This is a genomic window from Paracoccus lichenicola (assembly GCF_009708075.1).
Classification (GTDB): Bacteria; Pseudomonadota; Alphaproteobacteria; order Rhodobacterales; family Rhodobacteraceae; genus Paracoccus; species Paracoccus lichenicola.
In genome coordinates, this window is the sequence record NZ_WMBT01000002.1 from 221044 (window position 1) to 443880 (window position 222837).

A 222837-nucleotide genomic window follows, 5' to 3' on the forward strand; every position below is an offset into this window, starting at 1 on the left:
CGCGGGACAGATCCAGCCGGTCGCCCAGCTCGGCCAGCATCCGGGCCTTCCAGCTGCCGCCCTCCTTGGGCGCGCTGCCATAGCTGACGCCCTCGGCCCCGACGATCACGACCTGCGCCTGCGGGCGGGCGGCCAGGACCTCGGGCAGCGCACGCAGGAAGACGTGAAAGCCGCGATAGGGTTCCAGCGAGCGGCTGACATAGGACAACACCTCGTCGCCTGCGCGCAGCACGGGGCCGCCGGGCAGGGTCAGGCTGGCCCGGGGATCCGGGCAAACGCGGGCGGTGTCGATGCCGTCATGGATGACGGTGATCTTGCCGCGCAGGTCCGGCGGAAAGCTGTCGGCCTGGTACCGGGTGGGAGAGATGGCGGCATCGGCCTGGACGATCCCCTGGATCAGATGGGCGGACCGGGCGACCGCCAGCATCCGCGCCTCGTCGCTGTCGGACTGGAATTCCGGGTCGAAGCCGACATCGTGGCCGCGCGTGCGATACAGAAGCTCGGCATAGACCAGCAGTTTTGCGTCGGGCCAGATTTCGCGCAGGAACAGCGTCTCGCCCCAGCCGGTATGGCCGATGATCAGGCCGGGGGTGAAGCCGTGACGGTCCCGCAGCGCCCGCGCGGCCCGCGCCGCCAGATAGCCGCGTTCGGCGTGGGTCGCATAGCTGCGGCCGAAGGCACTGTTTGTTTCCACCGGATCGGGCGTCTTGTAGCGGAGGGTCCGGATCGGGCTTGGCCGCTGGTTCTTCTCATCCGTCAGGGCCAGCACCTGATGGCCGCGCGCGGCAAGCGCCGGGGCCAGATGCGGGAACTGGCCGGGGAAGTTCTGGTGGACGAACAGGATCTTCATCGGTGATGGTCGCGGAACGCCGCCGCCAGCAGGGCGCGCGTGTAGTCGTGCTGCGGGGTATCGAAAATCCGGGCGGCGTCGCCCTGTTCCACTACCTCGCCCGCGCGCATGACCATGATGGTGTGCGACATGGCGCGCACCACCCGCAGGTCATGGCTGATGAACAGGAAGGCCAGCCCGTATTTCCGCTGCAAGCCGCGCAACAGCCCGACGATCTGCACCTGCACGGTCATGTCCAGCGCCGATGTGGGCTCGTCCAGCACCACCACCTTGGGGCGCAGGATCATGGCGCGGGCGATGGCGATGCGCTGGCGCTGGCCACCCGAGAATTCGTGCGGATAGCGGTGCATGGTGTCGGGGTTCAGGCCGACCTCGGCCATGATGTCGGCGACCATCTGGCGGCGGTCGCGGCCTTTCTCGACACCGTGGACGGTCAGGCCCTCGGCGATGATCTGTTCCACGGTCATGCGCGGAGACAGGCTGCCGAAGGGATCCTGGAACACGATCTGCATGTCGCGGCGCAAGCGGCGCAGCTGGCGCGACTGCCAGCGGGCGATGTCCTGGCCCATGAACAGGATCGGGCCGTCGCTGTCGATCAGCCGCATGATCGCCAGAGCCAGCGTGGTCTTGCCACTGCCCGATTCGCCCACGATGCCCAGAGTTTCGCCCGCGCGCACGGTCAGGGTGGCGCCGTTCACGGCCTTCACATGGCCCACCGTCTTGCGCAGCAGGCCCCGCTGGATCGGAAACCAGACCTTCAGATCCCGTGTCTCGACCATGGTTTCCGCGCCATCCGCCACCGGATCGGCGGTGCCGGTCGTCTCGGCGGCCAGCAGCTTGCGGGTATAGTCGTGTCGGGGGTTCGTGAAGATGTCGGCCACCGGCCCTTGTTCCACGATCTCGCCGTCCTTCATCACGCAGACGCGGTCGGCGATGCGGCGCACGATGCCCAGGTCGTGGCTGATGAACAGCATCGACAGCCCTTCTTCGGCCTTCAACTCTGCCAGCAGGTCCAGGATCTGCGCCTGGATCGTCACGTCAAGCGCGGTCGTGGGTTCGTCCGCAATCAGCAGGTCCGGGCCGTTGGCAAGGGCCATGGCGATCATCACCCGCTGCCGCTGGCCGCCGGACAACTGGTGCGGGTAATCGGCCAGGCGGCTTTCGGGGTCGCGGATGCCGACGCGGGTCAGCAGTTCCACGATCCGCGCCCGCGCACGCGCGCCCGTCAGCCCCTGGTGCAGCGCCAGGCTTTCGCCCAGTTGCTTTTCCAGCGTGTGCAGCGGGTTCAGCGAGGTCATCGGCTCCTGGAAGATGAAGCTGATGTCGTCGCCCCGGATGTCGCGCAGCACACGCTCGGGGGCGTTCACCATCTCGCGGCCCGCGTATTTCACCGAGCCTTCGATCACAGCGGAATCGCCCAGCAGGCGCACGGTGGACAGCGCCGTCACCGACTTGCCCGACCCGGATTCGCCCACCAAGGCCATGGTTTCGCCCTTGTTGATGTGGAAGCTGACGCCCTTGACGGCGGGCACGATCCGGCCCTCCTGGCGAAAGCTGATGCGCAGGTCCTGGACCGACAAAACGGCTTCGGTCATTTGAAGGTCTTTCGGGGGTCGAAGGCATCGCGCACGCCTTCGAAGACGAAGACCAGCAGCGACAGCATGATGGCGAATGTGAAGAACGCGGTGAAGGCCAGCCAGGGCGCCTGCAGGTTCTGCTTGGCCTGCAAGGCCAGTTCCCCCAGAGACGGCGCGGATGCCGGCAGGCCATAGCCCAGGTAATCCAGCGCCGCCAAGCCGCTGATCGTGCCGGTCACGACAAAGGGCAGCATGGTCAGCGTGGCGACCATGGCGTTGGGCAGGATGTGGCGGAACATGATGGTGCGGTCGCCCACCCCCAAAGCGCGGGCGGCGCGGACATATTCGAAGTTGCGCGCCCGCAGGAACTCGGCGCGCACCACGCCCACAAGCGCGGGCCAGCCGAACAGGATGGTGACGAAGACCAGCAGCCAGAAGCTGCGCCCCAGGATCGCGAACAGGATGATGATGACGTAAAGCGAGGGAGTGGAGGCCCAGATCTCCAGCACGCGCTGGAACACCAGGTCCGTGCGCCCGCCGAAATAGCCCTGAATCGCCCCCGCCGTGATGCCGACGACGGACGCCACCACCGTCACGATCAGCGTGAACAGGATCGAGATGCGGAAGCCATAGATCACGCGGGCCAGCACGTCGCGCGCGGTATCGTCGGTTCCCAGCCAATGCGTGGCGTCCGGGGCGCTCGGGGCGCTGCCGACGTTGTTGATGGTGGAATAATGGAACGGGATCGGCGGCCAGATCATCCAGCCTTGCTCGGCCTTTGGAATGTCGCTGGTGCCCGCTTCCACGGCGGCGATCAGATCCTCGGGCGTGTCCCAGCAGTCCTGCCGCCCGCCGGTCCTGATGAGGCATTGCACGGCAGGGTCGGTGTAGATCGCCTCGGTCCCGAAATCGCCGCCGAAGGCCGTTTCGGGATAGAAGTTGTAGGCGGGGAAATAAAGCTCGCCCCGGTAGCTGGCGACGATGGGCTTGTCGTTGGCCACGATTTCCGCGCACATCGCCACCACGAACAGCACCGAAAAGACCACCAGCGACCAGAAGGCCCGGCCGTTGCGCCGGAAACTGCGCCAGCGGCGGCGGTTGAGTTCGGACAAGGCCATCAGCCGGCCCTCGATTCAAAGTCGATGCGGGGATCGACGAAGACATACATCATGTCCGACAGGATCCCCACGACCAGGCTCAGCAGGCCGAAGACGTAAAGCGTGCCGAAGATCACCGGATAGTCGCGCTGCACCGCGGCCTCGAACCCCAGGCGGCCCAGGCCGTCCAGCGAAAAGACCGTCTCGATCAGGATCGAGGCGCCGAAGAACACGCCCAGGAAGACCGAGGGAAAGCCCGCGATCACGATCAGCATGGCGTTGCGGAAAACGTGGCCGTAAAGGACGCGGCCCTCGGTCAGGCCCTTGGCGCGGGCGGTGATGACGTATTGCTTGTTGATCTCGTCCAGGAAGCTGTTCTTGGTCAGCAGCGTCAGCGTGGCAAAGCTGGAAATGGTCGAGGCCACGACCGGCAGCGTGGCGTGCCAGGCATAGTCCTTGATCTTGCCCCACAGGCTCAGGTCGGCAAAGTTGTCGCTGGTCAGCCCCCGCAGCGGGAAGATCTGCCAATAACTGCCGCCCGCGAACAGCACCATCAGCAGCACCGCGAACAGGAAGGCCGGGATCGCATAGGCCATGATGATGACGGCGGATGTCCAGGTGTCGAAGCGCGTCCCGTCCCGCGTGGCCTTGCGGATCCCCAAGGGGATCGAGATCAGATAGGCCAGCAGCGTGGACCACAGGCCCAGGGTGATCGACACGGGCATCTTTTCGACCACCAGGTCGATCACGCTGATCGAGCGGAACCAGGACGTGCCGAAGTCGAAGGTCAGGTAATTGCCCATCATCGACAGGAACCGCTGCAAGGGCGGCTTGTCGAAGCCGAATTCCTTTTCCAGTTGGGCGATGAATTCGGGTGGCAGGCCGCGCGCGCCCTCGTATCCCTCGACCACGCCGGTGTCGGCCCCCGCGCCAGCGCCGGATATGTTGCTGAAGGCGTCGCCCGATCCCTGCACTTGCGCGGCGATCTGTTCGATGGGACCGCCGGGGACGAATTGCGTCAGGGTGAAGTTCACCACCATGATCCCGATCAGCGTCGGGATGATCAGCAGCAACCGCCGCAGGATATAGGCGCCCATCGGATCGACCTTGCCCCTTGCGGGCCTTCGCGGCCCCGTTTCCTTTATCCGGCCCTTGTCGGGCCGGACCGCCGGGAAATCAACCCTGCCATCAGCGGATCGCGCCCGCGGCCTTCAGTTCCGCCTCGCGTGCGGTGTCCGCCCACCAGAAATCCAGCGTGCCGAGCGCATAGGGCGGCATCGCCTCGGGGTGGCGATAGATGTCGTAATAGGCCAGCGTGTATTCGGCCTTGAACCATTTGGGCACCCAGAAGCGCAGGCTGCGCAGCGCCCGGTCCAAGGCATTGATCGCCACGATGTTGTCCTCTTGCGTTTCCGCCTGCTGGCCGACCTCCAGCAGCCTGTCGATGGCGGGGTTCGCAAGGCCCATGGGGTTGAACACGTCGTCCTTGTCCTCGGACCCGAAGACCTGGCCGGCATAGCCGCCGATGGCATAGGACTGGCCCAGCGAATCCTCGACCATGTCGAAGTCCTTGGACCGGGTGCGCAACTGCATTTCCGCGTTGTCCACGCGGCGGTTGGTGGCGTCGATGCCGATGGCGCGCAGGTTCTGGATGAAGGGGTTGATGATGCGGTCGTTGCCCACGTCGTCGTTCAGGATCTCGATCGTCAGGGCCTCGCCCGCGGCGTTGCGGCGCATCCCGTCGCTGCCGACGGTCCACCCGGCCTCGTCCAGCAGGGCCACGGCGCGGCGCATGTTCCCCCGGTCAAGCTGGCGTTCGCCCGACACCGGCTGGACCACGGCAGGGTCGGTCAGGATGCCCGGCGGCAGGTCGCCCGCCACGGGTTCCAGCAGCGCCTTTTCCGCGTCGGACGGCGGGCCGTCGGCGCGGAACTCGCTGTTGTCCCAAAACGAATTGACCCGGGTTTCCAAACCGTACAGCAGCGTCTGATTGGTCCATTCGAAGTTGAACATCAGCCCGATCGCCTCGCGCACGCGGATGTCCTGGAACTTGGCGCGGCGCAGGTTGAAGACCCAGCCGTCGCCGCTGGCGATTTCGCCATTCGGCAGCGTTTCCCGCACCACCGCGCCCGAGGCCAGCGCCGGAAAGTCGTAGCGCGTGGACCAGTGCATCGAGGATGTCTCGTTGCGGAAGGTGTATTCGCCCGCCTTGAAGGATTCGAACGCGCTGTCGAAATCGCCGAACATTTCATAACGAATGCGGTCGAAGTTGAAGCGGCCCCGGTTGATGGGCAGATCCTTGCCCCAGTAATCGGGGTTGCGCTTGACGACCAGGGTGCGGCCCATGTCGGCGCGGTCGAACATGTAGGGACCGGACCCGACATAGGGGATGGTGGTGCTTTGCTCCAGGTCGCGCTTGTTGTCCTCGAAGTCCTTTTTCGAGAACACGATCTGGCTGCCCATCTGGGAAATCACGTCGCGGCGGGGATAGCCTTCGGCGAAGGTGAACTTGATGCGGTGGTCGTCCAGAACCTCGGCCTTGGCGATCATCTGCTGCATCGCCATGCGGAAGGACGACAGGCCCTTGTCGCGCAGGGTCTCGAAGCTGAACAGCACGTCATGGGCGGTCAGGGGGGTGCCGTCGCTGAAGCGCGCCTCGGGGCGCAGGTTGAAGATCACCCAGTCCTTGCTGGGGGGATATTCCAGCGTCTCGCACAGAAGGCAGTAGTCCACGCCCAGCTCGTCCGCCGGACTATCCATCAGCCGTTCAAGCTGGATCACCGCCAGGGCGATGGCGCGGCCGCGATGCGTGAAGGGGTTGAAGCTGTCGAAGCCGCCCACCGCGCCGAACGAGATCTCGCCCCCCTTCGGCGCCTCGGGGTTCACATAGCGGTAATGGGGAAAATCGGCGGGCAGCGCCGGTTCGCCGAACAGCGCGATGGCATGGGTCTTGATGACCTGTCCGTCCCCCTTGGTCCCCGATGCCTCTTGCGACAGGGCGGCGGATGCCGGGGCAAGGGCCAGGGCGGCGATCAGGGCAAGGCGGTGCATCGGCGAACTCCGGTTGGTGTCCGCTGCACGCTAGGCAGCGCCGGGGACACGATCAAGCCGCGATTTCGTGAGGGGCTGCAACGAAAAAGGCGCATCCGGGGATGCGCCCTTTCGGTCAGGTCCGATGCGAACCTTACTGCTGGGATTGCAGATAGGTGATGATGTCGGCGCGGTCCTGCGGATCCTTGAGACCCGCGAAGGACATCTTGGTGCCCGGCACGACGCCCTTGGGGTTGGTCAGGAATTCCTGCAATGCCTCGGGCGTCCACTGCGGCGCGTCGGCCCTGTGTTCGACCATGGCGGGGGAATAGCTGAAGCCCGCGACCGCCGCGACCTCGCGGCCCACGACGCCGTTCAGGTGGGGGCCGACGCCGTCGGTGCCGTCCAGCTTGTGGCAGGCCTTGCACTTGCCGAAATCCTTTTCGCCCGCCGCCGCATCGGCGGAGGCCAGCAGGGCCGCGAAGTCGATGGTTTCCTCGGCCGCTTCCTCGCCGCCGGCGGCTTCCTCGACGGGGATGGTATAGGCCTGCGCGACTTCCTCACCCTCGCCATGATGGGCGGCGCCGACGTGATACAACGATCCCGCCGCCCAGTTGGCCAGCATCAGAAACAGCAGCGCGCCGATCAGCGCGCCGGCGGCCTTGGTCACGGTCATGGTGTTGAACATCGCGTGCGATCCCCGCATTGGTAAGCTCGTCAATTCGACGGGTATCTATCCGCTTTCGCTTTGAAGGATCAAGGTATAGTTGACCCCACGATCCTTCAAAATTCGGACAGCGGCCCATGACGACCCCGACCAACCGCATCGCCTTCCAGGGCGAACCCGGCGCCTACAGCCACGAAGCCTGCCGCAAGGCGCGGCCCGGCATGGAGGCCCTGCCCTGCCGCACCTTCGAGGACGTGATCGAGGCCGTGCGCAGCCACCAGGCCGACCTGGCGATGCTGCCGGTCGAGAATTCCACCTATGGCCGGGTGGCCGACATCCACCATCTGCTGCCCGAATCCGGCCTGCACATCATCGAGGAAGCCTTTGTCCGCGTCCATATCAGCCTGCTGGCGGTCCCCGGCACGGCGCTGTCCGACGTGCGAGAGGCGATGAGCCACACGGTCCTGTTGGGCCAGTGCCGCGGCTTCATGCGCCGCCACGGCATCCGGCCGGTGACGGGCGCCGACACCGCCGGTTCCGCGAAGGAAGTGGCGTCCCGCGGCAATCCGTCGCTGGCGGCCCTGGCCGCACCGCTTGCGGGCGAGATCTATGGCCTGGATCGCCTGGCCGACGGGATCGAGGATCGGCAGAACAACACCACGCGGTTCCTGATCATGTCGCGCCAGCCCGATTACAGCCGCCGGTCGGACCGGATGCTGACCTCGTTCGTGTTCCGCGTCCGCAACATTCCTGCCGCGCTTTACAAGGCGATGGGCGGGTTCGCCACGAACGGCGTCAACATGACCAAGCTGGAAAGCTACATGGTGGACGGCGTCTTCACCGCGACGCAGTTCTATGCCGACGTGGAAGGCCACCCCGAGGATCCGGCCCTGCAGCGCGCGCTGGAGGAACTGCGGTATTTCACCTCGTCGCTGGACATACTGGGCGTCTATCCCGCCGATCCCCTGCGCGAGGCGCAGCGCCAGGCGGCCTAGGCTGCCCGCAGGTGGGTCAGAAAATCGGCGATCCGCTGGTCATACTTGCGGTCCAGCTGCGCCTTGCCCAGCTTGGCCGTCTGCAACAGCAGCCGCGCGCGCATGTTGCGCGGGCGGACCTCGGTCTCGAACAGCAGGCGCGACTTGACGAGGCTCAGGGCGACCACGGTCATGTTGATCGACAGGTCGAACTGGTCGGACTGCCCCTCCAGCGTGATCTGCGAAGGACGGTCGAAACGCGTCACCGCCAGCCGCATCGTCCGGCGCTGGCCGCGCCAGTTGAACTCCAGATCCCAGCCAAGCCCGATTCCCGGTTCCTCGGCCGGGTCGATCCGGCGAACGAGAACGCCACGGGCCGTCAACGCCCTTTCGCTGCGGGAAAAATCGCCAGCGATTTCAAACAAGGTGCTTGCGGGAATGTTGGTGTCGATGCGGGTCGAGAATTTCATTCAGGCTGACCATCCGAGGCATGTCTGCGGCAAGAAACCGCGAACAGCGCGTTCATAATCTGATAACACCAGGAGATTCAACCGGGCAGGGAACCATGACAGTCCATGCTTTCCGAACCAGGAACACTTGCTCTGCTTTTGCCAGGATAATGTGGCGGATTTGCATGTGCAATTCAATAAACCGTCCCGTCCTGCAATCCGAGGTTGAGAGACCGCATCGCCGCCGATAGCGTGATCTGGCCGGCGCACGAAAGCGCGGCAACCTGCGGACGGGGGGCGAATGCCAGACGGAACGGGCGGGATCGAGCTTTCCGTTCGCCCGTCATCAGACCTGTGCGAGACGGTGGTGCTGCGTGTCCTGGCCACGACCGACATGCACATGAAGCTGCTGCCGCACGACTACCATGCCGACCGTCCCTGCGGCCGGGGAAGCCTGGCGCAGGTGGCATCCCTGGTGGAACGGCACCGGCGCATGGCACCGAACACCCTGCTGGTGGACAATGGCGATTTCCTGCAGGGCACGCCCTTGGGGGACCATGCCGCGCGGTCCGGCGGCAGGAACCACCCCGCGATCGCCGCGATGAACCTGATGGGCTATGACGCCGCCGCGATCGGCAACCACGACTTCGCCTTCGGCCTGGATGTCCTGCACGCGGCCGCGCGGCAGGCCCGCTTTCCCTTGCTGGCCGCGAACCTGCGGGTCAGGGGGCGCGCGAACTTTCCGGGTTATGCGATCCTGCACCGGCAGGTCGTGACCGACAGCGGCCGCGCCGTCACGCTGCGCATCGGGCTGGTGGGCTTCCTGCCGCCGCAGACCACCGCCTGGGACCGCGACCTGGCCGGGCAGATGGAGTGCGACGACATCCTTGAAACGGCGCGCCGCGTCGTGCCGCAGATGCGCGCCGAAGGGGCGGACCTGGTGATCGCGCTGGCCCACAGCGGCATTTCCCCCCACCCCGCCGATCCGGGGTCCGAGAACGTGGCCGCCGATCTGGGCGCCCTGGACGGCATCGACGCCATCGTCGCGGGCCACACGCACGAGGTCTTTCCGGGAAAGGCCGCGGTCCTGGCGACCGGCATCGACCCGGTCCAAGGCATCCTGTGCGGCAAGCCCGCCGTCATGCCGGGCTTCGGCGGCTCTCATCTGGGGGTGATCGAACTGGCGCTGACCCGCGACAACGCGTCGGGCTGGCGCATGACCGGCGCGACGGCGCAATGCGAAACCGTGGATCCCCATCTTCCCCCCGCGCCCGCGGTCCTGCGGGCCGTGGTGCCCTCGCATCGTCGGACGCTGTCGCATCTGGGCACGCGCATCGGCGGCAGCGAACAGCGGATCAGCAGCTATTTCGCGCTGGTGGGCGTCGATCCGGCCCTGACGCTGGTGAACATGGCGCAACGCTGGTTCGTGCGCAAAAGCCTGCGCGGCACGGCCCTGGACGGGATCCCGGTGCTGTCGGCCGCCGCGCCCTTCCGCGCGGGCGGGCGGGGCGGGCCGCTGCATTATACCGACGTGGCGCCCGGGCGATTGCGGCTTGGCAACCTGACCGACATCTATTCCTTTCCGAACCGCATCTGCGCCCTGCCCCTCACCGGGGCCGAGCTTCGCGGCTGGCTGGAACGGTCGGCCAGCCTGTTCAACCGCATCCGGCCCGGCCGCCCCGACCAGCCCCTGGCCGATCCGCGCTTTCCGGCCTATCAGTTCGACGTGATCGAGGATCTGCGCTGGCACATCGACCTGTCGCAGCCCGCCGGCTTTTCGGCGGGCGGGACCGCCAGCGGCAACAGCCGCATCCGCGACCTGACCTGGCGGGGACGCCCGGTCCGCGACGGCGACACCTTCGTGCTGGCCACCAATTCCTATCGCCTTGCCGAATGCGGGTTGTTCGCGCCCCTGACCGCGGGCAAGGCATCGGTGGTGCCGCCCGGCCCGCAGACGCGCGACGTGATCCGCAACTATCTGCGCCAGCGCCGCCGGGTGTCGATCGACCCCGCCCCGGCCTGGCGGTTCGCCCCCCTGCCCGGCACCTCGGTCACGTTCGAGACCGGTCCCGGCGGCCTGTCCCTGCTGCCCTTGGTGGCCGACCGGACCACGCGGCGGATGGAGCATGTGGGCCAGACCGACGGCGGCTTTGCCCTTGTGCGGCTTCATCTGTGACGGGCTTGCATCGGCGGCGCAACCGGACTATCTAGCACGCGAGAGGTTGGCGCGGGCAGGCGCCTCGCCAACCCGGTCAGGTCCGGAAGGAAGCAGCCGTAACGAGCCCCGCTTGGGTCGTTGTCCAGCCTCTCACCCTTTTCCCCTTTGCATTGGCGATGCTTGCAGCAACCCCTTGATCCTGCAAACGCGCTTTGCAGATTTTCAGTTTTCCTATTATCCTGACTGCATCGTTTGCAAATTTTCTCGATTTCGCTTCTCTGGCTTGTGTCTCGCGATTACGCTGCCTTTGCGAAATTGGGGGCGTCGTCATGAAAGACATTCTGCAGGAACTGGAAACCCGCAGGGGGCAGGCCCGGCTGGGCGGCGGCCAGCGGCGCATCGACGCGCAGCACGCCCGCGGCAAGCTGACGGCGCGCGAGCGGATCGAACTGCTGCTGGACGAAGGCAGCTTCGAGGAATTCGACATGTTCGTGGCCCACCGTTCCACCGATTTCGGGATGGAAGCCGACCGCCCCTATGGCGATGGCGTCGTGACCGGCTGGGGCACGATCAACGGGCGCATGGTTTACGTCTTCAGCCAGGACTTCACCGTCTTCGGCGGGTCGCTGTCGGAAACCCATGCCCAGAAGATCTGCAAGATCATGGACATGGCGATGCAGAACGGCGCCCCCGTGATCGGGCTGAACGATTCGGGCGGCGCGCGCATCCAGGAGGGCGTGGCGTCCCTTGCCGGTTACGCCGACGTGTTCCAGCGCAACATCATGGCATCCGGCGTGGTGCCGCAGATCAGCGTCATCATGGGACCCTGCGCGGGCGGCGCGGTCTATTCCCCCGCCATGACCGACTTCATCTTCATGGTGAAGGACACGTCCTACATGTTCGTGACCGGTCCCGACGTGGTGAAGACCGTCACGAACGAGGTGGTGACGGCCGAACAGCTGGGCGGGGCATCGACCCATACGAAGAAATCCTCGGTCGCCGACGGCGCGTTTGAGGACGATGTCGAGGCGCTGTCGGAAATCCGCCGCCTGTTCGACTTCCTGCCGCTGAACAACCGCGACAAGGCCCCGGTGCGGCCCTTCTTCGACGATCCCGCGCGGGTCGAGGACAGCCTGGACACGCTGATCCCCGACAACCCGAACCAGCCCTACGACATGAAGGAGCTGATCGTGAAGGTCGCGGACGAGGGCGACTTCTACGAGATCCAGAAGGACTTCGCCGGCAACATCATCACGGGCTTCATCCGCATCGAGGGTCGGACCGTGGGCGTCGTCGCCAACCAGCCGATGGTGCTGGCGGGATGCCTGGACATCGACAGTTCCCGCAAGGCCGCGCGCTTCGTGCGCTTCTGCGACGCGTTCGAGATCCCGATCCTGACCTTCGTGGACGTGCCGGGCTTCCTGCCGGGGACGGGGCAGGAATACGGCGGCGTCATCAAGCACGGGGCGAAGCTGCTGTTTGCCTATGGCGAGGCGACGGTGCCCAAGGTGACGGTGATCACCCGCAAGGCCTATGGCGGGGCTTATGACGTGATGGCCTCGAAACACCTGCGGGGCGATTTCAACTATGCCTGGCCCACGGCGGAGATCGCGGTGATGGGCGCCAAGGGCGCGGTCGAGATCCTGTATCGCAGCGAACTGGGCGACCCCGACAAGATCGCGGCCCGGACCAAGGATTACGAGGACCGCTTCGCCAATCCCTTCGTCGCCGCCGAAAAGGGCTTCATCGACGAGGTGATCCAGCCCCATTCGACCCGCAAGCGCGTGGCCCGCGCACTCGCCAGCCTGCGCACCAAGCGGCTGTCGAATCCCTGGAAGAAGCACGACAACATTCCCCTGTAAGGCTCGGTTTTCCATGACGTTGCACAAAGGCGTGAATGATGCAGTCCAGCCACAGGGCCGGGGACATTTGTGCGTCCCGGCCCGGCCCGGCTGTCTGCGCCCCTGCGCCGTCGCTATCATGCCCGGCGGGGCGGTGCATGAAGACATCCCCCTGAACCCGAGCAGACGGGCGCAGGCGCGCCCGATTTACAGGAGCGAGACAACATGTCGAAGAAAATCATCCTCGGCCTCGTGCTGGTGTCGGCTTTCGCCGCGTGCCAGCGTCAGGCACCCGAACCCGAGGTCTATGTGCCCGCCGCAAACCCGGTCACGACCGAGCCGGTCTACCAGGGCAAATACGGGGCCAACTGACCCGAACCGACTGTTATCACGCGGGCGGTCCGGCTGCCCGCGATTTTCCGCCCCGGTCCGGCCCCGCCCCCCCATCAAGGGCGCATCATGCTGAAGCACCGAGGCTTTCCGGGACGCCTTCCCGGCACCGATTTCCAGTTCGTCATCCGCCGCGAGAATCGCAAGAAGGGCGCGACGCCCATCACCCGGCGCGAACGCTTCCGCGACCGCAAGCCCGCCGACCGCCGCGCCGACGCGGGCTTCCTGGCCGCCCTGATCCAGCACTTCGGCGAGGAACCATTCGTCCGCGGCAACCTGGACGCAGGCCGCCTGGGCTGGCTGATCGGACGCGAGGTCAAGGCGGTCGGTCCCTTCGATCCCGCCGATTACGAGCAGTTGCTGCAAGTGGACATGGCCGCCGCCGAGGCGTCCTTCCCGGAACTGTTCGCCCCCGACAGCCCCCCCGATTTCGGGTGGGACGAGGACGGCTGGAACGATGGCGACGACGGCGACGACATGGACCGCCGATGATGCGCAATTTGCTGCCTAGGGCCTTGATCTCACAGCCATGTCAGTTTGACGTGCCCCCCGGCTATGCGATAGTCCGGCACCACCTTTCACCGGCCGTCGGAACGGCCCACCATACAGGCAAATCTTCATGCAGACTTCGCTGTTCACCCGCATCGCCGGCGGCGCTTTCCTTCTTCTCGGCCTGGCCGCCTGCCAGCAGGGCTATGGCGCTGGCGGCATCTCGCCCGACGCGCAACGCGCGGCAGGCGGCGCCGTCGCGGGTGCCGTCATCGCCAAGGCCCTGGACGAGGATCTGGCGACGGGCGCGGCCATCGGCGCCGTGGGCGGCGCGCTGTGCGACGACGCCGGCGTCTGCCAGCGCCGCTACTGAACCTGACCGGCTGGATCGGCGTTCCGGTCCAGCCAATCACCTGACAGGATCACCAGAATGTCCAAGCTCCTTGCCATTGCCGCCCTTGTCGGCGCGACCGCCGTTGCGGGCTGCACCCAGGGCATCAACCCGACCGATACCGACCGCGCCCTTATCGGCGCAGGCGTCGGCGCGACCGTGGCCAGCGTCAGCGGGCGCAACGTCATCAAGGGCGCGGCCATCGGCGGCGCCGGTGGCGTCCTTTGCGACGATGTCGGCCTGTGCCAGTAACCACCTGATCCCGGCGCGTCCGTCGCGCCGTGCAACCTTGATCGCCGCCCGGGGCCACGCGCCCTCGGGCGGCTTTTTCATGCCTGGCCGGGGGGGCCGCCCATGTTCAAGAAAATCCTGATCGCCAACCGGGGCGAGATCGCCTGCCGCGTCATCAAGACCGCCCGCAAGATGGGCATCGCGACCGTCGCCGTCTATTCCGACGCCGACCGCAACGCCCTGCACGTCAAGATGGCCGACGAAGCCGTCCACATCGGTCCGCCCCCGGCGAACCAGTCCTATATCGTGATCGACAGGATCATGGACGCCATCCGCCAGACCGGGGCCGAGGCCGTCCATCCCGGCTACGGCTTCCTGTCGGAAAACATGAAATTCGCCGAGGCGCTGGAGCGCGAGGGCGTCACCTTCGTCGGTCCCCCGTCCCCCGCCATCGAGGCGATGGGCGACAAGATCACCTCGAAGAAGCTGGCGCAGCAGGCGGGCGTTTCCACCGTGCCGGGCTACATGGGCCTGATCGCGGATGCGGACGAAGCGGTCACGATCAGCGGCCAGATCGGCTATCCGGTGATGATCAAGGCCAGCGCGGGCGGCGGCGGCAAGGGGATGCGCATCGCCTGGAACGACGCCGAGGCGCGCGAAGGGTTCCAGTCGTCCAAGAACGAGGCCGCCAGCAGCTTCGGCGACGACCGCATCTTCATCGAGAAGTTCGTGACGCAGCCGCGCCACATCGAGATCCAGGTGCTGGCCGACAAGCACGGCAACGCGGTCTATCTGCACGAACGCGAATGTTCCATCCAGCGCCGCAACCAGAAGGTCATCGAGGAAGCGCCCTCTCCGTTTCTGGACGCCGACACCCGCCGCGCGATGGGCGAACAGGCAGTCGCCCTGGCCAAGGCCGTGGGTTACACCAGCGCGGGCACGGTGGAATTCATCGTGGACGGCAACAAGAATTTCTACTTCCTGGAGATGAACACCCGGTTGCAGGTGGAACATCCCGTCACGGAACTGATCACCGGCATCGACCTGGTGGAACAGATGATCCGGGTCGCGGCTGGCGAACCCCTGCCCTTCGCGCAATCCGACCTGACGATCAACGGCTGGGCCATGGAAAGCCGCCTTTACGCCGAGGATCCCTACCGCAACTTCCTGCCATCCATCGGGCGTCTGACCCGCTATCGCCCCCCGGCCGAGGTCGCGGACGCGTCCCATGTCGTGCGCAACGACACCGGCGTCTTCGAGGGGGGCGAGATCAGCATGTTCTATGACCCGATGATCGCAAAGCTTTGCACCTGGGCGCCCACGCGCGATCAGGCGATCCAGGCGATGCGGGTGGCGCTGGACGAATTCGAGGTCGAGGGCATCGGCCACAACCTGCCCTTCCTGTCCGCCGTGATGGACCACCCGAAATTCGTCGCGGGCGACATCACCACCGCCTTCATCGCCGAGGAATATCCCGAAGGATTCCAGGGCGCGACCCTGCCCGACGACGAACTGGCCCGCGTGGCCGCCGCCGCTGCCGCCATGCACCGCGTGGCCGAGATCCGCCGCGCCCGGATCAGCGGGCGTCTGGACAACCACGAACGCAAGGTGGGCGAGAACTGGGTGGTCTTCGTGGCGGACCGCGACATCCCCGTGCGCATCCGCGCCGACCGCGACGGGGCGACGGTGGCGGTCAACGGCCGCGACCTGCGCGTGGAAAGCGACTGGAAGCCCGGCCAGACCCTGGCGCGGCTGCTGGTCGATGGCCGGCCGCTGGTGATGAAGGTGGACAAGATCCCCGCGGGCTTCCGCCTGCGCACGCGCGGCGCCGACCTCAAGGTCCAGGTCCGCCGCCCCCGCACCGCGGAACTCGCGCGCCTGATGCCTGAAAAGCTGCCGCCGGACACGTCGAAATTCCTGCTGTGTCCCATGCCGGGGCTGGTGGTGAAGATCGCCGTCGCGCCGGGCGACGAGGTTCAGGAAGGCCAGGCCCTTGCCACGGTCGAGGCGATGAAGATGGAAAACATCCTGCGCGCCGAACGCAAGTCCGTGGTCAAGTCGATCAGCGCCGAGGCAGGGCAAAGCCTGCGCGTCGATGACGTGATCATGGAGTTTGAATGACCCTTCCGGCAGGTTCTGGATGCCACCCTTTGACACCTATCTCAGCCCCCAGGCACAGCAGGCGGTCATCGCCGGGCTGTTCCTGGCCATCGGCTGGTGGGTCGTGGCGCTTCAGAACCGCAGGCGGGACGCGACCCTGCGGGCCGAACGGGTGCGCGACGTGCAGCGGGCGGTCTTTGCCGAAATCCGCGCCTATCTGGCCGTGTTGAAACGCGACAACGTGGGGGAATACGGCGCGCGGATCATGAATCGCATCCTGACCGAACCGGGTTTCTTTCCCGTCATCCCGACCGAACACAACGATGCCGTCTTCCGGGCCATCATCGGGGACATCCATGTCCTGCCGCGCGACACGGTCGATCCGGTCGTGCTTTATTACAGCCAGTTGAACGCCATCGCGGCGATCATCAACGATTTGCGGGTGCTGGATGTCGGACGGATCGGGGCCGAACGGGCGGCCGGGATGTATCAGGACTATATCTCGATGAAGATCGAGGCCCTGGAACTGGGCGAAAAGGCCCTGGAGGCGATCCGCGCCAACCTGGACGGCCGGGGCGCGGCTTATCGGAAAAAGATCAATAGCCCGGCTTCGGGCCGGTTCGGCCAGTGATCGGGGGCGGGTTGTAGGATGTCGTGCTCATGTCGAACCTCCTTGTCCTTCCCCTGCAACATAGGCGGCGGCGCCCGGATTTTCAATCCTCATGGCAACAGCCCCGCCCGGCCGATCTCCTGGCGGCGCAAGGGCAGCTTGTCGATGGCGCGGCTGATCTCGCGCACGTCCCAGGGCAAGGGGCGGCGCTGTTTCACCTGGCCGTCCTTGTCGATGATGACCAGTGAAAAGCCGCGCGGATGCAGTTGCTGCCGCCAGGCGCTGTTGGCCGCCGGGTCGCTGTCGGTGATGACCACCACGTCGCGTTCGACCAAGGCCGCGTCGCCTGCTTCCAGCACGCGCATCTGTTCGCGGAAGGCCGGGTCGTTCGGCGTGTCGGCAAAGACCACGACCGGCCGGGCCGTCCACAGGAATTCCCCCGGCTCCGCCTCGGTCGCAGGCAGGATGCGCAGTTCGGGCCGCGCGGGTTCCGGCTCGGGTGCGGCCAGTTCCTCGGGGCTGGCGGGCTGCGCCTCGACAACGGGCGGGGGCGCCTCGCGCGCCGGTCCCATCGCGGCAACAAGCATCGCAACGATCAGCAATTTCAACTTCATCGGCACCCCTTCCCGTTTTTTGAATATAGGGCAGAGCGCGCCGTGCGAAAGGACAGACCATGACGAAACCCACGCTGGATGACTGGCAAAGGCTGGCGGCCAAGGAGCTGGGGGGCAAGGATCCCGCCAGCCTGACCTGGAACACGCTGGAAGGCATCCCGGTCAAGCCGCTGTACACCGAGGCCGACCTGGAGGGGCTGGACCACCTGGGCAGCCTGCCCGGCATCGCCCCCTTCACCCGCGGCCCGCGCGCGACCATGTATGCGGGCCGCCCCTGGACCATCCGCCAATACGCGGGCTTTTCCACGGCCGAGGAATCGAACGCCTTCTACCGCAAGGCGCTGGCCGCCGGTCAGCAGGGCGTGTCGGTGGCTTTCGACCTGGCGACGCACCGGGGTTACGACAGCGACCACCCGCGCGTGGTGGGCGACGTGGGCAAGGCGGGTGTCGCCATCGATTCGGTCGAGGACATGAAGATCCTGTTCGACGGCATCCCGCTGGACAAGGTATCCGTGTCGATGACCATGAACGGCGCGGTGATCCCGATCCTGGCGAACTTCATCGTCACCGGCGAAGAACAGGGCCATTCCCGCGCGGTCCTGTCGGGCACGATCCAGAACGACATCCTCAAGGAGTTCATGGTCCGCAACACCTATATCTATCCGCCCGAGCCTTCGATGCGGATCATCGCGGACATCATCGAATACACCTCCAACGAGATGCCCAAGTTCAACTCGATCTCGATTTCCGGCTATCACATGCAGGAAGCGGGCGCGAACCTGGTGCAGGAGCTGGCCTATACCCTGGCCGACGGGCGCGAATACGTCCGTGCGGCGCTGTCGGCGGGCATGGACGTGGACCAGTTCGCGGGGCGGCTGTCGTTCTTCTTCGCCATCGGCATGAACTTCTTCATGGAGATCGCGAAACTGCGCGCCGCGCGGCTGCTGTGGCACCGGATCATGTCGGATTTCAACCCGAAGAAGGCCGGCAGCCTGATGCTGCGGACGCATTGCCAGACCTCGGGCGTGTCGTTGCAGGAACAGGATCCCTACAACAACGTGATCCGCACGGCCTACGAGGCGATGAGCGCGGCACTTGGCGGCACGCAGTCGCTGCACACCAACGCGCTCGACGAGGCCATCGCCCTGCCGACCGAGTTCAGCGCCCGCATCGCCCGGAACACCCAGCTGATCCTGCAAGAGGAGACCGGCATCACCCATGTCGTCGATCCGCTGGCGGGGTCCTATTACATCGAAAGCCTGACGGCCGAACTGGCCGAAAAGGCCTGGGCCTTGATCGAGGAGGTCGAGGAGATGGGTGGCATGACCAAGGCCGTGGCCTCGGGGATGCCCAAGCTGCGGATCGAGGAAACGGCGGCCCGCCGCCAGGCCCAGATCGACCGGGCCGAGGAGGTGATCGTCGGCGTCAACAAGTACCGCAAGGACCGCGAGGATCCGATCGACATCCTGGACATCGACAACATGGCGGTCCGCGACAGCCAGATCGCCCGCCTGAACCGCATCCGGGCAACGCGGGACGAAGGGGCCTGCCAGGCCGCCCTTGACGAGATCAGCCGCCGCGCGCGCGAGGGCGGCAACCTGCTGGAGGCCGCCGTGACGGCCGCCCGCGCCCGCGCAACCGTTGGGGAAATCAGCATGGCGATGGAAAGGGAATGGGGCCGCCACCGGGCCGAGGTGAAGACCCTGGCCGGCGTCTATGGCGCGGCCTACGAAGGCGACGAGGGCTTTGCCGCGATCCAGCGGGACGTGGAAGCCTTCGCGGCCGAGGAAGGCCGCCGCCCCCGGATGCTGGTCGTGAAGATGGGCCAGGACGGCCACGACCGCGGCGCCAAGGTCATCGCCACGGCCTTTGCCGACATCGGCTTCGACGTGGACGTGGGACCGCTGTTCCAGACGCCCGAGGAAGCGGCCCAGGACGCGGTGGACAACGACGTGCATGTGGTGGGCATTTCTTCGCAGGCGGCGGGGCACAAGACGCTGGCGCCGAAGCTGATCGAGGCGCTGAAGGCCCAGGGCGCGGGCGACATCCTGGTGATCTGCGGCGGGGTGATCCCGCAGCAGGATTACGATTACCTGAAGAACGCCGGGGTCAAGGCGATCTTCGGGCCGGGGACCAACATCCCGGCGGCCGCCGCCGACATCCTGCGGCTGATCCGGGAAAACCGGGCGGCGTGAGTTCTTGCGTCCCGCGAGCGCCGGGGGACTTCACGTCCCCCGGACCCCCCGTGGGATATTTCAGCCAAGGCAAAGGACATTGCCTTGGCCTGGCGGCTGTGAAACCCTGTGCGCCAGCAAGGAGACAGCCGGATGGACGCGCCAGCGATCAAGCAGATCATCTGCATCAAGTGGGGCACGAAGTTCGCGCCGGAATACGTCAACCGCCTGCACGGGATGATCCGCCGCAACATCACCCCGCCCTTCCGGATGTTCTGCTTTACCGACGACAGCGCGGGCCTGCATCCCGACATCGCGGTCAGGCCGCTGCCGGTCTTCGAATACCAGGCGCCCGTCACGAACCGCGGCCAGTGGCCCAAGTCACGTCTGTGGGGGGATCTGGGCGACGTGACAGGGGTGGTGCTGTTCCTGGATCTGGATGTGGTCATCACCGGCAACCTGGATCCGTTCTTCACTTTCGGCGATCCCGACGACACGATCCTGGGGCGCAACCCCAACACGCCGCTGGAACGGCTGGGCCAGACTTCGGTCTATCGGATGCGGGTCGGCAAGCTGCAACCGCTGCAAGAGATCTTCCGTGCCGATCCGCAGGGCATCGCGGAGACCTACAGGTTCGAGCAGCGTTTCGTGACCCGCAACGCCCCCGGCGGAGTCAAGTTCTGGCCGCGCGGCTGGCTGGCGCATTTCAGGATGCACTCGGTCCCGCCCTTCCCGCTGAACTATGTCCGCGAACCCAGGGTGCCGCGCAACAGCCGGATCGTGATCTTTGCGGGCAACCTCAATCCGCCCGACGCCATCGCTGGCCGCTGGAGGGATGATGGCGAGCATCGCCCGCCCCTGGATCACCTGCGCGCCACCTTCACGGGCCGCCGTCGTGAAAGCCTGTCCAGGCACCTGCGCCATTATCTGCTGCCCGCGACATGGGTCAGGAATCTGTGGCGCGAGTAGCATGAGCCGCCGCCCTGCCCCTGCCCCCGTCCGCCTGCCCGACGACATGGCCGCGGCCATCGGCCATGCGGTATCGGGTTTCGGTTTCCTGGAGGAGGCCCTGAAGCGGGCGATCTTTTCGCTGACCCGAAAGGAACTGGACGCGGACGCCGACGACGAGGCCTGGCAACGCTGGCTGCGCCGGATGGAGGATATTGCCGACGACACGCTCGGCACGCTGATCGACAGCCTCATCGCGGCCATGAAGGATGCGGCCATCACCGATCACCCGCTGCTGGCCCGGGATCTGCGCGCCCTCCGCCTGGACCGCAACCTGCTGTGCCATGCCTCCTGGCGGCCCGGCACCAGGCCCGACCATTGGCATCCGACCTTTGTCAACACCCGGGGCGAACGCTATCCCGACGAGATGGACGCGCCCGCCGTCCTGGCCATCCATGCCAAGACCCTGAGGGCCGCGCGCGAGGTCGTGTCGATCATGCGGGCCACCGGCATCGACGGGGAATGGGCGGGCGACGGGGGGCAGGCCTGATGCGGGTGACGGCGGATTATCCCCCCGTCTGGCTTGCCGGTTTCGTTCTGGCGGGCTGGCTTGCGGGGCGGCTGGCGCCGCATGGTCCCGGCTGGCTGGCAGGCTGGGGCTTGCCCCTGGTCCTGCTGGGGCTGGTGGTGATGCTTTGGGCCGGCGCGATGCTGGTCCGGGGGCGGACCACCGTGGACCCTTACGGTCAGCCGCGCCATCTTGTCACCACGGGGCCGTTCCGGCTGTCGCGCAATCCGATCTATCTGGCCGATGCGCTGATCCTGGCGGGGCTTTGCCTGGCTTTCCGCGCGCCCCTTGCCGCCCCGCCGCTGGTCGCGGGCTTCGTCGCGGTCATCTCGGCCCGCTTCATCCGGGCCGAGGAAGACCGGCTGGCCCGCGCCTTTCCCGAGGCCTTCGCGGCATACCGGCAACGCACGCACCCCTGGCTGTGACCGCGGCGTTGCATGACGGCGCGGCCCGCGCTAACAGCAGGCGACCTTAGGACAAGAGGCCTTCATGTCGTCCCCACTCCGCCTGGGCATCGCCGGGCTTGGCACCGTCGGGATCGGTGTCGTCAAGATCGTCCAGAAACACGCCGATCTGCTGGCGCGCCGCACCGGCCGCCCCGTGTCGATCACCGCCATCTGCGCGCGCGACAGGCTGAAGAACCGCGACGCCGACCTGTCGTCCTATCGCTGGGAAGACGACCCCTTGGCCGTGGCGACCGCTGATGACGTGGATGTCTTCGTGGAACTGGTGGGCGGCGACACGGGCATCGCCAGGGACAGCATCGAGGCCGCCTTGAGGTCGGGCAAGGACGTAGTGACCGCGAACAAGGCGCTGCTGGCCGTCCACGGGCAGGCGCTGGCCGAACTGGCCGAAGGACTGGGCCGCACCCTGCGGTTCGAGGCGGCGGTGGCGGGCGGCATCCCCGTCATCAAGGCCATGACGGAGTCGCTGGCCGGAAACGAGATCCGCCGCGTCATGGGCGTAATGAACGGCACCTGCAATTACATCCTGACCCGGATGGACAGCGCGGGCCTGCCCTATGACGCCGTGTTCGAGGAGGCGCGGCAGCTGGGATACCTGGAGGCCGATCCGACGCTGGACGTGGGGGGCATCGACGCGGGGCACAAGCTGGCGATCCTGTCGGCCATCGCCTTCGGCACGCAGGTCAATTTCGACGCGGTCGAGATCGAGGGGATCGAGCGCGTCAGCATCGACGACATCCGCCGCGCCGCCGACATGGGATACCGCATCAAGCTGCTGGGCGTGGCGCAGATGACGCCACGGGGCCTGGAACAGCGCATGTCGCCCTGCCTGGTGCCTGCCGACAGCCCCCTGGGGCAGTTGATGGGCGGCACGAACATGGTCGTGGTCGAAGGCGACAGTGTGGGCCAGATCGTCCTGCGCGGCGCGGGCGCGGGCGAAGGCCCGACGGCCAGCGCGGTGCTGTCGGACATCGTGGAGATCGCGCGGGGCGTGCGCCTGCCGGTCTTCGGCCAGCCTGCCGCGACGCTGAAGGCGGCACAGCCCGCGCGCACCGCGGTTCCGGCGGCCTATTACATCCGGCTGGAATTGCAGGACAAGCCGGGCGCGCTGGCCAAGGTCGCGACGGTATTGGGCGATGCGGGCATTTCCATCGACCGGATGCGGCAATACGGGCACAAGGACTCTGCCAGCGTGCCGGTGCTGGTGGTCACGCACAAGACCACGCCCGAGGCCATCGACTTCGCCATCGAAGCCCTGCCCCGCACCGGCGTTCTGGTCAGCGAGCCGGTGGAATTGCGCATCGAGGAAGTGTGACGAAGAAGGGGGCGCTCGCGCGCCCTCTTGCGCCCCAGGGGCGCAACTCACCCACGAGGATATTTGCGCAAAGAAGCCGCCTCAGCTTCCCGCGATGATCCGCACATAGTTGCGGGTTTCGCGATAGGGCGGGATGCCGTTGTATTTCTGCACGGCCCCCGGACCGGCGTTATAAGCGGCAAGCGCCAGATGCCAGTTGCCGAACTGGTTGTACATCATCCGCAGGTAGCGTGCCCCGCCCTGCAGGTTCTGGGCGGGATCATGCGGGTTCACCCCCAGCTTGGCCGCCGTGCCGGGCATCAGCTGCGCCAGGCCCGTCGCCCCCTTGTGCGACCGGGCGCGCGGGTTCCAGCCCGATTCCTGCTGGACCAGGCGCAGGAACAAATCCTCGGGGATGCCGTGCTGGCGGGCGGCCTGGCGGGCCAGCGGGATGAAGTCGCTGCGCTTGCCGCGATAGGCGGGGATGTTGGCCGACAGCTGGATTTCGACCGAGCTGCTGCCGCGCCCGTTCGGCTGAAGCCGCGCCGATTGCTGGTATTGCCCTGCCAGCCGCGAATCCATCAGCCGGGTCTGGCGGGCGAACTGTTCGGCCCTCGATTTCGACGAACTGCCCGAAAGGCGCAACCCCTCGGCCCCGGCAGGCAGTGCAAGGCCTGCGACCAGCATCGCGCACAGACCCGCCTTGATGGTTGGGAAAAGCATCGTCCCGTCCCTCGTTGTTGTGGGTTTTGCGGGGACTATACAGAAATCCTTTCGCATCGCCAGCATGGCTTTTGGGCTAGTCGGATACCCTTCGGCAATTAAGCGCGCATTTGCATCAGCCATGGCGCTGCGCTAGACCGTCACCAAGAACACATATCAAGGAACCCGCTCATGGCAGGCAGCGTCAACAAGGTCATCCTGATCGGCAATCTGGGCGCCGATCCCGAAATCCGCACCTTCCAGAACGGCGGCAAGATCGCGAACCTGCGCATCGCCACGTCCGAGTCCTGGAAGGACCGCAACACGGGCGAGCGCAAGGAACGGACCGAATGGCATTCCGTCGTCATTCATTCCGAACCCCTGATCCGCGTGGCCGAGCAGTACCTGAAGAAGGGCAGCAAGATCTATGTCGAGGGGCAACTGGAAACCCGCAAATGGCAGGACCAGTCGGGCGCCGACCGCTATTCGACCGAGGTGGCGTTGCGCCCGTTCCGCAGCGAGTTGACGATGCTGGACGGCCGGAGCGGTCCGGGCGGCGGCGGCCGGGACCAGGGCGGATCCGGCGGCTATGACGAATACGACCGGGGCGGCTCGTCGTCGGGCGGCGGCGGCAGCCAGGGCGGCGGCAGCAGCCGCAGCGACTACGACGACGAAATCCCGTTCTGATCTGGCTGGCGGGGCGCCTTAGCGGGCGTCCCGCAGCACATCGGCCAGCAGGCCCGGCTGCACGTCGTCGCTGACGAAAGCCTCGCCGATGCCGCGCGCCAGGACAAAGCGCAGGCGGCCGTCCACCACCTTCTTGTCCTGCCCCATCAGCGCGATCAACGCCGCGTCGTCGGGCAGATCGCCCGGAATGTCGCGGATCGCGGCGGGCATCCCCATCTGCCGCAGATGGTCCAGCACGCGCGAGGGCGCCTCCTGGCTGCACAGGCCCATGCGGGCGGACAGGTCGAAGGCCAGGGCGCAGCCGATCGCCACGCCTTCGCCATGCAGCAGGCGCGCGGAATAGCCGGTGGCCGATTCCAGCGCGTGGCCGAAGGTATGGCCCAGGTTCAGCAGCGCGCGTTCCCCCTGTTCTGTCTCGTCCCGCGTGACGATCCCGGCCTTCATCGCGACGGAATGGGCCACGGCGTGCTGGCGGAGCGCCATGTCGTCGCGCAACTTCGGGGCGTTTACCTCCAGCCATTCGAAGAAATCGGCATCGCCAAGCAGCCCGTATTTCGCGACCTCGCCATAGCCCGCCAGGAAGTCGCGCGGGGTCAGCGTGTCCAGCACGGCGATGTCGGCCAGCACCAGGGACGGCTGGTGGAACGCGCCGATCAGGTTCTTGCCATGGCGGCTGTTGATGCCGGTCTTGCCGCCGACGCTGCTGTCCACCTGCGCCAGCAACGTCGTGGGGATCTGCACGAAGCGCACGCCCCGGCGCATGATGGCCGCGGCGAAGCCCACCAGATCGCCGATCACGCCGCCGCCGAAGGCCACCACGATGTCGCGCCGCTCGACCCGCTGGTCCAGCAGCCATTCGACGGTCGCGGTCAGGTGGGGCCAGCTTTTCGTGGACTCGCCGGGGGGCAGGACCAGGGCCTCGGACACGATGCCCTGCACCGTCAGCGCCGCTTGCAGCCGCTTCAGATGCAGCCCCGCCACGGTTTCATCCGTGACGATGGCCACGCGCGGGCGCCGCAGCAGGGGCGCGATTTCCCCGCCCGCGCGGTCGATCAGCCCCGGCCCGATGCGCACGTCATAGGCGCGATCGCCCAGGGGGACATGAACGGTGACGGGGTCGGGATGATGGGTCATGGCGTCTCGATCACAAGGTGGGGGTCGGCGGCGCGGATGGCCTCCAGCAGGCGGGTCGTGGCGGCATCGACGCTGTCGCCGGGGCGGGCGGGAAAGGTCAGTTCGGCCAAGGCGTAGGTCGGGTCGCGTTCGGCCAGCAGGCGGGCCAGCGTGCCCCGGGGGTCGGCGGTCTTCAGCAAGGGCCGCGTGCTGCGCTGGCGCACCCGGTGCCACAGCGTGTCCAGGTCGCAGGACAGCCAGACCGACAGGCCCGCCGCCTTGATGGCCGCGCGGTTGCGGTCCTGCATCCAGGCGCCCCCGCCGGTCGAAATCACGCGCGGCGATTCCCGCAGGATGCGCGCGATCACCTGCGCCTCGCGGTCGCGAAAGAACGCCTCGCCGTCACGGGCGAAGATCTCGGATATGGACATGGCCGCCGCCGTCTCGATCTCGACATCCGAATCGGTGAAGGGCACATGCAGCCGCCGGGCCAGTTCCGACCCGAGCGCGGTCTTGCCGGCCCCCATCATCCCGACCAGCACGATATGGCGCCTCAGGCGCTGGCGCATGTCATCCCCCCGTTTCCTGGGCCGACTGAATGGCGTGATCTTTCGGAAAATGCCATATACATTCCGGCCGAACCGGCGGAAGACCGGTCCGAGACACGAAAACAACGATGAACGAGGCGAAATCCGATGCGGCTGCTCAAGGTTCTGGTGGTGCTGATTCTGGCGGCGGTGATCGGCCTGGCCGGCTACGCCTATTTCGGCGACATGCAGCCGGTCCGGTCCGAGGTGCGCAGCCCTGTCAGCGGCGCCCCTGCCCCGGCGGCGGCCACGGAAGACGGGACCGGGACCGAGTGACGGGTTCCCTCTCCCGCCTGCTGCCCTTGGCCCTTGCGCTTGGCCTGGGCTGTCCCGCTTCGGCCGAGCCACCGCTGTCGGCCAGCGACTGGCTGTCGGGCAGCGTGCGCGGGCCGGACCGCGAAAGTTCGGCCTGGCGGCCGGGCGACAAGCCGCCCCCCGGCCTGCCCGGCGCGTCCGGTCCCAAGCCGGTGGCCGCGACGGGCGAGGTGGGATCGGTCCAGGTCACACGTCTGGGCAACGGCAATCCCGATGCGGCGGGCCTGATGACGGCGCGCAAGGCGGGCCTTCCGGCGAACCTGTGGGAAGGCAGCGGCCCTGCCGCGCTGGCCGACCTGATCCTGCGCACGCCTGCGCGCCTGCCCGCGATGAACGCCCTGCTGGACCGCATCCTTGTCACGCAACTGATCCCGCCCCCTGCCGAACCCGGCGCGCCGCAGGGCACGCTGTTCCTGGCCCGCGCCGACCGGCTGCTGGATGCGGGGGCGCTGGACCGGGCGCAGGCGCTGCTGATCGCCGCCGGTCCCAGCGATCCCGAAATCTTCCGGCGCCTGTTCGACATCTCGCTGCTGAAGGGGGACGAGGGGCGGGCCTGCGACATCATGAACACCACCCCCGGCATCGCCCCCAGCTTTGCCGCACGGATCTTCTGCCTGGCGCAGACCGGTGATTGGGCCGCCGCCGCGATCAGCCTGCACGGGGCCGAAATCCTGGGCCTGCTGGACGACCGGCAGGCGGTGCTGCTGACGCATTTCCTGGACGATGCCTATGTGGACAGCGACCAGATGCTGCCCCCGTCCGACCGCATGACCCCCCTGGATTTCCGCATCCACGAGGCGATCGGCCAGCCCTTGCCCACATCGTCCCTGCCCATCGCCTTCGCCCATTCCGACCTGCGCCCCAACAACGGCTGGAAGGCCCGGCTGGAGGCGGCGGAACGGCTGGCCCGCGCCGGTGCCATCGCGCCCGCCACCCTGCGCGCGCTTTACAGCGAACAGAAGCCCGCGGCATCGGGCGGGGTGTGGGAACGCGCGGGCGCCATGCGCACGCTGGAGGCCGCGCTGGCCGGCGGCGACCCCTCGCCCGCGCTGCCCCGGGCCTTTGACGAGTTCCGCAAGGCGGGCATGGCCGACGTGCTGGCCGCCATGATCGCCGCCGACCTGCCCGAGGGGGGCGAGGGTCCGTCGGCCGAGATCGCGACCAGGCTGCGCCAATGGCAGGGCCTGCCGACCCCGGTGCCGCTGGTCCTGGACGCAGGCCTGAAGGCCGATCCCGTCGTGGCCCCCGCCACCCATCAGGGCGAGGCGCTGCTGAACGCCATGGCCGACATCGACGCGGGCCTGGACGGTGACCTGCCCCGCGCGGGCCGGGGCCTTGCCACCCTGCGCGCCCTTGGCCTGACGGCCGAGGCCGATGGGGCGGCGGCGCAACTGTCGCTGCTGCCGGTGATGCGGCAAGACCCATGATCGCCGATCATCGCGCCATATCGGCCTTTCTGGACGCCAAGGCCGCCGAATCGGGATCCGCCCGCAACACGGTCCTGGCCTATGGGCGCGACCTGCGCGACCTGTCGGACTGGCTGGCCGGGCGCGGGCTGGCGATGGCCGACCTGACCCGCGAACGGGTCGAGGATTACCTGGCCCATTGCGACGCCCAAGGCCTGTCGCGGGCGACGCGGGCGCGGCGGTTGTCGTCCATCCGGCAGTTCACGCGTTTCGCGCTGGAGGAAGGCTGGCGCGACGACGACCCCGCCATCCGCATCAGCGGGCCGGGCCGCGCCAGGCGCCTGCCCAAGATCCTGGACCGCTCCGAGATCGAGGCCCTGCTGGCCGCCGCCCCGCTTGTCGGCCGGTCCGACGCCGAGCGGGCGCGAAACCTGTGCCTGATCGAACTGCTCTACGCCACCGGGATGCGCGTCAGCGAGCTGGTCGCCCTGCCTGCCGCCACCTGCCGGGGCGATCCGCGCGTGCTGCTGATCCGCGGCAAGGGCGACAAGGAACGCATGGTGCCGCTGACCCCGCCGGCCCGGCGCGCGCTGGCGGCCTGGCTGGCGATCCGCGACGATGCGCCCAAGGACAGCGCGCTTGGCCGCCTGGTCGCCGGCAAGGGCGCGCGGTGGCTGTTTCCCGCCCCCGGCGTGGCGGGCCACATGCCGCGCCAGAGCTTCGGACGGCTTCTGAACGACATGGCGGTGGCGGCGGGCGTGTCGCCGTCGCGCGTGACGCCGCATGTCATCCGCCACGCATTCGCCACGCACCTGCTGGAAGGCGGCGCCGACCTGCGATCCATCCAGACCCTGCTGGGCCATGCCGACCTGGGCACGACCGAGATCTATACCCATGTCCTGGACAGCCGGATGCGCGACCTGGTCCTGACCCATCACCCTCTGGCGAAGAAAGCCTGAAGGATGCCGGACCTGCGCCATCCCGCGAACGCCCGGACGGCGGGGATCCTGCTGATGCTGGCCGCGATCCTGGGCTTCACCATGATGGACGCGACGGCGAAACACCTGACCCAGACCTATCACCCCGCCCAGGTCGTCTGGGCGCGCTTTGTCGGCAACCTGCTGATCTTCGCCGTCCTCTTTCGCGCCGCGATGTTTCCGCTGCTGCGCACCCGCCGTCCCGGCCTGCAATGCGCCCGCGCGCTGATGCAGCTTGGATCGGTCGGGCTGTTCTTTTCCTCGCTCCAGGTGATCGGGCTGGCCGAGGCGACGGCGATCATGGACCTGAACCCGGTCCTGATCACCCTGGGCGCCGCGCTGTTCCTGGGCGAAAAGATCGGTCCCCGGCGGCTGGCGGGCATCGGCGCCGCGCTGGTCGGCGCGCTGATCATCATCCGCCCCGGCGTGGGCGTCTTCCAGCCCGCAGCCCTGCTGCCGCTGGCCGGGGCCTTCACCTATGCGGCAGGCGCGCTGCTGACGCGGATGGCACGCACGGATTCGGTCGCCACGTCCGTCATGTGGTCGGCGGTGGTGGGCAGCGCGCTGACATCGCTGGCGGTGCCTTTCGTCTGGCAGCCCATCGCCCCATCCGACCTGTGGGCCTTCGCGCTGCTGGGGGTCTTCGGCACGGCCAGCCAATACCTACTGGTCCGCGCCTTTGCCACGGCCGAGGCCGGGGTTCTGGCGCCTTTCGGCTATACCGGTCTGGTCTGGGCGGGGCTGTGGGGCTGGCTGCTGTTCGGCCAGCTTCCCGATCTCTGGACGGTCGCGGGGGCCACGCTTATCGTGGTGGCGGGCCTGTATGTCTGGTCCCGAGAAGCCCGCGCGGCGCGAAAGACCCCATGAGCCAGCCTGATACCCCACCCCTGCCAGACCGGATCGCCAATGCCGCCTTTCTGTCGGTGATCGGCCTTGCCCGGCTGCTGCCCTATGAAAGGCGCATTCCTGCGGTAGGCTGGTTCTTCGCGCATGTCCTCGGCCCCCTGGCGGGCTGGCGCGGTCGGATCCGCGAGAACCTGGCGCTCGCCCGCCCCGACCTGAGCGCCGACGAGGTCAAGGCCCTGACCCGCGCCGTCCCGGACAACGCCGGCCGCTCCGTGGCCGAGATCTATTCGGGCGAGGAATTCACCGCCCGCATCCGCGACGCCGACCCGCTGGAAGGTCCCGGCCTGCCCGCGCTGGAAGCCGCCTTCGACGCGCATCGCCCCGTCATCATCGCCTGCGCGCATTTCGGCAACTACGACGCCATGCGCACGGCCCTGGCAGGGCGCGGCTGGCCCGTGGGCGCCCTTTATCGCCCGATGAACAACGAGGCGTTCAACCGCCACTACATCCCCGCCATCCATGCCATCGCGGAACCCCTGTTCCCGCGCGGGCGGTCGGGTCTTGCGTCCATGCTGCGGTTCCTCAAGGGCGGCGGCTGGCTGGCGCTTGGCTTTGATCAATACGACCGGCACGCCCCGGAACTGCGCTTCTTCGACCTGCCCAGCCGAACGGTGCTGACGCCCGCCGAACTGGCGCTGCGATACGACGCGCTGCTGGTGCCGGTCCACGGCATCCGCTGCCCCGACGGTCTGCGCTTCCGCGTCCATGTGGGCCAGCCCGTCGAACATGGTCCCCCCGCCGCCATGATGCAGGCGCTGAACGACGATCTTGAGATGCTGGTGCGGCGGCACATGGACCAGTGGTTCTGGGTCCATCGCCGCTGGAAGTAGCGCCCGGTCCGATCCTTGGCGCACAACCCCTGCGCGCCGGCGAACCTTGCGGGATGGCCGGGCCAGCCCCTACATCGGTCCCAAGGCGCATCCCGCGCACAAGGGAATGTCATGAAGAAGATCGGCTTTCTGTCCTTTGGCCACTGGTCGCCCGAACGCGGCTCGCAGGTCCGCACGGCGCAGGACGTGCTGCTGCAATCCATCGACCTGGCCGTGGCGGCCGAGGAGTTGGGCGCGGACGGCGCCTATTTCCGCGTCCATCACTTCGCCCGCCAGCTTGCATCCCCCTTTCCCCTGCTGGCCGCCGTCGGCGCGCTCACCAAGCGGATCGAGATCGGCACCGGCGTCATCGACATGCGCTATGAAAACCCGCTCTACATGGTCGAGGACGCGGGCGCGGCCGACCTGATCTCCGGCGGGCGGTTGCAGCTTGGCATCAGCCGGGGCAGCCCGGAACAGGTGGTCGATGGCTGGCGTTACTTCGGCTATCAACCCGCCGAGGGCGAGACGGATCAGGACATGGCCCGCCGCCATACCGAGGTCTTCTTGCAGCAGCTTGAAGGCCAGGGCTTCGCCCGCCCGAACCCGCGCCCGATGTTCCCGAACCCGCCGGGCCTGTTGCGCCTGGAACCCCATTCCGAAGGGTTGCGCGACCGCATCTGGTGGGGATCGGCCTCGAACGCCACCGCCGAATGGGCGGCGCGGATGGGCATGAACCTGCAAAGCTCGACCCTCAAGGTGGACGAAGGCGGAGAGCCGTTCCACGTCCAGCAGGCCCGCCAGATCCGCACCTATCGCGAGGCCTGGAAGGTCGCGGGCCACGCCCGCACCCCGCGCGTGTCCGTCAGCCGGTCGATCTTCGCCCTGGTCAGCGACATGGACCGCCGGTATTTCGGACGCGGCGGCAAGGACAGCGACCAGATCGGCAACATCGACAACTATCGCGCCGTCTTCGGCCGCAGCTATGCCGACGAACCCGACCGCCTGGTCGAGGAACTGCGCGAGGATGAAGCCATTGCCGAGGCCGATACCCTGCTGCTGACCGTGCCGAACATGCTGGGGGTGGACTACAACATCCATGTCATCGACAGCATCCTGCGCCATGTCGCCCCGGCGCTTGGCTGGCGCTAGCCCAGGCCGGTCTCGCGCAGATACAACCGCACCGCATCCGCCACATGACGGAAGCGGTCGCCGCCCAGTTGCTTGCCGCCATACCACCGCGTCACGATCACGACATGATCGTGCAGCCCCGCGCGCTCCAGCATCTGCAGGATCAGCGCGCCCGCGCCGGCCTCTCCGTCGTCGTCCTTGACCGCCTCACCCCCCAGGATCGCGGCCCAACTGTTGTGCGTGGCCTTGGCGAACCGCTTGGCGCGCTTCAACTCGGCCAGCAAGGCCGCCGCCTCGGCCCGGCTGGCCGCCGCCCCGCCCGACACCGCATAGCGCGACCCCCGGTCCGAGATGATCTTGTCGAAGACCTGCATTTGCCTTGGCTCAAATATCCCGGGGGAGTCCCGCAAGGACGGGGGCAGCGCCCCCCTGACCCCGCCGCCGCACGTACAATTCCAGCCGGTGATGCACGATCTCGTAGCCCATCTCGGCCGCGATCTCGGCCTGCAGCCGCTCGATCCGGTCGTCGGCGAACTCGACCACGGTGCCCGTGTCCACGTCGATCATGTGGTCGTGGTGGCGCTGGTCCGCGGCTTCCCACCGGGCAGGCTCGCCCTGGAATTCCAGCTTCTCGATCACGCCCTGGGTCTGCAACGTGGTCAGCGTCCGGTACACGGTGGCCAGCGACACGCCCGCCCCCGCGGCCTCGGCCCGGCGGTGCAGTTCGGCGGCGTCGGGATGATCCTCGCTGGCGGCAATGACGCGCAACAGCGCGGCCCGTTGCCGCGTCACGCGCACCCCCGCGTCGCGCAGGGCCTGTTCCAGTTGCAGGGCACGATGTTCCATGGAACCGTGATGCCTCAACCGACGTTCAGTTGCAACTAATTCTCAACTATTGACAGTTGCGAACCGCTCGCACAGAACTTGGGCATGGACAGAACGCGTTGGAATATCCGCCGATGAAACTGCCCCTTGCCTTGGCCGTGGCCCTGATCGCCCTGCCCGCCCATGCCGAACAACTGAAGGTCGCGACCACCTTCACGATCATCGCCGACATGGCCCGCAACGTGGCGGGGGATGCGGCGGTGGTCGAATCCATCACCAAGCCGGGGGCCGAGATCCACAATTACCAGCCGACCTCGGGCGACCTGATCCGCGCCTCGGACACGGACCTGATCCTGGTGAACGGGCTGAACCTGGAAAGCTGGTTCCAGCAGTTCATCGACCAACTGGGCGACGTGCCGGTCGCCGTGGTCAGCGACGGCGTGGAACCCCTGTCGATCACGGGGGGCGATTACGACGGCAAGCCCAACCCCCACGCCTGGATGGGCCTGGACAACGCGCTGATCTATGTGGACAACATCGCCGCCGCGATGGCCACGGCCGATCCCGGAAACGCCGCCGCCTATCAAGCCAACGCCGACGCCTACAAGGCGCAAATCACCGCCACCATCGCCCCCCTGCGCGACATGGCCCGCGCCCTGCCCGAGGACCGCCGCTGGCTGGTCACGTCCGAAGGGGCGTTCTCCTATCTCGCCCGCGACTTCGGGCTGCGGGAACTGTATCTGTGGCCCATCAACGCCGACGCCCAGGGCACGCCGCAGCAGGTGCGCCATGTCATCGACGTGATGCGCGACAATGGCATCGGGGTGGTGTTCTCGGAATCCACCGTGTCCGATCGCCCGGCCCGGCGCGTCGCGGCTGAAACCGATGCGACCTATGGCGGCGTGCTTTACGTGGACAGCCTGTCGGATGCCGACGGCCCGGTGCCCACCTATCTGGACCTGCTGCGCGTCACGGCGGAAACCATCGTGAACGGCCTTCGGGAATGAGCAACGGGATCCACGTCCAGAACCTGACCGTCGCCTATCGCAACGGCGTCACCGCACTGCGCGACGCCAGCTTCACCGTCCCGGAAGGTTCCGTCACCGCCCTGGTCGGCATCAACGGCGCGGGCAAATCGACGCTGTTCAAGGCGCTGATGGGCCTTCTGCCCCATGCCTCGGGCCAGGTCCGCATCATGGGCGGCACGGTGGAACAGGCGCTGGCAAAGAACCTCGTCGCCTACGTCCCCCAGGCCGAGGAGGTGGACTGGACCTTCCCCGTCCTGGTGGAAGACGTGGTGATGATGGGCCGCTACGGCCACATGGGCTTCTTCCGCCGCCCCCGGCCCATCGACCGGCAGGCGGTGGACGCGGCCCTGGCACGGGTCAACATCGCCGACTTCCGCCGCCGCCAGATCGGCGAACTGTCGGGCGGCCAGAAGAAGCGCGTCTTCCTGGCCCGCGCCATCGCGCAGGAAGCGCGGGTGATCCTGCTGGACGAACCCTTCACCGGCGTGGACGTGCAGACCGAACAGGCGATCATCGCGCTGCTCAAGGACATGCGCGACGAAGGCCGGGTGATGCTGGTCTCGACCCACGACCTCGGCTCGGTCCCCGAATATTGCGACCGCGTGGTGATGGTGAAAGGCACGGTGCTGGCCCATGGCCCGACCGAGACGACCTTCACCCCCGAAAACCTGCGCCACGCCTTCGGCGGCGTGCTGCGCCATTTCGTCCTGGGCGGCGCCGCGCTTCACGACGATGCGGACCAGCGCGCCGTGGATGTCTTCACCGACGACGAACGCCCCCTGGTCTTTTACGACCAGCGCCCCCGCAGGAAGGACGAATGACAGCCCATTCACCTTTGCCCAAATATCCCACGGGGGTGCGGGGGTGTGAAACCCCCGCCTGCGACGCCTGATGCTGGACACCCTGCTGATCCCCTTCACCTATGGCTACATGACAAACGCCATCTGGGTTTCGGCCCTGGTCGGCGGCGTCTGCGCCTTCCTGTCGGCCTACCTGATGCTCAAGGGGTGGAGCCTGATCGGCGATGCCCTCTCGCATTCCATCGTCCCGGGGGTCGCCGGCGCCTACATGCTGGGCCTGCCCTTCGCGCTTGGCGCCTTCCTGTCGGGGGGCCTGGCCGCGCTGACGATGCTGTTCCTGAACAGCCGCACGGGGCTGAAGGAGGACGCGATCATTGGCCTGATCTTCACCGGCTTCTTCGGGATCGGGCTGTTCATGATCTCGCTGAACCCGGTATCGGTCGATCTGCAGGCAATCACCATGGGCAACATCCTGGCGATCTCTCCCGCCGACACGGTCCAGCTGGCGATCATCGGGGGGGTGTCGCTGGTGATCCTGCTGGCGAAATGGCGCGACCTGATGGTGGTGTTCTTCGACGAAAGCCACGCGCGCACCATCGGCCTGCATCCTGGACGGCTGAAGGTGCTGTTCTTCACGCTTTTGGCCGGATCGACGGTCGCGGCCATGCAGACCGTGGGCGCCTTTCTGGTCATCGCCATGGTGGTGACGCCCGGCGCCACCGCATACCTGCTGACCGACCGCTTTCCGCGCCTGATCGCGCTGTCGGTCGCCATCGGCACGCTGACCTCGGCCATCGGGGCCTATGCCAGCTTCTTCCTGGACGGCGCGACGGGCGGCATCATCGTCGTCCTGCAAACGCTGATCTTCCTGGCGGCCTTCGTCTTCGCGCCGACCCACGGCATCCTTGCCAGCCGCCGCCGCGTCCGAAGGGCCACCGAATGACCTGGCTGACCGCCCCCTTCGCCTTTCCCTTCATGGTCGAGGCCATGCTGATCACCGCCATCGTCAGCATCCCCGCAGCCCTGCTCAGCTGCTTTCTGGTGCTGAGGGGATGGGCGCTGATGGGCGACGGCATCAGCCATGCGGTGCTGCCGGGGATCGTGCTGGCCTATCTGGCCGGGATCCCGCTGCTGATCGGCGCCTTCGTCGCGGGCATGATCTGTGCCCTGTCGGCGGGCTGGCTGGACGCCAACAGCCGCGTCAAGCCGGACACGACGCTGGGGGTGGTCATGTCGGGCATGTTCGGCCTGGGGATCGTGATCTATACGCAGTTCCCGACCGACGTGCATCTGGACCACATCCTGTTCGGCAACATCTTGGGCATCGGGCGCGACGACTTCATCTCGGCCGGGTCGATCTCGGCCGTGGTCAGCTCGGTGCTGATCCTGAAGTGGCGGGACTTCGCGCTTTTGGTCTTCGACCCGGTGCAGGCGCGGGTGGCGGGCCTGGCCATCGGCTGGCTGCACTACGGGATGCTGGCGATGATCTCGGCCGTTGTCGTCGCCATGCTGTCGGCGGTGGGGATCATCCTGTCGGTGGCGCTGCTGATCGCGCCGGGGGCCATCGCCTTCCTGCTGACCCGGCGGTTGCAGGCGATGCTGGTCCTGTCGGTCGTGATCGCGGTCGCCTCCAGCCTGGCGGGCATCTGGATCAGCTTCTGGCTGGACAGCGCCCCCGCGCCGACCATTGTTGTGGTGATGACCGCGCTGTTCGCGCTGGTGTTCTTCTGGCGGCAACTGACCCACCGCCGCACCGCTGCCACGTAAGGAGGATGCGATGCTGCCCGACCGTTCCACCTTCCCGCCGGACTTTACCTTCGGCGTCGCCACCTCGGCTTATCAGATCGAGGGATCGAGGCACGGCGGCGCGGGCCTGTCGCATTGGGATACCTTCGCGGCCACGCCGGGGAACATCGCGGATGGCAGCAACGGCAGCTTCGCCTGCGACCATTACCACCGCTGGCCCGAGGATCTGGACCTGATCCGCGACGGGGGCTTTACGGCCTATCGCTTCTCGGCATCCTGGGCGCGGGTGATGCCGGACGGGGTGACGGTCAATCCGCAGGGTCTGGATTTCTATGACCGGCTGGTGGACGGGATGGTCGAACGCGGGCTGGCGCCGCACCTGACCTGCTATCACTGGGACCTGCCCGCCGCGCTGTCAGACCTCGGCGGCTGGCAGAACCGCGACATCGCCGCCCGCTTCGCCGATTACTGCGCGGCGATCCACGGCCGGCTGGGCGACCGCCTGGCCAGCACCGCCACGCTGAACGAACCCTGGTGCATTGCCTGGCTGTCGCATTTCCTGGGCCAGCACGCGCCGGGCCTGCGCGACATCCGCGCCGCCGCCCGCGCCATGCACCATGTCCTGCTGGCCCATGGCACGGCCATGCAGGCCTTGCGGGCGGATGGGGCGTCAAACCTTGGCATCGTGCTGAACTTCGAGACCGCGCAGCCCGCCGACGACAGCCCCGGCGCAGCCCGGGCGGCCCAGGTGCAGGACGCCATCTACAACCACTGGTTCATCCGCGCGCTCATGGGCCAGGGCTATCCGCAAGCCGCGCTCGACGGGCTGGAGCCGCATCTGCCGCAAGGCTGGCAGGCCGACATGGCCCTGATCGCGCAGCCTATCGACTGGCTGGGCGTCAACTACTACACCCGCCGCCTTTACGCGGGCGGCGCCGGCCTCTGGCCGCAGGGAGAGGCGGTGGACGGTCCCCTGCCCAAGACGCAGATGGGGTGGGAAATCCGTCCCGAAGGCCTGACCGAGTTCCTGACCCGCCTCGCCCGCGACCACGTGGGCGACCTGCCGATGGTGGTCACCGAAAACGGCATGTCCGAGGCCGCAGGCCCTGATGTCACCGACGATCCCCGCCGCGTGGCCTTCATCGGCGACCACCTGCGCGCCGCGCGGGCCGCGATGGATGGGGGCGTGAACCTGCGCGGCTTCTTCTATTGGTCGCTTCTGGACAATTTCGAATGGGGTTGGGGCTATGGCCCGCGCTTCGGGCTGGTCCATGTCGATTACGAAACGATGGCGCGGACCCCCAAGGCCAGTTGGCACGCCTTCCGCGCCATGCTGCGGGGATAGCGCCTTGGTTGCGCCCACCCCGTCCAGCCGCTATCTGGAAGCCTCAAGCAGATGCCAAGGGGCCACCATGATCGTCATCGCCGCAGCCATCATCGGCGCTGCCCTCGGCTGGCGCCGGGCCGGGCAACTGGGGGGCACCCGGCGCGACCGCGCGCAATATGCGGCATCCTTCGCCGTGGCCTTTGCCGTGCTGGGCCTGTTCGCCACCGTCATCCTGGATCGGCTGATCTGATGTTCGTCCCGTTCCTCGACAGCCTGCGCCGGCAAGGGGTTCCGGTCTCGCTGCGGGAATGGCTGGACCTGATGGCGGGGATGCAGGCGGGGGTGGCGGACTGGACCGTGGACGGCTTCTATCACCTGGCGCGCCTGGTGCTGGTCAAGGACGAACGCCACATCGACCGCTTCGACCGTGCCTTCGCCGAGGCGTTCTCGGGTCTGGAAACGATCCCCGTCGAGGCGCTCGTGACCGAACAGGCGATCCCGCGCGAGTGGCTGGAAAAGCTGGCCGAGAAGCTGCTGACGGACGCCGAAAAGGCGCAAATCCAGGGCAGCGGCAGTTTCGAGGATCTGATGCGCAAGCTGCGCGAACGCCTGGCCGAACAGCAGGGCCGCCACCAGGGCGGGTCCAAGTGGATCGGCACGGGCGGCACCTCGCCCTTTGGCGCATACGGTTACAACCCCGAAGGGGTGCGCATCGGCCAGGACGCATCCCGCCACCGCCGCGCGGTCAAGGTCTGGGACAAGCGCGAATTCCGCGACTTCGACGACGGCGTGGAACTGGGCACCCGCAACATCAAGGTCGCGCTCAAGCGCCTGCGCCACTGGGCGCGTCACGGCGCGGCGGACGAACTGGACCTGCCCGCCACCATCCGCGCCACAGCCGACCACGGCTATATCGACGTGCAGACCCGGCCCGAACGGCGCAACGCGGTCAAGGTGCTGCTGTTCCTGGACGTGGGCGGGTCGATGGACGACCACATCCGCGTCGTGGACGAGCTTTTCAGCGCCGCCCGGGCCGAGTTCAAGCACATGGCGCATTTCTATTTCCACAACTGCCTTTACGAAGGCGTGTGGACGGACAACCGCCGCCGCTGGACCGAACAGACGCCCACCTGGGACGTGCTGCACCGGTATGGGCGCGACTATAAATGCATCTTCGTGGGCGATGCGTCGATGTCGCCCTATGAAATCGCCGTGCCCGGCGGGGCCAATGAACACTGGAACCCCGAGGCGGGCGAGGTCTGGCTGAAGCGTGCGGCCGAGACCTGGCCCGATCACGTCTGGCTGAACCCGGTCCCGCAGGCGCATTGGGGCCATACCCAGTCCATCGCCATGATCGGCCAGATCTTCGAGAACCGCATGATGCCCCTGACGCTGGACGGGTTGACGCAGGCCATGCGGATCCTCGGCTGACCTCTGGCGAAGGCGCCGGGGCGGGACCATATTGGGGCCATGAAATACCTGCCGATCATCCTGCTGGTCCTGTATCTGGCCGCCGTCTGGTTCTTTTCCCTGTGGCGGCTGCGGCAGGAACTGGACCAGAAATCGACGCCGCTCAACCATCCGCGGCTGACGCCCATGCTGGAACGGCTGGGCCAGGCCATGGACCTGCCCCCGGTCCGCGCCCATGTCTATGAGGTCGATCCCGTCAACGGCCTCGCCGCCCCCGACGGGCGCATCTTCCTGACGCGCGGCTTCATCCGGAAACTCGACGCGAACGAGGTCACGCCCGAGGAACTGGCCAGCGTCATCGCGCACGAGTTGGGCCATGTGGCGCACGGGCACGCGCGGCGGCGGATGATCGACTTTGCGGGCCAGAACGCCATCCGCATGGCGCTGGCGGGCGTCCTGGGCCGCATCATCCCGGGCCTTGGCATCTGGATCGCGGGGATGATCGCGACGGCGGTCGCCGCCCGCCTGTCGCGCGACGACGAATTCGAGGCCGACCGCTTCGCCAGCGCGCTGCTGATCCGCGCGGGGCTTGGCACCGCGCCGCAAATCTCGCTGTTCCGGAAGCTCGACCGGCTGACCGGCGGACGCGCGGGCCAGGCCCCCGCCTGGCTGCTGTCCCATCCCCCCGTGGCCCGCCGCATCGCCGCCATCCAGTCGCAGGAAGCCCGCTGGCGCCAGGGCTGAATCGCCTTGCGACACGCCCGGGTTGTCCTATGCTGCGCCCGCACCACGGGACACCACCATGACGCGACCCTTCCGCCGCCGGGTTCTGTACCTTCCCGGCTTCGATCCCATGCCCCCGCGCCGATACCGCGAGATGTATCGCCGCGAATCGCGGATGCAGGCGCGGATCAGCGGCTATGACCTGGCCATGGAACGGCCTGCCCAGGGGACCGCGTTCGGCTGGCAGACGCGCGCGCGCTTTCCCGAGGGAGAGGCCGAGGCGCGGGTCGAGGTGCTGGTCTGGTCCGACCTCGTGCAGGCCTCGATGCGCACCGGGATCATGGCGACCTATGCGCAGATGCTGCGGACGGCCTGGATCTATGTACGCTCGGGCGCGCTGCGGCGGATGATGCGGCTGCGGCGGGGTCCGGTGCTGGCTGCGCTGTATCCGGTCGCGGTGCTGCTGGGGCAACTGCTTGGCGCGGTCCTGGCCGCGGTGCTGGCGGGATGGGCGGTCATGGCCCTGACCGGCCTGCCCTGGCTTGCGGTCCCCCTGGCGCTGGTCGCCGCATGGGGCGCGCTGGTCGCGGCCAAGTCCCAGGACCACCGGCTGTTCGCGCATTACCTGATCCACGACTATGCCTTCACGGCCAGCCTGCACGGCGCCTATCCGCCGGTCCTGGAAGACCGGCTGGCCCGGTTCACGGACCGCCTGTCGGACGCGCTGGCCGAGGATATCGACGAGGTTCTGGTCGTCGGCCACTCCTCGGGTGCCTATCTGGCGGTGTCGCTGGTGGCCGACGTTCTGCGCCGGGGGGCTGGCGGGACCGGTCCCGCGCTGGCGCTGCTGACCCTGGGCCATGTGGTGCCGATGGCGGCCTTCCTGCCGGGCGCCCATCGCCTGCGCGCCGACCTGGGCCTTCTGTCCGAACGGCCGGATCTGTTCTGGCTGGATGTCACCGCGCCCGGGGACGCCTGCAGCTTCGCGCTCTGCGATCCGGTGGCCGTGACGGGCATGGCCGGGCCGGGGCAACGCTGGCCGCTGGTGATCTCGGCCGCGTTTACCCAAACCCTGTCGCCCCGCCAGCAGCGCGACATGCGCCACCGCTGGATCCGGCGGCACATGCAGTATCTGTGCGCCTTCGAGCGGCCGGGCGATTACGATTACTTCGCCATCACCGCCGGGCCGCGCCGCCTTGCCGACCGCTTCGCGGACAGGCAGCACTCGCCCGGCCGCATCACGACCCCTGTCGCAGGACGGATGCGATGATCCCCCCCCGCCCCCCGACAAGCGAAGGCCAGGGCAGCGTCCTGCGCTTTGCCCGCGCCTTCCGCCGCGACCTGCTGTCGGCCCTGCCCGAACGGCTGTACGGCGCCTGGATGGCGGAATTCCGCAGCCCCCTGATCCACAGCTTCGTCTGCAACGACCCGGCCCTGGTGCGCCTGATCCTGAAGGACCGCCCCGGTGATTTCCCCAAGTCGGACCGGCTGCGCGCCGGACTGGCGCCCCTGCTGGGCGAATCGGTCTTCGTCACCAACGGCGCGCAATGGGCCGCGCAGCGCCGCATCATCGACCCCGCCTTTGAAGGCGGGCGCCTGCACGACAGCCTGCCCGCGATCTTCGCCGCAACGGATGCCACCGTCGCCCGCCTGCGCCCCGGCGAACAGGATATCGAGCCCGAATGCAGCCACGCCGCCGCCGACGTGATCTTTCGCGCGCTGTTCTCGATGCCCATCGAACACGACACCGCCGCGCGGGTGTTCCGCGCCTTCCGCGCCCACCAGGACGCGCAGCCGGTGGTCAACCTGGCGGCTCTGCTGCCCTGGCCGCGCTGGCTGCCGCACCCTCATTCGCGCCGCACGCGCCGCACGGCAGCCGAGATCCGGGGCCTCATCGCCACCCTTGTCGCCAACCGGATGCAGGCGATCCGCGAGGGCACCGCCCCCGACGACCTGGCCACGCGGATCATGACGACGCCGGACCCGCAGACAGGCCGCCGCTTTTCCGCGCCCGAGATGGTGGACCAAGTCGCGATCTTCTTCCTGGCGGGCCACGAGACCAGCGCCTCGGCCCTGGCCTGGGCGCTGTGGCTGTTGGCGGCCTATCCCGAATGGCAGGACGCCATTGCGGCCGAGGCCGCCGCCCTGACCCCCGACATGGCCGCAATCAACGCCCTGCGCACCACCCGCGCCGTCTTCCGCGAGGCGCTGCGCCTTTATCCCCCCGTCCCGATGATGGTCCGGCAGGCCACGCGGGCGGAAACGATGCGCGGCCGCCCCGTGCCCGCAGGCGCGCAGCTGGTCCTGTCGCCCTGGCACCTGCACCGCCACCATCGCCTGTGGGACCGGCCCGACGACTTCGACCCCGGCCGCTGGTCCCGCCCCGAGGGCAAGGCCAGCGCCCGCGACGCCTTTATCCCCTTTTCGGCGGGCCAGCGCGTCTGCCCCGGGGCGGGCTTCGCCATGATCGAGGGCGTGGTGATGCTGGCCCGCATCGTCGCGGCCTTCCGCCTGGAACCGGGGAGCAAGCCCCCCGTCCCCGTCGCCCGCCTGACCGTCCGCGGCCGCGACGGCATCGCCATCCGCCTGACGCCGCGCGAAAACCTCGCGCCCCCCGCTTGACATTCCCTCGCCACGGGACAAAAAGGGCGCCAGTGGGGCCGTAGCTCAGTTGGTAGAGCGCGTCGTTCGCAATGACGAGGCCAGGGGTTCGATTCCCCTCGGCTCCACCAGTTCTCTCCTACACCGCATCTCCGCGCCGCAGCGCATAGTAGACGCCGCCGCCCACGGCCACGCCGAAGAACCAGCCATAGGTGCCCCACCAGGCGGGCAGAAGCGTGGTGAAGGTCGGCAGGATCGACGAAAAGACCATGCCGATGCCAAAGGCGATGAAGGCCTTGGAGTGCCAGCCGTTCTGGAACCGGAACTCGCCGTTTTCCTGATAAAGCGCGGCCACGTCCAGGCGCGACCTGCGGATCAGGTAGTAATCCACCATGATGATCCCGAAGATCGGACCCATGGTCGAGCCGATGAAGTTCACGAACTGCGCCGCCCCCGTTTCCCACGGCGCCCAGGGAAACAGCGCCAAGGATATCAGCGCCGCGATATAGCCGCCGCCCTTGAAGGAAATCCGCGACGGGAACGTGTTGGAAAAGTCGAAGGCGGCGGACACGAAGTTCGCCACCACGTTGATCCCCAGCGTCGCCACGGCGAAGGTCAGGGCGGCCAGGATCGCCAGGAACAGGCTGTCGAACTTGGCCGAGATCTGTTCGGGGTGAAGCAGCACCTCGCCATAGACGGCATAGGCGGCGGTGGTGGTGACGCCCGCGACCAGGCAGAAGGCCAGCAGGTTTACCGGCAGGCCCCACAGGTTGCCCTTCAGCAGCGCGCGTTCGTCGGTGGCATAGCGCGAGAAGTCGCAGAAGTTCAGGTAAAGCGCCGCGAAATAGGTGATCCAGGTCGCGGCGACGGCGGCCAGCGCGGCGAAGCTGCCGGGGGCCGAGGTGACGCCCGCATCGCGCGTGGCGGCGATCAGCACGTCTTGCGGGATCTCTGACCCAAAGGAAAAGGTGCCGGATTTCGCGACCAGATAGACCGCCAGGACCAGCATCACGATCCAGACGGCGGGACCGGCCCAGTCCTGGAACTTGCGGACCGTTTCCATCCCGTTCTGGATGATCAGAAGCTGCGCGCCCCAGACGATCAGGAAGCAGATGAAGGTCAGGGTCGAATGGCCCAGCAGGAAGCTGGTCTGGTGAAATTCCAGCAGCGCCGGGCTGCGGATCAGCAGGGCGACCAGGGCGCCTGCCGCAGCCGCCGTCTGCGCGCCGTACCAGAAGCAGGCGACCACCGCACGGACCAAGGCCGGGACGTTCGCGCCGAAGGTGCCGAAGGACGCGCGGGCCAGCACCGGGAAGGGCACGCCGGTGCGCACGCCCGCGTTGCCGACCATGGTCATCAGCACGAAGATCACCAGCGACCCGATGCCGATCGCCAGCACGAAGTTGACGAAGCTGCCGCACAGCAGGAACAGGCTTGCGGCCAGATAATAGCCCCAAAGGCTGTGCACGTCCGAGGTCCAGACGTTGAAGATCGAGAAGGCGCCCCACTTGCGGTCCTGCGCAGGCGCAAGATCCTCGTTGTAAAGGGCGGGAGATGGGTTTTCCAGCTGCATGATACCCTCCTGCTGGGTTGCCGGGCGGGGGCCATGGCGACAGGCTGCGGTCCCGATGACACCACAGGATCATGCATCACGGTTTCGTGGAAAGACGTATCGGCACCGCGCGGCAAAAAAGCCGAAGGGGCGCGGCAAAACGGCATCAAGGGAACAGCCGCCAGAGGGGACCGGCGGCTGTCCGGGTTTTTATCCCGCCAGGGCGTCCGGCTGGACCTGGACGCCCGCCTCTCGGCGGTTGCGCAGTTCCTCGGCCACCAGGAAGGCCAGTTCCAGCGACTGGCTGGCGTTCAGGCGCGGGTCGCAGGCGGTGTGGTAACGGTCCGACAGATCCTCGTCGGTGACGGCGCGGACGCCGCCGGTGCATTCGGTCACGTCCTTGCCGGTCATCTCGAAATGCACGCCGCCGGGGATGGTGCCTTCCGCCTTGTGGACGGCGAAGAATTCCCGCACCTCGCGCAGGATCGAATCGAAGGCTCGCGTCTTGTAGCCGGAGGACGACTTGATGACGTTGCCGTGCATCGGGTCGCAGGACCAGACGACATTCGCGCCCTCGGCCTGCACGGTCTGCACCAGGCGCGGCAGGTGGTCGCCCACCTTGCCCGCCCCGAAGCGCGCGATCAGCGTCAGCCGCCCCGGTTCGTTTTCCGGGTTCAGCTTGGCCATCAGCGCCTTGAGGTCGTCCGCCGTGGTCGTGGGTCCGCATTTCAGGCCGATGGGGTTCTGCACGCCCCGGCAGAATTCGACATGCGCGCCGTCCACCTGGCGGGTGCGGTCGCCGATCCAGATCATGTGGCCCGAACCCGCCACAGGCAGGCCGGTGGTCGAATCGACGCGGGCCAAGGCTTCTTCGTATTCCAGCAGCAGCGCCTCGTGGCTGGTGTAGAAATCGACCTTGGACAGCTGGTGCGCGGTGTCGGAATTGACGCCGGCTGCCTGCATGAAGGCCATGGCGTCAGCAATGCGCCCCGCGATGTCGCGGTATTTCGCGGCCTCGGGTCCGCCCACGAAATCGGCGATCCAGCTTTGGACGCGGTGCATGTCGGCAAAACCGCCCGTGGAAAACGCCCGCAGCAGGTTCAGGGACGCCGCCGCCTGCGTATAAGCCGCCAGCATCCGCTGCGGATCGGGAATGCGCGATTCTGCCGTGAAGTCGAAGCCGTTGATGATGTCGCCGCGATACGAGGGCAGCTCGACCCCGTTCATCACCTCGGTCGGCGCGCTGCGGGGCTTGGCGAACTGGCCCGCCATGCGGCCCACCTTGATCACCGGCATCTGCGCGCCCCAGGTCAGCACCACGGCCATCTGCAACAGCACCTTGAAGGTGTCGCGGATGTTGTCGGCGCTGAATTCGGCGAAACTTTCTGCGCAATCGCCGCCTTGCAGCAGGAAGGCCTTGCCTTCCGCCGCCAGGGCAAGCTGGGCCTTCAGGCGCCGCGCCTCGCCCGCAAAGACCAGGGGGGGATAGCGGCGCAACTGCGCCTCGACCGCCTGAAGGGCCACAGGGTCGGTATAATCCGGCATCTGGACGCGGGGATAGGCGCGCCAGCCGGCCTTGTCCCAGCTTTGGGTGGCGGTCTTGCGGTTCTCCTGCGTCATGGCACGCACTCCTTGGGAAATGGTCGTGACGGTATAGACGGGATGAGGGCAAAGGAAAAGCCGGACTGCATGGTCCCTGCCCCCTCTTGCGGCGACCCCGAATCCCTGATGATGTCGTGCGATCACGCGCGCAAAGACTGCCCCCATGCCATCCGACAAGCCCCGCCGGTTCACGTTCCTGCTGCTGGACCGTTTCACCATGCTGCCCTTTACCGCGGCGATCGAGCCGCTGCGCCTGGCCAACCGCGCGGCGGGCCGGACGCTGTATGGCTGGCGGCTGGTCGGGCCGGGCCAGGACCACGCCACATGCTCGAACGGGGCGCGGGTCGTGCTGGACGCGTCGATCGAGGTGGAAACCCCGGCGGAACGCGACGACGTGGTGATCGTCTGCGGCGGCACGGACATCGCGCGGACCGCGACAAGGCCGGTGCTGAACTGGCTGCGCAAGCAGGCGCGCGGGGGCGCGACCATGGGGGGCGTCTGCACCGGCGCGTGGGTCCTGGCCGAGGCGGGCTTGCTGGACGGGCGCAAGGCCACGATCCATTGGGAAAACCACGACGGCTTCGCCGAGGCCTTTCCTCAGGTGGACCTGTATCGCTCGGTCTTCGTGAACGACGGCAACCGGCTGACGGCTGCGGGCGGCACGTCGTCCATCGACCTGATGCTGCACCTGATCGCCGAGGCTCATGGCGACGCCCTGGCGACCGAGGTGGCCGACCAGATGCTGCACACCGCCATCCGCACCGACCAGGACCGGCAACGGCTGTCGATCCCCACCCGGATCGGCGTCCGCCATCCGCGCCTGGCCGCCGTGATCGCGCGGATGGAATCGAACCTGGAGGAGCCGATCAGCCCTGCCCGACTGGCGGCGGATGCGGGCATGTCCACGCGGCAACTGGAACGGCTGTTCCGCCGATACCTGAACCGCAGCCCGAAACGCTATTACATGGAAACGCGGCTGGCGCGCGCGCGCAACCTGCTGATGCAGACCGAAATGCCCATCATCGAGATCGCGCTGGCATCAGGCTTTTCCAGCCCGTCGCATTTCTCGAAATGCTACCGCGCGTTCTATGGCAGCACGCCTTATCGAGAGCGCGGGACCGGGGCTGCCGCATCCGCATAGAAAAACCCCGGCGCGGGGTGCCGCGCCGGGGTTTGTCAGGGATCGGACCGGATCAGCTTGGAACGGTGGACTGGTTCGGATCGAGGCCAACATGGGTGCCCAGGGCCTCCATGTCCGCCAGCAGCTTGGCGGCGGCGGTGACGACATCCTCGCCCACCGAGTCGCGGCGGCTTTCGGCGGCGCGGCGGTTGCGATGCGCATCCGCCATCATCTCGTTGAAGACGGCTTGGGTCAGTTCCCCGCGCGCATGGCCGCGTTCGGCCAGCAGGCTGACCGAATCGGGACCGATCTCGACAAAGCCGCCGGTCACGGCGAAATCACTCGCCGACCCGTCGGCGCCGATCACCGTGACCAGGCCGGGCCGCAGTGTGACGATGGTCGGCGCATGGCCGGGCATGGCGGTCAGGTCGCCATCCGTGCCCGGCAGGCGCACCTCGCGCACCGCGACGGAAACCAGTCTCCGTTCCGGCGACACGAGGTCGAACTGCATGGTATCGGCCATCCTGCCCCCTTACGCGGCTTCTGCCGCAAGACGCTGGGCTTTCGCCTTCACGTCCTCGATGTCACCGACCATGTAGAAGGCCGATTCCGGCAGGTGGTCGTATTCGCCGGCAACCACGGCCTTGAACGAGGCAATGGTCTTTTCCAGCGGCACCTGAACGCCGTCGGACCCGGTGAAGACCTTGGCCACGTCGAAGGGCTGCGACAGGAACCGCTGGATCTTGCGGGCGCGGGCCACCGTCAGCTTGTCTTCTTCCGACAGTTCGTCCATGCCGAGGATCGCGATGATGTCCTGCAACGACTTGTATTTCTGCAAGATCCCCTGAACGTCGCGGGCGACCTGATAATGCTCCTCACCCACGACGGCGGGGTCGAGGATGCGGCTGTTGGAGTCCAGCGGGTCCACGGCCGGGTAGATGCCCAGTTCCGAAATCGCGCGCGACAGCACGGTCGTGGCGTCCAGGTGGGCAAAGGTCGTGGCGGGCGCCGGGTCGGTCAGGTCGTCGGCCGGAACATAGACGGCCTGGATCGAGGTGATCGAGCCGTTCTTGGTCGAGGTGATGCGTTCCTGCATCGCGCCCATGTCGGTGGCCAGCGTCGGCTGGTAACCCACGGCCGACGGGATGCGGCCCAGCAGCGCCGACACTTCGGACCCGGCCTGCGTGAAGCGGAAGATGTTGTCCACGAAGAACAGAACGTCGGTCCCGGTCGAGTCGCGGAACTGTTCGGCCACGGTCAGGCCGGTCAGCGCCACGCGCATCCGCGCCCCCGGCGGTTCGTTCATCTGGCCGTAAACCAGGGCAACCTGCGACTCCGCCAGATTGTCCGGCTTGATGACGCCCGATTCCACCATCTCGTGATACAGGTCGTTGCCCTCGCGGGTGCGTTCGCCCACGCCCGCGAACACGGAATAGCCCGAATGCACCTTGGCGATGTTGTTGATCAGTTCCATGATCAGAACGGTCTTGCCGACGCCCGCGCCGCCGAACAGCCCGATCTTGCCGCCCTTGGAATAAGGCGCCAGCAGGTCGATGACCTTGATGCCCGTGACCAGGATTTCGGAACTGGTCGCCTGCGCCGCGAATTCCGGGGCCGGCTGGTGGATCGACCGGCGTTCCGTCACGTTCAGCGGCGCGCCTTCGTCAACGGGTTCGCCCACGACGTTCAGGATGCGGCCCAGCGTCACGTCGCCGACCGGAACGGTGATCGGGCCGCCGGTGTCGCTGACCGGCTCGCCGCGGACCAGGCCCTCGGTCGCGTCCATGGCGATGGTGCGCACGGTGTTCTCGCCCAGATGCTGCGCCACTTCCAGGATCAGCTTCTTGCCGTTGTTGCTGGTTTCCAGCGCGTTCAGGATCGCGGGCAGGTGGTTGTCGAACTGCACGTCAACGACGGCGCCGATCACCTGCGTGATTTTACCAGTGGCCTCTGCCATGTGATTACCCCTAGGTGTCAGAGCGCCTCGGCGCCCGAGATGATTTCGATGAGTTCCTTGGTGATCGCGGCCTGACGCGAGCGGTTGTACACCGTTGTCAGCCGGTCGATCATGTCGCCCGCATTGCGCGTGGCGTTGTCCATGGCCGTCATCCGCGCCCCCTGTTCCGAGGCCGCATTTTCCAGAAGCGCCGCAAACACCTGCGTCGCGATCGAACGCGGCAGCAGGTCGCCAAGAATGGCCTCCTCGCCGGGTTCGTAATCGTACAGCGCCGAGGCACCGCCCGCCGCCCCGCCTTCCGGCATTTCGGCCGGGATGATCTGGCGCGCGGTCGGAACCTGGCTGATCACCGATTCGAAGCGGTTATAGAAGATCGTCGCCACGTCGAAGTCGCCGGCCTCGAACCGGTCCAGCACGTCGTCGGCAATGGCGCGGGCATTGTCGTAGCCCACGCGCTTCACTTCGGACATGTCGACATGGCTGACGAACAGGCTGCCATAATCGCGCTTCAGCTGCTCGCGGCCCTTCTTGCCGACGGTCAGGATCGCGACTTCCTTGCCCTCGCCCCGCAGACGTTCGGCATGTTGCCGGGCCAGCTTGACGATGGTGCTGTTGAAGCCGCCGGCCAGACCGCGTTCCGAGGTCATCACGACCAGCAGATGCTTGCGGTCGGCCCCCGTCCCGGCCAGCAGGCGCGGCGCCGATGCGGAACCGGCCGCATTCGCGGTCAGCCCGGCCATCACCGCCGCCATCCGGTCGGCATAGGGACGCGCGGCTTCCGCCGCGTCCTGCGCCCGGCGCAGCTTCGCGGCGGCGACCATCTGCATCGCCTTCGTGATCTTCCGCGTGTTCTTGACGCTTCCGATCCGGTTCTTGAGATCCTTGAGACTGGGCATCTATTCCCCCTCTCAGGCGCGGGTCTTGTTGTATGCGTCCAGAGCGGCCTTGATCGCGTTCTCCAGATCACCCGAAACCTTGCGGTCGTTGCGGGTCATGTCGTCCAGCAGGTCGGCCTTCTGGTTGCGCAGGAACTGGATCAGCCCGTCTTCCCAGGCCACGACCTCGCGCACCGGCACGGTGTCGATGTAGCCCTTGGTCCCGGCATAGATCACGATCACGATTTCCGCGTTCGTCAGCGGGCGGTACTGCGGCTGCTTCATCAGCTCCGTCAGGCGCGAGCCGCGGTTCAGCAGGCGCTGCGTGGCCGCGTCCAGATCGGACCCGAACTGCGCGAAGGCCGCCATCTCGCGATACTGGGCCAGTTCCAGCTTGACCGGACCGGCGACGGATTTCATCGCCTTGGTCTGGGCCGCCGAACCCACGCGCGACACCGACAGGCCGGTGTTCACGGCCGGGCGGATGCCCTGGAAGAACAGTTCGGTTTCCAGGAAGATCTGGCCGTCGGTGATCGAGATCACGTTGGTCGGGATATAGGCCGACACGTCGCCCGCCTGCGTCTCGATGATCGGCAGCGCGGTCAGCGAGCCGGAGCCGTTGGCCTCGTTCAGCTTGGCCGAACGTTCCAGCAGGCGCGAGTGCAGATAGAACACGTCGCCCGGATAGGCTTCGCGCCCGGGCGGACGGCGCAGCAGCAGCGACATCTGGCGATAGGCCACGGCCTGCTTGGACAGGTCGTCATAGATGATCAGTGCGTCCATGCCGTTGTCGCGGAAATATTCCCCGATCGCGGTGCCCGAATAGGGCGCCAGGAACTGCATCGGCGCGGGGTCGGACGCGGTCGCGGCCACCACGGTCGTATAGGCCATGGCCCCGGTTTCTTCCAGCTTCTTGACCAGCTGGGCCACGGTCGAACGCTTCTGACCCACGGCGACATAGATGCAGTGCAGGGTCTTCATGCCCTCGGCCTCGCGGCCGTTGTAGTTCTGCTGGTTCAGGATCGTGTCCAGAACGATGGCGGTCTTGCCGGTCTGGCGGTCGCCGATGATCAGCTCGCGCTGGCCGCGGCCGACCGGGATCATGGCGTCAACCGACTTCAGGCCGGTCGCCATCGGTTCGTGAACCGACTTGCGCGGCATGATGCCGGGGGCCTTCACGTCGGCGATCCGGCGCTCGGTCGCCTCGATCGGACCCTTGCCGTCGATCGGGTTGCCAAGCGCGTCCACGACGCGGCCCAACAGGCCCTTGCCGACCGGCACGTCCACGATGGACCGCGTGCGCTTGACGGTGTCGCCTTCCTTGATCGCCCGGTCATCGCCGAAGATCACGATCCCGACGTTGTCGGTTTCCAGGTTCAGAACCATCCCCCGGACGCCGCCGGGAAATTCCACCATCTCGCCGGCCTGCACCTTGTCCAGGCCATAGACGCGGGCGATGCCGTCACCAACGGACAGCACCTGACCCACCTCGGCCACCTCGGCCTCCTGGCCGAAGTTCCTGATCTGATCCTTGAGGATGGCCGAAATCTCGGCAGCCTGGATTCCCATTATCCGACCTCTTTCATAGCATTCTGGAGGGAGGCAAGCTTCGAGCGGATCGAGCTGTCGATCATCTGCGAGCCTAGCTTGACGATCATGCCGCCGATGAGGGTTTCATCGACGCGCGTGTTCAGTTTGACGATCTTGCCCGACTTCAGGGCCAGCGTGTCGCGCAGGCGCGCCTGCTGCTCGCCGGTCAGCGCGACCGCGCTTGTGACATCGGCCGTGACCTCGCCGCGTTCCACGGCAATCCGGTCCTGCAACTGGCGCACCAGTTGCGGCAGCACGAACAGGCGGCGGTTCCGGGCCATCAGTTGCAGCGTGTTCGACAGCACCGGCGACAGGCCCATCTTCTGCGCCACGGCACCGATGGCGCGGGCCTGGTCGTCGCGGGTGTAAAGGGGCGAACTGATCAGGCTGTGCAGATCCGCGCTGTCATGCAGCGCCGTGCCCAGATCCTCGGTCTGCCGGGCCAGGGCGTCCAGGCCCCCGTCTTCCTTGACGATGTCGAAGACGGCCTGCGCATAGCGCCCGGCGATGCTCTGGGACATGGAAACAGAGTTGGCCACGGTCATCCTTTACGGTTTGCGCAAGCCCCGCTGGCGGGCCGGGCGTTCGTCCGGTCTGTCGCGGGGTGCGGGTCGCGTTCGCACGGCCTTTGGGACCGTCATGAAATCTGCGGCGTCTCTAGCAGGTGAAATCGGCCCGGGCAACCGGCTAGCGCACGGAAATGAGAAGGATTGCGACCTTCGGATCGCAACGGCACCCGCAGCACGGGCGGCATCGCGGCGCCGAAGCGAAGAACGCTTGCCGCGGGACCGGTCCTTCGCAGTTGCAGCATGGATCGCGTGAACAACCCGGCGTGACCTGCCACCCATGCAGGTGACGCGCCACGCCGGGACTACTGGCAACGATACAAGGCAGGCGTTTTTCCGGTTCCAGGCGATGCCGAACGCGGCGAAACGGAAGACTCGTTAACGGCAGGCCACCAGATACAGGCTTCATATAGGCGACTTTGCTGCACTGCGGCAGTTCACCTTATGGACAGGTCCTGATCGATTCGGGCCGGCTGCCGGTCATTTTCTTGCAGATGCTGCAAGTTTCGCCCCGCAGGCGCACGGGTCGGACGCGGCCTGACGACGCCATCCAGGATCTCCAGCGGGCTTGGCACGTGGACGCGCAGGTCAGGTCCCAGGGGGGCGCGAACCTGCTTGGTCAACTCGATCAGCACCACGCCCGCGATCAGCACCCGGCTGATGCGCGCGCCCGTGCGTTCCCACATCTGCGCGCTGCCCAGCCAGAAGCGGCGGTCCGAGGGCGGGATATACACCGCCGAGCCGTGCCAGTCGGGCACGAAGCCCGCGCGGCGCGCCTGCGTCTCGATCTGCCCGGTGGTGTAGCTGCGCCCGAAACCGAAGGGCGTGCGGTCGGATGCCGCCCACAGCCCCGCGCGGTTCGGCACCATGACCATCATCCGCCCGCCGGGACCGAGCACGCGCCAGGCCTCGGCCAGCAGGGCGGCGGGATCGTCGCTGGTCTCCAGCCCGTGAAGAAGCACCAGCCGGTCCACGCTGCCGGTTTCCAGCGGCCAGGCGGTCTCGTCGCACAGGACGCTGTGATTGGGCATCCCGGCGGGCCAGGCCATCACCCCCTGCGGGCCGGGCATCAGCGCCGTGACGCGCCGCGCCGTCGGCAGATAGGGTCTCAGCATCGGGGCGGCGAAGCCGAAGCCCGCGACGTTCATGCCGGTGCAGCCCCCGGGCGGCCAGCGCGTCATCAGCCGGTCGCGCAGGATGCGCTGGACGACGCGCCCAAGCGCGCGCTGGTAATAGAAGCTGCGGAGATCGGCGATATCGTGGTGCATTGCGCCCCGGCCCGGCTTTTGACAGGCTCGACCTCATCACAGGAAAGGGATTTTGCCAATGCCGCTGGAACTGGTCACGCTGCGCTGCCGCCAGGACAACTATGCCTATCTGCTGCATGGCGACGAGGGCACGGTCCTGATCGACGCCCCCGAAGCCGCGCCGGTCCTGCGCGACCTTCAGGCGCGGGACTGGGGCCTGTCGGCGATCCTGCTGACCCATCATCATGGCGATCACGTCGATGGCGTGGCGGAACTGGTGCGCGAAACCGGGGCGATGGTGATCGGCGCAGCGGCGGATGCGCACCGCCTGCCGCCTCTGGACCTGCGGATCACGCCGGGCGAGCCGCTGGAAGCCCTGGGCGAGCCGGTCGAGATCATCGACGTTCCCGGCCACACCGTCGGCCACGTCGCCTTCCATTTCCCCCAATCGGGCTATGCCTTCACCGCCGACAGCCTGATGGCCCTTGGCTGCGGCCGCCTGTTCGAGGGAACGGCCGCGATGATGTGGGACAGCCTGTCGCGCCTGAACGCCCTGCCCGCCGATACGCTGATCTGCTCGGGCCACGATTACTGCGCGGGCAACGGCGCCTTCGCCCTGTCGGTTGATCCCGGCAACCAGGCGCTGCGCGACCGGCTGGCGGCGGTCCAAGAGGCGCGCCAGCCCTGCGCGCCTGCCACCCTGGCCCTGGAACGCGACACCAACCCCTTCCTGCGCGTCGCGGCGCTGCGCGCCCCCCTGGGGATGGAAAACGCCCCCGACGCCGAGGTCTTCGCGCGTCTTCGATCCATGAAGGACGCGTTCTGACGGGCAAGTGAAAAGCCCCGCTTCGCGAGCCGCGCTTGAAATTCGCGCGGCGGCGCATCACATCTGCCTCAACCGTGGGAAAATCGTGGCATCCGCGTGAAAAAGCACTTGATGCCGACCGAATTCCACCAAATCTTAACTGTATCGTGACAGTCTGGGCAGGTGGGCACAAGATATGCCCATACCGCCAGCCGACTGGACAGGAGACGACCGTGCCAAGTTTCTCGACCTCCCTGGAACAGGCCATTCACCAGGCGCTTGCGCTGGCGAACGAACATCGACACGAGCTTGCCACGCTCGAACACCTGCTGCTGGCCCTGACCGAGGAACCGGACGCGGTCAAGGTGATGCGGGCCTGCAACGTCGATCTGGATGAATTGCGCAAGCTGTTGATCGACTTCATCGAAGACGATCTTTCGACCCTCATCACCGATGTCGAAGGATCCGAGGCCGTGCCCACCGCCGCCTTCCAGCGGGTGATCCAGCGCGCCGCGATCCATGTCCAAAGCTCGGGCCGGCAAGAGGTGACGGGCGCCAACGTGCTGGTCGCGATCTTCGCCGAACGCGAATCCAACGCGGCCTTCTTCCTGCAGGAAATGGACATGACCCGTTACGACGCGGTCAACTTCATCGCGCATGGCGTGGCCAAGAACCCGTCCTTCAACGAAAACCGCAAGGTCGTGGGGTCGGACGAACCCGAACAGAAGCAGGCCGAGGCCGCGCCCGAATCCAAGGACGAAACCGCCCTTGGCAAGTACTGCGTCGATCTGAACGCCAAGTCGAAAAAGGGCGACGTGGACCCCCTGATCGGCCGCGAGCCTGAGGTCGAACGGGCCATCCAGGTCCTGTGCCGCCGCCGCAAGAACAACCCGCTGCTGGTGGGCGATCCGGGCGTCGGCAAGACCGCCATCGCCGAAGGCCTGGCGCTGAAGATCACGCGCGGGGAAACCCCCGACGTGCTGGCAGGCGCCACGATCTTTTCGCTGGACATGGGCGCGCTGCTGGCGGGCACCCGCTATCGCGGCGACTTCGAGGAACGCCTGAAGGCCGTCGTGAAGGAGCTTGAGAACCACCCCGACGCGATCCTGTTCATCGACGAGATCCACACGGTGATCGGCGCGGGCGCGACCTCGGGCGGGGCGATGGATGCGTCGAACCTGCTGAAACCGGCTTTGTCGGGCGGCAAGCTGCGCTGCATGGGATCGACCACCTACAAGGAGTTCCGGCAGCACTTCGAAAAGGACCGCGCCCTGTCGCGCCGGTTCCAGAAGATCGACGTGAACGAGCCTTCGGTGGCCGACACCATCAAGATCCTGATGGGCCTGAAGCCCTCCTTCGAGAAGCACCACGACCTGCGCTATACCAACGAGGCGATCAAGTCGGCGGTGGAACTGGCCAGCCGCTACATCAACGACCGCAAGCTGCCCGACAGCGCCATCGACGTGATCGACGAGGCGGGCGCGGCCCAGCACCTGGTCAGCGAAAGCAAGCGGCGCAAGACGATTTCCCCCAAGGAGATCGAGGCCGTGGTGGCCAAGATCGCCCGCATCCCGCCCAAGAACGTCAGCAAGGACGATGCCGAGGTTCTGCGGGACCTGGAAGCGACGCTCAAGCGCGTGGTCTTCGGCCAGGATGCGGCGATCACCGCGCTGTCCTCGGCCATCAAGCTGGCGCGGGCGGGGTTGCGAGAGCCTGAAAAGCCCATCGGCAACTATCTGTTCGCCGGACCCACGGGCGTGGGCAAGACCGAGGTCGCCAAGCAGTTGGCCTCGACCCTGGGCGTCGAGCTGCTGCGCTTCGACATGTCGGAATACATGGAAAAGCACGCGGTTTCCCGCCTGATCGGCGCGCCTCCGGGCTATGTCGGCTTTGACCAGGGCGGGATGCTGACCGACGGCGTGGATCAGCACCCCCATTGCGTGCTGCTGCTGGACGAGATCGAGAAGGCGCACCCTGATGTCTACAACATCCTGCTGCAGGTGATGGACCACGGGAAACTGACCGACCACAACGGCCGTCAGGTGGATTTCCGCAACGTGATCCTGATCATGACCTCGAACGCGGGCGCGTCCGACATGCAGAAGGCCGCGATCGGTTTCGGCCGCGACAAGCGCGAGGGCGAGGATACCGCCGCCATCGAGCGGACCTTCACGCCCGAATTCCGCAACCGCCTGGACGCGATCATCAGCTTTGCCGCGCTGTCGCGCGACGTGGTGGTCCATGTGGTCGAGAAGTTCGTGCTGCAACTGGAAGCGCAGCTGATGGACCGCAATGTCCACATCGAGCTGACCGCTGAGGCCGCCGACTGGCTGGCCGAAAAGGGTTACGACGACAAGATGGGCGCCCGTCCCCTGGGCCGCGTGATCCAGGAACACATCAAGAAGCCGCTGGCCGAGGAACTGCTGTTCGGCCGGCTGACCAAGGGCGGCGTGGTCCGCGTGAAGATCGAGGACGACAAGCCCGCCTTCGACATCACCGGTCCCGACGCCCCGCGCATCGGCAAGTCCAAGACGCCGCTGCTGACGGCGGAGTGATCGCCTGACCTGACCTTGGAAGCCCCGCCCGACCCTGTCGCGGCGGGGCTTTCGTTTTGAAGTGGCGCGATGCTTCCGCTCTCTGGGGGATTGCTTCCAGGCGATAGCTGTTCTCGTGGGGGCTTTCGTCTGCCGAAGGCGCGACGTTTCCGGCCCCCTCGACGGGGGTTGGAAACGCTCCCCTCAGGCCAGGCGCGCCGGAATCAGGCCGCGCAGGGCGTTGCCCATGAACAGATCCCCGGTCTCCAGATCGGCGGGCAACAGCCGCGCCTCTTGGACTTGGCCCGTTTCGATCAGCGACTGGCGCAGCACGCCGGGCAGCAGCCCGCAATCCAGCGGCGGCGTCAGGAGCCGATCCTCCCGCCGCAGGAACAGGCTGGTGATGGTTCCCTCGCACACCTCGCCGCGTTCGTTCAGCAGGATCGCTTCGTCAATGCCACCCGGCAGCGCGGCGCGGGCGCGGTCATAGACCGGACGATGCGAGGTCTTGATGCGCAGCCAGGGATCGCCGCTGTCCAGCCGCAGGGGCGACAGGACCACCCACCAAAAGCCCGGGTTTGGCCGCAGCGGCTGGTGCGTCACGCCGATCGTCCCCGCCGCATCCACGCTCAGCCGCGCCCGCAGGATCTGCCCGCGCGGCAGGCCAGCCAAGGCGCCCTCGACCGCCGCCCAGTCTAAAGAAAATCCCACCGCCGCGCAGTCCCGCCGCAGCCGGTCGCGGTGCAGCGGCCACAGCGCGATGCGGCCATCCGCCTCGGCCCGCATGGTCTCGAAGACGGTCAGCCCCTCGGGGACAGGTCCAGGAACGCGGCCTTGCACAGCGCTTCCTCCCATTCCGATCCGGCGCGGCTGTCATGGGTGATGCCGCCGCCGACGTTCAGCAACAAGCGGTTTGGCGCCTCCAGCACGGGCGTGCGGATCGCCACCGAAAAGCGCATCGGCCCGGCCGGATCCATCCAACCGATCGCCCCGCAGTAAACCCCGCGCGGCGCCCCTTCCAGTTCCGCGATGATCTGCATGGCCCGGATCTTGGGCGCGCCGGTGATCGACCCGCAGGGAAACAGCGCCCGCAGGATCGCCGGCAGACCCGTCCCCGGCGCCAGTTGCCCGGTGACGGTCGAGATCATCTGGTGGACCGTCGCATAGGTTTCGACATGGAACAGCCGCGGCACGCGGACGCTGCCGGGCAGGCAGACGCGCGACAGGTCGTTGCGCAGCAGGTCCACGATCATCAGGTTCTCGGCCCGGTCCTTTTCGGACGCGGCGAGGGCGGCACGCTCCGCGTCTTGGGCGGCGTCAGCCCCACGCGGGGCGGTGCCCTTCATGGGCCGCGTCTCGATCCGGCCCGAGGCATCGACGGCGAAGAACAGCTCGGGGCTGCGCGACAGCACGACCGGGCCGCCCAGATCGACGAAGGCCCCCTCGCCCACCGGCTGACGCGCAGCCAAGGCGGCATAGAGCGCCAAGGGATCGCCCGCCGCATCGGCCCCCATCGGAAAGGTCAGGTTCACCTGATAGCAATCGCCCGCCGCGATGTAGTCCCGCGCCTTGGCGATGGCCGCGTCATAGCGTGCCCGCGACCACAACGGCCGCGCGGGGCCGATGGTCCCCGCCGGATCGGGCAAGGCGGGCACGGGGCGCGGCGCGTCGAAGACGCCCATCAGGATCAGCGGGTGATCGCGCCGGGCGGGCATCAAGGGGGCCAGCTTCGGGATCAGCGCATGGCCCAGTTCATAGGACAGGCAGCCCGCGACCCAATGGCCCTGCGCCCGCGCGGCCTCGATGGCCGTCAGGGCCGGGCCGACCCCCGCCGCGGTGTCGGCGCGGATCACCGTGCGGGGCGCCGCGAACAGGGTACCGCCGGGCAGCGGCCCGTGGTCGAAGCGGATCACTTTCCGGCCTTGGCCTTGGCCGCGAGGTCGCGCGCGACGGCGAAGGCGCCCTTGATGCGGTCGGCGTCGGATTTCCAGTCGCGCGGCACGAAAATCTTGTTGTCGGTGATCTTGGCCTTGCCGTTCTGCTCGGTCAGGAACTCGACCAGACCGGCGGGGTTGGGGAACTTGTCCATGTGGAACTGGACGGTCGCCCCCTTTGGCCCGGCATCCAGGCGCGAGATATTGGCGCGCTTGGCCATGGCCTTGATGCGGATGACCAGCAGCAGGGTGTTCACTTCCCTTGGCAGGGGTCCGAAGCGGTCGATCAGTTCGGCGGCGAAGCCCTCGAGTTCCACCTTGGTGGTCAGGCCGGACAGGCGGCGGTAAAGGCCCAACCGCACGTCCAGGTCGGGGATATAGCTTTCCGGGATCGTGACCGGCACGCCCAGGTTCAGCTGCGGCGCCCATTCGTCCTCGGGCGTGCCCTCGATCTCGCCCGATTTCAGCTTGGCGATGGTTTCCTCCAGCATCTGCTGGTAAAGTTCGAACCCCACTTCCTTGATATGGCCCGATTGTTCCTCTCCCAGCAGGTTGCCCGCGCCGCGCAGGTCCAGATCCTGGGATGCGAGGTTGAAGCCCGCGCCAAGCCCGTCGATGGACCCCAGGAACTTCAGCCGCCGCATGGCCTGCGGGGTCAGCGGCTGGCGCGGCTTGGTGGTCAGATAGCAATAGGCGCGCGTCTTGGACCGGCCGACGCGGCCCCGGATCTGGTACAATTGCGCCAGGCCGAACATGTCGGCGCGCCAGACGACCATGGTGTTGGCGGTGGGGATGTCGAGGCCGCTTTCGACGATGGAGGTCGCCACCAGCACGTCGTGGCTGCCGTCGTAAAAGGCGTTCATCCGCCCGTCCAGATCGCCCGCCGCAAGCTGGCCATGGGCGACCAGGTAGTTCAGCTCGGGCATGTTCTCCTTCAGCCAATGTTCGACATCGGGCAGGTCGGTCAGGCGCGGCACCACGAAGAAGCTTTGCCCGCCCCGGTATTTCTCTCGCAGCAGGGCTTCGCGGATCGTCACGCTGTCGAATTCGCTGACATAGGTGCGGATCGACAAGCGGTCCACGGGGGGCGTGCCGATCACCGACAGGTCGCGCACGCCGGTCAGGGACAGTTGCAGCGTGCGCGGGATGGGCGTCGCGGTTAGGGTCAACACGTGGATGTCGCTGCGCAGTTCCTTGAGCCGTTCCTTGTGGGCCACGCCGAAATGCTGTTCCTCGTCGATGATGAGCAGGCCGAGGTTCTTGAACCGCACGCCCTTGGCCAGCACCGCATGGGTGCCGACGACGATGTCGACGGTGCCGTCCGACAGCCCTTCGCGCGTCTTCGCGGCGTCCTTGGTGGACACGAAGCGCGACAAGGGGCGCACGCAGATCGCCGTGCCGCGGAAGCGTTCGGCGAAGGTGCGGAAATGCTGGCGCGCCAGCAGCGTCGTGGGCGCAACCACCGCGACCTGCATCCCCTGGCTGGCGGCGATGAAGGCCGCGCGCATCGCGACCTCGGTCTTGCCGAAGCCCACGTCGCCCACGATCAGGCGGTCCATGGGGCGGCCTGCGGACAGATCCTCCATCACGTCCTCGATGGCGGACAGCTGGTCCTCGGTCTCGGAATAGGGGAAGCGGGCGGCGAAGGCCTGCCAGTCGTGATCTTCCGGCTCCAGCACGGGGGCGGCGCGCAGCAGGCGTTCGGCGGCCACCCGCATCAGCTTGTCGGCGATCAGCTTGATGCGTTCCTTGAGGCGCGCTTTCCGCGCCTGCCAGGCCCCGCCGCCCAGGCGGTCCAGCAAGCCTTCCTCATGCCCATAGCGGGACAGCAGCTCGATGTTCTCGACCGGCAGATACAGGCGGTCGCCGCCCGCGTATTCCAGCGCCACGCAGTCGTGGGGCACGCCCGCCGCCGTGATGGTTTCCAGGCCGGTATAGCGCCCGATGCCGTGTTCGACATGGACCACCAGATCGCCCGGCGTCAGGCTGGTGGTGTCGCGCAGGAAGTTGTCGGCCTTGCGGCGCTTTTTCGCGCCCCGGATCAGCCGGTCGCCCAGCACGTCCTGTTCGGAGATCACCGCCAGCTTGCCCAACGCCTGCCCGTCGGCCACGAAGCCTTCGTCCAGCGGCCAGACGGCAAGACCCACCACGCCCGGTTTGTCGGACAGGTCGCGGACATCGGTGATGGGCTTGGCGCCCGCCAGGCCTTCGTCGGCCAGCAGCCCCGACAGGCGTTCCCGCGCGCCGTCCGAGAAACTGGCGACGATGACCCGGTGATCCCTGGAAAGCGCCTTCACATGATCGGCTAGGGCCTTGAACAGGTTGATGCTTTCCGCCTGGCGTTCGGGCGCGAAGTTGCGCCCCACGCGCCCGCCCGCGTCCAGCACCCCCGGTCCCGGCGGCTGCGGCAGGACCGACAGGCGCAGCACGCGATACGCGGCCAGCCAGCCGTTCCATTCCCCCTCGGTCGGGAACATCGCGTCTGGCGGCACGGGCTTGTAGACCGTGTCGCTACGCCCCTTGGCGGCCATCGCGGCCTTTCGCGCGCCGAACTGTTCCCCGATCATGCCGCGCCGGGCGTCGATCACCTGGCCGATATGATCGTCCAGCACGACGGATGCGCCGGGCATGTAATCGAACAGGCTTTCCATCCGGTCGTGGAACCAGGGCAGCCAGTGTTCCATCCCCGCCGTCTTGCGGCCCGCGCTGACGCTTTCATACAGCGGGTCGTTGGTGCCGCCGCCATATTCCATGCGGTAATTCTGGCGGAACCGGGTGATCGCGTCGGGATCCAGGATCACCTCGGACATCGGGGCCAGTTCGATCCGGGACAGCTTTTCCGTGGTGCGCTGCGTTTCCACGTCAAAGCGGCGCGCGCCGTCCAGAACATCGCCGAACAGGTCGAGCCGCACCGGACCGGATTCGCCCGGGGGGAAGATGTCGATGATGCCGCCGCGCACGGCATAGTCGCCGGGTTCCGTCACCGTGGGCGATTGGGAAAACCCCATGCGCACCAGGAAATCGCGCAACGCGGATTCATTGATGCGGTCGCCCACGCGGGCGATGAAGCTGGCGTCCCGGACCACGTCGCGCGCGGGCACGCGTTGCAGGACCGCGTTCAGCGTGGTCAGCAGCACGAACGGCCCCTTGACCGCCCCCTGCGCCAGGCCTGCCAGCGTCGCCATCCGCGCCGCCTGGATGTCGGGCGAGGGCGAGACGCGGTCATAGGGCGTCGTGTCCCAGGCCGGGAAATCCAGCACGGCAAGACCGGGCGCAAGGAAAGCCAGGGCCGCGCGCATGGCGGCCATGCGGCGGTCGTCGCGGGCGATGTGGATGACGGGCGCGCCGCGCGCGGCCTCGCGCGCGATCAGGGCGGCGTCATAGCCTTCGGGCGCGCCGGAAAGGATCAGGTGTTCGGCCATGGGGGTGAGGTAAAGCGCCACGCGGCGGAGTCAAGCTTAGAAGCCATAGGGATGGACCACCGACCACAGCGCCCCCCACAGCGCCGTGACCGCCACCGCCGCCATGGACAGGATCGTGACCAGCCGGCGGTGGATCACCATGCGCCGGACCGCCTCGGCCGCTGCCTCGGGGACGGGCCGGGCGCCCTGCTCGGCCGCCTCCAGCAGCGGCATCAGGCGGCGGGCCAGCGCCACGCGCATCCAGAACAGCACCGCGAAGGGCAGCAGCAGCAGGAACGCGGCCAGCGCCAGTTCCAGCGCATAGCCGATGCCCATGATCGCAAGCGAGGTCAGCACGAAACCCGTCAGCCCCAGGAACGCCACGCCTTCGCGCGCGCCAAGCCGCCAGCGCGGCAGCACCAGCGACAGCCAGTCCAGCAGGTGCAGCATCGCCGGGCAATCCCCCTCGCCCGCCTGGATCGCGTCGCGGGCGCGGCCCACGATCTCGGCCGGGACGCCGATCACGTGGCGGCCGGTCAGGGACCAGGCGCCGATCACCACCAGCCAGTACCAGACCGTGCCAAAGGACCGGCTGTCCAGAAAGCCGATCAGGCTGTCGAATTGCGGCACGCGGGCTTCCTTGTCCTTGGTCGCGGGCGACCTTAGAACGGTCGGGGGCGAAGGAAAAGCCGTCCCGGTCCCGGAAAAGGAATACGCCATGCCCACCCCGATCATCGCCCCCTTCCCCGCCTCGCGCCTGCGCCGGTTGCGCCGCACCCCCGCGATCCGCGCCATGGTGTCGGAATGCGACGTGACGCCCGGCAACCTCATCTGGCCGATCTTCGTGACCGAGGTTGCAGGGGCCGAGGGCGAGATCGCGTCCATGCCCGGGGTGGAGCGGCTGACGCTGGACGGGGCAAGGCGGGCGGCGGAACGGGCGGCGGAGCTGAACATCCCGGCGGTCTGCATCTTTCCCCATTCAGACGGGGACCTTAAGACCGAAACCTGCGAGCGTGCCTGGGATCCCGACAATATCGGCAACCGCGCCATCCGCGCCGTCAAGGAAGCCGTGCCGGATCTGGCGGTGATGACCGACATCGCGCTCGATCCCTATAACGCCAACGGCCATGACGGCATCGTCGTGAACGGAGAGATCCTGAACGACGAAACGGTCGAGGCCCTGGTGCGCATGGCCCTGGTCCAGGCCGAAAGCGGGGCGGACATCCTGGGGCCAAGCGACATGATGGACGGGCGCATCGGCGCGCTGCGCGGGGCGCTGGAAAGCGCGGGCCACAAGCACGTGGCGATCCTGTCCTATGCGGCGAAATTCGCCTCCAGCTTCTATGGTCCGTTCCGGGACGCGGTGGGCGCGTCGGGGCGGCTGGTGGGCGACAAGAAGACCTATCAGGTGAACCCCGCCAACCGGGGCGAGGCGATCCGCTGCGTGGCCCGGGATCTCGCCGAGGGCGCAGACATGGTGATGGTCAAGCCCGGCCTGCCCTATCTGGACATCTGCCGCGCGGTGAAGGACCAGTTCGGCGCGCCGACCTTCGCCTATCAGGTCAGCGGCGAATACGCGATGCTGGAGGGTGCCATCCGCAACGGCTGGCTGTCGCGGGACGCGATGTTCGAGAGCCTGCTGTGCTTCCGCCGGGCGGGCTGCGACGGGATCCTGACCTATTTCGCGCCCCTGGTGGCCGAGGCGATCAAGGCCCGCGCCTGAAGGGCAGGCGATGTGCCGCCCGCCTGCATGGCGGCGGGTGACAGGCTTGCGGAAATCCCCTAGCATCCGCCCAAAATGCCGGGTCTTCCGGCATGATGATGTGGGACATGTGATGAGCAACGATTTTCAGGTGAAACTGGGCCGCCGAACCCTTCTGAAGGGCGCGGCCGGCACCGCCGCCCTGGCCCTGGCGGGGTGCAGCAATGCAGTGGGCACGAATGCCAGCGCCGAACTGGACGCACGGGTCGATGCGACGCACCAGTACCTGATCCAGAACTATCCGTCTGCGCAGGCCCTGGTGCAGAACGCGCGCGGCGTGCTCTACATGCCCCTGATGACCGAGGCCGCGTTCGGCTTTGGCGGCGCCTATGGCCAGGGCGCGCTGCGCATCGGGGGGGCGACGGTGGATTACTATTCCGCCACCCGCGCGACGGTGGGCCTGCAGGCGGGCGCGCAGCAATATGCGCATGTGCTGATCTTCCAGACCGATGGCGCGCTTGCGTCCTTCCGCGCCTCGCCCGGCTGGCTGGCGGGGGCCAATGCCTTCTACGCGATCCCGCAAGGTGGCATGGCGCTCGGGGCCGACACGATCACGGCGCAGCTTCCCGTGGTGGCGATGATCTTCGGCCAGGCGGGGCTGATGGCCGGCGCGTCAATCGAGGGCACGAAATACACCCGCATCATCCCGTCCGAGATCCCGAAGCTGGGCTTTGGCGGGATGGGCCTGCCGCAGATGGGCCGGGGCTGAGGTTCGGCTGGCGAAGGCCATCGCCTTCGCCAATCTCAGCCCGAGGTCAGGTGCCTCAACCCGTGCGTGACATCGGCGCGCACGGCCAGCCGCAGGGCGGGTTCGTCCCCCGCCCGCAGCGCGGCCAGGATCATGCGGTGATGGCGCGGCGGCTCGTTCCGCTTCACGCGGCCATAAAGCGCGCGCATCGTCGGACCCAGTTGCAGCCAGATCGTTTCCAGCATCGCCAGCATCGCCGGGGCCTGCGCGCGCAGATACAGCATCCGGTGGAATTCCAGGTTGCAGCGGATGTAACCCACCGCATCGTGGTTTTCCACGGCATCCGCGATGCGGGCGTTCATCTGCGCCAGCCGGTCGATCAGCGCGAAATGGGCGCGCGGCAGGGCGCGGGCGGCCAGTTCGGGTTCGATCAGCGCCCGCAGCGCCGCCAGTTCCTCGATCCGGTCGTCCGACAGCGCGGGCGTGGTGACGCGGCCCGAGGCCGACAGCGTCAGCGCGCCCTCGGCCACCAGGCGGCGCACGGCTTCGCGCGCGGGGGTCATGGACAGGTTGTATTCGTGGGCGATGCCGCGCAGGGTCAGCGCCTTGCCCGGAGGAAGCTCGCCCAGCATGATCCGGCTGCGCAGGTTGCGATACAGCTTTTCATGGGCGGAGGGGTCGGTCGATCGGGCGGGGGCGTTCATGGCCTGCATGTGATCACAAACGGCGCCCGCGTCAATCCCCGGCCGGATCGCGGAACTGCCAGGCCATAAGCTCTGCCCCGTGCCGCCGCAGCCAGTCGCGATGGCGGGCATATTCCGGCATCAGGCCCGCCACCGTTGCCCAGAAGGCAGGCGAATGGTCCATGTGGCGCAGGTGGGCCACCTCATGCGCGGCGACATAGTCCAGCACCACCGGCGGCGCCATCGCCAGCCGCCAGGAAAACATCAGCCGCCCGTCGGACGTGCAGCTGCCCCAGCGGGACCGCGTGTCGCGCAGCACGATGGCCCGGTAACTGCGGCCAACCGCCGCTGCATGACGGTCGCAGGCGGCGCGCAGCTGTTCCATCGCCCGGTGCTTCAGAAAGGCCTGCACCACCGCTCCAGCCGGGCGGCTGGCGGGCAGCAGCAGCGCATCCCCCGCAACCGCCGCCGTGCGCACGGCGGCGGGCGTCAGCGCCAGCATCGCCCCGCCCACCGGCATCACCGCCCAGTGCCGCGCGATGGCGGGTGCGGGCCGCCGTTCGGCCGCCTGTTGCAGCCAGCCCGCGCGCGACTCGGCAAAGGCCGCGCCGTCCGACAGCGCGACATGGGCAGGCAGCGTCAACACCACCGGCCCGCCGTCGCGCGGCACCCGCAGCACCATGCGCCGCGCCCTTGGCGAGCGCCGGCACATGATCCGCATTCCGTTGCCGATGGTGAACGCCTCGGCCATCCGCCTGCCCTTGCCCCGTCCCCCGGTTGCTGTCAAAAGCCTTTGACACCCCCCCGTGCCTGTGGCAGGGGGACCCCCGATTTCCCTAAACACGGCGGAAGGAAAATGCCATGCCCAAAGAGGAATGGGGCACGAAACGCCTGTGCCCGCACTGCGCGACGCGGTTCTATGACCTGCGCGCCAATCCCATGACCTGCCCCGCCTGCGGGAACACGTTCACGCTGGAAAGCCTGACCGACAGCCGCGGCAAGACCCTTGTGACCGAAAAGGCCGTCGTCCGCGACGACGAGGATCTGGTCGATGAGGACGAGGATCTGGGCGACGATGCCGGCGATCTGGACGATGACCTGCTGGAGGAAGACGATGACGACGGCGACGTGTCGCTGGACGACATCGCCGATGTCGCCGAACCCGACGAAGACTGAGGAAAAAGGCCGGTCGCAGGACCGGCCTTTTTCATGGCCCGCCACGCCTCGGGCATCGCTTGCGCCGAAGGCGCGCGAACACCGGGCCAGGGCCGGTCCCGCTGCCGGGGCAACTTCCCTGTTGTCCGGCCAACTGCCCGGGGGGTATCAAGACCCGGGGGTTCGGGATGCGGAGAAAGCCGATGGCCACAGCTTTTCACAAGGCGGCAGCCCTGTTCCTGGCCACCATCATGGCAGCGGCTCCGACCGCCGACGCCTGCACGCGCGCGGTCTATCTGGGACCCGAGGGGCGTGTCCTCACGGGCCGCAGCTTCGACTGGAGCGCGCCCATCACCAGCAACCTGTGGGTCTTCCCGCGCGGCATGGAACGGGACGGCCGGGCCGGGCCGCGCTCGGTCACATGGACCTCGCGCTATGGCAGCCTGGTCGTGTCGGGCTACGACATCTCGACCGTGGACGGCATGAACGAGGCGGGGTTGGCAACCAACCTGCTGTGGCAGGTGGATACCGAATATCCGGGGGACGACGGCACGACCCCGCGCATGTCACTGTCGATCTGGGCGCAATATTTCCTCGACAATTTCGCCACCGTGGCCGAGGCCGTGGATCACCTGCGCGCAAACCCCTTCGACGCCGTGACGGGCGAGGTTCCGGCCATGCCCGGGCGGATGACGACGGTGCATCTGTTGCTGTCGGACGCCACTGGCGACAGCGCCATCCTGGAATGGATCGACGGCGAGCTGACGATCCACCACGGGCGCGACTATCGCGTGATGACCAACGAGCCGCGCTACGAGGAGCAGTTGGCCGTGCGCGCCTATTGGAACCGGGTGAACCCGCGCGACTTCCTGCCGGCACCAGCCGGGCCACCGACCGCTTCGTGCGCGCCTCGTTCTATATCGACGCCGTGCAGCAGTCCTCTGACCCGCGCGTGGCCGCCGCCGCGACCATGAGCGTGATCCGCAACGCCTCGACCCCCTGGGGCATCAGCGTGCCGGGACAGCCCAACCTCGCCACCACCCGCTGGCGCGTCGTGGCGGACCAGACCGACCGGCTGTTCTATGCCGAGTCCGCCCTGTCGCCCAACGTGTTCTGGGTGGACCTGAAGCGGCTTGATTTTTCGGAAGGCGCACCGGCGATGAAGCTCGACCTCGGCGTGGACATGAGCCGCATCCTGTCGGGCGAGGTGTCGGGCCAGTTCGTGGCTGCCGATCCGTTCGCCTTTGAACCCGCCGAATAAGGCGGGGAGGATGAGCGGGCAATCGCTGCCGCACATCCTTGTCCGGTAGCCCTGCCAACCACGCCGGATCGATCTGGAGCCATCCCGGCTGCAGCGCGCCGCCGGGATGCATAAGGGGGAAAGGATCGGTTCACGCAGGTTGGTGAACGTCCGAAAGGTCGAAGGCCAGAATACGGGAGGCAGCGTCGCCCAAGCGGTCCTCGATGATCCCTTGCGCCGTGGAAAAGAAGAAGTCCTCATTCAGGACCAGCCTTTCGGCCGCCAGCCAAAGCTGCTGCGCCGATCCGCCCCATTTGGCGAACAGCACCTGCTTGCGGTCGTCCAAGGCGGAAAACTGGACCGCGCCGGTCGTGACGACAAGGCTGCCCCGGTCCAGTTCCGCCTCGCCGATCTGGATGGCCCCGCCGCCCTTGCGGGACGTTTCGGCGTCCAGCAGGACCAGCCGCTTGTCGGCGTCAGCCAGGCCGCGCAGCCCGTCCAGAACGGCGCGGATCGCCCGCAGCTTGTTCACGCCCGCCACGCCGGCCATGATGTCCATGGCCATGGCATCCAGCGTGGCCTTCAGATCCCTGGCCGTCGCCTGGCGCGTGATGGATCCGGTGATGGTCCATCCCGCGGCGGCAAGCGCGGCGTTGTAGGTTGTCCACCACGCCGTGCGATCCATCAGGCGATCTGCAGTTGCATCGGCGGCGCGTTGCGCAAATTGGGACGAATACAGCACCGCCCGGCGCTGATCGGCCGTCAGGGCGTCGCCCAGTGCCATCACCTGGGCGCCATTCACGGCTGCAGTCGCCTGTTCCAGGTCACTGTCAAGCCTGTGGGTCCCGTCGCCGCGCGGGCGGCGGCTTTCGGGCATCGTGTCCGCGATCCGGCGCAACCGGGGGAGCGCGCGGTCGTCGCCTTGCGTTCCCGACGTGGAAAGAGAGCTTTTCGGCCAGTCCTGATTGACGCCGCGCGTGTCGACATGGGTAAAGCCGGCATAGCGCCCGATGCCGCCTCGGAAATCGCCTTCGTCGCGCATCCGGGCCAAGGCGTCCGCGACACGCGACGGCGCGATTCCGTCGGCGGTGATGTCGCAGGCGCGGAACTGCAGGTGCCAGGATTGCCCCGCCCCGTCGATCGCCTTGTTGTATTCGGGGGTGCGGTAGGCACTCGTGATGCGGATCGGCGCATCAAGCCGCGTCCGAAGCTTGTCGAGCACCTGCGCAGTGGGAACGATGTTCGCCCACAGGGTTTCCGGCGGCGGCGCGTTCAGGCCGCGCTCCTTGCCGTTCCCGAAATGGGCCGATCCCAGGTACAGGAACTCCTCGGGGTCGAAATGGACGATGCCAAAGGGCTTCATGAAGTCGCGGAACCTGCTGACCACCGCGTCGGGCACGCTCAAGGCCCTGCCCTGGCTTCGGGCGGGGTGCAGCGCGGTTTCCGCAGCATCCTCGCCCTCGTCGGCCAGGGTCAGCGGATCGGCGTCCTCATCGCGGCCAGGCGTCCCGTCCTGGCCCGGTTCAGGCTCTCTTTCGGGATCGTCCGCCGCCGCATGGCCGCGGTCCTGGTCCGGGCCGTCCTCCGCCCCGGACCGCGGCACCGTGAAGGGCCGCTGCCTTGCGAAGGCCGGATCCCGGGGCTGAGGCGTGAACAAGCCCGGCGTCTGCGTTGTGCCCGCCAACTCCTCGGCCAGCTTGCGCTTCAGGGCGGTGTGGCTGCCGGTAAACGCGCCGCTGTCCCAGATGCGCAGCAGGGCGGCGGTGAAGGCGCCGTTCTGATCGCCGTCGGCGGCCTCCTGGTCGTCCTCGCAGGCGCTGAACTGGATCACGGTCGCGTCAAGGGGCGTGATGGCCGAGGCGAGGATCGCCCGGTCCACATGCGGCAGTTCGCGGGCGATGCGTTCGTAGAAATCGCGGTTCTGATCCTCGACCGCGGCGGCGACCGCGCGGGGCAGGTTGCGCGGGCGGATCGGCGCGGCGGCCTCCATCGCCAGGGGCATGAACCCCTTGCGGGCCATCGTGCCGGAATGGCAGCAGTCCGCCACAACCGTGACGCGCACCCCCTTCTGGAAGCCGGAGCACAGGTGCCAGAATTCGTCGTCGATCATCTGGCTGTCGAACAGGCACAGCGTGCTATCCATCAGGCCCTTGGGGTTGGTCTTCTCGTCGCCGTTCATGTCGGTGATGCGCGATCCGTGGCCCGCGAAGGTGAACAGGAACTGGTCGCCTCCCTGCAGGTCGCGCGCGGCCCGGCGCATCCCTTCGATCACCGCCTCGCGAGTCGCGTCGGCCGTCAGCAGGATGTCGGCCTTGAAGCCTTCGGCGCGGGCCAGGCCGCGCATGGCGCGAGCGTCGTTCTCGCAGCCATACAGCTTGCCGTCGTTGCCGGCGTAATGGCGCGGATCGAGGGTGTTCAGGCCGACATGCAGGGAATAGGCGCGGTTCTGATGCCCCGCCCGCATGTGGGCGGTCTGCTGCAGGCTTTTCCAGGACGCGGACCGGGCGGGCTGCGGGCGGCGTGCGGTGATTTCCTTCACCTTCGTCAGGACCAGGGACGCCACCTTGGCGAACCCCTTGTCAGTGGGGTGCAGTTCGTCGAACCAGTCGCCGTCGCCAACGCAGCCCCGGCAATCGACATAGGCGACATGGTCCAGGCCCCGCGCCATGCGGCGCAATTCGCGGTTGAACTGGTCGATCATCTCGGCCGCGATGGCGCGCTGCAGGGCGCGGTCGATGATGCCCTGTTCGGCCATGGGCTTGCCCAGCCAGCGGCCGTCAGGGATCACGTAGTCATAGCCGTGGACAACGACCGTGACGCCCGGGAAATGCCGGTTCACGTCGCGGCAGATCCGTTCATAGGATGCGATAGCGTTGTCCATCACCGCCCGATAGCTGCGCCTGAGATAATCGGCGGGTTTCAGCGCCGGATCGAACCGTTCCAGGTGCCGGGCCAGGTTGCCGCCCGCGCAAACGTCGTTGCCGCCCGCCGACAGCAGCAGGATTTCGGCCTCGCTGCGCTTCAGGGCGTCGATGTATTCGCGCTTGCGGGCCATGTTTTCCAGCAGGTCGCCCGCGGCCGAGGTGTCGAAGACGGCGTAATCCCGGGCCACATAGTCGATCACGTCGAACAAGCGCAACGGATACTGGAACCAGCTGTCGCCCTCGGACGCGATGCGCGGCCCGTCATAGCCGCTGCCGATACGCGCATCGTATTGCGACCGCCGCACCCACCGGGCGGCCGCATTGGCCGAATTGAGAGCCAGGGCCGAACGCGATCCGGGCGGCACCTGCACGGTGTCGGGATTGATGACCAGGACCGGAGAGAACGGCCCCGATTTCTTCTCGTCCACCGTGAAGTACCGGCGCATCTCGTCGGGCGTCAGTTCGCCCGAATTGATGCGGTCCTGCAATTCCTTCAAGGTGATCTTCGGCGGATATGCGGTGTCCATGGCATGCTCCTTCGGGATGGAGGGGGGCGGATCGGGCCGGTCGGCGCGGATGGGGCGGCCGGCGACGGCCTTGATGACCCAGTCTTCAAGACAGGGGTCGTCTTCCAGGTCTTGCTGGTCCAGGCGGTCGGTCCGCCGGGTTTCGTGGGGTTCCAGAAGGGGGTCGAGGGGCGCGCCGGGAAAGCTGCCCAGCATCGGGCGCAACCTGTTGCGGTCCCGTTCCAGGAACGACTGCGACACCAGCTGCAGGATCGACCGGCCATAGCCCGAGACCGTCAGCCGTCCCTCAAGCCCCTGCGACGGCACGAGGATGCGCGCCGCCCCGTCCCGGTCCCGCGCCATCGCGCGCGCCAGCGGCAGGATCCGCAGCCCGGCCTGGTCCAGCGGCACCGCCGGAAAGGTCAGGAACAGGCCTTGAAGCCCCGGCAGCCAGCCCAGGGGATTTTCGCGGTTTTCGTGCGTCTGGACCCGCTTCAGCAGCGCGTCCACGACCAAGGCACCGCTGCCGTTCGCAAGCAGGTGCAGCGCCTTGCCGTTATCGGCGCAGGCCTGCGCCAGGTCCAGGACGGCGTCGCCCAGCCGCCCCCGATCATCGACGCAGCCAGGTTCGTCCTGCCACAGTTCGCTATCGGGATCGCAGGGCATCGCCGCGCAATAGGCGTGGCGTTCGATGTCGCGCCAGAAGGCCCGGCCTGCGCCGCGGGCGGTTTCCTCGAACAGGGCGTCCAGGGATTTGGCGTCGCCTCCGGCCCGGTCGCGGCAGCGGGCGAAGATGTCGCTCAGCACGGCCTGCATTTCGGCGGCAATGTTGGCCGACCAGAAGCAGGTCAGGAATTCCATGTCCAGCGTCGCGAAGGCGCTCTTCAGCCGGACGGCCCGGGCGAAGCCGCACGCCTCGCCCTCGAACACGCCGGGCAGGGCCACGACCACGCCGCGGCATTCCGCATCGTCGTGCAGGCGGTCCCAAATCCGCGCCACGGTCTCCCGCGCGGCAGGTTCTGGGGTGGCAAGCGGACCGGTCTGCTGCCAGCGTCCCGCGTCCAGGTTGAGGAAGTGCCCGCGAAGCATGCGTTGGGGAACGGTGCGCCGCGCGTCCCGGGATCGGTCGCGGCTCAGTCCCTGGTCGTCAGCGTTGATGGCAAGGGCTTCTTCTCCGGGGACGCCCAGCCGCAGCACCCATCCGTCCGCGATGGAACGCGCCCAGTCGGCATAGGGCAGGATCGCCAGGCCCTTGGCCGGGGTGGGCCTGCCGGGCACGGGAACCCCGCCCCAGCCGGACCCCCAACTGTTCAGGACCAGAAACCCTTGTCTGTCGTACCCCACGATGACGAAGGCGTGCAGCGGTCGGCCTTCCTTGCCTTGCCCGTCGCGGATAACACCTTGCGGATCGGGTTGGCGCCAGCCATCGTGAATCTCGGCCGTCGCCAGGACCGCGCCCGCCTCGACAATGGCGCAATGGTAATGATGCAGGATGGGTTGCAGCCGGCTGTATGCCCCCAGCGTGAACCGCGTGGCCGCATCCGCCTGTTTTCTTGAAAGCCATGATCTTTCCAAGTCGTCCTCTGGCCAGCCGCCTTCCCCGCTGTCCATGCAGGCGCCGTGGTGGAAAAAGGCCTTGATCGCCGAACGCAGGGTTCTGATGCCGGGATGTGCGTCGTTCCCCTTATGGTCCGGCATGTCGAAAAAGCGCGCCATCTGATACAGCATCGCGGCGCTAACATGACTCTCGGGGGGCGTCCCGCGAAGAATGGCCTGGATTTCGATCAATGCGGCAAGCGCGTGACCCACGCATGTCCCATCTTTTTGCGTGCGGATCAGCCTGGCCAGGTTATCCTCGGCCAGCAGGCCGTCCCACGGTATATGCTCGACCGGCAAAAGCGCAGGGCGCGGCATATAGGAATAGTCACGAAGATCCGTGATATCCCGCTTGGCGCCAAACAACTCGGGAATCGAACCATTCATGAGCAAACCTTGAAACACACACCCGGCTTTGTCATCAGGCCGAAGACAGGAACGACAGCCAGATCGCCGAAATAAATGATGTGATGAACAGCATACGGAATCAGAAGATATTTTCAACGGTCATCTGCATTTTGACATTCCTTAACAATCCTCGACCGTCTCCTTTCAACACGGAACACAGATGCAGCTTGAAACAACCATAAATAAATTATCAGCTTTACAGGCAGATGGACGGAACCACCGGGCGGCGCATATTCCGGAACGGCAGTGGTATTTTATTGATTGCCCTTGGAAGATATGATACCGTTAATCATCTTTAATCAGGAGTTTCAAGATGCGTGCCCTGACGATCCTGCTTGCCGGATGTCTTGTTCTCTTTTCGGCAATGTCGGCGCCGCAGCCGCTCCAGGCCGGCGCGCCGTGCGATCCCAACGTCCGAACCTGCTGACAGCCTATCCTGCTTTTATGGTTGGTCCTGATCCTTGACGCGGAGTCAGGGGATGATGAATCTATTGGTTGAAATTTGGCCTGAAACCGTCCCGGATTCTCTTTGGAATTACAGCCGTTCGCTTCCGGGCGCGTTCAGCGACCAGGCCTTTCCCTTGACGAATTTCGACGTTAACGGCGAATTGCTGATGTATTTCCTGATCGGCCTCGTGGTCGTCTGGCTTTACGCCTGGAATCGCTTCAATCGCCGCAGTTACGAACCCGCGCCTTTCGATTATAAGGTCTTGCGGGAATTGCAGCCTGCGCAGATGCGGGATTCGCTGCTGATGCAGCGGGCGTTTCTTCTTTACGCGCTTGTCCTGTCGCTTCTGTATGCCACCTTCACCTTTTTCAGCGGCGTTATCCTGCGGATCGCGAAATACGTGCCGTCGATCGGGCCTATCGATCTTGACGCGCAGGCGCTTCAAAGCCCGCAATGGCCCCTGATAATTGCCTTTGGCCTGGCCGGGCTGACGCAGTTGATCGGGCCGCTGGACCATCTGGAAAAGACCTTGCGTGGGCATATCCACCGATCCCTGGGCATCCCGATCCGTATCAAGGAATACACGCGCCTGCTGGTGGCGCACCAGCTGAGGGAACTGAACGCCGAGGCGGCGGAGCTGGCTGTTCCGACCGATGCCGCGCCCAAGGACAGCGGCCCTGTAGAGAAAAATTTCCGAAACCTCTCCGGCCATGTCACGGGCCTGAAACCCTGGGCGCGAAACGAGATCGCCCAGACCTATCAGGTCGAGGACGTGCTGGGCAAGCTGGTGGTGCTGTGGCGCATGATCGACAGCCTTTACAGCCCGCAATGGCCACGCGAAAGCGTGCGCGACGAAATGCGGCCGCTGATGTCGCGGCAACTGGCCGAAGCGCGGGCCGCCGCACGTTATCTGTCGGAACTGCTGGACACGCCGATGGCCGGCAAGGCCGAAACCGCTGCCTCGGGCGACGACGGGGGCGGATACGAATCAACGCAGTTCCGGACCCGCCAGGAACAGCAACTGGTCATCGCGATCGAAAGCATGGAGCGCCACTTGTACGAGATCGGGGCCATCAACGCGGTTTATGCCCAGCGGGATCGCGAATACAAGAACATGTCGAACGGCAGCTTGAAAGAGGCCGTCACGGCTGTCTTCAAGGCCGAGGATTACGGACCTTCGCTGCGCCAGCTTGCCTGCTGCGCGGCGGTTCTGTTCATCGGCTACATCGCGGCCATCAGCTTTCTCGACCACGGGCTGATGGCGTCGATGCCGCGCAACTTCTGGACCAAGGGCGTCAGCGCAGCATATGAGACGTTGCGCACGATGTGCATCTATGTGTTCCCGGTCCTGTTCGCCATATACGCGACCAGTCCGAACCCCGAACAGCCGCGCCCCCGCACCGCCATGGGCGTCGCGATGAGCGCGGCTTTGTGGGCGGGCTTCGCGAACCTGATCCTGATGGCGCTGCTGGCCATGCTGTATACATGGCTCGTGGCGCGCGACAGCGACCATTTCAACCAGCTTCTGCTGGGCCGTCTCAACACGGATGCAAGCTTTCCGCCGTTCCTGTGGTGGTTCATGTCGGCGGCCCCGTTCTCGGCCTTCGTTGCCGCTTGCGTCGTGATGGCGCGGCGGGTGCGCCCGAATGCGGGGCATGGCCTGACGATGGGCCTGGTCGCGGTCCTGGCCGCCGTTCTCGCGGCCCTGCACGGATCGTTGTTCGGATCGGGTTTCCCCGCCTGCTTCGACCCCGATCAAACGATCACGGTCGTGTCGGACCCGCCCGCCTGCTGGAAGAACGTGGTCGATGGCGTGGCCAACAATCTCATCGACGCCGTGGCGGCCCTCGTGTCGATCCTGTTCCTGATGCAGACAACAGGCTCGGGCCGGGTCGCGGCGGAAAAGCCGGATGAGAAGCCGAAGAAAAAGTCGGATGAAAAGTCATCCGACCTGTCAGGGCCGCCCGCCGGTTCCGAAACGGCCACGATTATTCTTACGGCCATTCTGATGCTGGCTTTGATGTCCTGGACGCAGGCGCAGGCGCAAGAACAGGACCACTCCAGACGCGTCGTGCTGGGGATGCGAGAGGACGCGGCCCCCTTCGCCTATCGCGATCCCCCCAGCACCGGCCGCCATCAGGGTTATCTTGCCGATCTCTGCTACGAGATTTTCGCGGGGTCGCAAGATTATGATGTCGTCACGAAGACCATCACGATACGCGACCGCTTCGAACGCCTGCGTCCCGGCAAAGTTGGCGCAAGCCCGGACGATCTGGTGGACATCGTCTGCGATCCCGTGACCGTACGGTATGACGATCCCCAGCGGACGCAGAACGCCATCTTCTCGCCCATCGTGTTCGCGACAGGCGTGACCTATCTGAAGCGGAAAAACGCCCGTACGGATCTGGACATAGAAATCGCCTATGTCGACGGGACCACGGCGAAAACCGTCGTTCTGGACATCTGCCGCGACGTGTCGGCAAGAACGGCCGAGGAATGCCGGGACGGCGGAAGCACCCCTTCAGACGCATCGCCTGACCCCTTGGAAGCCACCGAACCGCCAGACGGGAAAAACTGGTTCCTGCGCCTCGGGAACAGGATTTCCGCACGCCTTCGAAATGCTGATGATCGCGACAGGACATTCACGTATTACGGAATGAAAAGCCATGAACAGCTGGCCAGGTGGTTTTGCAGGGACAACCCAAGGGTCCAGAAATTCTACATCGGCGACCGCGATGTGATATGGACGAAATGGAACCGGGCGCGGGCGCGCAGCGGCGGCTGCGATGCCGAGGCTACGTCGCAACTGTTCACCTACGAGCCTTACGCCCTGATGATCACCAAGGACAGGCCGGACCTCGTGCAGTTCGTGCAGCGCCGCATTTACGAGATCTTCTCGGACGCCAGCAAGGCGCGGGCGATCTTTTCGGCGACGTTCCCGGCTTCGCAGATGTCCACGTCGCTAGCCTATCTTTTCCTGCTGAACGGGGTGGATGAGGATTACATGCCCCGCTACCCCGACGGCAGCCCTGTCCCCTTGCGGCCATAGCTTCCCGACCAAGTCTTGGCGAACGGCCGGTTCACCCCAGCCGATAGTTCGGGCTTTCCCGCGTGATCTGAACGTCGTGGACGTGGCTTTCCTTCAGCCCCGCGCCGGTGATGCGCACGAACTGGCAGTTTTGGCGCATCTCCTCGACCGTGGCGCAGCCGGTATAGCCCATGGCGGCCCGCAGGCCCCCCACCAGCTGGTGGATCACCGCGCTGGCCGAACCCTTGTAGGGCACCTGCCCCTCGATCCCCTCGGGGACCAGCTTGTCGGTCGCGGCGTCCTTCTGGAAGTAACGGTCGGCGGACCCCCGCGCCATGGCGCCCAGGCTGCCCATGCCGCGATAGGACTTGAAGCTGCGGCCCTGATACAGGATCACCTCGCCCGGGGATTCATCCGTGCCCGCGATGGCGCTGCCGACCATTGCGCAACTGGCGCCCGCCGCAATGGCCTTGGCGAAATCGCCCGAATACTTGATGCCGCCATCCGCGATGATCGGCACGTCGCCCGCAGCCGATGCCGCGTCCATGATCGCCGTCAGCTGCGGCACGCCCACGCCCGCGACGATCCGCGTGGTGCAGATCGACCCCGGTCCGATGCCCACCTTGACCGCGTCCGCGCCCGCGTCGATCAGCGCGCGCGTGGCCTCGGCCGTGGCGACGTTGCCCGCGACCACCTGCACCTGGTTGGAAAACAGCTTGACGCGCTCCACCGCGCGGGCCACGCCTGCCGAATGGCCGTGGGCGGTGTCGATCACCACCATGTCCACGCCCGCCTCGATCAGGGCCTGGCTGCGCTCGAACCCCTCGTCGCCGACGGTGGATGCGGCAGCCACGCGCAGCCGGCCCAGGTCGTCCTTGCAGGCCAGCGGGTTCAGGACCGATTGTTCGGTATCCTTCAGCGTCAGCAGGCCCGTCAGCTTGCCCGCGGCATCCGTCACCAGCAGCTTCTCGATGCGGCGGGCCTTCATCAGGCTGATCGCCTCGGCCCGGTCGGCGGGTTCGCGCAGGATGGCCAGGTTTTCGGACGACATCATGGCGCGGACCGGCGTCCGGTCGTCGCTGGCAAAGCGCATGTCGCGGTTGGTCACGATGCCCACCACGCGGCCCGCCTCGTCCACGACGGGAAAGCCCGTGACGTTGTAGCGGTCCTGGAAGGCCTTGGCATCGGCCAGCGTCTGGTCGGGCCGCAGCGTGATCGGGTTGTAGACGATGCCGGATTCGAAGCGCTTGACGCGGCGGACCTCATCGGCCTGCTGCTCGGCCGAAAGGTTGCGGTGGATCACGCCCATGCCGCCTGCCTGGGCCATGGCGATGGCCATGCGGCTTTCCGTCACCGTGTCCATCGCCGAGGACAGAAGCGGGATGTTCATGGCGATGGCGCGCGTCACGCGCGTTGTCACATCGGCGGTCGAGGGCATGACCGTGGATGCGGCGGGAACCAGAAGAACATCGTCAAAGGTCAGGGCCTCGCGAATCTGCATGGCGGGTGTCCTTGCGGCAATTTCGTTTGGCAGTTTCCCCTTTCACGGGCGGCAGGGTTTGTCCAGTGCGCACCGGCGATTTTGTTGCGCGGGGCCGGCGGGGCGGAACAACCGAAAGTTGCTGCAAAGCCACGGGCGGGGCGCGCGTTCCGGGCGAACGCCGCGTCATGTTGCGCTGTTAATTGATTCGTAGAACATCGGCGATAAGTTGCGAGTCCAGCGGTCCCATGACTGCTAAGGGAGGAACCTATGAAGAAAATCCTGACAGGCGGCGCGGTCCTGCTGATCTCGGCCTCGCCGATGGTCGCGGGCGGGATCGAACGTGCGCCGCAATCCTTGTCGATCCTGTTCGAGGAAGGAAACTACGCCGAGTTGAGCTTTGGCGGTGCCGATCCGACAGTCGAGGGCACCGACAGCCTGGGCTTCGACACGGGCGACGTGGCGCAGGGCTATGGCTTCGTGGGCCTGGCCTACAAGCACCAGTTCACCGACAACCTGTCGGCGGCGTTCATCATGGAACAGCCCTTCGGGGCGGATATCCTGTATCCCGCGGCGGCCGAGGGGGGGTCCGTCCTGTTGGGGGGGACGCGCGCGCAGGTGGATTCGACCACCTTCACGGCCCTTGGCCGCTATCGCTTCGACAACAACTTCTCGATTCATGGCGGTATTCGCGCGTCGAAGGCCAACGGGCTGGTGACGCTGGACGGCCTGGCCTATGGGCCGGTTGCCGGATACAGCGTCGATCTGGATGACGCCTGGGGCGTGGGCTATGTTATCGGCGCTGCCTATGAAATCCCGGAAATCGCGGCGCGCGTCTCGCTGACATACAACTCGTCGGTGGACCACGATTTCGACACGGTGGAAACCGGGCCGCTGATCGATCCCGACGGGCCGGGCGCGATCCCGGCCCTGCCGCTGCTGAACGGCACCTCGACCACCACGGTCAAGACGCCGCAATCGGTCACGCTGGAAGGCCAGACCGGCATTGCCGAAGGCACGCTGCTGTTCGGCTCGATCCGTTGGGTGAAATGGTCCGAATTCCGCGTCGATCCCGTGAACTTCACGACCGTCACCGGTGGCGGGTTGGTCGATCTGGAAAACTCCACGACCTACACCATCGGCCTGGGCCGCAAGTTCACCGAAAACTGGTCGGGTTCGGCGGCCTTCACCTATGAACCGACAGGCGACGACCTGGTCTCGCCGCTGGCGCCCACCAACGGGCGCAAGGGGATCACGCTGGCCGCGATCTATACCATGGACAACATGAAGATCACGACCGGCATCAACTATTCCAGGCTGGGCGACGCGCGTCCCGAAACCGGCACGCCCGACACCGAGCGCGCCCGGATGGAGGACAACGACCTGTGGGGCATCGGCGTGCGCATCGGCTACAGCTTCTGATCCCGGACTAACCCCGACAACGGCAAGGCCCCGCCCCGGCGGGGCCTTTGCTTTCGCGGGCGCGCGCATTACCTATGCGCGCGAAACGAAAGGGCATCCGATGATCCATGGCAGCGGCGGCGAATGGCTGGGGGCGGCGTCCAGGCGCGTCGTCCTGTTCGGGATGTCCGGCCTGGGCAAGACCTATCTGGCCAACATGCTGCGCGAGGCGGGCGACTGGTTCCATTATTCCGTCGATTACCGCATCGGCACCCGCTACATGGGCGAATTCATCGCCGACAACTTCAAGCGAGAGGCGATGAAGGTGCCCTTCCTGCGCGAATTGCTGCTGTCGGACAGCATCTATGTCGCCAGCAACATCACCTTCGACAACCTGGCGCCCTTGTCCACCTATCTGGGCAAGCCCGGCAGCCCCAGTCGTGGCGGCCTGCCCTTCGACGAATACTGCCTGCGCCAGAACCAGCACCGCCGGGCGGAAATCGCGGCCCTGCTGGACACGCGGCACTTCATGGACCGCGCCCGCGACATCTATGCCATCCCGCATTTCGTCTGCGACTCGGGCGGCTCGATCTGCGAGGTGGTGGACCCCGATGATCCCGCCGATCCGGTCCTGACCGCCTTGGCGCGCGATCTGCTGATGGTCTGGATCAAGGGGTCGGACGCGCATACCGCCGAACTGGTGCGCCGCTTCGACCGCGCGCCCAAGCCCATGTACTACCAGCCGGAATTCCTGGAAAAGGCCTGGATTGCCTATCGCGTCGAAAAGGGCCTTGAGGGGGACGAGGTCAATCCCGACGACTTCATCCGCTGGACCTATGCCCGCGCGCTGGCGCACCGCCAGCCGCGATACGAGGCGATGGCGCGGCGCGGCGTCACCGTCCTGGCCGAGGAGGTGGCCCAGGTCCGCAGCCCGGCGGATTTCGACGCCCTGATCGCCCGCGCCATCGACCGCAAGGAAGCCTGACATGCCCATTACCCTGAACGAGAACCTCCCCGCCTATCGCATCCTGTCGGACGAAGGCGTGATGGTCATGTCGCCGGGCCGGGCCGCCACCCAGGACATCCGCCCGCTGCGCATCGGGCTGCTGAACCTGATGCCCAAGAAGATCCAGACGGAAAACCAGTTCGCCCGGCTGATCGGGGCCACGCCGTTGCAGATCGACTTCCAGCTGATCCGCATGTCGGACCACGAAAGCCGCAATACCGCCGCCGACCACCTGGAAAGCTTCTACCGCCCCTTCCGAGAGGTAGAGGCCACGGGAGAGAAGTTCGACGGCCTCATCATCACCGGCGCCCCGGTCGAGCTGTTGCCCTTCGAGGACGTGACCTATTGGGACGAACTGACCCGGGTCTTCGCTTGGACGCAAAGCCATGTCCATTCGACCTTCGGCGTCTGCTGGGGCGGCATGGCGATGGCCTGGCATTTCCATCGGCTGGAAAAGCACCCTCTGGATCACAAGGCCTTCGGCTGCTTCCGCCACCGCAACCTGGCCCCGGCATCCCCCTATCTGCGGGGCTTTTCCGACGACGTTCTGGTCCCCGTCAGCCGCTGGACCGAAATCCGCCAGGCCGAGGTGGACGCCCGCCCCGCCCTGCGCACCCTGCTTGCCAGCGACCAATGCGGCCCCTGCCTGCTGGAGGATCCGGGGCACCGCGCGCTGTATATCTTCAACCACCTGGAATACGACAGCACCACCCTGAAAGAGGAATACGACCGCGACGTGGCGGCAGGAAAGCCCATCACCGTGCCGCTGAACTATTATCCCGACGACGATCCGGCGCGCGCGCCCTCGAACCGCTGGCGCAGCCATGCGCATCTGCTTTACGGTAACTGGATCAACGAGATCTATCAGACGACCGAATACGACCTGTCCCGCATCGGCGAAGGATGAACGATGGTCAAGACACCGGACCTGCCGCTGGTCGGCCAGATCACCGCCGCGCTGAAGGCCGCGCCCAAGGACATCCGCAAGCTGCTGGACGGCGCGGGCAAGGACGACATCCTGGACCCGACCTATCCTTACCGCGCGGGCATGGACAAGAAGGCCTACGAGGCGCAGATGGACCGGTTGCAGTTGCAACTGGTGCGGATGATGCATGACATCGTCGCCACCAGAAAGCGTCTGGTCGTGCTGTTCGAGGGGCGCGACGCCGCCGGCAAGGGCGGCACCATCGAACGGACGCGCGAAAACCTGAACCCGCGTTCCGCCAACATCGTGGCCCTGCCCACCCCCACCAGCCGCGAGGCGGGCCAGTGGTATTTCCAGCGTTACGTGGACTGGTTGCCCGCCGCGGGGGAAATCGCGCTGTTCGACCGCAGCTGGTACAACCGCGGCATCGTCGAACGCGTCTTCGGCTTTTCGACCGAACAGCAGAGGAACGCCTTTTTCCGGCAATTGCCGGGGTTCGAGCAGACCCTGGTCGATGACGGCATCATCCTGGTCAAGCTGTGGCTGAACGTGGGCCGCGCCGAGCAGTTGCGCCGCTTCCTGGACCGCGAGGCCGATCCCCTGAAGCAATGGAAGCTGTCCTCGATCGACGTGGACGGGTTGGCGAAATGGGACGACTATACTGTGGCGATCCGCGACACGCTGAACCTGTCCCATTCGCCCATCGCGCCCTGGACCGTGATCCGGTCCGACGACAAGCGCCGCGCCCGCATCGCCGCGATCCAGACGATCCTGAACGCGGTGGATTTCGCGGGCAAGGACAGGGATGCGATAGGCCTGCCCGACCCCGCCATCACCGGCGGGCCGGAACTGCTGGACGCATGAGGGAACCATGGATCTGAAGAACAGCCGCGCCATCGTCACCGGCGGCGCATCCGGCCTGGGGGCGGCGACGGCTGCGCATTTCCGCGAGCGCGGCGCGACGGTGGTCATCCTGGACCGCGCGGCGGGCGACGATCCGAATCATGTGCAGGCGGATGTGACATCCGCCGACAGCGTGGGCCAGGCCATCGCTCAGGCGGTGGGGATCATGGGCGGCATCGACATCTGCGTGAACTGCGCGGGCGTGGTGATCGGGGAAAAGACCCTGGGCCGGAACGGGCCGCATGATCTGGACGCCTTTCGGCGTGTGGTCGAGGTGAACCTGATCGGCAGCTTCAACGTCCTGCGGCTGGCCGCAGCCGAGATGGCCAGGAACGGGCGGGCGGAAAACGGCGTGATCGTCAACACGGCGTCCATCGCGGCCTTCGACGGGCAAAAGGGCCAGGCGGCCTATGCGGCGTCCAAGGCGGGGATCGCGGGCATGACCCTGCCGCTCGCGCGCGACCTGGCGGGCGTGGGCGTCCGCGTCTGCGCCATCGCGCCGGGCATCTTCGCCACGCCCATGCTGCGCGGGCTGCCGCCCGACGTGCAGGACGGGTTGGCCGCCGACATCCCCTTTCCGCCGCGCTTGGGCGATCCGGCGGAATTCGCGCGCCTGGCCGCGCATGTCGTCGAAAATGCCTATCTGAACGGCGAGGTGATCCGGCTGGACGGCGCCTTGCGGATGCGCTGATCACCGGTCCTTGACCGGCGCGCGATGCCCTTGCGCGGCGGTTTGCCCGCCGCTAGCGTTTGCATCAAACCGCCCAACAGGAAGGCCCGATTTCATGCGCTTGCTGATCACCACCGCCCTCGCCTCTGCCATCGCCCTGCCCGCCCTGGCGGCGGACCCGGACCTGACCGTCTTCGACTGGGCGGGGTTCGAGGAGCCGTCGATCTTCCAAGGCTATATCGACAAGCACGGCGACAGCCCCACCTATGCCTTTTACGGCGACGACGACGAGGCGTTCCAGAAGATCGCCTCGGGCTTCAAGGCCGACGTGGCGCATCCGTGCAGCCAGATGGTCAGCAAATACCGCGACGCGGGCCTGATCGAGCCGTGGGACACCTCCAAGATCCCCAACTTCGACAAGATCGACCCGCAGTTCCTGGAATCCGAGGTGTTCAAGGATGCCGAAGGGGTTTGGTACATCCCGACCGACTGGGGCGCGACCGCCATCGCCTATAACCCCGAAACGGTGCCTGCCGAGGATGTGTCCACCTTGCAGGTCTTCACCGATCCCAAATACCAGGGGCGCGTCTCATTGCCGGATTCGTCGGACGATGTCTGGGCGCTGGCCTATCTGGCGACGGGCACGACCGACTGGACGGACGTGACCGACGAACAGTTTGCCGCCGCCGCCGACTGGTTGCGCAAGGCGCACGGGAACGTCGCGGCCTATTGGGCGGATCCGTCGGAACAGGCGCAACTGATGGCGTCCGGCGCCGTGGACATCGCCTGGTCCTGGAACGACGGCGTGACCTATCTGCGGGCCGACAACTTCCCCGTGGCCTTCCAGCGCGCGCCCAAGGAAGGGTCGTCCACCTTCTTCTGCGGCTACATCAACCTGAAGGACGGGCCGGGCAACGAGGAAAAGGCCTATGACTTCATCAACGCCTGGCTGGAGCCGCGCGCGGCCAAGGCCCTGCTGGACACGATCGGCTATGGCCACACCTCGACCGAGGCGATGGCGACCATCGCGGATGAGCCTGCGGTGAAGGAAGGGCTGAGCGAAGTCGACGCCCCGATCCTGGCCCAGACCCCGAACGACCCGGCGCAGCGCGAGAAGCAACTGGCCGAGTTCGAGAAGATCAAGGCGGGGTTCTGAGAAAGCCGGGGGCTTCGCGCCCCCGGACCCCCGCGGGATATTTAGGCAAAGGTGAAGGGGCGAGGCTCAGGCGGCCTCGTCCTTTTTGCGCGGGATATAGTTCAGGATCGGCGCGAGCCAGCGTTCGACCTCGGCCAGGTCCATGCCTTTGCGGGCGGCATAGTCGCGGGCCTGGTCCTCCTCGATCTTCGCCACGCCGAAGTAATAGCTGTCCGGGTGGCCGATATAAAGGCCGGACACCGACGACCCCGGCCACATCGCCATGCTTTCCGTCAGGCGCACGCCGGTGGCGTTTTCCGCGTCCAGCAGGCGGAACAGGGTCAGCTTTTCGGTATGGTCCGGCTGCGCGGGATAGCCGGGCGCGGGACGGATGCCCTTGTAGGGTTCGCCGATCAGGTCCTGCGGGGCAAAGGTTTCGTCCGGGGCATAGCCCCACAGTTCCTTGCGGACCCGTTCGTGCAGCATTTCGGCCATGGCCTCGGCGATGCGGTCGGCAAGCGCCTTGACCATGATCGCGCCGTAATCGTCGTTCGCGCGTTCATAGCGGGCGGCGATCTCGGATTCCTCGGGACCGGCGGTGACGACGAAGCCGCCCACGTAATCGCGCCGGCCTTCGGGGGCCACGAAGTCGGACAGCGCGACGTTCGGGCGGTCGCCGCGCTTCGTCACCTGCTGGCGCAGGGTGTGCAGCGTCGCTAGCGGTTCGCGCCGATCTTCGTCCGTGAACAGGCGGATGTCGTCGCCCACGGCATTGGCGGGCCAGAAGCCCACCACGGCGCGGGGGTTGAACCAGCGGCCCTCGATGATCCGGGCCAGCATCTCCTGCGACTCGTGGAACAGGGCGCGGGCGGCCTCGCCCTGCTTTTCGTCGTCCAGGATGCGGGGATAGACGCCCTTCAGGTCCCAGGTCTGGAAGAATGGCGTCCAGTCGATATAGCGCGCGATCTGCGCCAGATCCCAGTCGTCGATGATCCGGGCGCCGGTGAACCGCGGGGCGGTCGCCCGATAGCCCGCCCAGTCCACCTTCAGCGCATTGGCCCGCGCCGCAGTCAGCGGCAGGCGCTGCTTGGCGGCCTCGGCCCGTTCGTGGCGTTCTGCCACGTCGGCATATTCGGCGCGGATCGCATCGACATAGCCCGCCTGCTGGGTTGGCGACAGCAGGGACGACACCACCCCCACTGCCCGGCTGGCATCGGTGACATAGACCGCCGCACCCTTGTGATAGCGCGGCGCGATCTTGACCGCCGTGTGGATTTTCGAGGTCGTGGCCCCGCCGATCAGCAGCGGCACCCGGAAGCCCTCGCGCTCCATCTCGGATGCCACATGGACCATCTCGTCCAGGGACGGCGTGATGAGGCCCGACAGCCCGATCACATCGACGTTCCGTTCCCGCGCAACCTCCAGGATCTTCTGGGCGGGGACCATCACGCCCAGGTCGATCACCTCGTAATTGTTGCAGGCCAGCACGACGCCCACGATGTTCTTGCCGATGTCGTGGACATCGCCCTTGACCGTGGCCATCAGGATCCTGCCGGCCGTTTCGCGTTCGGTCCCGCCGTTCAGGCGCTTTTCCTCCTCCATGTAGGGCAGCAGCACGGCCACGGCCTGCTTCATCACGCGGGCGGATTTCACGACCTGGGGCAGGAACATCTTGCCCGCGCCGAAGAGATCGCCCACCACGTTCATCCCGGCCATCAGCGGGCCTTCGATGACGTGCAGCGGGCGTTCGGCGGTCAGCCGGGCTTCCTCGGTGTCGGCCTCGATGTATTCGGTGATGCCGTTGACCAGCGCATGTTCCAGGCGCTTTTCCACGGTCCATTCGCGCCAGGACAGATCCTTTTCGCGCGCCTTGGCCCCGCCCTCGCCCTTGAAGCGTTCGGCGATGTCCAGCAGGCGCTCGGTCGCGTCCGGGCGGCGGTTCAGGACCACGTCCTCGCAGGCCTCGCGCAGGTCCGGTTCGATCGCGTCATAGACCGCCAGCTGGCCCGCGTTGACGATGCCCATGTCCATGCCCACCCCGATGGCGTGATACAGGAACACGGCGTGCATCGCCTCTCGCACCGGTTCGTTGCCGCGGAAGCTGAAGGACAGGTTCGACACCCCGCCCGAGACATGGGCGTGGGGCAGGTTCTGGCGGATCCAGCGCGTGGCCTCGATGAAATCGACGCCATAGTTGTTGTGCTCCTCGATCCCTGTCGCCACGGCGAAGATGTTGGGGTCGAAGATGATGTCCTCGGGCGGGAAGCCCACCTCGTCCACAAGGATGCGATAGGCGCGCGCGCAGATCTCGGTCTTGCGGGCAAAGCTGTCGGCCTGGCCCTGTTCGTCGAAGGCCATGACCACGACCGCCGCGCCATAGGCGAGGCACAGCCCGGCCTGGTGGCGGAACTGCTCCTCGCCCTCCTTCATGCTGATGGAATTGACGACCGGCTTGCCCTGCACGCATTGCAGGCCCGCCTCGATCACCTCCCATTTGGAACTGTCGATCATCACCGGGACGCGGGCGATGTCCGGCTCGGCCGCCAGCAGGTTCAGGAACTCGACCATGGCGGCGCGGCTGTCGATCAGGCCTTCGTCCATGTTGATGTCGATGATCTGCGCGCCATTTTCCACCTGGTCGCGCGCGACCTCCAGCGCGGCCGCATAGTCGCGGTTGGTGATGAGCTTGCGGAAACGCGCAGAGCCGGTGACGTTGGTGCGTTCGCCGATGTTCACGAAGGGGATGTCGGGGGTAAGGACAAAGGGTTCCAGGCCCGACAGGCGCAACCGGCGTTCAAGCATATGCTGTTCAGACATATTCTGGCACCTTTCGGGGGGCATATTGGGCGACAGCCTCGGCAATGGCGCGGATGTGGTCGGGCGTGGTGCCGCAGCAGCCGCCGACGACGTTTACCAGGCCCTCGCGGGCGAATTCGGCCACCTGGACGGCGGTGTCGTTCGGTCCTTCGTCATACTGGCCGAAGGCGTTGGGCAGGCCTGCGTTGGGATAGGCGCAGATGTGGGTGTCCGCCACGCCCGCCAGTTCCGCCAGGTGCGGGCGCATGGCGGATGCGCCAAGCGCGCAGTTCAGCCCCACCGACCAAGGTCGGGCATGGCGCACCGAATACCAGAAGGCCGTCGGCGTCTGCCCTGACAGCGTGCGCCCCGACGCGTCGGTGATCGTGCCCGAAATCATCAGCGGCAGTTCCTGCCCATGGCCCTGCATCGCCTGGATGCAGGCAAAGATCGCGGCCTTGGCGTTCAGCGTGTCGAAGATCGTCTCGATCAGCAGGATGTCGGCCCCGCCTTCGATCAGGCCCTGCGCCTGTTGCAGATAGGCCGCGCGCAGGTCGTCAAAGGTCACGGCGCGGTATCCCGGGTCGTTCACGTCCGGGCTGATGGAGGCGGTGCGATTGGTCGGCCCGATGGCGCCCGCGACGAAACGGGGCCGCCCGTCCTGGGCCGTCGCCCGGTCCAACGCCCGGCGCACGATGCGCGCGCCTTCGACGTTCAGGTCGTGGACCGCCGCCCCCATCCCGTAATCGGCCTGGGCGATGGTGGTGGCGGAAAAGGTGTTCGTTTCCACGATGTCGGCGCCCGCCATGGCATAGCGGTAATGGATCTCCTCGACCGCCTGGGGCTGCGTCAGGATCAGCAGGTCGTTGTTGCCCTGCTGCGGATGGTCCGAATGGTGGCGGCAGGCATGGCCTGACCCATGGCCAGTATAATCATCCTCGCCCAGGCCAAGCTGCTGGATCTGCGTGCCCATGGCCCCGTCGAGGATCAGGATCCGTTCGGCCGCCACAGCGTCAAGCGCCGCGAATGCGGGGGATCGGGGAAGTCTGCCGGTCATTGTCTCACCCTTGCCAGGAAGGCGCAGATATAGACGTTGGTCCTCGCAACGGCAAATTCATAATCCTATAGAAGATTATGAGGCCCCGCGATAAAGCCTCCTGCATTGGACCATAAATATCCCGGGGGTGCGGGGGCTGGCCCCCGCCTTACTCCGCGCTGTCGCGGGCATAGACATCCTCGTACCGGATGATGTCGTCCTCGCCCAGATAGCTGCCGGTCTGCACCTCGATCAGCACCATCGGCACCTTTCCGGGGTTTTCCATCCGGTGAACCGCGCCCAAGGGGACATAGATCGACTGGTTCTCCGTCACCAGCGTCACCTTGTCGTCCACCGTGACCTTGGCGGTGCCGCTGACGACGATCCAGTGTTCGGACCGATGCACATGGCTTTGCAGCGACAGGGCCGCGCCGGGCTTCACGACGATGCGCTTGACCTGGAAGCGGTCGGCGAGCGCCAGCGTCTCGAACCATCCCCAGGGGCGGTGATCGCGCGGGAAAGCGGTGGCCTGCTTGCAGCCCTTGGCCTTCAAGGCGGCGACGGCATGGCGCACGTCCTGCGCGCGGCTCTTGTCCGCCACCAGCACCGCGTCCGCGGTCGCGACGACCATCACGTCGGTCAGCCCGATGCCCACGACCTGCAAATCCTCGCTGTCCGAACGCAGCAGCACGTCATGGCAGTCGATGGCGGTCGAGTTGCCGTCCGTCACCACGCCATCATCAGCAGGCGCCTCCAGCAGCGCCTCGCGCCAGACGGCATCCCAACCGCCCAGATCCGACCAGCGTTCGGAAAAGCGCACAACGGTCAGGTTGGGGGCCTTTTCCATCACGGCATAGTCGATGGACTGGTCGGGCAGGCTGTCCCACGGACCCTTGGCCAGCCGCAGGAAGCCGATGTCGTCCTTGGCCTCGTCCAGCGCCGCCAGGACGGGGGACAGGTAGTCCGGGGCATGGGCACGGAAGGCGTCGATCATCACGCTGGCCTTGAACAGGAAGATGCCCGCGTTCCACAGGAAATTCCCCTGCGCCAGCATGTCCGCCGCCGTGGCCGCATCGGGCTTTTCGACAAAGCGCGCAAGCGGCTGCGGGCCGTCGCCCTGCCCGGCCAGCTCCAGATAGCCATAGCCGGTCTCGGGCCGGTCGGGGGTGATGCCGAAGGTGACGATCTGTCCTTCCGCAGCCGGTCCCACGCCCTGCCGCACGGCGCGCGCAAAGGCAGCCTCGTCGGGGATGACATGATCCGAAGGCGCAACCAGAAGCAGCCCATCCGGGTCTTTCGCCGCCACCATCAACGCCGCGACCAGGATCGCGGGGGCGGTGTTGCGGCTTGATGGCTCGATCACGATGGCGCCGGGCCGGATGCCCACCTGGTCCAGTTGCTCGGCCACGATGAAGCGGAAATCGGCGTTCGTCATCACCACCGGATCGGCGAAGTCCGGGCCTGCCAGCCTGCGGGCCGATGCCTGGAACAGCGTCTGATCCCCCACCAGGGGCGCGAACTGCTTGGGAAAGCTCTTGCGGGACACCGGCCACAGCCGGGTGCCGGAACCGCCGGCCATCAGAACGGGGGTGATCTTGGTCATGGCGCTGTCCCTTGCAACCTGGTTACGTGCAAGGGATAGCCTGCCGATCTGAAACGGGAAAGCCCGCCCGCGACTCAACCTGCGGTTTTCATGGGCTGGCCCGCCACATAGGTCTGGCGGATGCTGCGGTCGTCGCCCATGATCTGCAGGACGAACAGCTCCTGTTCCAGCGTCTCGGCCCGCTCCATGCGCAGGGCCATGGCAGGCGTGGCGCGGGCGTCCAGCACCACCAGATCCGCCATGCTGCCGGGCGCCAGCGTGCCGATGTCGTCCGCCATCCCCAAGGCCAGGGCATTGCCGCGCGTGATCCAGTGGAAGGCCTGCAAGGGCGTCAGCTTCTGGCCGCGCAGTTGCAGGATCTTGTAGCCCTCGTTCAGGGTCTGCAGCATGGAATAGCTGGTGCCGCCGCCCACGTCGGTGGCAATGCCGCTGGTGACGCCCGCCGCGCGCAGGCCCGCTTCGTCGAACAGTCCCGAGCCGAGAAACAGGTTCGAGGTCGGGCAGAACACCGCCCGGCTGCCGGTTTCCGCCATGCGCGCGATCTCTCGCGGGCGCAGGTGGATCGAATGGCCCAGCAGCAGCTTGTCCGAAAGAAGGCCATGGGTTTCGTAGATGTCGAGGTAATCGCGCGCCTGCGGATAGAGGCTGAGGGTATAGTCGATCTCGTCCTTGTTCTCGGACAGGTGGGTCTGGACGTGACAGTCGGGATGCTCGCGGACCAGTTGCCCCGCCATTGCCATCTGTTCGGGGGTCGAGGTGATCGCGAAGCGCGGCGTGATCGCGTAACGCTGGCGGCCCGTGCCGTGCCAGCGGGCGATCAGGGCCTTGCTGTCGTCGTATCCCCTCTGCGGCGTGTCCAGAACCTCGGGCGGGGCATTGCGGTCCATCATCACCTTGCCCGCCACCATCGCCATGTTCCGGGCGTGGGCTGCGGAAAACAGCGCCTCGGCGGATTGCGGGTGGACGGAACAGAAGGCCACGGCGGTGGTCGTGCCGTGGTCGGTCAGCAGGGTCAGGAAGGCCTCGGCCATAGCGGGGGCGTGGCCCTGTTGGGCGAAGCGCGCTTCCTCGGGGAAGGTATAGGTGTTCAGCCAGTCCAGAAGCTGCGCGCCCCAGCTGGCGATCACCTGGACCTGAGGGAAATGGATATGCGTGTCGATGAAGCCCGGCAGGATCAGGTGGGGGCGGTGGTCGATCTCGGCCAGGCCGGGGCGGGCCAGCGCGGCTTGGTCATCCACGGCGAGGATCTTGCCGTCCTCGACCAGGATGGCGCCATTCTCGATATAGCGATGGTTGTCTTGCGTGTCGTGGGGGTCGGCGTGGAAGGACAGCACGCGGCCCCGGATCAACTGTTGCATGGATATTTGCGTGAAGAAGAAGTGGCGGTCAGCCGCGCGATCAGTTCGGCGGCGGTGAAGGCGGCGATCACCGCCGGGCGCTTGTCGGGGGAAAAGCCTGCGCCGATGGGGCAGACCAGGGGCGTGGGGTCGATGCCGCGCGCGCGGGCAAAGCGGGTGAACTGCGCGCGCTTGGTCGCGCTGCCGATCATGCCGACATAGGACAGGTCCGGGCGCGCCAAGGCCTCGGCCGCCAGCAGGAAATCGAGCGCGTGGTCATGGGTCAGGATCACCACGGCGCTGCCGGGGCGGGCGGCGCGGATCTCGGCCTCGGGCAGCGGGATCAGGCGGGTCGCGATGCCGGGGGCGGCCCGAGCCAATTCCTCGGGGCGCGGGTCGATCAGCGTGACGTTCACCGGCAGGGGGTGCAGGGCCAGGGTCAGCGCGCGCCCGACATGGCCCGCGCCGAAGACCAGCACGTCGGGGTGATCCTGCGGCGTGGGGCCTTCGCGGTCCAGGTGCAGGACCACGCGGCCCCCGCAACATTGCCCGATCTCGGGGCCGAGGGGGATGTCCATGTCCGCGCGTTCCTCGCCCGACGCCAGCATGGCCCGCGCACGGTTGATGGCCATGTATTCCAGTTGCCCGCCGCCGATGGTGCCATCCACCCTGTTGGGACAGACGAACATCTCGGCCCCCGCGTCGCGTGGGGTGGATCCCAGGGCCTGAATGACCCGGACGCGGATCATTTCCGCAGCGCCTCGATCGCCATCAGCACGCGTTCGGGCGTGGCGGGGGCGTCCAGCCGCGCGGGTTCGCGATAGCCGTTGAACGAGGCCACGGCCATGTTGATCGCCTCGAAGACGGAAATGCCCAGCATGAAGGGCGGCTCTCCCACGGCCTTGGACCGCTTGATGGTGCGCTCGGACGCCTCGGACCAGTCGGCCAGCTTGACGTTGAAGACGCGCGGGCGGTCGGATGCCAGCGGCACCTTGTAGGTGGACGGCGCGTGGGTGCGCAGCCGGCCCTTGTCGTCCCACCACAGTTCTTCCGTGGTCAGCCAGCCCGCGCCTTGGACAAAGGCGCCCTCGACCTGGCCCTTGTCGATGGCGGGGTTCAGGCTGCGTCCGACATCATGGATCACGTCCGTCCGGTCGATGACGTATTCGCCGGTCAGCGTATCGACCGACACCTCGGACACCGCCGCGCCATAGGCATAGTAATAGAACGGCCGTCCCCGCCCCGTCGCGCGGTCCCAATGGATCTTCGGCGTCTTGTAGAAGCCCGCCGCAGACAGGTGGATCCGCGCCATGTAGGCCGCCGCGATCACCTGATTCCAGGAGATCAGGTGGTCGCCCGCGCGGACATGGCCGGGAACGAAGCGCACCTCCTCCTTGGGTTGCTGCCAGCGTTCGGCCACGAACTCGACCAGCCGCGCCTTGATCTGTTCCGCCGCATCCAGCGCCGCCATGCCGTTGAGATCCGTGCCCGACGACGCCGCCGTGGCCGAGGTGTTGGGCACCTTTTCCGTCGTGGTGCGGGTGATCTTGATGTTGGAAATGTCGCACTGGAAGGCCTCGGCCACGATCTGGGCGACCTTGGTGTTCAGACCCTGCCCCATCTCGCAGCCGCCATGGTTCAGCGCGATGGACCCGTCGTTATAGACATGGATCAGCGCGCCCGCCTGGTTGAACCAGGTGGCGGTGAAGCTGATGCCGAACTTGACGGGCGTCAACGCGATGCCCTTGCGGATCACGCCGCCCTTGGCGTTCCAGTCGAGCACCGCCTGGCGGCGGGCGTGATAGTCGCTGCTGGCCTCAAGCTCGGCAAAGATACGCGGCAGGATCTGGTCGTTGACCTCCTGGTGATAGGGGGTCAGCTGGCCGTTTTCGTAAAGATTGCGCTTGCGCACCTCCAGCGGATCAAGGCCCAGGGCATAGGCGATCTCCTCGATCATCCGTTCCGCGACGATCACCCCCTGCGGGCCGCCGAAGCCGCGGAAGGCGGTGTTGCTGACGGTGTTCGTCTTCATCGGATGGCTGCTGACGCGCACGTCCGGGTAGTAATAGGCGTTGTCGCAATGAAACAGCGCGCGGTCCGTCACCGGGCCGGAGAGATCCGCCGAAAAGCCGCAGCGGGCATACCAGTCCCCCCTCACGGCGCGGATGCGGCCGTCATCGTCGAAGCCCACCTCGTAATCCACGACGAAATCATGCCGCTTGCCGGTGGCGGTCATGTCGTCGTCGCGGTCGGGACGGATCTTCACCGCGCGGTTCCAGCGTTTGGCCGCAATGGCGGCCACGCAGGCGAACAGGTTCATCTGCGTTTCCTTGCCGCCGAAGCCCCCGCCCATCCGCCGCACGTTCACCACCACCGCGTTGTTCCGGCAGCCCAGGACATGGGCCACCATGTGCTGAACCTCGGACGGGTGCTGGGTCGAGACGTTGATGGTCACGTCCTCATCCTCGCCCGGAATGGCCATGGCGATCTGGCCCTCCAGATAGAAGTGGTCCTGCCCGCCGATGGCGAAGCGGCCCGCGATGCGGCGGGGGGCGGCGGCCATGCCCGCGTCGGCATCGCCGCGCTTCAGGGTCAGGGGGTCGGTGACATAGCCCATGCCGGCATCGCGCGCGGCAATCGGGTCCAGCGCGTGGGGCAGCACGTCATAGGCGATGCGCGCCTTGTGCGCCGCCCGCCGCGCCCCGTCGCGGGTTTCCGCGATCACGGCGAAGACCGGCTGGCCCCAGAATTGGACCACATCTTCGGCAAAGATCGGGTCGTCGTTCTTGCCGTTGGGCGAGACATCGTTGACGCCGGGGATGTCCCTGGCGGTCAGCACCCCCACCACGCCCGGATGGGCCAGGATTTCGGAAAAATCCATGCCGGTGATCCGGCCATGGGCGCATTGCGACAGGCCCAGATAGGCGTGCAGCAACCCATGGGGTTCCGCCAGGTCGTCGGTATAGTCGGCGCGGCCGGTGACGTGCTTGATGGCGCTGTCGTGGACCGTGTCCTGATGCGCCTGGCCGCGGAGGGTGGTTTCGTCTTTCATCTTCACGCTCCCACGGCTTTATGCAGGCGGACGGGCAGGCCGGGTTCGGATTGCTCCAGCCAGAAGCGGCGGAACAGGTTGGCGGCGACCGTGCGGCGGTAATCGGCGCTGGCGCGCCAGTCGGACAAGGGTTGGAAGTCACCCGCCACGGCGCGGGCGGCGGCCTCGAAGCTGTCGCGGGCGAAGGGTTGGCCTGTCAGCGCGGCCTCGGCCCCCGTGGCGCGCTTCGGGATGCCCGCCATGCCGCCGAAGCAGATGCGGGCGTCGGTGATGATGCCATTTTCAACGCTCAGGCAAAAACCGGCGGCGACGGCGGTGATGTCGCTGTCGCGGCGCTTGCTGATCTTGTAGGCGGCGATCCGGGCCTGCGGGCGGGTCGGGATGATGACTTCTTCCACGAATTCGCCCGGCGCGCGGTCCTGGCGCCCGTATTCGATGAAGAAATCCTCCAGCAGGATTTCCCGGCGCGCATCACCCTTGCGCAGCACGATCCGCGCGCCCAGCGTGATCAGCAAGGGCGGCGTGTCGCCGATGGGGGAACCGTTCGCGATGTTCGCCCCGATGGTGCCCATGTTGCGCACCTGCCAGCCGCCGATGCGCAGCCAGTAATCGTAGGCGGCAGGGATGTGGTCGCGGATCAGTGCTGCTGCCTCGCTGTAGGTCACGCCCGCGCCCAGGCGGATCTCGCCGTCCTCGACCCGAGCCGATTTCATCAAGTGACCGATGAACACGGCGGGGGAAATGTCGCGCATGAACTTCGTGACCCACAGGCCCACATCGGTCGCGCCCGCGATGATCGTGGCCCCGGGTTCCGCCTCCAGCACCGCCGCCAGGTCGTCCACATCGGCGGGGATGATGGCGCGCTCGGCGCCCTTGGACAATTCCACCCGCTGCCCCCGCATGGCGCGCAGCTTCGCGGCCACCAGTTCTCGCTCCATCGCCAGCGCGTCGGCGGCCTGACCGCCCGCGCGGCCCGCCGCAAGCGCGGCCTTGATGATCGGCTCGTATCCCGTGCAGCGGCAGATGTTGCCTTGCAGCGCGACCTCGATCTCCGCGACCCCCGCGTCGGGATTGGTCATCCACAGCCCGTAAAGCGCCATCACGATCCCCGGCGTGCAGAAGCCGCACTGGCTGCCGTGATGGTCCACCATCGCCGCCTGGATCGGGTGCAGCCCGCCGTCCGGGCCGCGCAGATGTTCCACCGTCACCACATGGCAGCCGTGGCAGCTTGCCAGGAAACGGATGCAGGCGTTCACCGGCTCGTAAACCAACCCGCCGTCCGTCAGCCGCCCCACCAGCACCGTGCAGGCGCCACAGTCGCCCTCGGCGCAGCCTTCCTTGGTGCCGGTCAGGCGGCGGTCGATGCGCAGGAAATCCAGCAGCGTGTCGGACGCGCCGACTTCGGTCAGTTCGACCGGCCGACCGTTCAGCAGAAAGCGCAGCGCGGGTGTCATGGCATTCCTTCGTGGCTGTGGACCCACCGAAATCGTAGGCCGAAAAAAACGGTTGCGAAATCGGTGGCGACCCGGAAGACTTTACACGATTCCTTGAAAACGGCCTATCATCCATGTCCTATCTGGAAAGCCTGCGCGTCTTCGTCCGGGTGGTCGAACTGGGGTCGATCACCGCGGGGGGCCGGGATCTGCGGCTTTCCCCGGCAGTTGCCTCGAACCGCATCAAGGATCTGGAAAACCGCTTCGGCGTGCGCCTGCTGAACCGCACCACCCGCAAGCTGACGCCCACCGAGATCGGCCGCGCCTTCTATGACAACGCCCGCCGCGTCATTGATACGCTGGACGAGGCCGAGGCGCTGGTGTCCAGCTTCTCGGGTCGTCCGCAGGGGGTGATCCGCCTGACCGCGCCGCTTGGCCTGGGACGGCGTTTGATCGCGCCGCTGATCCCGCCTTTCTGCGCGGAAAACCCCGGCGTCGATTTCCGGCTGCGGCTGTCGGACCGCAACGTCAACATCGTCGAGGACGCCATCGACCTGGCCTTCTTCCTGGGCGAGCCTGCGGATTCCGCGCTGAAATGGCGCAAGATCGCGGATTGCCCGCGCGTCCTGGTCGCTTCTCCCGACTACCTGTCGCGCCACGGCACGCCGAAGACGCCCGAGGATCTGGTGGATCACAACTGCCTGCTGCTGCGCTATCCTCGCAGCCCCGAATATTTCTGGGTGCTGCAATCCGAGGACGGCCCGCAGAAGATGATGGTGGCTGGGCGGTTCGACACCGACGACGGCGACGTGCTGACCGCCTGGGCGCTTGGCGGCGAGGGGATCGCGAACCGCCCCCTGTATGAGGTGGCGAGCGATCTGAAGGCCGGGCGCTTGGTCGAGGTTCTGCCCCAGAACCGCCCCCAACCCGCGCAATTCGGCTGCCTGACGCCGCACCGGCGCTTGCAGGATCCCAAGGTGCGGATGTTCGCGGATTTCGCCGTGCGCGAGCTGAAGAAGGTCTTCTGACGCTCAGGCCGGACGCGCCTTGGTCAGGCGGATGTTCCCGCCGCCAAGATCCGTCTCGTCGCCCCAGCCAAGGTGGCGATAGACCGCAGCCGCGCGGCTGTCGCGGCCGGTTTCCAGCCAGATCGACGCGTGGCGGAGAAACAGCGCGGTTTCGGCCCGGGCGATCAGCGCGCGCCCGATGCCCTGCCCTTCGCATTCCGGCCGCACGAAGGCCGCGAACAGCGTGCCCTGATCCATGTCGATCATCGTGAAGCCCACCACCCGGTCATAGGCGACCGCGACCCAGGCGCAGGGCACCGCCGCGATCATGGCCGAGATGCTGGCGGGGGTGATGCCCAAGGCGGCCAGTTCCTCGACCCCCTGATGGTTCTCGCGGACCGAGGTGCGCACGTCGAACAGCGCCGGAGTATCCTCGGGGCGCGCAGGCCTGATCGTGAACGCCATCACATCCCGGCCAGGCTCGCGCCCCCGGCTGCGCGGAACCAGCGGATGATCCGCGCACGCTCCTGCGGCTCCATGTAGGTGACGTTCGCAGGCGGCATCGCATCGGTCAGCCCGGCCTGGACATAGATCTCTCGCGCGTGTTTCGCGATGTCGCCGGGGGTTTCCAGGAAAATCCCCTTCGGCGCGTGATGGATGCCTTCATAGCCCGGCTCTCGGGCGTGGCACATGGAGCAGCGGCCCAGCACCGCATCGCTGACCTGCCCGAACCCCTCGGCCTGGGCAAAGCGGGCTTCCACCGGGGTCAGGGACCGCGCCTCGGCCTGTTCCAGCGTGTCCTGGTTCAGACCGGCCGAGGACAGCCACATCACCATGATGAACAGCACGACCGTGACCGCCCAAGTCCACCACCGGTATCCCTTGCGGGCGTGCATGGTGTTGAAGAAATGCCGGATGGTCACGCCCATCAGGAAGATCAGCGCCGCGATCAGCCAGTTGTATTCGCTGGCGAAGGCCAGCGGATAGTGGTTCGACAGCATCAGGAAGATGACCGGCAGCGTCAGATAGTTGTTGTGCGTGGACCGCAGCTTGGCGATCTTGCCGTATTTCGGATCGGGCGCCCTGCCCGCCTTGAGGTCGGCTACCACGATCCGCTGGTTCGGCATGATGATGAAGAACACGTTGGCCGTCATGATCGTGGCCGTGAACGCGCCCAGATGCAGCAGCGCCGCGCGCCCCGTGAAGACCTGCGTATAGCCCCACCCCATCACCACGAGCGCCACGAACAGCAGCAGCATCAGCGCCGTCGGCGTCTCGCCCAGGCGGGACTTGCACAGCGTGTCATAGATCAGCCAGCCCAACGCCAGCGACCCGCCGGAAATCAGGATCGCCTGCCAGGTCGCCAGATCGGCCTTGGCCGTGTCGATCAGATACAGGTTCGCGCCTGCCCAGTATGTGACCATCAGCAGCGCCGCGCCCGACAGCCAGGTGGAATAGCTTTCCCATTTGAACCAGGTCAGATGCTCGGGCATCTGCTCGGGCGCGACCAGGTACTTGTTGACGTGATAAAAGCCGCCGCCATGGACCTGCCATTCCTCGCCATGCGCGCCTTTCGGCAGGTGCGGCGCCTTTTGCAGGCCCAAATCCAGCGCGATGAAATAGAAGGACGATCCGATCCAGGCAATGGCGGTGACGACATGGGTCCAGCGGATCGCGAAAGCCAGCCATTCCCAAAAAACGATATGGTCGGGGATCAGGTGCAGCATGGGATCAGCTTCCCCGATAGGTGGAATAGCCGAAGGGCGAGACCAGCAGCGGCACATGGTAATGATCGTCCTGCGACATGCCGAAGCGGATCGGGATCACATCCAGGAAGCGCGGGCTTTCCGCCTCGACCCCCGTGGCGTCCATCCAGGCGCCGGCGTGGAATTCCAGCTCATAGGTGCCGGTCGCGAACCCTTCCGCAGGCAGGATCTGACGGTCGGTGCGGCCGTCGCCGTTGGTGCGCAGCCGCGCAAGCTCGGTCCGCCGGCCATCTTCCAGACGGAACAGCACCACCTCCATCCCCTCGGCCGGGCGGCCGCGCGCGGTGTCCAGCACATGCGTGGTCAGGTATCCTGGCATCATCGCCCTCCCCTTCATTATCGCTGTTTTCTTGATAACCGATCCTTTCGCACGGGCACGAGAGGGACCATAAGCAAGGTAGTCTTAAGATTTCGTAGAAAATCTGGCAAAAAAGCCTTTCACCTTTGCCTAAATATCCTCGGGGGGTCCGGGGGGCGAAGCGCCCCCGGTCCTCAGCCCGCCAACCGCGCAACGGCCTTCCCGGCGCGCGCCCGCAGATCGCGCGGATCGGCAGTCAGCAGCCGGTGATCGTCAACAACCGCCCTGCCCCCGACATAGACCGCCTTGGGCCGGACGGGCGCGCAGAAGACCAGCGCCGCGACCGGATCCCATTGCCCTGCCAGCGGCAGATCCGACACGTCCCACAGCACCAGATCCGCCTGCATCCCTGGCTTCAGCGCGCCGATATCGCTGCGCCCCAGCACCCGCGCCCCGCCCAGCGTGGCGATCTCCAACGCCTCGCGCGCGCCCATGGCGGCGGGGCCGTCCTTCAACCGTGCGACCAGCATGGCCTGCCGCGCCTCAAGCCCCAGATGGCTGCAATCGTTACTGGCCGAACCGTCCACGCCCAAGCCTACCGGCACCCCGGCATCCCGCAGGGCGCGAACCGGGGCGATGCCGCTGGCAAGGCGCGCGTTGGAACAAGGGCAATGTGCGACGCCCGTGCCGGTGCGGGCGAACAGGTCGATCTCGGGCGCGGAGAGCTTCACGCAATGGGCGTGCCACACGTCGTCGCCCGTCCAGCCCAGGCTTTCCGCGTAATCCCCCGGCAGCATCCCGAAATTGTCCAGCGAATAGCGGACATCCTCGTCGTTTTCGGCCAGGTGGGTGTGCAGGCGCACGCCCTTGTCCCGCGCCAGGATCGCCGCGTCGCGCATCAGTTCCCGGCTGACCGAGAAAGGCGAACAGGGGGCAAGCGCCACCTGCACCATCGCGCCCTCGGTCGCGTCGTGGAAGGCGTCCACCACGCGCTCGCTGTCGCGCAAGATCGCGGCCTCGTCCTCGACCAGGGCGTCGGGCGGCAGCCCGCCCCTGCTTTCGCCAATGGACATGGCCCCTCGGGTCGCGGTGAAGCGGATGCCGATCCGCCCGGCGGCCTCGATGCTGTCGTCCAGGCGCGCGCCGTTCGGGAACAGATACAGGTGGTCGGACGAACAGGTGCAGCCCGACAGCGCCAGTTCGGCCAGGCCCACCTCGGCTGACAGGCGGATGTCGGCGGGCGTCATGCGAGACCAGATCGGATACAGCGTCCGCAGCCAGCCGAACAGTGCCGCGTCCTGCGCGGCGGGCACCGCGCGGGTCAGCGTCTGGAACAGGTGGTGGTGGGTGTTGACCAGCCCGGGCGTCACGACGCAGCCCGAGGCATCGACGACCTCGGCACCATCGCGCGGCAGGTTCTCACCCGCCGCGACGATCCTTCCGTTCTCGACCAGGACATCGCCCCTGGCGATTTCCCGGCGGGCGTCGTCCATGGTGACGACGACCTCCGCCCCCCGGAAAAGCCGCCTAGTGGTCCGCGACATGGCCCGCTTCGCGGATCTCGGCCTCGTCGACATGAGGCGCGCCGTTGTAGAACCAGTTGAGCAACACGGCGCTGATCGCCGCCAGCAGGATGCCGGAATGGATCAGCGGATGGATCGCGTGGGGCATCCACTGGTTGAAGTTCGGCGCCACCAGAGGGATCATCCCCACCCCGACCGAGATCGCGACGATGAACAGGTTGTGTCGGTTCGTCGCGAAATCCACGCGCGCGAGGATTCGCACGCCCGTGGCCGCAACCATGCCGAACATCACCAGCCCCGCGCCGCCCAAGACGGTGGTGGGCAGGCTTTCGACCAGCGCGCCCATCTTCGGGATCAGCCCCAGCACGATCATGATCGCGCCGCCCGCCACGCAGACGAACCGCGACCGAATGCCCGTGACGCCCACCAGGCCCACGTTCTGGCTGAACGAGGTATAGGGAAAGGTGTTGAAGATGCCCCCGATGGTCGTGCCCAACCCGTCCGCGCGCAGGCCTGCGGCCAGGGCCTTCTGGTCCAGCGGCTTCTTGCAGATGTCGGACAGGGCCAGGAACATGCCCGTCGATTCGATCAGCGTGACCAGCATCACCAGCACCATGGTGGCGATCATGATCGGATCAAAGGTCGGCATCCCGAAGTGGAACGGCTTGATCACCGCGAACCATTCCGCCGCGCCGACCTTGTCGAAATTCATCATGCCCAGGGCCGCCGCGACGATGCCGCCCACGACGATGCCGACCAGAACGGCGATGTTCGACAGGAAGCCGCGCGCGAATTTCGACACCAGCAGGATCGTGCCCAGCACCAGCATCGCGATGAGGATGTTCTGGCCCGCCGCATACAGCGGGTTCTGCACGGTGGGCGCCAAAGTGACGCTGGCCGGGACGTTGCCCGCCGCACGGGCGGTTTCCAGCCAGGCGGCGGCCTCGGGGTCCACGATCTTGGGCGCGGTCGGGCCGACCTGCAGGCCGAAGATCCAGTTGATGCCGATGGGCATCAGGCTGATGCCGATGGTCAGGATCAGCGTGCCGGTGACGACCGGCGGAAAGAACCGCAGCATCCGCGATATGAACGGCGCGATGAGGATGCCGATGATCCCCGCCGCGATGATCGCCCCGAACAGCGCCCGCGCCCCGTCATGGCCGGGGGTGGCCGATGCCACCGCCACCATCGGCCCGACGGACGCGAAGGTCACGCCCATCATCACCGGCAGCTTGATGCCGAACCATTGGGTCGCGCCCAGGCTCTGGATGATCGACACGATGCCGCAGACGAACAGGTCGGCGGAGATCAGGAACGCCACCTCCTCGGGCGACAGGGCCAGTGCGCGGCCCACGATCAGCGGAACCGCGATGGCGCCCGCATACATGACCAGCACGTGCTGGAACCCAAGCGTCAGCAGCTTGGGGGCGGGCAGGATCTCATCCACCGGATGGATCCCCCCCTGATAGGTTGCGTCAGACATGGCGGACCTCCCTTTCCACGATTGTCTCGTTTCGTTCAGATCGCGACTTCGACGGCTTTTCCTTGTTCCTTGGCCAGATCGACCACGGCTGCCGCAACCGCCAGGTCTTGCAGGCCCACGCCTGTTCCGTCGAAGATCGTGATGTCCGCATCGCCGCGTCCCGGATGATTGCCGATGATGACCCGGCCTATCGCGGTGATGTCGTCGGCGGATATGGTTTTCTGCCCTGCCGCGTGCTGGAATTCGCCAATGCTGACGGATTGGGCAACTTCGTCGGTGAACAGCCGCGCGCGGGCGACAAGCGCGGGATCGAGTTCCTGCTTGCCCTTGGTGTCGGTGCCCATGGCCGCGATATGGGTCGGGCCTTTCACATGCGCGTCCAGCAGCAGGGGCGAGAAGGCCGAGGTGATCGAGATGATCACGTCGGCCTCCGCGCCAAGCTGCGGCAGGTCCACGGCCTCGAACGGCAGGCCCAGGTCCGTGGCGGTGTCGGCGAGGCGGGTCAGCATTTCAGGATGCGGGTTCCAGCCGATGACCTTCTCGAAACTGCCGAAGCGCACGGCGGCCCGCATCTGGAAGGCGGACTGGTGGCCCGCCCCGATCATGCCCAGCACCCTGGCGCCCTGCGGTGCCAGGTATTTGATGGACACCGCGCTTGCCGCCGCCGTGCGCAGGGCGGTCAGCAGGTTCCCCCCGACCGCCGCCGACACGCGTCCGGTATCGGGGTCGAACAGGAACACGGTGGACTGGTGGTTGATGAGGCCGCGCGTGCCGTTGTTCGGCCAGTATCCCCCGGCCTTGAGGCCCAGCGTCAGGCGGCTGGCGTCGAACCCGCCCTTGAAGCCGTAAAGCGCGTCCTCGTGCCCCAACGCCTCGCGCACGACGGGGAAGTTCCGGGCATCCCCGCGCGCCATGGCGGCGAAGACCGCCTCGACCGCCTCGAAGGCGGCCTCCGGCGTCATCAGCCCGGCGATTTCAGCCTCGGGAACGACCCACATCAATAGGCCTTCCCGCGCGCCGAAACCGGCCACAAGGTTTCCACCTTGCCATTCCTGACGCCCACATACCAGTCGTGGACGTTGCAGGTCGGGTCGCAATGGCCCGGCACCAGCCGCAGCTTGTCGTTGACCTTCAGGACGCCGTTCGGATCCTCGACCACGCCATGCTCGTCGCTGCACTTGATGTATTTCACATCCGTGCGGCCATAGACGAAGGGCAGCCCGCTATCCACCGACTGCGCCTTCAGCCCCGCGTCCACCACCGCCAGGTGCGGCTTGGCGTGGGACATGACCGAGGTGAGGATGAACAGCGCGTTTTCCCATTCGCCCTGGTCGATCCGCTTGCCCTCGGCGTCATGGATGCGGCCATAGTCCGCGTCCATGAAGGCATAGCTGCCGCACTGCAATTCGTTGTAAACGCCCGAGTTGCTCTCGAAGTAATAGCTGCCGGTGCCGCCGCCGCTGACCAGTTCCGGCTCCAGCCCTTCGGCCTTCAAGGCGTCCACCGCGTCCTTCACCTGGGCGATGGCCGCGTCCAGCTTGGCCTTGCGGTCGTCATAGCTGTCCATGTGCTGCATCGCGCCCTGATAGGCCTGGATGCCGGTGAACTTCAGCCCCGGTGCCGCGTCGATGGCCTTGGCGATTTCCACCACTTCGGGCGTGGTCTTCACGCCGCAGCGGCCCGCGCCGCAGTCGATTTCCACGAAGCACTCGAGGGTGGTGCCATGCCTTTGCGCCGCAGCCGACAGGTCGGCCACGTTCGCCACGTCATCGACGCAGACGATGATCCGGCTGCCCAGTTTCGGCAAACGCGCCAGGCGGTCGATCTTCAGCGGGTCGCGCACCTGGTTGCTGACAAGCACGTCCTTGATGCCGCCGCGCACGAAGACCTCGGCCTCGGACACCTTCTGGCAGCAGACGCCGACCGCGCCGCCCAGTTCCTGTTGCAGTTTCAGCACATCGACCGACTTGTGCATCTTGCCATGGGCGCGGTGGCGCATCCCGTGCGCCTTGGCGTAATCGCCCATCTTCCTGATGTTGCGTTCCAGCGCGTCCAGATCCAGGATCAGGCAGGGCGTCTGGATGTCCGCCTCGTCCATGCCCGGCAGCGCGGGCACGTCGAAGCCGACTTCCAGGGTGTCGAAATTCACGGGTGCGTTCATGATTGCGCTCCTTCAATCCAGGGCAGCTTGTCCAGATCGACATTGCCGCCGGTGATGATGATGCCGACGCGCTTGCCGGCAAATGCGTCGCGGTTCTTCAGGATGATCGCCAGCGGCACCGCGCTGCTGGGTTCCATCACCACTCGCAGGTGCTTCCAGATCAGCTTCATCGCCTCGATGATCTCGGCGTCGGACGCCGTGTAGATCTCGGACACGTGGTTGCTGACGAAATGCCAGGTCAGATCCTTCAGCGGCACCAGCAGCCCGTCGGCGATGGTCCTGGGCGCGTCGTCCGCGATGATGTGGCCCGCCTTGAAGCTGCGATAGGCGTCGTCGGCCTGTTCGGGTTCCGCCGCGATCACCTTGGTTTCGGGGGCCAGCGTCGCCAGTGTCAGGCAGGTGCCCGAGATCATCCCGCCGCCGCCGATGGGCGCGACCATCATGTCGAGGCCGTCGGTCTGCTCCATGAACTCTCGCGCGCAGGTGCCCTGCCCCGCGATCACGCGCGGATCGTTGTAGGGGTGGACGAAATCGCCGCCCGTCCGGGCCTGCACCTTGGCGAAGGTTTCCTCGCGCGAGCTGGTGGACGGCTCGCATTCGGTGATGACGCCGCCGTAGCGGCGCACGGTGTCCTTCTTGGCCTGTGGCGCGGTGCGGGGCATCACCACGTTGCAGGGAATGCCCCGGCGCATCGCGGCATAGGACAGGCAGGAGGCGTGGTTGCCGCTGGAATGTGTGGCAACCCCTTTGGCGGCCTGCGCGTCGTCCAGGCCGAAGACCGCGTTGGCGGCGCCGCGGACCTTGAAGGCCCCCGGCTCCTGGAAGTTCTCGCATTTGAAGAAAAGCTGCGCGCCGGTCAGGTCGTCGAGATAGTCCGAGACGCGGACCGGCGTGCGGCGGATATGCGGCATGATGCGGTCATGCGCGGCCAGCATGTCGTCATAGGTGGGGATATGCATGGCGTCCTTCATCACGCGGCGGCCCTCATGGCGGGGACGCTGTGGCGGTAATGGTCCTGCGCGGCGGCGACCCCGCTGCCCAGCGTCACGGGCAGGCCCAGATCGGCCATGACCATTTCCGCCGTGGCGATGCCCGACAGGGCCATCACGTCGGTCAGGCTGCCCAGGTGGCCGATGCGGAACACCTTGCCCGCGACATCGCCAAGCCCGGTCCCGAAGGCCACGCCATAGGCGTTCAGCGCGTGGCTGACGATCCGGTTCGCGTCGAAGCCCTCCGGCGTGCGGATGGCGCTGACGCTGTCCGAGTAAAGCTCGGGCCGCTTGGCGCAAAGCGTCATCCCCCAGGCGGCGACCGCGCGGCGCACCCCTTCGGCGATGCGATGGTGGCGGGCAAAGACGTTCTCCAGCCCCTCGTCCAGCAGCATCTGGCAGGCGACGTTCAGCCCGTTCAGCAGCCCGACTGGCGGGGTGTAGGGATAGCCGTTGGCGGCATAGCCGCGCGCCATGTCGCGGATGTCGAAGAAGGTGCGCGGCAGTTTCGCCGTTTCCACCGCCGCCATGGCCTTGGGCGAGAAGCCGACGATGGCAAGGCCGGGGGGCAGCATGAAGCCCTTCTGGCTGCCGGTCACGGCCACATCGACGCCCCATTCGTCCATGCGGAAATCATAGCACGCGATGGACGAAACCCCGTCCACGAACAGCAGCGCCGGATGGCCCGCGTTGTCCAACGCGCGACGGACGGCACTGATGTCGCTGCGCACGCCGGTGGCGGTCTCGTTATGCGTGGCCAGCACGACCTTGATCCGGTGAGCCTTGTCGGCGGTCAGGATCTCCTCGAACCGGTCCGCAGGCACCCCCTCGCCCCATTCCTGGGCTATGACCTGCACGTCCAGCCCGTGGCGCTGGCACATGTCGATCCAGCGGTGGCTGAACATGCCGTTGCGGGTCGCCAGAACGGCATCGCCCGGCGACAGCGTGTTGGTGATGGCGGTTTCCCAGCCACCGGTCCCGGTCGAGGGGAAGACGAAGACCTGCCCCTGCGTGGTCTTCAGCACCGCCTTCACCCCTTCCAGCGCCGGGTGCAAAATGCGGCCGAAGACCGGGCTGCGGTGGTCGATGGTGGGCATGTCCACGGCCTTGCGCAGAACCTCGGGGATGTTGGTCGGGCCGGGAATGAACACGGGATTCTGGCTGGTCATGGTTCCTCCTCCTCTGATAAGCGCAGGATACCACCCGGGACCAGATGCGACAATTTTTCTGGAAATGTTTTCCATTTTGGCGCTAAAAGCCGAAATGACACGCGACGCCATGGGCTTGCCATTTTCCAGACAGCCCGGTGAATTATCGCGGTTTCGGCAATGTATTCTTTAGAAAAGGGCGAAAATGTCTGAACCCACCCGCCGCCGGGGCCGGCCCCGCAGCGCCAAGGACCAGGCCGGCACCGTGCAGGTGCTGGACCGCGCGCTGGACATGCTGGACCTGCTGGCCGCCCATCCGGGGCTGACCCTGTCCGAGGTGGCCGAGCGGATGGAGCAGTCGCCCTCGACCGTCCACCGGCTTCTGCATTCGCTGGCCGCGCGCGGCATGGTGGAAAGCGATCCCGCGACCCAGGCCTGGAACATCGGCCCCGCGACCTTCCGGTTGGGGTCCGCCTTCATGCGCCGGTCCGGGATCGTGGAACGCGCGCGTCCGATCCTGCAGGCCCTGATGAAGCACACCGGGGAAACGGCGAACCTGGGGATCCTGAACGGCGATGCGGTGCTGTTCGTCAGCCAGGCCGAGACGCACGAGACGATCCGTGCCTTTTTCCCGCCCGGCACCCGTTCACCCCTTCACGCGTCGGGCATCGGCAAGGCGCTTCTGGCCTTCAGCCGGGCCGAAATCCTGCAAGCCTATCTGGACGGCCCCGGCCTGGCGCGGTTCACCGACAGGACGCTGACCACGCCGGACGCCCTGGTCGAGGACATGGCCCGCATCCGCGCCCGCGGCTTTTCCTTCGACGACGAGGAACGGACGCGCGGAATGCGCTGCATCGCCGCCCCGGTCTTCGATCTGACCGGAGAGGCCATCGCCGGCGTCAGCGTCAGCGGTCCCACCCACCGGATCGGGCATGAACACGTCAAGACGCTGGGCGCGGTGGTCGCGGCAGCGGCGGCGGAGCTGTCGGCAGCGATGGGCGGCTAAAGGTGCCGGGGGAAATCCATCCGCTGGTGCAGGATGCGCAGGATTTCCACGGTTCCCGCAGGGTCGCGGCGGAAGAAGATGACGTGGCGGTTGCAGGGGATGGACAGAAGGCCGGGCCGGATGTCGGGACAGGCTCGCCCTGCCGCCACCCCATCGCGGATGTCATCGAACAAGGCGCCGAACGCCCTCAGATAGCTGTTCCTTTGACCTACGCCCCAGTTTTCCTGGGTGTAACGGCCGATGTCCTTCAAATCCTCTCGCGCGGCCGGCGAGATCAGCAGGTCAGGCACGGCGGCGGTTTTCCGCATCAAGCTCGGTCAGGATTCGGTCCAGGTCGAGGGGCACCAACTCCCCCCGTTCCGCCTGCTGCCAGCCGATGTCGATGGCGTCGCGCAGGCGTTGCAGCCTGGCCTCGTCGCTTTCCTCGGCGGCGATCTTCAGGCGCAGCGCCTCTCGGATCACTTCCGAGGCGTTGTTGTAAAGGCCCGAGGCGACCTTCTGGCGGACATAGTCTTCCAGCTTTTCGGTCAGCGATACATGCATGAGGCAGGCTCCGTGATGCTTCACGCAGCCTACAATCCTTGTCAAAGCCTGTCCATCACTCGCCGCCGAAGAAGGCGAAGCGGATCACGAACAGCGCGGCCACGATCCAGGTCGCGGCGTGGACTTGGGAGGCGCGGCCCGTCAGCAGCTTGATCGCGGCATAGCTGACAAAGCCGAAGGCCAGCCCGTTCGCGATGGAATAGGTGAAGGGCATCACCAGCGCGGTCAGCACGGCAGGGGCGGCCTCGGTCACGTCCTCCCAGGCGATCTCGGACAGTTCGCGCACCATCAGGGTCGCGACATACAGCAGCGCGGGCGCGGTGGCATAGGCGGGGACCGACCCGGCCAGGGGGGCGAAGAACATCGCCAGCAGGAACAGCACCGCCACGACCAGCGCGGTCAGCCCCGTGCGCCCGCCCGCCTGCACGCCCGATGCGCTTTCGACATAGGCCGTGGTCGAGGATGTCCCCAGCATCGAGCCGATGGTGATCGCCGTCGAATCCGCCATCAGCGCGCGCGACAGGCCGGGATTGGTATGGGCCGGGCCTTCCTTCAGCAGGCCCGCGCGTTTCGCCACGCCGATCAGGGTGCCGGTGGCGTCGAAGACCTCGACCAGCACCATGACCAGGATGACGTGGAAGATGCCGTAATGCAGCGCGCCCATGATATCCAGTTGCAGCAGCGTCGGCGCGATGGCGGGCGGCATGGACATCACGCCCCCGAACTGGCTGACGCCCAGCAGGATGGCGGCCACCGTGACGATCAGGATCCCGATCAGGATCGCGCCTGTTACCCGCAGTGCGTCCAGCGCCACGATGATGAAGAAGCCCGCGACCGTCAGCAACGTGCCGGGCGCGGTCAGGTCGCCCAATGTCACCAGCGTCGCATCGCTGTTGACCACGATCCCCGACGATTGCAGCGCGATGATGCCCAGGAACATCCCGATCCCTGCGGCCACCCCGCTGCGCATCGACAAGGGGATGCCCGCCACCAGCCAGCGCCGGATGCCGGTCGCGGACAGGATCAGGAAGATCACGCCGCTGATGAACACCGCGCCCAACGCCTGCTGCCAGGTGAAGCCCATGGCGCCCACCACCGTGAAGGCGAAGAACGCGTTCAGCCCCATGCCGGGCGCCATGCCGATCGGCCAGTTGGCCCACAGCCCCATCACCGCCGATCCGATGGCGGCGGCCAGGCAGGTGGCGATGAAGACCGCGTCGCGGTCCATGCCGGTGGTGGACAGGATGTCGGGGTTGACGAAGATGATATAGGCCATCGTCAGGAAGGTGGTGATGCCGGCGATCACCTCGGTCCTGACGGTGCTGCCGTGCTGCGACAGCTTGAAAAAGCGTTCCATGGGTTCCCTCCCGCGGCACCGTCGGCCGCCCTGCGCGAAGCTTAGGGGGGCCGTGACGGACGCAACAATCGGCGCGAACCCGCAAGTCTTTCAACGGCTATTTGAAACCGCGGACGATCTTTTCCGATTCGTTGATACAGAATTCCGCCCCTGCCCGCTTGCCGCGCGGGTCTTGGCGCGCTTTGCTGGGCGCGCCGCCAGAGGAAAGGACGCCCGATGCGCTATAGCCGCGATCTGCGAGGATATGGAGAAACCACCCCCGACCCGCAATGGCCCGGCGGCGCGAGGGTCGCGGTGCAGATCGTCGTGAACTACGAGGAAGGCGGCGAGAACAGCGTCGAGCATGGCGATGCCGCGTCCGAGGCCTTCCTGTCCGAGATCATCGGCGCGCAGCCCTGGCCGGGCCAACGGCACTGGAACATGGAATCCATCTATGACTATGGCGCGCGGTCGGGCTTCTGGCGGCTGCACCGGATGCTGCGCGACATTCCGGTGACGGTTTATGGCGTGGCGACCGCGCTGGAGCGCAGCCCCGAACAGGTGGCGGCGATGAAGGCGGCGGGGTGGGAGATCGCGACCCATGGCTTGAAATGGATCGACTATCGTGACGTGCCGCGCGAGGTCGAGGCCGACCACATCGCCCAGGCCGTGGCCCTGCACACGGCCGTCACCGGGGAACGCCCGCGCGGCTTCTATCAGGGGCGCTGTTCCATGAACACGGTGGCGCTTGGCTGCGAGGAAGGCGGGTTCGCGTATCTCTCCGACACCATCGCGGACGAGCTGCCCTATTGGCATGTCCACAACGGCAAGCCGCAGTTGATGGTGCCCTATACGATGGACGCCAACGACATGCGGTTTTCCAGCGGCCAGGGCTTCGGGACGGGCACCGACTTCCTCGACTATCTACGCGACAGCTTCGACGTGCTGTATGCCGAGGGCGCGGCGGGCGCGCCCAAGATGATGAGCATCGGCCTGCATTGCCGCCTGGCCGGGCGTCCGGGCCGCGCCATGGCGATCCAGCGGTTCCTGGATCACGCCCGCGCGCATCATGGCGTGTGGTTCGCCAGCCGCCTGGACATCGCGCGCCATTGGGCCGAGGTGCATCCGTATCAGTCGAAGGCCCGCCCCTCGCAGATGGACCGCGAGGCCTTCGTGCAGAAGTTCGGCGGCATCTACGAACATTCGCCCTTCATCGCCGAACGGGTGTGGGACGCGGAAATGGGCGCGGTCCATGACAGCCCGGCGGGCCTTGCCGCGCGAATGGCACAGGTGTTCCGCAGCGCCAGCGATGACGAACGCCTGGGCGTGTTGCGCGGCCACCCGGATCTCGCAGGCAAGCTGGCGCAGGCCAAGCGCCTGACGGCGGACAGCACCGCCGAGCAGGCCAGCGCGGGCCTCGACAGCCTGACCGACGACGAACGCGCGACCTTCACCCGGCTCAACGACGCCTATGTGGCCAAGCACGGCTTCCCCTTCATCATCGCCGTGCGCGACCACGACAAGGCGGGCATCATGGCCGCCATGCAGGCCCGCATCGACAACGACACCCTCACCGAGCGCGCCGAGGCCGAACGCCAGGTCATGCGCATCGGCGAACTCCGCCTGAACGAGGCCCTGAAATGACCGACCTGTCCCCCGACCAGCCGCCCGCCGGCGCCCCCACCGGCGATCCGGCCCCGGTCCCCCGCGCCGAACCGCAGCGCGTCCCCTATGCCGGTCCGGTGGCGGGCCTGCCGCCGCAGACGGGCATGACCACCGACACGGCGGTCTTCACCGAGGCCTATGCAGTCATCCCCCGCACCGTGATGCGCGACATCGTGACCAGCTATCTGCCCGGCTGGACGGGGATGCGCATGTGGATGATCGCCCGGCCCCTGTCGGGATTCGCGGAAACCTTCAGCCAATACATCGTCGAACTGGCCGAGGGCGGCGGGTCGGACAACCCCGACGACGACCCGGAAATCCAGCACGCCCTGTTCGTCACCGGCGGGTCCATGTCCGTGACCATCGACGGGGCCGAGCATCTGCTGACCCCCGGCGGCTTCGCCTATATCCCGCCCGGGACGCCCTGGTCGGTCAGGAACACCACGCCCGGCAATACCGGGTTCCACTGGTGGCGGAAACGCTGGCAGCCCAGCCAAGGCGTGGACCGCCCCGATCCCATCGTCGCGCGGGAACAGGACATTCCCCCGTCCATGATGCCCGACACGGACGGGGCATGGGGCACGACGCGCTTCATGGACCCCGCCGATCTGCGCCACGACATGCACATCACGGTCGTGACCTTCAAGCCGGGCGGATCCATCCCCTTTGCGGAAACGCACGTGATGGAACACGGGCTGTTCGTGCTGGAGGGCAAGGCCGTCTATCGCCTGAACCGCGATTGGGTCGAGGTCGGTCCTGGCGACTATATGTGGCTGCGCGCCTTCTGCCCGCAGGCCTGCTATGCGGGCGGACCGGGGCCGTTCCGGTATCTCCTCTACAAGGACGTGAACCGTCACGCGCCCCTGTGGCCGAACCGGTAACAGTGCCGCCGGGCGGGCCGTAGGGTGGGGTTTCACCCCACCCCTGCCCAAACCTCACAACCCGTAAATCTGCCCGAACTTGTCTTCCAGGTAATCCAGCAGCGGCTCGGGCGACACGTCCATGCCTGTCGCCTCCTCGATCAGCGCGCGGGGGCGCTTCAGCCCGCCGTGGCGCTGCACGTTCTCGCGCAGCCATTCGACGGCGGGGGCGGCATCGCCCGCAGCCAGGGACGCGTCCAGGTCCGGCACGGCATCGCGCATCGCCCGGTTCAGGCAGCCCGCGAAGACGTTCCCCAGGGCATAGGTCGGGAAGTATCCGAACAGCCCCACCGCCCAATGCACGTCCTGCAAGACGCCGTTCGCGGGCCGGTCCACCACCACGCCGAAATCGCGCAGGAAGCGGGCGTTCCACGCCTCGACCAGATCATCGGTGGAGAGCCGGCCGGCGATCAGGTCGCGCTCCAGATCGAAGCGCATCATGATGTGTAGGTTGTATTGTACCTCGTCGGCCTCGGTGCGGATGAAGCCGGGGGTGACGCGGTTCACGGTGGCATAGAAGGCATCGGGGTCCGCGATGTTCAGCCCGTCGAAGGCGTCCGACATGCGGTGGAACAGCCAGCCGGCAAAGGCCCGGCCGCGCCCCATCTGGTTTTCATAGATGCGGCTCTGGCTTTCGTGGACGCCCATCGACACGCCGCGCCCCAGCGGCGTGAAGGCGTAATCGGGGTCGATGCCCAGTTCGTAACTGGAATGGCCGACCTCGTGGATGGTCGAATAGATGCAGTTGAAGGGATCGGTTTCCACCACCCGCGTGGTGATGCGGCTGTCCTGCCAACGGCCGCTGCTGAAAGGGTGAACCGCGATGTCCATCCGCCCGCGCGTCCAGTCGTAACCGAAGGCGGTGGCGCAGATCCGGGCCAGGCGGATCTGGGTTTCCTGCGGGAAATGACCCGTCAGGGGCAGAGGCTGACGGTCCGCGCCCAGCACCTGTTCGCGCAGGGCGACCAGACGCGGGCGCATGGCGTCGAACAGGGCCGCGATCTCGGCCCCCGTCATGCCCTGTTCGTAATCGTCCAGCAGCGCGTCATACAGGTCGCCGCCGTCCGCGATGGCCGCCGCCTCCTCGCGCTTCAGCATCAGCACCTGGTCCAGCGTGGGCAGGAAATCGTCAGGCGCGTCGTTTGCCCGCGCCTCGGCCCAGATGCCTTGCGCAAGCGAGGTCGTGCGCGCCAGTTCCTGCGCCAGCCGCGCGGGCACGCGGCTTGCGCGGGTAAAATCGCGGGCGATCAGTTCGACGGACCGCGCCTCGGCCTCGGTCTGGGGTTCGGCCACGTCCAGCCATTCGCCAAGGCGGGGATCGGTGCGGCGTTCGTGCAGCACGGATTCGATGGCGGCCATCTCCTCGGCCCGCTGTTCCACCGCGCCGCGCGGCATGACGGTTTCCTGGTCCCAGCCAAGGCGTTCGGCGATCGATGACAGCGCCTCGGTCTGGCGCTGGAAGGCAAGCAGGTCGTTGATGGCCGTCATCGGATGGTCCCCCTGACCGAAGTTTCATGCGGGAAGCGCGCATGATGCCGCCCCCGGATGATGAGCGAGAACAGCGCGACCGCGCCCAACTGGTGCGCCAAGGCCAGGCCCAGGGGCGAGGCATGGATCACGTTCATGATCCCCAAACCCACCTGCACCGCGACCGCGACCAGCATGACGGTAAATGCCCCGCGCGTCACCGGATGGGGCGAACGCCGCGCGCGCAGCCAGACCACAAAGGCGAAGACCGCCAGCAGATAGCCCGTCATGCGGTGGACGAACTGCACCAGGGCCGGGTTCTCGAACAGGTTGCGCCAGCCAAGCGCGGGATCCCAGATCGCTGCCGGGATCCATTCGCCGCCCATGGTGGGCCAGCCGGTATAGGTCCGCCCCGCGTCGATGCCCGCCACAAGCGCGCCGATCAGGATCTGCACGAAGGCCAGGTGCATCAGGCCCGTGGACATGGAGAACAGCTTGGCCTCGCCTGCCCGGCGGGCGCGCAGCAACTCGGCCTCGGTTCGGCCCAGCAGCAGCGCATACCAGACGATCAGGCCCAGGATCACGAAAGCGATGCCCAGATGCGTCGCCAGGCGATACGAAGCCACGCGGGTCATGCCCTCGACCAGGCCGGAACTGACCATCCACCAGCCGATGGCGCCCTGCAGCCCGCCAAGCGCGCCCAAGCCCAGCAGGCGCGGCGTCCAGCCGGCGGGGATGCGTTTCGCAGCCAGGAAGAAAATGAAGCCCGCCGCCCAGACAAGGCCGATCAGCCGGCCCAGCAGGCGATGCGCCCATTCCCACCAGTAGATCTGCTTGAAGCCCGCCAGGTCCATGTCGGGATTGACCTCGGCATATTGGGGGATCTGCTTGTAAGCCTCGAATTCCGCTTGCCATTCCGCGTCGGACATCGGCGGGACGGTGCCGGTGACGGGCGCCCATTCGGTGATGGACAGGCCCGACCCGGTCAGGCGCGTGGCCCCGCCAAGGGCGATCATCGCCAGCACCATCACGAACAGCACCATCAGCCACAGGCGGATCGCCCAGCGCGCGCCGCGGGGTGCGGCGTCGATCATGCCGGTTGTCGCAACGGGGCGGCTGGTGGCGGCCGGGTCAAGGACTTCCTGGAAAACGGGGCGCTTGGCCATCGCTTGCTCCTTCAGGCGGACAGTAGGGGTGGGTCAGCGCCGGGTCAATTGCCGCAGCATCCCGTGCAGGATGCGCACGTCGCCGCGCGTCAGCGCCAGGCGCGACCACATGTTGCGCAGGTTCAGCCGCATCGAGGCGGCCTTGGTTTCGGGAAAGAAGAAGCCTGCATCAGACAGCCGTTCCTCGAAGTGGTCGCCCAGCTTCTCGATCTCAAGCCGGTCGGCCAGGGCGATGGCCTCGGGGCGGGCGTGGTGGGGCGAGGGTTCGGGCGGCAAGACCTCTCGCCCGTATTCATAGCCCATCAGCAAGACGGCCTGCGCCAGGTTCAGCGACGGAAACTCGGGGTTCACCGGCACGGTCACGATGGCATTGGCGCGGGCCACGTCGTCGTTTTCCAGGCCCGTGCGTTCCGGGCCGAAGATGATCGCGCAGCGGCCCTGGTGGTTGCGCGCCATTTCCATCGCGGTGGCCGGGGTATGCACGGGCTTCGACAGTTCCCGCCCGCGCGCGGTGGTGGCGAAGGCGAAGTCGATGCCCTCCATCGCCTCGGCCAGGGTGGGGAAAATCCGCGCCTGGTCCAGCACCTGCCCCGCCGCGCCGGACGCCATGGCGATGGCGCGCGGGTTGGGCCAGCCGTCGCGGGGATCGACCAGCCGCATCTCGGTCAGGCCGAAGTTCAGCATGGCGCGGGCGGCCGCGCCGATGTTCTCGCCCATCTGCGGGCGAACCAGGATGATGACGGGAAGGCGGGTGCTGTGCATGGGGGGCAGATAGTCCGTCTGGCGGCGGGCGGCAAGCTGCGCTATGGGCGGCGCAAAGGAGTTCCGCCCATGCCTGACGCCCCCGACGCCCCGCAGCTTTACCTGATGACGCCCGCCGGGGCGCAGGCCTCGACCCTGGGGCCGCAACTGGCGGCGGTGATGGACGCCTTTCCGGTGGCCTGCCTGCGCATCCGCGCGGGGGCCGAGGAGGACGAGCTGGGCCGCCTGGCCGACCTGGCGCGCGAGATTGCCCACGCCCGCGACGTGGCAGTGGTGATCGACGATCTGGTGGCGCTGGCGCAGCGGCACGGGTTGGACGGGGTGCATCTGACGGACGGGGCCAAGGCCGTCCGTTACGCCCGCAAGGAATTGGGCGCGGACGCCATCGTGGGCAGCTTTTGCGGCAACTCGCGCCACGAAGGCATGAACGCGGGCGAAGGGGGCGCGGACTACATCAGCTTCGGCCCGGTCGGCGCGTCGGCGCTGTATCGCGGCGATCCGGTCGATCTGGACCTGTTCCAGTGGTGGTCCGAAACCATCGAGGTGCCGGTCGTGGCCGAAGGCGCGATCACCCGCGAATTGCTGGAACAGCTGTCCCCGGTCAGCGACTTCATCGCCATCGGTCCCGAGATCTGGTCGGCCGAGGATCCCGTGGCGGCGCTGAAAGCCTTGTGGGGCTAGATGTCGAAGCGTTCGCGCGCCCCTGCGGCAAAGCGGCGCAGGATCAGCGGGTAAAGCTGGTGTTCGCGTTGCAGGACACGGGCGGCGAGCGTCTCAGACGTGTCGCCAAGTTCGATGGGAACGCGCGCCTGGCCCAGGATCGGGCCTGAATCCAGATCGCTTGTCACCTCATGCACGGTGGCGCCTGCCTCGGTATCGCCTGCCGCGATGGCGCGGGCGTGGGTGTGCAACCCTGGGTATTTGGGCAACAGAGAAGGATGGATGTTCAGCATCCGCCCCTCGAAGCGGTCGATGAAGGCGGGGGTCAGGATGCGCATGAAGCCCGCCAGGCAGAGGATGTCGGGGCGCGCGTCCAACAGGGGTTCCAGCAGGGCTGCCTCGAAGGCGGCGCGGTCGCCACGGAATGCGCGGTGATCGACGGCGGCGGTCGGAACGCCCAGGGCTGCGGCCTTGGCGAGGCCCGCAGCCGCCGGATCGTTCGACGCGACAAGGACGGGGCGCGCCGGATGGTCGTCCGTTTGCATGTCCTGAACCAGGCGGACCATGTTCGATCCGCCGCCCGAGATCAGGATGGCGACGCGCTTCACGCAAGCGTCCCGCTGTAGCGCACGCCCTGCCCCGCCGTGACGCGGCCCAGGCGGTGGACCGTCTCGCCCTGCGCGGACAGCAGGTCGGCCAGCGCGTCGGCGCGCTCAGTTGCGACCGACAGGATCATGCCGATGCCGCTGTTGAAGGTCTTGAGCATCTCGGCCCCGTCGATCCCGCCCGCCTCGGCCAGCCAGCGGAAGACCGGCGGCAGGGTCCAGGCGGTCAGGTCGATGTCCGCGCCAAGGTCTTTCGGCAGGACGCGCGGCAGGTTCTCGGTGATGCCGCCGCCGGTGATATGGGCCAGCGCATGGACGCCGCCCGCGCGGATCGCGGCCAGGGCGGGCTTGACATAAAGCCGCGTCGGGGTCAGCAGCGCCGCGCCCAGGGGGCCGTCGCCGAAGGGCGAGGCCGCGTCCCAGCCAAGCCCCGCATGTTCCGCGACCTTGCGGACCAGCGAATAGCCGTTGGAATGCACCCCGTCGGACGCGAGGCCCAGCAGCACGTCGCCTTCCGCCACGCCCGCGGGCAACGCCGTGCCGCGCTGCATGGCGCCCACGGCAAAGCCCGCGAGGTCGAAGTCGCCGTCGTGATACATGCCGGGCATTTCGGCCGTCTCGCCGCCGATCAGGGCGCAGCCCGCCGCCTTGCAACCGCGCGCGATGCTTTCCACGACACGCGCGCCCTCGTCCACCGACAGCTTGCCGGTTGCGAAATAGTCCAGGAAGAACAGCGGTTCCGCCCCTTGGCAGACCAGGTCGTTCACGCACATCGCGACCAGATCCTGGCCGATGCCGTCCAGGTGGCCGGTGTCGATGGCGATGCGCAGCTTGGTGCCCACGCCGTCGGTGGCCGCCACCAGCACCGGGTCGTCATAGCCCGCGGCGCGCGGGTCGAACAGCGCGCCGAAGCCGCCAAGCGCGTCCATAACGCCAGGGCGCGCGGTCGCGGCGGCGGCGGGCTTGATGCGTTCCACAAGCGCATTGCCCGCGTCGATGTCGACGCCCGCGTCGCGATAGCTGATCCCGTTCTTGGTCATGGCGGCCCCCGGCTGGATTTGCGCACCCGATAGCGGATGGCGCCCCCCGGGGCAACGGTGATCGCGCTTGACCCGATGGGACGGCGCGATTAACCCCAAGGGCAATGGTGGGCCTGTAGCTCAATGGTCAGAGCAGGGCGCTCATAACGCCTTGGTTGGGGGTTCGAGTCCCTCCGGGCCTACCACAGCGAAATGCCCGCCGGGTGAACCGACGGGCATTCGGGCTTCACGGAGCGGAAGCCGTCCGGGTGCCTCAGGCGTCCAGATGCTCGACCTTGGGCGCGGCCTTCGCGATCTCGATCCGGCGGGGCTTCAGGGCCTCGGGGATTTCGCGGACCAGGTCGATGTGCAGCATTCCGTCAGCGTGGCTGGCGCCATCGACGCGGACGTGGTCGGCCAAGGTGAACTTGCGCTCGAAGGCGCGGGTGGCGATGCCGCGGTGCAGATAGGTGCGGGTGTCGTCTTCCTCGGCCTTGCGGGCCGACACGATCACGGCGCCATCGCGAACCTCGACGTTCAGGTCGTCGGCGGCAAAGCCGGCCACGGCGATCGAGATGCGATACGCATTCTCGCCCGTCTTCTCGATGTTGTAGGGCGGATAGGTCGGCGCGGACACGTCGGCCGAAAGGGCGCGGTCCATCACGTCGGCCAGGCGGTCGAAGCCGACCGAGGCACGATACAGCGGGGTCAGGTCAAAGTTGCGCATGGGTCACATCCTTCACAAGCGATGCAGTGTTCTGCCCCCCGGTTGCCGGGCGGGCGGTCCTGCCGGCGCCAGTCTGGCCGCCGGTATCGTGAATCTAGGATGGTCCCGGCGGCCTTCAAGAGGAAATTTCCGCAATTCCCGACATGCCCGCCGCAGGGTCGCGGCGGGCAGCCAACCGTCAACCGACGGAATGGGCGGACAGCATCCGGGCGATCTCGTCCTTGAGATGCGCGCGCTTGCGGCGCAGATCCCTTTCCGCCGCCTCGCTGGTGGGCTGGATCAACGATTCGGCCTGATGCACCGCGTCGTTGACCCGGTCGTATTCGTCCAGAAGCCGCGCGAAATGCGCATCCTTCAGCTTCAGGTCGTGAATGCGCGCGGAATCCTGGGGAAATTCCTCGTGAATGGCATGTGGGGCAGCCATGAAGTCCTCCAAATCTGCGCGTTCCGTGGGCCGAGCCTAGGCGCCCCGAAGGGGGCTTTCAAGACGGATCGGAGCGTCCTAAACCGGACCCATGGACATCCGGCTTGCGTTTCCCGCCCACCTTCCTCCTGCCGATCTTGCGGCGGTGGTCCTGCTGTTCGCCGTCTGGCTGGGCATCGGCTGGCTGACCGAACGCCCGCCCGCCGGAAAGCCGTCGGTGTCGGTCCTGATGATCCGGTTCCGGCGCGAATGGATGGAACATTTCATCACGCGCGATCCGCGCATCTTCGACGGCAACATCCTGGCCAGCCTGCGCGAGGGGACGGCCTTCTTCGCATCGGCCTGCATGATCGCCACCGGCGGGATCCTGGCCTTGATCGGCAATACCGACCAGTTGCGCGGCCTGGCCGAGGGGCTGGCCCTGGAGGGCGCGGACGGCATCCCGTGGGAGCTGAAGCTGCTGGTGCCGATGTTCTTCGTCGTCAACGCCTTCCTGAAATTCGTCTGGGCGCACCGGCTGTTCGGCTATTGCGCGATCATGATGGCCGCCGTCCCGAACGACCCCGCCGATCCGATGGCGCGCGAGCGTGCCATGCAGGCGGCGGATCTGAACATCACCGCCGCGCGCAGCTTCAACGCGGGGCTGCGCAGCGTCTATTTCGCGCTCGGATCGCTGGGCTGGCTGGCCGGTCCCTGGGTGCTGATGGGGGGCATCGCCGTCGTGCTGTTCGTGACCTGGCGGCGGGAATTCGCCTCGACCTCGCGCCAGGTGATCATGCGCAGTCTGCCACCGCCCCGCTTGCCCGATCATGCCAGACCGCCAGCGTCAGGACCAAGGCCCCCGCAGCCGTAAGCGCGATGCCCACATAGCCGCTGGAGGCCCAACCCCATCCCGCCGTCAGCGCCAGACCGGCCAGGAACGGTCCCAACGCATTGGCCGCGTTGAAGGCCGCGTGGTTCATCGCCGCGGCCATGTTCTGCGCGCGCCCCGCGACATCCATCAGCCGGGTTTGCAGCGGGATCACCAGCCCCGCCCCCGCCGCCAGCAGGAATGACGACAGCACCATCAGCTGCCAGTGGCCCACCACCAGCGAGGCAAAGCCCTGCGTCGCGGCCATCGTGGCAAGGCTGACATAGGCCGCCCGGATCTGGCCCACGCGTTCCGTCAGCCGGCCCGCGGCCCAGGTGCCCAGCGTGCCGCCGACGCCGAAGACGCCAAGCGCCAGCGGGATCGCATAGGCGGGCGCGTCGGTCGTGGCGATCATCGCCGCCGTTAGGAAGGCATAGACGGCGAAGAAGCCGCCAAAGCCCACGGCGCCCACGGCCAGCAGCCACAGGACGCGCGGATTGCGCAGGGCCTGCAGCTCGTCCCAGGGGCGGGCGTTCGGATTGCCGCCGACACGCGGCGCGACCCGCAGGATCAGCCAGGCCGACAGCAGGGCGATGAAGCCCGGCAGGGCAAAGCCCCACCGCCAGCCGATGCTCTGGCCCAGCCAGCCCGCCAGCGGCACGCCCACGATATTGGCGACGGTCAGGCCCATGATGACCTGCGCGGCCCCCCGTGCCCGGTGTTCGCGCGGCAGGGCGTCGGCGGCATAAAGCATCGCCACCCCCAGGAACCCGCCATGCGGCAGTCCGGCCATGAAACGCATCGCCGTCAGGGTGGCCAGACCCGGCAGGATCGCGGCGGCGATGTTCATCACCCCATAGAACGCCATCAGCGCGGCCAGATACCGCCTGCGCGGCAGCCGCGCCCCCAGGATCGCGGTCAAGGGCGCGCCGATCACGACGCCCAGGGCATAGGCGCTGATGACATGGCCCGCCTGCGGTTCCGTGATGCCGAGGTCGCCCGCGAAATAGGGCAACAGCCCCATGGCCGCGAATTCCGACGTGCCGATGGCAAAGGCGCCAAGGGCCAATGCCAGGATGGCATAGCGTAGATTGCCGTGTTCAGTCATGCGCGCGTTCCCGTGGGTGGTTGCCCTACCATCTCGCTGCATCGCAGCAAAGGCAAGACGCTTGGGCGTTAAGGCCGTGTTGCAGGGAATGCAACTGTCAAAGATGGCCGCGCCGGAGCATGATCCACACGACGGCCGCCGCCAGAAGCAGAAGTCCCAAGACCACCGAGGCCGTGAAGCTCAGCGCCCGGCCCTGCCAGCGGGACAGCTCGCCCAAGGGTTGCAGATGGGCGGTCAGGGCATGATGGGCGCGCGACAGGCGGGCAAGGTCCAGCTGGCGCGCGATCTTCGGCTGGGCGGACAACTGGTCGGCCTGGGCCAGGGCGGTAGCCTGCCTGCGCAACCGGCGCGGCAAGGCCCCGCCCCGGCGGCGCAGCATGACCTGCAGGGGCGGGCGTTCGCCCCGGCGCGCGCCGCCAAAGCGGGCGGCCATCAGGCGCGACACCTCGTCTGCCATCTCGCGGATGTCGTCGGGACCGGTTGCGTGGCGTGTCATGGGCGGCAGTCTAGCGGCTATGGCGGGGCCGCGCCAGACGCTCTAGGATCGCGGGCATGACATTGAATCACGCGATTTCGGGCGACGATGCCGGGCTGCCGGTGCTGCTGGTCCACGGCCTGTTCGGGCAGGGCCGCAACCTTGGCGCCCTGGCACGCAGGCTGGCCGAAGGGCGGCACGTCGTCACCGTGGACATGCGCAACCACGGCGACAGCTTCCACGACCCCGACCACGGCTATCCGGCGCTGGCGGGCGATCTGGCCGAGGTGATCGCGGATCTGGGCGGGCGGGTCGATCTGGCCGGGCATTCCATGGGCGGCAAGGCCGCGATGGTGCTGGCCCTGACCCGGCCCCGGATGGTGCGCAAGCTGGCGGTTCTGGACATCGCGCCGGTGGCATACGGCCATTCGCAGACCGCGCTGATCGACGCGATGGAGGGGCTGGATCTGGTCCCCATCGACCGCCGCAGCGCCGCCGACGCCGCCCTTGCGCAGCGGATCGCCGATCCGGGCGTGCGCGCCTTCCTGCTGCAATCGCTGGACCTGAAGGCGGCACCCAAGGCCTGGCGGCTGAACCTGCCTGCCCTGCGCGACCAGATGGACAACCTGGTCGGCTGGCCCGCCGGCCTGCCCCGGGCCAGTTTCGATGGCCCGGTGCTGGAGGTGGCGGGGGAGCGGTCGGATTACGTGACCGCCGAGGGTCAGGCGGCGCTGCGCGGGTATTTCCCGCAGGCGCGGGTCGTGCGGGTGAAGGGCGCCGGGCACTGGCTGCACGCCGACGCCCCCGAGACCGTGGCGCAGATCCTGACCGGCTTCCTGGGCGAGGGCTGAGCGCCCCCCAGCAATCCAGGTCGAAGGTCGCGACTCCGGTATCGCGCGGCAGCCTGGCCGTCCCGCTGAAGGGAATGACCGCGCAGCCCGTCGCCTGCGCCGCCGCCTGTTCCATCAGCGGGCGGATCACCGCGGCCGAGGGGCGGGCCACGAAGGTCAGCCGCACGACCTCTGCCCGGCCGTCCTTGTGAAAGACCGCGAAATCCAGGCCTTGCAAGCGGATGTCATGGCGGACCGCCCCCATCATCCGGGGCGAGGGCGTCGCGCAGGCGGCAAGCAGCAGAAGAAGAACAAGAACACGCATGACCCCCTGTCTGCCATGCGGGGTGTTAAGGCCGGGTTAACGGCCCTGCTCCTCCAGCCGGTCGGCCAGGGATTCGGCGCGCGCGGCCAGTTCGGCCATGGCTTCCTTCAGGTCGGACGGGATGACCGGAACCTCGATCCGGGTGGGATTGGCCTGCAGGCGGTTCAGGTGACGCTCGGCCTTTTCGGCCCGTTCCTCCAGCGTGGCGACACGGTCGGCCAGCATCAGCCCCGCCAGCAGCAGCAGGCGCGGCTCGGGGGTGCGGCCCGCCTGGGCCAGGATTTGCTGCGCCTCGGCGTCCAGCAGCGCGGCGGCGCGTTGCAGCAGCCGTTCCTCTCCGTCCTGGGCGGCGACGCGGTATTCCTTGTGCCCGATGATGAAATCGACCTCGGCCATCTAGCGGTCCCCCTGCTCTGCATCGGTGTCCTCGGGCACGCCGCCGGCATCGCCCGCAATCTCGGGCGTCGCTGCCGTGGCCTCGTTCCCGGCCAGCAACCGCTCGACCTCGGCCAGAAGCGCGCCAAGCTGCGCGGTCTCGGCGGCGCGGGCGGCGCGCAAGGCCTCGATCTCGGCCTCGAGCGCCACGCTGACCGCCTCGATCCGGTCGCCGCCGCCTGCCGCCGCCTGGATCAGCGCGCGGTTTGCCGCAGCCAGGTCGTCATTGGCCGCAGCCAGGCGCGCGGCCTGTTCCGCCAGATCGGACCCGTCGGTTCCCTCGCCGCGCTGCGACAACTGATCCGTCAGCGCCGCGATCTGCGCATAGGCCTGGTCCAGTTCCGCCCGCAGGTCCGCATCGCCAGAGGCATGGCCGATGCCGCCACGGTCCAGAAACTGGTCGATGCGGTCCAGGGCGGCACTGAGGCGGCGTTCGCTGACAGAGATATCGCTCATCGGCGGTCCTTTCAAAGCGTCTCCTTGGTTGTGGCATTGCCTCTGCCTCATGACAAGCCTGCCCGCTTGGCGCGCCCGCGGCATCGCCCTATAAGGCGGGCGACGAAAGGATCCCCCATGCGCGAAGCCACCATCACCCGCACCACCGCCGAGACGCAGATCGAGGTCGCGCTGAACCTGGACGGCACCGGCGTCTATGACAACCAGACGGGGGTGGGCTTTTTCGACCACATGCTGGACCAGCTGTCGCGCCATTCGCTGATCGACCTGACGATTCGCGCCAAGGGCGACCTGCATGTGGACGACCACCACACGGTCGAGGACACGGGCATCGCCATCGGCCAGGCCCTGACCCGCGCGCTTGGCGACAAGAAGGGCATCCGCCGGTATGGCAGCTTCCTGCTGGCGATGGACGATTCGCTGGTCCGCGCGGCGCTGGATCTGTCGGCGCGGCCCTTCCTGGTGTGGAACGTCGATTTCCCGACCGAGAAGATCGGCACCTTCGACACCCAATTGGTGCGCGAATTCTTTCAGGCCCTGTCCACGCATGGCGGCATCACCCTGCACGTGGACCGCATCCACGGGCTGAACAGCCACCACATCGCCGAGGCCGCCTTCAAGGCCGTGGCCCGCGCCCTGCGCGAGGCGGTGGAACCCGATCCGCGCATGGCGGGCGTGCTGCCCTCGACCAAGGGGGCGCTGTGATGCGGGTCGCGCTGATCGACTATGACAGCGGCAACCTGCATTCGGCGGAAAAGGCGTTCCAGCTGATGGGCCGCGAGGCCGGGACCGAGATCGTGGTGACGGCGGACCCTGCCGTGGCGGCGCGGGCCGACCGGATCGTCCTGCCGGGCGACGGCGCCTTTCCCGCCTGCCGCACTGCCCTGGGCGAGGTCGATGGCATGGCCGAGGCGCTGCGCGAGGCGGTGCTGAACCGCGGCGTGCCCTTCATGGGCATCTGCGTGGGGATGCAGATGCTGGCGACGACGGGCCACGAATACCGCGAAACGGCGGGCCTGGACTGGATCGGCGGAGAGGTTGCCGCCATTGCCGCGCCGGGGTTGAAGGTGCCGCACATGGGATGGAACGATCTGGTGATCGACCGTCCACATCCGGTGCTGGAGGGGATCGCCACGGGCGATCACGCCTATTTCGTCCACAGCTGGCAGTTCCGGGTGGCGGATCCGTCGCATCTGCTGGCCCATGTGGATTATGGCGGGCCGGTCACGGCGGTGGTGGGGCGTGACAACATCGTGGGCACGCAGTTCCACCCGGAAAAGTCCCAGGCCACGGGCTTGCGCCTGATTGCCAATTTCCTGCGCTGGAAGCCCTGACGGAAATTGCGCGGCGGCAGCAACTTGCAAACCGACATTAACGCTTCGTTAACCGTTGGCCGATAAGCCTTGGCTGACGGCTGACCTTGGTCGTCCAAGCACCGGAGCATACCGGGCTTCATCATCAAGGGACGACAGGTGTTATGGATTACCAGTTCACGGTACTAACCGTCAGTCAGCAGGTTACCACGCGGACCACGGGAGCCGAGGCACAGGCGCCTTGGTCGAATTCCCCGCCCGGCATCCCCATCGGCTTGCCCGGGGCGGCGCTTTCCACCATCACCATCAGCGACGACGACACCCGCTTTCAAAGCGGTCGCTATGACCCCGACCTGATCGGCCAGACGCTGAAAACGGATGTGATCTTCGGCAACAGCGCGACACCCACGCCGACGGGAACGCAGTTGTCCTTCCATATCGCCTCGGTCATCAGCAGCAAGAATGCCGATGGCACGTATGATGAGTTCCTGGCGCTGTTTCCCCGGGAGTTGATTCCCAACGCGACGGGTCCGGAACTTGGCGGGCGCTATGCCGTCCTGTTGATGCCCGTTCCCCGGACGAACGGAACCTATCCGGTCTTCAGCCTGTCCAGGTCCTATGGCTACACGGGGATCCGCAATCTTCAGCGCACGAACGACTCGGTCGCCTATGCGCCGCCCGCCGCCGTGACCTGCTTTGCCCTGGGAACGATGATCGACACGACGGCAGGGATTCGCGCGGTCGAAACCCTCCGGCCCGGCGACCTGATCCTGACCCGGGATCACGGGCCGCAGGTCCTGCGCTGGCAGGGCAGTGCGCATGTCACGCAGGACGGATTGGAGATGCGGCCGAACCTGCGTCCGATCCTGATCCGCAAGGGCGCGCTTGGTGCAGGCAGCCCTGCACGCGACCTCGTGGTCTCGCCGCAGCACAGGATCCTGGTCAGGTCCCGCATCGCGCACCGGCTGTTCCAGGATACGGAGATCCTGGTCGCGGCCAAGCACCTGGTGGGACTGCCGGGGATCCAGGTGACCGCTCCGCCAGAGGGGGTGACCTATTTCCACCTGCTGTTCGACCGGCACGAGATCCTCATGTCGAACGGCGCCTGGTCGGAAAGCCTTTACACCGGACCCGAGGCGCTGAAGTCGGTCAGTGACGCGGCGCGCAGGGAAATCATGGCATTGTTTCCCGACCTGGCCCAGGGAATGGCCCCGGCTCCGGCCCGCCGCCTTCTGACCGGGCGCGAGGCGCAGCAACTGGCGGAACGCCAGTTGCGCAACATCGGCAAACGGTCCCTGGTCGAGGCCCTGTAAGGCGGTTGTCCCCGGTCTGGCCGGGGACAACGTCCTTCACTTGACGGTGATGCGGCCGTCCAGGACGGGCTTGTAGGCCCCATCCTGCGCGCCAAGATAGGCCGCGACGACCTCGGCGAGATCCGGGCCGAAGTCATAGGCGTTCTGCGCCTTGGTCTCGAAGACCTCGTAGCCGTCGCCGCCCGCGCGCATGTAGTTGTTCGACACGACGCCATAGGTCGCCGCCATGTCGATGGGCTTCCATTCGCCGTCCGCCATCACCATCACGCCGCTGATCCGCTTGCCCGCCTCGGCCGCGGGATCGACGGTGTATTTCAGCCCCGCGACCTGGGCGAAACGGCCTGCGCCTTCCTCGTACTGGCTGGCCCCGTTTTCCAGGGCCGCGATCACGTCCGCGCCCTTCAGCTGAAAGGTCGCCAGCATGTTCTGGAAGGGCAGGACGGTATAAACCTCGCCCATCGACACAGGTCCCTGGTCGATCGAGGCACGCAGGCCCCCGCCATTGGCGATGGCAATGGTCATGCCCTGGTCCCTGACCCGGTCCAGCATCGCCTCGGCCACCAGGTTGCCCATCTCGCATTCGCGGGCGCGGCAGCTGGTGCGGTCGCCGTCGATGGGGGATGCGGTTTCGGCCACGATCTTCTGGCGAAGCTCGTCGATAGGGGCGGCCATTTCGGTGACGCGGGCGGCGATGGCCTCGTCCTCGGGGACGGACTTGTCCAGCAGGATCGGCTCGCCCTCGGCCTTGGTCAGCTTGCCGTTGTCGTCGAAGGTCAGCGTCAGGTGGCCCAGGTATTTGGAATAGGCATAGGCGGTGGCGACCGGAACCTCGGCGCCGTCCGGCCCGGCGACCATGGTGGGATAAGGCCCCTCGGCATCCTCCATGTCGCCCAGCAGGGTGTGCGAATGGCCGCCGACGATGGCGTCCAGCCCCGGAACCTCCTTGGCGAAAACCTGGTCGCGCCCGTAACCGACATGGGTCAGCGCGATGATCTTGTCCACGCCCGCATCGGTCAGTTCCTGCACATCGGCCTTGAGGCTTTCGATGTCGTCCTGGAAGATGACGCTTGGACCCGGGGATGCGGTTTCGGGCGTGTCCATGGCCAGCGCGGACACGATGCCGATCTTCTCGCCGCCAACATCAAGGGTGATGACGTTCTCGACCTTGCCGTTCAGGACATTCGACTGCGACAGGTCGAGATTGCCCGATACCACGGGAAACTCGACGCCGTCGGCCAGGACGGCCAGCCCTTCGGGACCGTCGTCGAATTCGTGATTGCCGACCGCCATCGCGTCATAGCCGATGGCGGTCATGAACTCGACGACATCCTTGCCCTTGTAGGTCGTGTAGAACAGCGATCCCTGGTACTGGTCGCCCGCGTCCAGCACGATCACATTGCCACCCTCTGCCCGGATCTTGTCCCGCAGTTCCTTGACCTTGGCAGCCACGCGCGCCACGCCGCCGAAGCATTCGCCCGCGTCCTTCGCTTCCTGGTCGCAGGTGCTGTCGTATTCGTTGATCGCCTCGATCCGGCTGTGCAGGTCGTTCGTGTGGAGGATATGCAGCACCGTTTCGGCCTGCGCCGATCCTGCGAAAAGCGCCGCGGCGGATACGGCAGTCAAAAGGCGGAATGCCATCGGTGATTCCTTTCTTGTCCGTGGGACCTGAAGGAAGATTGGCGCAGCCCAACCCAAGGGTCAAATGACGGAATCTTGGCAATCCGCGCACTTGACCCGCCGCACGGCGCCGGGGCAAATGCCGCCATGATGATCTACAAGGTTTTCCGCACGGCGGAATGGGAACAGCTTCGGGCCGATGGCTCGACACGGGGCGCGCCGGTCGATGTGGCCGACGGCTTCGTGCATTTCTTGACCGCCGCGCAGCTTGGCGCGACCCTGTCCCGGCATTTCGCGACCGAGGGAAACCTGGTGCTGCTGGCCTGCGATGCCGGTCGCCTTGGCGATGATCTTCGGTGGGAACCCTCGCGCGGCGGGGACCTGTTCCCGCATCTTTACCGCGCGCTGCGGCTGGACGACATCGCCTGGTCGCGCGACATCCTGCCCGGCGCGCATGGCCACGACACGGGACCGCTGGAATGAAGCTTGTCGAAAGGATCGGCCTCGCTGCCCTGCACCGGCTGGACCCGGAACGCGCCCATGACCTGTCGATCCGCGCCTTGTCGTCGGGGCTGGTGCCGCTGCCGGGGGCGCCCGTGACCTCGGACAGGCTTCGCACCCGGCTTGCGGGGCTGGATCTGCCGAACCCGGTCGGACTTGCGGCGGGTTACGACAAGAACGCGAAAGCCGTGGCCCCCCTGATGCGCGCGGGCTTCGGCTTTATCGAGCTTGGCGCGGCCACCCCGCGCCCGCAGCCCGGCAACCCGCAGCCCCGCCTGTTCCGTCTGACCAGCGACCGGGCGATCATCAACCGCTTCGGCTTCAACAACGAGGGCGCGCAGGCGATTGCCGCGCGCCTGGAGGCGCGGCCCAAGGGAATCCCCGTCGGGCTGAACATCGGCGCGAACAAGGACAGCACGGACCGCGCCGCCGATTTCGCGACGGTCGTGGAGATCGCCGGCGCTTCGGCCGATTTCCTGACGGTCAACGTGTCCTCGCCCAACACCGAACGCCTGCGCGACCTGCAGGGCGCGGATGCCTTGGCGGCCCTGCTGCAAGGCGTGCTGCAGGTGCGCGACCAACTGCCGCAGCGCCGCCCGGTCTTCCTCAAGATCGCCCCCGACCTGGACGACCGCGAGATCGCGGACATCGCCGCCGTCGCGCGTGCGTGTCGGATCGACGGCATCATCGCGACGAACACGACCCTGTCGCGCGACGGCCTGTCCAGCCCCCATGCCGGCCAGACCGGCGGGCTGTCAGGCCAACCGCTTTTCCAGCGGTCCACGGCCGTGCTGGCAAGGCTCTATCAGGCGACGGACGGCGCGATCCCCCTGATCGGCGTCGGCGGCGTCGCCTCGGCTGACGACGCCTGGCAGAAGATCCGCGCTGGGGCCAGCGCGGTGCAGATCTATTCGGCGCTGATCTACCATGGCTTTTCGCTGGTCACGCGGATCGCGAACGGCCTGGACGAACGCCTGCGCGCCGAGGGCAGGACCCTGGACGACCTGCGCGGCAGCGGCGTCAACGACTGGCTTCAAAGATAGTCGTCAAGGCCCAGCAACTGGTTCATGCTGTGCGACGGTTCCGAACATCCCGCGTCGCCGATGACCCGGGCAGGCACGCCGGCCACGGTCTTGCAGGACGGAACCTCGTGCAGGACCACCGATCCGGCGGCGATGCGTGAATTGTGGCCGATGCGGATGTTGCCCAGGACCTTGGCCCCTGCCCCGATCATCACCCCGTCCCCGATCTTCGGGTGGCGGTCGCCGTCTTCCTTGCCGGTGCCGCCCAGCGTCACCGAATGCAGCATCGACACGTTGTTGCCGACGGTGGCCGTCTCGCCGATGACGATGGAATGGGCGTGGTCGATCATCACCCCGGTGCCGATGACCGCGGCCGGATGAATGTCCACGCCAAAGCATTCCGAGCAGCGCATCTGCACGAAATAGGCCATGTCGCACCGTTCCTGCTGCCACAGCCAATGCGCCATGCGGTAAGCCTGAAGCGCCTGGAAGCCCTTGAAGAACAGGACGGGCTGCAACAGCCGATGCGTCGCCGGGTCGCGGTCATAGACCGCCATCAGGTCGGCGCGCGCGGCATCCCCCAGTTCGGGCGACGAGCGATAGGCCTGGTCCGCGATCTCGCGCAGGATCTGCTCGCTCATCTCGCCGCTGGCCAACTTCAGCGAAAAGCGATAGGCCAGCGCGGCTTCCAGGCTGGGATGATGCAGCAGCCCCGCATGGATCAGCGCGCCCAGCAGCGGTTCGTCCCGAACCGCCGCCCGCGCCTCGTCGCGCAGCTGCGACCAGATCGCATCGCGATCAAGTCCCAGGTTCTTCTTGGTGCCTTGCATGTTCATGCCATGGGTCCACGCCAGTAATCCATTCTTCTTAACGTGAACCGGCGGCAGAGAAAAGGACAGGCCGTCAATCCGGCAGCCGCAGTTCCAGCCAGTGGACGGCAAGCTTCACCTTGCCGCCCGTGAAGGCACCGCCTTCGCCGGTCATCAGCAGGTTCGCGCCCGAATAATAGGTCATCGGTGTTCCCAGCATCCCGCGCGCCCAGGACCCCGCCCCCTTGCCAAGACCCTGGCCAAAGCGATTGTTGGAATCCGCTGTTCCCAACCGCCAGGTCTGAAGCGAGCCGGTCAGCGCCTGCGTGACCCGTGCAACCGCCCCGATCACCATCGCGCCTGCGGGGATCGCGATGCCCGTGTCGAAAACCGCGCCAGCGCCGACGGTCACTTCGCCCTCGGCCAGCCCGAAGGCCAGGCCCGACCCCTGCACGCCAAGGGTCGCGGCGCCGATGAACCACGACTGGCCGTCGAAGGTCGCCTCGGCCCCGCGATCGGCGACAAAGGCCCGCATCCCGCGCGAGGGGCTGACGAAGATCCAGCCCCCGTTCGCGCCGACCGCGATCCGCCCCGCCTGCCCTGCCCAGGCCCCTGTTGCGCCCAGTGGCACTGCCCAGCATTGCCCGTCGATCACCGTTCCGGGCGGGGTCGGGGTCGCCGTGCTTTCCAGGACGGCGTTGGTCAAACCGTCCAGCCGCATCAGCGCCTCGTTGACGGTGACATGCTTCTGGGCCTGCGCGGACTGAAGCAGCGGCAACTGATGGCGCATGGTCTCATTCGACATTGAAGTTCCTCCTGGCATAGGGGCCTGCGCCGAACTGATCGGACAGTTGCGCAACGGCGAGGGTGAAGGCGCCGCCCGCATGGGCGGCGGTCCAGACCTGTTCGGGGACGGTATAGGCCGGCGTGCCGACATCCGCCTCGTGCAGGACGGCACCGTTCTGGATCAGGCGCAGGCGATAGCGTTCGCGGACCTCGCCCAGCGGGATGTCCTCGCCCTCCCACCCGTCGCCATCGACGCGGCTGCGGCGGATCCAGGACAGGGTGCGCCCCTCGGCGCGCAGGTGGCAGGGCGCATAGGGGCGCAGCCCGATCCCCCGCGCCTCGGTCGCCAGCGCGCGAAAGCTCGGATCGTCAAAGGCCCGCCGCGCGGGACCGATGCGCCAGAAGCGTTCCTGCCCCCGGGCCGAGGGCGGCAGGCTGACCTGCTGCGCCGCGCCGTCCAGGATCACCACCACGCTGCCCTCGGGCCAGACCTCGGGCATGATGCCGTCGGTGCCCGCCTGCCCGCGCAGCCTGCCGCCGATCTCCCACAGATCCTTCTCGACCGGGACCGCGCTGGAAAACTGGATCACCTCCCAGTTCTCCAGCGAGCCGTCCCCGATCGCCAGCACGTTCGACCCCGCCAGCAGCGCCTTTATCCCGACCGACCGCAAGGATGCGTCCTTCAGCCGGACACGAAGCGCCGCGCCCCGGTCGATGACCCCGGGCCGCGCGCGCGGCAGCGGCGTTTCCGTCCGCCCGATGAACGCGCGTTTCCGCAGCGTCGTGTTCAGCTCGAACCCGCCGTCGCCCTCGATCGAGGAATAGGCGACCACCGACCCCGGCCAGGGCTTCGCCGTCGCGGCCAGATAGGGCGCGTGCGGCTGCTCGTCCCCCTTCAGCAGCGGCAGGTCCAGGAACAACGGCCAGACCGGCAACGTCGGAGTATAACGGTTGATGATGCCGTCATCCTCGTTGGTCACGGCCTGCTGATAGGCGCCAGGCTCGACACGCACCGCATCGACGGTGATGGCGCCCGCGCGCTCCACCCGGTCGATCCGCCACCGCTTCGGCTCGGCCCGGCCGTCATCCATGCGGATCACGTCGCCCGGTCCCAGATCGGCGGCGGACGGCGGCAGCGCAAAGCGCGCGGTGTCGCGCGACACGGCCGCCTCCGCCAGCCAGCGTTCCGCGATGGCCCGCCCTTCGGCCCGCGTCAGGGACATGGCGAACTCGCTGTCGCTGACCGTGTTGCCTTCCGCATCGGCCAGGCTGACCTCGGCGGTCGCTGTTGCATAGTCTCCGCCCGCCTCGACATGGGTCAGACGCAGGCGGCCGGACAACTCGGCCTGCGCCTGCCGGACGGTCTGGAAATCGCCGACCTCCTCGCCGATCGCCAGATGCTCGCGCCCCAGGTCGCGCTTCACCAGCCCGTCCCGGGGCAGGAACCGCAGCGATCCGTCGCGCTCGACCGCGTCGATGCCATGAGCCAGCAGGATCGGCTGCAAGGCCGCGCGCGCCGTCTCGCCGCCGCTGACCTGGAAGCCGCGCACGACCCCGGAAACGGCGCTGGTGTCGAAATCCGCAACACCCGCCTCGCGGCAGATGTCGCCGATGACCGCGCCCAGCATCACCGACCCTGCCCGGCCGTTCAGCCAATGGCCGCGCTGCCAGGCCGGGCCGTCAGACCACAGATCGGGCCGCCCCGGAAAGGCCGGGAAGGGCCGCGCGTCCCAGCACCAGACATGCGCCCGGTCCAGATCGACCATGCGCCGGCCATCCTCCATCGCCGGGTTGTTCGCAGGCTTCGACCAGTATGACGTGACCGCCCGGACATAAGCCGCCTGGATCGCATCGTTGCGCTGCCCGCTGGAGTAATGAGGCAGCGTGCTTTCCGAACTCATCGCGTCCAGGAACTTGTTGGGCTGGTTGGTCGCCTTGTCCAGCGCCGCGCAGCCGTATTCCGTGAACCAGATCGGCTTCGACCCCGGCACCCACCCCGTCGCCTGCCGCGACCGCACGCCGTTGGGGCGGTCGTAATGCAGGTTCTGCCACCAGCTTTTCAGGTCCTTGTATTTCCAGACCCAGGCCTCGTCATAGCCGCCATCCGTGATCGGCGTGCGCACCTGCGCATCGCGGTCGGCGTCGCTGGCGTAATACCAGTCGAAGCCCTCGCCCCCGCAGACATTGTCCTCCAGGTAATCCGGGTTGCCGATGCGGCCCCATTGGGCATCCAGGTGATCCTCGCCATCGCGCCAGTCGGACAGCGGCATGTAGTTGTCGATGCCGATGAAGTCGATGTCGGGATGCGCCCACAGGGGATCCAGATGGAAGAACAGTTCTCCATTGTCCGGATGATGGCCGAAATATTCCGACCAGTCGGACGCATAGCCGATCTTGACCGAAGGTCCCAGGATCGCGCGCACATCGGCGGCCAGGCGGCACAACTGCGCGACGGCGGGATAGCTGTTCCCGGCACCGCGGATCTGCGTCATCCCCACCATCTCGGACCCGATCAGGAAGGCGTCGATCCCCCCTGCCGCCGCACAAAGATGCGCGTAATGCAGGATGAACCGGCGATAGGACCACTCGTCTGGTCCCTGATAGCGCACGGTTTCGCCGTCCCGCACGAAATCGCCCACGGCAGCGGCACCGAAGAACGCCTGCACCTCGGCCACTGCCGCCGCCGTCCCATCGGCCGACCCCGCCCGCCCCGGCGCGACCGATGTCGTGACCCGCCCGCGCCAAGGCATGACCGGCTGTTCCTCGGCCCCATACGGGTCGGGCAGCTTGTTGCCCGCCAACTGCTCCATCAGGATGAACGGATAGAACACCGCCTTGCGCCCCGATGCTGCGATGGCCCGCAGCCCCTCGACAACCGCCTGGTCCGCGGGCGTCCCGCCATAGATCGGACGGTCGTTCACCCGCGCAACTTGGGTAGCAGCGGCACGGTCGATGCCCGCCACCGTCCAGGGCATCTCGTCCCCGTCGATCTCCTTCTGCTCGACCTTGGGCTGCACCGTGCAGCGGTTGATGCGCAGGTCGCTGCCGAACCAGGACACCACCATCGACACCGAGCCGACATTTGGCAACTCGCGCCCCAGGATGGTCATCGAGGCCGTGAAGTCCGTCCCGCCCATCGGCGTGTTCACGTTCGTGGACCGCAACTCGCCCAACCCCAGATCCTGGTTCACCGGGGTCGTCGCCAGCGAATATTCGCCCGTGCCGGGGATCAGCGCGACTGCCCGCACGTCGCGGCACAAGCCGCTGCCGTCCTGCGCGGGCGACGTGACCTCGAAGCTCAGCTGCGGCATCCGGTTGCCCCAGGCTTCCAGGTTCAGATCCTCCAGCACCACATAGGCCAGCCCGCGATAGGCAGGCGCCCCATCGCCCTCATGCGCCGCGATGGCGGGGTCGGGCCGCTGATCCTCGTCGCCGTCATAGACGCGCATGTTGAGGTCGTCGGCGGCGATCTCCTCGCCATCCGCCCAGACCCGGCCCACACCCAGGATCCGCCCCTCGCACAAGGCAAGCGCCACCGACAGGCGATAGCTGATCTGCGTGACCGTGGACCGGGGCGTGCCCTTGCCGCCGCCCGCATCCTCGGACCGCGCGATCTCCTCCAGGGGCGAGGCCCAGATGACATGGCCCGGCAGCCGCATCTGCCCCCAGATGCGCGGGATCGGCGCGCCTTCGCCCGCCGTTTGCAGGCGCAGCCGGTCGATGCGGCCGGTTTCCACGGCCTTCGATCCGCTGCCCAGCAGCCGCTGGTCGATGACCCGGCCGACCGTCGCGCCGACCGCGCGACCGATGACCGCGCCCGACAGGCCCAGGACCGCGCCGCCGAAGCTTCCGCCAATCGACGCCCCTACGGCGGACAGCACGATGGTCGCCATGATGGCCTCCTAAGGTCTGAAATCAGGGAAAGCGGAACCGGGCCGCGATCCGGTTCTGCCAGGGCGTCGTCAACGGGCTGTCGATGACGCCATGCGCGTTATAGGCATGGATGAACCGCGGCGCCTCGCCCGCGTCGGACAGGATGCCCAGGTGCTTGGCGACCGCCCCCGCCCGCATCCGGAACAGCAGCACGTCGCCGGGCAGCCAGTCGACCCCGGGATCGACCGGAACCAGATGGCGCAGCGCGGCGGCCATCAGCACCTCTTGCCCCCCGCCTTCGCCCCAGTCGGGGGTATAGGGCGGCGGCGCCTCGGGTTCGCCGCCATGGCGTTCCCGCCAGATGCCCCGGATCAGGCCCAGGCAGTCGCAGGCCACGCCCTTGGTGCTGGCCTGGTGCTGGTAGGGCGTGCCGATCCAGGACCGCGCGATGGAAACCACGTCGTCAGCCACGGTTTCCTCCCGCCTGCGGGGCCATGATCCAGTCCTCGGACGGCAGATGAGGAAAACCGCGGAAGTTTAGGAAATTGTCGAACTTTTCGCGGCATGTCACGGCCCGCTTGTCGCAGCCCGCGACCAGCCGGACGCGATCACCCGCGACCGGCGCGATCCCTAAGGCTTGCCACAACTCGATCTCGCGCCCGCCGCCTGGCAGGGCCGTGTCATTCTTGACCGTGGCGCCCAACCCCTCGGCCCCGCCGCCCAGGACCAGCAGGCGGCCCCGCTCGAACCAGCCCGCCTCATAGGCCGGAAAGCCCGAGAACCGCAGGATGCGCCCGTCCTCCACCTCGGCGATGGCGGCTTCCGCCGTGAAGGTCTCGCCGGACAGCGACAGCTTGCAGCGCCCGTCCCCCAGGCGGGCGGAACAGCGCGGATGAAACACCCGGCCCCGCGCGGCGTTCAGCGGCTCGGACAACCCCCGAAGCTCGGCCCGGAAGGCGCCTTGCGACCGCGCGATCTCGCCCAGGCTGCCCGCAAAGACCAGCCGCCGGGCGGATGGGTCGGTCCAGTCCACCTCCCACATCTTCACGGCGGCCCCGTCCCAGCGGCCCGCCAGCACGTCGCGCTCGGTGATCGCATCGTCGGACAGCGCCCCTTCGGCTTCCGAGTTGTCCACCGACAGCCCCGTCGCCTGGACCAGCGCCCGGGCCGACATGCCGTGATCGGGGCGGAACCGGATCCCGTCAAAGGTCAGTACCGCGTCATGGTCGGTAAAGCCCAGCACCATTCCGTCCGCACGGCGCACCATCCAGGCCCGCGCAATCGTGGTCGCCGTCATACCCGCACCTCGATCACCGGAATGGCCGGCATCTCGCCCGCCTGGAAGGACGCGACCGAGACGGCAATCCGGTCGGTGTCGAACCGCACCGGCACGTCGAACTCGAAGCCCGCCGTGATCTCGGCCCCCGGCTGCGGGGCCTCGGCAAAGGTGATCAGCCCCTGGGCGTGATCCACGGCGTAATGCGTGCCCGGAAACACCTCGTTGCCGCCGATGCCCGCCCGCACGCTGTCCCGGACCGGCTTGTCGATGGGCCGCGCATAGCTGCCCGGTCCCGAGGCATAGGTCTTGGTCAGCCGAAAGACCTTCGTCATCCCATCCCCCTGCGCGATCACCTGGTCGTCAAAGGCCGGCGCGCGAGAGGGCAGGCAGCTTTTATAATCCGACCAGTCCTTCCAGCGGAACCCGTGCAACTGGCCCGCCCGCGCCTCGAAGAACGCGACCAGCGCCGACAGGTCGTCCAGCGACCGCAGCCCCATGCCCGCGTCGTAACGGCGGCGGGCGTGCGCCCAGGGAGTATTCCGTTCCTCGAACCCGCTGGCCAGGGCCACGATCTCGGTCCGGCGTTCGGGACCGCCGACGGAACCGAAGGACAGGTTCGCCGGAAATCTTACCTCGTGAAATGCCATCCTGACCCTCTCAACTGTTGCGCTCGCCGCGCGCCAGCACGCGGCCAAGCTGGGCCGCGATCTGCGACTGGCTGCGCTGGAAGCCCGCGACATCGGGCGTGGTCACGTTCACCGTCACGTTCATCGGACGCCCCCCGCCCCCTGCCGCCGCAACCCCAAGCCGGCCATCGGCGCCCCGGCGCAGCGGCATGATCGCCTCGGGACCGGCCTCGCCCATCAGGCCGGTGGCGCCGCGCATCGGAAAATGCGTGGGCTGGCTGACGACCCCGCCCTTGGCGAAGGGCATCACGCGCCCCTGGACAAAGGCCCCGCCATTGGCAAAGGGCATCGCGCCCGACAGCATCCCGCCGATCCCCTGGGCCAGCGACCCGGCCAGGGCGTTCTCCACCGGCTTCATCGCCATGGAAAACACCGTGTCCGCGATCGACCGCCCGATGCCCTTCAGCGCGTCCGACAGCTTTTCACCGTCGAAGATCAGGTTGTCGAAGGCGCGCCGCAGCCCGCCCTCGATGCCGCTGCTCAGCGATCCGACCTCGCGCGCGGTCATCGTCACCGATTGCCGCAACCGCTCCAGCTCCGCCTCGAAGGCGGCGGTCATGCGGCCCGTCTGGCTGAAACCCTCGTCCAGGTCGTCCAGCGTCGAACCGAACCCATCCTTGTTGGCCATCGTCCCTCGCCCCTTATCCAGATGTTTCCCTTGGCCGGTCGGGATAGCGCGCGGCCAGTTCCGCCAGCCGGTCGCGCGTCATGGCCGGCGGACCCGCCTCGACCCCCAGCATCAGCGCCAGCTCGGCCGGCGTCAGCGCCCAGAACTGGTCCGGGCGCAGGCCAAGGCCGCGCATCCCGGCCCGCATCAGGCCCGGCCAGTCCAGGCCGCCGCTCATGCCGCGATCCGAAACGCCCGCGCCAAAAGCTCGGCCGCGGCGCGCCCCGCGGCCACCGGCCCGCCGCCGATCTCGACCGTCAGCAGATCGCCCGCCGTGCCCCGCCAGCCGCCGCCGCGCAGCCCCGCGACCAGCACCGCCAGCACGTCGCGGCTGCTGAAGCGGCCCACCTCGAACCGCGCGGCGATGTCCATCAGGCTGTCGGCGCCCAGGTCATGCTCCAACTCGGCCAGGGTGCCCAGGGTCAGCCGGGCGACATGGGGGGTGCCGTCCAGCACCACCTCGACCTCCCCTCGCAACGGGTTCGTCATGGCAGCGCCACGAAGGTCAGCGCGCCGGCCGAGGCCATCGTCAGCTCATAGGTCGCCTCGCCGTTATAGCTGCCTGCGTATTCCAGCGCGGTGATCTGGAACGGCCCCTGCACGGTGCCGAAATCCGGGATCACCACCTGGAACCGAGGCACTTCTCCGTCAAAGAAGATCTGCCGCGCGCGCCCATCGGTGTTGGCGTCGCGAAACACCCCCGACCCGGAAATGGATGCGCTGCGCACACCCGCCCCGCCCAGCAATTCGCGCCAGCCGCCCTCGCTTTCCAGACTGGTCACATCGACCGTCTCGGCGTTGAACGACAGGCGCGAGGCGCGCAGCCCGGCGATCGTCTCGAACGCCCCGTCCCCGGTCATGTCCATCTTGATCAGCAGATCGCGTCCATTCTGTGCCGCCATGGCTTATCTCCTCAGCCCAGGTCAATCCGCGCGCGAAAGGTCAGATCGACCCGCCGCGCAGCGCCGTTTTCAATCCGCCGCGCCCGGGCGCGTTGGAACCACAAAGCCGTCAGCCGCCCCCGGCTCAGCGCCAGATGCGCCTGGTCCAGCGCCTCGGCCACGGCCACGGCCGCCGCCTTGACCGCCGCGAAGCCCGCGCCCTGATCCGCGCCCGACAGGACCGAGACGACGAAATCATGCTGCGATGCCGCCGCCGTTATATCGCCCGCGTCCCGCACATCCTCGGGACCAAGGGACACGAAGACGCCCGCCGGCGCCTCGACCGGCATCGCGTCGAAGATCGCATCGCCCACCAGACCGTGCAGCGCCGCATCCGCGCGCAGATGCTGGTAAACCGCCCCTTGCAGGGCAACGCTTGCCGCGAAACTCATGCCTGGTCCTCCTCTCGGGCAAAACAGGTCAGCCATTGGCCGCTTGGGTCGCGCTCCGCCACGGCTTCGATCACGAACAGCCGCTGCCCCATGCGCAGCCGCTGGCCCGCCGCCGGGCGGCGCGGATCGCCCGCCCTGGCCCCCCGCACGGTGATCCGCCAGGACACGACACTTTCGGGACCGACCTCGGCCCCGCGCTCCTGCCCGGCGCCCGCCTTCATCTCGGCCCAAAGCTGGCCGACCCGCTGCCAGACGGTGCGATAACCGCCCATTCCGTCGCCCTGCCGGGCGGACCCTTCCAGGTCCAGCCGAACGTTCAACCGGGGCACGCTCATCGCCGCGCCTCGCGGCTGCCGCGCCCGGCCAGGGTGCGGACCTGCCGCCAGCGTTCGATCAGCGCGCTGACGCCGAAGGGCATGGCGCCCCTGGTCCCGTCATGGCCGCGATCCTCGTAATACCGCGCCGCCAGCATGATCACCGCCTGCGCCAGATCCGCGGGAACAGCGGCCCAGGTCTCGCCGAACCCCGCCGTGAAGGTCACGCTGACCATTCCGCGCCGGGGCACATGCGGCAGGATCACCCCCGTCGGCAGGATCATCGGCCGCTGCCCGTGCGGCAAAAGCCGCCAGTTCTCGGGCGGCACCTCGGTCACGGTGCCCATGCCGTCGTCGATCTCGATCCTCTCGACCGACACCACCGGCGCAAGCGGCAGGGTCTGGCCCAGCCTGTCGCGCCAGTCGTCCAGTTGCATCCGAAAGCGCCGCGTCAGCAGCACCTTGCCCGTGCGCGCCTCGATCGTCGCGATCGCGGCGCGCAGGAACCCTGCAAGGGCCGTGTCCTCGGCCGCGTCGTCCGCAATCTCGAACCCCGTTCCAAGCCGCAAATGCTCGCGCAGCGCCGCGACAGGCAGCGCCCCGGCCGCAGGCGCCGTTTCCTCGATCAGCATCATCTCGCGAACCTCCCGTCTTGCTGTCCGCTCGTCATCCACCGGGACGAGGCCGCCCCTTGGGGGGCCTCGTCGTCGCATCAAGACGGGAAAGACCGCGCCCGCGCGCCAGCCATCAGCGCGCGCGGACAGTTGCAAAGCCAGGGTGGCCAGCGACCCGTGCGCGGTCTTTCCCTCACCCGATCCCGCGTTCCGGGATCAGGCGAACTGCAGCAGCTTGACGGCGCGGAAATCGGTCACGCCGCCGCCCACGCGCTTGGTCGCATAGAACAGCACATGCGGCTTGGCGCTGAACGGATCGCGCAGGACGCGCAGGTCGGGGCGCTCGACGATGGTATAGGCGGCGCGGAAATCGCCAAAGGCGACCGCCTTGGCATCGGTGCCGATGTCGGGCATGTCCTCGCTGATCAGGACCGGATAGCCCAGCAGCTGCGGCGTCTGCCCGGCAGCCAGGGCGTCGGTCCACAGGAACCGGCCGTCGGCATCCTTCATCTTGCGGATGATCCCTGCCGTTTTCGAGTTCATGACGAAGCAGGCGTTGACCCGGTATTCCGCACCCAACGCATAGATCAGGTCGATCAGCGCATCCGCCGGGGCGTCCGGGTCGAACCCGCCCGAGGTGCCCGTCTCGATCACGCCGATGGTGTTGGCGCCCGCCGTCGCGTTCAAAGCGGTCGGATAGGTCAGGATGCCCTTGGGCTTGGCCACGCCGTCGCCGGTGACGAAGGCCGCGGCCTCGGACCGGGCGAACTTGTCGGCGATGCGCTCGGCCAGCCAGGATTCCACGTCGAAGGCGGCGTCGTCCAGCAGGCGCTGGCTGGCCTTGGGCATGGCCGACAATTCGTGCAGCGGGATCGAGATGCGCTCGATCTGGCCCGGCGCCGTCTCGGCGGCGGCGGTTTCGGTCGCCCAGCCCGCGCCCATCTCGTTCTTCTCGACCAGCACTTCATAGCTGGCGGATTCGATGGTCACGACATTGGCCAGCTTGCGCAAGGACGCGCCGGACCGCAGCACGTTCTGCACCGTTTCCGCCACCTGCGGCGCGGCCAGGAAACCGCCGTCGCTGGCGACCGTCAGGCCCTTTTCCTCGATGACCAGGCCGCGCAGGCCGTCATCGTCGCCGCTGCGCAGATAGGCGTTGAACGCCTTCTGGTGGGGCACCTCGACCTCGGCGGTGGCGGACAGGGGGGTGCGGCCACGAAGGGCGGTCTTGCGGTCAAGCATGGTCATGCGTTCGTCCTGTGCATTGAGTTTCTTCTGAATGTCGTCCCGAAAGCCCCTGAGTTCGCTGACGAACCCCATCATGGCCCCCTTCAGGTCTGCGGCCGTGCCGCCACCCTCCGCGGCTTTCACCTCGGTCATGGTTTTGTCTCCTCATCGCGATGATCGGGGATGCCGCCTGTCCTGGCCGCCCCTGTTTTTCGGACCGCCGCAGCGATCCAAACCCGTAGGGTGCGTGCTCGCACGCACCGCAATCTCAATCCCGCAAGGCTTCCGCAGCCGCCACGAACAGCGCCGCCACCTCGCGTAGGTCGTCCGCGTCCTTGCGGCCCACCTTGGCCTCGGGCAGCATCGGGAACGTGACCAGCGACACTTCCCACAATTCGACCTCGGCCAGCACCCGGCGGCCCTGCTTGTCGCGCTCCGCCCGGATCGTGCGATAGCCGATCGACAGCCCGTCGATGGCCCCCGCCTGGATCAAGGCTGCCGCCTCGCGCGCCTGCGCCACCTCGGGCAGCAGGCGGCCCTTGACCCACAGGCCCTTCTCGTCCTCGCGGATCTCGTCCCAGACGCCGATGGGCTTGGCCGGATCGTGCTGCCACAGCATCCGCACCTTGTCGCCCTTGGCCGCCAGCCGCGCCAGCGACGCCGCGAATGCCCCCGGCGCCACCGCGTCGCCGCCCTGGTCGGTCAGCCCGAACAGGCTGGCATAGCCCTCGATCGCCTGCCCGTCGGTCAGGACCGGCGCCCCGCCCGCGAATTTCACCTCAAGTCCCGGAACCATCCGTCAGCCTCCTTTCGGCGCGAATTCCAAAATGCCCTGCACCGCCTGGGTCAGGATCACCGCGACGACGCCGTAAACGGTCATCCACAGCCGCCGCTCCAGCCCCTCGATCATGGCCTCGATCCGCTCCAGCCGCTTTTCCATGCCGCCGAACTGCAGCGCCATGATGCGTTCCTGGGCCTCGAAGCGCTGGTCGTGCCAGCCAAAGCCGTCCTTCACGAAACGCGACCCTTCCATCGGTCACGCCCCGGCCAGCGGCGGCAGGCCCAAAAGCGCCCGCTTTTCCGCATCCGTCAGGAACAGCGCCTCGCCCACGCGCCGCCATTGCTGGTCCCGCTCCTCGGCCAGGGCCGGAATGCGGTCGGGATCGGGGCGCAGCTCGATCTCGGCGCCCAGATGCTCGGACAGCCACCAGGCGACCGAGGCCGTGACCCGCGTCGCCAAGGGCAGCACCGTCAGGCGATAGAACGCCCGGTGCGCCTCGGCATAGTTCGCATAAGTCGCGTCTCCCGGGATCCCCAGCAGCATCGGCGGCACGCCGAAGGCCAGCGCGATCTCCCGCGCCGCCGCCATCTTCGTCTCGTGGAACTCCATGTCCGAAGGCGAGAACCCCATGGGCTTCCAGTCCAAGCCCCCTTCCAGCAGCATCGGACGCCCCGCATTGCGCGCGCCCTGGTGGTTCATCTCGATCTCGCCCACCAGCCGGTCGTATTGCTCGGGCGACAGCACCCCCTGCCCGTCGATGCCCTTGTAGACGATGGCGCCCGAAGGCCGCGCCGCGTTGTCCAGCAGCGCCTTGGACCAGGCGGATGCGCTGTTGTGCACGTCCAGCGCCACCGCCGCCGCCTGCATGGGCGACAGCCCGTAATGGTCGTCCTGCGGGTGAAAGGACTTGACGTGGCAGATCGGATCGGGACTGCCCGTCATGTCGAACCGGTGCTTGCGCCCGCCCACCGCGTATTCATAGGCGACGGGCCAGCCGTCCGCCCCCGGAACGATGCTCATCCGGTCCGACCGCAGCACATGCAGTTCTTCCGGCAGGCCCTGCGCACCCAGCCCCGCCGCCTCGACATAGCCGTTCCCCGACAGCAGCATCTGCCCGAACAGCGCCTCGAACAGTTCGGCCCGGCCCTGCCCCGGATTGGGCCGCCGCAGCAGATCCAGAACCGGATGCACCTCGTAACGCCGCTCGCGGTCCTCGCAGACCAGCGGCACGGCCGCGCCTGCCTCGGCGATCAGCTTGACGCAGCGAAAGCCCACGGGGTTGCCGACAAAACCGCCCCGCGTCAGGCTGGCCGTATCCCGAGACGACCAGACCGCGCGCCCCGCGCCGCTGGCCAGGGCCACGACCCGGCCCGTCGCGCTGGCCTTTCTTTCCGGCGGGGGCGTGTCCTTCGCCTCCCGCGTAAACATCCGAAACGCCATCTCTCGCCTCCATGCCAACGAAAAAGGGCCAGCCCGCAGGCCAGCCCCTTCTTCTTCATGAAAATATCCCGGGGTCCGGGGCAGCGCCCCGGTTTACAACTGCCGCATCTGCGGCCGCCGCCAGCTTGCCCCCGGCTCGATCACCAACTCGTGGATCGCCCAGACCAGCGCATCCAGCCGGTCGGGCGATCCGCGCCCCTCGAACCCGCGCACCGTCATCTGACACATCTGGTCCTCCAGCGCGCCCAGGCCGCGCAGGTGCTTGACCCGCCCTTGCTCGTAAAGCGCCGCCACCGGCTCGGCCCGCAGCCCCTTGCCCCGCCCGGCGCGCAGCGCGCGGAACGGGACCAGAGGATCCACCTGCCGGATCACGCTTTCCACCAGATCGCCGCCTTGGTTCACCTCGGCCACCAGCCTTTCGGCCCCGTGCCGGTCCATCGCGGCGATGGCGGCGCGCGCCCAGTCCAGCGGCCCGCCCCGGATGGTGGCGTCCTCCAGCACATAGGTCCGCCAGTCGCCCGGCTCGCCCTCGGCCACGACGCCCGCGACCACGATCCCGCATTCGTCGCTGGCCTTGCCCGCCGTCACCGCCGGATCGACCGCCACGACCACACGCGACAACTTCGGCGCCCGCTCCACCCGGCAGCCCTCCAGCATCGCCGTGGTCCACAGCGCGCCTTCCACGTCGTCCAGCAGCACGCCGTCCAGTTCCTGCCGCCCCAGCCGCGTCCCGCCGTATCGAGACGCCACCTCGGCCAGGAAGCTTTCCGCCAGATAGGCGCGGTTCGCATCCGTCGGCGCATGGGTCGTGACCGTGGACGCATTGCCCAGGATCCGCTTCAGCACCCCCACGTTGCGCGGCGTGGTCGTGACCACCTGCTGCGGATGCTCGCCCAGGCGCAGCGCGAATTGCAGCATGTCCCAGACATCCTCGGACTTCTTCCACTTGGCCAGCTCGTCCGCCCAGGCCGCGTCGAACTGCGGCCCGCGCAGGGCTTCCGGCTCATGCGCGGAATAGACGGTGGCGGTCGCGCCGTTGGCCCAGACCAGCCGCTTGCGCCCGGCTTCCCAGACGGGCCGCCGATCGGGCGGCGAACAGGCGAGGATGCCGCTTTCGCCGAACACCATCACCTCGCGCACCTGGTCGAAGGTTTCGCCCACCAGCGCCACGCGATGACAGCGCCCGGGTGCGGCAGCGGTCGGCCCCTCGACCATCCGCCGCACCCATTCGGACCCGGCGCGGGTCTTGCCCGCGCCGCGCCCGCCCATGATCACCCAGGTCTTCCAGTCCCCCTCGGGCGGCAACTGGTGCGGCAAGGCCCAGAACTCGAACAGCCAGGGCAGCGCCATCAGCGCGTTTTCGGACAGCCCGCCCAGGAATGCATCAACCTCCTCCGGCGCGGCGGAGGCAAGCCAGGCGGTGCCCGATTTCATCTCGTGCCGCGTCAAGGTCAAGGCTTCCGCCCCCGACCCCGCCGGCAATGTCCTTGCGTAACTTGTCAACCCTGTTCCTTTCCGCCATCAGAAGACCGACCGCCTCGCGGACGACCTTCGCGGTTTGCATGGCTTCCTTCAGCTCGGCGGGATCGACGGCCCCGCTCTGCCGGGCCTCCAACGCGGCCTCGTGACGTTTCAGATCCTTGACATAGGACCAGAACAACCCTTCGGCGACCGCGATGGCCTCGCCCGGGTCCATCGCCGCCTCCGCACTCGCAACCGGCTTTCCGTCCGCCCGGGCCGGGTGATCCCCGGCCACGAACGGTCCTTCGGGATCAGCGATCCCGCGCCATTCCATATCGTTCATGCAAACTGTCCCGCCTCGTGTCCTGTCCGCACGAGCCGAAAACTGAAAAAGCGGCCCTAGGGGTCGCCCCCCGGCCGCTTGCCCACTTTTCCCAGCATGGATAAGTTCTACCTCAGGGCGTTCGGCAAGTCAATCGCTAAACCATGGCGCGCACGGTTCACGGCCCATTATCCATTCCGAACAAAGACTTGACCTGCGCAACACCCCCATGCAACACCCGCCGCAACCCACATGGCAGGCGCAACGGGATTCGCGTCACGCGTCCTTCGTGCCCTTCCCCTGGCCCTTCGCCTCGGTGGCGGCGGCAATGGCGTTGGCTGCCTCGTCCTGCATCTTCTGCGCAAATCCCACCATCTGCGCCGCATAGGCTTCGGCCCATTCCGGGAAATGCCCCGACTTCATGGCTTGGGCGCGCATCTCCTCGCCCTTTTCGCGCATCTTCTGGAACTGGTCCTCCCAGGCCGTCTGCATGACCTGCCACTGGTTGCGGACGTTCTCGCCGGCCTCCTCGAAATAGCCCCGGATCTGGCGGTTCATCTCGTCCTGGCGCTGCATCGCGGTTTCCTGCCACTTGCGCGCGCTGACCAGCATCTCGTCGTTGCGGCTGGTCATCTGATCCTGCCACTCGGTCACGCGCTGCTCGTAAAGACGGGCGTTGTCGGCCAGGGTCGAAAACATGTCGGACAATTTCATGGCACATCCTCCAGGAAGGCGACGGCCCGGCGCAGGTTCACGCCATGGAAAAAGCCCGCCCCTTGCACGCCAGCCTGCGCAACGGGACGGGCTTTGTCAAACCCCTTGAACGGCTTGCGGCCTTATCCGTCGCCCTGGACCGGACTGGTGGGATCTCCGCCCTGCTGACGCTCGATCTCGCGCCAGCGCGCCACGGCGGCGTTGTGTTCCTGAAGCGTGCGCGAAAAGGCATGCCCGCCCGACCCGTCGGCCACGAAGAACAGATAGTCCGTCGTGTCGGGGTTCAGCGCCGCCCGGATCGCCGCGCGCCCCGGATTGGCGATGGGCGTCGGCGGCAGCCCATCGACGCGATAGGTGTTGTAGGGCGTGGGCGCCGCCAGTTCCGACCGCCGCAATCCGCGATCCAGCACCCCTTCGCCCCTGGTGATGCCATAGATCACCGTCGGGTCCGTTTCCAGCCGCATCCCTTGTTCCAGCCGGTTCACGAAGACGCTGGCGACCTGCGGGCGCTCCTCGGGCACCCCCGTCTCCTTTTCCACGATGGACGCCATGATCAGCGCCTCCTCGGGCGTCTCGTAGGGCAGGCCGAAGGGACGCGCTTCCCATTCGGCGGCTAGGATCGCCGTCTGGCGCTGCGCCATCTCGGCCAGCAGCGCGCTGCGGCTGCCGCCCTTCTCGACCTCATAGGTGTCGGGCGCAAGGCTGCCCTCGGCCGGGATGTCCTCGACCTCGCCCGTCAGGAAGGACGCGGCCTTCAGCGCCTCGACCACCTGCCAGCTGGTCACGCCCTCGGCCATGGCCACGCGCAGCCGCGCGCCGGGCTTGTCCACGGCTGCGGTGATGGCCTCCGGCGCCGTTTCCGTCGCGGGGTCATAGCGCGCCATTTCCTCGAAGGCGCCCGTCTCGGGGTTCATGTCGCGCAGCAGCACGGTGTTCTCGCGGACGCCCACGCGCACCAGAACCTCGGTCCCGCAGGTGGACGGCCCGCCCGCCGTGATCACGTCCACGATCTGCGCCATGCTGGCGTGCGGCGGCACCAGATAGCTGCCGAACTTCAGATCGCGCGCGCGGTCCAGATAATCCGTCCCCGCCCGGAAGACATAGGAGTTGCTGATCGCCCCTTGTTCCGCAAGCTGCTGGCTGACGGCGTTCAGGCTGGCCCCCGGCGCGACCTGCACGCATTGGGCCACCGCACTCGGCCCCGGCCCGCTGAACTGGTGCCTGCCCCAAGCCACCGCCGCCGCCGCCGCGATCAGCACCACGATCAGCAGCGTCAGGAAATTCGAGGCGATGTTGCGCCAGATCATGCGCGGACCGCCCCCAGGACCAGGCTGGCATTCGTGCCGCCAAAGCCGAAGCTGTTCGACAGCACCACATCGACGCGGCGCCGCACCGCGGCATTGGCGGCCAGATCCAGCTTCGGCTCGACCGCGGGACGGTCCAGGTTGATCGTCGGCGGGCAGATCTGATCCCGGATCGCCAGCACGCAGAAGATCGCCTCGACCGCGCCAGCCGCCCCCAGCAGATGCCCGATGGAGGACTTGGTGGACGACATCACCACGTTCGACGCATGATCGCCCAGCAGACGCTCGACCGCGCCCAGTTCGATGGTGTCGGCCATCGTGCTGGTCCCATGCGCGTTGATGTAATCCACCGCCGAAGGCTCCAGCCCGGCGTTCTTCAACGCGTTCCGCATCGCCCGGAACCCGCCATCGCCATCCTCGCTGGGCGCGGTGATGTGATAAGCGTCGCCCGATAAGCCGTATCCCAGCACCTCGGCATAAATCTTCGCGCCCCGCGCGCGGGCGTGTTCGTATTCCTCCAGCACCACGCAGCCCGCGCCCTCGCCCATCACGAACCCGTCGCGATCCACATCATAGGGCCGCGATGCCGCCTGCGGATCGTTGTCGCGCTTGGTGGACAGCGCCTTGCAGGCGTTGAAACCGGCGATGCCGATCTCGCTGATGGGGCTTTCCGCCCCGCCCGCGACCATCACGTCGGCATCCCCCAGCATGATCAGCCGCGCCGCATCGCCGATCGCGTGCGCCCCTGTCGAACAGGCCGTGACCACCGCATGGTTCGGCCCCTTGAAGCCGAAGCGGATCGACACCTGCCCCGACACCAGGTTGATCAGCGCGCCGGGGATGAAGAAGGGCGAGACCCGCTTCGGCCCGCGCTCCTTGATCAGCACCGCCGTTTCCGCGATCGAGGTCAACCCCCCGATCCCCGACCCGATCATCACGCCGGTCCGCTCGCGGTCTTCCTCGGACTGCGGCACCCAGCCGGAGTCCTCCACCGCCTGCACCGCCGCGGCCATCCCGTACAGGATGAAGTCATCGACCTTGCGCCGGTCCTTCGGCTCCATCCAATCATCGGGGTTGAAGCTGCCGTCCTGGCCATCGCCCATGGGGATCTCGCAGGCGTATTTCGTCACCACGTCCTTGGGATCGAAGCGCGTGATCCGCCCCGCGCCCGACTGCCCGGCCAGCAGCCGTTCCCACGTCGCCTCGACGCCGCAAGCCAGCGGCGTGACCATCCCCAACCCGGTGACAACAACCCTGCGCATCCGCGAAGTCCTTCAAGCTGCAAATTCGTTGCGGCCCTGATACACGCGGCGCACGAGCCACGCAACGCCAGCGGCCTCCAACCGGCAGGCATTCACCTTTGCTTAAATATCCTCGGGGGGTCCGGGGGGCGAAGCGCCCCCGGCCTTCGCGGGACGCAAAACTCAGATCAACCCTTCCGCGCGGAAATCCGCCCGCAAATCCCGCTCGGGCCGCGGCCCCACATGCCCGATCACCTCCGCCGCCGCGATGCAGCCCATCCGCCCCGCCACCGCCAGCGGCAGGCCCAGGGCCAGACCATAGATCAGCCCCGCCGCGAACTGGTCGCCCGCCCCCGTCGCATCCACCGGCACGATGCGATGAACGGGCGCCGTCACCCGCTCGCCCTCGCGGATCAGGATCGCGTCCTCGCCCGACCGGGTGCAGACCACCGTCCCGCAATCCGCCGATGCCAGCAGCAAAGCCTCCTCCAGATCCCCGACCTGATACAGCGCCTGCCATTCGTGGACATTGCCGATCACGTAATCCATCGGCCCCGCCACCAGCCGCCGGAAATCGGCGCGGTGCCGGTCCACGCAGAACGGATCGGACAGCGCGATCCCCGCCTGCCCGCCCGCATCGTGGCAGGACCGGGCGGCCTTCAGGAAGGCTTCCTTCCCCTTGGGCTTGTCGAACAGATAGCCTTCCAGGAACAGCCAGCCCGCCCCCTGGAACACCGAGGGATTCACGTCCTCCGGCCCCAGCTCTGCGGAAATCCCCAGATAGGTGTTCATCGACCGCTCGCCATCCGGTGTGACCAGGATGATGCTGCGCGAGGTCGGCAACTGCTCCCCCGCGACCGGAGGGTTCACGAAAACCGTCCCCGTCGCCTCGGTCTGTTCGGCATAGGACAGTCCCAGGGCATCATCCGCCACCCGCCCGATGAAGGCCGTGCGCAGCCCCAGCATACCGATGCCCGCCAGGGTGTTGGCCACCGATCCCCCCGGCACCAGCTTTGATCGCGCGCGCCCCGGCCCATGGTCGTCGGCCTGCGCGGCCATCAGGTATTCCGACCGTTCCCGCTCGATCAACTGCATGATGCCCTTTTGCACCCCAAGCGCCGCCAGCCGGTCGTCGCCCACGGGCGAGATCACGTCCATCACCGCATTGCCGATGCCGATCACATAGGGGGTGGTCATGCGGTCTTCTCCTCGTATGGGCACAAATCGTATATCGGACACACCGCGCAACGCGGGCGGCGGGCCTGGCAAATGTATCGGCCGTGCAGGATCAGCCAGTGATGGGCGTTGTCCTGAAAGCGCGCGGGCACGTTGTCCTCGATGGCGCGCTCCACGGCGTCCACGTCGCGGCCGGGCGCAATGCGGGTGCGGTTGCCCACGCGGAAGATATGCGTATCCACCGCCTGCGCGGGATGGCCAAAGGCCGTGTTCAGCACCACGTTGGCCGTCTTGCGCCCCACGCCCGGCAGCGTCATCAGGGCGGCGCGGCTGTCGGGAACCTCGCCGCCGAACTCCTCGACCAGGATGCGCGACAGGGCCATGACGTTCTTCGCCTTCTGCCGGAACAGCCCGATGGTCCTGACATGTTCGGTCACGCCCTCCAGACCCAGATCCAGCATCTTCCGCGGCGTGTCGGCCACCGCGAACAGGCCCCGGGTCGCCTTGTTCACCCCCACGTCGGTCGCCTGCGCCGACAGGGCGACAGCCACGACCAGCGTGAAGGGATTGGTCCATTCCAACTCGGTCACGGGCTTCGGATTCGCGCTTGCCAGGCGCGAGAAGATCGCGACCTGCTGGGCGAACGGCAAGGGCTGCGGCGGGCGGCGGATCTGGACCATGGCCCGCCGCTTTTGACGGTCCCCGCGCGCCATTGCAAGCCCGTGGCGGCTGTCCCATAGTAAGCGCCATGTTTCCACGGGAGGGGGCCTTCGGCCCGGAAAGGACAATCCCATGACCCTTCGCATTTCCACCCTTCTTGCCGCCACGGGCCTTGTGGCGCTTGGCGCCTGCGCGCCCACGACCGGCATGGACGGCATGAACACCGGCACGGGCACCGGCATGAGCCGCACCCAGCAAGGCGCCCTGGCCGGGGCCGCGGTCGGCGCCGTTCTTGCGGGCACGCGCGACAGCGACCGCAACAACCAGGGCCGGGACGCCGCGCGCGGCGCGATCATCGGCGCGGTGGCCGGCGGCATCGCGGGCAACATCCTGGACCGCCAGGCGCAGGCGCTGCAACAGTCGCTGTCGAACCCGAACATCCAGGTCATCAACCGCGGATCCTATCTGCAGGTCATCATGCCCGAAGGCATCCTGTTCGCCACCGGATCCGCCGCCGTGTCGGGCACCGCGCAGAACGACCTTTATGCCGTGGCGCGCAACCTGAACCAGTATCCCAACAGCCGGGTCGAGGTCGTGGGCCATACCGACAACACCGGCAGCGCCGCCCTCAACGCCGACCTGTCGCAGCGCCGCGCCCAGTCGGTCGCGGGGATCCTGTCCGCGGCGGGCGTGGCCTCGCAGCGCCTGATCGCCACCGGGGCCAGCTTCAACCAGCCCATCGCCTCGAACGACACCGCCGCGGGACGCGCGCAAAACCGCCGGGTCGAGATCCTGATCCGCCCGACCAACTGATCCCACCCCAAGCAAGAACCCCCGCCGCTTGACGCGACGGGGGTTTTTCACTGTCCGATTTCAGTGGCTTGCGCCCGTCAGTTCAACCGGCGCGCCACGTCTTCGATGGCGTCGTCGATCCCGGCGGACCGCTGCCCGGCCCTCACCTGCTGCGCCAGCAGGCTGGATGCCGCAGCCATCGCCGCCTGCACGGCCCGGTCGCGCACGGCGCGCACCGCATCGCTTTCGGCGCTGGCGATCTGGTCCTCGGCCCCCTTCAGGCGGCGCTCGATCGAGGTCTTGAGGTCGGCCTTGGCCTTGGCGGCCTGCGCCTCGGCCTCGCGCTTGGCATTGGCGACGATCTGCTCGGCCTGGCCCGCCACCTCGCGCTGGCGGCGCTCGAAGCTGGCATAGATCTCCTGCGCGTCCTCGCGCAGGCGCTTGGCCTCGTCCAGGTCGCGGCGGATGCCATGGGCGCGCTGGTCCAGAAGCGCGCCGATCCGGGCGGGAACCTTGAAATACAGCAGGATCCCGACAAAGACCAGAAAGGCGATCAGGACGATGAAGTTCGTGTTCCGCAACGAGAAGAACGGACCCGTCGCGGCTAATGCCGGGCTGGCGGTCAGGCCGGCGGCAAGAACGGCAAGCTTTTTCATTGCAAGGCTCCCTTCATGCGGCTGTCCACCGCCTGATCGACCGCGGCCTGATCGACCACGCCGCCAAAGGTGCGGACCAGTTCGGCGGTGACATCGCGGGCAACCTCGCGGGCGTCGGTGTCGGCGCTGTCGCGGATTTGCCGGATGCGTCCTTCCGATTCCGACACGCGCGCGGCGATCTCGGCATCGGCATGGGCGATGGCGGCGTCCAGTTCCTTCTGGATCTCGGCGCGGTTCGCCGCGACGATCTTGCCCGCCTCGGCGCGGGCGTCGGCCAGCGCCTTGTCATAGGCGGCCTCGGCCTCTTTCGCCTTCAGCTTGAATTCCTCGGCAGCCATCAGGTCGCCGGTGATGGCGCCCTGGCGGTCCGACAGGACGGCGCCGATGCGCGGCAGCGCGACCTTGGCGACGACCCAGTAAAGAACGACCATGGCGACGACCAGCCAGAAGATCTGGTTCCCGAAGGAGGTCAGATCAAGCTGGGGCAGACCCGTGGCCGTCTCGGTCTCGCCATGCGCGACAGAGCTTGCCACGCTTTCGGTATGTTCGGCCGCGGTATGGGCGGCCTCTTGCAACAGGCTGATCATGTCCAAACCCCTGGCCTTGAAAGTCACGAAGGGGCGGGGCAGAACCCCACCCCGCCGCAAGGATGGCTTGGGATCAGACCGCGAACATCAGCAGAAGCGCGACCAGGAACGAGAAGATCCCCAGGGCTTCGGCAAAGGCCATGCCGATGAACAGCGTGGCGGTCTGGCCGGCGGCGGCCGAGGGGTTGCGGAGCGCGCCCGACAGGAAGTTGCCGGCGACGTTGCCCACACCGATGGCGGCCCCGCCCATGCCGATGGCGGTCAGGCCGACGCCGATGTACTGGCCCAGTTCTCCGATATTGCCTTCCATGATGATGCTCCTTGCGGTTGGAAGTTGTGGATTGGGGTGATGACCTGTGCAGCCGGGCCTAGTGCGACGGATGCAGCGCGTCCTTGAGGTAAACGCAGGTCAGGATGGTAAAGACATAGGCCTGGATGAAGGCCACGAGGATCTCGAAGGCATACATGCCCACGACCGCCAGGATCGAGACGGGGGTGACAAGCGCGCCCAGACCGGGATTGATCAGGATCAGCGCCGCAAATCCCGCGAAGACCTTGATCACGGCGTGACCGGCGATCATGTTGCCGGCAAGTCGGATGGACAGGCTGAGGGGCCGCACGAAATAGCTGATCACCTCGATCACGGCCAGCACCGGGCGGATCGCCAGGGGCGCCGAGCGGACCCAGAACAGGTCCAGGAAATGCGTGCCGTTCTTGACGAAGCCGATGATCGTCACCGTCAGGAACACCGCCAGCGCCAGAACGCCCGTCACCGCGATATGCGAGGTCACGGTAAAGGCCATCGGCAGCAGGCCCAGGAAGTTGGCGAAGACGACGAACATGAACAGCGTCATGATGTAGGGAAAGTATTTCAGCCCGTCCTTGCCCGCGATGTCGCCCACCATCTTGTGGATCATGCCATAGGCCATCTCGGCCATGGACTGGCTGCGGTTCGGGACGATGGCGCGGCCGCGCGTGCCCAGCACCAGCAGGGCCAGCGTGGCCAGCACGATGGCTGCCAGCCACAGCGTCACGTTGGTGGGCGTGTACCAGTGGACCGGCCCGTCGCTGAACAGCGGGCGCACGATGAACTGATCCATCGGGTGGAAAGACAGGCCGGTTGCCTCGCCATGCGCTTCTGTCGCCACGATCAGTCCCTCTCGTCGGTGCCCGGCGTCTCGCCGGACGTGCTGCCAAGTTCGGCTGCCGTGCGCATCATCGCCTTGATGCCGGCCACGAAGCCGAGAAGTATGAACAGGATCAGCATGACCGGCAGGGTGCCGAACAGCCAATCCAACCCGTATCCGACCGCGGCGCCCAGCATGATGCCGGCGACGATCTCGGTGACCATGCGCCAGGCGACATGCGCCTTGTCATAGCCCGCCATCGGCATGTTCGCCTCTGGCTTGGAGGTCAACCTGGACAGCCGTTGCTCCAGTTCGCGCAGGCGGGCGGCATCAGCCTCCTTGTCCGCGTCGTTCCGAGGCCCTTCGGCCATCTGTCACGCCCCCGTGTATCGGTTGCCGGGTGTCTAGGGTGGAACGCGGCCCAAGTCAAGCAAGTGGAACCACATCGCAAGCCATTGATAATGATCGTTCTTCCTGACCGCCCCCTTTGGCCCTTCCGCTTGCAATCCCCCTTGCGCCCGGACATCATTCAACCGCGCAGTTGACCATTCCCGCCATTCCGCGCCATGAAGTGCCGATGAACACCCCCTCGCCCGACCGGCTGGACCTGATCTTCGCGGCCCTGGCCGACCCCACGCGGCGGCGCGTCCTGTCCATGCTGCTCGAGGACGACATGGCCGTCAGCGACGTGGCCGCGCCCTTCGCCATGAGCCTTGCCGCGATCTCCAAGCACCTCGCGGTCCTTGCGGCGGCGGGGCTGATCCGGCAGGAACGCCGGGGCCGGATCACCTGGTGCAAGCTGGACCCCGACGGGATGCGCGCGGCCTCGGTCTGGATGGAGGGCTTCGGGCAGTTCGACCCGGTGGACCTCGACGATTTCGAACGTTTCCTGGAAGCCGAGATGCAAAGCTGGACCCGCGAATGACCACCCAACCCGACATCCTGTGCATCGGCGCGATGCTGTGGGACGTGATCGGCCGCGCACCGCGCCGCATGGCGCCGGGTGCCGACGTGCCGGGGCGCATCCGCCACATCCCCGGCGGCGTGGCGCTGAACGTCGCGGTCGCGCTGGCCCGCCGGGGGTTGCGCCCCGCCGTCCTGTCCGCCGTGGGCCGCGACCCCGAAGGCTGCGCCCTGGTGGCCGAGGCCGAACGGCTGGGCGTCGTCACCGCGCATCTGGCGCGCGACACCGGCCTGCCCACCGACACCTACATGGGGATCGAGGACAGCGAGGGCCTGATCGCCGCCATCGCCGATGTCCACAGCCTGGAGGACGCGGGCACCGCGATCCTTGCGGCCCTGGACGGCGCGCTTGCCGACTGGACCGCCCCGGTGGTGCTGGACGGCAACCTGACTGCCGATCTGCTGGACGCCATTTCCCGCGACCCGCGCCTGGCCCGTGCCGATCTGCGCGTGGTCCCCGCCAGCCCCGGCAAGGCCGAGCGTCTGGAACCCCTGATCGCCGCCCGCCGCGGCTGCTTCTATCTCAACCGGCTCGAGGCCGAGATCCTCGCGGGCCGCGCCTGCCCCGATGCCGCCACCGCCGCGCAGGCCGTGGTGGCGCGCGGCGCGGCCCGCGTCCTCGTGACCGACGGTCCCCATCCCGTGGCCTGTGCGATGGCGGGCGCGACCACGCTGACCTTTGCCCCGCCCGTCGTCACCGTGGCCCGCGTGACCGGCGCGGGCGACTGTTTCCTGGCGGCGCATCTGGCAGCCGAACTGGCGGGGCAATCCCGCGAGGCGGCTCTGCGCCAAGCGGTGGAAGCCGCCGCCGCCCATGTTTCCGGAAAGGATGTCCCATGACCGCCCCCCTCACCTTCTCGCCCGAGGTTTCCGCCGCCCTGTCAAAGGGCCGCCCCCTCGTGGCGCTGGAATCGACGATCATCACCCACGGGATGCCCTATCCGCAGAACCTGGAGATGGCGCGCCAGGTGGAACAGGCGATCCGCGACAACGGCGCGGTGCCTGCCACCATCGCCGTGATGGGCGGGCAGATCCATGTGGGGCTGACGGATGAGACGTTGCAGGCTCTGGCGCAGACGCCCTCGGATCAGGCGATGAAGCTGAGCCGCGCCGACCTGGCCGTGTGCCTGGCGAATGGCCGCACCGGCGCGACCACGGTCGCCGCCACCATGATCTGCGCGCATCTGGCGGGCATCCGCGTCTTTGCCACCGGCGGCATCGGCGGCGTGCATCGCGGCGCGGAAACCAGCTTCGACATTTCGGCCGACCTTCAGGAACTCGCGCAGACCCCCGTGACGGTCGTGGCGGCAGGCGCCAAGGCGATCCTGGACCTGCCCAAGACATGGGAGGTGCTGGAAACCCTGGGCGTCCCCGTCATCGCCTATGGCCAGGACGAGCTGCCCGCCTTCTGGTCGCGCGTCAGCGGCATCAAGGCCCCGCTGCGGATGGACAGCCCGGACCAGATCGCCGCCGCCGCTGCCATGCGCGCGCGTCTTGGCCTGAAGGGCGGGCAATTGGTTGCCAACCCCATCCCGCATGACGCCGAGATCACCGCCGACGTGATCGGCCCGGTGATCGAACAGGCCCTGTCCGAAGCCCAGGCCCAGGGGATCGCCGCCAAGCAGGTCACGCCCTTCCTGCTGCAACGCATCTTCGAGCTGACCGAGGGCCGCTCGCTCGACTCGAATATCGCCCTGGTCCTGAACAACGCCCGGCTTGCCTCGCGGATCGCCATCGCGATGACCCGTTGACCGCCCCGCCCGTCCTGCCGTAAGGCTGGGCGCGTGCGCGGCTGGCGGAATTGGTAGACGCAGTTGGTTTAGGTCCAACCGCTTCGGCGTGGGGGTTCGAGTCCCTCGCCGCGCACCACCAATCCAGCCGAACCCTGACCCAGGGTTGCCGCTTACTTGCAGTTCAGCGTGACCTCGACCGGGTTCGGCACCAGATCAAGCATCGCCCCGGTGCTGGCATCCACGCCGGCGCCGATGATGCCGCCCACCAGCACGTTCCCTGCCATGGCCGCACTGCCGCCGCCTGCCACCTTGTTGGTGACACGGACCTGCTGGGGCGCGCAATTTTCCTTGGTGATCAGGACATTGAGTTCCGATTTTCGAGGCGCCTTGAAGGTGCAGGGGGTGTTGTTGCACACCTGCCCGTCACTCATCTTGACCTGCGCCCCGCCAGGGGTCGAATTGACGACAAGCGTGTCGGTCTTCCCGCGCGTGATGGTTGCACAACCGGCCATCGACAGAACGGCGCAAGCCAGAATAATGGGTTTGAACATGAGATTCCTCGTATATGAAGCGAGGGCCTGATGACGCAGCCGGACCGGAAACACAATCCCTATATCCGGATGATTTTACCGAACATTTTGGTGCATATCCGTCTGTTTGGCCCGCGTGTTTCCGACTGTTTTCCTTTGCCCGCCCGGCACTGGAGGTCGCGGGAACGTGCGGCGCTTCTCTCCCCGCCCCGCCTTGACTTTTGACCGTCCGGTCAGCAAACTTGACCTGTACCTATCTATAGACAGGCAGCAGGAGGGTCTTATGAACATCGACCTTTCGCGGCGCGGCTTTTTCAAGCTGGCGGGCGCGGGGGTTGCGGCAACGTCGCTGGGGGCCATGGGCTTCGGCGAGGCCGAGGCGGCGGAACGGGCGCATGTGCGCGCCTTCAAGCTGGCCACGACCACGGAAACGCGCAACACCTGTCCCTATTGCTCGGTGGCCTGCGGGATCATCATGTATTCCAAGGGCGACGTGAAGGCCGGCGAGACCGCCGAACTGATCCATATCGAGGGCGACGCCGACCATCCGACGAACCGCGGCACGCTGTGCCCCAAGGGCGCCGCGCTCAAGGATTTCGTCCACGCGCCCACGCGCCTGACCAAGCCGCGCCATCGCGCCGCAGGCGCCAGCGAATTCCAGGACATCACCTGGGACGAGGCGCTGGACAAGATCGCCCGCGCGATGAAGGACGACCGCGACGCCAACTTCATCCAGACGAACGAGGCGGGCGTGCCCGTCAACCGCTGGACGACGACCGGCTTCCTGGCGGCATCGGCAACGACGAACGAGACCGCATGGCTGACGTACAAGACCGTCCGCTCCATGGGGATCGTCGGATTCGACAACCAGGCGCGCGTCTGACACGGCCCCACGGTGTCCAGTTTGGGCCCGACATTTGGCCGTGGAGCGATGACCAACTCCTGGACCGACATCAAGAACACCGACCTCGTGGTCGTCATGGGCGGCAACGCCGCCGAAGCGCATCCCTGCGGCTTCAAGTGGGTGACCGAGGCCAAGGCGCATCGCGGCGCCAAGCTGATCGTGGTCGATCCGCGCTATACCCGCACCGCATCGGTGTCGGATTTCTATGCCCCGATCCGTCCGGGCAGCGACATCGTGTTCCTGATGGGCGTGATCCGCTGGTGCATCGAGAACGACAAGGTGCAGTGGGATTACGTCCGCAACTATACCAACGCTTCCTTCCTGGTGAAGGACGAGTTCGGCTGGGCGGACGGGCTTTTCACCGGCTATGACGAGGAAAAGCGCGACTACGACAAGTCGTCCTGGGACTACAAGATGGGCGAGGACGGGTTCGTCCAGACCGACCCCACGTTGCAGGATCCGCGTTGCGTGTGGAACCTGCTGCGGGCGCATGTCGATGCCTATACGCCCGAATTCGTGGAGCGGATCTGCGGCACGCCCAAGGACAAGTTCCTGACGATCTGCGGCATGATCGGCGAATGTTCGACGCCGACCAAGACCATGACCTCGATGTATGCGCTTGGCTGGACCCAGCATTCCAAGGGCGCGCAGAACATCCGCGGCATGGCGATGCTGCAACTGATCCTGGGCAACATCGGCGTCCGGGGCGGCGGGATGAACGCGTTGCGCGGCCATTCCAACATCCAGGGCCTAACCGACATCGGGCTGATGTCGAACCTGATCCCGGGATACCTCAACATCCCGACGGAAAAGGAAGCGGACTGGACGACCTACATGTCCACCCGCGCCTTCAAGCCGATCGTGCCGAACCAGACCAGCTACTGGCAGAACTACCTCAAGTTCATGGTCAGCTTCATGAAGGCCATGTGGGGCGATGCCGCGCAGCCGGAAAACGACTGGGCCTATCACTATCTGCCGAAACTCGACGTGCCCGCCTATGACGGGATGCGCATGTTCGAGCTGATGAACCACGGCAAGGTGAACCTGTATTTCTGCCAGGGCTTCAACCCGCTGTTGTCCTTCCCCAACCGGGGCAAGATGACGCAAGCGTTTTCCAAGCTGAAGATGCTGGTCATCATGGATCCGCTGGCCACGGAAACCTCGCACTTCTGGCAGAACCACGGCATCCACAACGACGTGGACACGGCGGCGATCCAGACCGAGGTCCTGGAACTGCCCACCACCTGCTTTGCCGAAGATGAAGGCGCGCTGGTGAACTCGGGCCGCTGGATCCAGTGGCACTGGGCGGGGGCCACCCCTCCGGGCGAGGCCAAGCACGACACCTGGATCATGGCGCAGATCTTCCAGCGGGTGAAGAAGCTGTACCAGGACGAAGGCGGGGTGTTCCCCGACCCGATCCTGAACCTGACCTGGGATTATGCGGATCCGCTGGAACCCATGCCGGACGAGTTGGCGCGGGAAATGAACGGGCGCGCGCTGTCCACGGTCTATGACCTCAAGGACACCACCAAGGTCGTGGCCGAGGCCGGGCAGCAACTGTCGAACTTCGGCCAGTATCGCGACGACGGCTCGACCATGGGCGGCTGCTGGATCTATGCCGGCAGCTGGACCGAGGACGGAAACATGATGGCGCGGCGGGACAATACCGACCCGGGCGACACCGGCGCGTTCCTCAACTGGTCCTTCGCTTGGCCCGCGAACCGGCGGATCCTGTACAACCGCGCGTCCTGCGACCCTCAGGGCAAGCCCTGGGATCCGTCGCGCAAGATCATCGAATGGACGGGCGAGAAATGGGAAGGCTATGACGTGCCCGACATCCCGGTCACGGCCAAGCCGGGCGAGGTCCATCCCTTCATCATGAACCCCGAAGGCGTGTCGCGCCTGTTCAGCCGGGGCATGATGCGGGACGGTCCCTTCCCCACCCACATGGAGCCGTTCGAGGCCCCCATCGCCAACCCCTTCAATGCGCGGATGCGGGGCAACCCCGTGGCGCGGGTCTTCGAATCCGACGCGAACCAGTTCGCCGCCATCGGGGATCCCGAATTCCCCTGCGTCGCGACCAGCTATCGCCTGACCGAGCATTTCCACTATTGGACCAAGCACAACCCGGTGAACGCCGTGTTGCAGCCCGAGTTCTTCGTGGAGATCAGCGAGGAACTGGCGGCCGAGCGCGGAATCGAGCGGGGCGGACGGGTCCGCGTCTGGTCCAAGCGCGGCGAGGTCTGGGCCAAGGCCCTGGTGACCAAGCGGATCCGGCCGATGCAGATCGACGGCAAGACCGTCCATGTGATCGGCATCCCGCTGCACTGGGGCTTCATGGGCGCGGCGAAAAAGGGCTTCGGCCCGAACAGCCTGTCCTCGCAGGTCGGCGACGCGAACGTGGAAACGCCTGAATTCAAGGCCTTCATGGTCAATATTGAACCCTCAGCCGAGGAGCCGGTGGCATGAGCGAAACCGCGCCCCAACCCAAGACGGCGGCGGCCAACCCGCCGGTGCAGCCGATCGGGTCCAACCTGCTGCCGTCCGACGTGGTCCGCATCTCGGCCACCAAGGACGTGCCGCAGCCGGACCGGCAGCTGACCAAGGTCGCCAAGCTGATCGACGTGTCCAAGTGCATCGGCTGCAAGGCCTGCCAGTCCGCCTGCATCGAGTGGAACGACACCAGGCCCGAGGTCGAGGAAAACGTGGGGGTCTATGAAAACCCCCACGACCTGACGCCCAACATGTTCACCCTGATGCGCTTCACCGAATGGGTGAACCCGGAAACCGACAACCTGGAATGGCTGATCCGCAAGGACGGCTGCATGCATTGCGAGGATCCGGGCTGCCTCAAGGCCTGCCCGGCGCCCGGCGCCATCGTGCAGTATTCCAACGGCATCGTCGATTTCATCCACGAGAACTGCATCGGCTGCGGCTATTGCGTGACCGGCTGCCCCTTCGACATCCCGCGCATCAGCAAGGTCGATCACAAGAGCTACAAGTGCACCCTGTGTTCCGACCGGGTCGCCGTGGGCCAGGGTCCGGCCTGCGCCAAGGCCTGCCCCACGCAGGCCATCGTCTTCGGCACCAAGGAGGACATGATCGCGCACGCCGAGGAGCGGATCGAGGATCTGAAATCGCGCGGCTATGCCAATGCCGGGATCTATGACCCGGCGGGCGTGGGCGGCACGCATGTGATCTATGTGCTGCACCATGCCGACAAGCCCTCGATCTATGACGGGCTGCCGGACGAGCCGCGCATCTCTCCGGTGGTGGAGGGCTGGAAGGGCGTCACCAAGACCGCCGGTCTGGCCGTCATGGGCGTGGCCGCCGTGGGCGCCGCGATCCACGGCATCTTTGCCCGCGCCAACAAGGTCGCCGAGCATGAGGAGCATGAGGCCGAGAAGCTGGTCCAGTCCGGCGACGGCAACGGGGGGACCGTCTGATGCCGCGTCCCCTTTATGCCGAACCGGGCGACCGGATCGAATCCGTCAAGCCGGTGACGGTCAGCCGTTACCGGGGCTTCATCCGGGCGAACCACTGGATCACGGCGCTGTCGCTGATCCTGCTGCTGGTCTCGGGCCTCGCGTTCTTTCACCCGTCGCTGTATTTCCTGACCGGGCTGTTCGGCGGCGGGCAGAACGCCCGCTGGCTGCATCCGATCATCGGCGTGGTGCTGTTCGTCAGCTTCATGGTCATGTTCATCCAGCTGTGGCGGCTGAACCTGCCCACGGGCGACGACCGGAAATGGCTGTCCCAGATCGGCGACGTGGTCAAGGGCAACGAGGAAAACCTGCCCGAGCTTGGCAAGTACAACGCGGGCCAGAAGTTCATCTTCTGGGGCATGACGATCCTGATCGTGGTGCTGATCGTCACGGGCGTGATGATCTGGGAACAGTTCTTCGGCGAGCTTGTCAGCATCCCCACGCGCCGCTGGGCGGTGCTGAGCCATTCGCTCGCGGCGGTGGCGATCATCCTGGTCTTCATCCTGCACGTCTATGCGGCCTTCTGGACGCGCGGCACGCTGCGGGCGATGACGCGGGGCACCGTCACCGGCGGGTGGGCCTATCGCCACCACCGCAAATGGCTGCGCGAACTGGCTGGACGGCGCACACGCGGCCCGGCAGAATAGCCCCCAACAACAGTGGCCGGTCCGGCCCGGAGACGTGATGAACACCACCATCCAACCCGATCCATCGGTCATCGGCGGCGTCCCCGTGGCGCCGCTGGCCTTTTTGCCCGACCCGGCGGCCGTCTTTGAAAAACGTGCCGGGCGGTTCGCCTTCCTGGCCGATCACGGCGGCAATCTGGCGCCCTATCTGCGGTTCCTGGGCGACATCAGCGCCCTGCAAGCCCGGCTGGCGCGCGACCTGCCTGCCGTGGCCCCCCTGTCCGCCGAGCGCATCCGCATCGCCCGCGAAAGCCGGATGCCCCCCATCGACCGCACCGCCTTGGCCGTGGACGAGGGGATGCACGCCACGCTCGACCGCTTCCTGGCCGAGGCGGCGGCGCTGGACATGCCCGAACCCGCGCGGCTGGCCTTGTCGGCGGTCACGGCGGCGGGCCTGGCCGACCGGCACTGGCTTCTGGACAACATCCTGTCCGACCGCATCCCCGAAGACAGCGCCGCGCCCCATCTGTTCGTGGGCGCCGCCGTGCAGTTGCACCTGGCGCGGCTGGCCGCCACCCTGGACGCCAGGCAACTGGTCAAGATCCGCACCGGCACCTGCCCCACCTGCGGCGGACGCCCGGCGACCTCATCCGTGATGGGCGCGGCGGGCATCGAAAGCACCCGATACGCCACCTGCGGCTGCTGCGCGACGCAATGGAACGAGGTCCGGGTCGTCTGCCTCTGCTGCGGATCGAACGCCGCCATCAGCTATCGCAGCGCCGAGACCGGAGAGGCGACGGTCAAGGCCGAGGTTTGCGGCGACTGCAAGTCCTGGGTCAAGATCCTGTATCAGGTCAAGAACCCCAGCCTGGACCCTATCGCCGACGACGTGTCCAGCCTGGGCCTGGACATGCTGATGAAGGACACGCCCTTCCGCCGCGGCGGCTTCAACCCCTTCATCGCGGGGTATTGATGGCGGGGTTCCGCGCCCTGCCCTCGGTCGATCAGGTTCTGCTGTCCCCCATGGGCCGCGCGCTGATCGACGCCCATGGCCGAACGGCGGTCACGGGTGCCCTGCGCGCCCGGCTGGACGCGGCCCGCGCTGCGATCAAGGGCGGCGAGGATGGCGAAACCGAGGCCGCGCGCCTGCCCCATCTGCTGGCCGCCGATCTGGCAACCGCGGCGCAATCCCGGCTGCGGCCCATGCTGAACCTGACCGGCACGGTCCTGCACACCAACCTGGGCCGCGCGATCCTGGCGGACGAGGCTATCGCCGCCGCATCCGCCGCCATGGCCGCGCCCTTGGCGCTGGAATTCGACCTCGACACCGGCGGGCGCGGGCAGCGCGACGACCACCTGCGCGGATTGCTGTGCGAGCTGACGGGGGCCGAGGACGCGACGATCGTCAACAACAACGCCGCCGCCGTGCTGATCGCGCTGAACACCTTCGGCCAGGGGCGGCAGGCCATCGTCTCGCGCGGGGAACTGATCGAGATCGGCGGCGCCTTTCGGATGCCCGACATCATGGCCCGCGCCGGCGCGCAACTGGTCGAGGTGGGCACGACCAACCGCACCCACCCGCGCGATTATCAGGACGCGATCACGCCGGACACGGGGCTGATCCTCAAGGTCCATACCTCGAACTACCGGATCGAGGGCTTCACCGCCGAAGTCCCCGCGCCCGCCTTGGCGCAGATCGCGAAAAAGGCGGGGGTGGTGCTGCTCAATGACCTCGGGTCCGGCTCGCTGGTCAATCTTTCGGCTTACGGGTTGCGAAGCGAACCCACCGTGGCCGAGGCGGTGGCCGAGGGCGCGGACCTCATCACCTTTTCCGGCGACAAGCTGCTGGGCGGGCCGCAGGCGGGCTTCGTCGTCGGCCGCCGCGACCTGATCGCGCGGATCAACAGGAACCCGCTGAAGCGCGCCCTGCGCCTGGACAAGATCCGCATCGCCGCGCTGGAGGCGACCCTGCGCCTCTACCGCGACCCCGACCGGCTGGCCGAACGCCTGCCCACGCTGCGCCACCTGTCGCGCCCGCAGGCGGACATCGCCGCGCAGGCCGCGCGCTTGGCCCCGCAGGTGGCGGCCCTGCTGCCGGATTACACCGTGACCGCGACCGATTGCGCCAGCCAGATCGGGTCCGGTTCGCTGCCGACCGACACCATCCCTTCGGCGGGCCTGCGGATCACGGGCGCGGGCGGCGACGCGCCCGACCGGCTGGCCGCATCGCTGCGCGCCCTGCCCCGGCCCATCGTGGGCCACATCACGGGCGGCGCGCTGATCCTGGATCTGCGCACCCTGGACCGCGACGGCGACCTGCTGGACGCGTTGTCGGCATGATCGTCGGCACGGCGGGGCATATCGACCATGGCAAGACCGCCCTGGTCAAGGCGCTGACCGGCACCGATGCCGACCGCCTGGCCGAGGAAAAGGCCCGCGGCATCACCATCGACCTGGGCTTTGCCTATGCCGACCTGGGCGGCGGGACGGTGACGGGCTTCGTCGACGTGCCGGGGCACGAGAGGCTGATCCACACCATGCTGGCGGGCGCGGGCGGCATCGACCTGGCGCTGCTGGTGGTGGCCACCGACGACGGCGTGATGCCGCAGACCCGCGAGCATGTGGCGATCCTGGACCTGCTGGGCATCGGACGGGGCCTCATTGCGCTGACCAAGGCGGATCTGGCCGACACGGCGCGGCGCGCGGCGGTGACTGCGGAAATCCGCGCGGCGCTGGAGGGCACCGCCCTGGCCGACGCGCCGATCCTGCCGGTCTCATCCCTGACCGGCGAAGGCATCGACGCCCTGCGCGCGGCCCTGATCGCCGCCGAGGCGGAAACCACCGCCCGCCATGCCGACGGTTCGATGCGGCTGGCCGTGGACCGCAGCTTCACCCTGTCCGGCGCGGGCACCGTCGTCACCGGGACGGTGCTGACCGGGCGCGTGGCCGTGGGGGATCCCGTGATCGTCAGCCCGCGCGGGTTGCCCGCCCGCGTCCGCGCCATCCACGCCCAGAACCGCCCCGCCACCGAGGGCCTCGCAGGCCAGCGTTGCGCGCTGAACCTGGCGGGCGAGGCAATCAGCAAGGATGCCATCCACCGCGGCGACGTGGTGCTGTCGCCTACCCTGCACGCGCCCACCGAGCGCATCGACGCCTGGCTGACCGTGCTGCCCGGCGAACCCAAGCCCATCGGCACCTGGTTCCCCGCCCGCCTGCACAGCCACGCGGTCGAGGCGGGCGCCCGCATCGTCCCCTTGTCGGACCCCATCCAGCCGGGCGGCAGCGGCCCGGTGCAGATCGTGCTGGACCGTCCCATCGCCGCCGCCATCCACGACCGCTTCATCCTGCGCGATGTCTCGGCCAGCCGGACCATCGGCGGCGGGCGCTTCCTGGACCTGCGCCCGCCTGCCCGCAAGCGCCGCACGCCCGAACGGCTGGCGCTGATCGGGGCCGCCCGCGCCGAAGACCCCGGCGCCGCGCTGAAGGCCATGCTGACCGTGGCCCCCGTCGATCTGCCCGCCTTCGCCCGCGACCGCAGCCTGTCGCCCGTCGCGCTGGCCGGGGCCATCCGCGACGCCCAGGCCGCGACCATCGGCGATCTGGCGATCAGCCCCGCCGTTCTGGACGGCCTGCAAGCGCAGCTGACTGCCACCCTGGCGCAGTTCCACGAGGACAACCCAGACCTGCCCGGCTTGGGCCGCGAACGCCTGCGCCTGACGCTGACCCCGCGCCTGCCCAAGGACGCCTTCCTGATCTTCCTGCGGGCGGAATCCGACCAGGCCCGCGCCACCCTGGACGGCGCCTTCGTCCGCCTGCCCGGCCACGAGGTCCGCCTGACGCCCGAGGACGAGGCCCTCTGGCACCGCATCGCCCCCGCGCTGTCAGGCGACGCCCGCTTCCGCCCGCCGCGCGTGCGCGATTTCGCGACCGACTTCGGCATCGACGAACGCGAGGTCCGCCGCGTGTTGCGCCTGACGCAAAGGCTGGGCCGGACCGACCAGATCGCGCACGATCATTTCTTTGCCCGCCCCGTCACGGCGGAAATGGTGGCGATCATCCGCGATGTCGCGGCGCAATCCCCGGACGGCTGGTTCACCGCCCCCGCCTTTCGCGACCGGGTCCAGAACGGCCGCAAGGTCGCCATCGAGATCTTGGACTTCTTCGACCGCCACGGCCTGACCTTGCGCCGCGGCGACAAACGTCGCATCAACCCCCATCGCGCCGACCTGTTCGGCGAGCCTGGAAGGGAATCGTCCCCGGTGGGGCGGCCGGACTTCAACTCCGGTTGGGGCAGCGAGACTGTCCCGGGTGGGTTCGACTCCCATTCCCTTCCGCCATCCTCCGAAGGCCATGCATGAGCGAGACCGATTTCGACGACTGGTTGCAGGCGGAATACGCCGAAACGCAAGGCTTCACCGTCCTGATCGTGCTGCTGGGCCTCGGCGGAGGCCGCGTCGATCTGCTGAAATCGGCGCATCTGCACGTGATCGGCGACGAGATCCACTGGCCCGACATGGCGGGCTATCTGGACGGATCGGGCATGGCCTGGGATGCGGTGGCGCTGTTCCGGGCGGGGCGCGAGGGGCTGGTGGCCGACGATGTCGCGCGCGACCGGCTGGACCAGCTGGTGCGCGCGCTGAACGGCGATCGGACGCTGATCCGCGAGGCCGCGTTCTTCAACCGCGACGGCTTGCGGCTCCGGCTGGACGATGCCGAACCGCAGCCCCCGGTTCTCAACTGATCAGCAGTTCGGACCCGTCTGCAGGGCCACCGGTTCGGCCCGGCCCTTGAGATCCAGCCCGCGCGCCGTCGGCGGCTGCCAGGTGGGCGAGGTCGTGAGCGCGCCCTGCGCGTTGGTGCCCAGATGCGACCCGCCCAGGCCCCCGCTCCACCCGCTGCTGCCCGCGTTGTTGGCATCGGTGCTGTCGGCTCCGGGCTGAGGCGGCGTCGCGTTCTCGGCCAGGCTGTCCGTCGCGGGACAGGCGCCTTCGCCGGACTGTCCCTGCACTTCGGTCTGGTCGGCGGAAGCCCTGTCCGGGGCGCGGGGCAGGTCAGCGACCGGGGCGGTTTGTGCCCAGCCGGTGCCCAGGGCAAGAAGGCTGGCGGCAAGAAGGACGCTGATGCGGGTCATGGCGGGGCCTGTAGGGAAACGGGGTAAGGTCGGACACAAACGCCCGCCCCCATTCCGCAGTTCCGCTTGCAGCGGCGCGCGCCCGCGACTAGAAGGGCGGGAATTTTTCAGGCCGCCCCGGCTTTGGCGGCCCTTATGGCATGAGGACGATGATGCAGGTCACGGAAACCCGGAACGAAGGTCTCAAGCGGGGCTACCAGTTCACCCTGCCGGCAGCCGATCTGGCCGCAACGGTCGATGCGAAGCTGAAGGAAGCGCAGCCCGAAGTCGAGATGAAGGGCTTTCGCAAGGGCAAGGTGCCGATGGCCATGCTGAAGAAGCAGTTCGGCCCGCGCATCCTGGGCGACGCGATGCAGGAAGCCATCGACGGCGCGCTGAAGCAGCACCTGGACACGTCCGGCGACCGCCCGGCCACGCAGCCCAAGGTCGAGATGCAGAACGGCGAGACCTGGAAGGAAGGCGACGACGTGGTCGTCAACGTTTCCTACGAGGCGCTGCCCCCGATCCCCGAGGTGGATCTGTCCAGCCTGACCCTGGAAAAGCTGACCGTTCCGGCCGAAGACGCCGCCATCGCCGAGGCGCTGGAGAACCTGGCGAAATCGGCGCAGTCCTTCGAGGATCGCGAGACCGGCAGCGCGGCCGAGAACGGCGACCAGGTCATGATCGACTTCAAGGGCTTCGTGGATGGCGAGGCTTTCGAGGGCGGCGCGGGCGAGGATTACCCGCTGGTCCTGGGATCGAACAGCTTCATCCCCGGCTTCGAGGACCAGCTGGTCGGCGCCAAGGCGGGTGACGCCGTGACCGTCACCGTGACCTTCCCCGCCGAATACGGCGCCCCCCATCTGGCGGGCAAGGAAGCCACCTTCGAATGCACCGTGAAGGCCGTGAAGGCCCCCAAGGCATCCGAAATCGACGACGAACTGGCCAAGAAGTTCGGCGCCGAGGATCTGGAGGCCCTGAAGAAGCAGATCGCCGGCCGGCTGGAACAGGAATATGCCGGCGCCGCCCGCGCGATCCTCAAGCGGTCGCTGCTGGACCAGTTGGACGAGAAGGTGAAGTTCGACCTGCCCGAATCGCTGGTCGAGGCCGAGGCGCAGCAGATCGCCCACCAGCTGTGGCACGAGGAAAACCCCGAGGTTCACGACCACAACCACGGCCACGTCGAACCCACCGCCGAGCACAAGACCCTGGCCGAACGCCGCGTCCGCCTGGGCCTGCTGCTGGCCGAGATCGGCCAGAAGGCCGAAGTCACCGTCACCGACCAGGAGATGACCCAGGCCGTTCTGCGCGCCGCCCGCCAGTATCCGGGCCAGGAACGCGCCTTCTTCGAGTTCGTGCAGCAGAACCAGGCCGTCCAGCAGCAACTGCGCGCCCCGATCTTCGAGGACAAGGTCGTCGATCACATCGCCGAACAGGCGCAGGTCAGCGAAAAGACCGTGACCAAGGAAGAACTGGAAAAGGCCGTCGAGGCGCTGGACGAACTCTGATCGTCCCGCTTTGCCGACACCAAAGGCCGCGCCATTCCGCGCGGCCTTTTCATTTGGTTAACCTTGTGGCGCGTCCCCCTGCCTCTTATCTTGCGGCCATGTCACATCTCCACCTCATGAAGCTTTGCGTGGGCGCCGAAGGCCCCGAGGATCTGGCCCATTGGCAGCGCCGCTTCGGCGACGGTCCTGCCGTCCACGTCACCCGCATGTGGCCCAAGCGGGAAGAGGAACTGCTGGCGGGCGGGTCGATCTTCTGGGTGTTCAAGGGGGTGATGCTGGCGCGCCAGCGGATTCTGCGGCTGGACGAACACCGTCACGACGACGGCATCCGCCGCTGCGCCCTGATCCTGGACCGCGACCTGATCCCCGTGACCGCCGTGCCCCGCCGCCCCTTCCAGGGCTGGCGCTATCTGTCGGCCCAGGACGCCCCCGCCGACATGGCACGCGGCCGCGCGGGCGACACCGCCCTGCCCCCGCAGATGGCGGCGGCCCTGGCAGAAATGGGCCTTGTCTGACGCTTGACGCCGCCCTTTTCATGGGGTAGCGAAAACGCCACGCGGGTGTAGCTCAATGGTAGAGCAGCAGCTTCCCAAGCTGAATACGAGGGTTCGATTCCCTTCACCCGCTCCATTCCTTTCCTGCTGCCTCGTGAGTCGATCGCGTTTTTCGCGAAGCAGAATATCGCGGCGGGCAAAGGGCTGGTTCCGGCCGGAATCCTGAACCTGGACACCTGCCATGGGCAAGCCGAAGCGGCTTGAACCGTTTACAACTGCTGGCGGACACGAGGATCCTGATTCCATCAGCGAAACCCTCTGGTCCTGTCTTCCACCGGTGCGATGGTTTCGGGTCCCGGACCTTGGGGTCCAGCGTCTTGCAGCGGGAATGCTTGACGATCCACAGAGCAGCGGTACGGGGCGACGTTCCTTTTTGTCCGGAAGTTAGTCCCCTGCAACCAAACGGAACACGCCGTAACCGAAACAGGATAGTGTAAAACCGATTGTAAAACTTCCGACCTTGCTGGAAACGCGCCTGTCAAACCGTTGATTTATGGTGCCCGGAGACGGATTTGAACCGCCGACACGCGGATTTTCAATCCGCTGCTCTACCAACTGAGCTATCCGGGCATCCTTGCGCACCGTTCGGCGCGTGGCGTGACGCGGTGTTTACGGGCGCTTGCCGCGACTGTCCAGACCCCCGTCGCGGTTTTTTTCATGCCCCTCGCCATCCGGGACCCCATCCGAGGCAAGGTCGTCCAGCGGCTGGCCGGGGATCACATAGGCACCGCGCAGCCAGCGTCCCAGGTCGATGTCGGCGCACCGCTTGGAACAGAAGGGGCGGTATTGCGGCACGCCGGCCTTGTTGCAGATGGGGCAGGCCATCAGCGGTCCCCCTGCGCCAGCCGCCGCAGCGGGATGCGGTCGCGTTTGCGGTTGATCTCGTAAAGGCCCATCGTGGTCCAGCCGATCAGCGAGGTTTCCGCCGCCTCGCCCTTGAAGGCGGCGCGCAGGACCTGGTCCAGCGTGGCGCGGTCGCGCTTGGGGATCGGCGCGAAATCCACGACCACCTGCCCGCCAAGACCGCGCAGGCGCAACTGGCGCGGCAGGTCGCGGGCCAGGGCGATGTTGGCCTTGAGCGCGGCGGCGGGGCTGGTGTCGTTGCCGGTGTTCACGTCGATGGCGACCAGGGCGCGGGTCGGCTCGATGACGGCATGGGCGCCGCCGGGAAGGGCGATGGCGGGTGACAGCAGCGCATCGACGGCCTCGAGGACGCCGCAGCGGGCGAAGCTGTCATCGCCCTCCTCGACCGCGTCGGGGGCAGGATCGGCCCATTCCATCCAGGCCTGTTCGTGCGGGGTGGCCGCGCCCAGCAGCAGTTCGGGTTGCCCGGCCTGTTCGGCCCCGATCCGGGCGGACAGGTCCAGAAGGCCGCGCAGTTCCTCGGCGATGTCGTCGGGATCGGCATGTGCGGCCAGGCTGCGGACGATGATGCCGGTGCCTTCGGGCGGTGCCGCGGCGGCGCCCAGGGCCTCCAGCTCGGCCCGCAGATCCTCGTCCTTGATGCGGCGCGAGACGTTGATGCCCGGCGCGCCGGGCGTCACCAGCACATGCCGGCCCCGAAACAGGATGCGAGAGGTCAGGGGCACGGCCTTCCCCTCCTCGGCCACGCCCGTGACCTGGACCAGCAGGGACTGTCCCTCGCCCAGGCCCGAACGGTCGCGCAGATAGCCGCGCTGGCCCTCGGGCAGGCGCAGGAAGACGCCGCCCTGCCCCTTCATCAACCGTTCCACCACGCCCCGGCAGATGTCGCCGGGAACCAGGGGGGCAAGGTCGCTGGAATCGACCAGCAGGTCGGTCAGGCACCCGTCCTCCATCAGCGCGGCGGCCTCGGCCCCGAACAGTTGGCCCAGAACGACCTGGCGTCCCTTCATGGCGCGGTTCCCTTCATGGTGATGCCGCTGGCCGCCAGCAGCGCGGCGGTTTCCGCCAGGGGCAGGCCCACGACGGAGGAGAACGACCCCTGGATCCAGGGAATGAACGCGGCGGCGGCGCCCTGGATGGCATAGCCGCCTGCCTTGCCCTGCCAGTCGCCGATGTCGAGATAGGCTTCCAGTTCCGCCGCGCCGATGGGCCGCATCCGCACGGCCGTTTCCACCAGCCGGTCGCGGATCCTGTCGCCCTGCCGGACGACGATGGCGGTCAGCACGCGGTGGCGGCGGCCGGACATGAGACGCATGAAATCGGCGGCCTCGGCCCGCGAGGCGGGCTTGCCCAGGATGCGCCGGCCGACCGCCACGGTGGTGTCGGCGCAGAGCAGCACATCATCCGGGGCAAGGTCGAAGGCTGCGGCCTTGCCCCCCGCAATGCGGCGGACATAGTCGCGCGCATCCTCGGCCTTCAGCGGGGATTCGTCGATATCGGCGCTGCGGACCTCGTCGGGGACGATGCCGATCTGGGCCAGAAGCTCCAGCCGGCGGGGGCTGGCCGAGCCGAGGACAAGGCGCGGGCCGTCGCGGCGCGGCACGGGCGCGGTCATCGCGGCGCCCACGTCATTTGAAGCGGTAATTGATCCGTCCCTTGGACAGGTCATAGGTGTTCATTTCCACCTGCACCTTGTCGCCGGCAAGGACGCGGATGCGGTTCTTCCGCATCTTTCCTGCCATATGCGCAATGATCTCATGGCCGTTTTCCAGCTCGACCCTGAACGTCGCATTCGGCAGGAGTTCCTTCACGACGCCAGGAAATTCGAGCATTTCTTCCTTGGCCATGGTCACTCCATTCTGATCGCCCCACCTGATTCGGGACCGGGGTTAGATGCGGCCGGAACGCCGGGATTTCAAGTGTAAAGAATAAATCACCCGCCCGACGCCAGCCGGACGGAAGGCTTGCCGGCGTCCTCGTGGACCAGGGACGCGGTGCGGAACGGGTCCGTTTCGGACAGATCGGCAGGCTGCGCAGGGACCGGCAGGGCAACGGGGCCGGAGGGCTGTTCGGCGGCAGAGCGGGAGGGATCCTGAAGGCGCAGCGCATGGCAGCCTTCCGCTTCGCCCAGCTTGCCGGTGGCCAGCAACTGGCCGTCGCGCGTTTCCAGCCGCGCATCAGTCAGGATGACGCGCGGCAGGGGCAGCAGCTTGCCGGGCACCAGCGCGCGCAATTCGCCCAAGGTCACGGTGCGGCGGCAAAGGACGCCCACCACCTCGACCGGGGCGGCGGTCATGGCGGCGGCAAGGGTGGCGCCCGTGGGGACCGGAACCGGGGCTGCGGCTGTCGGGGCCTCGACGGGACGGACCTCGGCCTTGTGCGGCAGGGCGATCAGGATGCGGCCGTCGCGCGTCTCGGCCCCGCCGAAGCGCAGGTCGAAGGACAGGCTGCGATAAGGCCGATCCTCGAGCATCAGGACCAGGGGCCGGGGATCGTCCAGGTGGGTGGCATAGCGATAGCCGCCGATCGGGCCGAAGCCTTCGACCGCCGCCATCTCGGTCCCCAGTTCCGCCATCAGCGCGTTGACGAAATCGACGCAGATCGCCGCGTCGCTGCGGGTCAGGCGGCGGCGTTCGGCGGGGCGCGCGGTGACGCGGCCCAGGGCCTGGACCTCGATCAGGGCGGTCACGGTCTCGAACCCGAGGGCCATGGCGCCGATCTGGTCGCCCGGTCCCTGCAGGACCACCAGCAGGGATTGTTCCGGAAACAGCTCGGGCAGTTCCCCCAGCGTGACGGCACCGGGCTTGATGTCGATGGGCAGCACCGGCAGGCGGTACAGCCGTTCGGCGGCCCGGGCGACCGCGTTGGCGGCGGCGCGGGCGGGCGACAGGGGCTGCGGCTGCGGCAACCGCGCGGGCTTGTCCGCCCCGCCCTGCGCCCGCGCCCGAAGCAAGGCCTGCAGCCGTCCCGCCTGTCCCTGTTGCGCCATGGTGAACCCCGAATCGCCCGTTTCCTGTCCTGCACCGTGGCAGGAAGCGGTTGAGAAAGGGTTTACGCTCGCCGCAGCCCCGCATTGACCGGCACCGGCGGGCGGCGCGGCAGCAGGATGCGGAAGGCCGCGCCGCCCTGGCCGGGCAGATAGGTGATCTCTCCGCCCAGGTTGGCCATGATCTCGCGGCAGATGGCCAGGCCCAGGCCTGCGCCACCCGCCCGCGCGGGATCGTTCAGGCGGGCGAATTTCTCGAAGATGAGGGCCTGGCGCGCGGTCTCGATCCCGGAACCGTTGTCGATGATGTCGATCTGCGCGCCGCCGCGCAGGGTCCGGCGGACGCGAATCGCCAAGGCGGGGGGTTCGGCGTCGCAATACTTGCGGGCGTTGCTGATGACGTTGATCAGGACCTGCAACAGCCGGTCCGGATCGGTGATGACGCCCACGTATTCGGCCAGCGGTTCCCGGTCCACGCGGAACACCCGCTCGGGACGGGTGGCGGATGCGGCCGACAGCGCGCGCTCGATCAGGTCGTGCAGGTTCGCGGGCGTGATCGACAGCTGCGCCTGGCCGCTTTCCAGCACCGACAGGTCCAGCAGATCGTCCAGCAGCCGCGTCAGGCGCCCGGATTCGTCATAGATGATCTTGGCGAAGCGGTCGCGGTCGGCATCCGGCAGGTCGGGCGTGCGCAGGATTTCCGAAAACGCCCGGACCGAGGTCATGGGCGTGCGCAATTCATGACTGATCTGGCCCAGGAAGGCGTCCTTTTGCACCGACAGGGCGGTCAGCTTGTCGTTCGCCTCGCGCAATTGCCGCGCGGTGCGGGCCAGTTCGGCGCGGGCGTTTTCCAGGCGCTGCGTTTCCTCCTTGGCGCGCTGCGCCTCGGTCGCGACCTGCATCAGGTCGGACACGGTCAGTTCCGCCCCGCCCGCCACGCTGTCGATCATCGCGTGCGCGGTGGCGGCCCCGATGGATCCGGCCAGCCGCCGTTCCAGGCGCGTCAGGAAGCGTGGCGTGAGATCGGGCAGATAGCCGGACTTGCCCTGGAACGCGGCCTCGGCCTGGAAAAAGCGCAGCGCATCTTCGGCCCCCCAGACACGGCGGGCCATGACCAGCAGCGGTTCGGCCTGGTCGGCCCCGCGCGCAAGGCGGCTGTGACGGATCGGATCGACGGCGCTGACGAAGGACAGGCCCTGCAGGCGTTCCACCGGGTCGGGCATCCCGAAGATCGACAGCCCGATGAAGGCCAGCGTGTTGACCGCCAGCGACAGGAAGATCGCGAAGGCCAGCGGGTCCACGCCCTGCGGCACCGGCGGGGGTGCCCCGATGCCCACCGAGGGCAGGAAGATCATCGCCAGCCACAGCGCGAAGCCGCTGCCCACCCCGCCAAAGGCGCCCCGCCGGTTGGCGCCGCGCCACAACAGCCCGCCGATCATCGCGGGCAGCACCTGCGCCATGCCGGTAAAGGCCACCAACCCCATGGCCGCCAGCGCGGCGGTGCCGCCCGTCGCCTGGTAATACACCCACCCCACCGCCATCACCGCCAGGATCGCCAGCCGCCGGGCGTTGAGGACGAAGCCGCGCAGATCCTCGGGGTCGTCCCCCTGCGGCTTGCGGCGCAGCATCAGCCACAAGGGCACCAGCCAGTGGTTGGAAATCATCGTCGCCAGCGCGATGGTGCAGACCACGACCATGGAGGTCGCCGCCGAGAACCCTCCCAGGAAGACCAGGAAGGCCAGCCAGTTCTGCCCCGATTGCGCGGGCAGCGTCAGGACATACAGGTCGGGGTTGGCGTCCGCGGGCAGCATTTGCTGTCCCATCACCGCGATGGGCAGGACGAACAGCGACATGGCGAACAGATAGGCCGGGAAGGCCCAGCCTGCGGTAGACAGGCGATCCTCGTCCGCGGCCTCGACCACCAGCACCTGGAACATGCGCGGCAGCGCGATGACCGCCGCGCCCGACACGATCAGCAGCGCGGTCCAGCGGTCGGGGCGCAGGATCCAGCCCGGATCCCCCGCGCGGGCCGCGATGCGGTCCAGCATGTCGGCGGGACCGTCGGCCAGCCCCCAGACCACGAAGACGCCAAGCGCCAGAAAGGCCGTCAGCTTGACCAAGGCTTCCAGCGCGATGGCGGTGACGACGCCGTGGTGGCGCTCGTCTGCGGCAAGGTTGCGGGTGCCGAACAGGATGGTGAACAGCGCCAGCCCCCCGGCCACCCACAGCGCCGTTCCCCCGCCCCCGGCCAGGGGGATGTCGGTCAGGCTGTCGGTCGCGAAGACCTCGAAGGACAGGCTGACCGATTGCAGTTGCAGCGCGACATAGGGCGTGGCCGCGATCACCGCGATCAGCGTGACCAGGGCCGCCAGCCGGTTCGACTTGCCGAACCGGGCCGAGATGAGGTCGGCGATCGAGGTGACGTGGTGCATCCGCGCCACCCGCACCAGCCGCCGCAGCCCCCACCAGGCGCCGGTGAAGACGACCGTCGGTCCCAGATAGATCGTGGCGAATTCCAGCCCCGAGCGGCTGGCGTAACCCACCGCGCCATAGAACGTCCAGGCCGAGCAATAGACCGACAGCGACAGCGTATAGACGACCGGATGATCCAGCCAGCGCACGTGGCCCCTTGATGCCGCGCGGTCGGCGGCAAAGGCCACGCCGAACATCAGCGCAACATAGGCAAGGCAGCCCGCGACCAGCGCCTCAAAGGGCATGGCCGTCGTCCTGCGTGATGGCCTGGCTTGCGCGCAGGGTGGCGGCATCGGCGCGGCGCAGCGCGCGGTGCAGCGCCCAGATGGCGGCGATCAGACCGGCCCAGATGCCGAACAGCCAGACCGCGCCTGCGGCAAAGCTGACCTGGGCGGGCATCCACCAGACCGGCACCAGGATCAGCCCCGCCGCCAGAACCGGCAGCACGCGCGCGGCGTCCCCCAGCCTGCGGCGGCGGAACGAGGCGCGTTCAAGGAACAAGGGCCGGTCGGGCATGGCGGTCAGTTCAGCATCCGGCGCACCATCGCGCGCAACTCGTCATTGGCGAAGGGCTTGGCCAGCACCGCATCGGCCTGCGGCAGCGACAGGGACGCCTGCCCCCGCGCCGTCAGCATCAGCACCGGCGTCGCGGCAAGCCCCGGGTCGTGGTCGCCGCGCAGCTCGGCCAGGATTTCCGTCCCCGACCGATGCGGCAGCATCACGTCCAGGATCACCAGGCGGGGTTTTTCGCTGCGGATCGCCTCGATCCCGCCCAACCCGTCGGGATGCAGCCCGACCTGCCAGCCCTCGCGGGTCAGGATGAAGCGCACCGCCTCGGCGATGTTGGGTTCGTCCTCGATCATCAGGATGTCGAGCATACCGCCAGGACCCCCTCTCCCTCGGGCATTTGCCGCGATAATGGGACGCGAGGGTCATTGCTGTCAAAGCCTGTCTTCAGGCCGTGGCCAGGATCGAGGGTTCGCGCCGCGCCACGCAGTCCGCGCGCGGGCAGATACGGCAGGCGGGACCGATCAGCAGGTCCGGGCGGGCGGGCGACCCGGCCTCGTCGGGCAGGATCAGCATCTGCGCGCGGGTCAGCACCGGGCCGCCCGCGCCCAGCGGCTGGTCGCGCGTGGCCAGCGACAGGGTGCGGAAGCGCCGCCCCGACGGCGCCTCGACCAGGGTGGCGATGGCGGTCTGGGGGCTGGCCAACGCCTGGAACAGCGGCCAGAGCGGGCAGGCGTCCCCGGGGCGGGGCAGCGGAAAGCCGGGCGCGGGGCGGCGCAGGGTCAGCGCGCCCGATCCGTCGCAGACCAGAAGCCCGGCGGATTCGAACCCCGCGGGCTTCAGCACCGCCAGACGCCGCATCACCAGATCCAGCGGCACGCGCAGCCGTGCGGCCATGCGCAGGGGATCGGGATCGGCGGCGGCGGCGGCCAGGACATCGTCGGGCAGGGCCGCGCGGTCCTCCTCCATCTGCCGCAGGTGAACGCGCGCCATGGCCCGCGCGGCGTCGGATGCCAGGTCGCCCGCCCCTTCGACAGGGGGGGCGCCTGCGGCAAGCCAGGTCTCGACCTCTTCCTGCGGGGTGAAGATCGCGCCCTGCGTGTCGAAGCTGTCCAGATAGGCCACCAGCGCCTGCGCCGTGCTGGACAGGCGCAGGCTGTCCGCGTCCAGGTTCGCGTGAAAGCGCGCGCGCCAGTCGGGCGGGATCTCGCCCCCCTCGGCCAGGATGGAGGCCGTGGACCGGACCGAGGTGACGGCGGACAGCACCTCGTGCAGCGTGGTCAGCAGATAGGGGTCCTGCGTCATGCGGTCCGACAGCGTGACAAGCTGGCGTTCCAGCGCATCGGCCCGCCGCGCCAGGGCGATCACGGCCCCGGCCCAGCCGGGAAAGCGGGCCAGCAGTTCGGGCGCCTGGTCCACCTCGGGGGCGGCATCGTCGGGCAGGCGCACCGCCGCCTCGCGCAGGGCGGCGATCAGCGCCTCCTCCCGCCCCTCGGCCAGTTCGGCCGCCGAGACATCCAGCGCGGCGGCAAGGCGCAGGACCAGATGGTCGCCGACGGGGCGGTGATTGTGTTCGATCAGGTTCAGATAGGCGGCCGAGATCCCCGCCGCCCGCGCCACATCCGCCTGCCGCCGCGACAACGCCAAGCGGCGTTCGCGGATGCGGGTTCCGGTCAGGATGCGGCTGCCATGCTGCTTCATGGCGCGATGAAAGCGCGGCGACGCGGCCCGCGCAAGCCGCAACGATATCTTAGGCTTTTTGCGCCAGGGTCGGGGCATGATCCTGACCCGCGCCCTTCCCCTTCCCACCATCACGGCCCTTGCCCTGGCCGCTTTGCAAACGCTAATGCGGCTTTTGCAAAGGTGGAGGGGGATGATGGCAACGCAGAAGATTTACGCAGGCACGTCCTTGCGCGAAACGCGGGGGCGCAGCGGGCTGACGCAAAAGCGGTTCGCGGAACGGCTGGGGGTGTCGCTGCCCTATCTGTCTCAGATGGAAAACAACCACCGCCCGATCTCGGTGGGCGTACTGCTGCGGCTGGCGCAGGAATTCGGCGTCGATCTGTCTACACTGGCGGCGGGCGACGCCGAACGCATGGTGATCGACATGCAGGAGGCGCTGGCCGACCCGCTGTTCGACGCCGCGCCGCCCCTGGCCGACCTGCGCCTTGCCGCGACCAATGCGCCGGTGCTGGCGCGGGCCTTCCTGGACCTCTACCGCGCGCACCGGCAGGGACAGGAGCGGCTGGCCGCCCTGGACGAGGCGATCGGCGCATCGGGCCAGAACGCGCTGTCCACCCCGTGGGAGGAGGTGCGGGACTTCTTCCATTACTGCGACAACTACATCGACGCCGTGGACCGCGCGGCGGAACGATTCGCCTGCCCGGCAGGCCAGCGGCTGGACCCCTGGGACGCGGGCGTGGCGGCGCTGGCGCAGCGGGGCATCCGGGTGACGCGCACGGAACTGCCCGCCAATGCCGTCTTCCGCCGGGCGGGTGCGGAGATCCACGTCAATGCCGCCGCCGAGCAACCGACCCAGGTCTTTCAGTTGCTGCACCTTGTCGCGCTGGAACGCCAGTCCGGCCTCTTGGACGCGACGCTGGATCTGGCGCGCTTCCGCAGCCAGACGGCGCGGGACGTGGCGCGCGTGGGGCTTGCCAACTATTTCGCGGGCGCGGCGCTGATGCCCTATCGTGCCTTCCTGGCGGCGGCCCAGGCCGAACGGCACGACCTGGAACGGCTGTCGCATCTGTTCGGCGCCTCCCTGGAGCAGGTGGCGCACCGGCTGTCCACCCTGCAACGCCCGGGCGCCAAGGGCGTGCCCTTCTTCTTTGTCCGCGTCGATCAGGCGGGCACCATCACCAAGCGCCATTCCGCCACGCGTCTGCAATTCGCCCGCTTCGGCGGCGCCTGCCCGCTGTGGAACGTCCACCAGGCGTTCGAGCAGCCGGGCCGTTTCCTGCGGCAACTGGCCGAAACGCCAGATGGGGTGCGCTATCTGCTGATGTCGCGCGACGTGTCCAAGCACGCGGGCGCCTTCAACGCCCCGGTCCGCCGCTTTGCCATCGGCCTGGGCTGCGAGGTGACCCATGCGGGCAGCGTCGTCTATGCCGACGGGCTGGACCTGACCAAGCCGCGTGCCTTTGAACCCATCGGCATATCCTGCCGGATCTGTCCCCGGCCCGATTGCCACCAGAGGTCCGTGCCGCCCATCGACCGGCCCTTGCGGATCCCGGCGGACCGGAACGGACCCCTTCCCTATGAAATCTCGTGACAGGGAAACAACATCTTGTGTGCGTCGGCGGATTTTCGCCCGCCGGGGCGAGGTTCCGCGCATGACGGGAACCGAATGCCGTGCGTCTGTTGCCAGGAAGGCACACATGCGGTTTACCCCGACCCAATTGGAACCAGATCGCTCGACTGAATCGGGGCGCGACGCCGGGGGACCTGAATTGTCAAACGTAACCAACCGCCTGAATGCCGCGCTGGAACGGATCCTGCCCGAAAAGCGCCTGTTCCTGCGGTCCGATGACGACAGCCGGTTCGTTCGCCTGCGCCCCTTGACCCAATTGGCTGCGCTCAGCGGCATCACCCTTGCCTTCGGCTGGACCCTGGTTGCCAGTTCCGTCCTGGCCATCGACGCCATGGGCGCGGGATCGTCCCGCGACGGGATGATCCACACCCAGGCCGCGTTCGAGGAACGCCTGACCCAGCTGTCCCGGGAACGCGACGCCCGCACGGCCGAGGCGCTGGCGGCGCAGAACCGCTTCACCGTGGCGCTGGAGCAGGTTTCGCAGATGCAATCGCAACTGCTGGCCGCCGAGGAACAGCGCCGCGAGCTGGAGGCGGGGCTGAACGTGGTCCAATCCTCGCTGCGCGATGCGCTGGCCGAACGCGACGGGCAGCAGGCGGTGGCCGATGCGGGCGGGACCGATGCCGCGTCCGACTCGGACGAGGTGACCGCCGCGCTGGACATCGTGACGGGCGAATTGCGCCAGGCCGCCGACGAACGCGCGACCGCCGTGCAAGAGGCCGAACAGGCCCGGCAGGCGGTCGCGGAACTGTCGGTCGAGCGCGCGCAGATCCTGGCGCGCAACGACGAGATCCTGACCCAGCTGGAAGACGCCGTCACCGTCTCGGTCGAGCCGCTGGACGACGTGTTCCGGTCCGTGGGCATGAACCCCGAGGACGTGCTGGAAACGATCCGCGAGGGATACTCCGGCCAGGGCGGGCCGCTGACGCCGATGGGCTATTCCACGCGCGGCGACGCGGCCCTGACCCACAGCGAGACGAAGGCCAACCAGATCATCGTCACGCTGGACCAGATGAACACCTATCGCATCGCCATGGAAAAGCTGCCGCTGGCGATGCCGGTCAAGCAGTCCTTCCGCTATTCCTCGGGCTTCGGGCGCCGCTGGGGCCGCGCGCATGAGGGCATCGACATGGCCGCGCCCGTGGGCACGCCGGTCCACGTGACGGGCGACGGGGTCGTGACCTTCGCGGGCCGCCAGGGCGCCTATGGCAACCTCATCAAGATCGAGCATGAACTGGGGGTCGAGACGCGTTACGGCCACCTGTCCCGGATTCGCGTGAAGGTCGGCCAAAGGGTGTCGCAAGGCGAACGGATCGGTGATATGGGCAATACCGGACGCTCGACCGGGCCGCATCTGCATTACGAGGTGCGCATGAAGGGTCGGGCCGTTGACCCGATGAGCTTCATCAAGGCTGCAAGCAATGTTCAGTAAGACCCGCGTGACCGAGAAACCGCAGACGATGCCCTCCGCCGCCCCCGCCTCGCCCGAGGCTACCGTCGCTGCCCCGGCTTTCGAGCGGAGCGAAACCCCGGCAACGGCGCCTGCGCGCAAATCCGCGCCGTCGATCCTGTCCCCGGACCTGACGGTTGTCGGCAACATCCGCACCGAGGGCGACATCCAGATCGAAGGCACGGTCGAGGGCGACATCCGCGCGCATCAACTGGTGATCGGCGAGACCGCCACCATCCGCGGAGAGATCGTCGGCGACGAGGTCGTCGTGAACGGTCGCGTGGTGGGCCGCGTCCGGGGCCTCAAGGTGCGCCTGTCGGCCAGCGCGCGGGTGGAAGGCGACATCATCCACAAGACCATCGCCATCGAATCCGGCGCGCATTTCGAAGGCTCGGTCCAGCGGCAGGAAGACCCCATCGCCAACGGCCCGACCAAGAAGCTGGCGCCCCCGACCTCGGAATAATCATCCCGTCCCGACACGACGGCCCGCCCCTGCGCGGGCCGTTTTTCCGTGCCGGTTTTCGCCGTTTGCCGCATAAAGCATCTGGCAATCGGGGGAAATCAGGCGCTGCCATCCGGGCTAGGCTTGCCCGTCACCGCAAGGGGGAGGATGCATGAAATTTCTGAGACACGGCGCAAGGGGCGCTGAAAAGCCGGGGCTTCTGGACCAGGACGGCCGGGTGCGCGACCTGTCGGCCCATGTCGCCGACATCACCGGGACCTGCCTGACGCGCGACGGCCTTGACGCGCTGCGCGCCCTGGACCCGGCCTCGCTGCCCCTGGTCGCGGGCACCCCGCAGGACGACCTGCGCCTTGGCGCCTGCGTGGGCGGGGTGGGCAAGTTCCTGGCCGTGGGTCTCAACTATGCCGACCATGCCGCCGAGGCCGGGATGGAGGTGCCGGCCGAGCCGATCCTGTTCACCAAATGGACAAGCTGCATCGCCGGGCCGGACGACGACCTGGCGCTGCCCGCCGGTTCGACCGCGACGGATTGGGAGGTCGAACTGGGCATCGTCATCGGCGACGGCGGGCGCGACATCGCCCCGGATGACGCCGCGCGGCACATCGCCGGATACTGCGTCATCAACGACATCAGCGAACGCGACTGGCAGTTGCGGCGCGGCGGCACCTGGGACAAGGGCAAGGGTTACGACGGCTTCGGTCCCATCGGTCCCTGGCTGGTGACGGCGGACGAGGTTCCCGACCCGCGCGCCCTGCGCCTGTGGCTGGAGGTGGACGGGCGCCGCTTCCAGGACGGCACCACCGCGACGATGGTCTTCGGGCCTGAGGAGATCGTGGCCTATGCGTCCCGCTTCGCCACGCTGCATCCGGGCGACGTGATCGCCACCGGCACGCCGCCGGGCGTCGGCATGGGGCAAAAGCCCCCGGTTTATCTGCGGCGCGGGCAGGTGATGCGGTTGGGGATCGACGGGTTGGGGCAGCAGCGGCAACGGGTGGTCTGATGCCCGGCGCGCCGTCGATCATCATCACCGGCGCGGGCAGCGGCATCGGGCGGGCCACCGCGCGGCGGTTCCTGGCGGCGGGATGGCGGGTCGCGGTGCTGGGGCGCAGGGCGGATGCGCTGCGCGAGACGGCGGGCGACAGCCCTGCGCTGATCCTGTCCTGCGACGTGACGGATGAGGGCGCCGTGGATGCCGCCTTCGACCGCGCCCATGCCGAATGGGGTCGGCTGGATGTGCTGTTCAACAATGCCGGGCGCGGCGCGGATCCGGCTACGCCCGACGCGATGGACCCCGCCACCTTCCGCGAGGTGATGGCGGTGAACGTCACCGGCATGTTCCTCTGCGCCCGCGCCGCCTTCCGGCTGATGCGGGCGCAAGCGCTGCAGGGCGGGCGGATCATCAACAACGGATCCGTTTCCGCCCATGCGCCGCGCCCGGGATCGGTCGCCTATACCACGTCGAAACATGCGGTCACGGGCCTGACCAGGTCGCTGTCGCTGGACGGCCGCCCCTTCGGCATCGCCTGCGGCCAGATCGACATCGGCAATGCGGCGACGGACTTGCTGATGCAGGTCAGCACCAACGCGCCCGGGGCGGAACCGATGATGGATGTCGCCGTCGTGGCCGACGCGGTGCTGCACATGGCGGGCCTGCCCCCCGGCGCGAACGTGCAGTTCATGACCGTCATGGCCACCAACATGCCCTTCATCGGGCGCGGCTAGTCCCCCATCACCCGGCGATAAACATGCCAGCTTGCGTGTCCCAGCACCGGCAGCACGATCAGCAGCCCCAGGAAGCCCGGCAGGATCGCCAGGAACAGCCAGACCGCGATCAGCGCGGCCCAGGCGGCCATCACGCCCGGGTTTTCCGCCACCGCCCGGCACGAGGTGATGATGGCGGTGATGAAGTCGACCTCCCTGTCCATCAGCAGCGGCAATCCCACGACGGTAAAGGTGAACAGCACCGCCGCGAAGCCGCCGCCGATGATCGTGCCCAAGACCAGCATCACCAGCCCCCGGCCCTGGAACAGCACCTCGGGCGAGGACGTGATGTTGGTCAGCGCCGACACGCCCATGAACAGCGCGAAGACCGTGTGGGCCACGAAGACCCAGAACATGAACAACAGCAGGATCACCATCGCCATCGACGGGATCTGCCGCTGGCGCTGTTCGAAGACCACGCGCAGGATGCGGGCGGTGTCCAGGGCCTCGCCCGCCTCGATCCGGCGGCTGACCTCGTAAAGGCCGGTGGCGGCGAAGGGGGCGATCAGCGGGAATCCCAGGATGAAGGGGATCAGCCACCAGTCCTGCCCGGATGCAAGGGCGACCGAGGCCAAGGCCCAACCGCCCAGCACGTAGAAGGCCGAGAACATCAGGCCGAAGGCGGGCGCGCGGCGGAAATCGCGCCAGCCCAGGGTCAGCGCGTCGGACAGATCCGACAAGGTGATATGGCCGGGTTCGGGAATGGCGTCGGGCAGGTCGGCATGGTCGCGCACGGGCAGGTCGGATCGGGTCAAGGATCCCTCCGGTCAAAGATGGCGCGCGTTCGCGATGATGCTAGCACCGCGGCGGATTGTCGCAAGCCTTATCCGCGGTAACGGTCCGCCAGGGCCTGCGCCACGGGGGGCGTCACGAATTTCGACACGTCGCCGCCAAGGCGCGCGATCTCCTTGACCAGCTTCGAGGCGATGGCCTGGCGGCGGGCGTCGGCCATCATGAACACCGTCTCGATGCTGGCATCCAGCGCGCGGTTCATGCCGACCATCTGGAATTCGTATTCGAAATCGGCCACCGCGCGCAGACCGCGCACGATCACCTGCGCGCCCACGTCGCGGGCGCAGTCGATCAGCAGGTTCTCGAACGGGTGCACCACGATCTCGCCCCCGGTGCGGTCGAGGATGGGGGCGCATTCGGCCTGCACCATCGCCACCCGCTCCTCCAGCCCGAACAGGGGGGACTTGTCGCGGTTGATGGCGACGCCGATCACCAGCCGGTCCACCAACGCCATGGCGCGCTGGATGATGTCGACATGGCCCAGCGTGATCGGATCGAAGGTGCCGGGATAAAGACCGATGCGCATGAACGGGCGCCCTTATGCTTGCCTGCCCCGCAGGGAAAGCGGATTGCTGTGGAGATCGCAAGCGATCGCGGGCCGCCCCTCAGGCGCCCATGATCATGCCGGTCAGCGCCTCTTTTTCGGCGGCCAGTTCCTTCAGCCGCCCGCTGACCGCGTCGCCGATGGACACCACGCCCAGCATGTTGCCGTCGGGGTCCACGACCGGCAGGTGGCGGAACCGCCCCTGCGTCATGCGTTCCAGGATCGCCAGGGCGTCGTCGCCCATGGTGCAGGTCTGCACGTCGCGGGTCATCACCTCGGAAATGGGGGTGGACAGGGCGTCAGGGCCGCGCGCGCCAAGCTGGCGCACGATGTCGCGTTCCGACAGGATGCCCTGCGGCTTCCTGCCGTCCTCCGACACCACGACCGCGCCGATGCGCCGTTCGGACAGCATCTTCACCGCCTCGCCCAGGGTCGCGTCGGGGCGGATGGTCAGGATCGTCTGCGCCTCGATCCCCGGCTTGCCCGAGGCGGACTTCATCGACAGCAGCTGATTGACGAGCATGGGGTATCCTCCGGTGGCGATTGTGCTTGAAACCATCCTTTTCCCGGAATCGTGATCCGTCAAGGGCAACGAAGCTGCCCTTCCAGGCGCGCGACCTCGGCCCGCAGCCCTTGGGCCAGAAGGTCGGCCAGCAGCGACAGCCGGCGCGAGGCGCGATCGTCGGCATGGCGGATCAACCAGAAGCTGCGGGTCAGGGCGATGCGGTCGGGCAGGATCAGTTCAACGCCGGGCGCGAAGGGGATGGCGAAGTCATGCACGATCCCCACCCCTGCCCCGGCCCGGATCGCCTGCATCTGCACCGAGACCGAGTTCGAGGTGATCGCCGCCGTTTGCACCCCGGTCTGCGACAGGTAATCCAGTTCCCGGTCGAAGATCATGTCGGGAATGTATCCGATCATCCGGTGGTGGCGCAGATCCGTCAGGTCGCGGATCGGCGGGGCGGCGCGCAGGTAATCGGCGTGCGCGGCCAGGTGCAGGCGGTAATCCGTCAGCCGCTGCACCGTCAGCCGCCCCGTGTCGGGGGGCGACACGGCCACGGCCATGTCGGCCTCGCGCTTCGTCAGATTCACCACGCGCGGCAGGGCGACGATCTGGATGTCCAGCCCCGGATGGGCGGCGCACATGTCGCGCGCCACCTGCGGCAGCAGGTAATTGGCGCAGCCGTCCGGCGCGCCGATGCGCAACTGGCCGGTCAGCCCCGCCTCGCGCCGCACGGCCTCGGCCGCGGCATTCGCGCCCTGTTCGGCGGCCTCGGCGGGGGCCACCAGCCGCGCGCCCTCGGCGGTCAGCGCATAGCCCTGCGGGGTCTTGGCGAACAGCGCGGCGCCGACCGAGGCTTCCAGCCGGGCGATCCGCCGCCCGATGGTGGAGGCGTCCATGCCAAGACGACGCCCCGCCCCCGACAGGCTTTCGCTCCGCGCGACTGCCAGAAAGATGCGCAGATCGTCCCAGTCCATCATGCCCCTTTGCAGAAACGCAAAACGCCTTTGCCATCATTCGTCTTTATCTGGCAATTCCGCAAGGCTAGGTTACGGGCAACTCAGGAGGATACCATGGAAGAACTTTCGCACTGGATCGACGGCAAAGAGGTCAAGGGCACCTCGGGGCGTTTCAGCGATGTCTACAACCCCGCCACGGGCGAGGTGATCGCCAAGGTGCCGCTGGCCACCCCGGCCGAGCTTGACGCCGCCATCCAGAGCGCGGCCCGCGCGCAGGTCGGCTGGGCCGCCACCAACCCGCAGCGCCGCGCCCGGATGATGATGAAGTTCGGCCAGCTCATCAACGAGAACATGGACACGCTGGCGGAACTGGTCTCGCGCGAACACGGCAAGACCCTGCCCGACGCGCGTGGCGACGTGCAGCGCGGCCTCGAGGTGATCGAGGTCTGCATGGGCGCGCCCGCCATGCTGAAGGGCGAATTCACCGACAATGGCGGGCCGGGCATCGACCTGTATTCCATGCGCCAGCCGCTGGGCGTGGTCGCGGGCATCACGCCCTTCAACTTTCCGGCGATGATCCCCTTGTGGAAGATGGGTCCGGCGCTTGCCGCGGGCAACGCGATGATCCTGAAGCCGTCCGAACGCGTGCCCTCGACCTCGATCATGCTGGCCAAGCTGGCGCAACAGGCCGGGCTGCCCGACGGCGTGCTGCAGGTCGTCAACGGCGACAAGGAGATCGTGGACGCGATCCTGGACCACGAGGTGATCCAGGCGGTGGGCTTCGTGGGATCGACCCCGATCGCGCAATACATCTATGGCCGCGCGGCGGCGAACGGCAAGCGCGCGCAGTGCTTTGGCGGCGCCAAGAACCACATGATCATCATGCCCGACGCCGATCTGGACAAGGCGGCGGACGCGCTGATCGGCGCCGGTTTCGGCGCGGCGGGCGAACGCTGCATGGCGATTTCCGTTGCGGTGCCGGTGGGCGAGGCGACCGCCGATGCCCTGATCGAGAAGCTGGTCCCGAAGATCGAAAAGCTGAAGGTCGGTCCCTATACCGCCGGCGACGACGTGGATTTCGGCCCGGTCATCACCAAGGCCTCGCAGGACCGCATCAACCGGCTGATCGCCTCGGGCGTGGACCAGGGGGCCGATCTGGTCGTCGATGGCCGCGACCTGAGGATCCAGGGCTATGAGAACGGGTTCTTCTGCGGCCCGTCGCTGTTCGACCGCGCGACCCCGGACATGGAGATCTACAAGGAGGAGATCTTCGGCCCGGTGCTGACCACGGTGCGCCGCGACAGCTATGAGGACGCGCTGAAGCTGGTCATGGACAACGAATACGGCAACGGCACGGCGATCTATACCGCCGATGGCGACACGGCGCGCGACTTTGCCAGCCGGGTCAACGTGGGCATGGTCGGGATCAACTTCCCGATCCCGGTGCCGCTGTCCTATTACAGCTTCGGCGGCTGGAAGAAATCGGCCTTCGGCGACCTGAACCAGTACGGCCCGGACGCCTTCCGCTTCTACACCAAGACCAAGACCGTGACCGCCCGCTGGTTCTCGGGGATCAAGGACGGCGTGGCGCTGAACTTCAAGGCGATGGACTGACGGCACGGGGGCGGGGTTCTTCCCCGCCCTTCCTGCACCCGCCCCTTGCATTGTCGAAAGGCACGGGCTTCCATTGCCCCACATCCGGCGAGGGGTGCCCATGACCGACGATCCCGACCTTACCCTCGGCATCGAGGAAGAATACCTTCTGGTCGATCCCGCGACGGGCGACCTTGCGCCTGCGCCCGACGCGCTGATGGCGGAATGCAAGGCAGCCCTGGGCGACAGCGTCAGCCCGGAATTCCTGCGCTGCCAGATCGAGGTGGGCACCCCCGTGTCCGCCGACATCGTTCAGGCGCGCGGCCACCTGGCGCATCTGCGCCGCACGGTGGCGCAGGTTGCGGGGAACTTCGGGCTGGCGCCGATCTCGGCCTCGTGCCACCCCTTCGCGGACTGGCGCGACCAGCACCACACCGACAAGGACCGCTATCACCAGCTGTCGCGCGATCTGGCGGCGGTGTCGCGGCGGATGCTGATCTGCGGGATGCATGTCCATGTGGGCCTGCCATCGCCCGCGCTGCGCATCGACCTGATGAACCAGATGGCCTATTTCCTGCCGCACCTTCTGGCGCTGTCGGCGTCCAGCCCCTTGTGGCAGGGCAGCGACACGGGGCTGGCCTCCTATCGCACCACGGTCTTTGGCGGGATGCCCCGCACCGGCCTGCCCCCGCAGTTCGGCAGCTGGGACGATTTCGACCGGTCCGTCCGCGCGCTGGCCGATCTGGGCGTGATCGAGGACAGTTCCAAGATCTGGTGGGATCTGCGCCCATCCTCGCGCTTCCCGACGCTGGAAACGCGGGTCTGCGATGCCTCGCCCCGGCTGGACGACACGATCACGCTGGCCGCGCTGATCCAGGCCACGCTGCGGATGCTGTGGCGCCTGTCGCGCCGGAACCAGCGGTGGCGGCAATACGACACCTTTCTATTGGCCGAGAACCGCTGGCGCGCCGCCCGCTATGGCATGACCGAGGGCATCATCGACTTTGGCGCCGGGCGGATCATCCCCTTTGCCCAAGCCGTCGAGGACTGGCTGGCCCTGATCGCCACGGACGCCGATGCCCTGGGCAGCCAGCCGCAGGTGGCCCGGACCCGCGACATCGTGGCGGCGGGCGGATCGGCCGCGGGCCAGCGGGCCGTCCTGGCGCGCGCCACCGCCGCCGGGGCCACGCAGGCCGAGGCGATGGTGGAACTGGTGCGCCACCTGATCGCGGAGTTCCACCACGGCCTGTGACCCTTGCCAAGGACCGGCAAGCCAGGCAATCAAACGCATGTTCAATTTCGGGGAGGGATGAGGACATGGACTTCGCGTTGACCGAGGAACAGGGGGCCATCTTCGACATGGCCCGCGATTTCGGGATGGAGCGCATCGCCCCTCATGCCCGCCAGTGGGAATCCGACGGCACCATCCCGCGCGCGTTGTGGGCGGATGTCGCGGCCCTGGGCCTGGGCGGCCTTTACGTGGCCGACGAATACGGCGGCGCGGGCCTGTCGCGGCTGGACGGCACCCTGGTGTTCGAGGCGCTGGCGATGGCCTGCCCCTCGGTCGCGGCGTTCCTGTCGATCCACAACATGTGCGGCGGCATGATCGACAAGTTCGGCTCCGCCGACACCAAGGCCCGCTGGCTGCCCGGATTGTGCGGCATGGAGACGGTGTTTTCCTATGCCCTGACCGAACCCGGCAGCGGATCGGACGCCGCCGCCCTGCGCACGCGGGCGGAGCGCACCGACGGCGGCTGGCGGCTGAACGGGACCAAGGCCTTCATTTCCGGCGGGGGCTATTCCGACGCCTATATCGTCATGGCCCGCACCGGGGCCGATGGACCCAAGGGCATCAGCGCGGTGATCGTGCCCGACGGCGCCCCCGGCCTGTCCTTCGGCGCGCCCGAGGACAAGATGGGCTGGCGCGCGCAGCCGACCGCGCAGGTGCAGTTCGACGATTGCGCGATCCCCGCCGACGCCCTGCTGGGGGACGAGGGGCGCGGCTTTGCCTATGCCATGGCGGGGCTGGACGGGGGTCGGCTGAACATCGCGGCGGCGGCGCTTGGCGGCGCGCAGGCGGCGCTGGACGCAACGCTGGCCTATATGGGCGAACGGCGCGCCTTTGGCCAAAGCCTGGACCGGTTCCAGGCGCTGCAGTTCCGCCTGGCCGAAATGGAAACGGCCCTGCAATCGTCGCGCGTGTTCCTGCGTCAGGCGGCCTGGAAGCTGGACACCGGCGCGGCGGACGCCACCCGGTTCTGCGCGATGGCCAAGCTGCACGTCACCGACCGGGCGTTCGAGGTGGCGAACCAATGCCTGCAACTGCATGGCGGCTATGGCTACCTGGCCGATTACGGGATCGAGAAGATCGTGCGCGACCTGCGCGTCCACCAGATCCTGGAAGGCACCAACGAGATCATGCGCCTGATCGTCGCGCGCGCGATGCTGGCCGAACGGGGAAACTGATGGACGACCTGAACATCCGCATATCGGGCCGCGCCGGTCGCCTGACCTTCAACCGCCCGCAGGCGCTGAACGCGCTGAGCCACGAGATGGCGCTGGCGATCCACCGCACGCTGGACGGCTGGCGCGACGACCCCTGCGTCGATCTGGTCATCATCGACGCCGAAGGGGACCGCGCCTTTTGCGCGGGCGGCGACATCGCCGCCGTGTATCGCGCGGGCCTAGCGGGCGATCACGTCCTGGGGCAGCGGTTCTTCGCGGACGAATACCGCATGAACGCGGCCATCGCCGATTACCCCAAGCCCGTCGTGGCTTTCATGCAAGGCTTCGTCATGGGCGGCGGCGTGGGCGTGGGCGGGCACGCCAGCCACCGCATCGTGGGCGACAGCACGCAGATCGCCATGCCCGAATCCGGCATCGGGTTGATCCCCGACGTGGGCGGCACCTGGCTTTTGTCGCGCGCGCCGGGGCGGATCGGGGAATACCTGGCGCTGACCGGGGCGCGGATGGGCGCGGGCGACGCGATCCACGCGGGCTTCGCCGACATCTACCTGCCCGAGGACCGCTGGCCCGACCTGATCGCCCGGCTGGAGACGACGGGCGACCTGTCCCTGATCGAAGGCGAGGACGCGCCCACCGCACCCCTGCGCACGATGGACCTGTCCCCCTTCGCCGAGGAGACCGTGGCCGACATCATCGACGCCCTGGAACAGGACGGCGATGCGCAGACCCTGAAGATCCTGGCGGGCAACTCGCCCCTGTCCATGGCCGCAAGCCTGGCGATGGTCCGTGCGGCACGTGGCGACGCCCGGATGCAGGACTCGCTGGCCCGCGAGTACCGGTTTACTTACCGCGCCACCCGGGACAGCGATTTCCTAGAAGGCGTGCGGGCGCAGATCATCGACAAGGACCGCAAGCCCCGCTGGATGGCGGACGCCGGCCCTGCCCATGTGGCCGCGCTGCTGGCGTCCTTGGGGGAGCATGAACTGACCTGGAGGGAACCGGCATGAAGATCGCATTCATCGGCCTTGGCAACATGGGCGCGCCCATGGCGCTGAACCTGGCCCGCGCGGGGCACGAGGTCACGGGGTTCGATACCGCCGCCCGGCCGGAAGGGCTGGATCTAGCCGACAGCGCCGCAGCCGCCGCCACGGATGCCGACGTGGTCATCACCATGCTGCCCAACGGGGCGATCCTGCGGGCGGTGGCCGATCAGGTGATCCCCGCGATGAAGCCGGGGGCGGTCCTCTGCGACTGTTCCACCGTGGATGTGGACAGCGCCCGCGCGGTGGCCGATCAGGCGCGGGCGGCGGGGCTGGATGCGCTGGACGCGCCGGTCTCGGGCGGGATCGGCGGGGCGCAGGCGGGCACGCTGACCTTCATGGTGGGCGGGTCCGACGACGCCTTCGCCACCGTCACGCCGTTGTTCGACATCATGGGCCAGAAGGCCGTGCATTGCGGTGCCTCGGGCGCAGGCCAGGCGGCGAAGATCTGCAACAACATGATCCTGGGCGTCACCATGATCGCCACCTGCGAGGCCTTTGCCCTGGCCGACAAGCTGGGTCTCGACCGCCAGAAGATGTTCGACGTGGTGTCCACCTCATCGGGCTACAGCTGGTCGATGAACGCCTATTGCCCCGCGCCGGGCGTGGGACCCAAATCGCCCGCCGACAACGGCTACAAGCCGGGCTTTGCTGCGGAACTGATGCTCAAGGACCTGAACCTGTCGCAGGCCGCCGCGCAATCGGCCGGGGCCGACACGCCGATGGGCGCGCTGGCGCGGCAGCTTTACCGGCAGTTCGTCGAGGACGAGGACGGGCGCGGCCGAGACTTTTCGGCAATGTTGCCACGCTTCGCCGGAAAAAGCCGCCAGACGGAAGGAACCGGGGGCTTCTGACGGAACTTGCGCCGCCCTCGGCAGGTTTTTGCCTTGCATGAGAGACAGCGCCGGAAACACCGCCATGAACCCGAAGCCATCCATGATCCTGACCGTTCTGGCGGCGGCTCTCGTGGTCGCGTTCTCGGCCAACTTCGCCCCGCAGGCGCAGGGCACCTCGCAGGAAACCCCCCGCAAGCAAGCCCGCGCCCTGTCCCCCGGCGACGTGCTGCAGGCCGCCGAGGTCCATTTCATCGAACACCCCGGCCATTACGGCCTGGGTTCCGACCTGCGCGGCAGCCGCTATGCCCTATCGAACGGGCATCTGGTCCGCGTCGATCCGGACAGCCTGCAGGTGCAGTCCGTCCTGCGCAGCGATGTCCGTTCCGTCGAGTGATCCGCGCGTCGGGAAAGGAATTTGGAGCGGGTGATGGGAATCGAACCCACGTATTCAGCTTGGAAGGCTGCTGCTCTACCATTGAGCTACACCCGCATGGGGCCGGTATAAGTCAGCCGCGCGGGGCGTGCAACCGTCATCGGCGCCCCTGGAAGAACCCCCGCAGCAGCGCCCGGGCCTGATCGGCGCCCAAGCCGTCATAGACCTGCGGGCGATGATGGCATTGCGGATGGTCGAAAACCCGCGCGCCATGCTCCACCCCGCCCATCCGCACGTCGCTGGCCCCGTAATACAGCCGCCCGATCCGCGCGGCTGAAATCGCCGCCGCGCACATCGGGCAGGGTTCCAGCGTGACCCACAGGTCATGGCCCGGCAGGCGTTCGGACCCTGCCAGGCGGCAGGCCTCGCGGATCGCCAGGATCTCGGCATGGGCCGTGGGGTCGGACAGTTCCCGCGTGCGGTTGCCCGCCGCCGCCGCCACCCGCCCGTCGGGCGAGACGACAACGGCGCCCACCGGCACCTCGCCCCGATCGGCGGCAGCCCTTGCCTGATCCAGGGCCAGCGCCATATGAGAGGTGAAGCGGCTCATGCCCGCTTGTCGCAAGGGCGCAGCCGTCGTGCAAGTCGCCCTTTCCCCCGACCCGCGCGTCCGATACACACGCGCCTTTGCCACCGCAGCGATGCGCAGGAGAGATCGCCATGACCGACGACACGACCCCCGCCCCCCATCCGGCCCCCGCCGCCACACCGGACCAATCCCCCGACCGCATCGCCAAGGTGATGGCGCGGGCGGGCGTGGCCAGCCGCCGGGATGCCGAGCGGATGATCCTGGAAGGCCGGGTGACGGTGAACGGGAAAAAGATCGACAGCCCCGCGCTGGACGTGCTGCCCACCGACCACATCACCGTGGATGGAAAAAAGCTGGACGAGCCGCAGGAAACGCGGCTGTGGCTGTATTACAAGCCGCTGGGACTGGTGACGACCGAATCCGACGAAAAGGGCCGCCAGACGGTGTTCGACGCCCTGCCCCGCGACCTGCCGCGCGTGATGACGGTCGGGCGGCTTGACCTGACCTCGGAAGGGCTGCTGCTGCTGACCAATGACGGCGAATTGAAGCGGCGGCTGGAGCTGCCCTCGACCGGCTGGCTGCGGCGGTACCGCGTGCGGGTGAACGGCACGCCCAACGACATGACCTTCGCCCCCCTGCGCCGGGGCGTCACCATCGAGGGCGAGGATTTCGCCCCGATGGAGATCAAGCTGGACAGCCAGCAGGGCGCGAACGCCTGGCTGACCGTCGGCATCCGCGAGGGCAAGAACCGCGAAATCCGCCGCGCCATGACCCATGTCGGCCTGCAGGTGAACCGGCTGATCCGCATCGGCTATGGTCCCTTCAAGCTGACCGGCATGGAAAAGAACGAGGTGGTCGAGGTCAAGAAGCGCGTGTTGCGCGACCAGCTGGGCGGGTTGCTGACGGGCGAGGACACCGCGCCCAAGGAACGCGAGATGCGCCCGCGCGGCGCCGAAGGTCCCCGCAAACCGCGCGAGGATGGCGACGCGCCGCGCCGCACGTTCCGGTCGGCGGCGGGCGGTGCGGACGGCGAAAGCCGCTTTGCCCGCAAGCCCGGCGGTCCGCGCGACGACGCGAATCGCCCGGCCCGATCCTGGGGGGACAAGCCCGCCAAGCCGCGCTTTGGCGGATCGGATGACGGCGAACGGTCCCGCTTCCAGGGCAAGCCGCGCGCCGATGGCGACCGTCCCGCCCGGCCCTGGTCCGGCAAACCGCGTGCCGAAAGCGCCGAGGATCGGCCGCGCTTCGCCAAGCCCGCGCCGCGTGACGGCCAGGGCGGCAAGCCCGGCTACAAGCCGCGCGGTGACAAACCGGAAGGCGGGTTCAAGCCCCGGGGCGACCGGCCCGAAGGCGAACGCAGCTACAAGCCGCGCGGGGATCGTCCCGAGGGCGGGTTCAAGCCGCGTGGAGAGAAGGCGGACGGCGAGCGCAGCTACAAGCCGCGTGGCGACAAGCCGGAAGGCGGGTTCAAGCCGCGTGGCGACCGGCCCGAAGGGGATCGCGGCTACAAGCCCCGAGGCGACCGGCCCGAGGGCGAACGCGGCTACAAGCCGCGCGGAGAGGGTAAGCCTGCGGACGAGCGCGGGTTCAAGCCGCGTGGCGAGGGGAAACCCGGCTTCGGTCCGCGTGACGGCAAGCCTGCGGGCGAACGGGGCTTCAAGCCGCGCGGCGAGGGAAAGCCCGCGGGCGATCGCAAGCCCTTCGGCAAGCCGGGCGGGCCGAAACCGGCGCGCGGCGGCTCGGGCGGGGAGGCCCGGTTCGCGGGCAAGCCGGGCGGGCGTCCTGCGGGAAAACCGGGCGGCCGGCCCGGAGGCAAGCCGCGCGGGTGATCCGCGCCGGTTCCGGGCCTGCGCGTCCGCGCGGCCCGGACGGGATCACTTCGTCAGGATCAGCTTGCCCGCGCGGGTGATGCGCAGCTGGTAGATCTGCTCGTCCAGCACGATCAGCGCCTGGTTGCCGCCCCGCGTCAGCGCCGTCGCGTCATGCTGCGGGATGCGCGACAGAACGCTGGTCGCGGGTTGCTGGAAATCGGCGGGGCGCGCTGCGGTCATGGTCAGCCTCTTGGGGTTAAGCCTTGGTCCCTGGAAATCTGACAAAATCACTGTGGAATGTCAAAGTAATTTAGTCGGAAATTTTCCGGGGCTGCGGTGAGCGGCATAAACCAGCGATGAACAAAGACTTAGCGGGACAGGCAATCGTCGATGGCCTGCGCCATGGCACCCATCAGGTCGAAATAAAGATCCGGTCCCCGGCTTTCTGTGCCGCCTTCGGGCGACAACTCATCGCCCATGCGGATGCCCGATCCCTCGATCACCATCCGGACCAGCTTCGGATCGCTGGCATGTTCCGGAAAGGCGCAGGCCGCGCCTGCCGCCGCGATCTGGTCCCGGATGGCCGACAAGCGCGCGGCAGAGGGCGCGCTGGCATCGCCCAGCGATACCGCGATGGCGGGGCGCAGGCCGTAATGGTCGGTGAAATAGCCATAAGCGTCGTGAAAGACGACAAGGCTGGCCTTTTCGTGCGGGGCAAGCCGCGCCTGCAGGCTGGCGTCCAGGTCGGCAATGCGCTGGCCGGCCCGGGCCGCGTTGCGCGCATAGGTTTCCGCATTATCGGGATCTTTCGCCGCCAAAGCCTCGGCGATTGCCGTCAGCCACAGCCGCGCATTGGCCGGATCCAGCCAGGCATGGGGGTCGGTGCTGTCGTGATCATGGTCATGGTCATGCCCGTGATCCTCGCCATAGCGGCGCAGATGCGTGCCCGGCACCTCCAGCAAGCGCAGTTGCGCCACCCCGTCCGCCAGCGACCCCGCAGCCCGATCCAGCCAGGGCGTCAGCTCCGGCCCCGTCCAGACCAGCAGCCCGGCCTCCTGCAACCCCCGCGCATCCGAGGGCCGCATCTGGTGGTGATGCGCGCTGGCCCCTTGCGGCAGCAGCACCTGCACGGGTGCGCCCTCGCCCATCACCTGCCGGACCAGCGATGCCGTCACCGGCGTGTCGGCCACGACGCGCGGCGGCTCGGCCAGGACGGGGGTGGCGGCCAGAAAGGCCAGCGTGGAAAGCAGGAGGCGCATCGGATGTCCCTTGTTCGTCGATTGCAGGACCGTTCCTTTCCATGTTACATGATAACACGTCAACCGGAATGTGATAAAGTAACGACATTGACCGACAGCACCGACAGCCCCACCCCGGCCTTTGCCCCCCACGACCACCGCGCCTGCGAGGTCCGTGCCATGGATCAGGCGGCAGGCAGGCTGGCCGAACAGGGCGGCCGCATGACCCCCGTGCGCCGCCGCACGCTGGAAATCCTGCTGGAATCGCACCGCGCGATGGGCGCCTACGAGGTGCTGGACCGCCTGGCCGCCGAGGGCTTCGGCCACCAGCCGCCGGTCGCCTATCGCGCGCTGGAATTCCTGGTCGATCATGGCCTTGCGCACCGCCTGCAACGGCTGAACGCCTTTGCGGCCTGCCTGCATCCGGGCCATGACCATGCGCCCGCCTTCCTGATCTGCCGCACCTGCGGCACGCTGGCCGAACTGCCCGCCGCCCCCGTGCGCAGCGCCCTGGCCGATCTGGCGGCGGAAACCGGCTTCGCGGTCGAGCGCGTCACCATCGAGGCCCTGGGCCTTTGCCCCGCCTGCGCCGAGGCCCGGACCGGAGCGGGCGCATGAGCGCGCTGATCGAGGCCCAAGGCCTGACCATCCTGCGCCCCGGCAGCCATGACACGGTCCTGCAGGACGTGGATTTCCGCATCGACCCGCAAGAGATCGTCACCGTGGTTGGCCCGAACGGGTCGGGCAAGTCCTCGCTGATCCGGGCGTTGCTGGGGCATATGCCGCTGGCGGCGGGCCGGGTGACGCGCAGGGCGGGCTTGCGCATCGGCTATGTCCCGCAGCGGGTGCAGGTGGACACCACCATTCCCATGACCGTGCGGCGCTTCCTGTCCCTGCCCCGCCGCGTTCCCGACGAGGTCGCGGCAAGGGTCCTGACCCGCACGGGGGTCGAGGGCGTCGAGGCGCGCCAGTTGACGCAGCTCTCCGGCGGCCAGTTCCAGCGCGTTCTGCTGGCCCGCGCGCTGCTGCACGACCCGCATCTGCTGGTGCTGGACGAGCCGACGCAGGGCCTGGACCAGCCCGGCATCGTCGCCTTCTACCAGCTGATCGCCGAGGTGCGCCGCCAGTCCGGGGCGGCGGTGCTGATGGTCAGCCACGACCTGCTGGTGGTGATGCGGGCGTCCGACCGGGTGATCTGCCTCAACGGGCACATCTGCTGCGAGGGCACGCCCCGGCATGTCAGCAGCGCCCCCGAATACCGCGCCCTGTTCGGCGCGGGGTCCGAGGGCACGCTGGCCCTTTACCAGCACCACCACGACCATGACCACGATGCGGCCTGCCTGCACCCGCACGACCACGCCGGGGCATCCTGATGCTGGACGATTTCTTCATCCGCGCCGTGTTGGCGGGGCTTGGCGTGGCCGCGGTCGCGGGACCCTTGGGCAGCTTCGTGGTCTGGCGGCGCATGGCCTATTTCGGCGATTCCACCGCTCATGCGGCGATCCTGGGGGTGGCGGTCAGCCTAGCCTTCAACGCCTCGATCTATGCGGGAACGATGCTGGTGGCGCTGGCGATGGCGCTGGCCGTCTCGGTGCTGGCCACGCGCGGGCAGGCGATGGACACCGTCTTGGGCGTGTTGTCCCATTCCGCGCTCGCCGTCGGGCTGGTGGCGATCAGCTTCGTGCCGCAGGCGCGGTCGGATCTGTCGGCCTATCTGTTCGGCGACATCCTGGCCGTGGGCCGGGGCGACCTGGCGCTGATCTGGGCGGGCGCCGCGGGGGTGCTGGCCTTGCTGGCCTGGCGCTGGCAGCGGCTGCTGACCGCATCCGTCAACGAGGAGCTGGCGATGGCCGCGGGAATCGACCCGCGCGTCGAACGGCTGATCCTGTCGGTGGCCCTTGCGGTTGTGGTCGCGCTGTCGATTCGCGTCGTCGGATCGCTGCTGATTTCGGCACTGCTGATCGTTCCCGCCGCAGCCGCCCGCGGATTGTCGCGCACGCCGGAATGGATGGCCGGCAATGCCACGCTGATAGCAAGCTTCGCCGTTCTGGCGGGGCTGTCGGCCAGCCTGCACCTGGACACGCCCGCAGGCCCTTCCATCGTCAGCGCGGCGGCGGTGATTTTCGCCCTGTCGCAGGCATTTCGGCGAGGCTAGTGCAGGATTGCCACACCCGCTGCTGACAGGCGTTTTGGCAGGAACCGGAGGTCCCCGAGGGTGTTGGCCAATATGCAACAGTCTGCACAAGCCAGCGACGGATTTGAATCAATGCGGCTTTCAAACCTCGGGGGATTGTGCAACTGTCGCCTCGATGTTGCCGGTGACGGCAGCCTTCAACGAAACGGAGCATGATCATGACCAAATTCGCTATTTTCGCTGCCGCCCTCGGCCTGACCGCTTCGTCGGCTCTGGCCGGTGGCTATGTCGCCCCCGTCGTCGACGTTGAGCCTGTCGTTGTGGAGGAGCGTCCCGCTTCGACCAACGCCGGCCTGGTTGTCCCGGCGCTGCTGCTGCTGGGTGTGATCGCCGCCGTCGCTTCGGATGACGACGACGACGACAGCTGATTTCTGAACGGAACCCCGGTTCCGTCAGGTTTAAAGGGCTGGCCTTGGGCCAGCCCTTTTCCGTTGAAGGCCGCCCCCCGGGGGCGTAGCATGACGCCACGCCAGCCAACGCGGGGTGATCATGCGCCGGCTTCTGATCCTGGTCCTGCTTGCCATGCCGGGACCGGCACCCGCCCAGACCGGGACCGAGGACGGGCTTGGCCTTGTCGAACGCGGCCTTGGCATCATCGCCGAAAACCTGTGGAAAGAGCTTGGTCCAGACCTCAACCGGTTGGGCCAGGACATGGGCGGCGCCCTGGCCGAGCTTGCGCCCATGCTGGAGGATCTGGCGGTGCTGGTGGACGACCTGGGCAACTATGACCCGCCCGAGCGTCTGGAGAACGGCGATGTCCTGATCCGCCGCAAGGCCGCTGCGCCCCCGCCGCCGCCGCTGGGGGAATCGCTGCGCGAGCCGGACGATGCCGCCCCTGCCCCGCCCCGGGTTCCGGTCGATCCAGACCAGCCGGAAATCCCGCTGTGATCTGATCTGGACGGCCCGGCGATCCCCGGTCTAGGCTGCGGAAAAGACGGGGGAATGGATGATGGCGGACCTGCTTGCGGCCCAGGCCACGGACGTGTTCCGCATCGGCCTGCTGATCGCCCTGTTGCTGACGGCGCTGCGCAACCGGCCGGTGACGGGGATGCTGCTGCCCTTGGCGGCGGGGGCAGTCTTCGTCGCGGTCATCATCCCGCTGACCGGCGCCACCACCCGCCCCGAGCCGCTGTTTACGCAGGTGCTGACGGGGCTGGCAGTCAATGCCGCCTATCTTGCCATCGGACTGGCTGCCTGGTCGTTGTGGCGCGCGCGCCGGTAGCCTAGCCCAGCAGCCGCGTCATCTCGGCGCGCAGTTCCGACAGCTCGAAGGGCTTGGCGATGAACCCGTCCGCGCCCAGGGCAAGCCCGCGGCGCTTTTCGACAACCGAGCCGCGCGCGGTCATCAGCAGGATGCGCACCCCCGACAGGCCGGGATCGGCGCGCAGAAGCTCGACGATCTCGTAACCCGAGATGTCGGGCAGCATCACGTCCAGCAGGACAAGATCGGGACGTTCGTCGCGGATTGCCGCCAGGGCGGCACGGCCTTCCGACAGGCGGGAATGGGCGTGTCCCTCGCGGGCCAGCAGGAATTCCAGCGCGATGGCGATGTTGTCCTCGTCCTCGACGACAAGAATCCTGGCCATGGGCCGCGCCTTCCCGATCTGAAACGGTGACGGCGGGCCGGGGTGATCCGGCCCGCCCTTGCGTAGGGATCAGACGCCGTCGTCGGCGAAGATGTCCTTCTTGTGGCTGTTGTTCGGCACGAACAGGGTGCCGATGATCACCGTCATCACCGCGATCACGATGGCATACCACAGGCCCGCATAGATGTTGCCGGTCTGGGCCGAGATCGCGAAGGCGGTCGCGGGCAGCAGGCCCCCGAACCAGCCGTTGCCGATGTGATAGGGCAGCGACAGGCCGGAATAGCGGATCCGCGTCGGGTAAAGTTCCACCAGCTGCGCCGCGATCGGGCCATAGACCATCGTCACCAGCACGATCAGATAGGTCAGGATCAGCACGATCTTGATGTTCTGGGCGTTGAAGATGTCGAAGAAGTGGTCGGCCTTGGCGATGGTGGTGTTGTCGGCCGCCGTCAGCGGATAGCCCGCAGCCGTCAGCGCGGCGTTGATTTCCGCCGTGAAGCGAGCCTTTTCCGCGGCCAGCGCGTCGCCCGTCAGGGCATTGGCGTCATAGGCCTGCACCACCGTCTCGCCCACCTGGACCGAGGCCACGGTGCCCGCCGGCGCATCCACGGTTTCCGAATTGACCGAGGATTTCGACAGGGTCGCCTTGACGATGTCGCAGCTGTTGTTGAACTGCGCGGTGCCCACCGGGTTGAACTGGAAGGAACAATCCTCGGGGGCGGCCGTGACCGTCACGGGGATCTGCTGGGCGGCGTGCAGCGCGGGGTTCGCGACCGCCGTCAGCATCGGGAAGACCCACATGTAGGTCGCGGCGGCCAGGGCGCAGCCGCCCAGGATGATCGGCTTGCGGCCGATGCGGTCCGACAGCGACCCGAAGAAGATGAACCCGGCGGTGCCCAGGATCAGCGACCAGGCCACGAAGACGTTGGCGCTGAACTGATCGACCTTGATCACGTTCTGGATGAAGAATAGCGCGTAGAACTGGCCCGAATACCAGACCACGGCCTGGCCCGCCGTCAGGCCCAAGAGCGCGATCAGGGCGATCTTGCCGTTCTTCCAGTTGCCGAAGGCTTCCTTCAGCGGCGCCTTGGACGCGGCGCCTTCTTCCTTCATCTTCTTGAAGGCCGGGGATTCGTTCATCTGCAGGCGGATATACAGCGAGATCAGCAGCAGGAAGACCGAACCCAGGAACGGGATGCGCCAGCCCCAGGCACGGAACGGCTCCAGCATGACCTGCGCGCCGGTGGCGTCCAGCAGCGGCTGGCCGTCCAGGCCCACCTGCGGCACCGTCGGATAGTTGCCGTTGACATAGGCCGTGACCAGCAGGATCACGACCAGCGACAACAGCAGCCCCAGCGTGGCCGTGGTCTGGATGAAGGCCGTGAAGTAGCCGCGCTGGTTCGATGGCGCGTGCTCGGCCACATAGACCGCAGCCCCGCCGTATTCGCCGCCAAGCGCCAGGCCCTGCAACATGCGCAGCGCGATCAGGATGATCGGCGCGGCGATGCCCCAGGACGCGTATCCCGGCAGCAGGCCGACCAGGAAGGTCGAGGCGCCCATGATCAGGATGGTGGCCAGGAAGGTGTATTTCCGCCCGATCACGTCGCCCAGGGCGCCGAAGACCAGCGCGCCGAAGGGACGCACCAGGAAGCCCGCCGCGAAGGCCAGCAGCGCGAACACGTTGCGCGTCGATTCCGGGAAGGCCGTGAAGAACTGCGCCCCGATGATCGAGGCCAGCGAGCCGTAAAGGTAGAAGTCGTACCATTCGAAGATCGTGCCCGCGGACGAGGCCAGGATGACCTTCTTTTCCTCGGATGTCATGGGACGCGAACGGGTCCTCGCGTCGGGCGATGCGTAAGCCATCAATCCTCCTCCTGTTGGGCCAGCCGGCGGGCTGGCGTGGGGACCTGACGGTCAAGCCTTCTCCGGTCGCGTTTCCGGGCATCGGAACGCGTGCGGGGGATCGCTCGTCAGGCAGGTCTGGCGACGCCCGGTCCTCCTCACCGGATGCCGCCCTTTCGCGGTCGCAAGCGGGCCGGATGGCCCGTGTGCGGAAATCAGCCCCGGTTCATCCGGTTGGCGATCAGGTCGTCCACCACCTCGGGTTCGGCCAGGGTCGAGATGTCGCCAAGGGCGCCATAATCGTTCTCGGCGATCTTGCGCAGGATGCGGCGCATGATCTTGCCCGAACGGGTCTTGGGCATCCCGGGCGCCCACTGGATCACGTCGGGCTTGGCGATGGGTCCGATTTCTGTGCGGACCCATTTTTCCAGCTCGCCGCGCAATTCGTCCGAGGGCTGGACGCCGTTCATCAGCGTGACATAGGCATAGATGCCCTGCCCCTTCAGCGGGTGCGGATAGCCCACCACGGCGGCCTCGGCGACCTTCTCATGGGCGACCAGGGCCGATTCGACCTCGGCGGTGCCCATGCGGTGGCCGCTGACGTTGATCACGTCGTCCACGCGCCCGGTGATCCAGTAATACCCGTCCTCGTCCCGGCGGCAGCCGTCGCCGGTGAAGTAATAGCCGGGATATTGCTGGAAATAGGCCTCCTGGAACCGCTGGTGATCTTCCCACAGGGTGCGCATCTGGCCGGGCCAGCTGTCAGCGATGCACAGCACGCCCTCGGCCGGGTTGCCTTCGACCAGCTTGCCGCTCTCGGCCTCCAGGACCACGGGCTTGACGCCGAAAAAGGGAACCGTCGCGGAGCCGGGCTTCGTCTCGATGGCGCCGGGCAGCGGCGTGATCAGGTGGCCGCCGGTTTCGGTCTGCCACCAGGTATCGACGATGGGGCAGCGGTTCTTGCCGATATTGTCGTTGTACCAGTTCCAGGCCTCGGGATTGATCGGCTCGCCCACGGAACCCAGGATGCGCAGGGACGACAGGTCGTGGCCCTGGATGGGATCGGTGCCCTTGGCCATCAGCGACCGGATCGCGGTCGGCGCGGTATAGAACTGCGTCACCTTGTGCTTGGCGCAAACCTCCCAGAAGCGGCCGGCGTCGGGCCAGGTCGGCACGCCCTCGAACATGACGGTGGTCGCGCCGTTGGCCAGCGGGCCATAGACGATATAGCTATGGCCCGTGACCCAACCCACGTCCGCCGTGCACCAGAACACGTCGCCGTCCCGGTAATCGAAGGTGTATTGGTGCGTCATCGCGGCATAGACCAGATAGCCGCCGGTCGTGTGCACGACTCCCTTGGGCTTGCCGGTGGACCCCGAGGTATACAGGATGAACAGCGGGTCCTCGGCCCCCATCGGGCGGGGCGGGCAGTCGGGGCTGGCGGTTTCCATCAGCGCCTTCACGTCCACGTCGCGGCCCTGAATCCAGGTCGTCTGGTCGCCCGTGTGCTTGACCACCAGGCAGCGCACCCGGTCCGAACAGTGCAGCAGGGCCGCGTCGGTGTTCGACTTGAGGTTCGTGCGGCGTCCGCCGCGCGGGGCGGTGTCGGCGGTGATCACCACCTTGGCGCCGCAATCGTTGATGCGGTTGGCCAGCGCGTCGGGCGAAAAGCCCGCGAAGACGATGGAATGGATCGCCCCGATCCGCGCGCAGGCCAGCATCGCATAGGCCGCCTCGGGGATCATCGGCAGATAGATCACCACCCGGTCGCCGCGCATGATGCCCTGGGACAACAGCACGTTGGCGAAGCGGTTCACCTTCTCGGACAGTTGCGCATAGGTGATGTGCTGGGCGGGCGTTGCGGGATCGTCCGGCTCGAAGATGATCGCGGTCTGGTTGGCGCGGGCGGGCAGGTGCCGGTCGATGCAGTTGACCGAGGCGTTGAGGATCCCGTCCTCGTACCACTTGATCGACACCTTGCCGAAGGTGAAGTCGGTGTTCTTGACCACGCTATAAGGGTGGATCCAGTCCAGGCGCCTGCCCTCGCGGCCCCAGAACGATTCGGGATCCCGGATCGATTCGGCATAAAGGCGGGCGTAATCCGCCGGACCGCAGAGCGCGTTGTCGAACCCTGCCGGAATCGGATGCTTTTCAATCGGTTCGATGGTCATCTTCCCTCCTCGCTTCGCTTGCCTGCCGCCCTGCTGGCGGCACCCGGCAAGCTTTCTGCCGTTCCCCGGGATAATGTTAATCACAATCCTGCTTTGCTGTTAAGTGTTTTCATGAAAAGGATAATTTTGAAAATTAATTGACCAATGATGGTGGGGAAATGTAAATCATTCACAAACTTGCAAAGCCCTCGCCAGAACGGCAGCCTTTGCCCATGTCCAAGGATCCGATCCGCGCCACGACCGACGATGCCCGCCTGTCCGCACGGCAGATGCTGGGGGCGATGCGCCACGCGGTGCTGGCGGTAAACGATTCGGCAAGCGGCCACCCGCATCTGTCGAAGATCGCCTGCCAGATCGACGCGGACGGCGCCCCGGTGGCGCTGCTGTCCGGGCTGGCGGTCCACAGCCGCGCGCTGGCCGCCGATCCCCGCGCCGCGCTGCTGGTGGAAACGCAGGGCGAACGGGGCGATCCGATGACCTGGCCGCGCCTGTCGCTGCAGGTGACGGCGGCGGTGATCGAGGGAGCCGATCTGCGCGACCGCTGGTTGCAGGCGCATCCCAAGGCGGCGGTCTTCATCGACCTGCCCGATTTCCGCTTCTGGCGGCTTCGACCGCAGGCGGGTTTCCTGAACGCAGGCTTCGGCGCGGCGTTCCGGTTGACGCCCGCCGATCTTGGCCTTGCCTAAAAGAAACCGCCGCGACGATGCCGCGGCGGTCCGGGTTCCTTACTGCGGGCGGTCCATCCGGGCATAGATGCTGACCCTGCCCTTCACCGCCGAGGGCCAGTTGAGGCGGACCTGGCGCTTGGTCGTCCCGATCTCGGTCTGGACCCAGGGGGCGGCATCGGTCCGCGCCCCCGCGGCATTGGTGATGGCCGTTTCCGCGATCACCGACTGGACCGACTTGGCCCATCCCTTGAAGGGCAGCCCCTCGATCACCGGCAGGGTCCAGGTCGTCGAGGCCGAAGTCTGGTTGTGCTGCAGCATCAACGGGTTCGAGACATAGTTCCTGACCCCGTTGAAGGTGTTCCCCTCGAATTGCAGGTTGCGCATGTTGCCGTAGTTCAGGTCGGCAATCGACGTGTCCACCCGCTCGATCCGGTCGATGTCGCCGTAAAGCGCCTTGAAGACGTTGCTGGTCACGGTCAGCCCGTGGATGAAATGCCCAGTGCCATAAGGCTTGACCGTCAGCCAGGTGAACCAGGCGGCGGTGTTGGAACACAGGCAGGTGTTGCCGTTGATGGTCAGCCCGCCAAAGCTGAACTCGGACCCGGTGTAGTTCGGCGTGGCGCTGTGTTCGTTGGTCCACTCGATCGAGGCGTTGTCGATGTAGTTGCCGTTGATCGTGGTCTGCACGTTGGGTTGGGTCAGCACCAGGCCGGCATAGCGCAACCCCTCGCCCGACCCGTCGCCCTGGAACCAGTGGTTGCCCGAGATGATGTGCCCGCCGCCGTCGGCCACCATGAAATGCGCGAAGCGGACAAAGCGGTTGTCGCGGATCTTCACATCATTGGCGTTCACGTTGATGGCGATGGTGTTGCGTTGCTGGGCAGGCAGGTCCATCTCGTTGGACAGGAACTGGCAGCGGTCCACCAGCATGTCCTGGCAGCCCCGCCCGATCGAGGTGATGCCCCGGTCCCTGGGCTTGGTCATGTAGCAGTCGCGCAGCGCGATCATGTCCCCCTTGGGCGGCAGCATGATGCCGCTGGCGATCCCCTCGCAGTTCAGGTCCAGATCGACGAAGTTCAGCCGCGAGATCTGCTCGACCCCCGAAAAGTCGAACAGATAGCGATAGCGTTCAAAGGCATAGCTGCGCGTCCCTGCCCCGCCATGAAGCGGCTGCGACAGGGTCAGCGTCCTGGCCGCCACGTCCTTGGCGTTCACATAGACCTCGCGCCCCACGCCGTTGCCGATCACGCGGCTGCCGACCTCGATGGCGGCGACATTGGCGACGTTCGACAGCCGCAGCGGCTGCGCGGGGTCATAGGTGGCCGCGCTGGTCCATTTGCCGGTGTCCCAGGCGGTGCCCGCGGTGACGCCGATGCTGCCGTTGCAGATCACGCGGCGGTTGGAAAAGCCGGTCAGGTCCGGGGCCAGCGCGCTGATGACCAGCGGCTCGTCCAGATCGACGCGCCGCCCGCACAGGTCCAGCGAGACATGGTCGGTATAGCCGAACAACGCCTGCAACGCCTTCTTCATGCCCAGCGTCTCGCTGCCGAAGGCGTCGGCATAGGTGGGGAAGTCATAGCTTTGCAGAAGGGACAGGGTGGTGTCGGCGGGCGTGCGGATGGTGCCCTTGAAGCGGATCCGGCTGTTGATGCCCAGGTCTCCGCTGATGAAGAACGTCCCCTCGGGCACCAGGATGGACCCGCCATTCGCGGCATTGTCCGCTGCGACAAAGGCCGCGCGGTCGTTGGTGACGCCGTCGCCCTTGGCGCCATAGTCGCGCACGTCCACCCAGTCGATCAGGGACGGGATGAAGGCCGCCGTCACGTCCTCGATCCGCACCGATTCGATGCGGAAGGCGCCGCCGTTCGCGCCCACCAGATCCAGCCCGAAATGGCCATAGACCGGCGCGGTGCCCCAGGCCATGTCCACGCCGCGCCGCGATCCGACGCCGACGATGGCGCTGATTTCCACCACCTCGCCATAGGCGGTCAGGGGCACGGTCGGCCCGACCTCGACCAGGCCGGTCACATGGCCGCGCGACCCGTTGCCCGCCCATCCGGCGATGCGCGCGGAACACAGCGCCCCGGCCACCGCCTTGATGCGGGCCGAGACGCGCAGGTAAACGCCCGGGATCATCGGCGTTTCGCCCATGAAGCGGACGCTTGTCGTGGTCTGCTGCTTCATCACCTCGAGGCAGGTGCCGAAGTCCTGGTCCGCCGGGACCAGCGCGCCGTTGTCGGCGGATCCCCAGGTGGCGCTGCCCGGCGTGCCGTCCGTGCAGGACCAGGCGTTCAGCCCGCCCCGGAAGGCGGGCGGCATCAGCAAAAGCCCGTTGGTGATCGCGATGTTCATGACCTATCTCCTTCAGCCGCGGCAGGCGCATGGGTGAAGGGATAGTTACGAAACGGTTAACGCCGCCTTGACGGGGCGGGCGTTGCAGCCCCGCCCCGCGCAACGGTTTCAGAAATGGATGGCCCGGCCATAGGCGTCCAGGACCGATTCATGCATCATTTCCGACAGGGTGGGATGGGGGAACACGGTTTCCATCAGGTCCTGCTCGGTCGTTTCCAGCTGTCGCCCGATCACATAGCCCTGGATCAATTCCGTCACCTCGGCCCCGACCATATGCGCGCCCAGCAGTTCGCCGGTCTTGGCGTCGAACACGGTCTTGATCATCCCCTCGGGTTCGCCAAGGGCAATGGCCTTGCCGTTGCCGACGAAGGGGAAGCGGCCCACCTTGACCTCGTGGCCCAGTTCCTTGGCCTTGGCCTCGGTCAGGCCCACCGACGCCACCTGCGGATGGCAATAGGTGCAGCCCGCGATGCTGCTTGGCTTGACCGGATGGGGATGCCCGCCCGCGATCAGTTCAGCCACCATCACGCCTTCGTGGCTGGCCTTGTGCGCGAGCCAGGGCGCGCCCGCCACGTCGCCGATGGCATAAAGGCCCTCGACCCCCGTGCGGCAGTATTCGTCGGTCAGGACATGGGTGCGGTCGATCTTCACGCCCAGTTCCTCAAGCCCCAGGTTCTCGACGTTGCCGACGATGCCCACGGCGGAAATCACCGTGTCGAAGTCCTGAGTCTCGGTCTTGCCATTGCTTTCAATGTGGGCCGTCACCGTGCTGCCCTTGCGGTCCAGCTTCTTGACCGTGGCCTTTTCAAGGATCGTCATGCCCTGCTTGACGAACTGCTTCTTGGCGAAGGCGCTGATTTCCGCATCCTCGACCGGCAGGACGCGGTCCATCACCTCGACCACGGTGGTATCCGCGCCCATCGTGTTGAAGAAGCTTGCGAATTCGATGCCGATGGCGCCCGATCCGATGACCAGCAGCCGCTTGGGCATGTGCGGCGGGACCAAGGCGTGCTTGTAGTTCCAGACCAGCTTGCCGTCCGGTTCCAGCCCCGGCAGCTCGCGCGCCCGCGCCCCGGTCGCCAGGACGATGTTCTTCGCCGTCACCTCCTCGGTGCCCTTGTCGGTCTTGACGCTGACGGTGCCCGGCGCGACCAGTCGCGCCTCGCCCATGATGGTCGTCACCTTGTTCTTCTTGAACAGGTGCCCGATGCCGCCGGTCAATTGCTTGGCCACGCCGCGCGAGCGTTGAACGACCTTGTCCAGGTCGAAGCCGATCCCTTCGGCGGTCAGACCGAAATCCTTGGCCCGGTGCATCAGGTGGAACACCTCGGCCGAGCGCAGCAGGGCCTTGGTGGGGATGCAGCCCCAGTTGAGGCAGATGCCGCCCAGATGCTCGCGCTCGATGCAGGCCACCTTCAGGCCCAGCTGGGCGCCCCGGATCGCGGCGACATAGCCGCCCGGCCCGGCACCGATCACCACCATGTCGAAATTCTGGGCCATGAGCTTTCCCCGTCAGGTCACGATAGTTCAGCGTTAAACCAATCGCGAAGGGGGGACAAGCAGGCCGGTCACGCGGCATCGGGTGCCCGCCGGTCGGCGGGATCGGACTGCTTCTCGTCCAGCGCCGCCTCGACCGCGATGGTGGTGGCGTTGGGCGTGATGACGGCAAAGTTGCCCTGTTCCTCGGGCGTCAGCGCGCGGCGGCGGGTGGCGCGCCATCCCGCATAACCCGTCAGCAGCGCCAGCAGCAGCGCCATGTAGACCCAGAACCCGTCCGGGCCGATCACCTCCATCAGCCAGCCGGTGATGACCGGCCCGCCCATGGATCCGATGCCATAGATGAACAGCAGCCCGGCGGATGCCGCCGCCATGTCGGTCTGGTCCAGGTAATCGTTGGTATAGGCCACCAGCAGCGCATAGATCGGGTTGGCGATCCCGCCCATCAGCGCGCCCGCGATCACCAGCCCCCATGTCCCAGGCTGCGCGGCGATGACCACAACGCCCGTGACCGCGCCCACCGCCGCCAGGATCAGCACCAGCTTGCGCCGGTCGTATCGGTCGGAAATCCAGCCGATGGGATATTGCAGCACCAGCCCGCCCGCATAGCTGGCCGCGACGAACAGCGAAATCTGCGCGACCGACAGCCCGATGGAGGCCCCCCAGACCGACGACATCCCCGACAGCACCGCGAAGACCCCGCCCATCAGGAAGATCCCCACGCAGCCCAAGGGGGAGGCGCGGTAAAGCCGGGCAAAGGTCATGCGCTTGATCGTCTGGAACTGCGGCGCGGGGCGCGCGGACAAAAGGATCGGCATGAAGGCCAGCGACACCAGCACGGATGCCACGATGAACAGCGTGTATCCGCCCGGATCGCTGGTGTTCAGCAGCGCCTGCGCCGCCACGATCCCCAGCAGCTGCACGATCATGTAGGCCGACAGCGTCTGGCCCCGGTTCTCGTTCGTGGACCCGGCGTTCAGCCAGCTTTCCGAGGTGATATAGACCCCGCAGAAGCAGAACCCGATGATGCCGCGCAGGATCGTCCACCAGATCCAGTTGGGTTCCACCGCATACAGCACCAGCACGGACGAGATCATCGACCCGAGCGCGGCGAAGACCCGCACATGGCCCACGTTCTTGATCAGCCGGGGCACCGTCAGGCTGCCCAGCAGGAAGCCCGCGAAATAGCCCGACATGACCACGGACATCTGGAAGGTGGGAATCCCCTCGATCCCGCCGCGGATGCCCAGCAGCGTGCCCTGCATCCCGTTGCCGACCATCAGCAGCAGGATGCCCAGGAACAGCGGCCAGGTGGTGCGCAGGACGGAAAGCATGGGTCGTCTCAACTCGGGTTGCCGGGTGGCCTTGTCTCGCCCATCCCGCGCGGGGGGGCTACCCGGAAAGCGACCCTAGGGGATCAGCAGCGACGCATCGCCATAGCTGAAGAAGCGATACCCCTGCCCCACCGCATGGGCATAGATTTCCCTGATCCTTTCCGGCCCCATCAGGGCGGACACCAGCATCAGCAACGTCGATTTCGGCAGGTGGAAATTGGTCATCAGCCCGTCGGTCACCCGGAAGTGATGGCCGGGATAGATGAAGATGTCGGTCGTCCCCCGGAACGGCTGGACCGTGCCATCGTCTTGCGCCGCCGATTCGATCAGCCGCAGCGCGGTAGTGCCAACCGGGATCACGCGGCGCCCTTGGGCCTTGGCGCGGTTGATGGCGGCGGAGGCGTCCGTGCCCACCTCGCCCCATTCGGCGTGCATCCGGTGGGTGGTCACGTCCTCGACCTTGACGGGCAGAAAGGTGCCCGCGCCGACATGCAGGGTGACATGGACGAATTCCACGCCCTTGGCAGCCAGCGCGTCCAGCAGCGCGGCATCAAAATGCAGGCTGGCGGTGGGGGCGGCGACGGCGCCTTGCCGGGCGGCCCAGACGGTCTGGTAATCCTGCCGGTCCTGGTCGTCTGGCGCGCGCAGCGCCGCGATATAGGGCGGCAGCGGCATCGCGCCCACCTGCTGAAGTGCTGCGTCAAAGGCGTCCCCTTCGGCGTCGAAGCGCAGGCGCAACTCGGCATCCGCGATGGCGGCAACCTCGGCGGACAGGGCGTCGCCGAAGCGGATCACCTCGCCCGCGCGCAGCTTGCGCAGGGGTTTCGCCAAGGCGCGCCAGCCGTCAGCGGCAGGTTCCAGCAGCGTCACCTCAATCCGCGCGACCGCCTCGCCCTGGGGCGTCGCGCGCGTCCGTGTCCCCGTCAGCCGCGCCGGAATGACCTTGGTGTCGTTCAGCACCAGCACGTCGCCCGGCCGCAGGATGTCGGGCAGGTCGCTGACACGCCGGTCCGCGATCCCGCCACCTTCGGCCAGCAGCAGCCGCGCCGCCGTGCGCGGGCGGGCCGGACGCGTGGCGATCAGCGACGGGGGCAGGTCGAAATCGAAATCGGACAGCTTCATGCGCGCGCTTCTGCGCCGCACCCGCCGCGTGGTCAAGGCGCCCGTTCACCAAGCAAAAAAGTCGCCTTTACAAATCCGACAGAATCGCTATTTTTTTCGCAACCAGGAGCTTCGCGATGATTGTCTGCCACTGCACGCAAATCTCGGATCAAGAGATCAAGGCGGCCATCGACTGGATGCGGGCCGCGGACCCGCAGACGATCATCACGCCCGGCAAGATCTATCACGCACTGGGCAAGCGCGCCGATTGCGGGGGTTGCATGCCGCTCTTTCTGGACACCATGCGTCACTGCGATAATCTGGGCGTGGCCCCGCCGATTTTGCGGGCAAAATCAGAGATTGCAAAGGAAGCCACCCATGAAGGGCGACGCAAAGGTCATCGACTATCTCAACGCGGCGCTGCGGTCTGAACTGACCGCCGTCAGCCAGTATTGGCTGCATTACCGCCTGCAGGAAGACTGGGGCTTCGGCCACATCGCCGACAAGTCGCGCGCCGAATCCATCGAGGAGATGCACCACGCCGACCGGCTGATCAAGCGAATCATCTTCCTGGAAGGCCACCCGAACCTGCAGAAGCTGGACCCGCTGCGGATCGGGCAAACCCTGCGCGAAACGCTGGAAGCGGATCTTGCCGCCGAACACGATGCCCGCGCCCTGTATCTGGAAGCACGGGAATATTGCTCCTCGATCAACGATCAGGTGTCAAAGTCGCTGTTCGACGACCTGATCGAGGACGAGGAAGGCCATATCGACTTCCTGGAAACCCAGTTGCAGCTTTTCGACACCATCGGCGCCCAGAACTATGGCCAGCTGAACGCAAAGCCCGCGGACAAGGCCGAATAGCCTATCCCAGCCAGCGCCGCGCCAGATCGGGCAATTCGTCGAAATGCCCGATCAGCGCATCGGGGGCGAGGCGGGAGATCGCCTCGCCCTCGGGACCGAAGGACACCAGCGCCACCCGGACGCCCGCCGCCGCCGCCGTCTTGCGGTCGGTTTCCGTATCGCCCACCAGGAAGGACGCGGGCACGCTGCCCCCGGCGCGTTCGACCGCCGCGCGATAGGGCCGCGGATCGGGCTTCCTGACCGGCAGCGTATCCGCCGCGATCATCGCCGCGAAACGGTCCCGCACGCCAAGCGCGTGCAGCAGCGTTTCCGCCAGGGCGCCCGGCTTGTTGGTGCAGACGGCCAGGATATGGCCATCGGATTGCAAGCGGTCCAGCACCGCCTCGACCCCCGGATAAAGCGTCGTGTGAACGGCGATGTTCTCGCCGTAATGGGCCAGCAGGCGGGGATAATCCTCCTCCTCGGCCCCCGGGGGCAGCAGCATGTCGGTCCCCATCCGCCCGTATCCCAAACGCAGCATTGCCCGCCCGCCGTGAAACGCGGTCAGCGCGTCCGTCACCGGGTCCAGCGCCACCTCGATGCCGCGCGCCGCAAAGCAGGCATTCGCCGCCGCGATCAGGTCGGCCGATGTATCGGCCAGCGTGCCGTCCAGATCGAAGACCACCGTTCCCGCCATGCGCCAACCTTCCCGCAACGATCCGACACCAAAGGTGAATGCGCCGGGTCTTCCCTGCGCCCCTTGTCCCGATTAGAACGCCCGGCAACGAATTTGAACAGGCATCGGGGACAGGCATGGCGGATAAATCGGTGGCGGTCGTGGTTCTGGCGGCCGGTCAGGGCAGCCGGATGCAGTCCGACCTGCCCAAGGTGCTGCACCGGCTGGGGGGCGTGCCCCTGGTCGGCCATGCGCTGGCCGTGGCCCGCACGCTGGAACCCGAACAGGTGATCGTCGTCGCGGGCCATGGCGCAGACCTTGTGACCAAGGCCGTCGCCAAGATCGACCCGGATGCGCGGATCGTCCTGCAATCCGAACAGCTTGGCACCGGCCACGCCGTCCGCCAGGCCCTGCCCGAGCTTGAGGGGTTCGAGGGCAAGGTGGTCGTCCTTTACGGCGACACCCCCTTCATCGGCGAGGACACGCTGGCGGCGCTGACCTTGCATCCCGCGGATCTGGTGGTGCTGGGGTTCGAGGCCGAGGATCCGGGCCGCTATGGCCGCCTGATCGTCACCGGGCGGGGGCTGGAACGGATCGTCGAATACAAGGACGCCGACGCGGCGGTGCGCGAGATCGCGCTCTGCAACAGCGGCGTCATGGCGCTGGACGCGTCCCTGCTGCGCCAGCTGATCGTGCGGCTGTCGAACCGGAACGCGTCCGGCGAATACTACCTGACCGACCTCGTGGCCCTGGCCCGCGCCGAAGGGCGCAGCACCGATGTCGTCACCTGCGACGAGGCGGAAACCCTGGGCATCAACACCCGCATCGAACTGGCCGGTGCCGAGGCCGCCTTCCAGGACCGCGCCCGCCGGCAGGCGCTGGAGAACGGCGTGACGCTGGCCGATCCCGGCACCGTCTGGTTCGCGCTGGACACGGCCATCGGGCGGGATGCGGTGATCGGCCAGAACGTCGTCTTCGGCCCCGGCGTCACCGTGGAATCGGGGGCCGAGATCCTGCCCTTCTGCCATCTGGAAGGTTGCCACGTGTCCTCGGGCGCGACGGTCGGTCCCTTCGCCCGCCTGCGCCCCGGCGCGGAACTGGGCGGCGACGTGCATGTCGGCAACTTCGTGGAAATCAAGAACGCCGTCCTGGATGAGGGCGTCAAGGTCGGCCACCTGACCTATCTGGGCGACGCCCATGTGGGCGAGCATACCAATATCGGCGCGGGCACCATCACCTGCAACTATGATGGGGTGATGAAGCACCGGACCGAGATCGGCGCCCGCGCCTTCATCGGCAGCGACACCATGCTGGTCGCGCCCGTGCGCGTGGGCCACGACGCCCTGACCGGATCGGGTTCCGTCATCACCGAGGACGTTCCCGACGGCGCGCTTGCCATCGGCCGCGCGCGCCAGGCCACGAAACCCGGCCTGGCCCTGCGCCTGATGGCCGCCCTGCGCGCGAAAAAGGAGGCCCGCTGATGTGCGGCATCATCGGCATCCTGGGGTCGCACGAGGTGTCCCCGCAACTGGTCGATGCGCTGCGGCGGCTGGAATATCGCGGCTATGACAGCGCGGGGGTGGCGACCGTGGACGCCAGCGGCAGGCTGGACCGCCGCCGCGCGGTGGGCAAGCTGGTCAACCTGTCCGACCGGCTGGTCCACGACCCCCTGCCCGGCCATGCGGGCATCGGCCACACCCGCTGGGCCACCCACGGTCCTGCTACCGAGGTGAACGCCCATCCCCACCAGTCCGGTCCGGTCGCCGTGGTCCACAACGGCATCATCGAGAATTTCCGCGAGTTGCGCGAGGAACTGGCGTCCCTGGGCATCCAGCCGCAGTCGCAGACCGACACGGAAACCGTGGCCCTGTGGACCGCGCATTACATGGCCGCTGGCGCCTCGCCCGTCGAGGCCGCGCGCAAGACGCTGGCCCGGCTGAAGGGGGCCTTTGCCCTGGCCTTCCTGTTCGACGGCGAACAGGACCTGATGATCGCCGCCCGCAAGGGCAGCCCGCTTGCCATCGGCCATGGCGATGGCGAGATGTTCATCGGATCGGACGCCGTGGCGCTGGCGCCCTTCACCGACCGCATCACCTATCTGGAGGATGGCGACCACGCCGTCCTGACCCGCGCGGGCGTGCAGATATTCGACGCGGCGGGCAACCGGACCCACCGGGCCGAGGCGCGCATCGACACGGGCACGACCGCCATCGACAAGGGCGGCTACCGCCACTTCATGGCCAAGGAGATCGCCGAGCAGCCGGTGGTGATCGGCGACGTGCTGACCCATTACGTCAAGGGCGACCGGATCGTGCTGCCCGAGGGGCTGGATTTCCGCGACGTGGACCGCATCAGCCTGGTCGGCTGCGGCACCGCGCATCTGGCGGGCCATGTCGCGAAATACTGGTTCGAGCAACTGGCCGGCCTGCCCTGTGACATCGACGTGGCGTCCGAGTTCCGCTATCGCGAGCCGCCCTTGTCGCCCCGCAGCTGGTTCATCGCCGTCAGCCAGTCGGGCGAAACCGCCGACACCCTGGCCGCGCTGCACTATGCCAAGGATCACGTCGCCCGCACCGTCGGGCTGGTGAACGTCGGCACCTCGGCTATCGCGCGCGATGCCGACATCGCCCTGCCCACCCGCGCGGGGATCGAGGTCAGCGTGGCGTCATCCAAGGCCTTCACCTGCCAGTTGACGGTTCTGGCGATCCTGGCGCTGAAGGCCGCGCATGACCGGGGCCGCATCGACGACGCGGCGCTGGCGGCGCATCTGGCCGACCTGCGCGCGATCCCGGGGCTGATGCAGCAAACGCTTGCCCTGTCGGACGATTGCCGGGCACTATCGGAATGGCTGTCGCAGGCCCGCGACGTGCTGTTCCTGGGGCGCGGCGCGCTGTATCCCGTCGCCCTGGAGGGCGCGCTGAAGCTGAAGGAACTCAGCTATATCCACGCCGAAGGCTATGCCTCGGGCGAACTCAAGCACGGCCCCATCGCGCTGATCGACCGCGACGTGCCGGTGATCGTGCTGGCCCCGCATGACGCGCTGTTCGAGAAAACGGTGTCCAACATGCAGGAGGTGATGGCCCGCCACGGCCCGATCCTGCTTCTGTCGGACGAGGCGGGGCTTTCGGCGGCCAGCCACGGGGTGCAGGCGGTGCTGCGGATGCCTTCGGGCGGCGGGGCGTTCCAGCCGATCCTGTATGCGATCCCGATGCAGTACCTGGCCTATCACACGGCGGTCGCCAAGGGCACCGACGTGGACCAGCCCCGCAACCTGGCGAAATCGGTGACGGTGGAATAAGGCGCGCGGGCCAGACCCGCGCGCCCTTCCCTCATGCCACGTCCGCGCGGCCCTCGGCGGCGATCCGGGCGTCCAGGTCCAGCATCTGATGGACGGCCTGCGCGGCCTCGGCGCCCTTCTTCACGAAGTGGTCGCGGTAAAAGCCCGTCAGCAGTTCCGTTTCCTGATAATTGTGCGGCGTCAGCGACACCGAGAAGCAGGGCACGCCGGTTTCCAGGCCCACGTTCATCAGGCCGGTGACAACGGCGGCGGCCACGAAATCGTGGCGATAGATGCCGCCGTCCACCACCAGGGCGGCGGCGACCACGGCGTCATAGGTGCCGTTCTGCGCCAGCTTCTTGGCCAGCAGCGGCATCTCGAAGGCGCCGGGCACGTCATAGGCCACCACCTGGGCGCCGGGGATCAGGCGCCGCTGTTCGGCCAGGAAACCTTCGTGCGCGCGGTCCACGACATCGGAATGCCAGCGGGCCTTGATGAAGGCGATACGGGGGGTCTTGTGGGTCATCTTTCAGGAACCTTACGTTTGCTTGCGTATGGTCCCAGGACACGAGCCATGACCGCCCCTCGGGAAAGGACACGGCCACGGTTCTCTTTCATCCAGACTGTAACTGTCGGCCCCGGAGTTTCACCGGATCTGCTGACCCCTTTGCCAAGGCGAAGGGCGCTCGCGGGCTGTAACCGCCGGTGGGGAATTGCACCCCGCCCTGAGAACGGTCCTTGCATAGCACGCAACCCCCCCTTTCGCCAAGGGGTCTCAGCCGATGCGGGCCAGGGCTTCCCGGACGGCGCCGCGCAACTGCTCCTCGCCGTAGGGCTTGCACAGCAGGACGGTCTGCGCGGGGCAGCCCGCAGGCAGGCTGCTGTCGCCCGTGGCATAGACGACCGCCAGCCCCGGCCGCATTTCGACCGCGCGCTGCGCCAGGTCGTTGCCGTTCATGTCGGGCAGGCCCAGGTCGGTCAGCAGCAGGTCGAAGTCCTGCCCCTCAAGGCTGGCCAGCGCGGGGGCTGCCTTGCCGGCCTGCGCGACCGTGTGGCCCATCTCCTCCAGCATGATGGCGGTGTCGGCGCGGATCAGGGCGTTGTCCTCGACCAGCAGGATCGACACGCGGCGGTCCCCGGCAGGTTCGGGCTGTGGCGCGGCGCGCGGGGCCTCGGCCACCTGGGCTGCCTGCTGGGCATTGGCGATGACATGGCGCAACCGGCGGGCCAGGGCCTCGCGCGGATAGGGCTTCGACAGAAGCTCGACCCCCGGATCCAGCCTGCCGCCGTGAACGATGGAGTTTTCCGTATAGCCCGAGGTGAACAGCACCCCGAGGCCCGGCAGGACCTGTTGCGCGCGGCGCGCCATGTCGCGGCTGGACAGCGTGCCGGGCATCACCACGTCGGTGAACAGCACGTCGATGTGCAACCCGCTTTCCACGACCGCCAACCCCGCCTGCGCATCGCGCGCGGTCAGCACCTTGTAGCCAAGCGATCCCAGCAGATCGACCACGGTCGCGCGCACGGCCTCGTCATCCTCGACCACCAGGATGGTCTCGGTCCCGCCGGTGATGGGACCGTCATACAGCGGCGCGTCGGCCTCCTCCTCGCTTTCCGAGCGGGGCAGATAGATGCGCACGGTCGTCCCCTCGCCCGGTTCGCTGTAGACGGACACATGGCCGCCCGACTGCTTGACGAAGCCATAGACCATCGACATGCCCAGGCCGGTGCCGCGCCCCTCGGGCTTGGTGGAATAGAAGGGATCGAAGATCCGCTCCAGCACCTCGGGCGGCATCCCGCAGCCGGTGTCGGTCACGGCCAGCATCACGTAATCCCCCGCCGCCACATCGCCCGCGGCCTCGGCATAGGTGGTGTCCAGCTGGACATTGCCCATCTCGATGGTCAGGCGTCCGGGTCCGTCCATCGCGTCGCGGGCGTTGATCGCCAGGTTCAGCAGCGCGCTTTCCAGCTGCGCCCGGTCCACGCAGATGTTCCACAGGTTCGAGGGCACGATCACATCGACCTCGATCGTCTCGCCCAGGGACCGGCGCAGCAACTCGTCCATCTCGTTCACCAGGCGGCAGGGCTGGATCACCCGTGGCTCCAGCGGCTGGCGGCGGCCGAAGGCCAGAAGCTGGCTGGCAAGCTTGGCCCCGCGCGCCACGGCGGACAGCGCGTTCTCGACCCGCTGGTTCGCCTTGGCATTGCCCTCGACATCCTTCGACAGCATCTGAAGATTGCCCGCTATCACCTGAAGAAGATTGTTGAAATCATGCGCCACGCCGCCGGTCAGCTGGCCCATCGATTCCATCTTCTGCGACCGGTGCAGCGCGGCTTCCGTCTTGCGGTGGCGCTCGATCTCGTCGCGGACGCGGGCTTCCAGCGTTTCGTTCAACTGGCGCAACTGGTCCTCGGCCCGCTGCCGGTGGGCGATCTGGCGGTGCAGATCCTCGGCCTGGGCCTGCAACTGCGCCTCGCCCATGCGTTGCTCGGTCACGTCGGTATGGACGCCGACCCATTCCCTGATGCCGCCCTGGTCGTTCAGCGTCGGCACGGCCCGGATCGCGAAGACGCGGTATTCGCCGTCCGCGCAACGCACCCGGTGTTCCCATTCAAAGGTGGCCCCCGCCGCAACGGCGCGGTGCCAGGCCTGGATCGTGGCGGCGCGATCATCGGGATGGACGGCATCGGCCCAGCCATAGTCCTGGTAATCGTCGAAGCCCTGGCCGGTCAGCGCCATCCAGCCCCGCTGTTCGCCCAGCATCCGGCCATCGGCGGTGTTGGTCCACAGCACGCTGTGGATCGCCTCCACCGCCGCGCAGAAGCGGTCGTTGCTGTCGCGCAACTGGATTTCGGTCTGCTTGCGATCCTCGATGTCGATCAGGATCATGTAGACGCCGTCGATCCGCCCGTCGCCCGCCGTGCGGGGCAGGCAGCGCATCTCGAAGGCGCGGGGGCCCTTGCCGGGCAGGTGGACGGTCGCATCGACATTCACCGTCTCGCCCGCAAGGGCGTGGTTCAGCATCTCCTCGGTCAGGGCGCCCTGCTCGGGGCCAAGGAGGTCCGAAATCCGCTTGCCGATCACCTGGTCGCGCGTGACGCCGAAGACATCCAGATAGCACCGGTTGGCAAAGCGGAAGACCAGCGCGCGGTCCAGGAAGCCCACCAGGATCGGCAGCGCGTCGGACAGGTGGTAAAGCTCGGCCCGGCTTTCGGCCAGCGCCTCGCGCGCGCGGACGGTGTCGGTGATTTCCAGGACGGTGCACAGGACGCCATCGACGCGGGCGCCGTCCTCGCTGTGGATCGGGGTGTAGAACAGGTCGAGGACGACGTTTTCCGGGGTGCCGCTGCGGTTGAGGACCAGCGGCTGTTCGCGGAAGGCCTGCACCTCGCCCCGGAAACCGCGTTCCAGGATCTGGCGGTTCCAGTCCCAGACCTCAGGCCAGATGGCGGGAACGGTGCCGCCCAGGGCGCGCGGGTGATAGTTCCCCGCGACCTCCATGTAGCCGTCGTTGTAGATCATCACGTGATCCGGTCCCCACATGAGGACTTGCGGAATGGGCGAGTTGACCAGCGAATTGACCTTGATCCGCAGGTGCCGGGGCCAGGCGTCGATGGGACCAAGCGAGGTTTGCGACCAGTCGAACGTCCGCACCAGCTCGCCGCAGACGCCGCCGTCGATGGGCCACGAACGGGTAAACTGCTCAATCGTCATGTTGCACCGCGATGGTCAGAAGGCTCGCCGGAAACTAGCAGGGATCAGGCAAGCCGCAAGCCGCGACATGGGATGGCTTGACTTAAATCATCTTGCAGCAAGGTCCTAGACCGCGATGCCGTGCCGCCCCGCCAGGTCGGTGAAGAACTGCCAGGCCACCCGGCCCGACCGGCCGCCGCGCGTGGCCTGCCATTCGATCGCTTCGGCGCGCAGGGTATCGGGGTCGATCGCCAGCCCATAAGCCTCGCAATAGCCCGCGATCATCGCCAGGTATTCGTCCTGCGAACAGGGGTGGAAACCCAGCCACAGCCCGAAGCGGTCGGACAGGGACACCTTTTCCTCGACCGCCTCGCCCGGGTGGATGGCGGTGGCGCGTTCGTTGTCGATCATGTCGCGCGGCATCAGGTGGCGGCGGTTCGACGTGGCATACAGGATCACGTTGGCGGGCCGCCCGCTGATGCCCCCGTCCAGCACGGCCTTGAGCGACTTGTACTGCGTGTCGTCATGGCTGAAGGACAGGTCGTCCGAAAACAGCAGGAACCGCTTGCCCTTCGCGCGCCCCAGGATCGCCAGCAGCCGCGCGACCGATCCCAGGTCGTCGCGGGCGATTTCCACCAGCACCAGGGGCAGGCCCTGCGCCACGGCTTCGGCATGGACGGCCTTGACCAGGGACGACTTGCCCATGCCCCGCGCGCCCCACAGCAGGGCGTTGTTGGCGCCGAACCCGCGCGCGAATTGCAGCGTGTTGTCCAGCAAGATCCGCTTGGCCCGGTCGATGCCGATCAGCTGCACCAGATCGACGCGGGCGACGGTTTCCACCGCCTCCAGCCGGTCGGGGTCGGGATGCCAGACATAGGCGCTGGCCTCGGTGAAACTCGGCGCGGGAACGGGCGGCGGGGCCAGACGCTCCAGCGCGGCGGCGATGCGGGCAAGGGCGTCGGTATCAGTCAGGTCGCGCATCATTCGCCTTCGTCCAGCAGCCCTTCGGCGCGCAGGTCTGCATCGCGTTTCTTCTCGATGCGCCGCACGATCTGGATCGAGATCTCGTAAAGCCCGTAGATGACCGAGAACAGCACCAACTGGCTGCCCACGTCGGGCGGCGTCAGGCAGGCGGCCAGCGTCAGGATGAGAATGATGGCATAGCGGCGCGTGCCCGCCAGCGTTTCGGCCGAGACCAGCCCCGCCCGTCCCATCAGCGCCAGCGCGACCGGCAGCTGGAAGGACAGCCCGAAGGCCAGGATGAAGCGCGTGGTCAGGTTCAGGTATTCGCTGACCGAACCCTGGAACACGATCCCCGCCAGATGCGATGCCCCCTGCGCGGTGTTGGGATCGTCCGGCAGCGCCAGCGGTCCCTGCTGGAAGCCCAGGAAGAAGGAAAACACCATCGGCAGGATGACGTAATAGGCAAAGGCCGCGCCAAGCGCGAACATCAGGGGCGAGGCGACCAGGAAGGGCAGGAAGGCCCGCTTTTCGCTGCGGTAAAGGCCCGGCGCGACGAAGCGCCACAGCTGATAGCCGATCACCGGAAAGGCCAGGATGAAGCCCCCGAAGAAGGAAATGCGGATGGCGACCGTGAAGCCTTCCTGCAGCTTCAGCAGGATCAGGCCGCATTCCTGACCCCGATCCTCCAGCGCGGCGCAGATCGGCTGCGTCAGGAAGTTGTAGATCGGGTTCCAGACCAGATAGCACAGGATCATCGCCACCACGAAGGCCAGCGCGGACCAGATGATCCGGGTGCGCAGTTCCTTGAGATGCTCGATCAGCGGGGCCGAGCTGTCGTCCAGCTCATCGACGTGTTGCGATGCCACTTAGTGGTCCTTCATGTCCGAACGGCGGACCCCGGCGATACGGCGCGGGCTGTCGGCGTCAGCCGCCACAGGGTCGTTCGCCGCCTGCAATGCAGCAGGCACGGGGGGCGCGTCAACGGGCCGCGTGTCGGCCCCGGCATGGGCTGCGGGCGCTGCCGGGTCGGGCTTGGCGCGGACGGTCTTGTCCAGGCTGGCCTTGGGATCCCATTGCTCGAATTTCGTGGCCGCGCGGTCCAGCGCGTCCAGTCCCAGCGATTTCTTCGAGGTGAGGGACTTCAAGTCCCTGAGATCCTTGGTCACGTCATTGATGCCGGACCCCTTGGCGGCATCCTCCATCGCACTTGTGAATTCGCGTGCCATGGATCGCGCCTTGGCCGTGATCCGGCCCAGGGTATGAAACAGTTTCGGCAAATCCTCGGGGCCGATGACAACCAGCGCGACAACGCCGATCAGCAGCAGTTCGCTCCACCCGACATCCAGCATTCAGGAACCCCTTTCCCGGGCTTCGGGATCAGACGCGGGGTTCGTTCGAGGGGGTCACGTCGCGGGCCTCGGTTCCCGGAACGGGCTGGATCGGCTGGACCGACGGAACGGGCTTGTCGAGGGCGGCGTTGCGTTCGGCGGCCGCTTCCGTCGTGCCGTCGTTCAGGCCCTTCTTGAAGGCGGTGATGCCCTTGCCGAATTCGCCCATCAGCGAGGAAACCTTGCCGCGGCCGAACAGGACCAGGACCACGATGGCGATGACGAGCAGTGCCATGGGGGACGGTGCGTGCATTCCAGTTCTCCAGTTCCAGAGTCAGGCCAATGACCTGGGATAAACCAATCTGCGGAATATAGGCCCTTGGCCGCCGCAGCGAAACCCCAACTGCCACGATTCGCGGCGCGCGTCATCAATCTGCGACAAACTGACGGTATTTTGACAAGGCTGCCCCCGGCCACCCGGCTTGGCAGGGCCGGGCGTGCGGGCCATAAGGCGGCATGGACCTGTCGCTGTATGTCACCGCCTTCGTCACGCTGTTCGTGGTGATCGACCCGATCGGGCTGGCGCCGGTCTTCATCGCGCTGACGCCGGGCATGGGTGCAGCAGCGCGCCGCCGCATCGGCTTTCGCGCGCTGGTGATCGCCGCGGTGCTGATGATGATCTTCGGCCTTGCGGGCGAATCGATCCTGGGCGCCATCGGGATTTCCATTTCCGCCTTCCGCATCGCGGGCGGGTTGCTGCTGTTCCTGACGGCGCTCGACATGCTGTTCGAGCGGCGCACCGAACGGCGCGAGCATCAGGGCGAGGGCGATCCCCCCGACCACGATCCGTCGGTCTTTCCGCTGGCCATGCCGCTGCTGGCGGGACCGGGGGCGCTGGCCTCGATGATCCTGCTGATGGGCGAGGCGCCGGGGATCGGCCACATGATCCTGGTGAACGGGGTGATGCTGGCGGTGCTGGCCATCGCCATGGCGCTGTTCGTGATCGCCACCCCGCTGGCCCATGCGCTTGGCCGGACGGGCGTGATGGTCGTCACGCGCCTGCTGGGGATGCTGCTGGCCGCCTTGTCGGTGCAGTTCGTCATCGACGGGCTGAAGGGATCGGGGCTGTTCCCGTGACCGATCCCGGCACCATGCAACTGGTCTATTACGGCGTGCTGCTGCTGGTGATCGGCGGGGCGATGATCTTTGAACTGGCAGGGCGCGGCGGGCAGGTGCTGCGCCAGATCATGCTGTGGGTGGTGATCTTCGCGGGCGCGGCGCTGGCCGCCGACTGGTGGATCGGGGGCAACGCCCCCCGCCAGCAGGTGCTGGACGGCGGCCGGATCGAGATCCCCGTGGGCCGCGACGGCCATTTCCACCTGACGGCGCAGGTGAACGGGGAAACCGTGCGCTTCATGGTCGATACCGGCGCGTCCTCGATCGCGCTTGGCCCGGCGGACGCGCGCCGCGTCGGGCTGGACCCGGACGACCTGGCCTATGTCGGAACCGCCGTCACCGCGAACGGCCGGGTGCAGACCGCCCCCGTCACCATCGACGAGATCGCCATCGGCGACATCGTGGACCGCAATGTCCGGGCTTACGTGATCGGCGCGGACCTGGACGGGTCGCTGCTGGGCATGTCCTACCTGCGCACCTTCGCGCGGGTGAGCTTCGAGGGCGACCTGCTGATCCTGGAGCGGTGAGATGGTGGGGTGAACCCCACCCTACGGCGGCTTCCGATTGGCGAAGGCCATCGCCTTCGCCACGTCGCGACATAGCCACCCACACCGCCGAGCCTCAAAGGCCCGGCCAGCGCCCGCCCCGCCCCAGGCGGGCGCTGGCCTTTCGTGGTCGCAGAGCTGAACCGTCTCTGGTGGCACCATCGCGTAGCGGGCGGGGGAAACGTATACGTTTCCTTTTCCCGCCCGGCAAACGGCACCTCAGTCCAGCGCCAGAGGCGGCGTCGGCCCGCTGTCCTCCAGATGCCACACCGCCTGCCAGCGCCCGCCCCTGCGGTCCAGCGTCAGGTAATTGCGTTGCGCCACATAGCGGTGCCTTTGACCGGGCAGCGGCCTGATGCGGATCGGGTGGCCCGGCAGCGGCGCCTCGCCCAACCCCGCGAACAACCCGAGCGCGCGGGCATAGGCCTTGGGCGGCGCGCGGTGCGAGATGCCCGAGGCGACGAGCTGGTGGATCAGCATCGCCTTCGGTCCCATCTCGGCCCGGGTCGCCAGGTGGATCTCGCCCGACAGGACCGTGACCGGGGCGGTCTTTCGCATCCGCAGCACCTGCCCCAGCATCCGCCGCCATTCGTCGCGATGGGCGTGGCTTTGCCACTGGTCGCGCAGGTCGTCCTCGTAATGCTGCATCCGGGGGACGGCCATCATCAGCGTTTCCAGCAGCGACAGCCGGGGCCCCAGCAACGGCACGCTGGACACCATGAAGACGTGATCGCCGGCGGGTTGCATGGCCTCGACCGCGTTCCAGCCGCCCGGTCCCATGATCCGGTCGCGGTGGCGTTCGGACCGCAGGTCGGGCGCCCACAGCGTGACGCCCGGCATGTCGCGCCGCCAACCGAGGTTGCGGCCCGCGGGATCCAGGAACAGGGCGGGCACGTCGGCATCCGTCGCGCCATGCTGGAACAGCAGATACATCCGCCGCGCCACGGCGAACAGCGTCCGGCCCACCGCCGAATTGGTGCGGCTTTCGGACAGCGAACCCCAGCCGTCGCAGATGTCGTGATCGTCCCAGACCGACAAGGATGGCACGGTCGCGAACAGATCCGCGCAACCTTCCGCCGCCAGCACCATGTAGCGTTCGACGAAGCTGCGTTCCAGATGCCGGGCCAGATCCTCCAGATCCGCCGCCGAGGGCCTGGCGGGCACGTGCTTCGGCCAATCCCTTGACAGGGGATGGCCGTGGGTCGCCTCGTCGGCATAGATCTGGTCGCCGCCTTGCAGCAGCAGGGCGAAAGGCGCGCGGGCATGGTCGGCCTGCAACCGCGCCCACATCCGGTTGCGCTCGGTGGAATCGCGGTCCAGATCGCCGTTCTCCTCGCCATTGCAGGACACGAAGGCGATGCGGATGTCGCCGTCCAGGCGCGTGGCGACGGGATAGGCGCGGCCCTCCCACTGATAGCCGGGTTCGCCCGCAGCCAGCGTGAAGTCATGGCGCCAGACGCACAGCCCCGCGACCCGGGCCAGCAGCACCGGGGCGACCGCGCCGTCCTGCGTCTCGACCGCGCCGGGGGCCGCTGCCCCCTCGGGCCGGACGGTGATCGCGGCAAGGCGCAGACCGTCGGCATCGCAGCCCCGAAAATGCAGGATCGGACCCGCGAAACCGTGTTTTTCCGTCATGCTTCCGTTCGCGCCTTCCTGTCCCCTTGGGACGCTAGATAGGCGCTTTGACCCCGATTGCATCCCCGAATCAGGATCCTAGCGGCTTTGTGTCGGCCAATGCCCGTCCATGATGCGACAGCCCGGGCACCAGCGGGAAAAGGTCCGCCTGCAAGGCATGATAGATGTCGGGCTTGCCCCCGAACTGTCCCCCGGTCGGGCCGCCGGGTTCGGGGAACCAGCCGCCGCGGTCGTGGTCGATCAGATGCGCGTCGGCAAAGCGCCACAGGCGGCGATACCAGTCCTCGTCCCCGGGCCGGGGATCGAGCTTGATCAGGGCGGCCAGCGCGCCGATGGCCTCGCACACCGGCCACCAATAGCGGTCGGGCCGGACCACGCGCCCGGTGAAATCCAGCGTATAGGCCAGCCCGCCTCCGGGCAGCCAGGCATCCGCAAGCGCGGTTTCCACCAGCAGCCGCGCCTGTCGCGGCGCGTCGGTGGCGGGCCGCCCGGCCAGATCCCACCATTGCAGCAGCAGGCGCGCCATCTCGAAGGAATGGCCGGGGGTGGTGCCCGCCGGGCGGAACATCGGGTTGCCCTCATAGCCGGGATCGGGCCGCCAGGCGGCGTTGTAATGTTCCGGGATCCGCCAGCCGTTCCCTGCGGCCTGGCCCGCGATGAAGAACCCCAGGATCCGCCCCGCGCGGTCCAAGTATTGGCCCTCGCCCGTGGCCTCGTGCGCGGAGAGCAACGCCTCGACCCCGTGCATGTTGGCGTTCATGCCGCGATAGGTGGAAAAGACCTGCCAGTCGCGGGTGAACTCGTCGC

At 67.5% G+C, this 222837-nt stretch carries 218 protein-coding genes, 7 tRNA genes, 1 other RNA gene, 1 pseudogene and 1 riboswitch (2 of these 228 cut by a window edge); of the genes and pseudogenes, 102 read left to right on the forward strand and 125 right to left on the reverse strand.

The features are described 5' to 3' along the window. The 6 genes from GIY56_RS04565 to GIY56_RS04590 form a co-directional block, all read right to left on the reverse strand. A protein-coding gene (locus GIY56_RS04565; RefSeq protein ID WP_154763622.1) for a glycosyltransferase crosses the window boundary here: on the reverse strand, positions 1-850 show its 5' portion. The gene continues 374 nt to the left of window position 1, outside the view; only the first 850 of its 1224 coding nucleotides appear in the window; its start codon is at positions 848-850; its stop codon lies off the left edge, out of view. After that, a complete protein-coding gene (locus GIY56_RS04570) occupies positions 847-2445 on the reverse strand; it encodes an ABC transporter ATP-binding protein (RefSeq protein WP_154763623.1) in 1599 nt (532 codons plus the stop codon). Before GIY56_RS04570 ends, GIY56_RS04565 begins: the two co-directional genes overlap by 4 nt. Continuing rightward, on the reverse strand, positions 2442-3545 hold the full coding sequence (locus tag GIY56_RS04575) for an ABC transporter permease (protein WP_154763624.1): 1104 nt from the start codon (positions 3543-3545) through the stop codon (positions 2442-2444). Before GIY56_RS04575 ends, GIY56_RS04570 begins: the two co-directional genes overlap by 4 nt. Beyond that, a complete protein-coding gene (locus GIY56_RS04580) occupies positions 3545-4621 on the reverse strand; it encodes a microcin C ABC transporter permease YejB (protein ID WP_154763625.1) in 1077 nt (358 codons plus the stop codon). The genes GIY56_RS04575 and GIY56_RS04580 overlap by 1 nt, the downstream gene beginning before the upstream one ends. Positions 4622-4712: 91 nt before the next feature. Then, positions 4713-6575, reverse strand: coding sequence for an extracellular solute-binding protein (locus GIY56_RS04585; RefSeq protein WP_154763626.1), 1863 nt, complete (start codon positions 6573-6575; stop codon positions 4713-4715). A 133-nt stretch (positions 6576-6708) separates the two neighbouring features. Continuing rightward, positions 6709-7242, reverse strand: coding sequence for a c-type cytochrome (locus tag GIY56_RS04590; RefSeq protein WP_154763627.1), 534 nt, complete (start codon positions 7240-7242; stop codon positions 6709-6711). 116 nt (positions 7243-7358) lie between these two features. Here GIY56_RS04590 and GIY56_RS04595 point away from each other — a divergent pair, with 116 nt between their 5' ends. Further along, positions 7359-8216, forward strand: coding sequence for a prephenate dehydratase (locus tag GIY56_RS04595; protein WP_154763628.1), 858 nt, complete (start codon positions 7359-7361; stop codon positions 8214-8216). Here GIY56_RS04595 and GIY56_RS04600 read toward each other — a convergent pair. Beyond that, complete coding sequence (locus GIY56_RS04600; RefSeq protein ID WP_154763629.1) at positions 8213-8665, reverse strand: hypothetical protein; 453 nt, start codon at positions 8663-8665, stop codon at positions 8213-8215. The two genes, GIY56_RS04595 and GIY56_RS04600, sit on opposite strands and share 4 nt — an antisense overlap. A 280-nt stretch (positions 8666-8945) precedes the next feature. On the opposite strand from GIY56_RS04600, the gene GIY56_RS04605 reads away from it, so the two are divergent. The 9 genes from GIY56_RS04605 to GIY56_RS04640 all read left to right on the forward strand — a co-directional run bounded on the left by GIY56_RS04605 (position 8946) and on the right by GIY56_RS04640 (position 16875). Next, positions 8946-10820, forward strand: a complete 1875-nt coding sequence (locus GIY56_RS04605) for a bifunctional 2',3'-cyclic-nucleotide 2'-phosphodiesterase/3'-nucleotidase (protein WP_154763630.1) — start codon at positions 8946-8948, stop codon at positions 10818-10820. 40 nt (positions 10821-10860) lie between these two features. Continuing rightward, an RNA gene (gene ffs / locus GIY56_RS04610) (signal recognition particle sRNA small type) lies at positions 10861-10957 on the forward strand. A 174-nt stretch (positions 10958-11131) separates the two neighbouring features. Continuing rightward, positions 11132-12664 carry an acyl-CoA carboxylase subunit beta gene (locus tag GIY56_RS04615; RefSeq protein ID WP_154763631.1) on the forward strand — a complete coding sequence of 511 codons (1533 nt, stop codon included), beginning with the start codon at positions 11132-11134 and terminating at the stop codon, positions 12662-12664. Between the two features lie 204 nt (positions 12665-12868). Continuing rightward, a complete protein-coding gene (locus tag GIY56_RS18340) occupies positions 12869-13015 on the forward strand; it encodes a hypothetical protein (RefSeq protein ID WP_196053546.1) in 147 nt (48 codons plus the stop codon). 87 nt (positions 13016-13102) lie between these two features. Next, on the forward strand, positions 13103-13525 hold the full coding sequence (locus GIY56_RS04620) for a hypothetical protein (protein WP_154763632.1): 423 nt from the start codon (positions 13103-13105) through the stop codon (positions 13523-13525). 127 nt (positions 13526-13652) lie between these two features. Continuing rightward, positions 13653-13895 (forward strand): hypothetical protein, encoded by a 243-nt coding sequence (locus GIY56_RS04625; protein WP_154763633.1) that lies wholly within the window; start codon positions 13653-13655, stop codon positions 13893-13895. Between the two features lie 57 nt (positions 13896-13952). After that, complete coding sequence (locus GIY56_RS04630; protein ID WP_154763634.1) at positions 13953-14165, forward strand: hypothetical protein; 213 nt, start codon at positions 13953-13955, stop codon at positions 14163-14165. A gap of 102 nt (positions 14166-14267) precedes the next feature. Beyond that, on the forward strand, positions 14268-16265 hold the full coding sequence (locus GIY56_RS04635) for an acetyl-CoA carboxylase biotin carboxylase subunit (protein WP_154763635.1): 1998 nt from the start codon (positions 14268-14270) through the stop codon (positions 16263-16265). Between the two features lie 19 nt (positions 16266-16284). Further along, positions 16285-16875: a hypothetical protein gene (locus tag GIY56_RS04640; protein WP_154763636.1), complete on the forward strand. Its 591-nt coding sequence runs from the start codon at positions 16285-16287 to the stop codon at positions 16873-16875. Between the two features lie 89 nt (positions 16876-16964). On the opposite strand, the gene GIY56_RS04645 is transcribed toward GIY56_RS04640, so the two are convergent. Then, positions 16965-17468: a DUF4174 domain-containing protein gene (locus GIY56_RS04645; protein ID WP_154763637.1), complete on the reverse strand. Its 504-nt coding sequence runs from the start codon at positions 17466-17468 to the stop codon at positions 16965-16967. Between the two features lie 59 nt (positions 17469-17527). Here GIY56_RS04645 and scpA point away from each other — a divergent pair, with 59 nt between their 5' ends. The 5 genes from scpA to GIY56_RS04670 all read left to right on the forward strand — a co-directional run bounded on the left by scpA (position 17528) and on the right by GIY56_RS04670 (position 22937). Beyond that, the gene (gene scpA, locus GIY56_RS04650; RefSeq protein ID WP_154763638.1) at positions 17528-19663 is read left to right on the forward strand and encodes a methylmalonyl-CoA mutase; all 2136 of its coding nucleotides are present in this window, start codon (positions 17528-17530) and stop codon (positions 19661-19663) included. A gap of 132 nt (positions 19664-19795) precedes the next feature. Next, on the forward strand, positions 19796-20611 hold the full coding sequence (locus tag GIY56_RS04655; protein ID WP_154763639.1) for a glycosyl transferase: 816 nt from the start codon (positions 19796-19798) through the stop codon (positions 20609-20611). 1 nt (position 20612) lies between these two features. Next, entirely contained in the window at positions 20613-21140 is a 528-nt protein-coding gene (locus GIY56_RS04660; RefSeq protein WP_154763640.1) for a hypothetical protein, read from the forward strand. Continuing rightward, the gene (locus tag GIY56_RS04665; protein WP_154763641.1) at positions 21140-21583 is read left to right on the forward strand and encodes a methyltransferase family protein; all 444 of its coding nucleotides are present in this window, start codon (positions 21140-21142) and stop codon (positions 21581-21583) included. Before GIY56_RS04660 ends, GIY56_RS04665 begins: the two co-directional genes overlap by 1 nt. 64 nt (positions 21584-21647) lie before the next feature. Beyond that, positions 21648-22937 (forward strand): homoserine dehydrogenase, encoded by a 1290-nt coding sequence (locus tag GIY56_RS04670; protein ID WP_154763642.1) that lies wholly within the window; start codon positions 21648-21650, stop codon positions 22935-22937. Positions 22938-23018: 81 nt separating this feature from the next. Here GIY56_RS04670 and GIY56_RS04675 read toward each other — a convergent pair whose 3' ends face one another. Next, positions 23019-23639: a lytic transglycosylase domain-containing protein gene (locus GIY56_RS04675; protein ID WP_154763643.1), complete on the reverse strand. Its 621-nt coding sequence runs from the start codon at positions 23637-23639 to the stop codon at positions 23019-23021. Positions 23640-23810: 171 nt separating this feature from the next. On the opposite strand from GIY56_RS04675, the gene ssb reads away from it, so the two are divergent. Further along, positions 23811-24305, forward strand: a complete 495-nt coding sequence (ssb, locus tag GIY56_RS04680) for a single-stranded DNA-binding protein (protein ID WP_154763644.1) — start codon at positions 23811-23813, stop codon at positions 24303-24305. A gap of 18 nt (positions 24306-24323) precedes the next feature. Here the strand turns inward: ssb and aroB are convergent, their stop codons facing one another. Further along, positions 24324-25439: a 3-dehydroquinate synthase gene (gene aroB, locus GIY56_RS04685; protein ID WP_154763645.1), complete on the reverse strand. Its 1116-nt coding sequence runs from the start codon at positions 25437-25439 to the stop codon at positions 24324-24326. Further along, positions 25436-25987 carry a shikimate kinase gene (locus tag GIY56_RS04690; protein ID WP_154763646.1) on the reverse strand — a complete coding sequence of 184 codons (552 nt, stop codon included), beginning with the start codon at positions 25985-25987 and terminating at the stop codon, positions 25436-25438. The genes aroB and GIY56_RS04690 overlap by 4 nt, the downstream gene beginning before the upstream one ends. Before the next feature lie 126 nt (positions 25988-26113). Between GIY56_RS04690 and GIY56_RS04695 the strand changes: the two genes are divergently transcribed. From GIY56_RS04695 to GIY56_RS04720, 6 genes are all read left to right on the forward strand, one after another. Continuing rightward, positions 26114-26281, forward strand: coding sequence for a hypothetical protein (locus tag GIY56_RS04695; RefSeq protein WP_154763647.1), 168 nt, complete (start codon positions 26114-26116; stop codon positions 26279-26281). Then, the gene (locus GIY56_RS04700; protein WP_328288442.1) at positions 26278-27747 is read left to right on the forward strand and encodes a hypothetical protein; all 1470 of its coding nucleotides are present in this window, start codon (positions 26278-26280) and stop codon (positions 27745-27747) included. The genes GIY56_RS04695 and GIY56_RS04700 overlap by 4 nt, the downstream gene beginning before the upstream one ends. Then, complete coding sequence (locus GIY56_RS04705; RefSeq protein WP_154763648.1) at positions 27744-28685, forward strand: tyrosine recombinase; 942 nt, start codon at positions 27744-27746, stop codon at positions 28683-28685. Before GIY56_RS04700 ends, GIY56_RS04705 begins: the two co-directional genes overlap by 4 nt. 3 nt (positions 28686-28688) lie before the next feature. Next, positions 28689-29570 (forward strand): DMT family transporter, encoded by an 882-nt coding sequence (locus tag GIY56_RS04710; protein ID WP_154763649.1) that lies wholly within the window; start codon positions 28689-28691, stop codon positions 29568-29570. Then, complete coding sequence (locus GIY56_RS04715) at positions 29567-30439, forward strand: lysophospholipid acyltransferase family protein (protein WP_154763650.1); 873 nt, start codon at positions 29567-29569, stop codon at positions 30437-30439. Before GIY56_RS04710 ends, GIY56_RS04715 begins: the two co-directional genes overlap by 4 nt. A gap of 111 nt (positions 30440-30550) precedes the next feature. Beyond that, complete coding sequence (locus GIY56_RS04720; protein ID WP_154763651.1) at positions 30551-31570, forward strand: LLM class flavin-dependent oxidoreductase; 1020 nt, start codon at positions 30551-30553, stop codon at positions 31568-31570. Here the strand turns inward: GIY56_RS04720 and GIY56_RS04725 are convergent. Both GIY56_RS04725 and GIY56_RS04730 read right to left on the reverse strand, forming a co-directional pair. Further along, complete coding sequence (locus GIY56_RS04725) at positions 31567-31923, reverse strand: YigZ family protein (protein WP_154763652.1); 357 nt, start codon at positions 31921-31923, stop codon at positions 31567-31569. The genes GIY56_RS04720 and GIY56_RS04725 overlap by 4 nt on opposite strands. A gap of 10 nt (positions 31924-31933) precedes the next feature. Continuing rightward, positions 31934-32395: a Fur family transcriptional regulator gene (locus GIY56_RS04730; RefSeq protein ID WP_154763653.1), complete on the reverse strand. Its 462-nt coding sequence runs from the start codon at positions 32393-32395 to the stop codon at positions 31934-31936. A 113-nt stretch (positions 32396-32508) separates the two neighbouring features. Here GIY56_RS04730 and GIY56_RS04735 point away from each other — a divergent pair, with 113 nt between their 5' ends. The 11 genes from GIY56_RS04735 (at position 32509) to GIY56_RS04780 (ending at position 42140) form a co-directional block, all read left to right on the forward strand. Next, positions 32509-33381 carry a metal ABC transporter substrate-binding protein gene (locus GIY56_RS04735; protein ID WP_154763654.1) on the forward strand — a complete coding sequence of 291 codons (873 nt, stop codon included), beginning with the start codon at positions 32509-32511 and terminating at the stop codon, positions 33379-33381. Then, entirely contained in the window at positions 33378-34223 is an 846-nt protein-coding gene (locus tag GIY56_RS04740) for a manganese/iron ABC transporter ATP-binding protein (RefSeq protein ID WP_154763655.1), read from the forward strand. Before GIY56_RS04735 ends, GIY56_RS04740 begins: the two co-directional genes overlap by 4 nt. A gap of 70 nt (positions 34224-34293) precedes the next feature. Then, the gene (locus GIY56_RS04745; protein ID WP_196053547.1) at positions 34294-35145 is read left to right on the forward strand and encodes a metal ABC transporter permease; all 852 of its coding nucleotides are present in this window, start codon (positions 34294-34296) and stop codon (positions 35143-35145) included. Further along, positions 35142-35969 (forward strand): metal ABC transporter permease, encoded by an 828-nt coding sequence (locus GIY56_RS04750; RefSeq protein ID WP_154763656.1) that lies wholly within the window; start codon positions 35142-35144, stop codon positions 35967-35969. The genes GIY56_RS04745 and GIY56_RS04750 overlap by 4 nt, the downstream gene beginning before the upstream one ends. Positions 35970-35979: 10 nt before the next feature. Continuing rightward, entirely contained in the window at positions 35980-37293 is a 1314-nt protein-coding gene (locus GIY56_RS04755; protein ID WP_154763657.1) for a GH1 family beta-glucosidase, read from the forward strand. Positions 37294-37360: 67 nt separating this feature from the next. Continuing rightward, a complete protein-coding gene (locus tag GIY56_RS18345; protein ID WP_196053548.1) occupies positions 37361-37525 on the forward strand; it encodes a hypothetical protein in 165 nt (54 codons plus the stop codon). Further along, positions 37525-38706, forward strand: a complete 1182-nt coding sequence (locus tag GIY56_RS04760; protein ID WP_154763658.1) for a vWA domain-containing protein — start codon at positions 37525-37527, stop codon at positions 38704-38706. The genes GIY56_RS18345 and GIY56_RS04760 overlap by 1 nt, the downstream gene beginning before the upstream one ends. A 39-nt stretch (positions 38707-38745) precedes the next feature. Next, entirely contained in the window at positions 38746-39429 is a 684-nt protein-coding gene (locus GIY56_RS04765; protein ID WP_154763659.1) for a M48 family metallopeptidase, read from the forward strand. 58 nt (positions 39430-39487) lie between these two features. Then, positions 39488-40678 carry a hypothetical protein gene (locus GIY56_RS04770; protein WP_154763660.1) on the forward strand — a complete coding sequence of 397 codons (1191 nt, stop codon included), beginning with the start codon at positions 39488-39490 and terminating at the stop codon, positions 40676-40678. Further along, entirely contained in the window at positions 40675-42030 is a 1356-nt protein-coding gene (locus tag GIY56_RS04775) for a cytochrome P450 (RefSeq protein WP_154763661.1), read from the forward strand. The genes GIY56_RS04770 and GIY56_RS04775 overlap by 4 nt, the downstream gene beginning before the upstream one ends. A gap of 34 nt (positions 42031-42064) precedes the next feature. Next, positions 42065-42140 (forward strand) — tRNA-Ala (locus tag GIY56_RS04780). A gap of 8 nt (positions 42141-42148) precedes the next feature. Here GIY56_RS04780 and GIY56_RS04785 read toward each other — a convergent pair. Together GIY56_RS04785 and GIY56_RS04790 are read right to left on the reverse strand one after the other, a co-directional pair. Then, positions 42149-43582: an NCS1 family nucleobase:cation symporter-1 gene (locus tag GIY56_RS04785; RefSeq protein ID WP_154763662.1), complete on the reverse strand. Its 1434-nt coding sequence runs from the start codon at positions 43580-43582 to the stop codon at positions 42149-42151. A 189-nt stretch (positions 43583-43771) separates the two neighbouring features. Next, on the reverse strand, positions 43772-45181 hold the full coding sequence (locus GIY56_RS04790; RefSeq protein WP_154763663.1) for a class II 3-deoxy-7-phosphoheptulonate synthase: 1410 nt from the start codon (positions 45179-45181) through the stop codon (positions 43772-43774). A 145-nt stretch (positions 45182-45326) separates the two neighbouring features. Between GIY56_RS04790 and GIY56_RS04795 the strand changes: the two genes are divergently transcribed. Beyond that, on the forward strand, positions 45327-46304 hold the full coding sequence (locus tag GIY56_RS04795) for a GlxA family transcriptional regulator (RefSeq protein WP_154763664.1): 978 nt from the start codon (positions 45327-45329) through the stop codon (positions 46302-46304). A gap of 52 nt (positions 46305-46356) precedes the next feature. Here the strand turns inward: GIY56_RS04795 and GIY56_RS04800 are convergent, their stop codons facing one another. The 6 genes from GIY56_RS04800 to GIY56_RS04825 form a co-directional block, all read right to left on the reverse strand. Continuing rightward, complete coding sequence (locus GIY56_RS04800) at positions 46357-46806, reverse strand: F0F1 ATP synthase subunit epsilon (protein ID WP_154763665.1); 450 nt, start codon at positions 46804-46806, stop codon at positions 46357-46359. 9 nt (positions 46807-46815) lie between these two features. Next, entirely contained in the window at positions 46816-48240 is a 1425-nt protein-coding gene (gene atpD / locus GIY56_RS04805) for a F0F1 ATP synthase subunit beta (protein ID WP_154763666.1), read from the reverse strand. A gap of 17 nt (positions 48241-48257) precedes the next feature. Next, the gene (locus GIY56_RS04810) at positions 48258-49136 is read right to left on the reverse strand and encodes a F0F1 ATP synthase subunit gamma (protein WP_154763667.1); all 879 of its coding nucleotides are present in this window, start codon (positions 49134-49136) and stop codon (positions 48258-48260) included. A 12-nt stretch (positions 49137-49148) separates the two neighbouring features. After that, entirely contained in the window at positions 49149-50684 is a 1536-nt protein-coding gene (gene atpA / locus GIY56_RS04815) for a F0F1 ATP synthase subunit alpha (RefSeq protein WP_154763668.1), read from the reverse strand. After that, a complete protein-coding gene (locus GIY56_RS04820) occupies positions 50684-51244 on the reverse strand; it encodes a F0F1 ATP synthase subunit delta (protein WP_328288443.1) in 561 nt (186 codons plus the stop codon). Before GIY56_RS04820 ends, atpA begins: the two co-directional genes overlap by 1 nt. Positions 51245-51708: 464 nt before the next feature. After that, positions 51709-52539, reverse strand: a complete 831-nt coding sequence (locus GIY56_RS04825) for a methyltransferase domain-containing protein (RefSeq protein WP_154763670.1) — start codon at positions 52537-52539, stop codon at positions 51709-51711. Positions 52540-52597: 58 nt separating this feature from the next. Here GIY56_RS04825 and gloB point away from each other — a divergent pair, with 58 nt between their 5' ends. Together gloB and clpA are read left to right on the forward strand one after the other, a co-directional pair. Beyond that, on the forward strand, positions 52598-53344 hold the full coding sequence (gene gloB, locus GIY56_RS04830; protein ID WP_154763671.1) for a hydroxyacylglutathione hydrolase: 747 nt from the start codon (positions 52598-52600) through the stop codon (positions 53342-53344). A 212-nt stretch (positions 53345-53556) separates the two neighbouring features. Next, a complete protein-coding gene (gene clpA, locus GIY56_RS04835; protein ID WP_328288444.1) occupies positions 53557-55878 on the forward strand; it encodes an ATP-dependent Clp protease ATP-binding subunit ClpA in 2322 nt (773 codons plus the stop codon). 183 nt (positions 55879-56061) lie between these two features. Here the strand turns inward: clpA and GIY56_RS04840 are convergent, their stop codons facing one another. Genes GIY56_RS04840 through GIY56_RS04855 form a run of 4 tightly spaced genes read right to left on the reverse strand, consistent with a single transcriptional unit; the run spans position 56062 to position 61822 of the window. Then, positions 56062-56697, reverse strand: a complete 636-nt coding sequence (locus tag GIY56_RS04840) for an aminotransferase class IV (protein ID WP_196053549.1) — start codon at positions 56695-56697, stop codon at positions 56062-56064. Further along, complete coding sequence (locus GIY56_RS04845) at positions 56658-57770, reverse strand: aminodeoxychorismate synthase component I (protein WP_328288445.1); 1113 nt, start codon at positions 57768-57770, stop codon at positions 56658-56660. The genes GIY56_RS04840 and GIY56_RS04845 overlap by 40 nt, the downstream gene beginning before the upstream one ends. Next, positions 57767-61213 (reverse strand): transcription-repair coupling factor, encoded by a 3447-nt coding sequence (gene mfd / locus GIY56_RS04850; RefSeq protein ID WP_154763673.1) that lies wholly within the window; start codon positions 61211-61213, stop codon positions 57767-57769. The genes GIY56_RS04845 and mfd overlap by 4 nt, the downstream gene beginning before the upstream one ends. Positions 61214-61249: 36 nt before the next feature. Continuing rightward, on the reverse strand, positions 61250-61822 hold the full coding sequence (locus GIY56_RS04855) for a hypothetical protein (RefSeq protein WP_154763674.1): 573 nt from the start codon (positions 61820-61822) through the stop codon (positions 61250-61252). An 88-nt stretch (positions 61823-61910) separates the two neighbouring features. On the opposite strand from GIY56_RS04855, the gene hemB reads away from it, so the two are divergent. Next, positions 61911-62915 (forward strand): porphobilinogen synthase, encoded by a 1005-nt coding sequence (gene hemB / locus GIY56_RS04860; protein ID WP_154763675.1) that lies wholly within the window; start codon positions 61911-61913, stop codon positions 62913-62915. Positions 62916-63027: 112 nt separating this feature from the next. Further along, complete coding sequence (locus GIY56_RS04865) at positions 63028-63663, forward strand: lipid-binding SYLF domain-containing protein (RefSeq protein WP_154763676.1); 636 nt, start codon at positions 63028-63030, stop codon at positions 63661-63663. A 35-nt stretch (positions 63664-63698) separates the two neighbouring features. On the opposite strand, the gene GIY56_RS04870 is transcribed toward GIY56_RS04865, so the two are convergent. Both GIY56_RS04870 and GIY56_RS04875 read right to left on the reverse strand, forming a co-directional pair. Next, positions 63699-64346 (reverse strand): GntR family transcriptional regulator, encoded by a 648-nt coding sequence (locus GIY56_RS04870; RefSeq protein ID WP_154763677.1) that lies wholly within the window; start codon positions 64344-64346, stop codon positions 63699-63701. Positions 64347-64377: 31 nt separating this feature from the next. Further along, a complete protein-coding gene (locus tag GIY56_RS04875; protein ID WP_154763678.1) occupies positions 64378-65076 on the reverse strand; it encodes a M48 family metallopeptidase in 699 nt (232 codons plus the stop codon). 110 nt (positions 65077-65186) lie between these two features. On the opposite strand from GIY56_RS04875, the gene GIY56_RS04880 reads away from it, so the two are divergent. The 3 genes from GIY56_RS04880 (at position 65187) to GIY56_RS18835 (ending at position 66741) form a co-directional block, all read left to right on the forward strand. Beyond that, positions 65187-65501 (forward strand): FYDLN acid domain-containing protein, encoded by a 315-nt coding sequence (locus tag GIY56_RS04880; protein WP_154763679.1) that lies wholly within the window; start codon positions 65187-65189, stop codon positions 65499-65501. 182 nt (positions 65502-65683) lie between these two features. Next, positions 65684-66454, forward strand: coding sequence for a linear amide C-N hydrolase (locus tag GIY56_RS18720; protein WP_328288446.1), 771 nt, complete (start codon positions 65684-65686; stop codon positions 66452-66454). Beyond that, positions 66409-66741: a hypothetical protein gene (locus GIY56_RS18835; protein WP_328288459.1), complete on the forward strand. Its 333-nt coding sequence runs from the start codon at positions 66409-66411 to the stop codon at positions 66739-66741. Before GIY56_RS18720 ends, GIY56_RS18835 begins: the two co-directional genes overlap by 46 nt. Before the next feature lie 130 nt (positions 66742-66871). On the opposite strand, the gene GIY56_RS04890 is transcribed toward GIY56_RS18835, so the two are convergent. Further along, on the reverse strand, positions 66872-72133 hold the full coding sequence (locus GIY56_RS04890; RefSeq protein WP_154763680.1) for a caspase family protein: 5262 nt from the start codon (positions 72131-72133) through the stop codon (positions 66872-66874). Between the two features lie 602 nt (positions 72134-72735). Between GIY56_RS04890 and GIY56_RS04895 the strand changes: the two genes are divergently transcribed. Further along, complete coding sequence (locus tag GIY56_RS04895) at positions 72736-75651, forward strand: transporter substrate-binding domain-containing protein (protein ID WP_154763681.1); 2916 nt, start codon at positions 72736-72738, stop codon at positions 75649-75651. Positions 75652-75682: 31 nt separating this feature from the next. On the opposite strand, the gene guaB is transcribed toward GIY56_RS04895, so the two are convergent. Then, positions 75683-77131 (reverse strand): IMP dehydrogenase, encoded by a 1449-nt coding sequence (guaB, locus tag GIY56_RS04900; protein WP_154763682.1) that lies wholly within the window; start codon positions 77129-77131, stop codon positions 75683-75685. 249 nt (positions 77132-77380) lie between these two features. On the opposite strand from guaB, the gene GIY56_RS04905 reads away from it, so the two are divergent. The 6 genes from GIY56_RS04905 (at position 77381) to GIY56_RS04930 (ending at position 83171) form a co-directional block, all read left to right on the forward strand. Then, complete coding sequence (locus GIY56_RS04905) at positions 77381-78532, forward strand: OmpP1/FadL family transporter (protein ID WP_154763683.1); 1152 nt, start codon at positions 77381-77383, stop codon at positions 78530-78532. A gap of 100 nt (positions 78533-78632) precedes the next feature. Beyond that, on the forward strand, positions 78633-79496 hold the full coding sequence (locus tag GIY56_RS04910; protein WP_154763684.1) for an ATPase: 864 nt from the start codon (positions 78633-78635) through the stop codon (positions 79494-79496). 1 nt (position 79497) lies between these two features. Beyond that, positions 79498-80424, forward strand: a complete 927-nt coding sequence (locus GIY56_RS04915; RefSeq protein ID WP_154763685.1) for a homoserine O-succinyltransferase — start codon at positions 79498-79500, stop codon at positions 80422-80424. Between the two features lie 3 nt (positions 80425-80427). After that, a complete protein-coding gene (ppk2, locus tag GIY56_RS04920; protein ID WP_154763686.1) occupies positions 80428-81306 on the forward strand; it encodes a polyphosphate kinase 2 in 879 nt (292 codons plus the stop codon). A 7-nt stretch (positions 81307-81313) separates the two neighbouring features. Continuing rightward, positions 81314-82036, forward strand: a complete 723-nt coding sequence (locus GIY56_RS04925; protein ID WP_154763687.1) for an SDR family NAD(P)-dependent oxidoreductase — start codon at positions 81314-81316, stop codon at positions 82034-82036. A 94-nt stretch (positions 82037-82130) separates the two neighbouring features. Beyond that, a complete protein-coding gene (locus tag GIY56_RS04930) occupies positions 82131-83171 on the forward strand; it encodes an ABC transporter substrate-binding protein (protein ID WP_154763688.1) in 1041 nt (346 codons plus the stop codon). Between the two features lie 66 nt (positions 83172-83237). Here GIY56_RS04930 and metH read toward each other — a convergent pair whose 3' ends face one another. The 7 genes from metH to xdhA form a co-directional block, all read right to left on the reverse strand. After that, a complete protein-coding gene (gene metH / locus GIY56_RS04935; RefSeq protein WP_154763913.1) occupies positions 83238-85952 on the reverse strand; it encodes a methionine synthase in 2715 nt (904 codons plus the stop codon). Positions 85953-85959: 7 nt separating this feature from the next. Beyond that, positions 85960-87003, reverse strand: coding sequence for a homocysteine S-methyltransferase family protein (locus tag GIY56_RS04940; protein ID WP_154763689.1), 1044 nt, complete (start codon positions 87001-87003; stop codon positions 85960-85962). A 148-nt stretch (positions 87004-87151) separates the two neighbouring features. Then, positions 87152-88585, reverse strand: coding sequence for a mannose-1-phosphate guanylyltransferase/mannose-6-phosphate isomerase (locus tag GIY56_RS04945; protein ID WP_154763690.1), 1434 nt, complete (start codon positions 88583-88585; stop codon positions 87152-87154). Between the two features lie 74 nt (positions 88586-88659). After that, positions 88660-89943 (reverse strand): guanine deaminase, encoded by a 1284-nt coding sequence (guaD, locus tag GIY56_RS04950; protein ID WP_154763691.1) that lies wholly within the window; start codon positions 89941-89943, stop codon positions 88660-88662. Beyond that, the gene (gene xdhC, locus GIY56_RS04955) at positions 89931-90671 is read right to left on the reverse strand and encodes a xanthine dehydrogenase accessory protein XdhC (protein ID WP_154763692.1); all 741 of its coding nucleotides are present in this window, start codon (positions 90669-90671) and stop codon (positions 89931-89933) included. Before xdhC ends, guaD begins: the two co-directional genes overlap by 13 nt. Beyond that, positions 90668-92974 (reverse strand): xanthine dehydrogenase molybdopterin binding subunit, encoded by a 2307-nt coding sequence (gene xdhB / locus GIY56_RS04960; RefSeq protein WP_154763693.1) that lies wholly within the window; start codon positions 92972-92974, stop codon positions 90668-90670. The genes xdhC and xdhB overlap by 4 nt, the downstream gene beginning before the upstream one ends. Before the next feature lie 2 nt (positions 92975-92976). Next, complete coding sequence (xdhA, locus tag GIY56_RS04965; RefSeq protein ID WP_154763694.1) at positions 92977-94428, reverse strand: xanthine dehydrogenase small subunit; 1452 nt, start codon at positions 94426-94428, stop codon at positions 92977-92979. A gap of 113 nt (positions 94429-94541) precedes the next feature. Between xdhA and GIY56_RS04970 the strand changes: the two genes are divergently transcribed. Further along, positions 94542-95435 (forward strand): LysR family transcriptional regulator, encoded by an 894-nt coding sequence (locus GIY56_RS04970; RefSeq protein ID WP_154763695.1) that lies wholly within the window; start codon positions 94542-94544, stop codon positions 95433-95435. Between the two features lie 3 nt (positions 95436-95438). On the opposite strand, the gene GIY56_RS04975 is transcribed toward GIY56_RS04970, so the two are convergent. The 9 genes from GIY56_RS04975 to bhcA all read right to left on the reverse strand — a co-directional run bounded on the left by GIY56_RS04975 (position 95439) and on the right by bhcA (position 104803). Beyond that, positions 95439-95879, reverse strand: a complete 441-nt coding sequence (locus GIY56_RS04975) for a GNAT family N-acetyltransferase (RefSeq protein WP_154763696.1) — start codon at positions 95877-95879, stop codon at positions 95439-95441. Beyond that, positions 95879-97141 (reverse strand): urate hydroxylase PuuD, encoded by a 1263-nt coding sequence (locus GIY56_RS04980; RefSeq protein WP_154763697.1) that lies wholly within the window; start codon positions 97139-97141, stop codon positions 95879-95881. Before GIY56_RS04980 ends, GIY56_RS04975 begins: the two co-directional genes overlap by 1 nt. A gap of 4 nt (positions 97142-97145) precedes the next feature. Then, a complete protein-coding gene (uraH, locus tag GIY56_RS04985; protein WP_154763914.1) occupies positions 97146-97499 on the reverse strand; it encodes a hydroxyisourate hydrolase in 354 nt (117 codons plus the stop codon). A 173-nt stretch (positions 97500-97672) separates the two neighbouring features. Next, the gene (locus GIY56_RS04990; RefSeq protein ID WP_407946944.1) at positions 97673-98971 is read right to left on the reverse strand and encodes an 8-oxoguanine deaminase; all 1299 of its coding nucleotides are present in this window, start codon (positions 98969-98971) and stop codon (positions 97673-97675) included. 34 nt (positions 98972-99005) lie between these two features. Then, complete coding sequence (locus GIY56_RS04995; RefSeq protein WP_154763699.1) at positions 99006-100484, reverse strand: nucleobase:cation symporter-2 family protein; 1479 nt, start codon at positions 100482-100484, stop codon at positions 99006-99008. A gap of 35 nt (positions 100485-100519) precedes the next feature. Next, on the reverse strand, positions 100520-101482 hold the full coding sequence (bhcD, locus tag GIY56_RS05000; protein ID WP_154763700.1) for an iminosuccinate reductase BhcD: 963 nt from the start codon (positions 101480-101482) through the stop codon (positions 100520-100522). Further along, positions 101482-102645: a 3-hydroxy-D-aspartate aldolase BhcC gene (gene bhcC / locus GIY56_RS05005; RefSeq protein WP_154763701.1), complete on the reverse strand. Its 1164-nt coding sequence runs from the start codon at positions 102643-102645 to the stop codon at positions 101482-101484. The genes bhcD and bhcC overlap by 1 nt, the downstream gene beginning before the upstream one ends. After that, the gene (bhcB, locus tag GIY56_RS05010; RefSeq protein WP_154763702.1) at positions 102642-103616 is read right to left on the reverse strand and encodes a beta-hydroxyaspartate dehydratase BhcB; all 975 of its coding nucleotides are present in this window, start codon (positions 103614-103616) and stop codon (positions 102642-102644) included. Before bhcB ends, bhcC begins: the two co-directional genes overlap by 4 nt. Then, entirely contained in the window at positions 103616-104803 is a 1188-nt protein-coding gene (gene bhcA, locus GIY56_RS05015) for an L-aspartate--glyoxylate aminotransferase BhcA (RefSeq protein ID WP_154763703.1), read from the reverse strand. Before bhcA ends, bhcB begins: the two co-directional genes overlap by 1 nt. Positions 104804-104987: 184 nt before the next feature. On the opposite strand from bhcA, the gene bhcR reads away from it, so the two are divergent. Continuing rightward, entirely contained in the window at positions 104988-105788 is an 801-nt protein-coding gene (bhcR, locus tag GIY56_RS05020) for an HTH-type transcriptional regulator BhcR (RefSeq protein WP_154763704.1), read from the forward strand. On the opposite strand, the gene GIY56_RS05025 is transcribed toward bhcR, so the two are convergent. The 3 genes from GIY56_RS05025 to GIY56_RS05035 are packed head-to-tail and all read right to left on the reverse strand — an operon-like array spanning position 105785 to position 107688. Further along, positions 105785-106078, reverse strand: a complete 294-nt coding sequence (locus tag GIY56_RS05025; protein ID WP_196053550.1) for a type II toxin-antitoxin system RelE/ParE family toxin — start codon at positions 106076-106078, stop codon at positions 105785-105787. The two genes, bhcR and GIY56_RS05025, sit on opposite strands and share 4 nt — an antisense overlap. After that, positions 106071-106331 (reverse strand): type II toxin-antitoxin system ParD family antitoxin, encoded by a 261-nt coding sequence (locus GIY56_RS05030; RefSeq protein ID WP_154763706.1) that lies wholly within the window; start codon positions 106329-106331, stop codon positions 106071-106073. The genes GIY56_RS05025 and GIY56_RS05030 overlap by 8 nt, the downstream gene beginning before the upstream one ends. Before the next feature lie 55 nt (positions 106332-106386). After that, complete coding sequence (locus tag GIY56_RS05035; RefSeq protein ID WP_154763707.1) at positions 106387-107688, reverse strand: NCS2 family permease; 1302 nt, start codon at positions 107686-107688, stop codon at positions 106387-106389. Between the two features lie 216 nt (positions 107689-107904). Between GIY56_RS05035 and puuE the strand changes: the two genes are divergently transcribed. Together puuE and GIY56_RS05045 are read left to right on the forward strand one after the other, a co-directional pair. Further along, positions 107905-109311, forward strand: a complete 1407-nt coding sequence (gene puuE, locus GIY56_RS05040) for an allantoinase PuuE (protein ID WP_154763708.1) — start codon at positions 107905-107907, stop codon at positions 109309-109311. Then, complete coding sequence (locus tag GIY56_RS05045; protein ID WP_154763709.1) at positions 109308-110213, forward strand: bifunctional allantoicase/(S)-ureidoglycine aminohydrolase; 906 nt, start codon at positions 109308-109310, stop codon at positions 110211-110213. Before puuE ends, GIY56_RS05045 begins: the two co-directional genes overlap by 4 nt. Before the next feature lie 54 nt (positions 110214-110267). On the opposite strand, the gene GIY56_RS05050 is transcribed toward GIY56_RS05045, so the two are convergent. From GIY56_RS05050 to GIY56_RS05060, 3 genes are read right to left on the reverse strand one after another with little or no spacing between them, the layout of a single operon-like run. Beyond that, positions 110268-111740 (reverse strand): carboxypeptidase M32, encoded by a 1473-nt coding sequence (locus GIY56_RS05050; RefSeq protein ID WP_154763710.1) that lies wholly within the window; start codon positions 111738-111740, stop codon positions 110268-110270. Further along, on the reverse strand, positions 111737-112885 hold the full coding sequence (gene ctaA, locus GIY56_RS05055) for a heme A synthase (RefSeq protein ID WP_154763711.1): 1149 nt from the start codon (positions 112883-112885) through the stop codon (positions 111737-111739). Before ctaA ends, GIY56_RS05050 begins: the two co-directional genes overlap by 4 nt. A gap of 33 nt (positions 112886-112918) precedes the next feature. Next, the gene (locus GIY56_RS05060; protein WP_154763712.1) at positions 112919-113647 is read right to left on the reverse strand and encodes an RNA methyltransferase; all 729 of its coding nucleotides are present in this window, start codon (positions 113645-113647) and stop codon (positions 112919-112921) included. A gap of 69 nt (positions 113648-113716) precedes the next feature. On the opposite strand from GIY56_RS05060, the gene GIY56_RS05065 reads away from it, so the two are divergent. Beyond that, a complete protein-coding gene (locus GIY56_RS05065) occupies positions 113717-114328 on the forward strand; it encodes a thiamine phosphate synthase (RefSeq protein WP_154763713.1) in 612 nt (203 codons plus the stop codon). Here the strand turns inward: GIY56_RS05065 and purN are convergent. Next, the gene (gene purN / locus GIY56_RS05070; RefSeq protein WP_328288447.1) at positions 114325-114915 is read right to left on the reverse strand and encodes a phosphoribosylglycinamide formyltransferase; all 591 of its coding nucleotides are present in this window, start codon (positions 114913-114915) and stop codon (positions 114325-114327) included. The genes GIY56_RS05065 and purN overlap by 4 nt on opposite strands. Then, entirely contained in the window at positions 114912-115952 is a 1041-nt protein-coding gene (gene purM / locus GIY56_RS05075; protein ID WP_154763714.1) for a phosphoribosylformylglycinamidine cyclo-ligase, read from the reverse strand. The genes purN and purM overlap by 4 nt, the downstream gene beginning before the upstream one ends. Positions 115953-116061: 109 nt before the next feature. On the opposite strand from purM, the gene GIY56_RS05080 reads away from it, so the two are divergent. After that, positions 116062-116137, forward strand: a tRNA-Ile gene (locus GIY56_RS05080). Between the two features lie 68 nt (positions 116138-116205). On the opposite strand, the gene GIY56_RS05085 is transcribed toward GIY56_RS05080, so the two are convergent. Both GIY56_RS05085 and GIY56_RS05090 read right to left on the reverse strand, forming a co-directional pair. Next, a complete protein-coding gene (locus tag GIY56_RS05085; RefSeq protein ID WP_154763715.1) occupies positions 116206-116658 on the reverse strand; it encodes an Hsp20 family protein in 453 nt (150 codons plus the stop codon). 178 nt (positions 116659-116836) lie between these two features. After that, positions 116837-117082 (reverse strand): YdcH family protein, encoded by a 246-nt coding sequence (locus GIY56_RS05090; RefSeq protein ID WP_154763716.1) that lies wholly within the window; start codon positions 117080-117082, stop codon positions 116837-116839. Between the two features lie 91 nt (positions 117083-117173). Between GIY56_RS05090 and GIY56_RS05095 the strand changes: the two genes are divergently transcribed. After that, complete coding sequence (locus GIY56_RS05095) at positions 117174-117935, forward strand: DUF599 domain-containing protein (protein ID WP_154763717.1); 762 nt, start codon at positions 117174-117176, stop codon at positions 117933-117935. Here the strand turns inward: GIY56_RS05095 and GIY56_RS05100 are convergent. Both GIY56_RS05100 and GIY56_RS05105 read right to left on the reverse strand, forming a co-directional pair. After that, positions 117856-119040: an MFS transporter gene (locus GIY56_RS05100; RefSeq protein ID WP_154763718.1), complete on the reverse strand. Its 1185-nt coding sequence runs from the start codon at positions 119038-119040 to the stop codon at positions 117856-117858. The two genes, GIY56_RS05095 and GIY56_RS05100, sit on opposite strands and share 80 nt — an antisense overlap. A 97-nt stretch (positions 119041-119137) precedes the next feature. After that, entirely contained in the window at positions 119138-119536 is a 399-nt protein-coding gene (locus tag GIY56_RS05105) for a hypothetical protein (RefSeq protein WP_154763719.1), read from the reverse strand. 56 nt (positions 119537-119592) lie between these two features. Between GIY56_RS05105 and GIY56_RS05110 the strand changes: the two genes are divergently transcribed. Then, the gene (locus GIY56_RS05110) at positions 119593-120366 is read left to right on the forward strand and encodes an alpha/beta fold hydrolase (protein ID WP_154763720.1); all 774 of its coding nucleotides are present in this window, start codon (positions 119593-119595) and stop codon (positions 120364-120366) included. A gap of 340 nt (positions 120367-120706) precedes the next feature. Here the strand turns inward: GIY56_RS05110 and zapA are convergent, their stop codons facing one another. Next, positions 120707-121066, reverse strand: a complete 360-nt coding sequence (gene zapA, locus GIY56_RS05115) for a cell division protein ZapA (protein WP_154763721.1) — start codon at positions 121064-121066, stop codon at positions 120707-120709. Then, on the reverse strand, positions 121067-121561 hold the full coding sequence (locus GIY56_RS05120) for a hypothetical protein (protein WP_196053551.1): 495 nt from the start codon (positions 121559-121561) through the stop codon (positions 121067-121069). Between the two features lie 117 nt (positions 121562-121678). Between GIY56_RS05120 and hisB the strand changes: the two genes are divergently transcribed. The 3 genes from hisB (at position 121679) to GIY56_RS05135 (ending at position 124187) form a co-directional block, all read left to right on the forward strand. After that, positions 121679-122266, forward strand: a complete 588-nt coding sequence (gene hisB / locus GIY56_RS05125; RefSeq protein ID WP_154763722.1) for an imidazoleglycerol-phosphate dehydratase HisB — start codon at positions 121679-121681, stop codon at positions 122264-122266. Beyond that, the gene (gene hisH, locus GIY56_RS05130) at positions 122266-122895 is read left to right on the forward strand and encodes an imidazole glycerol phosphate synthase subunit HisH (protein ID WP_154763723.1); all 630 of its coding nucleotides are present in this window, start codon (positions 122266-122268) and stop codon (positions 122893-122895) included. The genes hisB and hisH overlap by 1 nt, the downstream gene beginning before the upstream one ends. Before the next feature lie 143 nt (positions 122896-123038). After that, a complete protein-coding gene (locus GIY56_RS05135) occupies positions 123039-124187 on the forward strand; it encodes a Hint domain-containing protein (RefSeq protein WP_230312282.1) in 1149 nt (382 codons plus the stop codon). A gap of 36 nt (positions 124188-124223) precedes the next feature. Here the strand turns inward: GIY56_RS05135 and GIY56_RS05140 are convergent, their stop codons facing one another. Further along, entirely contained in the window at positions 124224-125825 is a 1602-nt protein-coding gene (locus GIY56_RS05140; RefSeq protein ID WP_154763724.1) for a bifunctional metallophosphatase/5'-nucleotidase, read from the reverse strand. 126 nt (positions 125826-125951) lie between these two features. Here GIY56_RS05140 and GIY56_RS05145 point away from each other — a divergent pair, with 126 nt between their 5' ends. Both GIY56_RS05145 and GIY56_RS05150 read left to right on the forward strand, forming a co-directional pair. Then, positions 125952-126287 (forward strand): DUF952 domain-containing protein, encoded by a 336-nt coding sequence (locus tag GIY56_RS05145; RefSeq protein ID WP_154763725.1) that lies wholly within the window; start codon positions 125952-125954, stop codon positions 126285-126287. Then, positions 126284-127348 (forward strand): quinone-dependent dihydroorotate dehydrogenase, encoded by a 1065-nt coding sequence (locus GIY56_RS05150; protein ID WP_154763726.1) that lies wholly within the window; start codon positions 126284-126286, stop codon positions 127346-127348. Before GIY56_RS05145 ends, GIY56_RS05150 begins: the two co-directional genes overlap by 4 nt. Here the strand turns inward: GIY56_RS05150 and cysE are convergent. From cysE to nth, 24 genes are all read right to left on the reverse strand, one after another. Beyond that, on the reverse strand, positions 127339-128157 hold the full coding sequence (gene cysE / locus GIY56_RS05155) for a serine O-acetyltransferase (RefSeq protein ID WP_196053562.1): 819 nt from the start codon (positions 128155-128157) through the stop codon (positions 127339-127341). The two genes, GIY56_RS05150 and cysE, sit on opposite strands and share 10 nt — an antisense overlap. 73 nt (positions 128158-128230) lie before the next feature. Further along, positions 128231-128941: a DUF2793 domain-containing protein gene (locus GIY56_RS05160; RefSeq protein WP_154763728.1), complete on the reverse strand. Its 711-nt coding sequence runs from the start codon at positions 128939-128941 to the stop codon at positions 128231-128233. Then, positions 128931-132815: a baseplate multidomain protein megatron gene (locus GIY56_RS05165; protein WP_154763729.1), complete on the reverse strand. Its 3885-nt coding sequence runs from the start codon at positions 132813-132815 to the stop codon at positions 128931-128933. The genes GIY56_RS05160 and GIY56_RS05165 overlap by 11 nt, the downstream gene beginning before the upstream one ends. A 22-nt stretch (positions 132816-132837) precedes the next feature. Next, positions 132838-133266, reverse strand: coding sequence for a C40 family peptidase (locus GIY56_RS05170; RefSeq protein ID WP_328288448.1), 429 nt, complete (start codon positions 133264-133266; stop codon positions 132838-132840). Next, positions 133259-134092, reverse strand: coding sequence for a DUF2163 domain-containing protein (locus GIY56_RS05175; RefSeq protein WP_154763730.1), 834 nt, complete (start codon positions 134090-134092; stop codon positions 133259-133261). Before GIY56_RS05175 ends, GIY56_RS05170 begins: the two co-directional genes overlap by 8 nt. Further along, complete coding sequence (locus GIY56_RS05180; protein ID WP_154763731.1) at positions 134089-134721, reverse strand: DUF2460 domain-containing protein; 633 nt, start codon at positions 134719-134721, stop codon at positions 134089-134091. The genes GIY56_RS05175 and GIY56_RS05180 overlap by 4 nt, the downstream gene beginning before the upstream one ends. A gap of 10 nt (positions 134722-134731) precedes the next feature. After that, positions 134732-135388, reverse strand: a complete 657-nt coding sequence (locus GIY56_RS05185; RefSeq protein WP_154763732.1) for a phage tail tape measure protein — start codon at positions 135386-135388, stop codon at positions 134732-134734. Between the two features lie 13 nt (positions 135389-135401). Further along, positions 135402-135605, reverse strand: a complete 204-nt coding sequence (locus tag GIY56_RS05190; RefSeq protein WP_154763733.1) for a rcc01693 family protein — start codon at positions 135603-135605, stop codon at positions 135402-135404. Continuing rightward, a complete protein-coding gene (locus GIY56_RS05195; RefSeq protein WP_154763734.1) occupies positions 135602-135916 on the reverse strand; it encodes a gene transfer agent family protein in 315 nt (104 codons plus the stop codon). Before GIY56_RS05195 ends, GIY56_RS05190 begins: the two co-directional genes overlap by 4 nt. Continuing rightward, the gene (locus tag GIY56_RS05200) at positions 135913-136329 is read right to left on the reverse strand and encodes a phage major tail protein, TP901-1 family (RefSeq protein ID WP_154763735.1); all 417 of its coding nucleotides are present in this window, start codon (positions 136327-136329) and stop codon (positions 135913-135915) included. The genes GIY56_RS05195 and GIY56_RS05200 overlap by 4 nt, the downstream gene beginning before the upstream one ends. An 11-nt stretch (positions 136330-136340) precedes the next feature. After that, positions 136341-136760, reverse strand: a complete 420-nt coding sequence (locus GIY56_RS05205; protein ID WP_154763736.1) for a DUF3168 domain-containing protein — start codon at positions 136758-136760, stop codon at positions 136341-136343. Next, positions 136757-137095: a head-tail adaptor protein gene (locus GIY56_RS05210; RefSeq protein WP_154763737.1), complete on the reverse strand. Its 339-nt coding sequence runs from the start codon at positions 137093-137095 to the stop codon at positions 136757-136759. Before GIY56_RS05210 ends, GIY56_RS05205 begins: the two co-directional genes overlap by 4 nt. Beyond that, positions 137092-137709, reverse strand: a complete 618-nt coding sequence (locus tag GIY56_RS05215; RefSeq protein WP_154763738.1) for a head-tail connector protein — start codon at positions 137707-137709, stop codon at positions 137092-137094. Before GIY56_RS05215 ends, GIY56_RS05210 begins: the two co-directional genes overlap by 4 nt. A 195-nt stretch (positions 137710-137904) precedes the next feature. Further along, positions 137905-139068, reverse strand: coding sequence for a phage major capsid protein (locus GIY56_RS05220; protein WP_154763739.1), 1164 nt, complete (start codon positions 139066-139068; stop codon positions 137905-137907). A gap of 115 nt (positions 139069-139183) precedes the next feature. Next, entirely contained in the window at positions 139184-139711 is a 528-nt protein-coding gene (locus GIY56_RS05225; RefSeq protein WP_154763740.1) for an HK97 family phage prohead protease, read from the reverse strand. A gap of 3 nt (positions 139712-139714) precedes the next feature. After that, positions 139715-139948 (reverse strand): GTA head formation protein, RCAP_rcc01685 family, encoded by a 234-nt coding sequence (locus tag GIY56_RS05230; protein WP_154763741.1) that lies wholly within the window; start codon positions 139946-139948, stop codon positions 139715-139717. Between the two features lie 3 nt (positions 139949-139951). Further along, complete coding sequence (locus GIY56_RS05235; RefSeq protein WP_154763742.1) at positions 139952-141136, reverse strand: phage portal protein; 1185 nt, start codon at positions 141134-141136, stop codon at positions 139952-139954. 93 nt (positions 141137-141229) lie between these two features. Further along, complete coding sequence (locus tag GIY56_RS05240) at positions 141230-142570, reverse strand: DNA-packaging protein (protein WP_154763743.1); 1341 nt, start codon at positions 142568-142570, stop codon at positions 141230-141232. After that, positions 142521-142892, reverse strand: a complete 372-nt coding sequence (locus GIY56_RS05245; RefSeq protein WP_154763744.1) for a permease — start codon at positions 142890-142892, stop codon at positions 142521-142523. The genes GIY56_RS05240 and GIY56_RS05245 overlap by 50 nt, the downstream gene beginning before the upstream one ends. Before the next feature lie 303 nt (positions 142893-143195). After that, on the reverse strand, positions 143196-143633 hold the full coding sequence (locus tag GIY56_RS05250; RefSeq protein WP_154763745.1) for a hypothetical protein: 438 nt from the start codon (positions 143631-143633) through the stop codon (positions 143196-143198). Between the two features lie 122 nt (positions 143634-143755). Next, positions 143756-144940 (reverse strand): endolytic transglycosylase MltG, encoded by a 1185-nt coding sequence (gene mltG / locus GIY56_RS05255; protein ID WP_154763746.1) that lies wholly within the window; start codon positions 144938-144940, stop codon positions 143756-143758. After that, positions 144937-146199: a beta-ketoacyl-ACP synthase II gene (fabF, locus tag GIY56_RS05260; protein WP_154763747.1), complete on the reverse strand. Its 1263-nt coding sequence runs from the start codon at positions 146197-146199 to the stop codon at positions 144937-144939. Before fabF ends, mltG begins: the two co-directional genes overlap by 4 nt. 162 nt (positions 146200-146361) lie before the next feature. Continuing rightward, a complete protein-coding gene (locus GIY56_RS05265; protein ID WP_154763748.1) occupies positions 146362-147375 on the reverse strand; it encodes an adenosine kinase in 1014 nt (337 codons plus the stop codon). After that, positions 147372-148034, reverse strand: a complete 663-nt coding sequence (nth, locus tag GIY56_RS05270) for an endonuclease III (RefSeq protein ID WP_154763749.1) — start codon at positions 148032-148034, stop codon at positions 147372-147374. The genes GIY56_RS05265 and nth overlap by 4 nt, the downstream gene beginning before the upstream one ends. A 112-nt stretch (positions 148035-148146) precedes the next feature. Between nth and GIY56_RS05275 the strand changes: the two genes are divergently transcribed. Next, on the forward strand, positions 148147-148827 hold the full coding sequence (locus GIY56_RS05275; RefSeq protein WP_154763750.1) for an OmpA family protein: 681 nt from the start codon (positions 148147-148149) through the stop codon (positions 148825-148827). A gap of 77 nt (positions 148828-148904) precedes the next feature. Here GIY56_RS05275 and GIY56_RS05280 read toward each other — a convergent pair whose 3' ends face one another. The 5 genes from GIY56_RS05280 to GIY56_RS05300 form a co-directional block, all read right to left on the reverse strand. After that, positions 148905-149462, reverse strand: a complete 558-nt coding sequence (locus GIY56_RS05280; RefSeq protein ID WP_154763751.1) for a F0F1 ATP synthase subunit B — start codon at positions 149460-149462, stop codon at positions 148905-148907. Further along, entirely contained in the window at positions 149459-150049 is a 591-nt protein-coding gene (locus GIY56_RS05285; RefSeq protein WP_154763752.1) for a F0F1 ATP synthase subunit B', read from the reverse strand. The genes GIY56_RS05280 and GIY56_RS05285 overlap by 4 nt, the downstream gene beginning before the upstream one ends. A 73-nt stretch (positions 150050-150122) precedes the next feature. Beyond that, positions 150123-150359: a F0F1 ATP synthase subunit C gene (locus GIY56_RS05290; RefSeq protein WP_089343169.1), complete on the reverse strand. Its 237-nt coding sequence runs from the start codon at positions 150357-150359 to the stop codon at positions 150123-150125. A gap of 58 nt (positions 150360-150417) precedes the next feature. Further along, positions 150418-151197, reverse strand: coding sequence for a F0F1 ATP synthase subunit A (locus tag GIY56_RS05295; RefSeq protein ID WP_328288449.1), 780 nt, complete (start codon positions 151195-151197; stop codon positions 150418-150420). A 2-nt stretch (positions 151198-151199) separates the two neighbouring features. Then, complete coding sequence (locus GIY56_RS05300; RefSeq protein WP_154763753.1) at positions 151200-151547, reverse strand: AtpZ/AtpI family protein; 348 nt, start codon at positions 151545-151547, stop codon at positions 151200-151202. 206 nt (positions 151548-151753) lie between these two features. On the opposite strand from GIY56_RS05300, the gene GIY56_RS05305 reads away from it, so the two are divergent. From GIY56_RS05305 to GIY56_RS05320, 4 genes are all read left to right on the forward strand, one after another. Continuing rightward, positions 151754-152101 (forward strand): ArsR/SmtB family transcription factor, encoded by a 348-nt coding sequence (locus tag GIY56_RS05305; protein WP_154763918.1) that lies wholly within the window; start codon positions 151754-151756, stop codon positions 152099-152101. Then, on the forward strand, positions 152098-152979 hold the full coding sequence (locus GIY56_RS05310) for a PfkB family carbohydrate kinase (RefSeq protein ID WP_154763754.1): 882 nt from the start codon (positions 152098-152100) through the stop codon (positions 152977-152979). Before GIY56_RS05305 ends, GIY56_RS05310 begins: the two co-directional genes overlap by 4 nt. Next, complete coding sequence (locus tag GIY56_RS05315) at positions 152976-153890, forward strand: pseudouridine-5'-phosphate glycosidase (RefSeq protein ID WP_154763755.1); 915 nt, start codon at positions 152976-152978, stop codon at positions 153888-153890. Before GIY56_RS05310 ends, GIY56_RS05315 begins: the two co-directional genes overlap by 4 nt. A 35-nt stretch (positions 153891-153925) precedes the next feature. Continuing rightward, positions 153926-154008, forward strand: a tRNA-Leu gene (locus tag GIY56_RS05320). 34 nt (positions 154009-154042) lie between these two features. Here the strand turns inward: GIY56_RS05320 and GIY56_RS05325 are convergent. After that, positions 154043-154423 carry a translation initiation factor 2 gene (locus GIY56_RS05325; protein ID WP_154763756.1) on the reverse strand — a complete coding sequence of 127 codons (381 nt, stop codon included), beginning with the start codon at positions 154421-154423 and terminating at the stop codon, positions 154043-154045. A 262-nt stretch (positions 154424-154685) separates the two neighbouring features. Between GIY56_RS05325 and fdnG the strand changes: the two genes are divergently transcribed. The 8 genes and pseudogenes from fdnG to GIY56_RS05365 all read left to right on the forward strand — a co-directional run bounded on the left by fdnG (position 154686) and on the right by GIY56_RS05365 (position 164158). Beyond that, on the forward strand, positions 154686-157775 hold the full coding sequence (gene fdnG / locus GIY56_RS05330) for a formate dehydrogenase-N subunit alpha (protein ID WP_154763757.1): 3090 nt from the start codon (positions 154686-154688) through the stop codon (positions 157773-157775). Then, on the forward strand, positions 157772-158752 hold the full coding sequence (gene fdxH, locus GIY56_RS05335) for a formate dehydrogenase subunit beta (RefSeq protein ID WP_154763758.1): 981 nt from the start codon (positions 157772-157774) through the stop codon (positions 158750-158752). The genes fdnG and fdxH overlap by 4 nt, the downstream gene beginning before the upstream one ends. Further along, entirely contained in the window at positions 158752-159438 is a 687-nt protein-coding gene (locus tag GIY56_RS05340; protein WP_154763759.1) for a formate dehydrogenase subunit gamma, read from the forward strand. Before fdxH ends, GIY56_RS05340 begins: the two co-directional genes overlap by 1 nt. Before the next feature lie 37 nt (positions 159439-159475). After that, positions 159476-160390 carry a formate dehydrogenase accessory protein FdhE gene (fdhE, locus tag GIY56_RS05345; protein ID WP_154763760.1) on the forward strand — a complete coding sequence of 305 codons (915 nt, stop codon included), beginning with the start codon at positions 159476-159478 and terminating at the stop codon, positions 160388-160390. After that, positions 160390-161757 (forward strand): L-seryl-tRNA(Sec) selenium transferase, encoded by a 1368-nt coding sequence (gene selA, locus GIY56_RS05350; protein WP_154763761.1) that lies wholly within the window; start codon positions 160390-160392, stop codon positions 161755-161757. Before fdhE ends, selA begins: the two co-directional genes overlap by 1 nt. Next, positions 161754-163565: pseudogene (gene selB / locus GIY56_RS05355) on the forward strand (selenocysteine-specific translation elongation factor); the annotation flags it as partial. The gene selA and the pseudogene selB, both read left to right, overlap by 4 nt. 93 nt (positions 163566-163658) lie before the next feature. Next, positions 163659-163754, forward strand: a tRNA-Sec gene (locus GIY56_RS05360). 17 nt (positions 163755-163771) lie between these two features. Next, a complete protein-coding gene (locus GIY56_RS05365; RefSeq protein WP_154763762.1) occupies positions 163772-164158 on the forward strand; it encodes a hypothetical protein in 387 nt (128 codons plus the stop codon). Here the strand turns inward: GIY56_RS05365 and GIY56_RS05370 are convergent, their stop codons facing one another. Further along, on the reverse strand, positions 164159-164548 hold the full coding sequence (locus tag GIY56_RS05370) for a hypothetical protein (RefSeq protein WP_154763763.1): 390 nt from the start codon (positions 164546-164548) through the stop codon (positions 164159-164161). It abuts the gene before it with no gap. A gap of 152 nt (positions 164549-164700) precedes the next feature. Between GIY56_RS05370 and tig the strand changes: the two genes are divergently transcribed. The 3 genes from tig to GIY56_RS05385 all read left to right on the forward strand — a co-directional run bounded on the left by tig (position 164701) and on the right by GIY56_RS05385 (position 166665). Next, complete coding sequence (gene tig / locus GIY56_RS05375; RefSeq protein ID WP_154763919.1) at positions 164701-166035, forward strand: trigger factor; 1335 nt, start codon at positions 164701-164703, stop codon at positions 166033-166035. A gap of 98 nt (positions 166036-166133) precedes the next feature. Beyond that, on the forward strand, positions 166134-166550 hold the full coding sequence (locus tag GIY56_RS05380) for a DUF1489 family protein (protein WP_154763764.1): 417 nt from the start codon (positions 166134-166136) through the stop codon (positions 166548-166550). 41 nt (positions 166551-166591) lie between these two features. Continuing rightward, positions 166592-166665: transfer RNA gene (locus GIY56_RS05385), tRNA-Gly, on the forward strand. Positions 166666-167083: 418 nt separating this feature from the next. On the opposite strand, the gene GIY56_RS05390 is transcribed toward GIY56_RS05385, so the two are convergent. From GIY56_RS05390 to GIY56_RS05435, 10 genes are all read right to left on the reverse strand, one after another. After that, positions 167084-167159, reverse strand: a tRNA-Phe gene (locus GIY56_RS05390). A 39-nt stretch (positions 167160-167198) separates the two neighbouring features. Next, entirely contained in the window at positions 167199-167414 is a 216-nt protein-coding gene (locus tag GIY56_RS05395) for a DNA gyrase inhibitor YacG (RefSeq protein ID WP_154763765.1), read from the reverse strand. Then, entirely contained in the window at positions 167414-168463 is a 1050-nt protein-coding gene (locus GIY56_RS05400) for a ribonuclease E/G (protein WP_154763766.1), read from the reverse strand. The genes GIY56_RS05395 and GIY56_RS05400 overlap by 1 nt, the downstream gene beginning before the upstream one ends. Next, positions 168460-169068 (reverse strand): Maf family protein, encoded by a 609-nt coding sequence (locus GIY56_RS05405; protein WP_154763767.1) that lies wholly within the window; start codon positions 169066-169068, stop codon positions 168460-168462. The genes GIY56_RS05400 and GIY56_RS05405 overlap by 4 nt, the downstream gene beginning before the upstream one ends. Positions 169069-169081: 13 nt before the next feature. Further along, a complete protein-coding gene (gene infA, locus GIY56_RS05410) occupies positions 169082-169300 on the reverse strand; it encodes a translation initiation factor IF-1 (RefSeq protein WP_036636451.1) in 219 nt (72 codons plus the stop codon). Positions 169301-169386: 86 nt separating this feature from the next. Then, positions 169387-170442: a FliM/FliN family flagellar motor switch protein gene (locus tag GIY56_RS05415; protein ID WP_154763768.1), complete on the reverse strand. Its 1056-nt coding sequence runs from the start codon at positions 170440-170442 to the stop codon at positions 169387-169389. 62 nt (positions 170443-170504) lie between these two features. Continuing rightward, complete coding sequence (locus tag GIY56_RS05420) at positions 170505-173156, reverse strand: ATP-binding protein (protein ID WP_154763769.1); 2652 nt, start codon at positions 173154-173156, stop codon at positions 170505-170507. Then, positions 173146-173427 carry a hypothetical protein gene (locus GIY56_RS05425; RefSeq protein ID WP_154763770.1) on the reverse strand — a complete coding sequence of 94 codons (282 nt, stop codon included), beginning with the start codon at positions 173425-173427 and terminating at the stop codon, positions 173146-173148. Before GIY56_RS05425 ends, GIY56_RS05420 begins: the two co-directional genes overlap by 11 nt. A 5-nt stretch (positions 173428-173432) precedes the next feature. After that, entirely contained in the window at positions 173433-173789 is a 357-nt protein-coding gene (locus GIY56_RS05430) for a response regulator transcription factor (RefSeq protein WP_154763771.1), read from the reverse strand. A 76-nt stretch (positions 173790-173865) separates the two neighbouring features. Further along, complete coding sequence (locus GIY56_RS05435; RefSeq protein ID WP_154763772.1) at positions 173866-175119, reverse strand: helix-turn-helix transcriptional regulator; 1254 nt, start codon at positions 175117-175119, stop codon at positions 173866-173868. 175 nt (positions 175120-175294) lie between these two features. On the opposite strand from GIY56_RS05435, the gene GIY56_RS05440 reads away from it, so the two are divergent. The 5 genes from GIY56_RS05440 (at position 175295) to GIY56_RS05460 (ending at position 180366) form a co-directional block, all read left to right on the forward strand. Continuing rightward, positions 175295-176692 carry a helix-turn-helix domain-containing protein gene (locus GIY56_RS05440; RefSeq protein ID WP_154763773.1) on the forward strand — a complete coding sequence of 466 codons (1398 nt, stop codon included), beginning with the start codon at positions 175295-175297 and terminating at the stop codon, positions 176690-176692. Positions 176693-176870: 178 nt separating this feature from the next. Beyond that, complete coding sequence (locus tag GIY56_RS05445; RefSeq protein ID WP_230312287.1) at positions 176871-178163, forward strand: M23 family metallopeptidase; 1293 nt, start codon at positions 176871-176873, stop codon at positions 178161-178163. Continuing rightward, a complete protein-coding gene (locus GIY56_RS05450) occupies positions 178153-178644 on the forward strand; it encodes a bactofilin family protein (RefSeq protein WP_154763775.1) in 492 nt (163 codons plus the stop codon). The genes GIY56_RS05445 and GIY56_RS05450 overlap by 11 nt, the downstream gene beginning before the upstream one ends. Positions 178645-178795: 151 nt before the next feature. Beyond that, a complete protein-coding gene (locus GIY56_RS05455; RefSeq protein ID WP_154763776.1) occupies positions 178796-179644 on the forward strand; it encodes a fumarylacetoacetate hydrolase family protein in 849 nt (282 codons plus the stop codon). Further along, complete coding sequence (locus GIY56_RS05460; RefSeq protein WP_154763777.1) at positions 179644-180366, forward strand: SDR family oxidoreductase; 723 nt, start codon at positions 179644-179646, stop codon at positions 180364-180366. Before GIY56_RS05455 ends, GIY56_RS05460 begins: the two co-directional genes overlap by 1 nt. Here the strand turns inward: GIY56_RS05460 and GIY56_RS05465 are convergent. The 4 genes from GIY56_RS05465 to GIY56_RS05480 form a co-directional block, all read right to left on the reverse strand. Then, complete coding sequence (locus tag GIY56_RS05465; protein WP_230312289.1) at positions 180363-181160, reverse strand: DUF2189 domain-containing protein; 798 nt, start codon at positions 181158-181160, stop codon at positions 180363-180365. The genes GIY56_RS05460 and GIY56_RS05465 overlap by 4 nt on opposite strands. 68 nt (positions 181161-181228) lie before the next feature. Then, positions 181229-181723, reverse strand: coding sequence for a pantetheine-phosphate adenylyltransferase (gene coaD, locus GIY56_RS05470; RefSeq protein WP_154763778.1), 495 nt, complete (start codon positions 181721-181723; stop codon positions 181229-181231). A 79-nt stretch (positions 181724-181802) separates the two neighbouring features. Then, the gene (locus GIY56_RS05475) at positions 181803-182264 is read right to left on the reverse strand and encodes a CBS domain-containing protein (protein WP_154763779.1); all 462 of its coding nucleotides are present in this window, start codon (positions 182262-182264) and stop codon (positions 181803-181805) included. 59 nt (positions 182265-182323) lie between these two features. Further along, the gene (locus tag GIY56_RS05480) at positions 182324-183220 is read right to left on the reverse strand and encodes a LysR family transcriptional regulator (protein ID WP_154763780.1); all 897 of its coding nucleotides are present in this window, start codon (positions 183218-183220) and stop codon (positions 182324-182326) included. A 96-nt stretch (positions 183221-183316) separates the two neighbouring features. Here GIY56_RS05480 and GIY56_RS05485 point away from each other — a divergent pair, with 96 nt between their 5' ends. The 6 genes from GIY56_RS05485 to GIY56_RS05510 all read left to right on the forward strand — a co-directional run bounded on the left by GIY56_RS05485 (position 183317) and on the right by GIY56_RS05510 (position 189531). Continuing rightward, the gene (locus GIY56_RS05485; RefSeq protein ID WP_154763781.1) at positions 183317-184816 is read left to right on the forward strand and encodes a CoA-acylating methylmalonate-semialdehyde dehydrogenase; all 1500 of its coding nucleotides are present in this window, start codon (positions 183317-183319) and stop codon (positions 184814-184816) included. 100 nt (positions 184817-184916) lie between these two features. Further along, a complete protein-coding gene (locus GIY56_RS05490) occupies positions 184917-186047 on the forward strand; it encodes a carboxylate-amine ligase (RefSeq protein ID WP_154763782.1) in 1131 nt (376 codons plus the stop codon). A 65-nt stretch (positions 186048-186112) separates the two neighbouring features. After that, positions 186113-187261 carry an acyl-CoA dehydrogenase family protein gene (locus GIY56_RS05495; RefSeq protein ID WP_154763783.1) on the forward strand — a complete coding sequence of 383 codons (1149 nt, stop codon included), beginning with the start codon at positions 186113-186115 and terminating at the stop codon, positions 187259-187261. Beyond that, on the forward strand, positions 187261-188268 hold the full coding sequence (locus tag GIY56_RS05500) for an enoyl-CoA hydratase/isomerase family protein (RefSeq protein ID WP_154763784.1): 1008 nt from the start codon (positions 187261-187263) through the stop codon (positions 188266-188268). Before GIY56_RS05495 ends, GIY56_RS05500 begins: the two co-directional genes overlap by 1 nt. Further along, on the forward strand, positions 188265-189155 hold the full coding sequence (mmsB, locus tag GIY56_RS05505; RefSeq protein WP_154763785.1) for a 3-hydroxyisobutyrate dehydrogenase: 891 nt from the start codon (positions 188265-188267) through the stop codon (positions 189153-189155). The genes GIY56_RS05500 and mmsB overlap by 4 nt, the downstream gene beginning before the upstream one ends. A 64-nt stretch (positions 189156-189219) precedes the next feature. Further along, a complete protein-coding gene (locus tag GIY56_RS05510) occupies positions 189220-189531 on the forward strand; it encodes a hypothetical protein (protein WP_154763786.1) in 312 nt (103 codons plus the stop codon). Between the two features lie 22 nt (positions 189532-189553). Here GIY56_RS05510 and GIY56_RS05515 read toward each other — a convergent pair. Together GIY56_RS05515 and GIY56_RS05520 are read right to left on the reverse strand one after the other, a co-directional pair. Further along, positions 189554-189627: transfer RNA gene (locus tag GIY56_RS05515), tRNA-Gly, on the reverse strand. Between the two features lie 40 nt (positions 189628-189667). Beyond that, positions 189668-190120 carry a nucleoside deaminase gene (locus tag GIY56_RS05520; protein WP_154763787.1) on the reverse strand — a complete coding sequence of 151 codons (453 nt, stop codon included), beginning with the start codon at positions 190118-190120 and terminating at the stop codon, positions 189668-189670. 110 nt (positions 190121-190230) lie between these two features. Between GIY56_RS05520 and GIY56_RS05525 the strand changes: the two genes are divergently transcribed. Continuing rightward, a complete protein-coding gene (locus GIY56_RS05525; protein WP_154763788.1) occupies positions 190231-191928 on the forward strand; it encodes a pseudouridine synthase in 1698 nt (565 codons plus the stop codon). Positions 191929-191973: 45 nt separating this feature from the next. On the opposite strand, the gene hemP is transcribed toward GIY56_RS05525, so the two are convergent. Both hemP and GIY56_RS05535 read right to left on the reverse strand, forming a co-directional pair. Further along, a complete protein-coding gene (hemP, locus tag GIY56_RS05530; protein ID WP_154763789.1) occupies positions 191974-192150 on the reverse strand; it encodes a hemin uptake protein HemP in 177 nt (58 codons plus the stop codon). Positions 192151-192278: 128 nt separating this feature from the next. Continuing rightward, entirely contained in the window at positions 192279-193169 is an 891-nt protein-coding gene (locus tag GIY56_RS05535) for a zinc ABC transporter substrate-binding protein (RefSeq protein WP_154763790.1), read from the reverse strand. A gap of 159 nt (positions 193170-193328) precedes the next feature. On the opposite strand from GIY56_RS05535, the gene GIY56_RS05540 reads away from it, so the two are divergent. From GIY56_RS05540 to GIY56_RS05565, 6 genes are all read left to right on the forward strand, one after another. After that, the gene (locus GIY56_RS05540) at positions 193329-193766 is read left to right on the forward strand and encodes a Fur family transcriptional regulator (RefSeq protein ID WP_154763921.1); all 438 of its coding nucleotides are present in this window, start codon (positions 193329-193331) and stop codon (positions 193764-193766) included. After that, positions 193763-194521: a metal ABC transporter ATP-binding protein gene (locus tag GIY56_RS05545; protein WP_154763791.1), complete on the forward strand. Its 759-nt coding sequence runs from the start codon at positions 193763-193765 to the stop codon at positions 194519-194521. The genes GIY56_RS05540 and GIY56_RS05545 overlap by 4 nt, the downstream gene beginning before the upstream one ends. Next, on the forward strand, positions 194521-195303 hold the full coding sequence (locus tag GIY56_RS05550) for a metal ABC transporter permease (RefSeq protein WP_154763792.1): 783 nt from the start codon (positions 194521-194523) through the stop codon (positions 195301-195303). The genes GIY56_RS05545 and GIY56_RS05550 overlap by 1 nt, the downstream gene beginning before the upstream one ends. Positions 195304-195494: 191 nt before the next feature. Then, positions 195495-195710 (forward strand): hypothetical protein, encoded by a 216-nt coding sequence (locus GIY56_RS05555; protein WP_154763793.1) that lies wholly within the window; start codon positions 195495-195497, stop codon positions 195708-195710. A gap of 121 nt (positions 195711-195831) precedes the next feature. Next, positions 195832-196230, forward strand: coding sequence for a hypothetical protein (locus GIY56_RS05560; RefSeq protein WP_154763794.1), 399 nt, complete (start codon positions 195832-195834; stop codon positions 196228-196230). Positions 196231-196291: 61 nt separating this feature from the next. Next, positions 196292-196564, forward strand: a complete 273-nt coding sequence (locus GIY56_RS05565; RefSeq protein WP_154763795.1) for a hypothetical protein — start codon at positions 196292-196294, stop codon at positions 196562-196564. 1 nt (position 196565) lies between these two features. Here GIY56_RS05565 and GIY56_RS05570 read toward each other — a convergent pair whose 3' ends face one another. The 3 genes from GIY56_RS05570 to acs form a co-directional block, all read right to left on the reverse strand. Next, positions 196566-196928: a response regulator transcription factor gene (locus GIY56_RS05570; RefSeq protein WP_154763796.1), complete on the reverse strand. Its 363-nt coding sequence runs from the start codon at positions 196926-196928 to the stop codon at positions 196566-196568. 69 nt (positions 196929-196997) lie between these two features. Further along, positions 196998-198791: an MFS transporter gene (locus GIY56_RS05575; protein ID WP_230312291.1), complete on the reverse strand. Its 1794-nt coding sequence runs from the start codon at positions 198789-198791 to the stop codon at positions 196998-197000. Between the two features lie 194 nt (positions 198792-198985). After that, a complete protein-coding gene (gene acs, locus GIY56_RS05580) occupies positions 198986-200941 on the reverse strand; it encodes an acetate--CoA ligase (RefSeq protein ID WP_154763797.1) in 1956 nt (651 codons plus the stop codon). Between the two features lie 212 nt (positions 200942-201153). On the opposite strand from acs, the gene GIY56_RS05585 reads away from it, so the two are divergent. Continuing rightward, positions 201154-201627, forward strand: a complete 474-nt coding sequence (locus GIY56_RS05585) for a HugZ family pyridoxamine 5'-phosphate oxidase (RefSeq protein WP_154763798.1) — start codon at positions 201154-201156, stop codon at positions 201625-201627. Between the two features lie 39 nt (positions 201628-201666). Here the strand turns inward: GIY56_RS05585 and GIY56_RS05590 are convergent, their stop codons facing one another. The 4 genes from GIY56_RS05590 to queA all read right to left on the reverse strand — a co-directional run bounded on the left by GIY56_RS05590 (position 201667) and on the right by queA (position 207914). Next, the gene (locus GIY56_RS05590; protein WP_154763799.1) at positions 201667-203961 is read right to left on the reverse strand and encodes a glycosyl hydrolase family 28-related protein; all 2295 of its coding nucleotides are present in this window, start codon (positions 203959-203961) and stop codon (positions 201667-201669) included. 108 nt (positions 203962-204069) lie between these two features. Next, positions 204070-205461 carry a dihydrolipoyl dehydrogenase gene (gene lpdA, locus GIY56_RS05595; RefSeq protein WP_154763800.1) on the reverse strand — a complete coding sequence of 464 codons (1392 nt, stop codon included), beginning with the start codon at positions 205459-205461 and terminating at the stop codon, positions 204070-204072. A 68-nt stretch (positions 205462-205529) separates the two neighbouring features. Further along, positions 205530-206792 carry an MFS transporter gene (locus GIY56_RS05600; protein ID WP_154763801.1) on the reverse strand — a complete coding sequence of 421 codons (1263 nt, stop codon included), beginning with the start codon at positions 206790-206792 and terminating at the stop codon, positions 205530-205532. A 75-nt stretch (positions 206793-206867) separates the two neighbouring features. Then, positions 206868-207914, reverse strand: coding sequence for a tRNA preQ1(34) S-adenosylmethionine ribosyltransferase-isomerase QueA (queA, locus tag GIY56_RS05605; RefSeq protein ID WP_154763802.1), 1047 nt, complete (start codon positions 207912-207914; stop codon positions 206868-206870). A gap of 116 nt (positions 207915-208030) precedes the next feature. On the opposite strand from queA, the gene GIY56_RS05610 reads away from it, so the two are divergent. Both GIY56_RS05610 and bfr read left to right on the forward strand, forming a co-directional pair. After that, positions 208031-208324, forward strand: a complete 294-nt coding sequence (locus GIY56_RS05610; protein ID WP_154763803.1) for a (2Fe-2S)-binding protein — start codon at positions 208031-208033, stop codon at positions 208322-208324. Next, positions 208272-208757: a bacterioferritin gene (gene bfr, locus GIY56_RS05615; RefSeq protein ID WP_154763804.1), complete on the forward strand. Its 486-nt coding sequence runs from the start codon at positions 208272-208274 to the stop codon at positions 208755-208757. The genes GIY56_RS05610 and bfr overlap by 53 nt, the downstream gene beginning before the upstream one ends. A 1-nt stretch (position 208758) precedes the next feature. On the opposite strand, the gene GIY56_RS05620 is transcribed toward bfr, so the two are convergent. Further along, positions 208759-209433: an HAD hydrolase-like protein gene (locus tag GIY56_RS05620; protein ID WP_154763805.1), complete on the reverse strand. Its 675-nt coding sequence runs from the start codon at positions 209431-209433 to the stop codon at positions 208759-208761. 116 nt (positions 209434-209549) lie between these two features. On the opposite strand from GIY56_RS05620, the gene glmU reads away from it, so the two are divergent. Together glmU and glmS are read left to right on the forward strand one after the other, a co-directional pair. Further along, complete coding sequence (gene glmU / locus GIY56_RS05625; RefSeq protein ID WP_154763806.1) at positions 209550-210893, forward strand: bifunctional UDP-N-acetylglucosamine diphosphorylase/glucosamine-1-phosphate N-acetyltransferase GlmU; 1344 nt, start codon at positions 209550-209552, stop codon at positions 210891-210893. Next, positions 210893-212710, forward strand: coding sequence for a glutamine--fructose-6-phosphate transaminase (isomerizing) (gene glmS / locus GIY56_RS05630; RefSeq protein ID WP_154763807.1), 1818 nt, complete (start codon positions 210893-210895; stop codon positions 212708-212710). Before glmU ends, glmS begins: the two co-directional genes overlap by 1 nt. 31 nt (positions 212711-212741) lie before the next feature. Here the strand turns inward: glmS and GIY56_RS05635 are convergent, their stop codons facing one another. The 6 genes from GIY56_RS05635 to GIY56_RS05660 all read right to left on the reverse strand — a co-directional run bounded on the left by GIY56_RS05635 (position 212742) and on the right by GIY56_RS05660 (position 218969). After that, the gene (locus tag GIY56_RS05635; protein ID WP_154763808.1) at positions 212742-213215 is read right to left on the reverse strand and encodes a 6,7-dimethyl-8-ribityllumazine synthase; all 474 of its coding nucleotides are present in this window, start codon (positions 213213-213215) and stop codon (positions 212742-212744) included. Between the two features lie 76 nt (positions 213216-213291). Next, a riboswitch (FMN riboswitch) is annotated at positions 213292-213426 on the reverse strand. Positions 213427-213464: 38 nt separating this feature from the next. Further along, entirely contained in the window at positions 213465-216404 is a 2940-nt protein-coding gene (locus tag GIY56_RS05640; RefSeq protein ID WP_154763809.1) for a hybrid sensor histidine kinase/response regulator, read from the reverse strand. A gap of 105 nt (positions 216405-216509) precedes the next feature. Continuing rightward, positions 216510-217364 carry an ATP-binding protein gene (locus GIY56_RS05645; protein WP_154763810.1) on the reverse strand — a complete coding sequence of 285 codons (855 nt, stop codon included), beginning with the start codon at positions 217362-217364 and terminating at the stop codon, positions 216510-216512. Continuing rightward, positions 217364-218212, reverse strand: coding sequence for a twin-arginine translocase subunit TatC (gene tatC / locus GIY56_RS05650; RefSeq protein WP_328288450.1), 849 nt, complete (start codon positions 218210-218212; stop codon positions 217364-217366). The genes GIY56_RS05645 and tatC overlap by 1 nt, the downstream gene beginning before the upstream one ends. Continuing rightward, a complete protein-coding gene (tatB, locus tag GIY56_RS05655) occupies positions 218213-218695 on the reverse strand; it encodes a Sec-independent protein translocase protein TatB (protein ID WP_154763811.1) in 483 nt (160 codons plus the stop codon). It lies immediately after the preceding gene. Positions 218696-218723: 28 nt separating this feature from the next. Beyond that, positions 218724-218969: a twin-arginine translocase TatA/TatE family subunit gene (locus GIY56_RS05660; protein WP_407946945.1), complete on the reverse strand. Its 246-nt coding sequence runs from the start codon at positions 218967-218969 to the stop codon at positions 218724-218726. 221 nt (positions 218970-219190) lie between these two features. Between GIY56_RS05660 and GIY56_RS05665 the strand changes: the two genes are divergently transcribed. Both GIY56_RS05665 and GIY56_RS05670 read left to right on the forward strand, forming a co-directional pair. Next, complete coding sequence (locus GIY56_RS05665) at positions 219191-219811, forward strand: MarC family protein (RefSeq protein ID WP_154763813.1); 621 nt, start codon at positions 219191-219193, stop codon at positions 219809-219811. Continuing rightward, positions 219808-220377 carry a retropepsin-like aspartic protease family protein gene (locus GIY56_RS05670; protein WP_328288451.1) on the forward strand — a complete coding sequence of 190 codons (570 nt, stop codon included), beginning with the start codon at positions 219808-219810 and terminating at the stop codon, positions 220375-220377. The genes GIY56_RS05665 and GIY56_RS05670 overlap by 4 nt, the downstream gene beginning before the upstream one ends. 237 nt (positions 220378-220614) lie before the next feature. On the opposite strand, the gene GIY56_RS05675 is transcribed toward GIY56_RS05670, so the two are convergent. After that, entirely contained in the window at positions 220615-222030 is a 1416-nt protein-coding gene (locus tag GIY56_RS05675; protein ID WP_154763814.1) for an alkaline phosphatase D family protein, read from the reverse strand. Positions 222031-222100: 70 nt separating this feature from the next. Continuing rightward, positions 222101-222837: the 3' portion of an AGE family epimerase/isomerase gene (locus tag GIY56_RS05680; RefSeq protein WP_154763815.1), read on the reverse strand. Its footprint extends 496 nt past the window's final position; only the last 737 of its 1233 coding nucleotides appear in the window; its start codon lies off the right edge, out of view — the gene reads right to left on this strand; the stop codon is at positions 222101-222103.

What these genes read in the sequence shown, in the direction of transcription:
- GIY56_RS05405 (WP_154763767.1), bottom strand. Translation starts at nt 169,068, where the DNA reads ATGACCGCGCCCGTGCCGCGCCGCGACGGCCCGCGCCTTGTCCTCGGC.
- GIY56_RS05085 (WP_154763715.1), bottom strand. Translation starts at nt 116,658, where the DNA reads ATGCGCAACTTTGACCTGACCCCGCTGTATCGTGCCTCGGTCGGCTTC.
- GIY56_RS05230 (WP_154763741.1), bottom strand. Translation starts at nt 139,948, where the DNA reads ATGGAAGGGTCGCGTTTCGTGAAGGACGGCTTTGGCTGGCACGACCAG.
- GIY56_RS04890 (WP_154763680.1), bottom strand. Translation starts at nt 72,133, where the DNA reads ATGAATGGTTCGATTCCCGAGTTGTTTGGCGCCAAGCGGGATATCACG.
- GIY56_RS05150 (WP_154763726.1), top strand. Translation starts at nt 126,284, where the DNA reads ATGAAGCTTGTCGAAAGGATCGGCCTCGCTGCCCTGCACCGGCTGGAC.
- GIY56_RS04770 (WP_154763660.1), top strand. Translation starts at nt 39,488, where the DNA reads ATGACGCGACCCTTCCGCCGCCGGGTTCTGTACCTTCCCGGCTTCGAT.
- GIY56_RS05415 (WP_154763768.1), bottom strand. Translation starts at nt 170,442, where the DNA reads ATGGCGCAACAGGGACAGGCGGGACGGCTGCAGGCCTTGCTTCGGGCG.
- GIY56_RS05395 (WP_154763765.1), bottom strand. Translation starts at nt 167,414, where the DNA reads ATGGCCTGCCCCATCTGCAACAAGGCCGGCGTGCCGCAATACCGCCCC.
- GIY56_RS05500 (WP_154763784.1), top strand. Translation starts at nt 187,261, where the DNA reads ATGGACGACCTGAACATCCGCATATCGGGCCGCGCCGGTCGCCTGACC.
- GIY56_RS05165 (WP_154763729.1), bottom strand. Translation starts at nt 132,815, where the DNA reads ATGGCGACCATCGTGCTGTCCGCCGTAGGGGCGTCGATTGGCGGAAGC.
- GIY56_RS04710 (WP_154763649.1), top strand. Translation starts at nt 28,689, where the DNA reads ATGCCGGACCTGCGCCATCCCGCGAACGCCCGGACGGCGGGGATCCTG.
- GIY56_RS05645 (WP_154763810.1), bottom strand. Translation starts at nt 217,364, where the DNA reads ATGCGCGACCTGACTGATACCGACGCCCTTGCCCGCATCGCCGCCGCG.
- GIY56_RS05480 (WP_154763780.1), bottom strand. Translation starts at nt 183,220, where the DNA reads ATGGACTGGGACGATCTGCGCATCTTTCTGGCAGTCGCGCGGAGCGAA.
- GIY56_RS05660 (WP_407946945.1), bottom strand. Translation starts at nt 218,969, where the DNA reads ATGGCACTGCTCGTCATCGCCATCGTGGTCCTGGTCCTGTTCGGCCGC.
- GIY56_RS04790 (WP_154763663.1), bottom strand. Translation starts at nt 45,181, where the DNA reads ATGACGCAGGAGAACCGCAAGACCGCCACCCAAAGCTGGGACAAGGCC.
- GIY56_RS05285 (WP_154763752.1), bottom strand. Translation starts at nt 150,049, where the DNA reads ATGATCAGCCTGTTGCAAGAGGCCGCCCATACCGCGGCCGAACATACC.
- GIY56_RS05050 (WP_154763710.1), bottom strand. Translation starts at nt 111,740, where the DNA reads ATGACGGCCATCAACGACCTGCTTGCCTTCCAGCGCCAGACCGAGGCG.
- GIY56_RS05565 (WP_154763795.1), top strand. Translation starts at nt 196,292, where the DNA reads ATGGCGGACCTGCTTGCGGCCCAGGCCACGGACGTGTTCCGCATCGGC.
- GIY56_RS04620 (WP_154763632.1), top strand. Translation starts at nt 13,103, where the DNA reads ATGCTGAAGCACCGAGGCTTTCCGGGACGCCTTCCCGGCACCGATTTC.
- GIY56_RS05590 (WP_154763799.1), bottom strand. Translation starts at nt 203,961, where the DNA reads ATGAACATCGCGATCACCAACGGGCTTTTGCTGATGCCGCCCGCCTTC.
- cysE (WP_196053562.1), bottom strand. Translation starts at nt 128,157, where the DNA reads ATGCAAGGCACCAAGAAGAACCTGGGACTTGATCGCGATGCGATCTGG.
- mmsB (WP_154763785.1), top strand. Translation starts at nt 188,265, where the DNA reads ATGAAGATCGCATTCATCGGCCTTGGCAACATGGGCGCGCCCATGGCG.
- GIY56_RS05120 (WP_196053551.1), bottom strand. Translation starts at nt 121,561, where the DNA reads ATGAGCGATATCTCTGTCAGCGAACGCCGCCTCAGTGCCGCCCTGGAC.
- tig (WP_154763919.1), top strand. Translation starts at nt 164,701, where the DNA reads ATGCAGGTCACGGAAACCCGGAACGAAGGTCTCAAGCGGGGCTACCAG.
- hemP (WP_154763789.1), bottom strand. Translation starts at nt 192,150, where the DNA reads ATGACCGCAGCGCGCCCCGCCGATTTCCAGCAACCCGCGACCAGCGTT.
- GIY56_RS05275 (WP_154763750.1), top strand. Translation starts at nt 148,147, where the DNA reads ATGACCCTTCGCATTTCCACCCTTCTTGCCGCCACGGGCCTTGTGGCG.
- mltG (WP_154763746.1), bottom strand. Translation starts at nt 144,940, where the DNA reads ATGATCTGGCGCAACATCGCCTCGAATTTCCTGACGCTGCTGATCGTG.
- GIY56_RS05560 (WP_154763794.1), top strand. Translation starts at nt 195,832, where the DNA reads ATGCGCCGGCTTCTGATCCTGGTCCTGCTTGCCATGCCGGGACCGGCA.
- glmS (WP_154763807.1), top strand. Translation starts at nt 210,893, where the DNA reads ATGTGCGGCATCATCGGCATCCTGGGGTCGCACGAGGTGTCCCCGCAA.
- GIY56_RS04785 (WP_154763662.1), bottom strand. Translation starts at nt 43,582, where the DNA reads ATGCAGCTGGAAAACCCATCTCCCGCCCTTTACAACGAGGATCTTGCG.
- GIY56_RS04990 (WP_407946944.1), bottom strand. Translation starts at nt 98,971, where the DNA reads ATGGACGACGCCCGCCGGGAAATCGCCAGGGGCGATGTCCTGGTCGAG.
- GIY56_RS04775 (WP_154763661.1), top strand. Translation starts at nt 40,675, where the DNA reads ATGATCCCCCCCCGCCCCCCGACAAGCGAAGGCCAGGGCAGCGTCCTG.
- GIY56_RS04645 (WP_154763637.1), bottom strand. Translation starts at nt 17,468, where the DNA reads ATGAAGTTGAAATTGCTGATCGTTGCGATGCTTGTTGCCGCGATGGGA.
- GIY56_RS04670 (WP_154763642.1), top strand. Translation starts at nt 21,648, where the DNA reads ATGTCGTCCCCACTCCGCCTGGGCATCGCCGGGCTTGGCACCGTCGGG.
- bhcB (WP_154763702.1), bottom strand. Translation starts at nt 103,616, where the DNA reads ATGAAGGACGCCATGCATATCCCCACCTATGACGACATGCTGGCCGCG.
- ssb (WP_154763644.1), top strand. Translation starts at nt 23,811, where the DNA reads ATGGCAGGCAGCGTCAACAAGGTCATCCTGATCGGCAATCTGGGCGCC.
- GIY56_RS04945 (WP_154763690.1), bottom strand. Translation starts at nt 88,585, where the DNA reads ATGACCAAGATCACCCCCGTTCTGATGGCCGGCGGTTCCGGCACCCGG.
- GIY56_RS05235 (WP_154763742.1), bottom strand. Translation starts at nt 141,136, where the DNA reads ATGGCGTTTCGGATGTTTACGCGGGAGGCGAAGGACACGCCCCCGCCG.
- GIY56_RS04605 (WP_154763630.1), top strand. Translation starts at nt 8,946, where the DNA reads ATGCCAGACGGAACGGGCGGGATCGAGCTTTCCGTTCGCCCGTCATCA.
- GIY56_RS04905 (WP_154763683.1), top strand. Translation starts at nt 77,381, where the DNA reads ATGAAGAAAATCCTGACAGGCGGCGCGGTCCTGCTGATCTCGGCCTCG.
- GIY56_RS05215 (WP_154763738.1), bottom strand. Translation starts at nt 137,709, where the DNA reads ATGATGCTGATCGAGGAAACGGCGCCTGCGGCCGGGGCGCTGCCTGTC.
- GIY56_RS04970 (WP_154763695.1), top strand. Translation starts at nt 94,542, where the DNA reads ATGTCCTATCTGGAAAGCCTGCGCGTCTTCGTCCGGGTGGTCGAACTG.
- GIY56_RS04600 (WP_154763629.1), bottom strand. Translation starts at nt 8,665, where the DNA reads ATGAAATTCTCGACCCGCATCGACACCAACATTCCCGCAAGCACCTTG.
- tatB (WP_154763811.1), bottom strand. Translation starts at nt 218,695, where the DNA reads ATGCTGGATGTCGGGTGGAGCGAACTGCTGCTGATCGGCGTTGTCGCG.
- selA (WP_154763761.1), top strand. Translation starts at nt 160,390, where the DNA reads ATGGCGGGGTTCCGCGCCCTGCCCTCGGTCGATCAGGTTCTGCTGTCC.
- GIY56_RS05140 (WP_154763724.1), bottom strand. Translation starts at nt 125,825, where the DNA reads ATGGCATTCCGCCTTTTGACTGCCGTATCCGCCGCGGCGCTTTTCGCA.
- glmU (WP_154763806.1), top strand. Translation starts at nt 209,550, where the DNA reads ATGGCGGATAAATCGGTGGCGGTCGTGGTTCTGGCGGCCGGTCAGGGC.
- GIY56_RS05325 (WP_154763756.1), bottom strand. Translation starts at nt 154,423, where the DNA reads ATGTTCAAACCCATTATTCTGGCTTGCGCCGTTCTGTCGATGGCCGGT.
- GIY56_RS05370 (WP_154763763.1), bottom strand. Translation starts at nt 164,548, where the DNA reads ATGACCCGCATCAGCGTCCTTCTTGCCGCCAGCCTTCTTGCCCTGGGC.
- GIY56_RS04875 (WP_154763678.1), bottom strand. Translation starts at nt 65,076, where the DNA reads ATGGCCGAGGCGTTCACCATCGGCAACGGAATGCGGATCATGTGCCGG.
- GIY56_RS04590 (WP_154763627.1), bottom strand. Translation starts at nt 7,242, where the DNA reads ATGTTCAACACCATGACCGTGACCAAGGCCGCCGGCGCGCTGATCGGC.
- GIY56_RS04595 (WP_154763628.1), top strand. Translation starts at nt 7,359, where the DNA reads ATGACGACCCCGACCAACCGCATCGCCTTCCAGGGCGAACCCGGCGCC.
- GIY56_RS04570 (WP_154763623.1), bottom strand. Translation starts at nt 2,445, where the DNA reads ATGACCGAAGCCGTTTTGTCGGTCCAGGACCTGCGCATCAGCTTTCGC.
- GIY56_RS05250 (WP_154763745.1), bottom strand. Translation starts at nt 143,633, where the DNA reads ATGAAATTGTCCGACATGTTTTCGACCCTGGCCGACAACGCCCGTCTT.
- GIY56_RS05440 (WP_154763773.1), top strand. Translation starts at nt 175,295, where the DNA reads ATGGCAACGCAGAAGATTTACGCAGGCACGTCCTTGCGCGAAACGCGG.
- GIY56_RS05380 (WP_154763764.1), top strand. Translation starts at nt 166,134, where the DNA reads ATGTCACATCTCCACCTCATGAAGCTTTGCGTGGGCGCCGAAGGCCCC.
- bhcR (WP_154763704.1), top strand. Translation starts at nt 104,988, where the DNA reads ATGTCTGAACCCACCCGCCGCCGGGGCCGGCCCCGCAGCGCCAAGGAC.
- xdhB (WP_154763693.1), bottom strand. Translation starts at nt 92,974, where the DNA reads ATGAAAGACGAAACCACCCTCCGCGGCCAGGCGCATCAGGACACGGTC.
- GIY56_RS05610 (WP_154763803.1), top strand. Translation starts at nt 208,031, where the DNA reads ATGATTGTCTGCCACTGCACGCAAATCTCGGATCAAGAGATCAAGGCG.
- GIY56_RS05485 (WP_154763781.1), top strand. Translation starts at nt 183,317, where the DNA reads ATGGAAGAACTTTCGCACTGGATCGACGGCAAAGAGGTCAAGGGCACC.
- GIY56_RS18340 (WP_196053546.1), top strand. Translation starts at nt 12,869, where the DNA reads ATGTCGAAGAAAATCATCCTCGGCCTCGTGCTGGTGTCGGCTTTCGCC.
- fabF (WP_154763747.1), bottom strand. Translation starts at nt 146,199, where the DNA reads ATGCGCAGGGTTGTTGTCACCGGGTTGGGGATGGTCACGCCGCTGGCT.
- guaD (WP_154763691.1), bottom strand. Translation starts at nt 89,943, where the DNA reads ATGCAACAGTTGATCCGGGGCCGCGTGCTGTCCTTCCACGCCGACCCC.
- GIY56_RS05290 (WP_089343169.1), bottom strand. Translation starts at nt 150,359, where the DNA reads ATGGAAGGCAATATCGGAGAACTGGGCCAGTACATCGGCGTCGGCCTG.
- GIY56_RS05400 (WP_154763766.1), bottom strand. Translation starts at nt 168,463, where the DNA reads ATGAAGGGACGCCAGGTCGTTCTGGGCCAACTGTTCGGGGCCGAGGCC.
- GIY56_RS05265 (WP_154763748.1), bottom strand. Translation starts at nt 147,375, where the DNA reads ATGACCACCCCCTATGTGATCGGCATCGGCAATGCGGTGATGGACGTG.
- GIY56_RS04940 (WP_154763689.1), bottom strand. Translation starts at nt 87,003, where the DNA reads ATGACCGGCAGACTTCCCCGATCCCCCGCATTCGCGGCGCTTGACGCT.
- xdhC (WP_154763692.1), bottom strand. Translation starts at nt 90,671, where the DNA reads ATGATCCGCGTCCGGGTCATTCAGGCCCTGGGATCCACCCCACGCGAC.
- GIY56_RS04760 (WP_154763658.1), top strand. Translation starts at nt 37,525, where the DNA reads ATGTTCGTCCCGTTCCTCGACAGCCTGCGCCGGCAAGGGGTTCCGGTC.
- GIY56_RS05095 (WP_154763717.1), top strand. Translation starts at nt 117,174, where the DNA reads ATGGACATCCGGCTTGCGTTTCCCGCCCACCTTCCTCCTGCCGATCTT.
- GIY56_RS04755 (WP_154763657.1), top strand. Translation starts at nt 35,980, where the DNA reads ATGCTGCCCGACCGTTCCACCTTCCCGCCGGACTTTACCTTCGGCGTC.
- GIY56_RS05430 (WP_154763771.1), bottom strand. Translation starts at nt 173,789, where the DNA reads ATGCTCGACATCCTGATGATCGAGGACGAACCCAACATCGCCGAGGCG.
- gloB (WP_154763671.1), top strand. Translation starts at nt 52,598, where the DNA reads ATGCCGCTGGAACTGGTCACGCTGCGCTGCCGCCAGGACAACTATGCC.
- GIY56_RS04720 (WP_154763651.1), top strand. Translation starts at nt 30,551, where the DNA reads ATGAAGAAGATCGGCTTTCTGTCCTTTGGCCACTGGTCGCCCGAACGC.
- GIY56_RS05065 (WP_154763713.1), top strand. Translation starts at nt 113,717, where the DNA reads ATGCCTGACGCCCCCGACGCCCCGCAGCTTTACCTGATGACGCCCGCC.
- hisH (WP_154763723.1), top strand. Translation starts at nt 122,266, where the DNA reads ATGCGGGTCGCGCTGATCGACTATGACAGCGGCAACCTGCATTCGGCG.
- GIY56_RS05190 (WP_154763733.1), bottom strand. Translation starts at nt 135,605, where the DNA reads ATGAGCGGCGGCCTGGACTGGCCGGGCCTGATGCGGGCCGGGATGCGC.
- zapA (WP_154763721.1), bottom strand. Translation starts at nt 121,066, where the DNA reads ATGGCCGAGGTCGATTTCATCATCGGGCACAAGGAATACCGCGTCGCC.
- GIY56_RS05280 (WP_154763751.1), bottom strand. Translation starts at nt 149,462, where the DNA reads ATGAAAAAGCTTGCCGTTCTTGCCGCCGGCCTGACCGCCAGCCCGGCA.
- xdhA (WP_154763694.1), bottom strand. Translation starts at nt 94,428, where the DNA reads ATGACACCCGCGCTGCGCTTTCTGCTGAACGGTCGGCCGGTCGAACTG.
- GIY56_RS05205 (WP_154763736.1), bottom strand. Translation starts at nt 136,760, where the DNA reads ATGAGTTTCGCGGCAAGCGTTGCCCTGCAAGGGGCGGTTTACCAGCAT.
- GIY56_RS18720 (WP_328288446.1), top strand. Translation starts at nt 65,684, where the DNA reads ATGGCCACAGCTTTTCACAAGGCGGCAGCCCTGTTCCTGGCCACCATC.
- ctaA (WP_154763711.1), bottom strand. Translation starts at nt 112,885, where the DNA reads ATGGCCAAGCGCCCCGTTTTCCAGGAAGTCCTTGACCCGGCCGCCACC.
- GIY56_RS04735 (WP_154763654.1), top strand. Translation starts at nt 32,509, where the DNA reads ATGAAACTGCCCCTTGCCTTGGCCGTGGCCCTGATCGCCCTGCCCGCC.
- GIY56_RS05620 (WP_154763805.1), bottom strand. Translation starts at nt 209,433, where the DNA reads ATGGCGGGAACGGTGGTCTTCGATCTGGACGGCACGCTGGCCGATACA.
- GIY56_RS05510 (WP_154763786.1), top strand. Translation starts at nt 189,220, where the DNA reads ATGAACCCGAAGCCATCCATGATCCTGACCGTTCTGGCGGCGGCTCTC.
- GIY56_RS04705 (WP_154763648.1), top strand. Translation starts at nt 27,744, where the DNA reads ATGATCGCCGATCATCGCGCCATATCGGCCTTTCTGGACGCCAAGGCC.
- GIY56_RS04915 (WP_154763685.1), top strand. Translation starts at nt 79,498, where the DNA reads ATGCCCATTACCCTGAACGAGAACCTCCCCGCCTATCGCATCCTGTCG.
- GIY56_RS04825 (WP_154763670.1), bottom strand. Translation starts at nt 52,539, where the DNA reads ATGCACCACGATATCGCCGATCTCCGCAGCTTCTATTACCAGCGCGCG.
- GIY56_RS05100 (WP_154763718.1), bottom strand. Translation starts at nt 119,040, where the DNA reads ATGACTGAACACGGCAATCTACGCTATGCCATCCTGGCATTGGCCCTT.
- GIY56_RS05525 (WP_154763788.1), top strand. Translation starts at nt 190,231, where the DNA reads ATGACCGACGACACGACCCCCGCCCCCCATCCGGCCCCCGCCGCCACA.
- fdxH (WP_154763758.1), top strand. Translation starts at nt 157,772, where the DNA reads ATGAGCGAAACCGCGCCCCAACCCAAGACGGCGGCGGCCAACCCGCCG.
- GIY56_RS05185 (WP_154763732.1), bottom strand. Translation starts at nt 135,388, where the DNA reads ATGGCCAACAAGGATGGGTTCGGTTCGACGCTGGACGACCTGGACGAG.
- GIY56_RS04675 (WP_154763643.1), bottom strand. Translation starts at nt 23,639, where the DNA reads ATGCTTTTCCCAACCATCAAGGCGGGTCTGTGCGCGATGCTGGTCGCA.
- GIY56_RS04745 (WP_196053547.1), top strand. Translation starts at nt 34,294, where the DNA reads ATGCTGGACACCCTGCTGATCCCCTTCACCTATGGCTACATGACAAAC.
- GIY56_RS05180 (WP_154763731.1), bottom strand. Translation starts at nt 134,721, where the DNA reads ATGGCATTTCACGAGGTAAGATTTCCGGCGAACCTGTCCTTCGGTTCC.
- GIY56_RS05420 (WP_154763769.1), bottom strand. Translation starts at nt 173,156, where the DNA reads ATGCCCTTTGAGGCGCTGGTCGCGGGCTGCCTTGCCTATGTTGCGCTG.
- GIY56_RS05450 (WP_154763775.1), top strand. Translation starts at nt 178,153, where the DNA reads ATGTTCAGTAAGACCCGCGTGACCGAGAAACCGCAGACGATGCCCTCC.
- GIY56_RS05665 (WP_154763813.1), top strand. Translation starts at nt 219,191, where the DNA reads ATGGACCTGTCGCTGTATGTCACCGCCTTCGTCACGCTGTTCGTGGTG.
- GIY56_RS04630 (WP_154763634.1), top strand. Translation starts at nt 13,953, where the DNA reads ATGTCCAAGCTCCTTGCCATTGCCGCCCTTGTCGGCGCGACCGCCGTT.
- GIY56_RS05340 (WP_154763759.1), top strand. Translation starts at nt 158,752, where the DNA reads ATGCCGCGTCCCCTTTATGCCGAACCGGGCGACCGGATCGAATCCGTC.
- GIY56_RS04765 (WP_154763659.1), top strand. Translation starts at nt 38,746, where the DNA reads ATGAAATACCTGCCGATCATCCTGCTGGTCCTGTATCTGGCCGCCGTC.
- GIY56_RS05210 (WP_154763737.1), bottom strand. Translation starts at nt 137,095, where the DNA reads ATGAGCGTGCCCCGGTTGAACGTTCGGCTGGACCTGGAAGGGTCCGCC.
- GIY56_RS05435 (WP_154763772.1), bottom strand. Translation starts at nt 175,119, where the DNA reads ATGAAGCAGCATGGCAGCCGCATCCTGACCGGAACCCGCATCCGCGAA.
- GIY56_RS05045 (WP_154763709.1), top strand. Translation starts at nt 109,308, where the DNA reads ATGACCGACCTGTCCCCCGACCAGCCGCCCGCCGGCGCCCCCACCGGC.
- GIY56_RS04625 (WP_154763633.1), top strand. Translation starts at nt 13,653, where the DNA reads ATGCAGACTTCGCTGTTCACCCGCATCGCCGGCGGCGCTTTCCTTCTT.
- GIY56_RS05195 (WP_154763734.1), bottom strand. Translation starts at nt 135,916, where the DNA reads ATGACGAACCCGTTGCGAGGGGAGGTCGAGGTGGTGCTGGACGGCACC.
- GIY56_RS18345 (WP_196053548.1), top strand. Translation starts at nt 37,361, where the DNA reads ATGATCGTCATCGCCGCAGCCATCATCGGCGCTGCCCTCGGCTGGCGC.
- GIY56_RS04795 (WP_154763664.1), top strand. Translation starts at nt 45,327, where the DNA reads ATGCCATCCGACAAGCCCCGCCGGTTCACGTTCCTGCTGCTGGACCGT.
- GIY56_RS05300 (WP_154763753.1), bottom strand. Translation starts at nt 151,547, where the DNA reads ATGGCCGAAGGGCCTCGGAACGACGCGGACAAGGAGGCTGATGCCGCC.
- GIY56_RS05240 (WP_154763743.1), bottom strand. Translation starts at nt 142,570, where the DNA reads ATGAAATCGGGCACCGCCTGGCTTGCCTCCGCCGCGCCGGAGGAGGTT.
- GIY56_RS04660 (WP_154763640.1), top strand. Translation starts at nt 20,613, where the DNA reads ATGAGCCGCCGCCCTGCCCCTGCCCCCGTCCGCCTGCCCGACGACATG.
- GIY56_RS04995 (WP_154763699.1), bottom strand. Translation starts at nt 100,484, where the DNA reads ATGTCTGACGCAACCTATCAGGGGGGGATCCATCCGGTGGATGAGATC.
- GIY56_RS05200 (WP_154763735.1), bottom strand. Translation starts at nt 136,329, where the DNA reads ATGGCGGCACAGAATGGACGCGATCTGCTGATCAAGATGGACATGACC.
- GIY56_RS05315 (WP_154763755.1), top strand. Translation starts at nt 152,976, where the DNA reads ATGACCGCCCCCCTCACCTTCTCGCCCGAGGTTTCCGCCGCCCTGTCA.
- GIY56_RS04585 (WP_154763626.1), bottom strand. Translation starts at nt 6,575, where the DNA reads ATGCACCGCCTTGCCCTGATCGCCGCCCTGGCCCTTGCCCCGGCATCC.
- GIY56_RS05060 (WP_154763712.1), bottom strand. Translation starts at nt 113,647, where the DNA reads ATGCACAGCACCCGCCTTCCCGTCATCATCCTGGTTCGCCCGCAGATG.
- GIY56_RS05105 (WP_154763719.1), bottom strand. Translation starts at nt 119,536, where the DNA reads ATGACACGCCACGCAACCGGTCCCGACGACATCCGCGAGATGGCAGAC.
- GIY56_RS04930 (WP_154763688.1), top strand. Translation starts at nt 82,131, where the DNA reads ATGCGCTTGCTGATCACCACCGCCCTCGCCTCTGCCATCGCCCTGCCC.
- bhcC (WP_154763701.1), bottom strand. Translation starts at nt 102,645, where the DNA reads ATGAACGCACCCGTGAATTTCGACACCCTGGAAGTCGGCTTCGACGTG.
- GIY56_RS04870 (WP_154763677.1), bottom strand. Translation starts at nt 64,346, where the DNA reads ATGAACGCCCCCGCCCGATCGACCGACCCCTCCGCCCATGAAAAGCTG.
- GIY56_RS04615 (WP_154763631.1), top strand. Translation starts at nt 11,132, where the DNA reads ATGAAAGACATTCTGCAGGAACTGGAAACCCGCAGGGGGCAGGCCCGG.
- GIY56_RS05220 (WP_154763739.1), bottom strand. Translation starts at nt 139,068, where the DNA reads ATGACCGAGGTGAAAGCCGCGGAGGGTGGCGGCACGGCCGCAGACCTG.
- lpdA (WP_154763800.1), bottom strand. Translation starts at nt 205,461, where the DNA reads ATGGCCCAGAATTTCGACATGGTGGTGATCGGTGCCGGGCCGGGCGGC.
- GIY56_RS05575 (WP_230312291.1), bottom strand. Translation starts at nt 198,791, where the DNA reads ATGGCTTACGCATCGCCCGACGCGAGGACCCGTTCGCGTCCCATGACA.
- hisB (WP_154763722.1), top strand. Translation starts at nt 121,679, where the DNA reads ATGCGCGAAGCCACCATCACCCGCACCACCGCCGAGACGCAGATCGAG.
- GIY56_RS05475 (WP_154763779.1), bottom strand. Translation starts at nt 182,264, where the DNA reads ATGCTCGTCAATCAGCTGCTGTCGATGAAGTCCGCCTCGGGCAAGCCG.
- GIY56_RS05675 (WP_154763814.1), bottom strand. Translation starts at nt 222,030, where the DNA reads ATGACGGAAAAACACGGTTTCGCGGGTCCGATCCTGCATTTTCGGGGC.
- coaD (WP_154763778.1), bottom strand. Translation starts at nt 181,723, where the DNA reads ATGCGCATCGGTCTTTATCCCGGCACCTTCGATCCGATCACGCTGGGC.
- ppk2 (WP_154763686.1), top strand. Translation starts at nt 80,428, where the DNA reads ATGGTCAAGACACCGGACCTGCCGCTGGTCGGCCAGATCACCGCCGCG.
- atpD (WP_154763666.1), bottom strand. Translation starts at nt 48,240, where the DNA reads ATGGCAGAGGCCACTGGTAAAATCACGCAGGTGATCGGCGCCGTCGTT.
- GIY56_RS05495 (WP_154763783.1), top strand. Translation starts at nt 186,113, where the DNA reads ATGGACTTCGCGTTGACCGAGGAACAGGGGGCCATCTTCGACATGGCC.
- GIY56_RS05585 (WP_154763798.1), top strand. Translation starts at nt 201,154, where the DNA reads ATGTCCAAGGATCCGATCCGCGCCACGACCGACGATGCCCGCCTGTCC.
- GIY56_RS05305 (WP_154763918.1), top strand. Translation starts at nt 151,754, where the DNA reads ATGAACACCCCCTCGCCCGACCGGCTGGACCTGATCTTCGCGGCCCTG.
- GIY56_RS05090 (WP_154763716.1), bottom strand. Translation starts at nt 117,082, where the DNA reads ATGGCTGCCCCACATGCCATTCACGAGGAATTTCCCCAGGATTCCGCG.
- GIY56_RS04575 (WP_154763624.1), bottom strand. Translation starts at nt 3,545, where the DNA reads ATGGCCTTGTCCGAACTCAACCGCCGCCGCTGGCGCAGTTTCCGGCGC.
- mfd (WP_154763673.1), bottom strand. Translation starts at nt 61,213, where the DNA reads ATGGCCGAACACCTGATCCTTTCCGGCGCGCCCGAAGGCTATGACGCC.
- purM (WP_154763714.1), bottom strand. Translation starts at nt 115,952, where the DNA reads ATGACCAAGAACGGGATCAGCTATCGCGACGCGGGCGTCGACATCGAC.
- hemB (WP_154763675.1), top strand. Translation starts at nt 61,911, where the DNA reads ATGCCCACCCCGATCATCGCCCCCTTCCCCGCCTCGCGCCTGCGCCGG.
- GIY56_RS04635 (WP_154763635.1), top strand. Translation starts at nt 14,268, where the DNA reads ATGTTCAAGAAAATCCTGATCGCCAACCGGGGCGAGATCGCCTGCCGC.
- scpA (WP_154763638.1), top strand. Translation starts at nt 17,528, where the DNA reads ATGACGAAACCCACGCTGGATGACTGGCAAAGGCTGGCGGCCAAGGAG.
- GIY56_RS05490 (WP_154763782.1), top strand. Translation starts at nt 184,917, where the DNA reads ATGACCGACGATCCCGACCTTACCCTCGGCATCGAGGAAGAATACCTT.
- GIY56_RS04580 (WP_154763625.1), bottom strand. Translation starts at nt 4,621, where the DNA reads ATGGGCGCCTATATCCTGCGGCGGTTGCTGCTGATCATCCCGACGCTG.
- GIY56_RS04980 (WP_154763697.1), bottom strand. Translation starts at nt 97,141, where the DNA reads ATGCTGCACCTGATCCCCGACCATATCGTTTTTTGGGAATGGCTGGCT.
- GIY56_RS05160 (WP_154763728.1), bottom strand. Translation starts at nt 128,941, where the DNA reads ATGTCGAATGAGACCATGCGCCATCAGTTGCCGCTGCTTCAGTCCGCG.
- GIY56_RS04740 (WP_154763655.1), top strand. Translation starts at nt 33,378, where the DNA reads ATGAGCAACGGGATCCACGTCCAGAACCTGACCGTCGCCTATCGCAAC.
- GIY56_RS05600 (WP_154763801.1), bottom strand. Translation starts at nt 206,792, where the DNA reads ATGCTTTCCGTCCTGCGCACCACCTGGCCGCTGTTCCTGGGCATCCTG.
- GIY56_RS04665 (WP_154763641.1), top strand. Translation starts at nt 21,140, where the DNA reads ATGCGGGTGACGGCGGATTATCCCCCCGTCTGGCTTGCCGGTTTCGTT.
- fdhE (WP_154763760.1), top strand. Translation starts at nt 159,476, where the DNA reads ATGAACACCACCATCCAACCCGATCCATCGGTCATCGGCGGCGTCCCC.
- GIY56_RS04750 (WP_154763656.1), top strand. Translation starts at nt 35,142, where the DNA reads ATGACCTGGCTGACCGCCCCCTTCGCCTTTCCCTTCATGGTCGAGGCC.
- GIY56_RS05640 (WP_154763809.1), bottom strand. Translation starts at nt 216,404, where the DNA reads ATGACGATTGAGCAGTTTACCCGTTCGTGGCCCATCGACGGCGGCGTC.
- GIY56_RS05455 (WP_154763776.1), top strand. Translation starts at nt 178,796, where the DNA reads ATGAAATTTCTGAGACACGGCGCAAGGGGCGCTGAAAAGCCGGGGCTT.
- GIY56_RS05545 (WP_154763791.1), top strand. Translation starts at nt 193,763, where the DNA reads ATGAGCGCGCTGATCGAGGCCCAAGGCCTGACCATCCTGCGCCCCGGC.
- GIY56_RS04730 (WP_154763653.1), bottom strand. Translation starts at nt 32,395, where the DNA reads ATGGAACATCGTGCCCTGCAACTGGAACAGGCCCTGCGCGACGCGGGG.
- uraH (WP_154763914.1), bottom strand. Translation starts at nt 97,499, where the DNA reads ATGCCAGGATACCTGACCACGCATGTGCTGGACACCGCGCGCGGCCGC.
- GIY56_RS04715 (WP_154763650.1), top strand. Translation starts at nt 29,567, where the DNA reads ATGAGCCAGCCTGATACCCCACCCCTGCCAGACCGGATCGCCAATGCC.
- GIY56_RS04695 (WP_154763647.1), top strand. Translation starts at nt 26,114, where the DNA reads ATGCGGCTGCTCAAGGTTCTGGTGGTGCTGATTCTGGCGGCGGTGATC.
- GIY56_RS05635 (WP_154763808.1), bottom strand. Translation starts at nt 213,215, where the DNA reads ATGACCCACAAGACCCCCCGTATCGCCTTCATCAAGGCCCGCTGGCAT.
- GIY56_RS04880 (WP_154763679.1), top strand. Translation starts at nt 65,187, where the DNA reads ATGCCCAAAGAGGAATGGGGCACGAAACGCCTGTGCCCGCACTGCGCG.
- GIY56_RS04655 (WP_154763639.1), top strand. Translation starts at nt 19,796, where the DNA reads ATGGACGCGCCAGCGATCAAGCAGATCATCTGCATCAAGTGGGGCACG.
- GIY56_RS05550 (WP_154763792.1), top strand. Translation starts at nt 194,521, where the DNA reads ATGCTGGACGATTTCTTCATCCGCGCCGTGTTGGCGGGGCTTGGCGTG.
- GIY56_RS05225 (WP_154763740.1), bottom strand. Translation starts at nt 139,711, where the DNA reads ATGGTTCCGGGACTTGAGGTGAAATTCGCGGGCGGGGCGCCGGTCCTG.
- guaB (WP_154763682.1), bottom strand. Translation starts at nt 77,131, where the DNA reads ATGCAGATTCGCGAGGCCCTGACCTTTGACGATGTTCTTCTGGTTCCC.
- puuE (WP_154763708.1), top strand. Translation starts at nt 107,905, where the DNA reads ATGCGCTATAGCCGCGATCTGCGAGGATATGGAGAAACCACCCCCGAC.
- GIY56_RS05035 (WP_154763707.1), bottom strand. Translation starts at nt 107,688, where the DNA reads ATGGAACGCTTTTTCAAGCTGTCGCAGCACGGCAGCACCGTCAGGACC.
- infA (WP_036636451.1), bottom strand. Translation starts at nt 169,300, where the DNA reads ATGGCCAAGGAAGAAATGCTCGAATTTCCTGGCGTCGTGAAGGAACTC.
- GIY56_RS05535 (WP_154763790.1), bottom strand. Translation starts at nt 193,169, where the DNA reads ATGCGCCTCCTGCTTTCCACGCTGGCCTTTCTGGCCGCCACCCCCGTC.
- GIY56_RS04925 (WP_154763687.1), top strand. Translation starts at nt 81,314, where the DNA reads ATGGATCTGAAGAACAGCCGCGCCATCGTCACCGGCGGCGCATCCGGC.
- GIY56_RS05175 (WP_154763730.1), bottom strand. Translation starts at nt 134,092, where the DNA reads ATGACGGCGACCACGATTGCGCGGGCCTGGATGGTGCGCCGTGCGGAC.
- nth (WP_154763749.1), bottom strand. Translation starts at nt 148,034, where the DNA reads ATGGTCCAGATCCGCCGCCCGCCGCAGCCCTTGCCGTTCGCCCAGCAG.
- GIY56_RS05555 (WP_154763793.1), top strand. Translation starts at nt 195,495, where the DNA reads ATGATCATGACCAAATTCGCTATTTTCGCTGCCGCCCTCGGCCTGACC.
- GIY56_RS04975 (WP_154763696.1), bottom strand. Translation starts at nt 95,879, where the DNA reads ATGGCGTTCACGATCAGGCCTGCGCGCCCCGAGGATACTCCGGCGCTG.
- aroB (WP_154763645.1), bottom strand. Translation starts at nt 25,439, where the DNA reads ATGACCCATCATCCCGACCCCGTCACCGTTCATGTCCCCCTGGGCGAT.
- queA (WP_154763802.1), bottom strand. Translation starts at nt 207,914, where the DNA reads ATGAAGCTGTCCGATTTCGATTTCGACCTGCCCCCGTCGCTGATCGCC.
- GIY56_RS04725 (WP_154763652.1), bottom strand. Translation starts at nt 31,923, where the DNA reads ATGCAGGTCTTCGACAAGATCATCTCGGACCGGGGGTCGCGCTATGCG.
- GIY56_RS05135 (WP_230312282.1), top strand. Translation starts at nt 123,039, where the DNA reads ATGGATTACCAGTTCACGGTACTAACCGTCAGTCAGCAGGTTACCACG.
- GIY56_RS04640 (WP_154763636.1), top strand. Translation starts at nt 16,285, where the DNA reads ATGCCACCCTTTGACACCTATCTCAGCCCCCAGGCACAGCAGGCGGTC.
- GIY56_RS04865 (WP_154763676.1), top strand. Translation starts at nt 63,028, where the DNA reads ATGAGCAACGATTTTCAGGTGAAACTGGGCCGCCGAACCCTTCTGAAG.
- GIY56_RS05570 (WP_154763796.1), bottom strand. Translation starts at nt 196,928, where the DNA reads ATGGCCAGGATTCTTGTCGTCGAGGACGAGGACAACATCGCCATCGCG.
- bfr (WP_154763804.1), top strand. Translation starts at nt 208,272, where the DNA reads ATGAAGGGCGACGCAAAGGTCATCGACTATCTCAACGCGGCGCTGCGG.
- GIY56_RS04690 (WP_154763646.1), bottom strand. Translation starts at nt 25,987, where the DNA reads ATGCGCCAGCGCCTGAGGCGCCATATCGTGCTGGTCGGGATGATGGGG.
- acs (WP_154763797.1), bottom strand. Translation starts at nt 200,941, where the DNA reads ATGACCATCGAACCGATTGAAAAGCATCCGATTCCGGCAGGGTTCGAC.
- GIY56_RS04800 (WP_154763665.1), bottom strand. Translation starts at nt 46,806, where the DNA reads ATGGCCGATACCATGCAGTTCGACCTCGTGTCGCCGGAACGGAGACTG.
- atpA (WP_154763668.1), bottom strand. Translation starts at nt 50,684, where the DNA reads ATGGGAATCCAGGCTGCCGAGATTTCGGCCATCCTCAAGGATCAGATC.
- GIY56_RS04810 (WP_154763667.1), bottom strand. Translation starts at nt 49,136, where the DNA reads ATGCCCAGTCTCAAGGATCTCAAGAACCGGATCGGAAGCGTCAAGAAC.
- GIY56_RS05110 (WP_154763720.1), top strand. Translation starts at nt 119,593, where the DNA reads ATGACATTGAATCACGCGATTTCGGGCGACGATGCCGGGCTGCCGGTG.
- GIY56_RS05310 (WP_154763754.1), top strand. Translation starts at nt 152,098, where the DNA reads ATGACCACCCAACCCGACATCCTGTGCATCGGCGCGATGCTGTGGGAC.
- GIY56_RS05145 (WP_154763725.1), top strand. Translation starts at nt 125,952, where the DNA reads ATGATGATCTACAAGGTTTTCCGCACGGCGGAATGGGAACAGCTTCGG.
- bhcD (WP_154763700.1), bottom strand. Translation starts at nt 101,482, where the DNA reads ATGTGGGTCGTTCCCGAGGCTGAAATCGCCGGGCTGATGACGCCGGAG.
- GIY56_RS05030 (WP_154763706.1), bottom strand. Translation starts at nt 106,331, where the DNA reads ATGCATGTATCGCTGACCGAAAAGCTGGAAGACTATGTCCGCCAGAAG.
- GIY56_RS05365 (WP_154763762.1), top strand. Translation starts at nt 163,772, where the DNA reads ATGAGCGAGACCGATTTCGACGACTGGTTGCAGGCGGAATACGCCGAA.
- GIY56_RS05540 (WP_154763921.1), top strand. Translation starts at nt 193,329, where the DNA reads ATGGATCAGGCGGCAGGCAGGCTGGCCGAACAGGGCGGCCGCATGACC.
- GIY56_RS05425 (WP_154763770.1), bottom strand. Translation starts at nt 173,427, where the DNA reads ATGCCCGACCGGCCCTTGTTCCTTGAACGCGCCTCGTTCCGCCGCCGC.
- bhcA (WP_154763703.1), bottom strand. Translation starts at nt 104,803, where the DNA reads ATGACCAGCCAGAATCCCGTGTTCATTCCCGGCCCGACCAACATCCCC.
- GIY56_RS05460 (WP_154763777.1), top strand. Translation starts at nt 179,644, where the DNA reads ATGCCCGGCGCGCCGTCGATCATCATCACCGGCGCGGGCAGCGGCATC.
- GIY56_RS05520 (WP_154763787.1), bottom strand. Translation starts at nt 190,120, where the DNA reads ATGAGCCGCTTCACCTCTCATATGGCGCTGGCCCTGGATCAGGCAAGG.
- GIY56_RS04910 (WP_154763684.1), top strand. Translation starts at nt 78,633, where the DNA reads ATGATCCATGGCAGCGGCGGCGAATGGCTGGGGGCGGCGTCCAGGCGC.
- metH (WP_154763913.1), bottom strand. Translation starts at nt 85,952, where the DNA reads ATGCTTGAACGCCGGTTGCGCCTGTCGGGCCTGGAACCCTTTGTCCTT.